Annotated in this window: 217 protein-coding genes (2 of these 217 only partly in view); 123 read left to right on the top strand and 94 right to left on the bottom strand. The window is 63.2% G+C overall.

Features of this window, described 5'->3' with window-relative positions; genetic code table 11:
- Positions 1–208, bottom strand: partial view of a LysM peptidoglycan-binding domain-containing protein gene (locus tag D6Z43_RS20025; RefSeq protein ID WP_120653813.1) — the start only. It extends 818 nt beyond the left edge of the window; only the first 208 of its 1026 coding nucleotides appear in the window; the start codon lies at positions 206–208; its stop codon lies off the left edge, out of view.
- Between the two features lie 141 nt (positions 209–349).
- Here D6Z43_RS20025 and def point away from each other — a divergent pair, with 141 nt between their 5' ends.
- The 6 genes from def to D6Z43_RS20055 all read left to right on the top strand — a co-directional run bounded on the left by def (position 350) and on the right by D6Z43_RS20055 (position 5961).
- Complete coding sequence (gene def, locus D6Z43_RS20030; RefSeq protein ID WP_120653814.1) at positions 350–856, top strand: peptide deformylase; 507 nt, start codon at positions 350–352, stop codon at positions 854–856.
- Positions 857–910: 54 nt separating this feature from the next.
- Positions 911–1858, top strand: coding sequence for a methionyl-tRNA formyltransferase (fmt, locus tag D6Z43_RS20035; RefSeq protein ID WP_120653815.1), 948 nt, complete (start codon positions 911–913; stop codon positions 1856–1858).
- The gene (gene rsmB / locus D6Z43_RS20040; protein WP_120653816.1) at positions 1855–3165 is read left to right on the top strand and encodes a 16S rRNA (cytosine(967)-C(5))-methyltransferase RsmB; all 1311 of its coding nucleotides are present in this window, start codon (positions 1855–1857) and stop codon (positions 3163–3165) included. The genes fmt and rsmB overlap by 4 nt, the downstream gene beginning before the upstream one ends.
- 11 nt (positions 3166–3176) lie before the next feature.
- On the top strand, positions 3177–4550 hold the full coding sequence (gene trkA, locus D6Z43_RS20045) for a Trk system potassium transporter TrkA (RefSeq protein WP_120653817.1): 1374 nt from the start codon (positions 3177–3179) through the stop codon (positions 4548–4550).
- A 155-nt stretch (positions 4551–4705) separates the two neighbouring features.
- Positions 4706–5029, top strand: a complete 324-nt coding sequence (locus D6Z43_RS20050) for a tetratricopeptide repeat protein (RefSeq protein WP_120653818.1) — start codon at positions 4706–4708, stop codon at positions 5027–5029.
- 185 nt (positions 5030–5214) lie between these two features.
- Positions 5215–5961, top strand: a complete 747-nt coding sequence (locus D6Z43_RS20055) for an SDR family NAD(P)-dependent oxidoreductase (RefSeq protein ID WP_120653819.1) — start codon at positions 5215–5217, stop codon at positions 5959–5961.
- 41 nt (positions 5962–6002) lie between these two features.
- Here D6Z43_RS20055 and D6Z43_RS20060 read toward each other — a convergent pair whose 3' ends face one another.
- On the bottom strand, positions 6003–6722 hold the full coding sequence (locus D6Z43_RS20060; RefSeq protein WP_120653820.1) for a cysteine hydrolase: 720 nt from the start codon (positions 6720–6722) through the stop codon (positions 6003–6005).
- A gap of 149 nt (positions 6723–6871) precedes the next feature.
- Here D6Z43_RS20060 and D6Z43_RS20065 point away from each other — a divergent pair, with 149 nt between their 5' ends.
- On the top strand, positions 6872–7747 hold the full coding sequence (locus D6Z43_RS20065; RefSeq protein ID WP_120653821.1) for an AraC family transcriptional regulator: 876 nt from the start codon (positions 6872–6874) through the stop codon (positions 7745–7747).
- Here D6Z43_RS20065 and D6Z43_RS20070 read toward each other — a convergent pair whose 3' ends face one another.
- The 3 genes from D6Z43_RS20070 to D6Z43_RS20080 form a co-directional block, all read right to left on the bottom strand.
- Positions 7748–8011 carry a PilZ domain-containing protein gene (locus D6Z43_RS20070; protein ID WP_120653822.1) on the bottom strand — a complete coding sequence of 88 codons (264 nt, stop codon included), beginning with the start codon at positions 8009–8011 and terminating at the stop codon, positions 7748–7750.
- 123 nt (positions 8012–8134) lie between these two features.
- Positions 8135–9022, bottom strand: coding sequence for a lysophospholipid acyltransferase (locus D6Z43_RS20075; RefSeq protein ID WP_120653823.1), 888 nt, complete (start codon positions 9020–9022; stop codon positions 8135–8137).
- Between the two features lie 48 nt (positions 9023–9070).
- Entirely contained in the window at positions 9071–9622 is a 552-nt protein-coding gene (locus D6Z43_RS20080; protein WP_120653824.1) for a DNA-3-methyladenine glycosylase I, read from the bottom strand.
- Between the two features lie 82 nt (positions 9623–9704).
- Here D6Z43_RS20080 and glyQ point away from each other — a divergent pair, with 82 nt between their 5' ends.
- The 4 genes from glyQ to D6Z43_RS20100 are packed head-to-tail and all read left to right on the top strand — an operon-like array spanning position 9705 to position 14061.
- Positions 9705–10652: a glycine--tRNA ligase subunit alpha gene (glyQ, locus tag D6Z43_RS20085; protein ID WP_120653825.1), complete on the top strand. Its 948-nt coding sequence runs from the start codon at positions 9705–9707 to the stop codon at positions 10650–10652.
- Positions 10649–12694 carry a glycine--tRNA ligase subunit beta gene (gene glyS / locus D6Z43_RS20090; RefSeq protein WP_120653826.1) on the top strand — a complete coding sequence of 682 codons (2046 nt, stop codon included), beginning with the start codon at positions 10649–10651 and terminating at the stop codon, positions 12692–12694. Before glyQ ends, glyS begins: the two co-directional genes overlap by 4 nt.
- Positions 12695–12754: 60 nt before the next feature.
- Positions 12755–13291: a D-glycero-beta-D-manno-heptose 1,7-bisphosphate 7-phosphatase gene (gene gmhB / locus D6Z43_RS20095; RefSeq protein WP_174235589.1), complete on the top strand. Its 537-nt coding sequence runs from the start codon at positions 12755–12757 to the stop codon at positions 13289–13291.
- A gap of 14 nt (positions 13292–13305) precedes the next feature.
- Complete coding sequence (locus tag D6Z43_RS20100; protein ID WP_120653828.1) at positions 13306–14061, top strand: 1-acyl-sn-glycerol-3-phosphate acyltransferase; 756 nt, start codon at positions 13306–13308, stop codon at positions 14059–14061.
- 143 nt (positions 14062–14204) lie between these two features.
- Here D6Z43_RS20100 and D6Z43_RS20105 read toward each other — a convergent pair whose 3' ends face one another.
- The 6 genes from D6Z43_RS20105 to dnaA all read right to left on the bottom strand — a co-directional run bounded on the left by D6Z43_RS20105 (position 14205) and on the right by dnaA (position 22273).
- Entirely contained in the window at positions 14205–14399 is a 195-nt protein-coding gene (locus D6Z43_RS20105) for a hypothetical protein (protein ID WP_120653829.1), read from the bottom strand.
- A gap of 755 nt (positions 14400–15154) precedes the next feature.
- Positions 15155–16108 (bottom strand): hypothetical protein, encoded by a 954-nt coding sequence (locus D6Z43_RS20110; protein ID WP_256660889.1) that lies wholly within the window; start codon positions 16106–16108, stop codon positions 15155–15157.
- A 37-nt stretch (positions 16109–16145) separates the two neighbouring features.
- On the bottom strand, positions 16146–18566 hold the full coding sequence (gyrB, locus tag D6Z43_RS20115; RefSeq protein ID WP_120653830.1) for a DNA topoisomerase (ATP-hydrolyzing) subunit B: 2421 nt from the start codon (positions 18564–18566) through the stop codon (positions 16146–16148).
- Positions 18563–19669: a DNA replication/repair protein RecF gene (recF, locus tag D6Z43_RS20120; protein ID WP_120653831.1), complete on the bottom strand. Its 1107-nt coding sequence runs from the start codon at positions 19667–19669 to the stop codon at positions 18563–18565. The genes gyrB and recF overlap by 4 nt, the downstream gene beginning before the upstream one ends.
- A gap of 7 nt (positions 19670–19676) precedes the next feature.
- Complete coding sequence (gene dnaN, locus D6Z43_RS20125) at positions 19677–20780, bottom strand: DNA polymerase III subunit beta (protein WP_120653832.1); 1104 nt, start codon at positions 20778–20780, stop codon at positions 19677–19679.
- A gap of 29 nt (positions 20781–20809) precedes the next feature.
- The gene (gene dnaA, locus D6Z43_RS20130; protein WP_120653833.1) at positions 20810–22273 is read right to left on the bottom strand and encodes a chromosomal replication initiator protein DnaA; all 1464 of its coding nucleotides are present in this window, start codon (positions 22271–22273) and stop codon (positions 20810–20812) included.
- 524 nt (positions 22274–22797) lie between these two features.
- Here dnaA and rpmH point away from each other — a divergent pair.
- The 22 genes from rpmH (at position 22798) to cfaB (ending at position 44493) form a co-directional block, all read left to right on the top strand.
- Positions 22798–22932: a 50S ribosomal protein L34 gene (gene rpmH, locus D6Z43_RS20135; RefSeq protein ID WP_003290924.1), complete on the top strand. Its 135-nt coding sequence runs from the start codon at positions 22798–22800 to the stop codon at positions 22930–22932.
- 13 nt (positions 22933–22945) lie between these two features.
- Positions 22946–23350 carry a ribonuclease P protein component gene (rnpA, locus tag D6Z43_RS20140; protein ID WP_120653834.1) on the top strand — a complete coding sequence of 135 codons (405 nt, stop codon included), beginning with the start codon at positions 22946–22948 and terminating at the stop codon, positions 23348–23350.
- Positions 23343–23588 carry a membrane protein insertion efficiency factor YidD gene (gene yidD, locus D6Z43_RS20145; protein WP_120653835.1) on the top strand — a complete coding sequence of 82 codons (246 nt, stop codon included), beginning with the start codon at positions 23343–23345 and terminating at the stop codon, positions 23586–23588. The genes rnpA and yidD overlap by 8 nt, the downstream gene beginning before the upstream one ends.
- Positions 23589–23590: 2 nt before the next feature.
- Positions 23591–25270, top strand: coding sequence for a membrane protein insertase YidC (gene yidC / locus D6Z43_RS20150; protein ID WP_120653836.1), 1680 nt, complete (start codon positions 23591–23593; stop codon positions 25268–25270).
- Positions 25271–25354: 84 nt separating this feature from the next.
- Positions 25355–26722 carry a tRNA uridine-5-carboxymethylaminomethyl(34) synthesis GTPase MnmE gene (gene mnmE, locus D6Z43_RS20155; RefSeq protein ID WP_120653837.1) on the top strand — a complete coding sequence of 456 codons (1368 nt, stop codon included), beginning with the start codon at positions 25355–25357 and terminating at the stop codon, positions 26720–26722.
- A gap of 516 nt (positions 26723–27238) precedes the next feature.
- The gene (gene mnmG / locus D6Z43_RS20160) at positions 27239–29131 is read left to right on the top strand and encodes a tRNA uridine-5-carboxymethylaminomethyl(34) synthesis enzyme MnmG (protein ID WP_120653838.1); all 1893 of its coding nucleotides are present in this window, start codon (positions 27239–27241) and stop codon (positions 29129–29131) included.
- Complete coding sequence (rsmG, locus tag D6Z43_RS20165) at positions 29131–29778, top strand: 16S rRNA (guanine(527)-N(7))-methyltransferase RsmG (RefSeq protein ID WP_120653839.1); 648 nt, start codon at positions 29131–29133, stop codon at positions 29776–29778. Before mnmG ends, rsmG begins: the two co-directional genes overlap by 1 nt.
- A 14-nt stretch (positions 29779–29792) precedes the next feature.
- Positions 29793–30581 (top strand): ParA family protein, encoded by a 789-nt coding sequence (locus D6Z43_RS20170; RefSeq protein ID WP_120653840.1) that lies wholly within the window; start codon positions 29793–29795, stop codon positions 30579–30581.
- 9 nt (positions 30582–30590) lie between these two features.
- The gene (locus D6Z43_RS20175; protein WP_120653841.1) at positions 30591–31463 is read left to right on the top strand and encodes a ParB/RepB/Spo0J family partition protein; all 873 of its coding nucleotides are present in this window, start codon (positions 30591–30593) and stop codon (positions 31461–31463) included.
- 147 nt (positions 31464–31610) lie between these two features.
- Entirely contained in the window at positions 31611–32018 is a 408-nt protein-coding gene (locus tag D6Z43_RS20180) for a F0F1 ATP synthase subunit I (RefSeq protein ID WP_120653842.1), read from the top strand.
- A gap of 16 nt (positions 32019–32034) precedes the next feature.
- A complete protein-coding gene (gene atpB, locus D6Z43_RS20185; RefSeq protein WP_120653843.1) occupies positions 32035–32904 on the top strand; it encodes a F0F1 ATP synthase subunit A in 870 nt (289 codons plus the stop codon).
- A gap of 191 nt (positions 32905–33095) precedes the next feature.
- Positions 33096–33353, top strand: coding sequence for a F0F1 ATP synthase subunit C (gene atpE / locus D6Z43_RS20190; protein ID WP_003457994.1), 258 nt, complete (start codon positions 33096–33098; stop codon positions 33351–33353).
- A 49-nt stretch (positions 33354–33402) separates the two neighbouring features.
- Positions 33403–33873, top strand: coding sequence for a F0F1 ATP synthase subunit B (locus D6Z43_RS20195; RefSeq protein WP_077527493.1), 471 nt, complete (start codon positions 33403–33405; stop codon positions 33871–33873).
- 12 nt (positions 33874–33885) lie between these two features.
- Positions 33886–34422 carry a F0F1 ATP synthase subunit delta gene (locus D6Z43_RS20200; protein ID WP_120653844.1) on the top strand — a complete coding sequence of 179 codons (537 nt, stop codon included), beginning with the start codon at positions 33886–33888 and terminating at the stop codon, positions 34420–34422.
- Positions 34423–34443: 21 nt separating this feature from the next.
- Positions 34444–35988, top strand: a complete 1545-nt coding sequence (gene atpA, locus D6Z43_RS20205) for a F0F1 ATP synthase subunit alpha (protein ID WP_120653845.1) — start codon at positions 34444–34446, stop codon at positions 35986–35988.
- 52 nt (positions 35989–36040) lie between these two features.
- The gene (gene atpG, locus D6Z43_RS20210; protein WP_120653846.1) at positions 36041–36901 is read left to right on the top strand and encodes a F0F1 ATP synthase subunit gamma; all 861 of its coding nucleotides are present in this window, start codon (positions 36041–36043) and stop codon (positions 36899–36901) included.
- A gap of 30 nt (positions 36902–36931) precedes the next feature.
- On the top strand, positions 36932–38308 hold the full coding sequence (gene atpD, locus D6Z43_RS20215; protein WP_028626997.1) for a F0F1 ATP synthase subunit beta: 1377 nt from the start codon (positions 36932–36934) through the stop codon (positions 38306–38308).
- 43 nt (positions 38309–38351) lie between these two features.
- Positions 38352–38777, top strand: coding sequence for a F0F1 ATP synthase subunit epsilon (locus tag D6Z43_RS20220; RefSeq protein WP_120653847.1), 426 nt, complete (start codon positions 38352–38354; stop codon positions 38775–38777).
- A gap of 105 nt (positions 38778–38882) precedes the next feature.
- Positions 38883–40247, top strand: coding sequence for a bifunctional UDP-N-acetylglucosamine diphosphorylase/glucosamine-1-phosphate N-acetyltransferase GlmU (gene glmU, locus D6Z43_RS20225; RefSeq protein WP_120653848.1), 1365 nt, complete (start codon positions 38883–38885; stop codon positions 40245–40247).
- Positions 40248–40389: 142 nt separating this feature from the next.
- Complete coding sequence (locus D6Z43_RS20230) at positions 40390–41157, top strand: DeoR/GlpR family DNA-binding transcription regulator (RefSeq protein WP_120653849.1); 768 nt, start codon at positions 40390–40392, stop codon at positions 41155–41157.
- 15 nt (positions 41158–41172) lie between these two features.
- Positions 41173–43008, top strand: coding sequence for a glutamine--fructose-6-phosphate transaminase (isomerizing) (gene glmS, locus D6Z43_RS20235; RefSeq protein ID WP_120653850.1), 1836 nt, complete (start codon positions 41173–41175; stop codon positions 43006–43008).
- Between the two features lie 297 nt (positions 43009–43305).
- Entirely contained in the window at positions 43306–44493 is a 1188-nt protein-coding gene (cfaB, locus tag D6Z43_RS20240) for a C17 cyclopropane fatty acid synthase CfaB (RefSeq protein WP_120653851.1), read from the top strand.
- Here the strand turns inward: cfaB and folE2 are convergent.
- A complete protein-coding gene (gene folE2, locus D6Z43_RS20245; protein WP_120653852.1) occupies positions 44481–45371 on the bottom strand; it encodes a GTP cyclohydrolase FolE2 in 891 nt (296 codons plus the stop codon). The two genes, cfaB and folE2, sit on opposite strands and share 13 nt — an antisense overlap.
- 66 nt (positions 45372–45437) lie before the next feature.
- On the opposite strand from folE2, the gene dksA reads away from it, so the two are divergent.
- Genes dksA through D6Z43_RS20260 form a run of 3 tightly spaced genes read left to right on the top strand, consistent with a single transcriptional unit; the run spans position 45438 to position 47721 of the window.
- A complete protein-coding gene (gene dksA, locus D6Z43_RS20250; protein ID WP_120655318.1) occupies positions 45438–45857 on the top strand; it encodes an RNA polymerase-binding protein DksA in 420 nt (139 codons plus the stop codon).
- A gap of 11 nt (positions 45858–45868) precedes the next feature.
- Complete coding sequence (gene zigA, locus D6Z43_RS20255) at positions 45869–47077, top strand: zinc metallochaperone GTPase ZigA (protein WP_120653853.1); 1209 nt, start codon at positions 45869–45871, stop codon at positions 47075–47077.
- Positions 47077–47721: a DUF1826 domain-containing protein gene (locus tag D6Z43_RS20260; RefSeq protein WP_120653854.1), complete on the top strand. Its 645-nt coding sequence runs from the start codon at positions 47077–47079 to the stop codon at positions 47719–47721. The genes zigA and D6Z43_RS20260 overlap by 1 nt, the downstream gene beginning before the upstream one ends.
- 10 nt (positions 47722–47731) lie before the next feature.
- Here D6Z43_RS20260 and D6Z43_RS20265 read toward each other — a convergent pair whose 3' ends face one another.
- The gene (locus D6Z43_RS20265) at positions 47732–48079 is read right to left on the bottom strand and encodes an NADH:ubiquinone oxidoreductase (RefSeq protein ID WP_120653855.1); all 348 of its coding nucleotides are present in this window, start codon (positions 48077–48079) and stop codon (positions 47732–47734) included.
- A 79-nt stretch (positions 48080–48158) separates the two neighbouring features.
- On the opposite strand from D6Z43_RS20265, the gene D6Z43_RS20270 reads away from it, so the two are divergent.
- Positions 48159–49124, top strand: a complete 966-nt coding sequence (locus tag D6Z43_RS20270; RefSeq protein ID WP_120653856.1) for a GTP-binding protein — start codon at positions 48159–48161, stop codon at positions 49122–49124.
- A 277-nt stretch (positions 49125–49401) separates the two neighbouring features.
- Here D6Z43_RS20270 and D6Z43_RS20275 read toward each other — a convergent pair whose 3' ends face one another.
- The 3 genes from D6Z43_RS20275 to D6Z43_RS20285 form a co-directional block, all read right to left on the bottom strand.
- Positions 49402–50703, bottom strand: coding sequence for an MFS transporter (locus D6Z43_RS20275; RefSeq protein ID WP_120653857.1), 1302 nt, complete (start codon positions 50701–50703; stop codon positions 49402–49404).
- A 310-nt stretch (positions 50704–51013) separates the two neighbouring features.
- A complete protein-coding gene (locus D6Z43_RS20280; RefSeq protein ID WP_120653858.1) occupies positions 51014–52354 on the bottom strand; it encodes a sigma-54 dependent transcriptional regulator in 1341 nt (446 codons plus the stop codon).
- Positions 52351–54111 (bottom strand): ATP-binding protein, encoded by a 1761-nt coding sequence (locus tag D6Z43_RS20285; RefSeq protein WP_256660890.1) that lies wholly within the window; start codon positions 54109–54111, stop codon positions 52351–52353. Before D6Z43_RS20285 ends, D6Z43_RS20280 begins: the two co-directional genes overlap by 4 nt.
- Positions 54112–54223: 112 nt before the next feature.
- Here D6Z43_RS20285 and D6Z43_RS20290 point away from each other — a divergent pair, with 112 nt between their 5' ends.
- The gene (locus tag D6Z43_RS20290) at positions 54224–55102 is read left to right on the top strand and encodes an alpha/beta fold hydrolase (RefSeq protein WP_120653859.1); all 879 of its coding nucleotides are present in this window, start codon (positions 54224–54226) and stop codon (positions 55100–55102) included.
- A complete protein-coding gene (locus D6Z43_RS20295) occupies positions 55099–55404 on the top strand; it encodes a hypothetical protein (protein WP_256660891.1) in 306 nt (101 codons plus the stop codon). Before D6Z43_RS20290 ends, D6Z43_RS20295 begins: the two co-directional genes overlap by 4 nt.
- A gap of 113 nt (positions 55405–55517) precedes the next feature.
- Here the strand turns inward: D6Z43_RS20295 and D6Z43_RS20300 are convergent, their stop codons facing one another.
- Complete coding sequence (locus D6Z43_RS20300) at positions 55518–55928, bottom strand: DUF3301 domain-containing protein (protein WP_120653860.1); 411 nt, start codon at positions 55926–55928, stop codon at positions 55518–55520.
- Between the two features lie 257 nt (positions 55929–56185).
- Here D6Z43_RS20300 and D6Z43_RS20305 point away from each other — a divergent pair, with 257 nt between their 5' ends.
- From D6Z43_RS20305 to D6Z43_RS28145, 4 genes are all read left to right on the top strand, one after another.
- Entirely contained in the window at positions 56186–56569 is a 384-nt protein-coding gene (locus D6Z43_RS20305; protein WP_120653861.1) for a DUF2946 domain-containing protein, read from the top strand.
- A 90-nt stretch (positions 56570–56659) separates the two neighbouring features.
- Entirely contained in the window at positions 56660–58033 is a 1374-nt protein-coding gene (locus tag D6Z43_RS20310; RefSeq protein ID WP_120653862.1) for a PepSY domain-containing protein, read from the top strand.
- A 100-nt stretch (positions 58034–58133) separates the two neighbouring features.
- Positions 58134–58604, top strand: a complete 471-nt coding sequence (locus D6Z43_RS20315; RefSeq protein WP_120653863.1) for a copper chaperone PCu(A)C — start codon at positions 58134–58136, stop codon at positions 58602–58604.
- A gap of 285 nt (positions 58605–58889) precedes the next feature.
- Positions 58890–60290: a mannan-binding lectin gene (locus D6Z43_RS28145; RefSeq protein WP_218569225.1), complete on the top strand. Its 1401-nt coding sequence runs from the start codon at positions 58890–58892 to the stop codon at positions 60288–60290.
- 1248 nt (positions 60291–61538) lie between these two features.
- On the opposite strand, the gene D6Z43_RS20325 is transcribed toward D6Z43_RS28145, so the two are convergent.
- From D6Z43_RS20325 to D6Z43_RS20340, 4 genes are all read right to left on the bottom strand, one after another.
- Positions 61539–62021, bottom strand: coding sequence for an acyl-CoA thioesterase (locus tag D6Z43_RS20325; RefSeq protein WP_120653864.1), 483 nt, complete (start codon positions 62019–62021; stop codon positions 61539–61541).
- A 106-nt stretch (positions 62022–62127) separates the two neighbouring features.
- Entirely contained in the window at positions 62128–62922 is a 795-nt protein-coding gene (locus D6Z43_RS20330) for an ABC transporter substrate-binding protein (RefSeq protein ID WP_120653865.1), read from the bottom strand.
- Between the two features lie 104 nt (positions 62923–63026).
- Positions 63027–64394, bottom strand: a complete 1368-nt coding sequence (locus tag D6Z43_RS20335) for a glutamine synthetase family protein (RefSeq protein ID WP_120653866.1) — start codon at positions 64392–64394, stop codon at positions 63027–63029.
- A 75-nt stretch (positions 64395–64469) separates the two neighbouring features.
- Positions 64470–65861, bottom strand: coding sequence for an aspartate aminotransferase family protein (locus tag D6Z43_RS20340; protein ID WP_120653867.1), 1392 nt, complete (start codon positions 65859–65861; stop codon positions 64470–64472).
- Between the two features lie 273 nt (positions 65862–66134).
- Between D6Z43_RS20340 and D6Z43_RS20345 the strand changes: the two genes are divergently transcribed.
- Positions 66135–66797 carry a GntR family transcriptional regulator gene (locus D6Z43_RS20345; RefSeq protein ID WP_120653868.1) on the top strand — a complete coding sequence of 221 codons (663 nt, stop codon included), beginning with the start codon at positions 66135–66137 and terminating at the stop codon, positions 66795–66797.
- Between the two features lie 219 nt (positions 66798–67016).
- Positions 67017–68774 carry a cation:proton antiporter gene (locus D6Z43_RS20350; protein ID WP_120653869.1) on the top strand — a complete coding sequence of 586 codons (1758 nt, stop codon included), beginning with the start codon at positions 67017–67019 and terminating at the stop codon, positions 68772–68774.
- A gap of 135 nt (positions 68775–68909) precedes the next feature.
- On the opposite strand, the gene D6Z43_RS20355 is transcribed toward D6Z43_RS20350, so the two are convergent.
- Entirely contained in the window at positions 68910–69317 is a 408-nt protein-coding gene (locus D6Z43_RS20355) for an SMI1/KNR4 family protein (protein ID WP_120653870.1), read from the bottom strand.
- A gap of 142 nt (positions 69318–69459) precedes the next feature.
- On the opposite strand from D6Z43_RS20355, the gene D6Z43_RS20360 reads away from it, so the two are divergent.
- Entirely contained in the window at positions 69460–69912 is a 453-nt protein-coding gene (locus tag D6Z43_RS20360) for a GNAT family N-acetyltransferase (protein ID WP_120653871.1), read from the top strand.
- Between the two features lie 135 nt (positions 69913–70047).
- On the top strand, positions 70048–70512 hold the full coding sequence (locus tag D6Z43_RS20365) for an aminoacyl-tRNA deacylase (protein ID WP_120653872.1): 465 nt from the start codon (positions 70048–70050) through the stop codon (positions 70510–70512).
- 175 nt (positions 70513–70687) lie between these two features.
- On the opposite strand, the gene D6Z43_RS20370 is transcribed toward D6Z43_RS20365, so the two are convergent.
- The 3 genes from D6Z43_RS20370 to uvrD form a co-directional block, all read right to left on the bottom strand.
- A complete protein-coding gene (locus tag D6Z43_RS20370) occupies positions 70688–71548 on the bottom strand; it encodes a Tim44 domain-containing protein (protein WP_120653873.1) in 861 nt (286 codons plus the stop codon).
- Between the two features lie 124 nt (positions 71549–71672).
- Positions 71673–72248 carry a TetR/AcrR family transcriptional regulator gene (locus D6Z43_RS20375; RefSeq protein ID WP_120653874.1) on the bottom strand — a complete coding sequence of 192 codons (576 nt, stop codon included), beginning with the start codon at positions 72246–72248 and terminating at the stop codon, positions 71673–71675.
- Between the two features lie 153 nt (positions 72249–72401).
- On the bottom strand, positions 72402–74582 hold the full coding sequence (gene uvrD, locus D6Z43_RS20380; protein ID WP_120653875.1) for a DNA helicase II: 2181 nt from the start codon (positions 74580–74582) through the stop codon (positions 72402–72404).
- A 216-nt stretch (positions 74583–74798) separates the two neighbouring features.
- Between uvrD and D6Z43_RS20385 the strand changes: the two genes are divergently transcribed.
- On the top strand, positions 74799–77669 hold the full coding sequence (locus D6Z43_RS20385) for a bifunctional diguanylate cyclase/phosphodiesterase (RefSeq protein WP_120655321.1): 2871 nt from the start codon (positions 74799–74801) through the stop codon (positions 77667–77669).
- 40 nt (positions 77670–77709) lie between these two features.
- Here D6Z43_RS20385 and yegQ read toward each other — a convergent pair whose 3' ends face one another.
- Positions 77710–79035 (bottom strand): tRNA 5-hydroxyuridine modification protein YegQ, encoded by a 1326-nt coding sequence (yegQ, locus tag D6Z43_RS20390; RefSeq protein WP_120653876.1) that lies wholly within the window; start codon positions 79033–79035, stop codon positions 77710–77712.
- A gap of 203 nt (positions 79036–79238) precedes the next feature.
- Entirely contained in the window at positions 79239–80663 is a 1425-nt protein-coding gene (gene zwf, locus D6Z43_RS20395; protein ID WP_218569251.1) for a glucose-6-phosphate dehydrogenase, read from the bottom strand.
- A 196-nt stretch (positions 80664–80859) separates the two neighbouring features.
- Here zwf and hexR point away from each other — a divergent pair, with 196 nt between their 5' ends.
- The gene (gene hexR / locus D6Z43_RS20400) at positions 80860–81726 is read left to right on the top strand and encodes a transcriptional regulator HexR (protein ID WP_120653878.1); all 867 of its coding nucleotides are present in this window, start codon (positions 80860–80862) and stop codon (positions 81724–81726) included.
- A gap of 46 nt (positions 81727–81772) precedes the next feature.
- Here the strand turns inward: hexR and D6Z43_RS20405 are convergent, their stop codons facing one another.
- Entirely contained in the window at positions 81773–82147 is a 375-nt protein-coding gene (locus D6Z43_RS20405; protein ID WP_120653879.1) for a co-chaperone YbbN, read from the bottom strand.
- A gap of 190 nt (positions 82148–82337) precedes the next feature.
- On the opposite strand from D6Z43_RS20405, the gene D6Z43_RS20410 reads away from it, so the two are divergent.
- Complete coding sequence (locus D6Z43_RS20410; protein WP_120653880.1) at positions 82338–82559, top strand: PA3496 family putative envelope integrity protein; 222 nt, start codon at positions 82338–82340, stop codon at positions 82557–82559.
- On the opposite strand, the gene D6Z43_RS20415 is transcribed toward D6Z43_RS20410, so the two are convergent.
- Positions 82501–83448 (bottom strand): LysR family transcriptional regulator, encoded by a 948-nt coding sequence (locus tag D6Z43_RS20415; RefSeq protein WP_162945907.1) that lies wholly within the window; start codon positions 83446–83448, stop codon positions 82501–82503. The two genes, D6Z43_RS20410 and D6Z43_RS20415, sit on opposite strands and share 59 nt — an antisense overlap.
- A 201-nt stretch (positions 83449–83649) precedes the next feature.
- Between D6Z43_RS20415 and D6Z43_RS20420 the strand changes: the two genes are divergently transcribed.
- The 4 genes from D6Z43_RS20420 to D6Z43_RS20435 all read left to right on the top strand — a co-directional run bounded on the left by D6Z43_RS20420 (position 83650) and on the right by D6Z43_RS20435 (position 88552).
- Positions 83650–85065 carry an acetyl-CoA carboxylase biotin carboxylase subunit gene (locus D6Z43_RS20420; protein WP_120653882.1) on the top strand — a complete coding sequence of 472 codons (1416 nt, stop codon included), beginning with the start codon at positions 83650–83652 and terminating at the stop codon, positions 85063–85065.
- Between the two features lie 16 nt (positions 85066–85081).
- Positions 85082–86887, top strand: a complete 1806-nt coding sequence (gene oadA, locus D6Z43_RS20425; protein ID WP_120653883.1) for a sodium-extruding oxaloacetate decarboxylase subunit alpha — start codon at positions 85082–85084, stop codon at positions 86885–86887.
- Positions 86888–87172: 285 nt separating this feature from the next.
- Positions 87173–87613, top strand: a complete 441-nt coding sequence (locus tag D6Z43_RS20430; RefSeq protein WP_120653884.1) for a CBS domain-containing protein — start codon at positions 87173–87175, stop codon at positions 87611–87613.
- A 141-nt stretch (positions 87614–87754) separates the two neighbouring features.
- Positions 87755–88552, top strand: coding sequence for an EAL domain-containing protein (locus D6Z43_RS20435; RefSeq protein ID WP_120653885.1), 798 nt, complete (start codon positions 87755–87757; stop codon positions 88550–88552).
- Positions 88553–88769: 217 nt separating this feature from the next.
- On the opposite strand, the gene D6Z43_RS20440 is transcribed toward D6Z43_RS20435, so the two are convergent.
- Together D6Z43_RS20440 and D6Z43_RS20445 are read right to left on the bottom strand one after the other, a co-directional pair.
- A complete protein-coding gene (locus D6Z43_RS20440) occupies positions 88770–89753 on the bottom strand; it encodes an asparaginase (protein WP_120653886.1) in 984 nt (327 codons plus the stop codon).
- A gap of 96 nt (positions 89754–89849) precedes the next feature.
- Positions 89850–91289, bottom strand: a complete 1440-nt coding sequence (locus tag D6Z43_RS20445) for a sodium:alanine symporter family protein (RefSeq protein ID WP_120653887.1) — start codon at positions 91287–91289, stop codon at positions 89850–89852.
- Positions 91290–91474: 185 nt separating this feature from the next.
- On the opposite strand from D6Z43_RS20445, the gene D6Z43_RS20450 reads away from it, so the two are divergent.
- Positions 91475–92293 carry a helix-turn-helix transcriptional regulator gene (locus D6Z43_RS20450; protein WP_120653888.1) on the top strand — a complete coding sequence of 273 codons (819 nt, stop codon included), beginning with the start codon at positions 91475–91477 and terminating at the stop codon, positions 92291–92293.
- Positions 92294–92424: 131 nt separating this feature from the next.
- On the opposite strand, the gene D6Z43_RS20455 is transcribed toward D6Z43_RS20450, so the two are convergent.
- Genes D6Z43_RS20455 through D6Z43_RS20465 form a run of 3 tightly spaced genes read right to left on the bottom strand, consistent with a single transcriptional unit; the run spans position 92425 to position 94216 of the window.
- Positions 92425–93099 carry a GNAT family N-acetyltransferase gene (locus D6Z43_RS20455; RefSeq protein ID WP_120653889.1) on the bottom strand — a complete coding sequence of 225 codons (675 nt, stop codon included), beginning with the start codon at positions 93097–93099 and terminating at the stop codon, positions 92425–92427.
- 12 nt (positions 93100–93111) lie between these two features.
- Positions 93112–93564, bottom strand: coding sequence for a GNAT family N-acetyltransferase (locus tag D6Z43_RS20460; protein WP_120653890.1), 453 nt, complete (start codon positions 93562–93564; stop codon positions 93112–93114).
- A 19-nt stretch (positions 93565–93583) separates the two neighbouring features.
- The gene (locus tag D6Z43_RS20465; RefSeq protein ID WP_120653891.1) at positions 93584–94216 is read right to left on the bottom strand and encodes an FMN-binding negative transcriptional regulator; all 633 of its coding nucleotides are present in this window, start codon (positions 94214–94216) and stop codon (positions 93584–93586) included.
- A gap of 99 nt (positions 94217–94315) precedes the next feature.
- Between D6Z43_RS20465 and D6Z43_RS20470 the strand changes: the two genes are divergently transcribed.
- Positions 94316–95782: a PLP-dependent aminotransferase family protein gene (locus tag D6Z43_RS20470; protein WP_120653892.1), complete on the top strand. Its 1467-nt coding sequence runs from the start codon at positions 94316–94318 to the stop codon at positions 95780–95782.
- Positions 95783–96069: 287 nt separating this feature from the next.
- Here D6Z43_RS20470 and D6Z43_RS20475 read toward each other — a convergent pair whose 3' ends face one another.
- A complete protein-coding gene (locus tag D6Z43_RS20475) occupies positions 96070–97494 on the bottom strand; it encodes an aspartate ammonia-lyase (protein WP_120653893.1) in 1425 nt (474 codons plus the stop codon).
- A 179-nt stretch (positions 97495–97673) separates the two neighbouring features.
- Here D6Z43_RS20475 and D6Z43_RS20480 point away from each other — a divergent pair, with 179 nt between their 5' ends.
- Entirely contained in the window at positions 97674–98582 is a 909-nt protein-coding gene (locus D6Z43_RS20480) for a LysR substrate-binding domain-containing protein (protein ID WP_120653894.1), read from the top strand.
- Positions 98583–98649: 67 nt separating this feature from the next.
- Here D6Z43_RS20480 and adhP read toward each other — a convergent pair whose 3' ends face one another.
- Positions 98650–99672 carry an alcohol dehydrogenase AdhP gene (gene adhP, locus D6Z43_RS20485; RefSeq protein WP_120653895.1) on the bottom strand — a complete coding sequence of 341 codons (1023 nt, stop codon included), beginning with the start codon at positions 99670–99672 and terminating at the stop codon, positions 98650–98652.
- A 275-nt stretch (positions 99673–99947) separates the two neighbouring features.
- Between adhP and purE the strand changes: the two genes are divergently transcribed.
- The 4 genes from purE (at position 99948) to D6Z43_RS20505 (ending at position 102498) form a co-directional block, all read left to right on the top strand.
- Positions 99948–100439 (top strand): 5-(carboxyamino)imidazole ribonucleotide mutase, encoded by a 492-nt coding sequence (gene purE / locus D6Z43_RS20490; RefSeq protein ID WP_077524410.1) that lies wholly within the window; start codon positions 99948–99950, stop codon positions 100437–100439.
- 3 nt (positions 100440–100442) lie between these two features.
- Positions 100443–101528: a 5-(carboxyamino)imidazole ribonucleotide synthase gene (locus D6Z43_RS20495; protein WP_120653896.1), complete on the top strand. Its 1086-nt coding sequence runs from the start codon at positions 100443–100445 to the stop codon at positions 101526–101528.
- A 97-nt stretch (positions 101529–101625) separates the two neighbouring features.
- The gene (locus tag D6Z43_RS20500; RefSeq protein WP_120653897.1) at positions 101626–101871 is read left to right on the top strand and encodes a GlsB/YeaQ/YmgE family stress response membrane protein; all 246 of its coding nucleotides are present in this window, start codon (positions 101626–101628) and stop codon (positions 101869–101871) included.
- Positions 101872–101961: 90 nt separating this feature from the next.
- On the top strand, positions 101962–102498 hold the full coding sequence (locus D6Z43_RS20505) for a DUF3299 domain-containing protein (protein WP_120653898.1): 537 nt from the start codon (positions 101962–101964) through the stop codon (positions 102496–102498).
- A 72-nt stretch (positions 102499–102570) separates the two neighbouring features.
- Here D6Z43_RS20505 and D6Z43_RS20510 read toward each other — a convergent pair whose 3' ends face one another.
- Positions 102571–103479, bottom strand: coding sequence for a D-hexose-6-phosphate mutarotase (locus D6Z43_RS20510; protein WP_120653899.1), 909 nt, complete (start codon positions 103477–103479; stop codon positions 102571–102573).
- A 361-nt stretch (positions 103480–103840) separates the two neighbouring features.
- On the opposite strand from D6Z43_RS20510, the gene D6Z43_RS20515 reads away from it, so the two are divergent.
- The 4 genes from D6Z43_RS20515 to D6Z43_RS20530 are packed head-to-tail and all read left to right on the top strand — an operon-like array spanning position 103841 to position 108085.
- Positions 103841–104995, top strand: a complete 1155-nt coding sequence (locus D6Z43_RS20515) for an efflux RND transporter periplasmic adaptor subunit (protein WP_120653900.1) — start codon at positions 103841–103843, stop codon at positions 104993–104995.
- The gene (locus tag D6Z43_RS20520) at positions 104992–105678 is read left to right on the top strand and encodes an ABC transporter ATP-binding protein (protein ID WP_120653901.1); all 687 of its coding nucleotides are present in this window, start codon (positions 104992–104994) and stop codon (positions 105676–105678) included. Before D6Z43_RS20515 ends, D6Z43_RS20520 begins: the two co-directional genes overlap by 4 nt.
- Positions 105678–106889: an ABC transporter permease gene (locus D6Z43_RS20525; RefSeq protein ID WP_120653902.1), complete on the top strand. Its 1212-nt coding sequence runs from the start codon at positions 105678–105680 to the stop codon at positions 106887–106889. The genes D6Z43_RS20520 and D6Z43_RS20525 overlap by 1 nt, the downstream gene beginning before the upstream one ends.
- Positions 106889–108085 carry an ABC transporter permease gene (locus D6Z43_RS20530; protein WP_120653903.1) on the top strand — a complete coding sequence of 399 codons (1197 nt, stop codon included), beginning with the start codon at positions 106889–106891 and terminating at the stop codon, positions 108083–108085. Before D6Z43_RS20525 ends, D6Z43_RS20530 begins: the two co-directional genes overlap by 1 nt.
- A gap of 182 nt (positions 108086–108267) precedes the next feature.
- Here D6Z43_RS20530 and D6Z43_RS20535 read toward each other — a convergent pair whose 3' ends face one another.
- Complete coding sequence (locus tag D6Z43_RS20535) at positions 108268–108675, bottom strand: acyl-CoA thioesterase (protein WP_120653904.1); 408 nt, start codon at positions 108673–108675, stop codon at positions 108268–108270.
- Between the two features lie 273 nt (positions 108676–108948).
- Here D6Z43_RS20535 and D6Z43_RS20540 point away from each other — a divergent pair, with 273 nt between their 5' ends.
- Entirely contained in the window at positions 108949–110238 is a 1290-nt protein-coding gene (locus tag D6Z43_RS20540) for an MFS transporter (RefSeq protein WP_120653905.1), read from the top strand.
- A gap of 210 nt (positions 110239–110448) precedes the next feature.
- On the opposite strand, the gene D6Z43_RS20545 is transcribed toward D6Z43_RS20540, so the two are convergent.
- The gene (locus D6Z43_RS20545; protein WP_120653906.1) at positions 110449–111756 is read right to left on the bottom strand and encodes a sorbosone dehydrogenase family protein; all 1308 of its coding nucleotides are present in this window, start codon (positions 111754–111756) and stop codon (positions 110449–110451) included.
- Positions 111757–111914: 158 nt separating this feature from the next.
- Between D6Z43_RS20545 and D6Z43_RS20550 the strand changes: the two genes are divergently transcribed.
- The 7 genes from D6Z43_RS20550 (at position 111915) to D6Z43_RS20580 (ending at position 121108) form a co-directional block, all read left to right on the top strand.
- On the top strand, positions 111915–112886 hold the full coding sequence (locus D6Z43_RS20550; protein ID WP_120653907.1) for a phosphate ABC transporter substrate-binding protein PstS family protein: 972 nt from the start codon (positions 111915–111917) through the stop codon (positions 112884–112886).
- A 517-nt stretch (positions 112887–113403) separates the two neighbouring features.
- On the top strand, positions 113404–115389 hold the full coding sequence (locus D6Z43_RS20555) for an ABC transporter permease subunit (protein WP_174235608.1): 1986 nt from the start codon (positions 113404–113406) through the stop codon (positions 115387–115389).
- 119 nt (positions 115390–115508) lie between these two features.
- On the top strand, positions 115509–117179 hold the full coding sequence (gene pstA, locus D6Z43_RS20560; RefSeq protein WP_120653909.1) for a phosphate ABC transporter permease PstA: 1671 nt from the start codon (positions 115509–115511) through the stop codon (positions 117177–117179).
- A 69-nt stretch (positions 117180–117248) separates the two neighbouring features.
- Positions 117249–118082, top strand: coding sequence for a phosphate ABC transporter ATP-binding protein PstB (pstB, locus tag D6Z43_RS20565; protein WP_120653910.1), 834 nt, complete (start codon positions 117249–117251; stop codon positions 118080–118082).
- A gap of 131 nt (positions 118083–118213) precedes the next feature.
- Positions 118214–118966 (top strand): phosphate signaling complex protein PhoU, encoded by a 753-nt coding sequence (phoU, locus tag D6Z43_RS20570; RefSeq protein WP_120653911.1) that lies wholly within the window; start codon positions 118214–118216, stop codon positions 118964–118966.
- A 229-nt stretch (positions 118967–119195) separates the two neighbouring features.
- Positions 119196–120107, top strand: coding sequence for a response regulator (locus tag D6Z43_RS20575; protein ID WP_120653912.1), 912 nt, complete (start codon positions 119196–119198; stop codon positions 120105–120107).
- Positions 120108–120211: 104 nt separating this feature from the next.
- The gene (locus D6Z43_RS20580; protein ID WP_120653913.1) at positions 120212–121108 is read left to right on the top strand and encodes a peptidoglycan DD-metalloendopeptidase family protein; all 897 of its coding nucleotides are present in this window, start codon (positions 120212–120214) and stop codon (positions 121106–121108) included.
- A 125-nt stretch (positions 121109–121233) separates the two neighbouring features.
- Here the strand turns inward: D6Z43_RS20580 and D6Z43_RS20585 are convergent, their stop codons facing one another.
- The 3 genes from D6Z43_RS20585 to phoB form a co-directional block, all read right to left on the bottom strand.
- Positions 121234–122574 (bottom strand): hemolysin family protein, encoded by a 1341-nt coding sequence (locus D6Z43_RS20585; RefSeq protein ID WP_120653914.1) that lies wholly within the window; start codon positions 122572–122574, stop codon positions 121234–121236.
- A gap of 77 nt (positions 122575–122651) precedes the next feature.
- Positions 122652–123956, bottom strand: coding sequence for a phosphate regulon sensor histidine kinase PhoR (phoR, locus tag D6Z43_RS20590; protein ID WP_120653915.1), 1305 nt, complete (start codon positions 123954–123956; stop codon positions 122652–122654).
- A gap of 28 nt (positions 123957–123984) precedes the next feature.
- Positions 123985–124674: a phosphate regulon transcriptional regulator PhoB gene (gene phoB / locus D6Z43_RS20595; protein ID WP_120653916.1), complete on the bottom strand. Its 690-nt coding sequence runs from the start codon at positions 124672–124674 to the stop codon at positions 123985–123987.
- 327 nt (positions 124675–125001) lie between these two features.
- Between phoB and D6Z43_RS20600 the strand changes: the two genes are divergently transcribed.
- Positions 125002–125388: a hypothetical protein gene (locus tag D6Z43_RS20600; protein ID WP_120653917.1), complete on the top strand. Its 387-nt coding sequence runs from the start codon at positions 125002–125004 to the stop codon at positions 125386–125388.
- A gap of 122 nt (positions 125389–125510) precedes the next feature.
- Here the strand turns inward: D6Z43_RS20600 and ubiA are convergent, their stop codons facing one another.
- Both ubiA and D6Z43_RS20610 read right to left on the bottom strand, forming a co-directional pair.
- On the bottom strand, positions 125511–126401 hold the full coding sequence (ubiA, locus tag D6Z43_RS20605) for a 4-hydroxybenzoate octaprenyltransferase (protein ID WP_120653918.1): 891 nt from the start codon (positions 126399–126401) through the stop codon (positions 125511–125513).
- A gap of 26 nt (positions 126402–126427) precedes the next feature.
- Positions 126428–126982 (bottom strand): chorismate lyase, encoded by a 555-nt coding sequence (locus D6Z43_RS20610; RefSeq protein WP_120653919.1) that lies wholly within the window; start codon positions 126980–126982, stop codon positions 126428–126430.
- Between the two features lie 166 nt (positions 126983–127148).
- Between D6Z43_RS20610 and D6Z43_RS20615 the strand changes: the two genes are divergently transcribed.
- The 5 genes from D6Z43_RS20615 to D6Z43_RS20635 all read left to right on the top strand — a co-directional run bounded on the left by D6Z43_RS20615 (position 127149) and on the right by D6Z43_RS20635 (position 129851).
- Positions 127149–127316 carry a rubredoxin gene (locus tag D6Z43_RS20615; protein ID WP_077524852.1) on the top strand — a complete coding sequence of 56 codons (168 nt, stop codon included), beginning with the start codon at positions 127149–127151 and terminating at the stop codon, positions 127314–127316.
- A gap of 153 nt (positions 127317–127469) precedes the next feature.
- Positions 127470–127637: a rubredoxin gene (locus tag D6Z43_RS20620; RefSeq protein ID WP_077524853.1), complete on the top strand. Its 168-nt coding sequence runs from the start codon at positions 127470–127472 to the stop codon at positions 127635–127637.
- Between the two features lie 74 nt (positions 127638–127711).
- Entirely contained in the window at positions 127712–128860 is a 1149-nt protein-coding gene (locus D6Z43_RS20625; protein WP_120653920.1) for an NAD(P)/FAD-dependent oxidoreductase, read from the top strand.
- A gap of 188 nt (positions 128861–129048) precedes the next feature.
- Entirely contained in the window at positions 129049–129321 is a 273-nt protein-coding gene (locus D6Z43_RS20630) for an HU family DNA-binding protein (protein WP_016495401.1), read from the top strand.
- Between the two features lie 137 nt (positions 129322–129458).
- Positions 129459–129851, top strand: a complete 393-nt coding sequence (locus D6Z43_RS20635; protein ID WP_120653921.1) for a helicase — start codon at positions 129459–129461, stop codon at positions 129849–129851.
- A gap of 111 nt (positions 129852–129962) precedes the next feature.
- Here D6Z43_RS20635 and D6Z43_RS20640 read toward each other — a convergent pair whose 3' ends face one another.
- From D6Z43_RS20640 to exbB, 6 genes are all read right to left on the bottom strand, one after another.
- Positions 129963–131369, bottom strand: a complete 1407-nt coding sequence (locus tag D6Z43_RS20640; RefSeq protein WP_120653922.1) for an HDOD domain-containing protein — start codon at positions 131367–131369, stop codon at positions 129963–129965.
- A 91-nt stretch (positions 131370–131460) separates the two neighbouring features.
- The gene (gene recG, locus D6Z43_RS20645) at positions 131461–133536 is read right to left on the bottom strand and encodes an ATP-dependent DNA helicase RecG (protein WP_120653923.1); all 2076 of its coding nucleotides are present in this window, start codon (positions 133534–133536) and stop codon (positions 131461–131463) included.
- Positions 133533–134471 (bottom strand): hydrogen peroxide-inducible genes activator, encoded by a 939-nt coding sequence (locus D6Z43_RS20650; RefSeq protein WP_028626911.1) that lies wholly within the window; start codon positions 134469–134471, stop codon positions 133533–133535. Before D6Z43_RS20650 ends, recG begins: the two co-directional genes overlap by 4 nt.
- A gap of 86 nt (positions 134472–134557) precedes the next feature.
- Positions 134558–135292: an energy transducer TonB gene (locus D6Z43_RS20655; RefSeq protein ID WP_120653924.1), complete on the bottom strand. Its 735-nt coding sequence runs from the start codon at positions 135290–135292 to the stop codon at positions 134558–134560.
- Positions 135289–135714, bottom strand: coding sequence for a TonB system transport protein ExbD (gene exbD / locus D6Z43_RS20660; RefSeq protein ID WP_120653925.1), 426 nt, complete (start codon positions 135712–135714; stop codon positions 135289–135291). Before exbD ends, D6Z43_RS20655 begins: the two co-directional genes overlap by 4 nt.
- Before the next feature lie 3 nt (positions 135715–135717).
- Positions 135718–136698 (bottom strand): tonB-system energizer ExbB, encoded by a 981-nt coding sequence (gene exbB, locus D6Z43_RS20665; RefSeq protein ID WP_120655322.1) that lies wholly within the window; start codon positions 136696–136698, stop codon positions 135718–135720.
- A gap of 213 nt (positions 136699–136911) precedes the next feature.
- Here exbB and D6Z43_RS20670 point away from each other — a divergent pair, with 213 nt between their 5' ends.
- From D6Z43_RS20670 to D6Z43_RS20680, 3 genes are all read left to right on the top strand, one after another.
- Positions 136912–137763 carry an NAD-dependent epimerase/dehydratase family protein gene (locus tag D6Z43_RS20670; RefSeq protein WP_120653926.1) on the top strand — a complete coding sequence of 284 codons (852 nt, stop codon included), beginning with the start codon at positions 136912–136914 and terminating at the stop codon, positions 137761–137763.
- Between the two features lie 2 nt (positions 137764–137765).
- Entirely contained in the window at positions 137766–138566 is an 801-nt protein-coding gene (locus D6Z43_RS20675) for an AraC family transcriptional regulator (RefSeq protein ID WP_120653927.1), read from the top strand.
- A gap of 228 nt (positions 138567–138794) precedes the next feature.
- The gene (locus D6Z43_RS20680; RefSeq protein ID WP_120653928.1) at positions 138795–139421 is read left to right on the top strand and encodes a LysE family translocator; all 627 of its coding nucleotides are present in this window, start codon (positions 138795–138797) and stop codon (positions 139419–139421) included.
- Positions 139422–139475: 54 nt separating this feature from the next.
- Here the strand turns inward: D6Z43_RS20680 and D6Z43_RS20685 are convergent, their stop codons facing one another.
- The 6 genes from D6Z43_RS20685 to D6Z43_RS20710 form a co-directional block, all read right to left on the bottom strand.
- Positions 139476–140210, bottom strand: a complete 735-nt coding sequence (locus D6Z43_RS20685; protein ID WP_120653929.1) for a hypothetical protein — start codon at positions 140208–140210, stop codon at positions 139476–139478.
- Between the two features lie 55 nt (positions 140211–140265).
- Positions 140266–140646, bottom strand: a complete 381-nt coding sequence (locus D6Z43_RS20690) for a RidA family protein (RefSeq protein ID WP_077524919.1) — start codon at positions 140644–140646, stop codon at positions 140266–140268.
- 28 nt (positions 140647–140674) lie between these two features.
- Complete coding sequence (gene spoT, locus D6Z43_RS20695) at positions 140675–142783, bottom strand: bifunctional GTP diphosphokinase/guanosine-3',5'-bis pyrophosphate 3'-pyrophosphohydrolase (protein ID WP_120653930.1); 2109 nt, start codon at positions 142781–142783, stop codon at positions 140675–140677.
- A gap of 60 nt (positions 142784–142843) precedes the next feature.
- Entirely contained in the window at positions 142844–143107 is a 264-nt protein-coding gene (rpoZ, locus tag D6Z43_RS20700) for a DNA-directed RNA polymerase subunit omega (protein WP_120653931.1), read from the bottom strand.
- A gap of 177 nt (positions 143108–143284) precedes the next feature.
- Positions 143285–143905 (bottom strand): guanylate kinase, encoded by a 621-nt coding sequence (gene gmk, locus D6Z43_RS20705; protein WP_120653932.1) that lies wholly within the window; start codon positions 143903–143905, stop codon positions 143285–143287.
- A 12-nt stretch (positions 143906–143917) separates the two neighbouring features.
- Positions 143918–144781 carry a YicC/YloC family endoribonuclease gene (locus D6Z43_RS20710; protein ID WP_120653933.1) on the bottom strand — a complete coding sequence of 288 codons (864 nt, stop codon included), beginning with the start codon at positions 144779–144781 and terminating at the stop codon, positions 143918–143920.
- Between the two features lie 137 nt (positions 144782–144918).
- On the opposite strand from D6Z43_RS20710, the gene rph reads away from it, so the two are divergent.
- A complete protein-coding gene (gene rph / locus D6Z43_RS20715; RefSeq protein WP_120653934.1) occupies positions 144919–145638 on the top strand; it encodes a ribonuclease PH in 720 nt (239 codons plus the stop codon).
- 28 nt (positions 145639–145666) lie between these two features.
- Complete coding sequence (locus D6Z43_RS20720; RefSeq protein WP_028626898.1) at positions 145667–146032, top strand: DUF4870 domain-containing protein; 366 nt, start codon at positions 145667–145669, stop codon at positions 146030–146032.
- 55 nt (positions 146033–146087) lie between these two features.
- Here the strand turns inward: D6Z43_RS20720 and D6Z43_RS20725 are convergent, their stop codons facing one another.
- Positions 146088–146867 (bottom strand): exodeoxyribonuclease III, encoded by a 780-nt coding sequence (locus D6Z43_RS20725; RefSeq protein ID WP_069086259.1) that lies wholly within the window; start codon positions 146865–146867, stop codon positions 146088–146090.
- Between the two features lie 80 nt (positions 146868–146947).
- Here D6Z43_RS20725 and pyrE point away from each other — a divergent pair, with 80 nt between their 5' ends.
- Together pyrE and D6Z43_RS20735 are read left to right on the top strand one after the other, a co-directional pair.
- Positions 146948–147589: an orotate phosphoribosyltransferase gene (pyrE, locus tag D6Z43_RS20730; protein ID WP_120653935.1), complete on the top strand. Its 642-nt coding sequence runs from the start codon at positions 146948–146950 to the stop codon at positions 147587–147589.
- A gap of 22 nt (positions 147590–147611) precedes the next feature.
- Entirely contained in the window at positions 147612–148205 is a 594-nt protein-coding gene (locus tag D6Z43_RS20735) for a DUF4124 domain-containing protein (protein WP_120653936.1), read from the top strand.
- A gap of 6 nt (positions 148206–148211) precedes the next feature.
- Here D6Z43_RS20735 and D6Z43_RS20740 read toward each other — a convergent pair whose 3' ends face one another.
- The 5 genes from D6Z43_RS20740 to coaBC form a co-directional block, all read right to left on the bottom strand.
- A complete protein-coding gene (locus D6Z43_RS20740) occupies positions 148212–148655 on the bottom strand; it encodes a thioesterase family protein (protein WP_120653937.1) in 444 nt (147 codons plus the stop codon).
- Between the two features lie 59 nt (positions 148656–148714).
- The gene (gene argB, locus D6Z43_RS20745) at positions 148715–149620 is read right to left on the bottom strand and encodes an acetylglutamate kinase (RefSeq protein WP_120653938.1); all 906 of its coding nucleotides are present in this window, start codon (positions 149618–149620) and stop codon (positions 148715–148717) included.
- 21 nt (positions 149621–149641) lie between these two features.
- Positions 149642–151039: a phosphomannomutase/phosphoglucomutase gene (gene algC / locus D6Z43_RS28150; protein ID WP_218569252.1), complete on the bottom strand. Its 1398-nt coding sequence runs from the start codon at positions 151037–151039 to the stop codon at positions 149642–149644.
- A 1235-nt stretch (positions 151040–152274) separates the two neighbouring features.
- Entirely contained in the window at positions 152275–152730 is a 456-nt protein-coding gene (gene dut / locus D6Z43_RS20755; RefSeq protein ID WP_120653940.1) for a dUTP diphosphatase, read from the bottom strand.
- Positions 152731–152736: 6 nt separating this feature from the next.
- The gene (coaBC, locus tag D6Z43_RS20760) at positions 152737–153945 is read right to left on the bottom strand and encodes a bifunctional phosphopantothenoylcysteine decarboxylase/phosphopantothenate--cysteine ligase CoaBC (RefSeq protein WP_120653941.1); all 1209 of its coding nucleotides are present in this window, start codon (positions 153943–153945) and stop codon (positions 152737–152739) included.
- A gap of 135 nt (positions 153946–154080) precedes the next feature.
- Between coaBC and radC the strand changes: the two genes are divergently transcribed.
- Positions 154081–154755 carry a DNA repair protein RadC gene (gene radC / locus D6Z43_RS20765; RefSeq protein ID WP_120653942.1) on the top strand — a complete coding sequence of 225 codons (675 nt, stop codon included), beginning with the start codon at positions 154081–154083 and terminating at the stop codon, positions 154753–154755.
- Here the strand turns inward: radC and D6Z43_RS20770 are convergent.
- The gene (locus D6Z43_RS20770) at positions 154752–156326 is read right to left on the bottom strand and encodes an ABC transporter substrate-binding protein (protein WP_120653943.1); all 1575 of its coding nucleotides are present in this window, start codon (positions 156324–156326) and stop codon (positions 154752–154754) included. The two genes, radC and D6Z43_RS20770, sit on opposite strands and share 4 nt — an antisense overlap.
- A 357-nt stretch (positions 156327–156683) precedes the next feature.
- Between D6Z43_RS20770 and rpmB the strand changes: the two genes are divergently transcribed.
- Complete coding sequence (gene rpmB / locus D6Z43_RS20775) at positions 156684–156920, top strand: 50S ribosomal protein L28 (protein ID WP_077525540.1); 237 nt, start codon at positions 156684–156686, stop codon at positions 156918–156920.
- Positions 156921–156930: 10 nt separating this feature from the next.
- Entirely contained in the window at positions 156931–157086 is a 156-nt protein-coding gene (rpmG, locus tag D6Z43_RS20780; protein WP_003464575.1) for a 50S ribosomal protein L33, read from the top strand.
- 189 nt (positions 157087–157275) lie between these two features.
- Here rpmG and D6Z43_RS20785 read toward each other — a convergent pair whose 3' ends face one another.
- Positions 157276–157641, bottom strand: a complete 366-nt coding sequence (locus D6Z43_RS20785; protein WP_120653944.1) for a cupin domain-containing protein — start codon at positions 157639–157641, stop codon at positions 157276–157278.
- Between the two features lie 14 nt (positions 157642–157655).
- On the bottom strand, positions 157656–158996 hold the full coding sequence (locus D6Z43_RS20790; RefSeq protein WP_120653945.1) for an aspartate aminotransferase family protein: 1341 nt from the start codon (positions 158994–158996) through the stop codon (positions 157656–157658).
- A 229-nt stretch (positions 158997–159225) separates the two neighbouring features.
- On the opposite strand from D6Z43_RS20790, the gene D6Z43_RS20795 reads away from it, so the two are divergent.
- Positions 159226–160719: an aldehyde dehydrogenase gene (locus D6Z43_RS20795; protein WP_120653946.1), complete on the top strand. Its 1494-nt coding sequence runs from the start codon at positions 159226–159228 to the stop codon at positions 160717–160719.
- A gap of 126 nt (positions 160720–160845) precedes the next feature.
- Positions 160846–161997 (top strand): MFS transporter, encoded by a 1152-nt coding sequence (locus D6Z43_RS20800; protein WP_120653947.1) that lies wholly within the window; start codon positions 160846–160848, stop codon positions 161995–161997.
- A 96-nt stretch (positions 161998–162093) separates the two neighbouring features.
- On the opposite strand, the gene D6Z43_RS20805 is transcribed toward D6Z43_RS20800, so the two are convergent.
- Entirely contained in the window at positions 162094–163416 is a 1323-nt protein-coding gene (locus D6Z43_RS20805) for an FAD-binding oxidoreductase (RefSeq protein ID WP_120653948.1), read from the bottom strand.
- Positions 163417–163515: 99 nt separating this feature from the next.
- On the bottom strand, positions 163516–164004 hold the full coding sequence (locus D6Z43_RS20810) for an Lrp/AsnC ligand binding domain-containing protein (protein ID WP_016495366.1): 489 nt from the start codon (positions 164002–164004) through the stop codon (positions 163516–163518).
- Between the two features lie 158 nt (positions 164005–164162).
- On the opposite strand from D6Z43_RS20810, the gene dadA reads away from it, so the two are divergent.
- From dadA to D6Z43_RS20835, 5 genes are all read left to right on the top strand, one after another.
- A complete protein-coding gene (dadA, locus tag D6Z43_RS20815; RefSeq protein ID WP_120653949.1) occupies positions 164163–165461 on the top strand; it encodes a D-amino acid dehydrogenase in 1299 nt (432 codons plus the stop codon).
- Positions 165436–165789, top strand: coding sequence for a RidA family protein (locus tag D6Z43_RS20820; RefSeq protein WP_120653950.1), 354 nt, complete (start codon positions 165436–165438; stop codon positions 165787–165789). Before dadA ends, D6Z43_RS20820 begins: the two co-directional genes overlap by 26 nt.
- Positions 165790–165856: 67 nt before the next feature.
- On the top strand, positions 165857–166924 hold the full coding sequence (gene alr / locus D6Z43_RS20825; protein ID WP_120653951.1) for an alanine racemase: 1068 nt from the start codon (positions 165857–165859) through the stop codon (positions 166922–166924).
- Positions 166925–167122: 198 nt separating this feature from the next.
- Positions 167123–167671: a cupin domain-containing protein gene (locus D6Z43_RS20830; protein ID WP_120653952.1), complete on the top strand. Its 549-nt coding sequence runs from the start codon at positions 167123–167125 to the stop codon at positions 167669–167671.
- A gap of 132 nt (positions 167672–167803) precedes the next feature.
- Entirely contained in the window at positions 167804–168226 is a 423-nt protein-coding gene (locus D6Z43_RS20835; RefSeq protein WP_069086241.1) for a cytochrome c5 family protein, read from the top strand.
- Between the two features lie 232 nt (positions 168227–168458).
- Here D6Z43_RS20835 and D6Z43_RS20840 read toward each other — a convergent pair whose 3' ends face one another.
- Both D6Z43_RS20840 and rep read right to left on the bottom strand, forming a co-directional pair.
- Entirely contained in the window at positions 168459–169031 is a 573-nt protein-coding gene (locus D6Z43_RS20840; RefSeq protein ID WP_120653953.1) for a xanthine phosphoribosyltransferase, read from the bottom strand.
- Between the two features lie 43 nt (positions 169032–169074).
- On the bottom strand, positions 169075–171087 hold the full coding sequence (gene rep, locus D6Z43_RS20845) for a DNA helicase Rep (protein ID WP_120653954.1): 2013 nt from the start codon (positions 171085–171087) through the stop codon (positions 169075–169077).
- A 256-nt stretch (positions 171088–171343) separates the two neighbouring features.
- Here rep and D6Z43_RS20850 point away from each other — a divergent pair, with 256 nt between their 5' ends.
- On the top strand, positions 171344–173017 hold the full coding sequence (locus tag D6Z43_RS20850; protein WP_120653955.1) for a bifunctional diguanylate cyclase/phosphodiesterase: 1674 nt from the start codon (positions 171344–171346) through the stop codon (positions 173015–173017).
- Between the two features lie 32 nt (positions 173018–173049).
- On the opposite strand, the gene D6Z43_RS20855 is transcribed toward D6Z43_RS20850, so the two are convergent.
- Complete coding sequence (locus D6Z43_RS20855; protein WP_120653956.1) at positions 173050–174480, bottom strand: NorM family multidrug efflux MATE transporter; 1431 nt, start codon at positions 174478–174480, stop codon at positions 173050–173052.
- 138 nt (positions 174481–174618) lie between these two features.
- On the opposite strand from D6Z43_RS20855, the gene D6Z43_RS20860 reads away from it, so the two are divergent.
- The gene (locus D6Z43_RS20860; protein ID WP_120653957.1) at positions 174619–175536 is read left to right on the top strand and encodes a LysR substrate-binding domain-containing protein; all 918 of its coding nucleotides are present in this window, start codon (positions 174619–174621) and stop codon (positions 175534–175536) included.
- A gap of 72 nt (positions 175537–175608) precedes the next feature.
- Here the strand turns inward: D6Z43_RS20860 and D6Z43_RS20865 are convergent, their stop codons facing one another.
- From D6Z43_RS20865 to D6Z43_RS20895, 7 genes are all read right to left on the bottom strand, one after another.
- On the bottom strand, positions 175609–176592 hold the full coding sequence (locus tag D6Z43_RS20865; RefSeq protein WP_162945860.1) for a fimbrial protein: 984 nt from the start codon (positions 176590–176592) through the stop codon (positions 175609–175611).
- A gap of 55 nt (positions 176593–176647) precedes the next feature.
- A complete protein-coding gene (locus tag D6Z43_RS20870) occupies positions 176648–179140 on the bottom strand; it encodes a fimbria/pilus outer membrane usher protein (protein ID WP_256660892.1) in 2493 nt (830 codons plus the stop codon).
- Between the two features lie 93 nt (positions 179141–179233).
- Positions 179234–179944 carry a molecular chaperone gene (locus D6Z43_RS20875; RefSeq protein ID WP_371924426.1) on the bottom strand — a complete coding sequence of 237 codons (711 nt, stop codon included), beginning with the start codon at positions 179942–179944 and terminating at the stop codon, positions 179234–179236.
- A 67-nt stretch (positions 179945–180011) separates the two neighbouring features.
- A complete protein-coding gene (locus D6Z43_RS20880) occupies positions 180012–180608 on the bottom strand; it encodes a fimbrial protein (protein WP_120653961.1) in 597 nt (198 codons plus the stop codon).
- A 519-nt stretch (positions 180609–181127) separates the two neighbouring features.
- The gene (locus tag D6Z43_RS20885; protein WP_120653962.1) at positions 181128–183104 is read right to left on the bottom strand and encodes a choline BCCT transporter BetT; all 1977 of its coding nucleotides are present in this window, start codon (positions 183102–183104) and stop codon (positions 181128–181130) included.
- Positions 183105–183216: 112 nt separating this feature from the next.
- A complete protein-coding gene (locus tag D6Z43_RS20890; RefSeq protein WP_120653963.1) occupies positions 183217–184713 on the bottom strand; it encodes a YifB family Mg chelatase-like AAA ATPase in 1497 nt (498 codons plus the stop codon).
- 38 nt (positions 184714–184751) lie between these two features.
- Positions 184752–185015: an accessory factor UbiK family protein gene (locus tag D6Z43_RS20895; protein ID WP_120653964.1), complete on the bottom strand. Its 264-nt coding sequence runs from the start codon at positions 185013–185015 to the stop codon at positions 184752–184754.
- Positions 185016–185429: 414 nt separating this feature from the next.
- On the opposite strand from D6Z43_RS20895, the gene glnK reads away from it, so the two are divergent.
- The 4 genes from glnK to sutA all read left to right on the top strand — a co-directional run bounded on the left by glnK (position 185430) and on the right by sutA (position 188077).
- The gene (gene glnK, locus D6Z43_RS20900) at positions 185430–185768 is read left to right on the top strand and encodes a P-II family nitrogen regulator (protein WP_003457590.1); all 339 of its coding nucleotides are present in this window, start codon (positions 185430–185432) and stop codon (positions 185766–185768) included.
- 34 nt (positions 185769–185802) lie between these two features.
- Positions 185803–187122 carry an ammonium transporter gene (locus D6Z43_RS20905; protein ID WP_120653965.1) on the top strand — a complete coding sequence of 440 codons (1320 nt, stop codon included), beginning with the start codon at positions 185803–185805 and terminating at the stop codon, positions 187120–187122.
- A 138-nt stretch (positions 187123–187260) separates the two neighbouring features.
- Complete coding sequence (locus D6Z43_RS20910) at positions 187261–187686, top strand: secondary thiamine-phosphate synthase enzyme YjbQ (RefSeq protein WP_120653966.1); 426 nt, start codon at positions 187261–187263, stop codon at positions 187684–187686.
- A gap of 76 nt (positions 187687–187762) precedes the next feature.
- Positions 187763–188077, top strand: a complete 315-nt coding sequence (sutA, locus tag D6Z43_RS20915; protein ID WP_120653967.1) for a transcriptional regulator SutA — start codon at positions 187763–187765, stop codon at positions 188075–188077.
- 179 nt (positions 188078–188256) lie between these two features.
- Here sutA and D6Z43_RS20920 read toward each other — a convergent pair whose 3' ends face one another.
- Genes D6Z43_RS20920 through D6Z43_RS20945 form a run of 6 tightly spaced genes read right to left on the bottom strand, consistent with a single transcriptional unit; the run spans position 188257 to position 192825 of the window.
- Complete coding sequence (locus tag D6Z43_RS20920; protein ID WP_120653968.1) at positions 188257–188961, bottom strand: HAD family hydrolase; 705 nt, start codon at positions 188959–188961, stop codon at positions 188257–188259.
- The gene (gene xerC / locus D6Z43_RS20925) at positions 188958–189854 is read right to left on the bottom strand and encodes a tyrosine recombinase XerC (protein ID WP_120653969.1); all 897 of its coding nucleotides are present in this window, start codon (positions 189852–189854) and stop codon (positions 188958–188960) included. The genes D6Z43_RS20920 and xerC overlap by 4 nt, the downstream gene beginning before the upstream one ends.
- A 29-nt stretch (positions 189855–189883) precedes the next feature.
- A complete protein-coding gene (locus tag D6Z43_RS20930) occupies positions 189884–190585 on the bottom strand; it encodes a DUF484 family protein (protein WP_120653970.1) in 702 nt (233 codons plus the stop codon).
- Positions 190582–191412: a diaminopimelate epimerase gene (gene dapF / locus D6Z43_RS20935; protein ID WP_120655323.1), complete on the bottom strand. Its 831-nt coding sequence runs from the start codon at positions 191410–191412 to the stop codon at positions 190582–190584. Before dapF ends, D6Z43_RS20930 begins: the two co-directional genes overlap by 4 nt.
- Before the next feature lie 10 nt (positions 191413–191422).
- Complete coding sequence (gene lysA, locus D6Z43_RS20940; RefSeq protein ID WP_120653971.1) at positions 191423–192670, bottom strand: diaminopimelate decarboxylase; 1248 nt, start codon at positions 192668–192670, stop codon at positions 191423–191425.
- Between the two features lie 14 nt (positions 192671–192684).
- Positions 192685–192825, bottom strand: a complete 141-nt coding sequence (locus D6Z43_RS20945; RefSeq protein WP_003457568.1) for a lipoprotein — start codon at positions 192823–192825, stop codon at positions 192685–192687.
- 139 nt (positions 192826–192964) lie between these two features.
- Here D6Z43_RS20945 and D6Z43_RS20950 point away from each other — a divergent pair, with 139 nt between their 5' ends.
- From D6Z43_RS20950 to rnk, 4 genes are all read left to right on the top strand, one after another.
- A complete protein-coding gene (locus tag D6Z43_RS20950) occupies positions 192965–194014 on the top strand; it encodes an AraC family transcriptional regulator (RefSeq protein WP_120653972.1) in 1050 nt (349 codons plus the stop codon).
- A gap of 6 nt (positions 194015–194020) precedes the next feature.
- A complete protein-coding gene (cyaY, locus tag D6Z43_RS20955; protein WP_077525568.1) occupies positions 194021–194353 on the top strand; it encodes an iron donor protein CyaY in 333 nt (110 codons plus the stop codon).
- Complete coding sequence (locus tag D6Z43_RS20960; protein ID WP_120653973.1) at positions 194334–194537, top strand: DUF1289 domain-containing protein; 204 nt, start codon at positions 194334–194336, stop codon at positions 194535–194537. The genes cyaY and D6Z43_RS20960 overlap by 20 nt, the downstream gene beginning before the upstream one ends.
- A 142-nt stretch (positions 194538–194679) precedes the next feature.
- Complete coding sequence (gene rnk, locus D6Z43_RS20965; RefSeq protein ID WP_120653974.1) at positions 194680–195087, top strand: nucleoside diphosphate kinase regulator; 408 nt, start codon at positions 194680–194682, stop codon at positions 195085–195087.
- A 187-nt stretch (positions 195088–195274) separates the two neighbouring features.
- Here rnk and D6Z43_RS20970 read toward each other — a convergent pair whose 3' ends face one another.
- From D6Z43_RS20970 to argH, 4 genes are all read right to left on the bottom strand, one after another.
- Positions 195275–198112 (bottom strand): class I adenylate cyclase, encoded by a 2838-nt coding sequence (locus D6Z43_RS20970; RefSeq protein ID WP_120653975.1) that lies wholly within the window; start codon positions 198110–198112, stop codon positions 195275–195277.
- A 105-nt stretch (positions 198113–198217) separates the two neighbouring features.
- Entirely contained in the window at positions 198218–198460 is a 243-nt protein-coding gene (locus D6Z43_RS20975) for a TIGR02647 family protein (RefSeq protein WP_120653976.1), read from the bottom strand.
- 79 nt (positions 198461–198539) lie between these two features.
- Complete coding sequence (locus D6Z43_RS20980; protein WP_120653977.1) at positions 198540–198818, bottom strand: hypothetical protein; 279 nt, start codon at positions 198816–198818, stop codon at positions 198540–198542.
- 58 nt (positions 198819–198876) lie between these two features.
- Complete coding sequence (gene argH / locus D6Z43_RS20985) at positions 198877–200271, bottom strand: argininosuccinate lyase (protein ID WP_120653978.1); 1395 nt, start codon at positions 200269–200271, stop codon at positions 198877–198879.
- Positions 200272–200489: 218 nt separating this feature from the next.
- On the opposite strand from argH, the gene D6Z43_RS20990 reads away from it, so the two are divergent.
- The 6 genes from D6Z43_RS20990 (at position 200490) to D6Z43_RS21015 (ending at position 206550) form a co-directional block, all read left to right on the top strand.
- Positions 200490–201572 carry a sensor histidine kinase gene (locus D6Z43_RS20990; RefSeq protein WP_120653979.1) on the top strand — a complete coding sequence of 361 codons (1083 nt, stop codon included), beginning with the start codon at positions 200490–200492 and terminating at the stop codon, positions 201570–201572.
- Positions 201569–202315 (top strand): LytTR family DNA-binding domain-containing protein, encoded by a 747-nt coding sequence (locus tag D6Z43_RS20995; protein ID WP_077525576.1) that lies wholly within the window; start codon positions 201569–201571, stop codon positions 202313–202315. Before D6Z43_RS20990 ends, D6Z43_RS20995 begins: the two co-directional genes overlap by 4 nt.
- 129 nt (positions 202316–202444) lie before the next feature.
- Positions 202445–203386 carry a hydroxymethylbilane synthase gene (gene hemC, locus D6Z43_RS21000; RefSeq protein WP_162945908.1) on the top strand — a complete coding sequence of 314 codons (942 nt, stop codon included), beginning with the start codon at positions 202445–202447 and terminating at the stop codon, positions 203384–203386.
- Positions 203383–204153 (top strand): uroporphyrinogen-III synthase, encoded by a 771-nt coding sequence (locus D6Z43_RS21005; protein ID WP_120653981.1) that lies wholly within the window; start codon positions 203383–203385, stop codon positions 204151–204153. Before hemC ends, D6Z43_RS21005 begins: the two co-directional genes overlap by 4 nt.
- 16 nt (positions 204154–204169) lie before the next feature.
- The gene (locus D6Z43_RS21010; protein WP_256660895.1) at positions 204170–205303 is read left to right on the top strand and encodes a uroporphyrinogen-III C-methyltransferase; all 1134 of its coding nucleotides are present in this window, start codon (positions 204170–204172) and stop codon (positions 205301–205303) included.
- Positions 205300–206550, top strand: coding sequence for a heme biosynthesis HemY N-terminal domain-containing protein (locus D6Z43_RS21015; protein WP_120653983.1), 1251 nt, complete (start codon positions 205300–205302; stop codon positions 206548–206550). The genes D6Z43_RS21010 and D6Z43_RS21015 overlap by 4 nt, the downstream gene beginning before the upstream one ends.
- Before the next feature lie 46 nt (positions 206551–206596).
- Here the strand turns inward: D6Z43_RS21015 and D6Z43_RS21020 are convergent, their stop codons facing one another.
- Positions 206597–207676 carry a sorbosone dehydrogenase family protein gene (locus D6Z43_RS21020; protein ID WP_120653984.1) on the bottom strand — a complete coding sequence of 360 codons (1080 nt, stop codon included), beginning with the start codon at positions 207674–207676 and terminating at the stop codon, positions 206597–206599.
- A gap of 109 nt (positions 207677–207785) precedes the next feature.
- Here D6Z43_RS21020 and D6Z43_RS21025 point away from each other — a divergent pair, with 109 nt between their 5' ends.
- The 3 genes from D6Z43_RS21025 (at position 207786) to D6Z43_RS21035 (ending at position 210480) form a co-directional block, all read left to right on the top strand.
- Positions 207786–208277: a disulfide bond formation protein B gene (locus D6Z43_RS21025; RefSeq protein WP_120653985.1), complete on the top strand. Its 492-nt coding sequence runs from the start codon at positions 207786–207788 to the stop codon at positions 208275–208277.
- Between the two features lie 325 nt (positions 208278–208602).
- Positions 208603–209073, top strand: a complete 471-nt coding sequence (gene rsd / locus D6Z43_RS21030) for a sigma D regulator (RefSeq protein ID WP_120653986.1) — start codon at positions 208603–208605, stop codon at positions 209071–209073.
- A gap of 255 nt (positions 209074–209328) precedes the next feature.
- A complete protein-coding gene (locus tag D6Z43_RS21035) occupies positions 209329–210480 on the top strand; it encodes an AlgP family protein (protein WP_120653987.1) in 1152 nt (383 codons plus the stop codon).
- Here the strand turns inward: D6Z43_RS21035 and D6Z43_RS21040 are convergent.
- Positions 210477–210941, bottom strand: coding sequence for a TIGR02444 family protein (locus D6Z43_RS21040; protein ID WP_120653988.1), 465 nt, complete (start codon positions 210939–210941; stop codon positions 210477–210479). The genes D6Z43_RS21035 and D6Z43_RS21040 overlap by 4 nt on opposite strands.
- 50 nt (positions 210942–210991) lie before the next feature.
- On the opposite strand from D6Z43_RS21040, the gene D6Z43_RS21045 reads away from it, so the two are divergent.
- From D6Z43_RS21045 to D6Z43_RS21065, 5 genes are all read left to right on the top strand, one after another.
- Entirely contained in the window at positions 210992–212902 is a 1911-nt protein-coding gene (locus D6Z43_RS21045; protein WP_120653989.1) for an ATP-binding cassette domain-containing protein, read from the top strand.
- Entirely contained in the window at positions 212902–213441 is a 540-nt protein-coding gene (locus D6Z43_RS21050; RefSeq protein ID WP_120653990.1) for a mechanosensitive ion channel family protein, read from the top strand. The genes D6Z43_RS21045 and D6Z43_RS21050 overlap by 1 nt, the downstream gene beginning before the upstream one ends.
- A gap of 73 nt (positions 213442–213514) precedes the next feature.
- Positions 213515–214147, top strand: a complete 633-nt coding sequence (gene rhtB, locus D6Z43_RS21055) for a homoserine/homoserine lactone efflux protein (protein ID WP_120653991.1) — start codon at positions 213515–213517, stop codon at positions 214145–214147.
- A gap of 226 nt (positions 214148–214373) precedes the next feature.
- Positions 214374–216263, top strand: coding sequence for a cytochrome c/FTR1 family iron permease (locus D6Z43_RS21060; RefSeq protein ID WP_120653992.1), 1890 nt, complete (start codon positions 214374–214376; stop codon positions 216261–216263).
- 56 nt (positions 216264–216319) lie between these two features.
- A complete protein-coding gene (locus D6Z43_RS21065) occupies positions 216320–216772 on the top strand; it encodes a YaiI/YqxD family protein (RefSeq protein ID WP_120653993.1) in 453 nt (150 codons plus the stop codon).
- Between the two features lie 12 nt (positions 216773–216784).
- On the opposite strand, the gene D6Z43_RS21070 is transcribed toward D6Z43_RS21065, so the two are convergent.
- The 4 genes from D6Z43_RS21070 to D6Z43_RS21085 form a co-directional block, all read right to left on the bottom strand.
- Complete coding sequence (locus D6Z43_RS21070) at positions 216785–218935, bottom strand: bifunctional diguanylate cyclase/phosphodiesterase (protein ID WP_120653994.1); 2151 nt, start codon at positions 218933–218935, stop codon at positions 216785–216787.
- A 135-nt stretch (positions 218936–219070) separates the two neighbouring features.
- Positions 219071–219541, bottom strand: a complete 471-nt coding sequence (locus tag D6Z43_RS21075; RefSeq protein ID WP_120653995.1) for a thioesterase family protein — start codon at positions 219539–219541, stop codon at positions 219071–219073.
- Positions 219542–219675: 134 nt separating this feature from the next.
- Positions 219676–220332: an isoprenoid biosynthesis glyoxalase ElbB gene (elbB, locus tag D6Z43_RS21080; RefSeq protein ID WP_120653996.1), complete on the bottom strand. Its 657-nt coding sequence runs from the start codon at positions 220330–220332 to the stop codon at positions 219676–219678.
- Positions 220333–220345: 13 nt separating this feature from the next.
- Entirely contained in the window at positions 220346–221179 is an 834-nt protein-coding gene (locus D6Z43_RS21085) for a dienelactone hydrolase family protein (RefSeq protein WP_120653997.1), read from the bottom strand.
- Between the two features lie 223 nt (positions 221180–221402).
- Between D6Z43_RS21085 and D6Z43_RS21090 the strand changes: the two genes are divergently transcribed.
- On the top strand, positions 221403–222638 hold the full coding sequence (locus tag D6Z43_RS21090; protein WP_120653998.1) for a sterol desaturase family protein: 1236 nt from the start codon (positions 221403–221405) through the stop codon (positions 222636–222638).
- Here D6Z43_RS21090 and D6Z43_RS21095 read toward each other — a convergent pair whose 3' ends face one another.
- Positions 222639–223199 (bottom strand): DedA family protein, encoded by a 561-nt coding sequence (locus D6Z43_RS21095; protein ID WP_120653999.1) that lies wholly within the window; start codon positions 223197–223199, stop codon positions 222639–222641.
- Positions 223200–223432: 233 nt separating this feature from the next.
- On the opposite strand from D6Z43_RS21095, the gene hemB reads away from it, so the two are divergent.
- Together hemB and ppk1 are read left to right on the top strand one after the other, a co-directional pair.
- On the top strand, positions 223433–224446 hold the full coding sequence (gene hemB, locus D6Z43_RS21100; protein WP_120654000.1) for a porphobilinogen synthase: 1014 nt from the start codon (positions 223433–223435) through the stop codon (positions 224444–224446).
- A 20-nt stretch (positions 224447–224466) separates the two neighbouring features.
- Positions 224467–224885 carry the 5' end (the start) of a polyphosphate kinase 1 gene (gene ppk1, locus D6Z43_RS21105; RefSeq protein WP_120654001.1) on the top strand. 1822 nt of this gene lie beyond the right edge of the window, so the window shows 419 of its 2241 coding nt (coding positions 1–419); it begins with the start codon at positions 224467–224469; the stop codon falls past the right edge of the window.

A 224885-nucleotide genomic window follows, 5' to 3' on the forward strand; every position in this document is an offset into this window, starting at 1 on the left:
AGATCAGGTGCGGATTCTCGATCTGCGGGTTGGCATGCCAGATCTCCGGCCACTTCCACGGCTGGCGCAGGAACTTGCCGGAGATATCCCAGAGCGTGTCGCCCTTGACGACGGTATAGCGCTCCGGATGCCCGTCCTTGAGTTCCACCGCAGCCTGGGTCAGGCCACTGGCGGCCAGGAGCAGCAGGGCGAGTAGTGATTTCCTCATGCGGTGAATCCCTTTATTATGTCCGTTCACATGAAACGCCCTGAGAGCCGCCCCAACCGGGCTCTTCAGCCGTTTTTCGATGCTGCTCACCATCTTAGCAGCGGATTTTCAACATATTCCACAAGTGCATCACAAACGCATATGGCGATTCTGAACATTCTCGAATTCCCCGATCCGCGGTTGCGCACCATCGCCAAACCGGTGGATGTGGTCGACGACTCCATCCGCCAGTTGATCGACAACATGTTCGAAACCATGTACGCCGCCCCCGGTATCGGCCTGGCCGCGACCCAGGTGAACGTCCACAAGCGCGTGGTGGTGATGGACCTGTCGGAAGACCAGTCCGAGCCTCGGGTCTTCATCAACCCCGAGTTCGAGTCCCTGACCGACCAGATGGACCAGTATCAGGAAGGCTGCCTCTCGGTGCCTGGCTTCTACGAGAACGTCGATCGCCCGCAGAAGGTCAAGATCAAGGCGCTGGACCGCGATGGCCAGCCTTATGAGCTGATCGCCGAAGGCCTGCTCGCCGTGTGCATCCAGCACGAATGCGACCACCTCAACGGCAAGCTCTTCGTCGACTATCTGTCGTCGCTCAAGCGTGATCGCATCAAGAAGAAGCTGGAAAAGCAACATCGCCAGCAGGCTTGATTCCCTCGATTCCAAAGGCTTGCTCCGGCAAGCCTTTTTCGTTAGCGAGTACCCATGACCGAGTCACTGCGCCTCGTCTTCGCCGGCACCCCCGAGTTCGCCGCCGAGCACCTCAAAGCCCTGCTGGGCTCCCGCCACCAGGTCATCGCCGTCTACACCCAACCGGACCGTCCGGCCGGACGCGGCCAGAAGCTGATGCCCAGTCCGGTCAAGCAACTGGCTGTCCAGCACGGCATCCCGGTGCTACAGCCGCCGACCCTGCGCGACCCCGCTGCCCAGGATGAACTCAAGGCCCTCGGCGCTGACCTGATGGTGGTGGTGGCCTACGGTCTGATCCTGCCGCAGGTGGTGCTCGATACGCCGCGACTGGGTTGTATCAATAGCCACGCCTCGCTGCTGCCGCGCTGGCGCGGCGCCGCGCCGATCCAGCGTGCGGTGCAGGCGGGTGACGCAGAAAGTGGCGTTACCGTGATGCAGATGGAAGCCGGCCTCGACACCGGCCCGATGCTGCTCAAGGTCACCACGCCGATCTCGGCCTCCGACACCGGCGGCAGCCTGCACGATCGCCTCGCTCAGCTCGGCCCGAACGCAGTCGTCGAAGCCATCGAAGGCCTGGCTGCCGGAACCCTGAAAGGTGAAGTCCAGGACGATGCGCTGGCCAATTACGCGCACAAACTGAACAAGGACGAGGCGCGCCTCGACTGGAGCCGCCCGGCTGTCGAACTGGAGCGTCTGGTGCGTGCCTTCAATCCCTGGCCCATCTGCCACACAACCCTCGATGGCGAACCGCTGAAGGTGCTGGCTGCCGAGCCGGGCGAAGGCAATAGCCAGCAGCCCGGGCAGATCCTCGCCGCCTCCAGGGACGGCCTCACCGTAGCCTGTGGCGACGGCGCCCTGCGCCTGACGCGTCTGCAACTACCTGGCGGCAAGCCGCTGAACTTCACCGACCTCTTCAATAGCCGCCGCGAGCAGTTCGCCGTGGGCAAGGTGCTCGGCGCATGAATCCGCGTCTCGCCGCCGCCCGCGCACTGGCCGCGGTACTTTCCGGCAAGGCTTCCCTGGGCGGCAGCCTGCCGCCGCAGCTGGACAAGGTCGACCCTCGCGATCGCGCCCTGGCCCAGGACCTGGCCTTCGGTGCTGCCCGCTGGCAACCGCGCCTCGCCGCCCTGGCCGAACGCCTGCTGCAGAAGCCTTTCAAGTCCGCCGACAAGGATGTGGAAGCCCTGCTTCTGGTCGGCCTCTACCAGCTCTTCTACACCCGCATCCCCGCCCATGCCGCCATCGGCGAAACCGTCGGCTGCTCGGACAAGCTGAAGAAGCCTTGGGCCAAGGGCCTGCTCAATGCCGTACTGCGTAACGCCCAACGCCAGGGCGAGACGATCCTCGCCGAACTGGAGCGCGACCCGGCGGCACGTACTGCCCACCCACGCTGGCTGCAGAAGGCGCTCAAGGCGGCTTGGCCGGAGCACTGGGAAGCCGTCTGCGCGGCGAACAATGCCCATCCGCCGTTGATCCTGCGGGTCAATCGCCGGCATGGCAGTCGCGACGACTATCTGACCGAGTTGCAGCAAGCCGGCATCGCCGCCGAGCCCTGCACCTTCAGCCGTGACGGCATCCGCCTTGTCGAAGCCTGCGACGTGAAGACCTTGCCGGGCTTCGTCGAAGGTCGCGTCAGCGTGCAGGACGAAGCCGCACAACTGGCCGCCGATCTGCTGGAACTGGCGCCCGGGCAGCGCGTGCTCGACGCCTGCTGCGCGCCCGGCGGCAAGACTTGCCACGTCCTCGAGGCCGAACCCGGCCTCTCCGAAGTGGTGGCAGTCGACCTGGAAGAGAGTCGCCTGGTGCGCGTGCGCGAGAACCTCGCACGACTCGGCCTGGCTGCCAGACTGATCGCCGCCGACGGCCGCAATACCGCCGACTGGTGGGACGGCAAGCCGTTCCAGCGCATCCTGCTGGATGCACCCTGCTCGGCTACCGGCGTGATCCGTCGTCACCCGGACATCAAGCTGACCCGCAAGGAAGAAGACATCGCGGCGCTGGCCCAGCTTCAAGGCGAGCTGCTGGACGCCCTCTGGCCGACCCTGGAAGTCGGCGGCGTGCTGCTGTATGCGACCTGCTCTACGCTCCCACGGGAAAACAGCGACAACATCGCCGCCTTCCTCGCCCGCACTCCTGGCGCCCGCGAGCTGGACATCCCCGGACCGTTCGGATTGAAACAACCCCATGGCCGCCAATTGCTGGCGCAGGAAGACGGCCACGACGGTTTCTACTATGCCAAGCTGATCAAAATCGCCGCTTCAGCGCGATAAGGGAACTAGCAGTGAAGATCATCATTCTCGGCGCGGGGCAGGTCGGTGGCACCTTGGCAGAACACTTGTCGGGCGAGGCCAATGACATCACGGTGGTGGACACCGACGGCGACCGCCTGCGCGACCTCGGCGACCGTCTCGACATCCGCACCGTCCAGGGCCGCGGCTCATTCCCAACCGTGCTCCGCCAGGCCGGCGCCGATGACGCCGACATGCTGGTAGCGGTGACCAACAGCGACGAAGTGAACATGGTCGCCTGCCAGGTCGCCTACACGCTGTTCCACACACCTACCAAGATCGCCCGGGTGCGCGAAGCGGCCTACCTCACTCGGGCTGGCCTGTTCGATAACGAAGCCATCCCGGTGGACGTTCTGATCAGCCCGGAACAGGTGGTGACCAACTACATCAAGCGACTGATCGAGTATCCCGGCGCGCTGCAGGTGATCGACTTCGCCGAGGGCAAGGCCCAGTTGGTAGGCGTCAAGGCCTACTACGGCGGCCCGCTGGTGGGCCAGGAGCTGCGCCAGATCCGCGAGCACATGCCCAACGTGGATACTCGCGTTGCCGCCATCTTCCGCCGCAACCGGCCGATCCTGCCCAAGGGCGATACCGTGATCGAGGCCGACGACGAAGTCTTCTTCATCGCCGCCAAGGCCCACATCCGCGCCGTGATGAGTGAGCTGCGCCGCCTTGAAGACAGCTACAAGCGCGTGGTCATCGCCGGCGGCGGCCACATCGGTGAACGCCTTGCCGAGGCCATCGAAAGCCGGTACCAGGTGAAAATCATCGAGATGAACCCGACGCGCTGCCGCCATCTGTCCGAGGTCCTCGACAGCACAATCGTGCTCCAGGGCAGTGCCTCCGACCGCGACCTGCTGGTAGAAGAAAACATCAACGACGCCGACATCTTCCTCGCCCTGACCAACGACGACGAGGCCAACATCATGTCCTCGCTGCTGGCCAAGCGCCTGGGTGCACGCAAGGTAATGACCATCATCAACAATCCGGCGTATGTGGACCTGGTGCAAGGCGGCGACATCGACATCGCCATCAGCCCGCAGCTGGCCACCATCGGTACGCTGCTGACCCACGTGCGCCGTGGCGACATCGTCAGCGTGCACTCCCTGCGCCGCGGCGCGGCGGAGGCCATCGAGGCCATCGCCCACGGCGACGCCAAGTCGAGCAAGGTGGTCGGCAAGATGATCGAGGACATCGCCCTGCCGCCCGGTACCACCATCGGCGCCATCATCCGTGACGAGGAAGTGCTGATCGCCCACGACGACACGATTATCGAGTCCGGCGACCATGTGATCCTGTTCCTCGTGGACAAGAAATACATCCGCGACGCCGAGCGTCTGTTCCAGGTGGGCCTGACCTTCTTCTAATAGCCCGTCTACGATCAGCTGCGCGTCGCGCCCTGCAGCATTGGAAGCAGGTTCGGATTGCTCAGTTACAGCCTCTAAACTCCGCGTCCTCGCCTGCTTCTGCCTTGCATGGCCCTAGCTCGCAGGATCGTAAACAGCCTCAAGGGGAACGCACCATGCTCGAAGGACTGGAAAAGATGCTGGCCAAGGGCGTGGACAACGCCCTGCTGCGCTTCGGCCTGGGCAAGGGTTACCTCGACCAGGGCGACGCGGCCAAGGCCGCCCTGCACCTGCGTCGGTGCGTGGAGCAGGACCCGAAGTACTCGGCTGCCTGGAAGCTGTTGGGCAAGGCGCTGGAGGCCCAGGGCGACTTCAGCGCCGCTCGCGAGGCCTGGACCCAGGGTCTTGAGGCCGCCAACGCCCATGGCGACAAACAGGCAGAGAAGGAAATGACCGTGTTCATCAAACGCCTGGACAAGCGCGGCGGCTCGCCAGCCTGATCGCTTGCACAGAGTCAAAATGACTCGAAAGTATGTCCAAGTGACTCTAGCAGATGAAGTCATTATGACAACAAAACATCGTAAGCTATTGATTAATAAAGCCTGAATATCTGGCCCGCCTTTTGTTTTCCTGGCTTGCGTCGTGGCCCTGCCACGTCGACCTCTTACAGGAACAGGAACGAGCCATGTCACAACACGAATTCGAGAATCGCCTTGCCGTCGTCACCGGTGCCAGCTCCGGTATCGGCCTTGCCGTTGTAGAGCGCCTGCTGGAGCGAGACGCGCGGGTCCTGGCGATGAGCCGTCGGCCGGGTGAGCTCCAGGCGCTGCAAGCGCGCTTCGGCGAGCGGCTGTACTGGCAAGCCGGTGATGTTACCCAGGCCGGTGACCTGACCGCGCTGGCGCAGACGGCACGGGACCTGGGTCCCGTCCACTACCTGGTACCCAATGCCGGGATCGCCCGCCTCGCCGACGGCCTGGATGCCTCCGCATTCGACCAGCAATGGGCGATCAACGGCGCCGGCGCGATCGAAACTCTGGCAGCGCTGAACGATGAGTTAGCGACGCCTTCCTCGGTAGTATTCATCGGCACCTTTCTTTCGCGGGTGAGCTTTCCCGGCCTCGCTGCCTACATCGCCTCGAAAGCCGCACTGAAAGCACATGTGCGTACCCTTGCAGTGGAACTCGCACCCCGTGGCGTGCGCCTGAACATGGTTTCCCCCGGCCCGACCGCCACGCCCATCTGGTCCAGCCTGGGCCTGGGAAACGACGAGCTCGCGGCAGTGGCCGAAAGCGTCAGCCAACGCTTGCTCGGAGGTCGCTTCCTCGAACCGGGCACCGTGGCCGACACCATTCTCTTCCTCCTCTCGCAGGCCGCGCGCGGTCTTCATGGCCAGGACCTGGTAGTGGATAGCGGCTATACCTTGCGCTGAATGCAGATGGCCCCGTCCGCGGAGTCGACGGGGCCAACGATTCATTCCCCACGCAAATAGTCCAGGGTCTGCTCGGTGCTCCACAGCGCATTGGCGATGTAGCGGTAATTGATCAGTGCGGCGAGGTAGCCATCGCCTTCCGGTGTCGTCGGGCCCGCGGTGGCATCTCGCACCACCGCCACCTCGAAGCCCAGCTCCAGCAACTCGCGCAAATGGGACTCAACACAGAGGTTGGCAGCCATGCCGGCGAGGATGATCTGCGACACGCCGTGCTTGCGCAGCTGCAAGGCCAGGTCATTGGTCTCCGGGCCGTAGACCTTGTGGGGCGAAGCAATGATGGTTTTGCCATCGAGGATGTAGGGCTTGTATTCGGGCAGGAAGTCCGCGCCCGAGTTCTCGAAGCCTTCCAGACTCAATGGCCCTTTGCGGTCGAACATGCCGATGCTGTGCATGACCTTCTCCAGCGGCCCACCGAAGTGCCAGTGGTGATCGCAGGGGTAGTAATAGTGCGGCGACACGGCAACGGTGATACTGGCCTCCTTGGCAGCGGCAAACAATTGACCGATATGCCTGACCGTATCGTGCTCGGTGATGCTCTTGCCGAATACGCTCCAGCTCACCCCCTCGGGGCTGAGGAAGTCGATCTGCGGGTCGATTACCACAAGCGCGGCGCGCGTCAGGTCCAGGCGCATACCGGGATCGGGCAGCGCCGGTTCAGCTGGATCGCGGTAGGTCGTGAGGCGGGATGGTTCATGGCTCATGTCGATGGACTCCTGCGAGACGGGATGAAATCACTGAATGCCGTGGCAGCCGCGCCCGGGGCTGTCTACCATCGGCGTGATTGCATCCTATGGCCGCGCCTTCCGCGGCTTTTGCCAGGCCGTACAGGATCTTTGCCAGGTTGTCCCCAATGGATGTCCTTTCAGAATTCTTCGAGCGCACCAGTCTGCAGGGGCGGCTGTTTTTCGCCGGTCGCGTGGACGGTGCGCTGGTCCTCGACAAGCCCCCGGGGATGGCATTCATCCACCTGGTGGAGCACGGCGGCATCGACATGGTTCAGCCGGGTCTGCCGAAGGTATCGATCCGCGAACCCAGCGTGCTGTTCTGTCCCAGCAGCTGCCGTTATCAGTTGCGCTCCAGCTCTATCGAGGGCGCAAAGCTGATCTGTGCATCCTTCCAGTTCAACCGTGGCCTGGCCCAGCCGTTTCCACTCGGATTGGACGAAACCCTGGTGTTTCCGCTGGATGCGCTCGGCCATGCATTGCCGGTGATCCACTCCCTGGTCGGCGAGTTTGAGGGCGAGGAACCCGGCAGGGCCAAGGCGCTCAACCTGCTGTTCGAGTACCTGTTCGTGCTGCTGGTACGTCGGGCGGTAGAGGACGGACGGATTTCCGGTGGTCTGCTCTACGCACTGCAGGATGGTCGTCTTGGGACCGTACTCAGCCAGATCCACCGCGAACCGGAAACGGACTGGAGCGTGGAGCGCATGGCGAGCCTGGCGCTGATGTCCCGTTCGAAATTCTCCGCCTGCTTCAATCGGATCATGGGGACACCACCCATGGCCTATCTCACCGCCTGGCGCATGAAGACCGCACAGGACCTGCTTCGCGAAGGGGTTCAGATCAAGGTGGTGGCCGCCTCGGTGGGCTACAGCTCGCAGGCGTCGTTTTCGCGTACCTTTGCGAACCTGGTGGGCTGCCCTCCAGCGGAGTGGATCAGGAAGGCTGCGAGAGGCGAAGTGGAAGTGACCGGACTGGTCTGCCCTACCGCCCCGCCCGAATCCTGATCAAGACTCTACGAAACGCAGCCCGGCGCCTTCGGCGTCTATCCGCATCACTTCCATTTCCAGGATGGGCGCCTCGATCGGTAGATCCTGGACCTGGCCGCGGACGATGCTGCCGACCGGCAGGACTGCCAGATCGGGATGACGAACATAGACGCCGCCATCGGACAGGTCGCGGGTCTGGGCGATCAGGTCGCCGAAGCTGGGGTGACTGATCTTGATCCTGCACTTCATCGGAGTTCGGGGAAATTGCCGCTGGTTCGCCATGGGATCGCATCATCCTGAGCTATTTGCAGCGCTCGTTAATACGGCTTATCGCGACTCGATACAACCCTCTCGCCTCAGAGAAATACCTGCCCATGAAAAAGGCGCCTCTCGGCGCCTTTTTCGTCAGTACCACTTCTTCTCGCCCTCGGGGCGTTTCTTGAAGCGCTTCATGCTCCACATGTACTGGGTCGGGTAGGCCCGCACATACTTCTCGACCACCTGGCTCATGGCGGCAACGCCTTCTTCGACGTTCTCGCTGTACATGCCTTCGGGTGCGGCTTCGAGGATCACCTTGAAACCCGAACCATCCGGCAGGCGCAGGGCATGCAGGAACACGCCGCGTGCCTTGCCACCGGCCAGCATGCCGGGGACGAATTTGCTGGTCAGTGCCTGGGTGCCAAGGAAGGGCACGAAGACCCCGGCCGAGAGGCTCGGCTCCGGGTCGGCGGGAATGCCCACGGAGCCACCCTTGCGCACCTCCTTGATGACGCTGAGGATGCCTTCCTTGGTGGAAGGCGCCACGCGGTTACCCAACTGCACACGCTGCTTCTGCAGCAGCTCGTCCACCGCTTTCAGCTTCGGCGGGCGGTAGAAGATGATCGGTTTGCACTGGGCGCAGTAGAAGTGGTTCAGCACTTCCCAATTGCCCAGGTGGCTGGTGATGCCTACCACGCCCTTGCCACTGGCCAGGGCCTCGTGCAGCACGTCCAGGCCTTCCACTTCGCGGATCAGTCCGATGGATTTCTCCGCCGGCCAGATCCAGGCGCAGGCGCTTTCGGTGAAAGTCCTGCCGATGTCCATCAGGCTCTGGCCAACGCGCTGATCCAGCTCCGTCGGCGACCACTCGGGGAAACACTTGGACAGGTTGATCCGCACCACGTCGCGGGAACGGTTCGGCAGCTTCCACATCAGCCAGCCAATGGTCGCGCCAACCGCTTGCACGGCGCGCCAGGGCAACATCGCAAAGAGGCGCAGGAAGCCGACAATCAGCGCACCTTTCAACTTATCCACAGGCAACTCCAGGACGTTCGAAAGCGCGCATTCTACCCTCGCACCGGATCACAGGGTCAGCTCGCGATAACGGTCGCAGTCGGTGGTGTGATCCATGACCATGCCGGCGGCCTGCATGAAGGCGTAGCAGATGGTCGGGCCAACGAAGGTGAAGCCGGCTTTCTTCAGTGCCTTGCTCATGGCCTCGGCCTCGGTGGTGACGGCTGGAACCTGGCCGCGTCCGCTGAAGTGGTTGACCTTCGGTTTGCCGGCGACGAACGACCAGAGCAGCTTCACCGGGTCTTCCTGGCGCAGCCAGGCCTGGGCGTTTTGCCGCGCGGCCTTGAGCTTTAGGAGGTTGCGGATGATGCCCGGGTCCTGCATCAGCTTCTCGATCTCCTCGTCACTCATCACCGCCAGGCGCCTGGGGTCGAAACCGAACAGGACCTCGCGATAGCGCTCGCGTTTCTTCAGCACGGTGATCCAGGACAGACCGGCCTGGAAGCCTTCCAGCAAGAGCAGTTCGAAGAGCGCCGCGGGGTCCTTGAGCGGAACGCCCCATTCGGTGTCGTGGTAGGCGATGTAGAGGGGGTCGTCATTGCACCAGAAGCAGCGTGGCATAAGGCTTTCCATGCGGTTGCGGCGGGGTCGGATCGGGTATACTCCGGCATTTTCCGTCGAAGACCCAGCACAGGTGAAATTCGTGAGCCAGACTACGCCCGCCGTGCGCACCTTCCAAGACCTGATCCTCGCCCTGCAGCAGTACTGGGCCGAGCAGGGCTGCGTGGTGCTCCAGCCCTACGACATGGAAGTGGGCGCCGGTACTTTCCACACCGCCACCTTCCTCCGCGCCATTGGTCCGGAGACCTGGAACGCCGCCTATGTGCAGCCGTCCCGCCGTCCGACCGACGGCCGCTACGGCGAGAACCCGAACCGCCTGCAGCACTACTACCAATTCCAGGTGGTCCTCAAGCCCAATCCTGAGAACTTCCAGGAGCTGTACCTCGGCTCGCTGAAGGCCATCGGCATCGACCCGCTCGTGCATGACATCCGCTTCGTCGAAGACAACTGGGAATCGCCGACGCTCGGCGCCTGGGGCCTGGGCTGGGAAATCTGGCTGAACGGCATGGAAGTCACCCAGTTCACTTACTTCCAGCAAGTCGGTGGCATCGAGTGCTACCCGGTCACCGGTGAGATCACCTACGGCCTGGAGCGCCTGGCGATGTACATCCAGGGCGTCGATTCGGTGTACGACCTGGTCTGGGCCGACGGCCCGTTCGGCAGGGTCACCTACGGCGATGTGTTCCACCAGAACGAGGTGGAGCAATCGACCTACAACTTCGAGCACGCCAACGTCGAGAAGCTGTTCGAACTCTTCGACTTCTATGAGAGCGAGGCCAACCGCCTGATCGAGCTGCAGCTGCCGCTGCCGACCTACGAGATGGTCCTCAAGGCTTCCCACACCTTCAACCTGCTGGACGCCCGCCGCGCCATCTCGGTGACCGAGCGCCAGCGCTACATTCTGCGCGTGCGCACCCTGGCCCGCGCCGTGGCGCAAAGCTACCTGCAAGCGCGCGCGCGTCTCGGCTTCCCCATGGCCACTCCCGAACTGCGTGACGAAGTACTGGCCAAGCTGGAGGCTCAAGAATGAGTGCACAAGATTTCCTGGTAGAACTGGGCACCGAAGAGCTGCCTCCCAAGGCCCTGAAATCCCTGGGTGACGCCTTCCTCGCCGGCATCGAGCAAGGCCTGAAGACCGCTGGCCTGGGCTATGCCAAGGCTCAGGTATTTGCAGCCCCGCGTCGCCTGGCCGTGCTGGTGGAACAACTGGCCACCCAGCAACCTGATCGCAGCGTCAATCTCGACGGCCCGCCGATCCAGGCTGCCTTCGACGCCGAAGGCAAACCGACCCAGGCCGCGCTGGGCTTTGCCCGCAAATGCGGTGTCGACCTGGAGCAGATCGACAAGAGCGGGCCGAAGCTGAAGTTCAGCCAATCCATTCCCGGTCAGCCTGCAGCGGGCTTGCTGCCCGGCATCGTCGAAACCTCCCTCGCCGCCCTGCCGATTCCGAAACGCATGCGCTGGGCCGCTCGCCGGGAAGAGTTCGTCCGCCCGACCCAGTGGCTGGTCATGCTGTTCGGCGAAGAAGTGGTGGACTGCGTGATCCTCACCCAGAAAGCCGGACGTGAGTCCCGCGGCCATCGTTTCCACAATCCGGACAACATCCGTATCAGCAAGCCTTCCACCTACCTGGAAGACCTGCGCAGTGCCCACGTGCTGGCCGACTTCGCCGAACGTCGTGAGATCATTGCCAGCCGCGTGGCCGAGCTGGCGGCCGAGCAGAAGGGCACTGCCGTGGTTCCCGCCGATCTGCTGGATGAAGTGACCGCGCTGGTCGAGTGGCCGGTGCCGCTGGTGTGTTCCTTCGAAGAACGCTTCCTCGCCGTGCCCCAAGAGGCCCTGATCTCCACCATGCAGGACAACCAGAAGTACTTCTGCCTGCTGGATTCCAACGGCAAGCTGCTGCCGCGCTTCATCACCGTGGCCAACGTAGTCAGCAAGGACCCGGCCCAGATCATCTCCGGTAACGAGAAGGTCGTTCGTCCGCGCCTCACCGACGCCGAGTTCTTCTTCAAGCAGGACAAGAAGCAGAAGCTGGAAGGCTTCAACGAGCGCCTGAAGAACGTGGTGTTCCAGGCCCAGCTCGGTACCGTATTCGAGAAGGCCGAGCGCGTATCCCGCCTGGCTGGTTTCGTGGCCGAGCAGATCGACGCCGATCCGATCCGCGCGGCGCGCGCCGGTATCCTCTCCAAGTGCGACCTTGCCACTGAAATGGTCGGTGAGTTCCCGGAAATGCAGGGTATCGCCGGCTACTACTACGCGATCAACGATGGTGAGCCGGAAGACGTTGCCCAGGCGCTGAACGAGCAGTACATGCCGCGTGGCGCTGGCGCCGAACTGCCGCAGACCCTCACCGGCGCGGCCGTGGCCGTGGCCGACAAGCTGGATACCCTTGTGGGCATCTTCGGCATCGGCATGCTCCCCACCGGCAGCAAGGATCCCTTCGCCCTGCGTCGTCAGGCCCTGGGGGTGCTGCGCATCCTGATCGAGAAGCAACTGAACCTCGATCTCGCTGCAGCCGTTGCCTTCGCCGTCGAGCTTTACGGCTCGAAGGTGAAGGCCGAAGGCCTTGCCGAGCAAGTGCTGGAGTTCATCTTCGACCGTCTGCGTGCCCGCTACGAGGACGAGGGTGTGGACGTCGCCGTCTACCTGTCGGTGCGCGCCCTGCAGCCGTCCTCGGCGCTGGACTTCGACCAGCGCGTGCAGGCCGTACAGGCCTTCCGCAAGCTGCCGGAAGCTGCTGCCCTTGCCGCTGCCAACAAACGCGTGTCCAACCTGCTGAGCAAGGCTGAAGGTAGCGTTCCGGGCAGCGTCGACAGCGCCCTGCTGCAGGAAGCTGCCGAGCAGGCCCTGGCCAAGGCCGTGGCCGACGCCGAACAGGCGCTGGCGAACGCCGGTAGCTATCGCGAGACCCTGGAGCGCCTGGCTAGCCTGCGCGAGCCGGTGGACAGCTTCTTCGAAGCGGTACTGGTCAACGCCGAAGACGCCGCCGTGCGCAGCAACCGCTACGCACTGCTGGCCAAGCTGCGCGGCCTGTTCCTGGGCGTGGCTGACATTTCGGTACTGGGCTAAGCGATAACGCGAGCCTGACCCGAAGCGGTGCGCTTCCCGTCAGGCTCAGCGTTTCAGGCGTTGTTCATGAAACTACTGATTCTCGACCGCGACGGAGTCATCAACCAAGACTCCGACGAGTACATCAAATCGCTCGAGGAATGGATCCCCATTCCAAGCGCGATAACCGCCATCGCTCGACTCAGCAAGGCCGGCTGGACGGTTGCCGTGGCCACCAACCAATCCGGCATCGCCCGGGGCTACTACGACCTCGCCACGCTGGACTCCATGCATGCCCGTCTGCGCGAGCTGGTAGCGGAGCAGGGCGGCGAGCTCGGTGTGATCCAGTATTGCCCGCACGGTCCTGACGAAGGCTGCAATTGCCGCAAACCGCAGCCCGGTATGCTCAAGCGCATCGCCGAGCACTATGGCGTGGACCTTGCTGGCACCTGGTTCGTCGGCGACAGCAGTGGTGACCTGGAAGCCGCGCTGGCCGTCGATTGTCAGCCCGTTCTGGTAAAGACCGGAAAAGGCGAACGGACCCTGGCCAAGCAACTGCCAGCGGGAACCCTGGTATTCGACGATCTGGCGGCAGTCGCCACACATCTACTTCAGTAAGGTCAACAGCTCCCATGACGACAGTGCAGGCCATCAGAACTTTCTTCTTCTACCTGCTGCTGTCGCTGAGCGCCTTCATCTGGGGCACGTTGAGCCTCTTTTTCGCGCCCTTCATGCCGTTTCGGGCACGCTACCGCTTCATTGTCTGGCGTTGGTGCCGATTCGCCGTCTGGCTGGCGAAGGTGATGGTAGGCATCCGCTATGAAGTGAAGGGCCAGGAAAACGTGCCGGCGCAGCCCTGCGTGATCCTCGCCAAGCACCAGAGCACCTGGGAGACCTTCTTCCTTTCTGGCGCTTTCGAGCCCCTCAGCCAGGTCGTCAAACGTGAGCTCCTGCGAGTGCCCTTCTTTGGCTGGGCCATGGCGCTGATGAAACCTATCGCCATCGACCGCAGCAACCCCAAGGCAGCGCTCAAGCAGCTCGCTGCGCAAGGCGACGAGCGTCTCAAGCAGGGTGCCTGGGTACTGATTTTCCCGGAGGGTACTCGCGTTCCGGTCGGGCAAATGGGCAAGTTTTCCCGAGGTGGTACGGCATTAGCGGTCAACGCCGGCCTGCCGGTTCTTCCTGTGGCGCACAACGCCGGGCACTACTGGCCTAAGGCAGGATGGGCCAAGCATCCGGGGACCATCCAGGTCGTCATGGGTCCGGTCATGTATGCAGAAGGTGAGGGACCCAGGGCCATCGCCGAACTGAACGAGCGAGCATTTGCCTGGGTGGAAGCTGCTCAGCGCGAGATCGAAGGTCCGCAGACTATAGCGACGGTCGAGTAATCGGCCTGATCTGTGGATAAGCTGTGAACAAAAATTTGGCGAATTCCCGATTTCATAGCGCAAGGCCCTGATTTACAAGGCCTTGCGTTTTACAATAAAGCTTAGCGAGAAAGTGCATAACGCTTTTTCGTTACTCTCCCACATCATCCCTTCAGGTACCGGGAATCCAGGGCATTGAAGCACTGGATGATCCGTTCGCGCGCAACACACGGGAAGTTCTTTTCGGTCAGGACCACCAGAACCCCTGGCTTCACCCTGCCTGAGCGCAGCTGTCGCATCATGTAGGCGCTGATCTCTTCATCGGTGATGCTCGGTGCTTCGCCTTTACGCTCATCCATCCTACCGCTCCTGTATGTGGCCTCCAGGGGCCTCTGCAAGCGCCTCCAGACTACGCCCTCCCTTCACATGTGCGAACACCTTCCTACAAGGGAGAACGAGCGAGAACGCTTGATACAGGCGGAGGACGAGCTACGGAGAGGAAGAGAAATTGCGGAAGCCGGAAAGCACTGAGGGGAGCCGAAGCTCCCCTCAAATGTTTATTTCATTATTGTTGTTGTTCTTATCAGATATTCGTTGTTGTTCTTCGCTCCTGGCTACTAACGCAGCCAGAAATGGCTGGTCCCAACATGGACCGAGGGCAAACGGATTTTTTTGGACGCTGATCATGTCATCGTCATTGCTGAACCAACCAGAGCGCCGCTACCTCAAGGTAGTTTTATTGTTCTTTTGCTCTAGTCACCGGGTATGGAACGACACACCCTGTCCAAAAAAATCGGTTTGCTTCTTCTCTGTGCTGTTGTTTTTGTTCTGTCAGAGTCGAAAACTTTCTTTTTGAAGCTTTTTATTGTTGTTGTCTCATATAGAAAGCATGTCTCGTGCCAACTTTTTAAAACACCATATAAATCAATACTTTATAGAAAATAGTCATTGTTTATCAGCCATTCTTTGCGCAAAACTGTTCCCATACGACCCGTCCGGGTACTCGGTAGACGGGACATAGGTAACACTCCTGGCGCAAGTTCCAGCGCATAGTGTTACCCGCTGTTTCTGCACCGTAACCCATTGCTGGGAAAAGAAAAAAGCTCTGCGATGGTCAATGCGAAGCTGCCGCCAGCAAGGTACGGAGCCACTTCATCGGTGCCTCTTTATCCCTCACGTCGACTACAAATTCCTGGCCCCTGTACGCACTGCTTAGTCGGTAGATGTCGCCAGCACTTTCCCATCGATCCAGTCTCCGGTGATAACTGAGCCCAGGACTTTCCTCGCTCGGCGCGAAGAAAGCCGGCAGTTGCCATTGGGTCTGCATCCTCGAACCTGGAGCGGTCAGAACCAGGCGGTCATCCAGGACAGGAAATGTTCCTGCTCCCGAAACTGTCGCACCATCCAGACTAAGAAGATCGGCTGCCAGATAGAGCGTGTTTCCTGGGTCGCGCCCATAAGCAAAGTGCGGGTGATAACGTGCCCAGGGCAATGCTTCTCGCGGCAACTCATCGACCTTGAGGATCTCGCCGACCCGCAACCATCCCCAGATTATCTGGCGTGGTGTCTGACCAGGATCGAAGCGCCACACACCTTTCACCTTGTAGACGGCACGAAAGGAACCGAAGAAAAGGAAAAGGTCACCAGCTGCCACTCCTTCGTTTCGCAAATGCCCCTGTGCACTACCGCTTTGGCCCAGCATGGGCTTCCAGCCATCCACACGCGGCAAGGCGTCCAAGCGTAGGTCAGGATCGAGGTGGGCACCCTTGTGGTCCCAGGAATGCCCGACTCCCAGTTGGCCGATCAGGTCTCCGAGGTTGATACCTTCGTAAGCAATATCGCCATATCGAACAGGCGAAAGTTCATCCGGGATGGGAAGCGAACAGAGCCTCCCATCCGGCAGGATCGGGCTTGGAAAGCCGCCCGCGGAAGAGTCGAAGCCCTTTCGACTCAAGATGATGCGCATCGTCTCATTCCCCAAACGGGTGCCTGGAAGTATCGCGTGCAAATAGAGGATTTCAACGGCTGCGATGACCGGATCGAGGCTCCAAAACAAAAGCCCCGGCATCAGGCCGGGGCTTTTGAGGTGGGCTTCGTTCCGCTCGTCAGACGTCGAGGTTGGACACCGCCAGGGCGTTGCTCTCGATGAAGTCACGACGCGGTTCCACTGCATCGCCCATCAGGGTATTGAAGATCTGATCCGCGGCAATCGCGTCTTCGATGGTGACCTTGAGCATACGACGGACGTTCGGGTCCATAGTGGTTTCCCACAGTTGCTCCGGGTTCATCTCACCCAGTCCCTTATAGCGCTGGATGGTGTGACGCTTTGTGCTTTCGGTCATCAGCCAGGCAAGGGCGTCCTTGAAGGTAGAAACTGGTTTCTTGCGCTCGCCGCGCTGGACGAATGCACCTTCTTCCAGCAAGTTGTTGAGCTGGTTGCCCAGATCGGTCACCTGGCGATAGTCGTTGCTCGCAAAGAAATCACGGTTGAAGGTGATGTAGTGGGAGAGGCCATGGGCGGTCTGTTCCACTTCCGGCAGCCACAGATGACGTTCACGATCTTCGCGCAGGCTAGCGGTGTAGGTCAGACCGGACTTTTCAGCGACCTTCAGGCGCGCCTGGAATGCATCCAACCACGACTGCATCGCCGCTTGATCAGAGAGCTGCTCAACGCTGACGCGTGGCAGATAGATCATGTGCTCGGTCAGCTCCTGCGGGTACAGGCGCGACAGACGCTTCAGGGTGCGCATTATATTGCGGTACTCGTTCACCAGACGTTCGAGTGCTTCACCGGAAAGTCCCGGTGCATTCTCATTGACGTGCAGGCTGGCGTCTTCCAGGGCGGATTGGGTCATGTATTCGTCCATGGCCTCGTCGTCCTTGATGTACTGCTCCTGCTTGCCCTTCTTGACCTTGTAGAGCGGCGGCTGCGCAATGTAGATGTAGCCACGCTCGACCAGCTCCGGCATTTGCCGGAAGAAGAATGTCAGCAGCAGAGTACGGATGTGCGAACCGTCGACGTCGGCGTCGGTCATGATGATGATGTTGTGGTAGCGCAGCTTGTCGATGTTGTATTCCTCGCGGCCGATCCCGCACCCCAATGCGGTGATCAGGGTGCCGACTTCCTGCGAGGACAGCATCTTGTCGAAACGTGCCTTTTCCACGTTGAGGATCTTGCCCTTGAGCGGCAGGATCGCCTGGGTCTTGCGGTTACGGCCCTGCTTGGCCGAGCCACCCGCGGAGTCACCCTCCACGATGTAGAGTTCGGAAAGGGCAGGGTCCTTTTCCTGACAGTCGGCCAGTTTTCCTGGCAGACCCGCGATGTCCAGAGCACCTTTGCGGCGGGTCATCTCACGAGCCTTGCGTGCGGCTTCACGGGCACGCGCGGCGTCGATCATCTTTCCGACCACGGCCTTGGCTTCGTTCGGGTTCTCCAGCAGGAAGTCAGCAAAGTGCTTGCCCATTTCCTGTTCCACCGCAGTCTTCACCTCGGAGGAGACCAGTTTGTCCTTGGTCTGGGAGCTGAACTTGGGATCCGGCACTTTCACCGAGATGATGGCGGTCAGGCCCTCACGAGCGTCGTCGCCGGTGGTGGCGATCTTGAACTTCTTCGCCAGTCCTTCCTGCTCGATGTAGTTGTTCAGGTGACGGGTGAGGGCAGAGCGGAAGCCTGCCAGGTGAGTACCGCCGTCACGCTGGGGAATGTTGTTGGTGAAGCAGAGGATGTTCTCGTTGAAGCTGTCGTTCCACTGCAGGGCGACTTCGACGCCGACGCCGTCTTCCTCGCGCTGGATATTGAAGTGGAATACTTCATTGACAATGGTCTTGTTGGTGTTCAGGTACTCGACGAAGGCCTTCAGACCGCCTTCATATTTGAACATTTCTTCCTTGCCGCTGCGCTCGTCACGCAGCACGATGCCAACGCCGGAGTTCAGGAAGGACAGCTCGCGGATACGCTTGGCCAGGATGTCCCAGCTGAAGTGAATGTTGGTGAAAGTCTCGGCAGAGGCCTTGAAGTGCACCTCGGTACCCGTGCCCTCGGTTTCACCGACGGGGCGCAGCGGGAACTGCGGTACACCGTGATGGTAGATCTGTTCCCAAACCTGGCCAGCGCGGCGAATGGTCAAGCGCAGCTCTTCGGAGAGGGCGTTCACAACAGATACACCCACGCCGTGCAGACCGCCGGAAACCTTGTAGGTGTTGTCGTCGAACTTACCGCCGGCGTGCAGCACGGTCATGATGACCTCTGCAGCAGAAACCCCTTCTTCCTTATGGATATCCACAGGGATACCACGCCCGTTGTCGCGAACGGTAATGGACTCATCGGTGTGGATGGTAATGCTGATTTCCGAGCAGAAGCCGGCAAGGGCTTCATCGATCGAGTTGTCGACGACTTCGAACACCATGTGGTGCAGACCTGTCCCATCATCGGTGTCGCCGATGTACATACCGGGGCGTTTGCGTACGGCATCCAGCCCCTTCAGCACTTTGATGCTGGAAGAGTCGTACGTGTTGTTCTCGCTCATGCTTCACTCCCGATGATCGTAGGGCTGATACAGCCATGTTCCACGTGGAACATGGCGACCGGCGTATCCGTGCGCCAGCCGTCCCTCAGAAATTCATGGTCAACGCAGGTGATGAACACCTGGCAATCCAAATCTTCCAACAATCGGCAAAGTGATTGCCGATGCTGCTCGTCCAACTCTGACGGTAAGTCGTCAACTAGGTAGATGCACTGTCCGCGCTTTGCCTGATTGACCAGATGGCCCTGCGCTATTCGCAGTGCGCAAACAACCAGCTTCTGCTGACCGCGCGACAGAATGTCTGACGCGCTGTGTGCACCTGAACGCAATCGCAAGTCGGCGCGTTGCGGTCCTGCCTGGGTATGCCCCATCTGCTGATCGCGAAAGAGGGAAGTGCTCAGCACTTCGGACAGTTCCCGATCTTTGTCCCAGCCGCGGTAGTAACTGAGCGTCAGACTGTCGAGTTCCACAAGCTCAGCAAGAATCCGTTCAAAAACGGGCTTCAATGCCTGGATGTAGGCCCTTCGATACTGGTCGATTTCATCACTGGCCAGGCACAATTCACGGTCCCAAGCCGCTTGCGAAGCGGCGTCCAGTGTACCATGCCGGAGCCACGAGTTCCGCTGCCGCAGGGCCTTCTGAAGTCGTTGCCACGCAGACATGAATCGAGGTTCCACGTGGAACACTCCCCAGTCGAGGAACTGTCGACGGATCTTGGGAGCGCCCTCCAACAGCCGAAAACTATCTGGATTGATCAGCTGCAACGGTAGTGCTTCAGCAAGCTGGGCGGCGCTCCTGGCGTTCTGCCCATCGATACGAATCTGAAACTCACCCTGCCGATCACGCGAAATGCCAAGACTGGCCAGCCCACCCTCGCCAAGACTGACCTGACCGAACACGGTGCATGCTGGCTGCTCATACTGGATGACGGGCTGCAGCCGAGTACTACGAAACGAGCGCGCGAGCCCAAGGAGGTGGATGGCTTCCAGCAGACTGGTTTTTCCGCTGCCGTTGGCGCCGTAAAGAATATTGATGCGGGGGGAGGGGGAGAGGGTCACCGGGTGCAGATTACGCACACCGGTGACCGAGATACGGCTAAGGGACATTGAGTCGTTACAGACGCATCGGCATTACGACGTAGGAGGATTCATCGTTGTCGGCTTCCTGTACCAGGGCGCTACTATTGGCATCCGAGAGAATCAGGCGAACCTGCTCGGTAGACATGACACCCAGAACATCCAGGAGGTAACTGACGTTGAAACCAATTTCCAGATTGCTGCCGCCGTACTCCACGGCAACCTCTTCCTCGGCTTCTTCCTGCTCCGGGTTGTTGGCCTGAATCTTCAGCAGCCCTGCAGCCAGGGTCAGACGAATACCACGATACTTCTCGTTGGAAAGGATCGCAGTACGACTGAAGGCTTCGCGCAGCGCCTGGCGATCGCCAACGACCAGCTTGTCACCACCGCGCGGCAGTACGCGTTCGTAATCCGGGAACTTGCCGTCGACCAACTTGGAGGTGAAGGTGAACTCACCGGTAGTGGCACGAATATGATGCTGACCAAGGACGATGCGAACCTCGCCATCCTGTTCGGTTAGCAGACGCGCCAGCTCCAGGATGCCCTTGCGCGGCACAATCACCTGATGGCGTTCGACACCCTCGATCCCCGCGTTCATCGCGCACATGGCCAGACGGTGACCGTCGGTAGCGACAGCACGCAGAACACCGGCATTCACTTCCAACAACATGCCGTTCAGGTAGTAGCGTACATCCTGCTGCGCCATGGCAAAGCTGGTGCGCTCGATCAGACGACGCAGCTTGCTCTGCACAAGGCTGAAGTTCAGCGAGCCAGGACCTTCTTCCACGGTAGGGAAATCGTTCGCCGGCAGTGTGGACAGCGTGAAGCGACTGCGACCCGCCTTGATCAACAGTTTCTGCTCATCGACGCGAATATCGATCAGCGCATCGCTCGGCAGGCTTTTGCAGATATCCATCAGCTTGCGTGCCGGTACGGTGATTTCACCTGGCTCAGCCGGTTCCTCCAGGGCAACGCGCCCAACCAGCTCGACCTCGAGGTCTGTGCCGGTCAACGACAGCTGCTGGCCTTCGACTACCAGCAGTACGTTGGAGAGGACCGGCAAGGTCTGGCGGCGCTCGACGACGCCGGCGACCAGTTGCAGGGGTTTCAACAGGGCTTCGCGTTGAATTGTGAAATGCATGGTCTAGTCCCTTGCCTCTTGGGCTGCGGTCAGGTGGTCAATGTACGCAGCAGATTCTTGTAATCCTCGCGGATATCCGCGTCGGATTCCCTTAATTGCGCAATCTTACGACAGGCATGAAGCACCGTGGTGTGGTCTCTTCCGCCGAATGCGTCGCCGATTTCCGGTAGGCTGTGATTAGTCAATTCCTTGGACAGTGCCATGGCAACCTGACGCGGCCGAGCCACCGAGCGCGAACGGCGCTTGGAGAGCATGTCGGACATCTTGATCTTGTAGTACTCGACTACGGTGCGCTGGATGTTGTCGATGCTGACCAGCTTGTCCTGAAGGGCCAGCAGGTCCTTGAGCGACTCGCGGATCAGTTCGATGGTGATGTCACGCCCCATGAAGTGGGCATGCGCGATCACACGCTTCAACGCACCCTCCAGCTCACGCACATTGGAACGGATGCGCTGTGCGATGAAGAATGCGGCGTCATGCGGCAGATCGACCTTGGCCTGCTCGGCCTTCTTCATCAGGATCGCCACCCGCGTTTCCAGCTCTGGCGGCTCGACGGCGACAGTCAATCCCCAACCAAAGCGCGACTTGAGACGCTCTTCCAGCCCCTCGATTTCCTTGGGATATCGATCGCTGGTGAGAATCACCTGTTGTCCGCCCTCCAGCAATGCGTTGAAGGTGTGGAAAAACTCCTCCTGCGAACGCTCTTTGCGGGCAAAGAACTGGATGTCGTCGATCAGTAGCGCGTCCACCGAACGGTAGAAGCGTTTGAATTCGTTGATCGCATTCAGCTGCAGCGCCTTCACCATATCCGCCACGAAGCGCTCGGAATGCAGGTAAACCACCTTGGCATTCGGATTCTTCTTCAGCAGGTGGTTACCCACAGCGTGCATCAAGTGCGTCTTACCGAGGCCGACACCGCCATAGAGGAACAGGGGGTTGTAGCCGTGCTTCGGGTTGTCCGCGACCTGCCAGGCAGCGGCACGAGCCAACTGGTTCGACTTACCCTCGACGAAGTTTTCGAAGGTGAAGGTACGGTTCAGGTAGCTGGTGTGCTTGAGCGCACCTTCAACCTGTACGGAACGTTCGGTGCGAATCGCTGGCGCGGGCACAACCGAAGCCAACGGATCGAGATTGTCGCGGGATTCTTCCACAGTCTCGATACGCATCTGCGGTGGCGCCACAGGAGCGGGGGGCGGCGGAGCCATGACCGGCGGCGGAGGCGGAGGGGCCTTCCGGGGAGCCGGGCTGCGTTTGCTGCCTATTAATAAGGAAAGGGCAGGCGCCAGACCGTTGCCTCGTTCGCCGAGCAACTCGAGAAGCCGGCCCATGTACTTTTCATTGACCCAATCGAGCACGAACCGGTTCGGCGCGTAGACGCGCAGTTCGTCTCCATCGGCTTCAACCTGTAACGGGCGGATCCAGGTGTTGAATTGCTGGGCAGGCAGCTCATCGCGCAGGAGTTCCACGCACTGCTGCCAAAGTTCCACTGACACGGATATCCCCCAAGTCGGAAAAGTGCCGGACGCAAAAAACAGCCGTCATTGTAGCGACCGCCCGAGGAGTTATCCACATGAAAGAGGGCGAATGGTTGAATAAAATCAAGATGTTATTCACCAGCCGAAATTGCCATCCGCCTGGCATGAATCTTGTGGATAACCATGGTTTAACCCGGCTTCTGAGTCTGGGGAAAACTCGTTGCACAACCACCCTGTGGGTAAAAGGTCATTCGATCCCCAGCTTCTACACGACAACCACACAGCCAGGACACGTCTTTTCGACAAGGTTGTTAGCCTGCTCATCGACAGGCAGAATGGGCCGTCCGCAAGGTTTTCCACAGGAAAGCCGCTCTACAGTTTCTAAAAACACAACCAAGCTTTCTTAATTCTTCCTTCCTTCTATATTCTTTTGCTCGACGGTACTGGTTGGAAATTGACCTGCACGCAGCGTTTCACTAGAATTGCCGGTCTCTTTAAACGGGGGCCACTTCCGGCCCGTAGTGACCACCAGGTAAAGCATCATGAAACGCACTTTCCAACCCAGCACCATCAAGCGCGCTCGCACCCACGGTTTCCGTGCCCGCATGGCCACCAAGAACGGCCGCCAAGTCCTGTCGCGTCGTCGCGCCAAGGGCCGCAAGCGCCTGACCGTCTGATTATCCGGAACGGGTGGTGAGTCAGGGCTTCGGTCGGGAAAAGCGTCTGCTGGTTCCCCGACAATTCAAGGCAGTCTTCGACTCACCCACCGGGAAGGTTCCCGGCAAGCACGTCCTGCTCCTCGCGCGTGATAACGGTCTTGATCATCCCCGTTTGGGTCTGGTGATCGGTAAGAAGAGCGTAAAGCTCTCCGTTGAGCGCAATCGCCTGAAACGCCAGATACGCGAATCCTTCCGTCACAACCTCGAGTTGTTGGTCGGCTGGGACATCGTGATCGTGGCGCGTAAAGGCATTGGCGAACTGGAGAATCCTGAGCTGAGACATCAGTTCGGCAAACTCTGGAAGCGCCTGGCGCGCAGCCGGACTCGCCCTGAACCATCGACCGGATCAGGGGTGTCCGACAGTCCCCATGCGTAAACTGGCCCTCGCTCCGATCCAGTTCTACCGCTACGCCATCAGCCCGCTGATGGCCAATCACTGTCGTTTCTATCCCAGTTGTTCCTGCTACGCGCAGGAGGCCATCGAACAGCATGGCGTCCTGCGTGGCGGCTGGCTGACCCTGCGTCGGCTGGGCCGCTGTCATCCGTGGAATCCGGGCGGCTATGACCCGGTGCCACCCGCCAACACATCCCAATCCTCTTCGATGGCCGAGTAATCATGGATATTCAACGCTCGATCCTGATCGTCGCCCTGGCAATCGTGTCCTACTTGATGGTTCTGCAGTGGAACCAGGACTACGGCCAAGCTGCCCTACCGACCACAGGCACCAGCGCGATCACCGCGCAAGCGACCCTCCCGGACGACACCGCAAGCGCCAAGACCAGCGACGATGTGCCGACCGCCACTACCGCGGAACGCAATGAGCCGGCAGTCGCCCAGGTTGCCCCCAGCAGCGACCTGATCCGCGTTGAAACCGATGTCCTCAACCTAGCCATCGATCCGAACGGCGGTGACATCGTCCAGCTGACCCTGCCTAAGTACCCACGCCGCCAGGATCGTCCGGACGTTCCCTTCCAGTTGTTCGACAACGGTGGCGAACGCCTGTACCAGGCACAGAGCGGCCTCGTAGGCGCCAACGGCCCGGACGCGCGTGCCAACGGTCGTCCGCTGTACAGCGCGACTCAACGCAGCTACACGCTGGCCGACGGCCAGGAGCAACTGGTAGTCGACCTCACCTTCAGCGAAGCCGGCGTCAACTACACCAAGCGCTTCACCCTCACCCGCGGCAAGTACGAGCTACAGGTGTCGTACAAGATCGACAACCAGAGCGCCCAGCCCTGGACCGGCAGCATGTACGCCCAGCTGAAACGTGACGCCAGCGCTGATCCGTCGTCCACCACCGCAACCGGCGTGTCCACCTACCTGGGCGCCGCCGTCTGGACCCCGGACGAGCCGTACAAGAAGATCTCCATGAAGGACATGGACAAGCAGGCCTTCAAGGAAAGTGTCCAAGGTGGTTGGGTAGCCTGGCTGCAGCACTACTTCGTGACCGCCTGGGTCGCCGACAAGGACCAGAACAGCACCGTCCAGACCCGCAAGGATTCAAAGGGCAACTACATCGTTGGCTTCGTAGGCTCCGCGTTGAACGTGCCGGCCGGTGCTTCCGCCGAAACTTCCGCAACCCTGTACGCCGGTCCTAAGACCCAGAGCCACCTGAAACAACTTTCCCCGGGCCTGGAACTAACCGTCGACTACGGCTTCCTGTGGTTCATCGCCCAGCCGATCTTCTGGCTGCTGCAACATATCCACAGCCTGCTCGGCAACTGGGGCTGGTCGATCATCGTCCTGACCATCATGATCAAGGGCGCGTTCTTCCCGCTCTCGGCCGCGAGCTACAGATCCATGGCGCGTATGCGTGCTGTATCGCCGAAGCTGCAGGCACTGAAAGAGCAGCACGGTGACGATCGCCAGAAGATGTCCCAGGCGATGATGGAGCTGTACAAGAAGGAGAAGATCAACCCGCTGGGCGGCTGCCTGCCAATCCTGGTACAGATGCCGGTTTTCCTGGCCCTCTACTGGGTACTGCTGGAAAGCGTGGAAATGCGCCAAGCCCCGTGGATGTTCTGGATCACCGACCTGTCGATCAAGGACCCGTTCTTCATCCTGCCGATAATCATGGGCGCGACCATGTTCATCCAGCAGCAGCTGAACCCGACTCCGCCGGATCCCATGCAGGCCAAGGTACTGAAGCTGATGCCGATCATCTTCACCTTCTTCTTCCTGTGGTTCCCGGCAGGCCTGGTGGTTTACTGGGTGGTCAACAACATCCTGTCGATCGCACAGCAGTGGTACATTACCCGGCAGATCGAGGCGGCCAGCAAGAAGGCAGCAGCCTGACAGCGACGCCAGTCAGCTTGAACAAGACGCCCCCTCTGGGGGCGTCTTGCTATCCGCAATCCGCAGACCCTCGGGTATCCACAGATGAATCCTGTCCGTGACACCATTGCTGCCGTCGCAACCGCCCAGGGGCGGGGCGGCGTAGGTATCGTCCGCGTTTCTGGGCCACACGCCGCACGTATAGCCGAGGCTATCAGCGGCCGCGCACCCAAGCCCCGCTTCGCCCATTACGGCCCATTCCTCGACGCCTCTGGTCAAACACTCGACCAGGGAATTGCTCTCTACTTCCCGGGTCCCAACTCCTTTACCGGTGAAGACGTCTTCGAGCTGCAAGGCCACGGTGGTCCAGTTGTGATGGACCTGTTGCTGCGCCGCTGCATGGAGCTCGGTGCGCGTCAGGCTCGCCCTGGCGAGTTCAGCGAGCGCGCCTTCCTGAATGACAAGCTAGACCTGGCCCAGGCTGAAGCGATAGCTGATCTGATCGAAGCCAGTTCAGAACAAGCCGCGCGCAATGCGCTGCGCTCGCTGCAAGGCGAATTTTCCAGGCGCGTGCATACGCTCACCGAGAAACTGATCGAACTGCGTATCTACGTAGAGGCTGCGATCGACTTCCCCGAGGAAGAGATCGACTTCCTCGCCGATGGCCATGTGCTTGGGCTACTGGATGGCGTGCGGGATAACTTATCCACAGTCATTCGCGAAGCTGGACAGGGGGCGTTGCTGCGCGACGGCATGAACGTGGTGATCGCAGGGCGCCCCAACGCCGGAAAATCGAGCCTGCTGAATGCCCTCGCGGGACGTGAAGCGGCCATTGTCACTGACATCGCCGGTACTACTCGCGACGTGTTGCGCGAACATATCCACATCGATGGAATGCCGCTGCACGTGGTGGATACCGCCGGCCTGCGGGACACGGACGACCATGTGGAAAAGATCGGCGTAGAGCGCGCGCTCAAGGCCATTGGAGAAGCGGATCGCGTGCTATTGGTGGTCGACGCCACAGCCCCCGAGGCTGCTGATCCCTTTGCCCTGTGGCCTGAATTCCTGGATCAGAAGCCTGACCCGGCCAGGGTCACCTTGATTCGCAACAAGGCCGACATTAGCGGCGAATCCATCGGCCTGGAAATCAGCGAGGATCGTCATGTCACCATCAGCCTTTCCGCGCGATCCGGCGATGGCCTGGAACTACTGCGCGAACACCTGAAGGCCTGCATGGGTTATCAACAAACCGCAGAGAGCAGCTTCAGCGCGCGCCGTCGTCATCTGGAAGCCCTCCGCCTTGCAGGCTCCTTCCTAGAACACGGTCGCTCTCAGCTCACCCTGGCAGGCGCCGGGGAACTGCTGGCAGAAGACCTGCGCCAGGCTCAGCAAGCCCTGGGCGAAATCACTGGCGCCTTCAGCTCAGACGACCTCCTCGGCCGTATCTTCTCCAGCTTCTGCATCGGCAAGTAAGCCGAACACCTTCCTTTTTATCCACAGACGACGCGACTGCCCGCTTTTTGGGCGGTCCGTCGCTGCCTGTCTGCTGAAAAATAGTGGTCCTGAACCCTGTTGATAAGTTACCGATAACCCAGTCCATAACCCTGGTGAAAACCAGAGGGATAAATCCCCTGTGCATAACCATGCATTAGGTGCACAGCTTTCTGACGGCATACACAACGGCTACTGGCAGGAATGTAACAGGATTATCATTCCCTGGAATACCCGACCTTGATGGCCTAGAGACACTTATCCACAGAAATGTGCTTCCCTAAGGTATAAACATAAGAACAAGCTTTTTAAAAAATTCTCCTCTTTTGTTTTCTTTTACCCACAAGGACATTTCCACAGATGGATAACTTTCCTGAAAAAGCGTCACGAGGGCAGACTGGCTATTTTTTGGCCAGAAGGCTTCAAGCGAATGGGCAAATTCCCCTATACTGTGCGGCTTTCTCTATTTCCCAGCCTTGAACAGGCACGAGGTGCGCGGTGGATTTCCCTTCCCGTTTTGACGTGATCGTGATCGGTGGCGGCCATGCCGGCACTGAGGCCGCCCTGGCAGCCGCACGCATGGGCGTGAAGACCCTTCTGCTTACCCACAATGTCGAAACCCTCGGCCAGATGAGCTGCAACCCGGCCATCGGCGGTATCGGCAAGAGCCACCTGGTCAAGGAAATTGACGCCCTTGGCGGCGCCATGGCGACCGCCACCGATCTGGGCGGCATCCAGTTTCGAGTCCTGAACAGCCGCAAAGGGCCGGCCGTACGTGCTACCCGTGCCCAGGCAGACCGCGTGCTCTACAAGGCCGCCATTCGCGAGATACTCGAGAACCAGTCGAACCTGTGGATATTCCAGCAGGCTTGCGATGACCTGATCGTCGAGAACGACCAGGTGAAGGGCGTAGTGACGCAAATGGGGCTGCGCTTCCTGGCAGAGTCCGTCGTCCTGACCACCGGAACCTTCCTCGGCGGACTTATTCACATCGGCCTGCAAAACTATTCCGGTGGCCGTGCCGGCGATCCGCCGTCCATAGCGCTGGCGCAGCGCCTTCGTGAGCTGCCGCTGCGCGTCGGTCGTCTGAAGACCGGCACCCCGCCGCGGATCGACGGACGCTCTGTGGATTTCTCGGTAATGACCGAGCAGCCCGGCGATACGCCCATTCCTGTGATGTCTTTCGTTGGCTCGAAGGAACAGCATCCACGCCAGGTAAGTTGCTGGATCACCCACACCAACGCGCGTACCCACGAGATCATCGCCAACAACCTCGACCGCTCGCCGATGTACTCCGGCGTGATCGAAGGCATCGGTCCGCGCTACTGCCCGTCCATCGAAGACAAGATCCATCGCTTCGCCGACAAGGACAGCCACCAGGTATTCCTCGAGCCGGAAGGCCTGACGACCCATGAGCTGTATCCCAATGGCATATCCACTTCACTGCCGTTCGACGTGCAGCTGGAGATCGTGCGCTCCATCCGTGGCATGGAGAACGCCCACATCGTCCGTCCCGGCTATGCCATCGAGTACGACTACTTCGACCCGCGCGACCTGAAGTACAGCCTGGAAACCAAGGTCATCTCCGGCCTGTTCTTCGCGGGCCAGATCAACGGCACCACCGGCTACGAAGAAGCCGGCGCCCAGGGCTTGCTCGCTGGCGCCAACGCTGCCCTGCGCACCCAGGGCAAAGAAGCCTGGTGCCCTCGTCGTGACGAGGCGTATATCGGCGTGCTTGTTGACGACCTGATTACCCTGGGCACCCAGGAGCCCTACCGCATGTTCACTTCGCGCGCCGAGTACCGGCTGATCCTGCGGGAAGACAACGCGGACCTGCGCCTGACTGAGAAAGGGCGGGAACTCGGATTGGTCGATGACAAGCGCTGGGCGGCCTTCGAAGCCAAGCGCGAGGGCATTGCCGTCGAGGAACAGCGCCTGAAGAGCACCTGGGTTCGCCCTGGAACGCCGGAAGGCGAAGCGATTTCCCAGCGCTTCGGCACGCCGCTGGCCCATGAGTACAACCTGCTCAACCTGCTGAGTCGCCCGGAAATCGATTACGCCGGCCTGGTGGAAGTCACAGGCGGTGGTGCCGAAGACCCGCAAGTCGCCGAGCAGGTCGAGATCAAGACCAAGTACGCCGGCTACATCGACCGCCAGCAGGATGAGATCGCCCGCTTGCGTGCAAGCGAAGACATTCGCCTGCCCGAGGACCTGGACTACGCGAGCATTTCTGGCCTGTCCAAGGAGATCCAGCACAAGCTTGGCAACTCCCGTCCGGAAACCCTGGGCCAGGCAGGCCGTATTCCCGGTGTCACCCCGGCGGCAATTTCCCTGTTGCTGATTCACTTGAAGAAACGCGGCGCTGGCCGTCAGCTGGAGCAGAGCGCCTGATGTCCCTGGTTACCCAACGCCATGCTGACGAGCTGTCCCATGGCGCAAAGCAGCTTGCTGTCGAGCTGTCCCCGGAGAAACAGAAAGGGCTCCTTGCCTATCTGGCCTTGCTGATCAAGTGGAACAAGGCCTACAACCTGACTGCCGTGCGTGATCCCGATGAAATGGTCTCGCGTCATCTGCTCGATAGCCTCAGCGTGGTGCCACATGTGGCAACGCTTGGGGATAACTGGCTGGATGTCGGTAGCGGCGGAGGCATGCCCGGCATCCCGCTGGCCATCCTGTTCCCTGAGCGGCAATTCACTCTGCTCGATTCCAACGGCAAGAAGACACGCTTCCTCACCCAGGTGAAGCTGGAGCTGAAACTCACCAATCTCGAAGTTGTCCACAGCCGGGTCGAGGCCTTCACACCGGAGCAGCCATTCGATGGGATCGTTTCGCGTGCATTCAGCTCGCTGGAGGATTTCAGCAACTGGACTCGGCATCTGGGCGACGGCGAAACACGCTGGCTGGCCATGAAGGGACTGCACCCGGATGACGAGCTCCAGGCACTGCCGTCCGACTTCCACGTCGAGACCGCGCATCAGCTGGACGTTCCCGGTTGCCAAGGTCAGCGCCATCTGCTGATACTGCGCCGCACGCTATGAGGGGGAAGGTGGCCATGGCCAAGGTATTCGCAATCGCCAATCAGAAAGGCGGGGTCGGCAAGACCACCACCTGTGTCAACCTCGCAGCCTCGCTGGTTGCCACGAAGCGGCGCGTGCTGCTGATCGACCTCGACCCCCAGGGTAATGCGACCATGGGCAGCGGCATCGACAAGCTCGCCCTGGAGCATTCCGTCTACGACGTGCTGACCGGGGAGTGCGACCTGGCTACCGCCATGCAGTACTCCGAGCACGGCGGCTATCAGCTGCTGCCGGCTAACCGCGACCTAACCGCGGCAGAAGTGGCCCTGCTGGACATGCCGAGCAAGGAGCATCGGCTGCGCGAAGCATTGGCTCCGATTCGCGAGAACTACGACTACATCCTCATCGACTGCCCGCCTTCGCTGTCGATGCTGACGATCAACGCTTTGGTTGCCTCCGACGGCGTGATCATTCCCATGCAGTGCGAGTACTACGCACTCGAAGGCTTGTCGGACCTGGTGAACAGCATCCAGCGCATCGCCCACTTGCTGAATCCGAATCTGAAGATCGAGGGTCTGTTGCGTACCATGTACGACCCGCGCATCAGCCTGACCAACGACGTATCGGCGCAACTCAAGGCGCATTTCGGCGACAAGCTCTACGATGCCGTCATCCCACGTAACGTCCGCCTGGCTGAGGCTCCCAGTTTCGGCATGCCGGCCTTGGTCTACGACAAGCAATCCCGTGGCGCCATCGCCTATCTCGCACTGGCTGGTGAACTGGTCCGCCGCCAGCGCGCCAATGCTAAAACCGCTACCGCATAAGGAATCCGCATGGCCGCGAAAAAACGAGGTCTGGGCCGTGGCTTGGACGCCCTGCTAGGCGGCAGTACCGTCACCAAACTCGAAGAAGAAGCTGTCCAGGTCGATACCCGCGAGCTGCAACACCTGCCTCTGGACCTGATCCAGCGCGGCAAGTACCAGCCCCGCCGCGACATGGACCCTACGGCCCTGGAAGAACTGGCCCAATCGATCAGGGCCCAGGGCGTCATGCAACCTATCGTGGTGCGCCCGATCGGTTCCGGTCGTTACGAGATCATCGCCGGCGAACGTCGCTGGCGCGCTAGCCAGCAGGCTGGTCTGGACAAGATTCCGGCCATGGTCCGCGAAGTTCCGGACGAAGCGGCCATCGCCATGGCACTGATCGAGAACATCCAGCGCGAGGACCTCAATCCCATCGAGGAAGCCATCGCCTTACAGCGCCTGCAGCAGGAGTTCCAGCTTACCCAGCAGCAGGTCGCTGAAGCCGTCGGCAAATCCCGCGTGACCATCACCAACCTGCTGCGCCTGATTGGCCTGCCGGAAGAGATCAAAACCCTGCTTTCCCATGGCGATCTGGAAATGGGGCATGCCCGTGCACTCCTAGGTCTTCCCCTGGAGCGTCAGGTGGAAGGGGCGCGACATGTTGTCGCACGCGGGCTCACCGTGCGCCAAACCGAGGCACTGGTACGGCAGTGGATGAACAGCAAGGAAAAAGCTGTCGAAGTGGTCAAGGCCGACCCCGATATCAGCAGGCTTGAACAGCGCCTGGCTGAGCGGTTGGGCGCTCCGGTGCAGATCAAGCACGGTCAGAAAGGCAAAGGACAACTCGTCATTCGCTACAACTCCCTCGATGAACTACAGGGTGTTCTGGCCCACATCCGCTGAAACATTTGGCGCTGTAGCGGCGGTCGGATTTCACTACCCGCCAGTTGAACGGGGGGGGTTCCCCCCCTATACTCTGCGCGCAATTTTGTCGGCACAAAGTATGCCAAGTCGTTGATTCCAGCGGCCGACTCCAGAGGACCTGCTGCGATGGATATCCGCACGCCAAACCGCCTGCCTTTCCATCGTGTACCGGTCTTTCCGGTGCTGCTGGTGCAACTGGTCGTCCTGCTGCTCGCTGCTGTCGTTCTCTGGCAGTGGCGCGGCACGGTAGCTGGATACTCTGGCTTGTGCGGCGGCTTGGTCGCCTGGGTGCCGAACCTGTATTTCGCCCGCAAGGCGTTCCGTTACAGCGGAGCCCGTGCTGCCCAGGCGATAGTCCGCTCTTTCTATGCGGGCGAAATGGGCAAGCTGATTCTGACGGCAGTGCTGTTTGCACTGACGTTTGCAGGTGTGAAACCTCTGGATGCGCCGGCAGTTTTCGGCGTCTTCCTGCTGACCCAGTCGGTCAGCTGGTTCGCGCCCCTGCTGATGAGAACAAGACTTTCGAAACCTTAGGGCGTTTGAGGCAAACATGGCAGAGCAAACCGCTTCGGGCTATATCCAGCACCACCTGCAGAACCTGACCTTCGGTCGTCTGCCCAATGGCGATTGGGGCTTTGCCCACACCGCCGAGCAAGCCAAGGAAATGGGCTTCTGGGCTTTCCACGTGGACACCCTGGGCTGGTCCATCGGCCTCGGCCTCCTGTTCGTAATCCTCTTCCGCATGGCGGCCAAGAAAGCCACTTCCGGCATTCCCGGCGGCCTGCAGAACCTCGTCGAAGTGATGGTCGACTTCGTCGACACCAACGTCAAAGACACCTTCCACGGTCGCAACCCGCTGATCGCCCCGCTGGCGCTGACCATCTTCGTCTGGATCTTCCTGATGAACGCCATCGACCTGATCCCGGTGGACTGGATCCCGATGCTGGCCGTACTCATCTCCGGTGATTCGCACATTCCGTTCCGTGCCGTTCCGACCACCGACCCGAATGCCACGCTGGGCATGGCCTTCTCGGTGTTCGGCTTGATCATCTTCTACAGCATCAAGGTTAAAGGCATCGGCGGCTTCCTCGGCGAACTGACCCTGCACCCCTTCAGCAGCAAGAACATCTTCGTTCAGATCCTGCTGATTCCGGTCAACTTCCTGCTCGAGTTCGTCACCCTGATCGCCAAGCCGATCTCCCTGGCTCTGCGTCTGTTCGGCAACATGTACGCCGGCGAGCTGGTGTTCATCCTTATTGCCGTGATGTTCGGCGCAGGCATCCTGCTGCTGAGCGGTCTGGGTGTCGCACTGCAGTGGGCGTGGGCTGTGTTCCACATCCTGATCATCACCCTGCAGGCCTTCATCTTCATGATGCTGACCATCGTCTATCTGTCGATGGCGCATGAGGACAACCATTAATAACGCGCAGCGCATCAACTGACCTTCTTCCGAAAAGGAAGAAGGTGCCCGAAAGGCGAGAGGATGCGCTGTTTGTTTGAGATGGTTCCGGCTTCGGGCCGGAAAGCCCGCAAGGGCAGTGGGAACAAAACGATTTCGCTTTACCGCTTCACTTAAACCTTAACCAACACGACATAAAGTCGGGAGGAAAAATGGAAACTGTAGTAGGTCTGACCGCGATCGCCGTAGCTCTGCTGATTGGTCTGGGTGCCCTGGGTACCGCCATTGGCTTCGGTCTGCTGGGTGGCAAGTTCCTGGAAGGCGCTGCTCGCCAGCCGGAAATGGTTCCGATGCTGCAAGTTAAGATGTTCATCGTGGCCGGTCTGCTCGACGCCGTAACCATGATCGGCGTTGGTATCGCCCTGTTCTTCACCTTCGCTAACCCGTTCATTGCTCAGGTAGCCCAGTAATCCTCGATTTTCGAGGATTCGACTGACAACGAACGAGCGAGGTGTTGGCGTGAACATTAATGCAACCCTGATCGGCCAGTCCGTTGCGTTCTTCATCTTCGTACTGTTCTGCATGAAGTTCGTGTGGCCCCCGGTCATCACTGCTCTGCGTGAACGTCAGAAGAAGATCGCTGATGGTCTGGACGCTGCCAACCGTGCGGCTCGTGACCTGGAGCTGGCCCATGAAAAAGTGGGTCAGCAACTGCGCGAAGCCAAGGCTCAGGCAGCTGAAATCATCGAGCAAGCCAAAAAGCGCGCTACCCAGATCGTCGACGAATCTCGCGATCAGGCACGTGCTGAAGGCGAGCGCCTGAAGGCGCAAGCTCAGGCTGAGATCGAACAGGAACTGAACAGCGTCAAAGACGCCCTGCGTGCCCAACTGGGCAGCCTGGCCGTCAATGGTGCCGAGAAGATCCTGGGTGCCACTATCGATCAAAACGCGCACGCGGAGCTGGTTAACAAACTAGCAGCCGAAATCTAAGCGAGGGCGATCATGGCAGAACTGACCACGCTGGCCCGACCTTACGCCAAGGCTGCTTTCGAGTACGCCCAGGCCCATCAGCAGCTGGCCGCCTGGTCGGCCATGCTAGGCCTGGCCGCTGCGGTGTCGCAGGACGACACCATGCAGCGCGTGCTCAAAGCCCCGCGTCTGACGAGCGCAGAGAAAGCCAATGCCTTCATTGAGGTAGTTGGCGACAAGTTCGACGCCCAGGCACAGAACTTCATCCATGTCGTTTCCGAGAATGGCCGCCTCGTGCTGCTGTCGGAAATCGCCGAACAGTTCGAGCTGTACAAGGCCGAGCAGGAAAAGTCGGTAGATGTGGAAGTAACCAGTGCCTTCGCATTGAGCGATGAACAGCAAGACAAACTCGCCAAGGTTCTCAGCGCACGGCTCAGCCGGGAAGTGCGTCTGCACGCCGTGGAAGACTCCAGCCTCATTGGTGGTGTAGTCATCCGCGCCGGCGACCTGGTTATCGATGGCTCGGTTCGCGGCAAAATCGCGAAACTGGCCGAAGCGTTGAAATCTTGAGTTTGAAGGGGCAGCAGAGCAATGCAGCAACTCAATCCTTCCGAAATTAGTGAAATCATCAAGGGACGTATCGAGAAACTCGACGTCTCTTCCCAAGCCCGCAACGAAGGCACCATCGTCTCCGTTTCCGACGGCATCGTGCGCATCTACGGCCTGGCCGATGTGATGTACGGTGAAATGATCGAGTTCCCGGGCGGCATCTACGGTATGGCGCTGAACCTGGAGCAAGACTCCGTTGGTGCCGTAATCCTGGGCAAATACCTCGGTCTGGCCGAAGGTATGAGCGCCAAGTGCACCGGCCGCATCCTGGAAGTCCCGGTTGGTCCGGAACTGCTGGGTCGCGTCGTTGACGCCCTGGGCAACCCGATCGACGGCAAAGGTCCGATCAACGCTGCTGCCACCGATGCGGTGGAAAAAGTAGCGCCGGGCGTGATCTGGCGTAAGTCGGTAGACCAGCCGGTACAGACCGGTTACAAGGCCGTTGACGCCATGATCCCGATCGGCCGTGGCCAGCGTGAGCTGATCATCGGTGACCGTCAGATTGGTAAGACTGCCCTGGCCGTCGACGCCATCATCAACCAGAAAGACAGCGGCATCCGCTGCGTCTACGTAGCTATCGGTCAGAAGCAATCGACCATCGCCAACGTAGTTCGCAAGCTGGAAGAAAACGGCGCCCTGGCCAACACCATCATCGTGGCCGCCAGTGCTTCCGAATCCCCTGCTCTGCAGTACATCGCTCCGTACTCCGGCTGCACCATGGGTGAGTACTTCCGCGACCGCGGCGAAGACGCACTGATCATCTATGATGACCTGTCCAAGCAAGCCGTAGCGTACCGCCAGATCTCCCTGCTGCTGCGCCGTCCGCCGGGCCGCGAAGCTTACCCAGGCGACGTGTTCTATCTCCACAGCCGTCTGCTGGAGCGTGCTTCCCGCGTTTCCGAAGAGTACGTCGAGAAGTTCACCAACGGCGCTGTGAAAGGCAAGACTGGTTCCCTGACCGCCCTGCCGATCATCGAAACCCAGGCTGGTGACGTTTCCGCGTTCGTTCCGACCAACGTGATCTCCATCACCGACGGTCAGATCTTCCTGGAATCCGCACTGTTCAACTCGGGTATCCGTCCGGCCGTCAACGCCGGTATCTCGGTATCCCGTGTTGGTGGCGCGGCCCAGACCAAGATCATCAAGAAGCTCTCCGGTGGTATCCGTACCGCCCTGGCCCAGTACCGTGAACTGGCTGCGTTCGCGCAGTTCGCTTCCGACCTGGACGAGGCTACCCGCAAGCAACTTGAGCACGGTCAGCGCGTTACCGAGCTGATGAAGCAGAAGCAGTACGCGCCCATGTCCATCGCCGACATGTCGCTGAGCCTGTACGCCGCCGAGCGTGGCTTCCTGCAGGACATCGAGCTCGCCAAGATCGGCGCCTTCGAACAAGCCTTGATCGCCTACTTCAACCGTGATCACGCCGCCCTGATGGCGAAGATCAACGAGAAGGGTGACTTCAACGACGAAATCGACGCCGGCATCAAGGCTGGTATCGAGAAGTTCAAGGCCACCCAAACCTGGTAAGCCGCAGCGGGGGGTCGAAAGGCCCCCCGCCTGCTAACCCGATAGGTGTTACATGGCAGGCGCAAAAGAGATTCGCAGCAAGATTGCGAGCATCAAAAGCACGCAGAAGATCACCAGCGCCATGGAAAAGGTGGCGGTCAGCAAGATGCGCAGGGCTCAACTGCGTATGGCTGCCAGCCGCCCCTACGCGGAGCGCATCCGCCAGGTGATCGGTCATTTGGCCAACGCGAACCCGGAATACCGTCATCCCTTCATGATCGAGCGTGAAGTCAAGCGCGTCGGTTATGTCGTGGTGAGCAGCGACCGTGGTCTGTGCGGCGGCTTGAACATCAACCTGTTCAAGACTCTGGTCAAAGACATGGCGGGTTACCGTCAGGACGGCGTGGAGATCGACCTCTGCGTGATTGGTGGCAAGGGTGCGGCCTTCTTCCGCAACTACGGCGGCAACGTCGTTGCAGCCATCAGCCACCTCGGCGAGGAACCCTCGATCAACGACCTGATCGGCAGCGTCAAGGTCATGCTCGATGCATACCTGGATGGCCGTATCGATCGCCTGTTCGTGGTCTCCAACAAGTTCGTCAACACCATGACGCAGAAGCCGACCGTGGACCAACTGGTTCCGCTGGTGGCCGACCCGGATCAAGAGTTGAAGCATCACTGGGACTACCTCTACGAACCCGATGCCAAGGAGATCCTCGAAGGTCTTCTGGTGCGCTACGTGGAATCCCAGGTGTATCAGGCCGTGGTAGAGAACAACGCCTGCGAGCAGGCGGCACGGATGATCGCGATGAAGAACGCCACCGACAACGCCGGTGACCTGATCAGCAACCTCCAGCTGATCTACAACAAGGCGCGTCAGGCAGCGATCACTCAAGAGATTTCGGAAATCGTCGGCGGCGCTGCCGCGGTTTAAGACCGGTTCATATATTTAGAGGAACCAGATATGAGTAGCGGACGTATCGTTCAAATCATCGGCGCCGTTATCGACGTGGAATTCCCGCGTGATCAGGTGCCGAACGTATACGACGCGCTGAAAGTCAGCGGCGTCGAAACCACCCTGGAAGTTCAGCAGCAGCTGGGCGACGGCGTGGTTCGTTCCATCGCAATGGGTTCGACCGAAGGCCTCAAGCGTGGCCTGGACGTTTCCAACACTGGCAAGGCCATCTCCGTCCCGGTTGGTAAAGCAACCCTGGGCCGCATCATGGACGTGCTGGGCAACCCCATCGACGAAGCCGGCCCCATCGGCGAAGAAGAGCGCTGGGTTATCCACCGCGACGCTCCGTCCTACGCTGAGCAGGCGGGTGGCAACGAGCTGCTGGAAACCGGCATCAAGGTAATCGACCTGGTCTGCCCCTTCGCCAAAGGCGGTAAGGTCGGCCTGTTCGGTGGCGCCGGTGTAGGCAAGACCGTAAACATGATGGAACTGATCCGTAACATCGCGATCGAGCACAGCGGTTATTCCGTGTTCGCTGGCGTGGGTGAGCGTACTCGTGAGGGTAACGACTTCTACCACGAGATGAAGGATTCCAACGTTCTGGACAAAGTGGCCCTGGTATACGGCCAGATGAACGAGCCGCCGGGCAACCGTCTGCGCGTTGCACTGACCGGTCTGACCATGGCCGAGAAGTTCCGTGACGAAGGTCGCGACGTTCTGCTGTTCGTCGACAACATCTACCGTTACACCCTGGCCGGTACCGAAGTATCCGCGCTGCTGGGTCGTATGCCGTCCGCTGTGGGTTACCAGCCGACCCTGGCCGAGGAAATGGGCGTTCTGCAAGAGCGCATCACCTCCACCAAGACCGGTTCGATCACCTCCATTCAGGCCGTATACGTTCCTGCGGACGACCTGACCGACCCGTCCCCGGCGACCACCTTCGCCCACCTGGACGCCACCGTCGTACTGTCCCGTGACATCGCCTCGCTGGGTATTTACCCGGCAGTTGATCCGCTGGACTCGACCTCCCGCCAGCTGGACCCGCTGGTGATCGGTCAGGACCACTACGAGACCGCTCGTGGCGTCCAGTACGTTCTGCAGCGTTACAAGGAACTGAAGGACATCATCGCGATCCTGGGTATGGACGAACTGTCCGAAGCGGACAAGCAGCTCGTTAACCGTGCTCGTAAGATCCAGCGTTTCCTGTCCCAGCCGTTCTTCGTGGCCGAAGTCTTCACCGGTTCCCCGGGTAAGTACGTGTCGCTGAAAGACACCATCGCTGGCTTCAAAGGCATCCTCAACGGTGACTACGACCACCTGCCCGAGCAGGCGTTCTACATGGTCGGCGGCATCGAAGAAGCCATCGAGAAAGCGAAGAAACTGTAACCCCCTGAGCGCCCGGCAACGGGCGCTTACGTGAGGCAAGCGTATGGCTATTACTGTCCATTGCGATATCGTCAGCGCCGAAGCGGAGATCTTCTCCGGTCTGGTGGAGATGGTGATTGCGCACGGCCACCTGGGCGATCTGGGTATCGCTCCGGGTCACGCCCCGCTGATCACCGACCTCAAGCCGGGTCCGATCCGCCTGGTCAAGCAGGGTGGTGAGGAGGAGGTGTACTACATCTCCGGTGGTTTCCTCGAGGTCCAGCCCAACATGGTGAAGGTCCTGGCCGACACCGTGCTACGCGCCGGCGACCTGGACGAAGCTGCTGCTCAGGAGTCCCTCAAGGCTGCTGAGAAGGCCCTCCACGAGAAGGGCGCGGAGTTCGATTACTCCGCCGCCTCCGCTCGTCTGGCCGAGGCCGCAGCGCAACTGCGTACCGTCCAGCAGATCCGCAAGAAGTTCGGCGGCTAAGGCCCAAGGCTTCATTGTGGATAAGTAAAAGGGTAGCCTTGGCTACCCTTTTTCTTTTCCGGTTTTCCGGTTTTCGCTTACCAGCCTGATTCGGTGATCCTCTCCATGTCCCTCGATATAGTCATCCTCGCCGCTGGCCAGGGCACGCGCATGCGTTCGACCCTGCCCAAGGTCCTGCATCCCGTGGCCGGCAAGGCCATGCTCGGTCACGTCATCGATACCGCGCGCGAGCTCGAGCCCAAGGGCGTCCATGTGGTGATTGGCCACGGTGCTGAAACGGTACGCGAGCGACTGGCCGCGGACGACCTGAATTTCGTCTTGCAGGCCGAACAACTGGGCACTGGCCATGCCGTCGCCCAGGCCCTGCCGGAGCTTTCTGCCGAGCGAGTGCTGATCCTTTACGGCGACGTACCGCTGATCGAGGTGGAGACGCTGCAGCGCCTGCTGGAGAAGGTGAAGGACGATCAGCTTGCCCTGCTCACAGTGGACCTGCTCGATCCCACCGGCTACGGCCGCATCGTCCGTGATGCTGCGGGCGTGGTGAAGGCCATCGTCGAGCACAAGGATGCAACCCCCGAGCAGCGCGCCATCTGCGAAGGCAACACAGGCATCCTCGCCGTGCCTGGCAAGCGCCTGGCCGATTGGCTTGGACGGCTCTCCAACAACAATGCCCAGGGCGAGTACTACCTCACTGACGTCATTGCAATGGCAGTGGCGGACGGCCTGGTAGTGGCCACGGAGCAGCCCCATGACGCAATGGAAGTGCAGGGCGCCAATGACCGCATCCAGCTGTCTGAACTCGAGCGCCATTTCCAGAAGCGCGCTGCCCGCCGCCTGATGGCGCAGGGCGTGACCCTACTGGACCCCGCCCGCTTCGACGTGCGTGGCGAAGTGAAAGTAGGCCGCGATGTGCTCATCGACGTGAACGTCATCCTCGAAGGCCGTGTGGTGATCGAAGACGGTGTGCAGATCGGCCCTAACTGCGTCATCAAGGACAGCACCCTGCGTCGTGGGGCAGTGGTCAAGGCCAACAGCCACCTGGAAGGCGCCGAACTGGGTGAGGGCGCCGATTGCGGTCCCTTCGCGCGTCTGCGTCCGGGGGCGGTGCTGGGCGCGAAGGCCCATGTGGGTAACTTCGTCGAGCTGAAAAACGCCGTGATGGGCGAGGGCGCCAAGGCCGGTCACCTGGCCTACCTGGGCGACGCCGAGATAGGCGCGCGCACCAACATCGGTGCCGGCACCATCACCTGTAACTACGACGGTGCCAACAAGTTCCGCACTGTCATGGGGGAGGATGTGTTCATCGGCTCCAACAGCTCGCTGGTTGCACCGGTCACTTTGGGCGATGGCGTCACCACCGGTGCAGGCTCTACCATCACTCAGGACGTACCGGCTAACACCCTGGCTGTAGGTCGCGCCAAACAGCGCAATATCGAAGGCTGGAAGCGTCCGGTGAAGATCAAGAAGTAGTCTGTGGAAAACCAGGGTTGTGGATAACTCACGACCCGAACAAAAAGGCGGCCCAGGCCGCCTTTTGTCGTTTTCGGGGTTGACGCGAAAGCTTCGTTAGGTTTTGATTCGCGCCATTATATTTCGAAACGAAACTTCTTAGATGACGAAACGCAACACGCCTCAGCGCCGCCACGCGATCCTTGCAATGCTCGACGAGCAGGGCGAGGTGAGTGTCGACGAGTTGGCCAAGGCTTTCGCCACTTCCGAAGTGACTATCCGCAAGGACCTCACCGCCCTCGAAAAGAACGGTTTGCTGCTGCGTCGCTATGGTGGTGCCGTGCCGATGCCGCAGGAACTGATCGGCGAAAACAACCAGCCGGTGTCGTCCTACAAGCTAGCCATCGCCCGAGCGGCCGTCGGCTGCATACGCGAGCACGCGCGCATCATCATCGACAGCGGCAGCACCACTGCCGCCATGATCCCGGAGCTTGGGCACAAGCCGGGTCTGGTCGTGATGACCAACTCGCTCAACGTCGCCAACGCCCTGCGCGAACTGGAGCATGAACCTGTGTTGCTGATGACGGGTGGCACGTGGGACCCGCATTCCGAATCGTTCCAGGGCCAGGTAGCCGAGCAGGTCTTGCGCTCCTACGATTTCGATCAGTTGTTCATTGGCGCCGACGGTATCGACCTGCAGCGCGGTACCTCCACCTTCAACGAACTGCTGGGCCTCTCGCGGGTTATGGCCGAGGTGGCGCGCGAGGTGATCGTCATGGCCGAGTCCGACAAGGTCGGCCGACGCATACCCAACCTGGAGCTGCCCTGGAGCAGCATTCATACCCTGATTACCGATGAGCGCCTTTCTACCGAAGCGCGCGAACAGATAGCCGCGCGTGGGGTCAAGCTGATCTGCGCGCGCATAGATTGAGATAGGAGAACAGTCATGTGTGGCATCGTTGGCGCCATCGCCGAGCGTAATATCACCCCAATCCTGGTCGAGGGCCTGAAGCGCCTTGAGTACCGTGGCTATGACAGCGCCGGTGTCGCGGTCTACACCAACGACGGTGCGCTGGATCGCCGCCGCAGAGTAGGCAAGGTGTCTGAACTGGAGCAAGCCCTCGCTGAACAACCCCTGCTTGGCCGTCTGGGCATCGCCCACACCCGCTGGGCCACTCACGGTGCCCCCAGCGAGCGTAATGCTCACCCGCACTTCTCCGGCAACCAGCTGGCGGTTGTCCACAACGGCATCATCGAGAACTACGAAGCCTTGCGTGAGCAGCTCAAGGCGCTGGACTACGTGTTCACCTCGGATACCGACACCGAAGTCATCGTGCATCTGCTGAATCACAAGCTGAAAACCATCCCTGACCTCGCCGATGCGCTCAAGGCCGCCGTGCCGGAGCTGCATGGCGCCTATGGCCTGGCGGTTATCAGCGCCAGTCAGCCGGACCGCCTGCTCGCCGCCCGCAGCGGCAGCCCGTTGGTGATCGGCCTGGGCCTGGGCGAGAACTTTCTTGCTTCCGACCAATTGGCCCTGCGCCAGGTCACCGACCGTTTCATTTACCTGGAAGAGGGCGACATCGCCGAGATCCGCCGTGACAGCGTGCAGATCTGGGACGAGCAGGGTCGTGCCGTGCAGCGTGAGCAGGTGCAGTATCACGAAGGTGCCGAAGCTGCCGATAAGGGCGAGTACCGCCACTTCATGCTCAAGGAAATCCATGAGCAGCCCAAGGTCGTCCAGCGCACCATGGAAGGCCGTCTCGGCGCTGACCATGTGCTGGTGAACGCATTCGGGCCGCGTGCGGCTGAGCTCTTTGCCAAAGTGCGCAATGTGCAGATCGTCGCCTGCGGCACCAGCTACCACGCCGGCATGGTCGCGCGTTACTGGCTAGAAGACCTGGCCGGTATCCCCTGCCAGATCGAAGTAGCCAGCGAGTTCCGTTACCGCAAGGTAGTGGTCCAGCCGGACACCCTGTTCGTCACCATTTCCCAGTCCGGCGAAACCGCCGATACCTTGGCCGCCCTGCGCAATGCCAAGGAACTGGGTTACCTGACCAGCCTGGCCATCTGTAACGTTGGTACCAGTTCCCTGGTGCGCGAATCCGACCTGACCCTGCTGACCCAGGCAGGTCCGGAAATCGGTGTCGCTTCTACCAAGGCCTTCACTACCCAGCTGGTTGGCCTGTTGCTGCTGACGCTGTCGCTCGGCCAGGTGCGCGGTACCCTGGAAACTGGCGTCGAAGCCCATCTGGTGGACGAACTCCGTCGCCTGCCGACTCGCCTGGGCGAAGCCCTGGCAATGGACAAGACCATCGAGAAAGTGGCCGAACTGTTCGCCGAGAAGCACCACACGCTGTTCCTTGGCCGTGGCGCGCAATATCCGGTGGCGATGGAGGGATCGCTGAAGCTCAAGGAAATCTCCTACATCCACGCTGAAGCCTATCCGGCCGGCGAGCTCAAGCATGGCCCGCTGGCGCTAGTGGACAGCGATATGCCGGTGGTCACCGTTGCCCCAAACAACGAGCTAGTGGAGAAACTCAAGTCCAACCTGCAGGAAGTTCGAGCTCGGGGCGGCCAGCTGATCGTCTTCGCCGACGGCGAAGCCGGCATCGACAATGGAGAGGGGACTCACGTGGTGGCCATGCCGCACATCGACGATGTACTGACGCCGATCCTCTACACCATCCCGCTGCAGCTGCTGTCCTACTACGTCGCCGTGCTCAAGGGCACCGACGTTGACCAGCCGCGCAACCTGGCGAAATCGGTAACCGTGGAGTAACGCGGTTTCTGGTTGAATGACGGCGCCCCTTGGGCGCCGTTTCTATTTTGGGCAATAGGTGAAGGATTCAGCCTCCCGCTTGGGGGCGGGAACATATGTCCAAGCGGTATCACGAATGCAATGCAAAGCCGCTTGAATCGTTGCCGTGTTCAGGAGGTCAAACCTGCTGAGCGGGCCGGAATGCCGGATTGAAGGTGCTTGCGGCCGGCGCTATCGAGAGAAACTATCAACTCGATAGCCTGACAACTTTATAGGTTGGTCTACCTTTCCAGTGTTCTTGGTGAAGGAGGAGTTCCTATGCTTGCGCAACTTCCGCCGGTCATCCGCGATCTGAAATTACCCCTGCGGGTGCTGCTCTGGGACGGCAAGGAGATCGAACTTGGCCCCAACCCCACCGTGACCATGAGGTTGAAGGATCCCAGCGTGGTCTCCTTGCTGGCGCGACCCAGCCTCGACACTCTGGGAGCCGCCTATGTGGAAGGACGTCTGGAGCTGGATGGGCCGATCCTGGAGGTTATTCGCGTCGGCGATGCCCTGAGCGAGGCGATGATCGGCAAGGAGGATGAGTCGGTGCCGGCGCGCCAGTCCCACGACAAGGCCACCGATGCCGCTGCCATTTCCTACCACTACGACCTGTCCAACGATTTTTACGCTCTATGGCTCGATCGGGAGATGGTTTACTCCTGCGCCTATTTCCCCACCGGCACCGAGGACCTCGGGACTGCACAGCTGGCCAAGCTACACCACCTCTGCCGCAAGCTTCGCCTCAAGGCTGGCGAGTACTTGCTCGATGTCGGCTGTGGCTGGGGTGGGCTGGCGCGCTTCGCCGCACGCGAGTATGGCGTTCGTGTATTCGGCATCACGCTGAGCCGTGAACAGCTGGCCCTGGCGCGTGAGCGGGTGAAGGCCGAGGGGCTTGAGGGCCAGGTCGAGCTGGAACTGCTGGACTATCGCGACCTGCCGCAGGATGGCCGCTTCGACAAAGTGGTCAGCGTCGGTATGTTCGAGCACGTAGGTCATGCGAATCTGCCGGTGTACTGCCAGCGCCTGTTCGGCGCAGTACGCGACGGCGGGTTGGTGATGAACCATGGCATCACCGCCCGGCATCCCGACGGTCGTCCAGTCGGCCGCGGCGCTGGGGAATTCATCGACCGCTACGTATTCCCCCATGGTGAGCTGCCGCATCTGGCCACCATGGTGACCGAGCTGAGTCTGGCTGGAATGGAAGTGGTGGATGTGGAAAGCCTGCGGCTGCACTACGCGCGGACCCTCGAACTCTGGAGCGCCAATCTGGAAGCCAATCTTGCCAAGGCCTCCAGGCTGGTGCCCGAACAGGCGCTGCGTATCTGGCGGCTGTATCTGGCGGGATGCTCCCATGCCTTCCAGAAAGGTTGGATCAATCTGCACCAGATCCTCGTGACCAAGCCCCATGCAAATGGCTCCCATGAGTTGCCCTGGAGCCGCGCCGACCTCTACCCCGGATAGCGCCAGGCATATTCGGCGACGGCGTCGTGCGCGTGGAGGCTCTCTGCGTGCACGACCCGTAGTCGGAACCCCTCCTGCCAATCCTGCTGTTGCAATGCGCTGCCCAGGCGCCTGGCGGCATCCTCGCAGAACATCAGATTTTGGCCATTGGCCAGGGCGAAGGCCTGTTCGTCTGCGCGCCTGACTGCGGTCTGTACAGCTGTGCCGAGTGCGGCTTCCGCCAGGTCGGCCAGGCGCCGAAGCGGCATGGTTCCCTCCGCGCCCAGGCGCAGCCAGATCGTGGCATTGCTGCGCTGGCTATGGGGCGTTGCGACGATTCCTTCAATACTCCCCAGCCAGGCAAGTACCTGTTCCGGGTCCAGTTCGTGGCCGGAAAAATCTTCGGCGAAGCGCTGCTGGATCAATTGTCGGGCCAGGGCTGCTGAGCACGGGCAAGTGGAGGAATAGGCCAACTGCAATTGAAGTTCCACGTGAAACCCCCATGGATCCTGGCGTGCACAGACTTCGAAGGGATAGCTCTTCCAGCCAGCTAGTTGGCTCACCAGGGCCGGACGCTGCAACAGAACCTCCCCATGCAGCCGCAAGCTGGCACTGGAGGACAAGCCCCGATGGCTGTCGAGGAAGCGATCCAGGACCCGGTGCAGCTGCTCAGCGGAGACCTCCTCCTGCTCCAGTTCCTCCAGTGCCAGATAGAGACGCGACATATGGATGCCACGGGCGCTGCCGTCATCCAGGCTGACCCCGGCATCGACGCGGGCGGTAATACGCTGCCCTTCCAGCAAAATTGGTTGGGCGATACCGCACATGCCGACCCAGTTCAGGGGGAGGGAGAGGGAGGCACTTTCGGAGGCTACATCCGGCAAGACGATGGCATTCATCGGGAGGCTCTTGAAAAGAATGAACAATGTTATGTTATAACAAATTAAGCATTGAAGATCGCCACCATGCCAGACATTTCCCTCAGCCGCGAAGAACTCCTGGCCCAGCCTGCCGAGGCCTATATGAACCGGGCACAGCGGACGTTCTTCCGCAACTTGCTGGAACGCCAGCGCGAAGAACTGCGTCAGCACATCGACAGTGAATTTGGCGCCCTGCGAGAAGTCGAGCCCGTCAGCGACGCCCTCGACCTCGCCAGCCGGGAGGAACAGCGCCTCTGGCAACTGCGGTTACTGGAGCGGGACAAGCGGCTGCTGGACAAGATCGACGACGCCCTGGAACGCCTGGCCAGGGGCGATTACGGCTGGTGCGAGGAGAGCGGCGAGCCCATCGGCTTGCGCCGGCTGCTGTTGAGGCCAACCGCAACCCTCTGCCTCGAAGCCAAACAACGCCAGGAACTCAAAGAACGCCACCAGCGCCCCGCCTGAAGGACACCACCATGGACACACGCCTCCCCGTCACCCTGCTTTCCGGCTTCCTCGGCGCCGGCAAGAGCACATTGCTCAACCACGTGCTGCGTAATCGAGAGCGATTGCGCGTGGCCGTGATCGTCAACGACATGAGCGAGATAAACATCGACGCCAGCGAGGTTCAGCGCGATGTCAGCCTGAACCGTGCGGAGGAGCGCCTGGTGGAGATGAGCAATGGCTGCATCTGCTGCACCCTGCGCGAAGACTTGCTGGAAGAAGTCAGCCGGCTGGCCCGCGAAGGTCGCTTCGATTACCTGCTGATCGAATCCACTGGCATCTCCGAACCGTTGCCCGTGGCTGAAACCTTCACCTTCCGCGACGAGCAGGGTCGCAGCCTCTCCGACCTGGCGCGCCTCGACACCCTGGTAACGGTCGTGGATGGGGTGAACTTCATGCGCGACTATCAGGCTGCTGAAGACATCGCCAGCCGTGGTGAATCTCTTGGGCCGGATGATGAACGAGCGATCAGCGACCTGCTGATCGAACAGGTGGAATTCGCTGACGTGCTGCTGATCAGCAAGGCCGACCTGATCTCCAGCGCCGAGCGTGACGAGCTGACCGCGATCCTGCGCCACCTCAACCCGGGTGCCGAAGTCTTGCCAATGGTGATGGGGCAGGTGGACCTCAGGCGCTTGATCGATACCGGCCGCTTCGACTTCGATCGCGCCGCCCAAGCGCCGGGCTGGCTGAAGGAGCTGCGAGGAGAGCACAAGCCTGAAACCGAGGAGTACGGCATCGCGTCCACGGCCTATCGCGCGCGACGCCCCTTCCATCCCCAGCGCTTCTTCCGCTTTCTCGACCGCCAGTGGAGCAATGGCCGTCTGCTGCGATCGAAGGGCTACTTCTGGCTGGCCAGCCGTTACCGCGAGGCGGGCAGCTGGTCCCAGGCAGGTGGATTGATGCGCTACGAGCTGGCGGGTTCCTGGTGGCGCTTCGTCCCCCGCGAACGCTGGCCCCAGGACCAGGAAGAACTGCACAGCGTCATGCAGCACTGGACTCCGGATGTGGGTGACTGTCGCCAGGAACTGGTATTCATCGGGCAGGGCATCGACTTCGAACGTATGCGCGCCGAGCTGGACGCCTGCTTGCTGGATGACGAGGAAATGGCGCAAGGACCGCAAGGCTGGTCGTTGTTGCCTGACCCTTTCGACCCCTGGCATGTCGGGGAGCTCGCCTGATGTTGGTGAACCTGTCGAGCTGCCCGCCCCGGCAGCTACAAGGCGACAGCCCGGATGTTCTGGCGGAGGTGCTGCGGGACGAGGTCAACCTCGCCATCTGGCAACGCCAGCTTCCACCGCATGTCCAGGGCTTCGCCAATAGCCTGCTGGGCTTGGGCGAACCGCTGGCCGAGTCCCTGTGCATTGAGCTGCAGGAGGGTTACGACAGCCCTGAACTCCCCACCCTGGCTGCCGGATTCGCCGATCTGGAGGGCTATCAGGGCTTCGTCGCCGACGTTGGCTGGCTGGTGCGGGCCTTCGCCTGCCTGGTGGACGCGCGGCGCATTGGGCTGCGCCTGCGCCGCCTGGACAGGGCCATGTGCCCGCGCTTTCACGTCGATCATGTGCCGCTACGGTTGATTACCACCTACGTGGGGGCTGGTAGCCAATGGTTGCGGGACGGTGCAATGTCCCGTTCAGCTCTGGGCGATCCGTCCGCTGAACCGGCTGGGGATGTGGATAACCAGCAGTTGGCTGCGGGTCACGTGGCGCTGTTCAAGGGCGAGAAGTGGCTGGGCAATGAAGGCCGTGGAATTATCCACAGGTCGCCCCAGCTTACGCCCGGAGAAAGCCGCTTGCTGCTCACGCTGGATTGGCTGGGGTAGGTGCGAAGCCCTATTCCCACTTTCCCTGGCTCTGGGTTTCGCAGAAAGGCTTCAGGTAGCGCGCATCGCTGGCGACGCCGTAGTAGTGGATGTCCTGGCGGTACAGCTGGTTGCTGACCTTGGCATTGCGACAGACGCCAAAAGCGCCGGTGGGGCAGTTATCCACAAAGCTCACCTCCACTTTCTGCCCTTTCATTTCCGGCTTGCAGAAGCCGTCACGAAAGAGTTGCGGCGGGATGCTACGGTTCTCCTGACAGAGCTTCACGTCCAGTCCATCGCCCTGGCTGTGGACAACACAGGCTTCGGCATGGGCTTCGACTGAGAGCAACAGCAGCAAAGGCAGCAAACAGGCGCGCATCGGAGGTCTTCCAGAACATGAAGGCAGCGACTCTAGCACGGCGCTTTCTAAGCGGGTTGTGAGCAAGCACCATATCCCAATGCTTACCCACATCCCTACCCATCTCATCGCCGGGCCCTTGGGCGCCGGCAAGACCAGCCTGATCCGTCAGTTGCTGGCACAACGGCCTGCCCACGAACGCTGGGCGGTCTTGATCAACGAATTCGGCCAGATCGGCCTGGACGCGGCACTGCTGGCCAGCAGCGACGACGGCATCGCCATGGCCGAAGTAGCAGGCGGCTGTGTCTGCTGTGTCAACGGCGCGCCCTTCCAGGTTGGGCTGGGCCGGCTACTGCGCAAGGCACGGCCGGACCGGCTGCTGATCGAACCCTCCGGACTCGGACACCCTGTCGAGCTACTGCGACAGCTACGCGAACCGCCGTGGGAGGGCGTTTTGGCGCTACAGCCGAGCGTCATGGTGCTGGACGCGGCGGCGCTGGCTACGGGCCAGCTACTGCCAGACAGCCAGCGGGAGGCGCTTCTGGATGCTGGCTTAGTGCTACTAAACAAGGCCGAAGGCCTGGATTCGGCTACCTGTGAACAACTTGCCGCAACATTGCCAAGTGTTCCCCGGCTGTGGACGACGCACGGCATGCTAGATATACAGCAGCTTCCAGGAATCCATGCACAATCTGGAAAAACTGTTGGTATCAACGACTTACCAACAGGTGTGGATAAACAACCGATTCTGTGGAGAAATTCTGCCGAACCGGTCTGCCAGATACAGGCCGGTGATGACGGTTGGAGCATCGGTTGGCGTTGGCATCCGAGCCAGCGATTCGATCCGATCCGCCTGCAGACTTGGCTGGCCAGCCTGCCCTGGCGCCGCGCCAAGCTGGTGGTGCAGACCAGCGCTGGCTGGCTGTCCGGCAACTTCCTGGGAGGCGCACCGATCCATTGGCAGGCCAGCGAATGGCGCAAGGATTCGCGATTGGAACTGATATTCGCCGGTCCCCAGGACGAGGCGGCGTTGAAGGCTGGAATGGCGGCTTGCCGCCTGGGCTGAGAGAAGGTTTGTGGATGGCCGGTGTCGATTCGCCTGCCCGGGCTCGCAGGATGAAACCGCTTGGGTAGGGGACGCTGTGTGTTCAGCCGGGGGATATAGGTGACAGGTGCCGGTCCAGGCCAAGCGAACTTCGCTGCCCCGTTCAAAGCAAAAGCGCGAACCTGCGGTTCCCTTGGCGATTGAAATCGCCCCTACAAGGAACGCACCCGGATGCATTCCCCCGGAAACGAAAACGGGCCCCGCAGGGCCCGTCTGATGCTGTCGATCCTATCCGGGATCAGTCCATACGCGAGTGGGTGCGGGTGTCCTTCATGAAAACGTACACCAGCAGCGAGCAGGCGATGCAGGCGGTGACGTACCAGTAGAAGCCGCTCTCCATGCCGATGCTCTTGAACCACAGGGCGATGTACTCGGCGGTTCCGCCGAAGATGGACACGGTCAGCGCATACGGGAGTCCCACGCCCAAGGCGCGGATTTCGGTGGGGAAGAGCTCGGCCTTCACCACGGCGTTGATCGAGGTGTAGCCGCTTACGATGATCAGCGCCGCCATGATCAGGAAGAACGCACCCCACCAGGTCTCGATGGTGTGCAAGGTGCTGAGGATCGGGTAGGTGAACAGGGTGCCCATCACGCCGAAGGCGATCAGGATCGGGCGACGGCCGATCTTGTCGGAAAGCCCGCCGACAATTGGCTGCAGCAGCATGAACAGGAACAGAGTGGCGGCCGAGATCATGGTCGAGTCGTCCTTGCTCATGCCCACGGTGTTCACCAGGTACTTCTGCATGTAGGTGGTGTAGGTGTAGAAGGCCAGGGTGCCGCCCATGGTCAGGCCGACCACGGTCAGTACTTCCTTCGGGTGGCGCAACAGGGTGCGCAGCAGGCTTTCCTTCGGCTTGTCCTTCTTCTTGGTGAAGGACTCGGTCTCTTCCATGCCGCGACGAAGGAACATGGCCACCACCGCGCACAGGGCGCCGATGAAGAAGGGTACGCGCCAGCCCCAGCTTTCCAGCTGTTCGGTGGTCAGGGTCTGCTGGAGGATGATCAGCACCGCCAGGGCGATGAGCTGGCCGGAAATCAGGGTCACGTACTGGAAGCTGGAGAAGAAGCCGCGTTGCTCCTTGGTTGCCATTTCCGACAGGTAGGTGGCCGAGGTGCCGTATTCACCGCCCACCGAGAGGCCCTGCAGCAGGCGCGCGACCACCAGCAGGATCGGGGCGGCGACGCCGATGGTTTCGTAGCTCGGGGTCAGGGCGATGATCAGCGAACCGAAGCACATCAGCAGCACCGAAGCCAGCAGGGCAGCCTTGCGGCCCTTGCGGTCGGCGTAGATACCCATCAGCCAGCCCCCGATGGGGCGCATCAGGAAGCCGACGGCGAAGATCGCTGCGGTGTTGAGCAATTGGGCGGTCATGTCGCCCTGGGGGAAGAAGGCTTTGGCGAAGTACAGCGAGAACGCGGCGTACACGTACCAGTCGTACCACTCGACCAGGTTGCCGACCGAGCCACTGAAAATCGATTTGATGCGTTGCGATGTCGTGCGGGGTTCTGCAGAGGCAGCCAGGGTGCTGGAGTTATCCATCATCTTTCCTCGACGCGTAGTTGTTGTTGTGGAGGCGCTGCTCTGTGGCGGCGCGCTTGGGCACTGGGCACTTAGCAGGAGCTGTGCCAGGGGAGGAAAGGCCCGGAATAGAGGGGTTTCAACGTGATACTGCGGCGCTCATGCGCGGAATCCTGCCGATGCCTGAATGGCGATGAGCAAGATTCCGCCTATCTCGAAGCTCAGGCAGGTCACTGTTTGTGGGGGCGATTTCAATCGCCAAGCGGGCCGCAGGTTCGCCCTTCGATCTGTCAGACGGCCGCGGTGCTGCCCTTGGCGAATGAATGCGCCCCTACAGATCCTCACCGCGGAGGAATTCACTGCGCGCCAGGCCGTGGCGGGCCATCTTTTCGTTGAGGGTGCGGCGTGGCAGCTGCAGCAGGGTCATCACGGCCTTGATGTCACCCTGGCTACGCGCCAGGGCCTGGCGCAGGCATTGTGCTTCGTAGGCTTCCATCAGCTCGGCAAGGGAAGGCTCGCCGTCCTTGCGCTCAGCCTGCCCTGTGGATAACCCCAGGACATGGCGTTCGGCGGCGTTGGACAGCTCGCGTACGTTGCCCGGCCAGTCGTGGGCCAGCAGCTGCGCGAGCTCCGCCGGGGTCAGGATGGGTTGCGGCCGTCCCAGGCGCTCGCTGGCCTGACGGGCGAAATGTTCAAAGAGCAGGGGAATGTCCTCGCGCCGCTCGCGTAGGGCCGGCAGCTGCAACTCAGCCACGTTGAGGCGGTACAACAGGTCCTCGCGGAAACGCCCGGCGCGAACTTCATCGCGAAGGTCTGGCTTAGTGGCGGCAACCACGCGGATATCCACAGCGATGCTCTGGTTCGAACCCAGACGCTCCAGGCGTTGCTCCTGCAGCACCCGCAATAGTTTCACCTGCTGCGCCAGGGGCATGCTCTCGATCTCGTCGAGAAACAGGGTGCCGCCATGGGCGTGTTCGATCTTGCCGACGCGCTTGCCCTGGGCGCCGGTGAACGCGCCGCTCTCGTGGCCGAACAGCTCGCTCTCGAACAGGTTCTCCGGGATGGCAGCGCAGTTCAGCGCCACGAAAGGCTTCCCGGCGCGTGGGCCGAAGTCATGCAGGCAGCGTGCGACCATTTCCTTGCCGGCACCGGTATCGCCCCGCAGCAGGATATTCACCGGGGTTGAGGCCAGATCCAGCACCTGGCGGCGCAACTGCGCCATGGCGCGGGAGACGCCGAGCAGGCGCCCGTCGAGTTCGTCCTTGAGCTCCGCCTGGACCCGCAGGCGACGGTTCTCCTGCACCAGCCGGCGTTTTTCCAGGGCACGGCGCAGGCTGTCCAGCAGGCGCTCGGCGGTGAAGGGCTTCTCGATGAAGTCATAGGCACCCAGGCGCATTGCCTCCACGGCCTGCGGTACGTCGCCATGGCCGGTGACCATCAGGAAGGGCAACTCGCGGTCCAGCGCCTGCACGGCCTGGAGCAAGGCCATGCCACCCATGCCGGGCATGCGCAGGTCGCTGATGACCACGCCGGGGAAATCCCCGTCGAGGTGTTTGAGGCAGTCCTCGGCGCTGGACTCCACCTGCACTTCGAATCCGGAGAGCTCCAGCCACTCGCGCACGGCGTCACGGATGGCCGATTCGTCGTCGACGAAGATCACCTGGGCTGTCATGGCACTTCCTCTCTGGCTTTATCCACAGGCAGGCGCAGGCTGAATAGCGCGCCCTCGGCCTGGTTGGCGGCGGTCAGCGTGCCGCCCAGTTCGTGGACGATGGCGTAGGAAACCGCCAGTCCGATGCCCAATCCGGCACCGGCCGGCTTGGTGGTGAAGAAGGGGTCGAACACCCTTGGCAGGTCTTCCTCGCGAATACCTCCACCGTTGTCGGCCACTTCGAGCAGCCAGTGACCGTCGTCCCGCCGAAGGGTTATCCACAGTTTTGGCTCGGGCTTTCCGGCCACGGCGTCGAGGGCGTTGCGCAACAGGTTGACCAGCACCTGTTCGAGGCGGATGGCATCACCCGAAACCCAGGCCGGCACGTTCAGCTCCTGGCTGATCTGAACGCGGGCATCGCGCAGGTTGGGGGTCAGCAATTGCAGGGACTTATCCACAACGCTACCCAGCTCGAGGCATTCGCGCAGGCCTCCGGGCGTCTTGCGTGCATAGGTCTTGAGGTGCCCGGTCAGGGCGGCCATTCGCTGTAGCAGTTCGTCATGACGCCCCAAGGCCTTGCGCGCTTGCTCCAGTTGGCCGTTATCGAGCATGAGACGCAGGCTCGCCAGGTGCATTTGCAGGGCGGTGAGCGGCTGGTTGATCTCGTGGGCAAGGGCTGTGGACATCTGTCCCAGGGCGGCGAGCTTGGCCGCCTGGATCAGCCCGTCCTGGGCCGTGCGCAGGGCCGCGGTGCGTTGTTCCACCAACTGCTCCAGCTCCTCCCGGCTGCGCTGGCGGATACGAGCCAGGCGCCAGCGCTGGTGCAGGAACAGGGCCAGGAAGAATACCGCCAGCCAGGCTCCACCGGCAGCAAGGCTGGCGGCGCGCGCACTGCTGGCGGCTTCCTGCGGAATGCGCAGCAAATGCAGGGTCCAGCCTTCGCTGGCCAGCGGCAGGCTTTCCCAGAGGTAGTCAGCGGGGCCGTTAGGCCCCTCGACCCGGGCCAGCCGGCTACCTTCGCCGAAATCGACCCGAGTGTTGTGGATAAGTGGCGCAAGGGGCTGCTTGTCGTACTGGCGGGTGGCGGTCATTTCAGCGCGGCCCTCGGCGGAGATGGGCTGCAGCTCGCGGTAGCGCCATCCGGCCTGATTGGCGATGAACACCACGCCACGGGCGTCGCTGACCAGGATGATGTCCGAGCGTTGGCCCCATTCCTGCTCCAGTTCGGGAAACTCCAGCTTCACCACGATGGCGCCGATGAAGGCCTCCTCGATACCGCGCACGGCGCTGGCCAGGAAGTAGCCGGGAATCCCGCTGGTCACCCCTACTGCGTAGAAGCGGCCGCTGCCAAGACGCCGGGCTTCGGCGAAGTAGGGGCGGAAGCCGTAGTTGTGGCCGACAAAGCTGGTGGGCAGACGCCAGTTGCTGGCGGCCACGGCCAGGCCGTTGCGATCCAGCAGTTCAAGGGTCGTGGAACCGGCGGCGCGGTTCATCTGTTCCAGCTTGATGTTGAGGCTGTGCTGGGCATCTTTATCCACAGGTCCGGCCAGTGTCGCGCGTAGCTCCGGGTCCAGCGCCAGCACGGCAGGCAGGGCGCGGAAGCGGTCGATCAGCGTACGCAGGCTGCCGGCGTAGAGCGTCAACTGCTCGCGGGCCTGCTCGCCTTCATCGCGCAAGGCCTGGCGTTCGGCCTGACGGCCGGCCAGATGCATCGCCAGGAACAGACCGGCGAGTAGCAGCAGGATCAGCAGGGCGATGCGCAGTTGGCGGGAGATCAAGGCGTGGTGTCCCCAGGGCAGAGGCGGCGACGATAGCACGGCAGGCCCTGACTACTGCTCCTGGCGGGAGTCTGCGGATACACTTCGCGCAGACAACTTCAAGGCACGTTCGATGCAATTGCTCCCCTGGTCCCACTCCACTTCCGCCGGATTCACCCTGCGCGGCTGGCACACTCCGGCTTCCGGCAAACCGCTCCTGCACTTCCTCCACGGCAACGGTTTCTGTGGCCGCACCTACACGCCCCTGCTGCAAGCGTTGGCGGAAGATTTCGACCTCTGGCTCTGTGATATCCAGGGTCACGGTGACAGCGACCATGGCGGCCGATTCGTGGGCTGGAACCGCAACGCCGAGCTGGCGGTGGAGGCTTTCGAGGCTGGACGCCGGGAGTACGGCGATGTGACGCGGGTGGCGGTCGGGCACAGCTTCGGCGGAGTGCTGAGCAGCCTGATCCTGGCTCGTCACCCGGAACTGTTCAGCCGCGCAGTCCTGCTCGATCCGGTGATCTTCACGCCGGCGATGATCGGGGTGATGGCGTTCTCCGAAGTGCTCGGCCTGCACCGCCGCACCACCATGGCCAGCCGTGCCCGGGCGCGGCGCAATCACTGGGCCGATCACCAGGCCGCGTGGCACGGCCTGCATGGGCGGGGGATCTTCAAGGGCTGGACCGAAGAGGCACTGAACGGCTATGTGGATCACGCTATCAAGGTTGTGGATAACGGCGTCGAGTTGAAGTGCCGCCCGAGTCGCGAGGCGGAAATCTTCAGCTCCTTCCCCAAGCGCCTGTGGCCGTCGCTGGGACGTATCGTCACGCCGACCCTGATTCTCCACGGCCAGCACAGTTACCCCTTCGTGGCCAAGTCGGTGGCGCGCCTGACCGCCCTCAATGGCCACGTTAGTGCACAGGTGGTGGAGGGTGGCCACTGCTTCATGCAGGAATTTCCCCAGGCCAGCGCCGAGCGCACGGCCGAGTTTCTGTTTCGCATGTCATGAGTGACCCGCGCCGGGAAGCGGTGTGGCTGGCGCTCTCCGAGCTCTGGCGCGATATCGAACTGGACGCCGCCAGCCTCGAAAACCTGGCGCGGGTATTGCGCGGCAGCGGTTATCCACAGGACGAGCTGGAGGCCATCTACCGCCTGGAAGTGGCTCCCGTGGTCTGGCTGAATACCTGGACCACTGCGGGTGTCTGGGATGGCTTTGATCCCGCATGGCTGTTCGAAGGTTGTCGGCGCAACCAGAGATTGAGGACGTCGCGCCGACATCGGTGGCGCTGCCGCCTTCTGCGACGGCCATGACGTACGCCGGCGAACACCAATGGCAGGAGCTTATCCATAGAATGCTCCGTGTGATTTCGGGCCGCCCATGAAAAACGGGCCCGAGGGCCCGTTTTCAGATTAATCACTGGCGGTCAGTCCACCCGGCGTTTTTCATCCGGCTTGGGATGATTGCGTCGCCATTCGTTCATGTGGATAACCTTGTCGTCCCGCTCGATCTCGAGGTCTGAGCGGAAAGGATGGGCCTCGACATCGATACGGCCCAGGTGATTGCCGAACATCTGGATGCTGCCGGTCAGACGTTGTTCACCGGTGACGGTGAATTCGAAGTCGTAGATGCGGGCCAGACGGCGGTTGCCCTTGCCATCGCGCACCATTGCCAGGCGGCGGAAGGCAACGTTGCCATCCAGCAGCTCCAGATCGAGGCGCGCGCAATGCTGCTTGGCGAGCGCCAGCGCACGTTCGCGCACACCATGACCGCGCCACAGCCAGGCCGCGCTGGCGGCGAACAACATCAGCAGGAATACGTCAGCCAGGCTCAGCATGTTGGCTCCAGAAACATAGACCCAAGCTTAAACCATCCTCGGTGGTTTCAGAGGGCCACCTCGATACGGATTCTTCCCTGTTGCTTGCCGCGGGAGAGCGTCGCATCGGTGCCGCCAGAGTCAGCTCTACTGCTGCCGAACGGTGTGAATTCCGGAACATCCGGCCTGCGGCCATCTGTCCCAGCGACTAGGCTTCATCCCGAGCAGGCGCTTGGCTAGCATATGCGCCCCCCGTTCGACCGGCATGGAACCTACCTGTGACCCACGGCAGAGCACGACATCGCGGCGCCTGGCTTGGCCTTCTGGCCATGCTGCTGGTGCTCGTCGGTCCGCTGGTGTCCCAGGCGCGGGACATGGGGCAGGGTGGGGTACCGGCGTGGATGGATGAGTTGGCTTGTGCCACCGACCACGGCGCTCCCGGTCATGAACCGTCCATGCCCAGCCACGAGATGTCCTGGGCCAAGTGCGGTTATTGCACCCTGCTGTTAAATTCTCCCGCCCTGACGCAGGCCGGCCTGCACGGCCTGGACCTTGCCGGGCTCGCCAACCCGCAGCCGGCGCTGGCCACCTTGAGCGGCCACGGCGGCAGGGCGATCTTCCCTGGCGCACTGACTCGCGCTCCCCCCGTCGCGCTTTCCTGACCCACGCAAACCTTACCTTCTGCAGTGCATGGCCCGGCCCATACCGGCACCTGTGCGCGCAGGCTACTGGTTCATCAGGGAAGCACGACAATGTCGAAAAACGCTGTCTCCTTTTACAACCTGGCGTGGCGCTGGCATTTCTATGCCGGGCTGTTCGTCATCCCCTTCATGATCATGCTGGCGGTCACCGGCAGCATCTACCTGTTCAAACCGCAGCTGGACAACCTGCTCTACAGCGACCTGATGCAGGTTCGTCCCGCCGGCCCGGCGTTGACCGCCGACCAGCAGCTGGACAAGGTGCGGCAGGCTTATCCACAAGCCGCCGTCAGCCAGTACCTGCCGCCGCTGGATGCCGAGCACAGTGCGCAGTTCGTGGTCAGCCTCGACGGGCGCAAGACCAACCTCTTCCTCGACCCCTACAGCGGCCAGGTGCTGGGCACCCAAGACGCGCAGAACAACCTCCAGGCCATTGCCCGCTCACTACACGGCACCCTGCTGGTCGGCACAGTCGGTGATCGGTTGATCGAGCTGGCCGCTGGATGGGCGATCGTACTGGTGGTTTCCGGCCTCTACCTCTGGTGGCCGCGAGGGCAAGGCATGCGCGGCGTGTTCTGGCCAAGGCTGGCCATTCGCGGGCGACTTTTCTGGCGTGACCTGCATGCGGTGACCGGTTTCTGGGGATCGCTGCTGCTGCTGTTCATGCTGCTCACCGGAATGACCTGGACGGGCTTCTGGGGTGAGAAGTTCGCCGACGTCTGGAACACCTTCCCGGCGGCCATGTGGAACGAGGTGCCCAAATCCGACCAGCAGGCTCGTAGCCTGAACACCGCCGAAGACCAGACCGTGGCCTGGGCGGTGGAGAACACGCCGCTGCCGGCCTCCGATCCGCACGCCGCGCACAAGGGGCATGACATGGCGGCGATGACCATTGGTGCCGGCCAGGTGAGCTTGCAGCAGGTGGTCGACACCGCTAGCGACCGTGGCGTGGTACCGGGCTACAGCATCACCCTGCCGGCTGACGCCACTGGCGTTTTCAGCATCGCCGTGTTCGCCGATGACCCGCGCAACGACGCCACCCTGCACCTGGATCAGTACAGCGGCAAGGTGCTCGCCGATATCCGCTGGCAGGACTACGGCGTTGTCGCCAAGAGTGTCGAGATGGGCGTGGTGCTGCATGAAGGCAAGTTCTTCGGTCTCGCCAACCAACTGCTGATGTTCGGCGTCTGCTTGTTGATCCTGCTGAGCGCCGTGAGTGGTCTGGTGATGTGGTGGAAGCGCCGCCCGCAAGGTTCGCTTGGCGTACCGCCGCTGCGCCATGACCTGCCATTGTGGAAAACCGCGGTGGTGATCATGATCGGCCTCGGTATCGCGTTCCCGCTTGTGGGCCTGTCCCTCCTGGCGATCTGGGGGCTGGACTGGCTGGTGCTGTCGCGCATCGGCGGCAGCAAGGTGGTGGCCGGTTAGTCCGGCCAGCAGGCGCGGTGTTGTTGCCGCGTCCGCAATGGAGAGCAATCGGCGCCCGCCGGAGGTGGGCGCCAGTCAATCGAATGAACGGAGTTTCAACATGCGCAAGACCTTGCTGGCCCTGGGGGCCCTGCTGAGTTTCTCTGGCTCCCTGGCCGCCCATGAGTACAACCTTGGCTCGCTGCATATCGAACATCCATGGGCTCTGGCCGTGCCCGCGGTATCACCCAATGGCGCCGCCTACCTGGTTATCCACAACAAGGGCTCGGAGGCCGACAAGCTGCTCGGCGCCGATACCGCCCGTGCCGGCAAGACAGAGATTCACGAGCACCTGCACAAGGACGGCCTGATGAAGATGCAGCAGGTGCCGGACGGTCTCGATATCCCTGGCGGTGGCGAAGCGCGTCTCGAACAGGGCGGCTACCACTTGATGATGTTTGGCCTGAAGCAACCGCTGAATGATGGCGACAAGTTCCCCATGACCCTGCACTTCCAGAAGGCGGGCGACCTGGAAGTGGAAATCCACGTACAGAAGGAAGCACCGGCCGGTAACGCCGAGCACCAGCACTGATGCCTGCCCGCGGGGCCGTTCGGCCCCGCAACCTTTCCTGCCGGGTTATCCACAGATGCCGTTCGGCACCGTGGTTTGCCGGGCTGTGGTCACTCTTCTAGCCTGATTCCATCGCAAGGAGCACCCGCCGGCAGGACGCCAGCCCCCGCGCAAAGCGCGGCCTCGCATCAATCATCTGCCCTCCGCTGTTTCTTGGCGATGCACTGCATCGGGCCTGAGGCGCCGCGCATTTCGCCGCGCCTGGCTGGCCCGTGCCCTGATGAGCTGAACAAAAGGAGATGGATGATGAACACAGCAAGGACATTCCGTGTTGCCTGGTTGCTTTCGCTGGCGTTGCTCTGCGCAGGCCCGTTGCTGGTCGCCGGTTCGGCGCAGGCGGCGAGTCCCGCCTGCAGCGCCAGCCAGGACTGGATCACCAACCCTGCCCCACCCAGCGAGATACCTGAAGGCAGCAACGCAGATTTCTGCGACTTCTATCAGTTCGCCTGGCAATGGTTCTTCCAACTGGTGAGCCCGTCACAGAGCGATCCGAGCCTGCGCAACTTCCAGATCAACGCCAATTACCCGATCCTCCAGGCGACCGGCACCAATTCCTGTGATCCGGCCAATCAGTCCGAAGTGATGTTCGTGCGCCGCGACAAGCCCATCGCTGCCGGCACACCCTTCCAGATTCCGGAGCGCACCGGCCAGGCGGGTGGCGGCGACACCATCTTCGACCAGAACGGCAATGTGGTCTTCTACGAGATCCGCTTCAGCCAGAGCCTCTGCAACGTGGCGCAGATTCAGAGCGCGCCGAACTACCCAGCCGGTACCACCGAGATGAAAAGTGCCTGGCGGATCATCACCGATGCCGACAAACCGAATTACTTCTGGATAGAGGCAAACGTGGATGGGGTGCCCGGCAACGAGTTGCTGGGGCTGGTGGGGTTCCACATGGCGATCGCCACCGCGCTGCACCCGGAATTCATCTGGGCCACTTTCGAGCACCGCAGCAACGTGCCCGAATGCAGCAATCCGGGGACCGCTCCAGCGGAAGGATGGTCTTTCACCAGCCCGACCTGCGCTGTGGATAACCCTCCGTCTACCTGCAACATGAACCTGGCCGCGCCCAGCACCAGCCTTACCGGGACGCCCTCGGAAATCTGCCGGGTCTACCATGACGGGACCAACACCGCCGACCATGAAGCAGACACCAACATCGCCGATATCGACAGCCTGAACACGCAGATCCAGGGCTTCCTCTCGGCATTGGGCAGCGACAATCCCATGAGCGTCTGGCAGAACTACATGAATGTTGGTGCCCTCTGGGAAAACGACGTTACCCAGCCATCCTCCACGTTCTCCAACCAGCGCGGGTCCATGCGCCTGGCCAATTCTGTGATGGAAACAACCTTCCAGAACGTCGACCCGACGCAGCCCTTCATTTCCAACTGCTTCGGTTGCCACAACTTCAATGGCAGCGGAAACAGCAACACCATTCCCTGGGCCAGCTTGAGCCACATTTTCGACGACGTGATGCAGGGCCAATGTGCCACCCCGCAGGACGTGCAAGCCGGGCCCATCTGGAACAACAGCCAGGCCGCACAGACTTGCCCCAAGGTGTGCAACAGCAAGGGTGGCTGGAACGGCAATTGGAAGACAACCGAACCCGGCAACATGTCGGTCTGCGGCTGCTGCGGGGGATAAGTCCGCACCGGGGCGCGTGATCATTTACTGATCAGTTTCGTGCGAACCGCGTCAATCGTGGGATACAGCGGTGCCCGCACAGCTTATCCACAGACGGCTGCACAGATATTGTGTGTAGTCGTCTGTGTAAGTTATTGAAATTGCGCGAAAAACACTCAATCGACGGCAAGCCGCTCTGCGCCTGGGTTACGGCCATCCATGGACACCTTATGCACAGGACCATCCACGTGAATTGGGTACAAGCGTGGAAAACCTCTCACGGGGTTGTGGGTTACTTGGTGGCGCCATGGCGCTGTCCAGCATTGGCGCTGCCATGAAGGCACAGGTGGTCATGGAATGATCAGATGGCTGGAGCGCACACCACTACTGGCCTGCAGCGATGCCTGTACAGCTTATACACAGATGCCTGCACAGATATTGTGCGCAATGCCAAGCACAAGTAATTGAAATAGAACGAAAAATGTACAGAGATGGGAAAGCCGCGGTGCACCGGCTTCCTGGAAGTCGAACTACAGTTTATCCACAGATGAGTCCACGGGTTTTGGGTAAAAGCGCTGGCTCCCTGTGAACAGATCTCCGGCCCTCGCCACTTTCATGAAAGTTTGCCCGTCAGCCAAGGTCTCTTGGCGTGGTTTCGCGAATGAATTGGCTCCTGCAGGAGAGGTGATGCAATGCTTTATGCACAGAGGAGTCTTTACGGCTGCAGGTTGAACATAAAGTGATCATGTTGATGGAGGCCGCGTTGGCCGTGCCCTGCAGCATTGTCCGCACAAGCTATCCACAGATGGCTACACAGATATTGTGCGCAATGGTCGAGTTATCCCTATGAATTTGCTCGAAAAATGCCCAGGAAGTGGGAAGCTGCGTCAGTCTTGGGCTTCGTGCATCCATTGACATCTTATCCACAGAAGCGTCCACCGGATTTGGGGGAAAAAGGCTCTGCAATGGGCATCTCCGCAAAAGGGAGAAGGCGTACGCAGGGTGTTTTTCCGCGGGGCGCTGAACCTGGTCGGAAACTGGTCAATCCCCGGAAGTGCCCGGTTAGCGTGGGGTAGCAAAGTGTCCGAACAGCTTATCCACAGTCTGTTGCACAGTATCTGTGTGCAATGCACAGAGCAAGCGATTGAAAATGCTCAGAAAATAGCCTGATCGCGGTGAGGCGCGCGTGGTGTGGGGCCTGGAGGTTGGTCTACACCTTATCCACAGGCCCTTCCACTGATTTTGGGGAACAGAAGGAAAGGCGCGGCTTCAGATGCCTTCGCGCATTTCCCGGTAGCGCGCTTCGAGTTCCTGGCGAATCTGGCGGCGCTGCCTGGCCTGGGCGAAGCGGCGCTTCTCATCGGTGGTTTCCGGTTGCAGGGGGGGTACCTGCGCGGGACGTCGTTCGTCGTCCAGGGCCACCATGGTGAAGAAGCAGCTGTTTGTGTGGCGTACCGAGCGCTCGCGGATGTTCTCGGTGACCACCTTGATGCCTACTTCCATCGAGGTGTTGCCGGTGAAGTTCACCGAGGCGAGGAACGTGACCAGTTCGCCCACGTGGATAGGTTCGCGGAAGATCACCTGGTCCACCGAGAGGGTCACCACGTAACGACCGGCATAACGGCTGGCGCAGGCGTAGGCGACTTCATCGAGGTACTTGAGCAGGGTGCCGCCGTGGACGTTACCGGAGAAGTTGGCCATATCCGGGGTCATGAGGACGGTCATCGACAGTTGTGCGGTTCCGGGTTCCATGCTGGCCTCGTCAGTTTGGGGGCTGTCAGGGATAGACGCAGGCTGGCGCCGGGGCGCTACAGTCGGCGTCACGCATTTCCATGGACGCTTGTGGATAACCATCGACTCAGGGGGCTTCGCTCGTCTGATGGCAGGCTGGGCGTTCCTCCACCAGGTCGCTGGGGCCGCAGGCCAGGCCGTGCTGACGGCGTAGCTGCGCCAGTTCCTCGCTTTGCTCCATCAGGAACCGGTCGAAGGCTTCGAGGATCTCCGGGTGCTTCAGGCTGCTGGCGTGGAAGGCCGTCCGCTCCAGCGGCAACTGCGGGTCCAGCAGCAAACGGTCACTGCCAAGGTTGGTACTGGTTTCCAGGTAGTGGTGCAGCACTTCCGGATTGGCGTAGATGGCGTCGATGCGCAAGCGCAGCAGCATGCGCACAAGGCCGCCGATGTCGCCGGCCTCCACCAGTTGAACCTGACCATTGCCCAAGCGCTCCTGCCAGGCCTCTGGGGTAAAGCCGCGCACGGTGCCGAGACGGCGTACCGAATCGACGCCCCGCCCGAGGTGCTCGCGCAGCACCAGGGTGCCATCGATTATCCGAATCACCGGGCGGCTGTAGTGCAGGCGTGCATCGCCCTTGAGTTGGCGCGACCACTTGGGGTTGTCGGGGAACACCAGCATCAGCCGGTCTGTGGTCTGCAGGTTGCGGTGCAGGCGATTGATCGGCAGGGGTTCCAGTTCGAGGGCAAGGCCCTGGCTTATGGCGAAGCGTTGGAGAAGGGCGATGGCGTAGCCCTCGGCGGGCTGGCCTGGTATTGCACGGTAATAGGGAAGGTAGTCCTGGCTTTCCAGGCCGATGCGCAACGGCTCTGCCTGGCAGACGCCGATAGCCAGGAACAGCAGCGTGAGGATCGCAGCCTTCATCGAGCGGGCCAGAAAAGGTGGAGATGTTGTGAGCCTAGCAGCCGTACGGGGAGAACGTCAGCGCCCGGCGAGATTGCCGGGCGCTGCGCGCAGTCCGGTCACAATCAGGCGTGGGTCAGGTACCAGCGCCAGTCCTGTTCGCCGACTTCGCTGACGAACTGGCGGAACTCTTCCCACTTGATGGCGAGGAAGATCTTCAGGAAGTCCTCGCCCAGTGCGTCCTTGGCCCAGGCCGATTGTTCCAGGTTGCGCAGGGCGGTGAGCCAGTCCGTCGGCAGGGTTTCGCGTGCCTGCTCATAGCCGTTGCCAAGGATGGGCTCGCCCGGGTCGATCTGTTCGCGAATGCCCTTGTGGATGCCGGCGAGGATTGCCGCGGCCGCCAGATACGGGTTGGCGTCGGCGCCACAGATGCGGTGCTCGACGTGACGGCTCTTGGCGGGGCCGCCAGGTACGCGGAAAGACACGGTACGGTTGTTCACGCCCCAGCTTTTCGCCAGAGGCGCGTAGCTGTTGGCCTGGAAGCGGCGGTACGAGTTGGCGTTGGGACAGAAGATCGCCAGCGCGTCGTTAAGCGTGGCCATCATCCCGCCGATGGCGTGGCGCAGCAGCGGCGTACCGTGCGGGTCCTCGCTGGCCATCAGGTTGTTGCCCTGCTCATCGGCGAGGCTCACGTGCATGTGCAGACCGCTACCGGCAAGGTCGCCGAACGGCTTGGCCATGAAGCAGGCGACCAGCCCGTGCTTGTTGGCCACGCCTTTTACCAGGCGCTTGTAGCGAACGCCTTCATCGACCGCGCGCAGGGCGTCGAAACGGTGCTCGAGGGTCAGCTCCAGTTGGCCAGGGGCGTACTCTGAGATGGCGGTGCGAACCGGCAGGCCCTGGGCCTCGCAGGCCGCGTAGAGGTCGTCGAGGAAAGGCTGCAGTTGTTCCAGCTCATAAACGCCGTAGACCTGCGGCGCCTGCGGGCGCACGCCGTTCCCCTGCAGGGCTGGCTGTGGACGACCGTTGGCATCGCGCTGCTTGTCCAGCAAGTAGAACTCCAGCTCGACTGCCATCACCGGGTGATAGCCGTCGGCCTTGAGGCGTTCGATGGTGCGTGCCAGCACATGGCGCGGGTCGCCGGGGCTGGCCGGCAGGCCCTGGGTCGGGTGCATGCTTACCTGCACCTGGGCAGTGGGTGTGGCGCGCCAGGGCTGCATTGCCAGCGAACCGGGTATCGGGTAGGTCCAGCAGTCGGCGTCGGCGACTTCCCAGACCAGGCCGCTGGCCTCGACATCCTCGCCCTGGATGGTCAGCGAGAGAATGGAGCTGGGCAACGGGCGGCCGTTCTCGAAGATCGCCAGCAGTTCTTCACGGTGCAGCAGCTTGCCGCGCGGGATGCCGTTGGCGTCGAACAGCATCAGTTCGATGCTGCGTACTTCCGGATGTTGTTCAAGGAAGTCGCGGGCTTCCTGGGGATCGGCGAATTTCATGATCGTTCTCTTGGGTAGGGTGCGCCGTGCGCACCTTTCATTCGGGTTATCGGTGCGCGGGGCGCACCCTGCGGATCATTCGCGGGCGCCGGGGATGGCCAGCAGTTCGCCTATGGCTTCGTCCAGGGTCGCGATGAGCTGGTCCACGTCGGCGGCGGTGGTGGACGGGCAGCACAGCGTCATGTTGTGGAAAGGCGTGATCAGGATGCCGCGGTTGATCAGGTAGAGGTGCAGCGCCATCTGCAGCTCATCGTGGAACGCGGCTTCGGCTTCGGCGCCGGTGCGCGGGGATACCGAGCAGAACTGGAACTCGCTGCGCGCGCCCAGCTCGGTCACCGACCACTTCAGCTCGTGCTTGGCGATCAGGCTGCGGAAGCCATCGGCCAGCCGCTTGGCCAGCGGCAACATGTGGTCATAGGCGGCCTGGGTCATTACCTGTTCGAGGTTGGCGCGCATGCAGTGCATGGCCAGGGCGTTGGCCGAGAGGGTAGTGCCCATGCCGCTATGGCCGTGGCCATGGCTGTCTTCCTGGGCTTTCTTGCGCGAGGCGAGCATCCGCTCTGCCATGTCCGCGCTGCAGCCGAAGATGCCGCAAGGCACACCGCCGGCGATCGGCTTGCCGACCACGAAGAAGTCCGGATCGAGGTTCCACAGCTGGGTGCAGCCGCCGATGTTGGTGGAGATGGTGTGGGTTTCGTCGATGATCAGCAGGCTGCCGTACTTGCGTGTCAGTTCCCGGCACTTCTGCATGAAGCCCGGGTCGGGCAGGACCATGCCGATGTTGGTCATGGCCGGCTCGCAGAGCAGGGCGCAAACGTCGCCCTTCGCCAGCGCGGCTTCCAGTGCCTCGACATCGTTGAAGGGAATGGAGCGGCTGTACTGGGTCAGGTCGTAGGCCTGGCCGACCAGGCCGGAGCGGGGCACGGTTTCGCCATCGCGGTAGCGCACCATCACATCATCCACGGTGCCGTGATAGCAGCCGTCGAACACCAGCAGGGTCTTGCGCTCGGTGATGGCCCGGGCCCAGCGCAGCACGTAGCGGTTGGAGTCGGTGGCGGTGGCGGTCACCTGCCAATAGGGCAGGCCAAAGCGCTGGGCCAGCAGTTCGCCGCAGACCACGGCGTCCTCGCCCGGCAGCATGGTGGTCAGGCCGTTGTTGGCCTGCTCGGCGATGGCCTTGGCGATCGGGTCCGGCGAGTGACCGAACATGGTGCCGGTGTCGCCCAGGCAGAAGTCGATGTATTCGTGGCCGTCGACGTCATAGAAGCGGGCGCCCTTCGCGCGTTCGACGAACAACGGGCAAGGTGTGGACCAGTCGGCCATCCAGTGCATCGGCACGCCGGCATACAGAGACTTGTGCGCGCGTTCGGCGAGGGCGACGGATTTCGGGTTGCGCTCGAGGAAACGGGCGCGCTCGCGGGCGGCGAAGGTTTCCACAGCGGCTTGGCTGATTCCACTGGTAGTCATGTTGAACACCTCGTTCGAATTTCTGCACATCGTGTTTTGTGATCACAATTCTGTCAAGACTTGCTATAAGAAGCCCTGAAATTTAACGTTCAACCATATTTGTGATCACAGGACCGAGCGAAAGACTAGATGGAAAGCGTCCACTGGTCTGGCAACGAACCTTGATCAGCCCCACCAATCCCTCCAAACAGAAGGCGACCATAACGATGCGTAACTGCAGCCTGACCCTGAACCAACTGCCGGCGCCGCCGGCCATTGCGTGGTGACAAGCCCATGGCCGAGAACCTGCAGGAACTGCTTTACCAACGACTACGCGAGGGCCTGCTGGCAGGCCAGTTCAAACCCGGCGAGCGCCTGAAGATCCGCGATCTCGCCGCTGCCTGGGGCACCAGCCCGATGCCCGTACGCGCCGCCTTGCAGCGCCTGGTGGCTGAAGGCGCCCTCGAGGGCGAGCCACAGCGCTCGGTGCGCGTGCCGCCCATGACCCGGGAACGCTTCAAGCAGATCTTCCAGGTGCGTATGGCACTGGAAGGCATGGCCGTGGAAACGGCCGCCGCGCGATTGACCGCCGAGGAGCTGGAAATCCTGCGGGCCTGCATGGAGCGCATGGATATCGCCATCGAGCAGCGAGATGTGCAGGGCTACCTGACCGATAACAGCCAATTCCATCGGGTTCTTTACGGTGCCTGTGGCAATCCGGTCCTGCTACGTACCATCGAAACCCTCTGGCTGCAGGTCGGACCTTTCTTCAACCGACTGTTCACCGAGGCGGACCTGTCATTACGTCTGAACGACTTCCACGAGGACGCCTTCAAGGCGCTGCTGGAAGGCGACGGCAAGGCCGCGCGTTTTGCCATCGAGCAGGACCTTTCCTACTTCGGCCAATTCCTTCTTAACCTGCTGGAACTGGACTTCGCACAGGCCCGCAGCGGCTGATCCGGTGTTCTGCGGGAGCGGGTCAGCCCTGCTCCCGTAGGATGCTTCAGGCAAGTGTTACGGCATATTGCTCTGACCTGGCGAGACATGTCGCAGTGATAGTCTGCGTGCGTTCCTTGCATCAACTTCCCTAATTCCTACATGGCTCCGCTGGAGCCGAGCGAGTTGCCCGCGCGCGGGATCGCTGTGCCGCGCATTGCAGAAAAGGAGTCGGCCGCCATGCATGCCATTGCTTTCATCCAGGATCTTGCCGTGATCATGCTGGTCGCGGGCATGGTGACCATCCTTTTCCACCGCTTCAAACAGCCAGTGGTGCTGGGCTACATCGTCGCTGGCTTCATCATCGGGCCGCACACGCCGCCCTTCGAGCTGATCCATGACGAGGAAACCATCAAGACCCTCGCCGAGCTCGGGGTGATCTTCCTGATGTTCTGCCTGGGGCTCGAATTCAGCCTCGCCAAGTTGTTCAAGGTCGGTGCCACGGCCTTCATCGCCGCCTTCCTGGAAATCGTGCTGATGATCTGGATCGGCTACGAGATCGGCAGCTATTTCGGCTGGAGCACCATGGACTCGCTGTTCCTCGGCGCGATCCTGGCCATCTCGTCTACCACCATCATCGTCAAGGCGCTCAGCGACCTGAAGTTGAAGAACGAGCGCTTCGCCCAGCTCATCTTCGGGGTGCTGATCGTCGAAGACATCCTGGGTATCGGCATCATCGCGCTGCTTTCAGGTATCGCGGTGAGCGGCTCGGTGGAAACCGGCGACGTGTTCGCCACCGTCGGCAAGCTCAGCCTGTTCATGATCGTCGCGCTGGTCATCGGCATCCTGCTGGTGCCGCGTCTGCTCGCCTACGTGGCGAAGTTCGAGAGCAACGAGATGCTGCTGGTGACCGTGCTCGGCCTGTGCTTCGGCTTCTGCCTGCTGGTGGTGAAGCTCGAATACAGCATGGTGCTGGGCGCCTTCCTGATCGGCGCGATCATGGCCGACTCGCGCCAGCTGGTGCAGATCGAGCGGCTGATCGAGCCGGTTCGCGACATGTTCAGCGCGATCTTCTTTGTCGCTATCGGCCTGCTGATCGATCCCAAGGTGCTGGTCGAGTACGCCTGGCCCATCGTCGTCATCACCCTGGCGGTGGTGCTGGGCAAGATGATCTCCTGCGGCCTCGGCGCTTTCATCGCCGGCAATGACGGCCGCACCTCGCTACGGGTCGGCATGGGCCTGTCGCAGATCGGTGAGTTCTCTTTCATCATCGCCGCGCTTGGCATCACCTTGCAGGTCACCAGCGACTTCCTCTATCCGGTAGCGGTGGCCGTGTCGGCCATCACCACCCTGCTGACGCCTTACCTCATCCGCGCCGCCGACCCGCTCTCGATCAAGCTGGCCAAGGTGATGCCGCAGCCCCTGGTGCGTGTCTTCGGCCTGTACGGCGAGTGGCTGCGCAGCATTCAGCCTCAAGGTCAGAGTGCGGTGCTGGCGGGGATGATCCGCAAGATCCTGCTGCAGGTAATGGTCAACCTGGCCCTGGTGGTGGCCATCTTCCTTGGCAGCGCCTACTTCGCCGGAGCGCTCGCCGAATACCTGAGCGACTGGGTGACCTCGCCCAATCAGCAGAAGGCGCTGATCTGGGGTGGCGCGCTGCTGCTCTCGCTGCCCTTCCTGATCGCCGCCTACCGCAAGCTCAAGGCGCTTTCCATGCTGCTGGCGGAAATGGGGGTGAGCCCGGACAAGGCCGGGCGCCACACCGAGCGGGTGCGCAAGGTGATCGCCGAAGTGATCCCGCTGCTCTCGCTGCTGGTCATCATGCTGCTGCTGATGGCGCTGTCGGCGAGCATTCTGCCGACGCTGGAGTTGCTGGTGCTTATCGGCCTGCTGGCGGCAGGTGTCAGCGCGCTGCTCTGGCACTGGTTGATCCGTGTGCACTCACGGATGCAGATTGCCTTGATGGAGACGCTGGAACAGAACCAGAACCACCGCTGACGGGCGGCACAGCCCGCGCATTCGACGCCGATCGTAGCGTGCGCTGCAGGCGCCGCGTGCGGAGTAGGTGGCTGGTGCGCATGGCGCACCCTACAGACTGAGCCCATCTTCAACGCCGCTGTTCCGACGCGGGAATCAGCTGGCCAGCCAGACGTCCCGTGCCCAGTGCCAGACGGAGTCCCAGCTCTCGTCGGTGAGTTCGCCCTCGTCGCCGTCCCACAGGACGACTTCGCCTTCGCCGTCGACCAGGTAGTAGTTGCGGCCATCCTGGCAGAGGGGCACCAGATCGCGCGGTACGCCCAGGTCCCAGGCGACGGCGGCGACTTCCGGCAGGTAGGTGTGGGATTGCGGGTCGGTGGCGGTCACCGGTTCCAGGCGGCCATAGACCACATCGCTGACCTTGAGCAGGAACTCGCGCAATTCGAAGGGCAGGTTGATCAGCAGCTGCTCCTCGATCTCCACCAGCAACTCCTCGTCAGGAAGCTCCAGGGGAACCGGCACCGGCTCGTTGAGTTCACGCAGCTGTTCGATGACTTCTTCCATGGCAAAAGGCCCTCATGCATTGGGATGCGCTTTATACAGTAGCCGGATGGACGGGAAAATCGCGGGTTCAATGGACGAAGGTTTTCACCAGACAGCACGGCCAGCCCACCTTATCCTCGACTTTTTTGCCAAGGAGCCTGTCATGGCGATCACCTGGACCTGCAAACATCACAGCGAGCTCGATTCCCACGAGGTCTACGCGTTCCTGGCGCTGCGCTGCCAGGTGTTCGTGGTGGAGCAGAAATGCCCCTACCTGGATGTCGATGGCCAGGACCTGGAAGCCGATACCTGCCATGTGATGGCCTGGGAAGACGACAAACTGCTGGCGTACCTGCGCCTGCTGGACCCATCGACCCAGGGCGGCGACGTGGTGATCGGACGCGTGGTGAGCGCCGCCGAAGCACGTGGTCGCGGCCTCGGGCACGGACTGATGGAGCGTGCCCTGATCGAGGCCGGCAAGCGCTGGCCGGGCATGCCGGTGTATCTCTCGGCCCAGGCGCACCTGCAGGGTTACTACGGCCGCTACGGTTTCTCTGCGGTGACCGAGGTTTACCTGGATGACGGCATTCCTCACGTTGGAATGCGCCGCGCTTAGGCCCAACACTGCTTTGCAGTGCCGGGCTCAGCACCAACCGCTTTATCCCGGCCGGAATGTGCTGGCTAAACTTTGTGCACCATCCGGCTGCCCCGGGCAGCCGCCAACACCCTGGCTTTCCACAGGAGGTGCATCATGCGAATGGCCGCAACCCTGCAGCGCAGCCTGGAACGTACCCATACCCAGTTCGATCTGGTGCCGCACCCTCACTCGGCCACCAGCCTGGAGTCGGCGCGCGTCGCCAATATTCCCGCCGAGCGTCTGGCCAAGCCGGTGATCCTGGACGATCGCCAAGGCAATTTCCTCATGGCGGTCGTTCCCTCCAGCCGCCACCTGGACATGGGCAAGGTGCGCAAGGACTCGAGGATCTGGCAACTCACCCACGAAGCCGACCTGGCCCGCCTGTTCAAGGACTGCGAACTCGGTGCCGTGCCGGCACTCGGTGAACCCTATGGCATGAACATGCTGGTGGACCCGCAGTTGACGCGGCAGAAGGACATCTACCTGGAGGCCGGCGACCACGAAAACCTGGTGCATATGCGCATGGATGATTACCTGAAACTGGTGCCACATGCGGAAGTCTGCGAGCTCTGCCACTAGGGCCCGTGATTTGCTCGCGAAATCATGAAGAAGGTCCGGGGCGTCAGACCGCCCATTCCGCCGCCCTTCTGGTTCCGCCGCTCCCTCGCGCGGCGGCGTTGGCGCAGAGGTGGCGGTCGCCATCAGTGAAACGAAAAACCCGGGACAAGCCCGGGTTTTTTCATTGCAGAAGCAATCAGTTCTGACGGATGCCCGCCACCAGCCAGGGCTGGTTTTCGCCATTTACGCGCTCCATGCGCCAGCTTTCGCTGAACACTTCGCCCTGGTCGAAACGCGAGGACTTGGAGACACCGTTGAAGGTCAGGGTGGCGACGGTCTTGTCGCTCAGCTCATCGATGCCGTCCAGTTGCACCTGGAGGTTGTCGATATAGGTGGACTGGTAGGCATCGCCCAGGCTGGCGCGCTCTTCCTTCAGGAAGCTCAGCATCTGCGGGGTGACGAACTCGGCGATCTTGTCCATCTCGGCCGCGTCCCAGTGCTGTTGCAGGGCCACGAAGTGCTCGCGGCCGGCTTCGATGAAGCGCTGCTCGTTGAACCAGCTCGGCGCGTTGAAGGCAGGCTGAGCCACCGGGGCGGAGCTGCCGAAGATCGACGGCTGCTGTTGCGGCATCTGCGGCATTTCACGCTGGAACGGCGCATGGCCGGCCATGGCGGGGCGGCCCTGCTGCTGGGCGCGCTTGCGGGCGGCCAGGAAGCGGAAGATCAGGAAGGCGATCAGGCCGATGATCAGGAAGTCGAAGATTTGCATGCCGTCGAAGCCGTCACCCATGAACATCGAGGCGAGCAGGCCACCGGCGGCGATGCCGGCCAGCGGGCCAAGCCAGCGGGATGCACCGCTCGCGGCTGCGGCGGGCTTGCCAGCTGCGGCAGGGGCGGTGGCGTTCGGGGCTTGCTGGGCGGGAGCCGCCTGGCGGGTCTGGTGGGTCGGCGCGGAGCCGAAGGACTTGCCGCCACCCATACGCTTGGCGGCGTTGACATCCAGGCTGAGCGTCAGGCCGACGCAAAGGGCCAGGGCAATACTGAGAAATCGGCGCATCAGAGGCTTCTCTTGGTTATGAATCTACGCGCGCCATGCTGCACAGTCAGTCGCGCGATAGCTAGGGGCAGAGTGTTTCGGGATTTTGTCGTACAGCTCTGTCGGCCTTTTCCGGGCATGCCGTTCATCTGCGCAGTAGGAACACCAGTGGGCCGCAGCGCAACTGACGGCGTAGCAGGGCGCGCAAATCTGCTTCGTCTTCCAGCGGATGGCGCAGCCAGTGGACGAAGGTGCGCAGGTAGGCTCCGGTGAGCAGGCTTTCCTCGGCGATGCGGCACAGGTGCAGGGTTTCCCGCTGCGCCGCCTCGCGCCACCACTGCACGGTACGGCTGACGCGTAACAGTCCCAGCACTTGCAGGTGGATATGCCCGGGCTCGAGCTTGTAGAGCAGCATCTGCGCGGTAACCGCGCGGTGCGGCGCCAGCGCGCCAAGCCAGGCCATCAGCAGTTCCTCCAGGCGCCTCTCCGCGCCCAGGGCCGCCAGGTCGCCGCCTTTGCTGCGCTCCAGCAGAGCCAGGTCGGCGCGGTCGAACCAGGCCTCTACCAGGTCATCCTTCTGTCGATAATGCTTGGCGATGGCGTCGAGGCTGACGCCGAGTTCATTGGCTACCTCGAACAGGTGCAACCGTTCCCAACCACTGGTATCGGCCAGGTTCAGGGCGCAATCGAGAATCTGCTGGGCGCTGGGTGAGCGGGGCATGGACGTTCCTCCGCCACTCAGTATGGCCAAGCGCGCGGCGGCGGCAGAGGCATCGGACGGGCGGAGAGTCCGTGGAGCTTCAAAACCAGTTGGAGCGAATTCATTCGCGAATGAATTCGCTCCAACAGAACAGGCGGCGGGAGAGCGTCCCGGTCAGAGCGGCTGCAGCTTGGCGTACGCCAGCATCAGCCACTTGCTGCCTTCGCTCTCGAACTTCACCTGCACCCGGGCCTGGGCGCCGGCGCCTTCGAAGTTGAGGATGGTGCCCTCGCCGAACAACGCATGCTGCACTCGCTGGCCCAGGGAGAAGGGCGTTTCCGGCACGGCGGCACCGTCGAAGATGGAGCCGTGGCGGCTACCGCTCCCCATGGGACGGCTGATGCTGTTGTTCAGGCGCACTTCACGAATCAGCTGCGGCGGCACTTCGCGGACGAAGCGCGAGACCTTGTTGTAGGTCTCGCTGCCGTAGAGCCTGCGGGTTTCGGCGTAGGTCAGGACCAGGCGCTGCATGGCACGGGTGACGCCGACATAGGCCAGACGGCGCTCTTCTTCCAGGCGGGTCGGGTCTTCCATGCTCATCTTGTGCGGGAACAGGCCTTCTTCCATGCCCACCAGGAATACCAGGGGGAACTCCAGACCCTTGGCGCTGTGCAGGGTCATCAGCTGTACGCTGTCCTCGAAAGCGTCGGCCTGGGTTTCCCCGGCCTCCAGCGAGGCGTGGCTGAGGAAGGCCTGCAGCGGCGTGAGGTCGTCCTCGGGCTCTTCGTTCTCGAAGGCGCGGGCGGCGCTGACCAGCTCTTCCAGGTTTTCCACCCGGGCCTGGCCCTTCTCGCCCTTCTCGTCCTTGTGGTACGCCACCAGGCCACTCTGCTCGATGACCGTCTGGGTCATCAGGTGCAGGGGCATCTCCAGGCACTTCGCGGTCAGGTTCTCGATCAGCTCCATGAAGGCCGCCAGGGCGCTGGAGGCGCGACCGGCCAGGGCCTTGTTGGCGATCATCAGGCGCATCGCTTCCCACATCGAGACTTCGTTGACGCGGGAGAACTCGCGGATGCTCTCCACGGTTTTCTCACCGATACCGCGTGGCGGCACGTTGATTACCCGCTCCAGCGCCGCATCATTGCCACGACCGTCGAGCAGGCGCAGGTAAGCCATGGCGTTCTTGATCTCGGCGCGCTCGAAGAAGCGCTGGCCGCCATAGATGCGGTAGGGAATCTTCTCCCGCAGGAGGGCCTCTTCCAGCACCCGCGACTGGGCGTTGGAGCGATAGAGGATGGCGATTTCGCTGCGGGCCATGCCGTCTTTCAAGGCGCTCTCGATGCTCTCCACCACGTAGCGGGCTTCGTCGTGCTCGTTGAACGCGGCATACAGGCCAATGGGTTCGCCGTCTTCGCCCTCGGTCCAGAGCTCCTTGCCCAGGCGCCCTTGATTGTTGGCGATGAGGGCGTTGGCGGCCTTGAGGATGCCTGCGGTGGAGCGGTAATTCTGCTCCAGGCGAATCACCTCGGTATCCGGGAAGTCGCTGGAGAACTGCTGGATGTTCTCGATCCGCGCACCGCGCCAGCCATAGATCGACTGGTCGTCGTCGCCCACCACCATCAGGCTCTGGCCACCCTTGGCAAGCAGGCGAAGCCAGGCGTACTGCACGGCGTTGGTGTCCTGGAATTCGTCCACCAGCACATGGCGGAAGCGTCGCTGGTAGTGCTCCAGCAGGCTCGGACGGTCGCGCCAGAGGTCAAGGGCGCGCAGCAGTAGTTCGGAGAAGTCGATTACCCCGGTGCGCGCACAGGCGGCTTCGTAGGCTTCGTAGATCTTCAGCATGGTGCCGAGGAACAGGTCGCCGCCGGCCTGGATGTGCTGCGGACGGATGCCCTCGTCCTTCTGTCCGTTGATGAACCACTGTGCCTGACGTGCCGGCCAGCGCTGCTCGTCGAGGCCGAGGTCGCGAATCACCCGCTTGACCAACCGCTGCTGGTCGTCGCTATCGAGGATCTGGAAGTTCTCGGTCAGGCCCGCTTCCTGCCAGTGGGCGCGCAACAGGCGGTGCGCCAGACCGTGGAAGGTGCCGACCCACATGCCTGCCGGGTTGATCCCCAGCAGTTGCTCGATGCGCTGGCGCATTTCGGCCGCGGCCTTGTTGGTGAAGGTCACCGACAGGATCGAGTGCGGCGAGGCCTGCTCCACCTGGATCAGCCAGGCGATGCGGTGCACCAGCACGCGAGTCTTGCCGGAACCGGCGCCGGCAAGCACCAGTTGACGCCCCAGCGAGGCCGCTACGGCCTGGCGTTGAGCGTCGTTGAGGGAGTTCAGGAGGAGGGAGAGATCATCATGCATCGCGGCATTCTATTGGCGCGGCTGGGGGAGGGCAAACCGATGACCGGATGGTCAGCCGGATGGTCGCCGATCCGTGCGGCCGAGACCCTCCGAAAGTTGGGGGACGCTCATCCGGAACCTCGCACATAAAGCTATTGCAGCGACTCACCGCTCGGGTAAGCTCCGGGCTCGCTTAGGCAGACCACTACAAAAAAAGCGCCTATGACCGCCAATTCAATGCCCGCAGACCAGGCGTCTTTCCTGGTCGACAGCCGTGAGATCCGCCAGCAGTTCGCGACCGACATTGCGGCCGAGCGAACGCGCCTCCTTTATCAGGGCTCACAGGTCCCGACCCTGTTCATGCTGCTCAACGGCCTCGCCTGCGCCTACCTGCTCTGGGGGACCGGCAACGGCCTGCTGCTTGGCGGCTGGCTGGTCTGGCTCGTCCTGCTGGCCGTCCTGCGCCTGACCCAGGTGGCCGCCTTCAACAAGACACTGCCGTCGAAACAGGCCTGCCCGCGCTGGCGCCACGCCTTTCTGCTGGGGGCCGGCGCTTCCGGGCTGACCCTGGCTTTCGCCGCCGTGGCGCTGGTGCCGCCGGATGCATTCCTGACCCAGGCGCTGGTCTACGGGCTGATCGCCGCCGCGATACTCTCCGCCAGCGTCGCCTATGCGGTGAGTCTCTCGGCTTTCCTTACCTTCGCCCTGCCTTGTCTGCTGCCTTCCATTGCCTGGCTGCTGCTGGGGGATACCCCCCTGCTGCGCGGCTGGGGCGTGCTGGGCGTGATACTTGCCGCGTCGCTCATGGTGGTGGCCTGGCAGATCAACCGGCTGGTGCAGCGCAGCCTCCTGCAGCGGTTCCAGAACCAGGCATTGATCTGCCATCTCGAAGAAGCCAAGGCCCGCGCCGAGGGCCTCAACGGCGAGTTGGCTCGTGAAGTGGAGCAGCGCCGCCGTGCCGAGCGCGAACTGCGCCGTGCCCACGGTGAGCTGGAGATGCGCGTGGCCCAGCGTACGCTGGAACTGGCCGATGCCAGCCATGCTCTGGTCAAGAGCGAGGCACGCCTGGCCCTGGCCCTGGAAGCCAGCGAACTCGGCCTGTGGGACTGGAACCTGGAGACCGACGAAGTTCATCACACGCAGCTAAAGGCCATCTTCGGCATCGACGCGGAGGACGTGACCCGCGTGCTGAGCGACCTGAAGCCGCGCCTGCACCCGGACGACCTGCCGCTGCTACGCCGGACCCTGGTGGAGCATATGAAGGGCCGAACGGATGGTTACGCCATCGACTACCGGGTGCGCCACAACGATGGCCACTGGGTCTGGGTGGAAGACCGCGGCCGCGTGGTGGAGCGCGATGGAACCGGCAAGGTGCTGCGCATGCTGGGCACCCGCCGCGACATCACCGCGCGCAAGCACCAGGACGAGGAACAGCGCCTGGCGGCCACGGTGTTCGAGGCTGCCAGCGAGGGCATCGTCATCCTTGATCCCGACTATCGGGTGATCCAGACCAATGAAGCTTTCAGCCAGGTCACCGGCTATCGCCAGGACGAAGTGATCGGGCGCAGCGTCGCAACCCTCATCGGCAACCGCGAAGCCCGCCGCCGCTACTACCTGATCCGCGAAGAGCTGGAGCAAAGCGGCAGCTGGCAGGGCGAGCTGATGGACACGCGCAAGAGCGGTGAACTCTATCCGCAATGGCTGCAGCTCAACGTGGTGCGCGACTCGCGGGGCAACGTCAGCCACATCGTCGGCTTCTTCGCCGATCTCACCTCCCGGCGGGAGGCCGAGGAGCGCCTGCGCTACCTGTCCAACTACGACGAACTCACCGGGTTGGCCAACCGCACCCTGTTCAAGGACCGCCTGCACGAGGCCAGCCAGCGCGCGCGGCAGAGTGGTCGCAGCCTGGCCTTGTTGCACATCGACCTGGATCGCTTCAAGGTGCTCAACGACAGCCTCGGCCATGAAGTGGCCGACCAGCTGCTGCGTCAGGTCAGCCGTCGGCTGACCCAGGCGGTGCCGGAAGCCGACACCATCGCGCGCCTGTCTGGTGACGAATTCGCGGTGATCCTCGACGCCTATGGCAGCCTTTCCAGCCTGGCGCGCCAGGCCAGTCGCCTACTCGGCAAGCTGCGCATGCCGATTACCGTGGGGGGCCACGAGCTGGTCATCAGCGGTTCGCTGGGCATCAGCCTGCTACCGGACAACGCCCGCGACATTTCCGCCCTGATCAGCCAGGCCAACATGGCCATGCAACATGCCAAACACCTGGGCGGCAACACCTTCCAGTTCTTCACCGACAACCTCCAGGCCTGCACCCTGGAGCGCCTGCAACTGGAGAACCAGCTGCGCAAGGCCATCGAGGAAGGCCAGCTGGAAGTCTTCTACCAGCCCAAGCTGGGCCTGGCCGACAACAGTCTGAATGCCGCCGAGGCGCTGGTGCGCTGGCGTCATCCGCAGCAGGGGCTGATCCCACCGGGGGACTTCATCGGCCTGGCCGAGGAGACCGGGCTGATCGCGCCCATCGGAGAGTTCGTATTGCGCCAGGCCTGCCAGCAGGCCCGTGAGTGGCAGCGACAGGGGCTGGCCGACATCCGCGTTTCGGTAAACCTGTCGATGCACCAGCTGCGCCAGGGCAACCTCGTCAGCCTGGTGCGCCAGGTGCTGGAGGAAACTGGCCTGCAGGCCCGCCTGCTGGAGTTGGAGCTGACCGAGAGCCACCTGCTGGAAAACGTCGAGAACGTCATCGCCACCTTCCACCAGCTACGGCAGCTCGGCGTAAAACTGGCCATCGACGATTTCGGCACCGGCTATTCATCCCTGAGTTATCTCAAGCGCTTCCCGGTGGACTACGTGAAGATCGACCAGACCTTCATTCGCGACCTCTCCGCCGGCAGCGAGGATGCGGCCATCACCCGCGCAATCATCGCCATGGCCCACAGCCTGGAGCTGAAGGTGGTGGCCGAGGGCGTGGAAACCCAGGAACAGCTGAACTTCCTGCGCAGCCAGCGTTGCGACGAGATCCAGGGCTACCTGATCAGCCCGCCGGTGGAAGTGCCTCAGTTCGTGCGGCTGCTCAGGGAGCAGGCAACGGCGCTCTGGCACTGACGCGGTCCGCAGCGGTGCGCGCGGCGTCCCCCATCCGGCCTCAGGCGCTTGCAGCGGTGCGGCTGTTGCCGGTGCTGAACCAGCGCATCAGCAGCGCATTTTCCAGTGGCAGGTCTTCCGGCAGCGGCAGGTAAAGGGTGTGGCCGTCGCCTGGGGCCACTGTCTTGCGCTCGCCGAAGCGGTTTTCCAGGGCTTCCAGCTTGAAATCCACATTGCCTCGCGGCGTCATGAGTTGCAGGCGGTCGCCTACTGCGAAATGATTCTTCACGCGCACTTCCGCGAGCCCGTGACGCACCACCCCGGTCAGCTCCCCGACGAACTGCTGGCGCTCGGCAAGGGAGTAGCCGTGCTCATAGTTCTGGTACTCGTCATGCACGTGGCGGCGCAGGAAGCCTTCGGTGTAGCCGCGGTTGGCCAGTGATTCGAGGTCGTCCATCAGGGTGCGGTCGAAGGGGCGCCCGGCACAGGCGTCGTCGATGGCCTTGCGGTAGGCCTGGGCGGTGCGCGCCACATAGAAGTGCGATTTGGTGCGGCCCTCGATTTTCAGCGAATGCACGCCCAGCTGCAGCAACCGCTCCACGTGGTGCACGGCGCGCAGATCCTTGGAGTTCATGATGTAGGTGCCGTGCTCGTCTTCCCAGGCGGACATCAGCTCGCCTGGACGGTTGGCCTCTTCCAGCAGGACCAACTGCTCGCTCGGCGCGCCGCAACCAAGCGTTGGCACCAGTTGGCCCAGCTCATCCTCCTGCGCGGGCTTGGCGCCGTACTGCCATCGGCAGGCGTTAGTGCAGGTGCCCTGGTTGGGATCGCGGTGATTGAGGTAGCCCGACAGCAGGCAGCGGCCGGAATAAGCCATGCACAAGGCGCCGTGGACAAAGACTTCCAGCTCCATGCCCGGCACCTGCTGGCGGATTTCGCCGATTTCCTCCAGGGACAGCTCCCGCGACAGGATCACCCGGCTGAGCCCCTGCTGCTGCCAGAATTTCACACTGGCCCAGTTCACCGCGTTGGCCTGCACCGAGAGGTGGATGGGCATCTGCGGGAAGTGCTCGCGCACCAGCATGATCAGGCCGGGATCGGACATGATCAGCGCATCTGGCCCCATGGCGATGACCGGCTCCAGGTCCTTGAGGAAAGTGCGCAGCTTGGCGTTGTGCGGGGCGATGTTCACCACCACGTAGAAACGCTTGCCGGCGGCATGTGCTTCGGTGATGCCAAGAGCCAGGTTGGCGTGGTCGAACTCGTTGTTGCGTACCCGCAGGCTATAGCGCGGCTGGCCGGCGTAGACGGCGTCGGCGCCGTAGGCGAAGGCGAAGCGCATGGCCTTGAGGGTACCGGCGGGGGAAAGCAGTTCGGGACGGTGCATGGCGCGGCTCGCGGAGGAGGGCAAAAGACGCGCGATTCTAGGGATAGGGCGAGAGGGCTTTATTGCTCTGGAGCAATGGGTAACGCCAGGTGTCGCGCTTGCGAGGGCGGAGGTCGTTTTCGGTAGGGTGCGCTGTGCGCACCGGAGAGCTTGCACGGGAATCTCCGGTGCGCACCGCGCACGCACCTTATGGAAGGTCGCGTTCAGTCGTGCCAGGCGCGCTGGTGCAACTCCAGCAGGCTGTGGGCCTGTTCCGGTCCGGTGGAACCTGCAGGGTAGGGGCGCGGGCTCTGGTAGTACTCGTGCCAGCCTTCGAGGATCGGGTTGATCCAGCGCCAGGCGGCTTCGACTTCGTCGCGGCGCATGAACAGCGTCGAATCACCTTCGATCACGTCCAGCAGCAGGCGCTCGTAGGCGTCCCAGCGGCGCTGGTGGCTGAAGGCCTTGGCCAGGTTCAGGTCCAGCTCCACCGGTTCCAGGTTCATGCCTTTTCCCGGCGTCTTGGCCATCAGTTGCAGACTGATGCGTTCCTCCGGCTGCAGGCGGATCAGCAGGCGATTGGCCTCGCCATCGGCGAACAGGCGGTGAGGCACCGGCTTGAACTGGATGACGATTTCCGAGTATTTGCGCGCCAGGCGCTTGCCGGTGCGCAGGTAGAAGGGCACGCCGGCCCATCGCCAGTTGTCGATCTCCACCTGCACGGCGACGAAGGTCTCGGTGTCACTGTCGTTGTCGACGTTCTTCTCGAAGTAGTAGGCCGGCACTTCCTGGCCACCGATCTTCCCGGCGCTGTACTGGCCGCGCACGGTCTTGTCGCGTACGTCCTGCCCAGAGATGGGTTTCAGTGCTTCGAGGATTTTCACCTTCTCGTTGCGCACAGCCTCGGCGTCGAAGCGTACTGGAGCTTCCATGGCCACCAGGCAGAGCAGCTGCAGCAGGTGGTTCTGCACCATGTCGCGCATGGCCCCGGAGCGGTCGTAGTAGGCACCGCGGTTCTCCACGCCGAGCGTCTCGCAGACGCTGATCTGTACATGGTCGACGTGCCCGGCACGCCAGATCGGCTCGAACAGGCCGTTGGCGAAGCGCAGCGCCATGAGGTTCTGCACGGTTTCCTTGCCCAGGTAGTGGTCGATGCGGAACACCTGGGATTCATCGAACACCTTGCCGATGGCGGCATTGATCGCCTGGGCCGACTCCAGCGAATGGCCGATCGGCTTTTCCAGCACGATGCGTGACTTCGGGGTGGCCAGCCGGGCAATCGACAGGTGCGCGGCGATATCTTCGAACAGGTCGGGCGCGGTGGCCAGGTAGTAGACCCGCCCACAGCCGGGGTCGGGCCCGAGGTAGCGGGCCAGGCGACCGAAATCGGCGCTCTGGGAAACGTCCATGGCGAAGTAGTCCAAGCGCTCGGCAAAGCTGCTCCAGCCCTCGGCGGTAAAGTCCGCGCGAGCCACCTGGGCCCGGCAGCGGCGCTCGGCGAGGGCGCGGTAGCCGTCACGATCGAGGGTGTTGCGGGCCAGGGCGAGGATCCGCATCTGCGGATGCAGGCGCCCTTCGCGATGCAGGTGATAGAGGGCCGGAAGCAGCTTGTGTAGGGCGAGATCGCCGGTGCCGCCGAAGACGAGCATGTCGCAGGAGCTGGTCAAGGATGCGCTCTCCCTTCCTTGCACGCGGAGAAATAGTGGTTCAACTGGGCGGAAAAGCGGTTCATGTAGTATAACTACAAGGCCACTACAGCCTGATTCCGCCGATCATAACCGAGTCGCGCGTCGTTGCATGACTGAAGAAAGCGGCGAAACCCCCATTCCAGACAGAGCCTGCCCTGTGAACCTGCTGCAACATATCGCCCAGTCGCGTCATCTGCTACGCAAGTCGGAACTGAAAGTCGCCGACCACGTCCTGCTCGATCCCGCTGCGGTCATGCACAGCTCCATGGCCGACCTGGCCCAGGGCGTCGGGGTCAGTGAGCCAACCATCGTGCGCTTCTGCCGCGCCATCGGTTGCGGTGGCTTCCAGGACCTCAAGCTGAAACTGGCGCAGAGCCTGGCCGCCGGTGCCAGCTTCGGCCAGTTCGCGATCCACGAGGACGACTCGGTCGCGGACTTCAGCCTGAAGATCTTCGACACCACCCTGCACACCCTGATAGAAGTCCGTGAGAAGCTCGACCCGGAAGCGCTGCAGCGTGCCATTGGCGCCTGTGCCCAGGCCCAGCGCGTGGAGTTCTACGGTTTCGGCGCATCCGGCGCGGTGGCGGCCGACGCCCAACACAAGTTCTTCCGCCTGCTGCTGACCGCGGCGGCCTATTCCGACCCGCACATGCAGGCGATGTCGGCGGTCACCCTGAAGCCTTCGGATGTGGCCATCTGCATTTCCCAGTCGGGCCGTTCCAAGGACCTGCTGATCACCGCCAACCTGGTGCGTGAAGCTGGCGCCACCCTCATCACCCTGTGCCCGAGCCAGACCCCGCTGGCCGACCTGGCCACGGTAAACCTCGCCATCGACGTGCAGGAAGACACCGAGATCTACACCCCGCTGACCTCGCGCATCGCCCACCTGGTGGTGATCGACGTGTTGGCCATGGGCGTCGCCATGGCCCGTGGTCCGACCCTGGTCAACCACCTCAAGAGCGTGAAGCGCAGTCTGCGCAGCCTGCGCCTCTCACCCAAGTCGGTGAAGAGCGCCGAGGACTGAGTCGGCGCCTGATCGAGCGAGACGTCGGCTTCCGGCGCGCAGACGATCAGGCCAGCCCCTGCCTCACCAGCAACCGCTCTATCGCTTCGATGAATGGCCCACTGCCTGGCCAACTGGTAATCCGCCCCAACGGTCGACCGTGGTAGAGGGCTATGAACGTGGGCACCCCGTGCAACCCGAAGCGCAGTGCCAGCGCCGGGTCTTCGTCCACTTCGTCATGCAACCAGCGCACCTGGGGCCACTGGCAGCGCTCCTGGATGCGCAGCAAGTCGTGCTTGGCCACGTCGCAGAGAGGGCAGTCGTCCTGCCACAGGTAGAGCAGCACCAGTCGTTGGCGTTCGCTGGCCAGTACGTCATCGAGAATGCTGGCGCGCACCCGTTGGATCGGAAAGCGTTGGAAGAATTCGACGGCATTGCTCATGGCGTCCTCCAGCGGCGTCGCCCCGTAATTGCTGAGCAAAGTCGCGCGGTGACGGTCTGTCCAGCTATCGCGCCGATAGCCTGAAACCTTCGTTTCACCACAGATTCACCGAGCCTTCGTGAAAGCGTCACAGGCGCGGACGATCCTGCGCCTGTCAGCCTGCTTCCTAACCCACCCAGGGAGAGATGCCATGCAACGCGTTCACGATGATTCAGCCCATCTGGACAGCAAGACCCGGCGCAAACTGGAGGACCAGCGGCGTATGCAGTATCGCCGCGCGATTGAAGACCGCGCCGAACAGCGTCGCCTGCAGATGGAGTGTTCGGACTACCCCTACCCCGAACTGATCGCCGCTAATTACCTGTTGTCGTCAAAGGCAGTGCGCCGGAAAAGCGGTGCGAAAGTGCGCTGATCTGTGCGCGTTCTTCGCGGATAAAGGCCAGAAACGCCTGGGCGACCGGCGATAGCCGCTTGCCCTTGGCATGCACTGCGCACCAGCTGCGATACAGTGGCAGTTCCTCCACTGGCAGCTCCCGCAGCAACCCGGTCGCCAGCTCCAGGCTCACCGCATGGCGCGGGATCAGGGCGATGCCAAGATCGGCCACCACGCATTCCTTCTGCGCATCCAGCGAGGCCACTTCCATGGTCTGCGCGAAGTGCGCGCGCTTCTGCTGGAAGTACTCCTCGCAGGCCTTGCGGGTGCCCGAGCCGGCCTCGCGGACCAGCAGCGTGTAGGGCTCCAGGTCCTTCAGGGTCAGTTTCGCGACGTTGGACAGCGGGTGGCTGGGCGGCGCCACCGCGACTATCGGGTTGTTCAGGAAGGGGAGGAACTCCAGGGCCATGTCCTGGGGCACCAGGGACATGATCACCAGGTCGTCACGGTTGTCCGAGAGACGTTTGATCACCTGCGCGCGATTAGTCACCACCAGGTGCAGGCTGACGTCCGGATGCTGCTCGCGGAAGGCCGCGAACAGGTGCGGCGCGAAGTACTTGGCGCTCGATTCCACTGCCAGGTTGAGCTGGCCCTGCAGTGAGCCCTGCAGGTCCGACAGCTGCATGTCGAGACTGGCCAGGCGCTGGAAGATATCGCTGCTGGCGCGCATCAACGCCTCTGCAGCATCGGTCACGTAGAGCTTCTTGCCGACGTACTCGAACAGCGGCTGGCCCACCAACTCCTCGAGCTGGCGGATCTGCAGGCTGACGGCCGGCTGGGTCAGCGCCATCTCCTCGGCCGCCCGGCTGTAGGAGCGGCTTTCGAACACCGCACGGAATACCTGGAGCTGGCGCAGCGTCATACGCAGCAGGGTCTTGCGCATCGATTTTGGCCTCGAGGGATGGGCAGGGTTGCTGACTATAAGCTCAACCTAATGGATACCCCAATAATTATTGATTGGGGTTATTCCCATCTGCGGCGTAGGGTAATGACGCGACCGCTACACGACCTGCGGTCATCCAACGACCGGCCCAGCCGTTCGCCTGTTCACTTGGTCGAGGGACAACTCGTGATCAAGAAAATCCTGATCGCCAACCGCGGTGAGATTGCCGTCCGCATCGTGCGCGCTTGCGCCGAGATGGGCATCCGCTCGGTGGCCATCTACTCTGATGCCGACCGGCACGCCCTGCACGTGAAGCGTGCCGACGAAGCCCACAGCATTGGTGACGACCCGCTGGCCGGGTACCTGAACCCGCGCAAACTGGTGAACCTGGCGGTCGAGACCGGCTGCGACGCCCTGCACCCGGGCTACGGTTTCCTCTCTGAAAACGCCGAGCTGGCGGACATCTGCGCCGAGCGCGGGATCAAGTTCATCGGCCCGAGCGCCGAAGTGATCCGTCGCATGGGTGACAAGACCGAAGCCCGCCGCAGCATGATCAAGGCTGGCGTGCCGGTCACCCCCGGCACCGAAGGCAACGTCGCCGACCTCGCCGAAGCGCTGCGTGAAGCCGAGCGCATTGGCTACCCGGTGATGCTGAAGGCCACCTCCGGTGGTGGCGGTCGCGGCATTCGTCGCTGCAACAGCCGCGAGGAACTGGAACAGGCCTACCCGCGGGTGATTTCCGAAGCCACCAAGGCCTTCGGTTCGGCGGAAGTCTTCCTCGAGAAGTGCATCGTCAATCCCAAGCACATCGAAGCGCAGATCCTCGCCGACTCCTTCGGCAACACCGTGCACCTGTTCGAGCGCGACTGCTCGATCCAGCGTCGCAACCAGAAGCTCATCGAAATCGCCCCGAGCCCGCAGCTCACTCCCGAGCAGCGTGCCTACATCGGCGACCTCGCAGTGCGTGCGGCCAAGGCCGTGGGCTACGAGAACGCCGGTACCGTGGAGTTCCTGCTCGCCGAGGGCGAGGTGTACTTCATGGAGATGAACACCCGCGTGCAGGTGGAACACACCATCACCGAGGAAATCACCGGTATCGACATCGTCCGCGAGCAGATCCGCGTCGCCTCCGGGCTGGAACTGTCTGTCAAGCAGGACGACATCATCCATCGTGGCTTCGCCCTGCAGTTCCGTATCAACGCCGAGGACCCGAAGAACAACTTCCTGCCGTCCTTCGGCAAGATCACCCGTTACTACGCTCCCGGCGGTCCCGGTGTGCGTACCGACACCGCGATCTACACCGGCTACACCATTCCGCCGTACTACGACTCCATGTGCCTGAAGCTGATCGTCTGGGCACTGACCTGGGAAGAAGCCCTGGACCGCGGCCTGCGCGCCCTCGATGACATGCGCGTGCAGGGTGTGCGGACCACCGCGCCGTACTACCAGGAAATCCTGCGCAATCCCGAGTTCCGCAGCGCCGAGTTCAACACCAGTTTCGTCGAGAGCCATCCGGAGCTGACCCAGTACTCGATCAAGCGCAACCCGTCGCACCTGGCCATCGCCATCGCCACCGCCATCGCCGCCCACGCCGGCCTGTAGGGGAAGGATTCAGAACATGAGCAAGAAGATTTCGATCACCGATACCATCCTGCGCGATGCGCACCAGTCCCTGCTGGCCACCCGCATGCGCACCGAAGACATGCTTCCGATCTGCGACAAGCTCGACAAGGTCGGCTACTGGTCGCTGGAAGTCTGGGGCGGCGCCACCTTCGACGCCTGCGTGCGCTTCCTCAAGGAAGACCCATGGGAGCGTCTGCGCAAGCTCAAGGCCGCCCTGCCCAACACCCGACTGCAAATGCTCCTGCGCGGCCAGAACCTGCTGGGCTACCGCCACTACAGCGACGACGTGGTACGCGCCTTCGTCGCCAAGGCCGCGGTCAATGGCATCGATGTGTTCCGCATCTTCGACGCGATGAACGATGTGCGTAACCTGCGCGTCTCCATCGAAGCCGTGAAGGCTGCCGGCAAGCACGCCCAGGGCACCATCGCCTACACCACCAGTCCGGTACACACCATCGACGCCTTCGTTGCCCAAGGCAAAGCCATGGCCGACATGGGCGTGGACTCCATCGCCATCAAGGACATGGCGGGCCTGCTGACCCCGTACGCCACCGGCGAGCTGGTGAAGGCGCTGAAAGAGGCGCTACCGCTGGATGTGGTCGTGCACTCCCACGACACCGCCGGCGTGGCCAGCATGTGCCAGCTCAAGGCCGTGGAAAACGGTGCTGACCGCATCGACACCGCGATCTCCAGCATGGCCTGGGGCACCAGCCACCCGGGTACCGAGTCGATGGTCGCCGCTCTGCGCGACACGCCTTTCGACACCGGCCTGGACCTGGAACTGATCCAGGAAATCGGCATGTATTTCCACGCCGTGCGCAAGAAGTACCACCAGTTCGAAAGCGAATTCACCGGCGTGGATACCCGCGTGCAGGTCAACCAGGTTCCGGGCGGCATGATCTCCAACCTGGCCAACCAGTTGAAGGAACAGGGCGCCCTGAACCGCATGCCGGAAGTGCTGGCGGAAATCCCGCGTGTTCGCGAAGACCTCGGCTTCCCGCCCCTGGTCACCCCGACCTCGCAGATCGTCGGTACCCAGGCGTTCTTCAACGTGCTGGCCGGTGAGCGCTACAAGACCATCACCAACGAGGTGAAGCTCTACCTGCAAGGCCGCTACGGCAAGGCGCCTGGCCAGATCAACGAGCAACTGCGTCGCCAGGCCATCGGCAACGAAGAAGTCATCGACGTGCGTCCGGCGGACCTGCTCAAGCCGGAGCTGAACAAGCTGCGCGAAGACATCGGCAGCCTCGCCAAGTGCGAAGAGGACGTGCTGACCTTCGCCATGTTCCCGGACATCGGCCGCAAGTTCCTCGAAGAGCGTGCCGCCGGCACCCTGAAGCCGGAAGAACTGCTGCCCATGCCCAACGGCAAGGGTGCGGCCCCGGTCGGCGGCGAAGGCACTCCGACCGAGTTCGTGGTGGACGTGCATGGCGAGAGCTACCGCATCGACATCACCGGTGTCGGCGTGAAGAGCGACGGCAAGCGCCACTTCTACCTGTCCATCGACGGCATGCCGGAAGAAGTGGTATTCGAGCCGCTCAACGAGTTCGTCGCAGGCTCCGGCAGCAAGCGCAAGAGCGCCAGCGCACCGGGCGATGTCAGCACCACCATGCCGGGCAACATCGTCGATGTGCTGGTGAAGGAAGGCGACCAGGTGAAAGCCGGTCAGGCCGTGCTGATCACCGAGGCCATGAAGATGGAAACCGAAGTCCAGTCGCCCATCGACGGTGCCGTCAAGGCAGTCCATGTGGCCAAGGGCGACCGCGTGAACCCGGGCGAAGTCCTGATCGAAATCGCCTGATTGCTCCGGCGATAGTCCCCGTAGGGAGCCGCAAGGCTCCCTTTTTTTGTGCCTGGGAAACGGGCAGACGATCGTTCCGTAGAGCGATTTCAATCTCCATGGCGCTCCGAGGGACTGCCTTGCTGAGCCTGCAGGGCGACTGAACTCGCTCCCACCGGCACCTGGCAACCCGCTTCTGCCCATCAATGAAATTTTCAATAGCTACCATGCAAATCTCTTCTTGGCGCCGCGGTCACGACCGCGCGCATTCTGGCCTTCCAGCCAACGCTACCGGAGGGATTACAGATGAAGACCGTCGCACAGATGCTCCGCGCCAAGCCGCGGCAGAACGTCCACACCATTGATGTCGCAGCGCCGATGCTCGAGGCGTTGCGAATGATGGCCGAACTGAACATCGGCGCTTTGCCGGTGACCGAGGGCGGACACCTGGTCGGTATCGTCAGCGAGCGCGACTACGCGCGCAAAGGCGTGCTGCAGGGGCGCTCGTCCGTGGCGACCGTGGTGCGTGAGTTCATGACCGAGCCGGTGCTGACGGTGACTTCGAAGCAGAGTATTCGTGAATGCATGTCGCTGATGACCGAGCAGCACATGCGCCACCTCCCGGTAGTGGAAGACGGTGAGTTGGTCGGCCTGCTGTCCATCGGCGACCTGGTGAAAGAAGCCATGGCCGAGCAGGACGACCTGATCCTGCATCTGGAGCAGTACATCCGCGGTGAAGTGGCCTGAGTCCGCAGGAAGCCCGGCCCCTCGGGGCCGGTAGCCCTTATCCGTCCAGGGCGCTGGCCCGAAATGAAGATTTCTGATTTCCATCAACGGGAACCGGGCGCCTAGCCTGCCGGCTCTTTTCGAGCTGCGGGTACCCGCCCCATGTCCCTTCCTTCCAATCGCCAGGGCGGCACCACGTTCCCCGCCCGACCCTTGACCGCAGCCCGCATGGGCGAAGTCAGGCTGCAACCGATCAAGGACCGACAAGACCGGGTCGTCGGTTTTGAAAGCCTCGCCCGTTTTGCGTTCGACTCCTTCATCAAAAGCACCGAAGATGCCATCGCCAGGCTGCCGCAGGACGACCTGCAGCGGCTCACGCGCGAGCTGCTCCAGGGGGTACGCATCCGCTGCATGCTCAATCGCAGCTATACCCGCTATCTGCACGACACCCAGGCCGGCAGCCTACCGGTTCGGCACTTCGTCAATGTCGAGAAGCGAAGTCTGGCGGAATCGGAACTGGTCGAAGATCTCATCGAAAGCGCTGCCGACTTGCGCTGCTCCGGTGCCCTGCTGGTGGTCGAAGTCACGGAGCGCCCAACGGTTTGCTTCGACAGCTTCAGGTCCTACATGAAGGGCCTGATGCGCCTGAAGGAGGAAGGCGTGCTGGTGGCGCTAGACGACTACGACCTCGGCCGCCCGGCCCACTGGGAACTCGACCTGGGCCTGTGCGATGTCGTGAAGCTCGACCTTGCGGAACTGGGTGTTCCGCAGCATGAGGATGGGGATTTTCTGTCCAGCCGCTACGCCGTGCTGGGCGAAAGGCTGTACGACTTCATTCATCGCTATCAGGTGGACCTGGTGGCGGAAAAGATCGAGACCGGCTGGCAGCACGAGGTCGCCAAGGGGCTCCCGTTCAAGCTGTTCCAGGGCTATCGCCTCGGCCATCCGGTGCGGATGTAAGCCGTCGCGGCAGCCTTCTCATGCATGCCCGATCCGGACCGGGTGGCCAGCGCGGTGCCGTTGCTTCGCTGCTGCTCGACATCGGCCTGATTGCGGCGCCACTGCGAGCGCCGGACAAGCGCCATCCACCCTTGTATCTCGACTGTCGTCCTGCCAAGGGGCGAATTCATTCGTCAAGGGCAGCTCCGCTGCCCCCAACGATGCTTATGGTGAGTGTTCAGTCCACCATTTCCCCACAGAGGTCCACCGCGAACCACTGCTCCACCTCGGCCTGGCGCAAGCCGGCACCGAGCAGGGCGAACAATTTGCCCAGGGCCGCCTCGCGGGTCATACCGCCTGCGGGTACCAGGCCGGTGGCCAGCAGTTGGCTGCCGGCAGCATAGACACCCGCTTGCACGTGCCCAGCCGGGCACTGGCTGGAGGCGACGAGCACCACGCCGCGCTGGTGGGCGGCGTGCAACGTATCGAGCAGCGCCTTGTCGTCTGCCGGGCCGGTGCCACTGCCATAGCACTCCAGCACCAATCCCTGCACACCACTGGAAAGCAGCGCTTCCACGTGACTGGCCGCAAGACCGGGGAACAGCGGGAGTACCGCGAGGTTCACCGGCTGGCGCGAGACGCGGAAGCCGAGGCCGGCTGGAATGACGTCGGCACGTTCACCCATGCGGGTTCGCGGAAACACGGTGAACGCGTCGAAAGCTTCCGAGCGCAGCTTGCTGGCGCGGGCGCCATGCAGCAGCTCGCCATTGAAAAAGAGTTGCACACCAGGCGCGACTCCGGCCTGGAGTGCGTGGATGGCCCCCAGCAGGTTGGGCCAGGCATCGCTGCCCTCGCTGCCAGCCGGCAACATGGCGCCGGTCAGCACCACGGGGACGGGCAAGCCAAGAAGCAGGAAGCCGAGGGCCGCCGCGCTGTAGGCCAGGGTGTCGGTGCCGTGCAGAAGGAGCACGCCGTCGTGGCCGCGCTCCACCGCGTCGACGATGGCCTCACGCATGGCCAGCCAGTTGGCCTGGCGCATGTTGGCGCTGTCGATCAGCGGCAGCAGTTCCTGGAAGCTCCAGTCCAGTGCCAATCCCTGGCCGTCCAGCTGCTCGCGCATGCGTGCCTCGAATCCACTGGCCGGAGCGAGGCCTTCGGGAGTCTGCAGCATGCCGATGGTGCCGCCGGTGTAGAGCACGAAGAGGTTCTTCACAGCATTCATGGGTGTGGATAACTCGGAAAAGCAAAGGTGCAGATACGACAGTGCCGCTCCCCGCGTCAGCGGAGGAGCGGCACCAGGTCTTGCTGGTACAGCGAATCAGCGATGGCTCTGAGCCAGTTTGCCTGCCGCTTCGGCAATGGAGGTTTCCGCCTTTTTGTTCCAGGCGTCGTGGTCGATGTCCAGGTCGGTGAACTTGCTGGCGTCGAACACTGGCTCTTCCACGCCGGCCTTAATCTGGGCGTCGTAGTCGTGCATCAGGCGCATGCCGATCTTGAACAGAAGCGCGATGGCCACCAGGTTCACCAGGGCCAGCAGACCCATGGTCACGTCGGCGAAGCCGAACACGGTGGACAGGTCCTGCATGGAACCCCACAGCACCAGGGCCATAACCAGCACGCGGTAGGCCTGGAGCAGGATGCGCTTGGTGCTGAAGAAGCTCAGCGCGTTCTCACCCAGGTAGTAGTTGTACACCAGGGTGGTGAACACGAAGAGCAGCAGCGCCACGCTCACGAAGATGCGGCCCCATTCGCCGACTTCCGCCGCCAGGGCGGTCTGCGTCAGCACGACGCCAGCCATCTCGCTGCCCGGCTGGTACACGCCGGAGAGCAGGATGATCAGTGCGGTGCTGGTGCACACCAGCAGGGTGTCGATGAATACGCTGAGGGACTGCACGATGCCCTGGGCAGCCGGGTGTTTGACCTCGGCTACGGCGGCTACGTTGGGCGCGCTGCCCAGGCCCGCTTCGTTGGAGAACAGGCCGCGCTTCACACCCATCAGGATGGCTGCGCCCACGCCGCCGGCAAAGGCAGGCTCCAGGCCAAAGGCACTCTTGACGATCAGGGCCAGGGTCGCCGGCACTTCGGTGAAGTTCATGCCGATTACCACCAACGCCATCAGGATGTAGGTACCCGCCATGATCGGCACGAGGACGTCAGCCATCGCGGCGATGCGCTTGATGCCACCGAACACGATCAGGCCGATAACACCCACCAGGGCGACTCCGCTGATCCAGGTCGGCAGACCGAAGGTGTCATGCAGCGAGGTGGCCACGGTGAAGGATTGCACGGCGTTGAAACCGAAGCCGAAGGTCACCAGCAGCAGGATCGAGAAGATCACCGCCAGCCAGCGCTGGCCGAGGCCATGCAGGATGTAGAAGGCCGGGCCGCCACGGTAGGTGCCATCGGCTTCGCGACGCTTGTAGAGCTGGGCCAGGGAGCACTCGAAGTAGCTGGTCGCCATGCCAAGCAGCGCCACGACCCACATCCAGAACACCGCGCCTGGACCGCCGAGCATGATGGCGACCGCGACACCGGCGATGTTGCCTGCGCCCACGCGGCCTGCAACTGACAGCATCAGGGCCTGGAAGCCGCTCAGTTGGCCTTCCTTGCGCTGCAGCGCCTGGCCGAAGATGCGGAACATGTCGCTGAAGTAACGGAACTGGACAAAACGGGAGCTGATGGAGAAGAAAAGACCGAGTCCGACAAGGACTACGATCAGCAATTTGCTCCAGAGGAGGTCATTGAGGAAATCGAGCATGGCGATTCACCTGATCCAGTTGTTGTTGTTGGCAATCAGCGCAGCGGCCAGGACGGGAGAGCCGCTTTGCTGGGAGGGTTGCGCATGTTTGTGCAAGGAAAGGCACGGGGCAATTTCGCAGGTTGCACCTAATTGGCGCGAGTTGACGCTATAATCGCGCCACTCGCATCCACTCGGGCGGTAGCATGGCAGAGTATCTCGGCAACAATTTGAAACTTCTGTGCAGCCACTACCGCTCTATCGCGGAGGTTTGCCGCAAGCTGGGTATCAATCGCGCCCAGTTCAACAAGTACCTGAGTGGCCAGAGCCGGCCGACCGCCTACAACCTCAAGCGCATCTGCGATTTCTTCGGTGTCGAGGATTACGAACTGGGGTTGCCGCCCGAGCAGTTCTCCCGTTTGCTGGGTACCCGTCCGGTCGGCCAGGAGGGGGCAGGACGCTCCGATCCGTTGATGGAACTGTTCGCCCCGTTACGCGAGCAGTCGGGCAACCTGTCGCGTTACTGCGGCTTCTACTTCGAGTACTCCAACTGCATGTCGGTGCCTGGCACTGTCCTGCTTTCTCTGGTGCGCCTGTGGGAAGACGACGGCAACTTCCTCTTCGAGCGCCAGGAACGCCAGGAGCGTTCCAGCAGCACCGAAGTCCAGGCGGAAGACTGGGTGCGATGCTGCTACCGGGGAGCGGCTTTCCAGTTGCAGGACCGGCTGTTCCTGATGGATTACGAGTCGCTCACCTTGAACGAGATGAGCCAGACCATCCTCATCCCCAGCTACAAGAGCCGAATCACTCGCCTCAACGGACTTAAAACCGGCGTCTCCAGCGGTGACCGGCGCAATCCCGCCTGCACCCGCGTGGTATGGGAATACCTGGGCCAGGAGATCAATCGCGTCGCCGCCTACCGCCAGGTGAAGCTCTACCGCCCCGACGACCCGCGCATCGACGACGACGTACGACAGCGCCTGGACGTGGCGCCGTTGAAGAACGGGTTATTCGAGATCGAGTGAGATAGAGGTAGGGGTGCGCCCTGCACATTGGAGCCGCGTTTGTAGGGTGGACCCCGTTCCACCGGTCCACCAGCGGGGTTCGGCTGGACTGCGCGGGTAGATGGTAAAGCGCCATCCACCCTTGGAACGGTTCAACTCCTGAGCCCTTCCAGGGATTGCCGCTGCCGTCCCTCTCCGTCGAAGTTATCCACAGACAGCCAGCGCTCGAAGGCCTCGCGGCACGTCGGCCATTCGCCGTCGATGATGGAGAACCAAGCGGTGTCGCGGTTCTGGCCCTTGACGATCATGTGCTGACGGAACAGCCCTTCGTAGCTGAAGCCCAGGCGCTCTGCGGCACGCATGGAGCGGGCGTTGGCGGCGTTGCACTTCCATTCCAGGCGACGGTAGCCAAGGTCGTCGAAGGCATGCCGGGCCAGCAGCCAGACCGCTTCGGTGGAGCCCGGCGTGCGTTGCATGGCCTTGCCGAAGGCGATGTGGCCAATCTCGATGGCCCCGTCCTTCGGGGCGATGCGCAGGTAGCTGAAGATGCCGAGCGCGCGGCCGCTGGCGAGGTCTATCACCGTGTAGAAGAGCGGGTCGCGGCTCTCGGCATTGCCCGCCAGCCAGGCATCGAAGGGCTCGCGGCTGGCGAAGGGGCCGTAGGGCAGGTAATCCCAGAGCGCCGGATCGGGGCCTTGCAGGGCCTGCCAGAGATCATCGCCGTGGCGCGAGACGTCCAGCGCCTCCAGGCGGACGAAACGGCCGGGCAGCGGCGTTTGGGCGGGAACGGGACGGGGTTGCCAGTGGCTCAGGTCCTGGGTGCTCATGGTGCTCTCCGGTCAGAGGATCTTGCGGTACTGGACGAAGCCGGAACGGTCGGCGATGCGGTCGTAGAGCTGCATGGCGTCGGTGTTGGTCTCGTGGGTCAGCCAGTGCACTCGCGAAACGCCAGTGGTGCGTGCCTGTGCATAGACGTGTTCGATCAACTGGCGGCCGATGCCGCCGCCACGCAGGCCTTCGGCTACGTACAGGTCCTGCAGGTAGCAATAGTCATCGACGGTCCAGCAGCTGCGGTGGTAGATGAAATGCACCAGGCCCACGGCTTTGCCGTCCTGCCAGGCCAAGGCGGCGTGCATGGGTTCGGCCGGGTCGAGGAAGCGCTGCCAGGTGACGGCGGTGGTCTCGGCGGGGATTTCGGTCTTGTAGAAACGCTGGTAGCCCTGCCAGAGCGGCAGCCAGGCGGCATGGTCGGCGGCGCTGAGCGGACGGATATCAAGCGGTGCGGCGGACATTGGATTCCTTCCTGTGGGGTCAGTCGACAAGGGTCATGCGCGCTGCCAGTTCGTGGTCGCGCGGGTTGGACGAGACAGTCAGTCCCTCGCGAACACCGGCCTGGTCGGCGGTCGAGCGGTTCTGGCCGAGCTTCCATTTGCCTTCCAGGCGGCGGATTGGCAGAGCGAAGCCGACAATGGCGCGGAGCATGCTGTCGAGGTACTCGCGCGGTGCATCGTTCACCGCCCAGGGTTGCGGACGGCCGGATTCATGGCGGTCGCTGAGGCGGCTGACCAGTTGCAGCAGGCGCTCGGAGTCGTCGAAGACTTCCGCCTGGCCCCAGGCATGCACGGCGATGTAGTTCCAGGTGGGCACGACCTTGCCGTGCTCGGCCTTGGCCGGGTACCAGTTGGGGGTGACGTAGGCGTCCGGGCCGGAAAATACCACCAGTGTCTCGGCGCCTTCGGCGAGGTCGCGCCAGTGCGGGTTGGCGCGGGCGAAGTGGCCGTAGAGGGTGCCGAACTCGCCTTCATCCGGTTCCAATAGCAGCGGCAGGTGGCTGGCCATCAGGCCTTTGCTGCCCGAGCTGGTGAGCACGGCGAGGCCAGTGGCTTGCATCTGTGCGTGAAGCTGGGCGAGGTCATCCTGGCGAAAGGAAGAGGGGACGTACATGAAGGCTTCTCCTGGCGGAATGTCTTCATGCTAGGCAGGATATTGGTCTGTTGTAAGAGCCATTTACTGCCAGTTCGATAGAGCCAATCGAGGCCGGATATGCCTGCCACACCACCGTTGCCCGTCGACCTCTCCGGCATCCGCCTGGACCCGGCCCAGGGGTTGTCGCGCCAGCTCTACCAGGCCCTGCGCGAGCGGATTCTCGATGGCCGTCTGGGCAGCCGCACGCGTCTGCCGGCGACGCGCGATCTTGCCGCGCTGCTGGGCATTTCGCGTAACACCGTGACCCGTGCCTTCGACCAGCTCTACGCGGAGGGCTATGTGGAAGGGCGCGTGGGCGATGGAACCTACGTAGCGGACTTATCCACAGCGCGGCCGGAACTGCCGCCAGTTCCCAAGGGGCCGGCACCTGGTCCGGCTCTGGAGCTTCTGCACAACCACCATCTGCCGCCGCCGGTAACGGGTGCGCCCCGGGCCTTCCGCATCGGCGTGCCGGCCTTCGACCTGTTTCCCTTCGAGACCTGGGCGCGCTTGCAGGCGCGCTTCTGGCGCAAGCCTTCGCCGGCACGCCTGGGATACGGCGACCCGGCGGGAGACTGGAACCTGCGCGAGCTGATTGCCGCCTACCTGCGCAGCAGTCGCGGGCTGTCCTGCGACCCGGCGCAGGTGGTGATCACCTGTGGCGCCCAGCAGGCCATCAGCCTCTGCGCCCAGTTGCTGGTGCAGCCGGGTGATCGCGTGGCTATCGAGAACCCTGGCTATCGCGCCGCTGGCCATGCCTTCGCCGTGGCGGGCGCCGAGCTGTGCGGTGTGCCTGTGGATAAAGACGGTCTGGACAGTGCCGCACTGGCAGCGGTGGATAACTGCCGGATGGTCTATGTCACGCCCTCGCACCAGTACCCCACGGGCGTGACGCTGTCGCTGGCGCGGCGCCTGGAACTGCTGGAATGGGCCGAACGCCGTGATGGCTGGATAGTCGAGGACGACTACGACGGCGAATACCGCTACAGCGGAACGCCACTGGCGCCCCTGGCAGCACTGGACCGGCAGGGGCGGGTGATCTACGTCGGTACCTTCTGCAAGATCACCTTCCCCGCGCTGCGCCTGGGATACCTGCTGTTACCGCCGGCCCTGGCCGAATCCTTCGCCCGGCGTCGTGCGCTGGACATGCGCCACTCGGAAATCGGCACCCAGGCGGTGATGGCGGAGTTCATCGCTGCGGGCCATTTCCAGCGCCATGTACGGCGCATGAGATTGGCCGCCCGCGCCCGTCGCGATGCCTTGTTGCGTGATTGGCCGGAAACCATTCGCGGGTGCTCGCCGATGCCGCCGGTGGATGCTGGATTGCACCTGTGCGTGCGGGCGGACAGCCTGGCTCGGGAACGAGAGCTGGTGGACAGTGCCCGTGCCGCCGGTGTGGAGCTGAATGGGCTCAGCGAATACTGGCTGGAGAACAGTACCGAGCCTGTGGATAACCGCGCGGGGCTGGTGCTGGGCTTCGCTGCCGTACCCGAAGCGCAGATTGCCGAAGCGATACGCATGCTGCGCAAGGCCTGGCGACTGTAGGAGCGAGCTTGCTCGCGAAGCGTTCCACCAGGCCCATTCGCGAGCAGAGCTCGCTCCTACGGTCTGTAGCCCGGATGCACGCCGGTTCACCATCGTGGCCCGACTCGACGCCGCTGGTGGATTTGAAAAGCGATATCCACCCTACAAGCTGGTTCGGGATAGGGGCCGGTGCGCGCGGCGCACCCTACGGCGCGGCGGCACTTTTCCACAGGCAAAAAAAAGGATGGCTGGCGCCATCCTCGAAGGATGAAGGGGCAGGGCCCCTCCTGGTGAGTTCGTTTGCCTGATCAGGCCTTCAGCGGCACGAGGCGCGGGGCGATCATGTTTTCCGGGCGGAGGATGTCGGCCAGCATGGACTCGTCCAGCAGCTTCTCCTCACGCACCAGTTCCAGCACGCCGCGGCCACTTTCCAGGGCTTCCTTGGCGATGCGGGTGGCGTTCTCGTAACCGATGTACGGGTTCAGTGCGGTGATCAGGCCGATGGAGTTTTCCATCAGGCGGCGGCAGTGCTCGACGTTGGCGGTGATGCCGACGATGCAGTGCTCGCGCAGCATGTCCATGGCACGTTGCAGCAGGCGGATCGAGTCGAAGATCTTGTAGGCGATCAGCGGCTCCATGACGTTCAGCTGCAGCTGGCCGCCTTCGGCTGCCAGGGTCAGGGCCAGGTCGTTGCCGATGACTTCGAAGGCCACCTGGTTGACCGCTTCCGGGATCACCGGGTTGACCTTGCCCGGCATGATCGAGCTGCCCGGCTGGCGCGGCGGCAGGTTGATCTCGTTGATGCCGGTACGCGGGCCACTGGAGAGCAGGCGCAGGTCGTTGCAGATCTTCGACAGCTTGACCGCGGTGCGCTTGAGCATGCCGGAGAACAGCACGAAGGCGCCCATGTCGGAGGTCGCTTCGATCAGGTCGGCGGCCGGTTTCAGCGGCTGGCCGCTGATGGCGGCGAGGCGCTCAACGGCCAGGTGCTGGTAGCCGGGGTCAGCGTTGATGCCGGTGCCGATTGCAGTACCGCCCAGGTTCACTTCGGTCAGCAATTCCGGCGCCAGGCGGCGCAGGCGGTCGAGGTCTTCGCCCAGGGTGGTGGCGAAGGCCTTGAACTCTTGGCCGAGGGTCATGGGTACGGCGTCCTGCAGCTGGGTCCGGCCCATTTTCAGTACGTCGGCGAACTCCACGCCTTTGGCGGCGAATGCCTGGATCAGGCTGTCGAGGCTGGCCAGCAGGGCATCGTGGCCCAGCAGCAGGCCGAGACGGATGGCGGTCGGGTAGGCGTCGTTGGTCGACTGCGCCATGTTCACGTCGTTGTTCGGGTGCAGGTACTTGTACTCACCCTTCTGCTTGCCCATGGCCTCGAGGGCGATGTTGGCGATCACTTCGTTGGCGTTCATGTTGGTGGAGGTACCGGCGCCACCCTGGATCATGTCCACCACGAACTGGTCGTGGAAGTCACCGCGGATCAGGCGAGCGCAGGCTTCGCTGATCGCAGCGTGCTTGTCGGCGCTGAGGTGACCGAGCTGCTTGTTCGCATCGGCGGCGGCCTGCTTGACCATTGCCAGGGCTACGACCAGCTTCGGGTAGTGCGACAGCGGTACGCCGGACAGCCGGAAGTTGTGAACCGCGCGCAGGGTCTGGATGCCGTAATAGGCCTCGGAGGAAACTTCGAGGGTGCCGAGCAGGTCTTTTTCGATGCGGAAGGATGCAGCGGAGGACATGATGTCATTCATCTCTGGGGGAACACGGCTAGCGCCGCGATGCCCAATAATCTAGGCCTCTGGCCGTTTGTCGGCCAATGCTGTTATTCGCTGGGTCATGCACAATCGGCATAATGTACGAGTGACGCGGGTTCTGCCGCGAGCGTGTGCACCAAAATCGAGCATCTCGGAATCTGACGATGAACCTGGAAACCAAATGGCTGGAAGACTTCGTTGCCCTGGCCAACACCCGCAGCTTTTCCCAGGCCGCGGAGCGGCGTTTCGTCACCCAGCCGGCCTTCAGCCGACGCATCCGTAGCCTGGAGGCGGCGCTGGGGCTGACGCTGGTCAACCGCTCGCGCACGCCCATCGAGCTGACCGAGTCGGGCCAGCTGTTCCTGGTCACCGCGCGCAGCATGGTGGAGCAGCTGGGTGACGTGGTCCGCCACCTGCACCACCTGGAAGGCCAGCAGGGCGAGGTGCTGCAGTTCGCCGCCGCGCACTCGCTGGCGCTGGGCTTCTTCCCGCAGTGGATCGCGCGGTTGCGGGCCGACGGACTGAACATCGCCAGCCGGCTGATCGCCACCAACGTCGGTGAAGCTGTGCATTCGCTGCGCGAGGGGGGCTGCGACTTGATCCTGGCTTTCTACGATCCGGATGCCGCCCTGCAGATGGACCCGGAAATCTTCCCGTCCATGAATCTGGGGCGCACCGAGATGCTCCCGGTGTGTGCGGCAGGGCCCGATGGCAAGCCGCTCTTCGAGCTGGACAGCGGCCAGAGTGTGCCGCTGCTGGCCTATAGCGCCGGTGCCTTCCTCGGACGCTCCGTGAACATTCTCCTGCGTCAACGCGCCTTGCGCGCGACCACGGTGTACGAAACGGCCATGGCCGACAGCTTGAAGAGCATGGCGCTACAGGGGTTGGGCGTGGCCTGGGTGCCTCGCTTCAGCGCCCAGGCCGAGCTGGCCCGTGGTGACCTGGTGATCTGTGGTGGCAGCCAGTGGCATGTGCCGCTGGAAATCCGCTTGTACCGCTGCGCCCTGGTGCGCAAGGCAGCGATCCGCTTGCTCTGGCGCAAGCTGGAAGGCGGCGTTGGGGGCGAGGGGTAGGAGCGAGCTTGCTCGCGAGCCCTGCCGGCGCATTCGCCAGCAAGCTGGCTCCTTCAGTCTCGATCGCCTAGACCTCGACGACGATCCGCCCTTCGATCTTGCCAGCGCGCATCTGCTCGAAGATGCCGTTGATGTTGTCCAGCTTGTCCTTGTGGATGGTGGCTTTGACCAGGCCTTCGCCAGCGAAGTCCAGGGCTTCCTGCAGGTCGGCGCGGGTGCCGACGATGGAGCCGGTGATGCTGATGGCCTTCAGCACTACATCGAAGATTGGAGTGGGGAAGTCACCCGGCGGCAGGCCCACCAGGGCCACGGTACCGTGGCGTCGCGCCATGCCGATGGCCTGGCCGAAGGCGCTATTGGAGACGGCGGTGACCAGAACGCCGTGGGCGCCACCAATATCCCGCTGGATCACCTCGGCAGGATTCTCGTCGCGTGCGTTGATGGTCAGGCTGGCGCCGAGCTTGCGCGCGAGTTCCAGCTTGGTGTCATCCACATCCACTGCGGCGACGTGCAGCCCCATGGCGCGGGCGTACTGCACGGCGACATGGCCAAGGCCGCCGATGCCGGAAATCGCTACCCACTGGCCGGGCCGCGCACCAGTCACCTTAAGCCCCTTGTAGACGGTGACGCCGGCGCAAAGAATCGGCGCTATCTCCGCGAATTCGACGTTTTTCGGCAGTATTCCGACGAAGTTTGGGTCAGCCAGCACATATTCGGCGTAGCCGCCATTTACCGAATAGCCGGTGTTCTGCTGGCTCTCGCAGAGGGTTTCCCAACCGGTCAGGCAGTGCTCGCAGCAGCCGCAGGCGGTATAGAGCCAGGGCACGCCAACGCGGTCACCTTCTTTGATGCGGGTGACTCCGGCCCCCACCGCCGCAACAAAACCGACGCCTTCGTGGCCAGGGATGAACGGCAGGCTGGGTTTCACGGGCCAGTCGCCCTCGGCGGCATGCAGGTCGGTGTGGCAGACGCCCGAGGCTTCGATCTTCACCAGAATCTGCCCGGGGCCGGGCAGGGGAACCTTTACTTGCTCGATCCGTAGCGGCTCGCCAAAGGCATGGACAACCGCAGCTTTCATGGTCTGGTTCATGGCATGCACCTCCTTGGAAAAGAGTTGCGATTCTGCGCCGCCATCTCTCGCGAGCATTGCGCTGGAGCAAGGTTTAGCTGCGCCCACGCCGCCTGGCGACGGCTCTGGACGAGCGGTAAGGGCAAGTGCACGCCAGGCGTGGCTTTGCGTTATACTGCGCGGCCTTCGGCCGGCAGCGCACCCCGCAGCACGGCCCACATTGCAGACAAGCCACGCCATTGCGTGGCTTGTTGTTTTTGGTCGCGCCAACCGGCGCACTTTGATGAGGCACGACGATGAGCGCACTGGTAGGCGTGATCATGGGCTCCAAGTCCGATTGGAGCACCCTCAGCCACACCACCGACATGCTGGAAAAGCTGGGCATTCCCTATGAGGTGAAGGTGGTGTCCGCCCACCGCACCCCGGACCTGCTGTTCCAGTACGCCGAGGAAGCCGAAGGCCGTGGCATCGAGGTGATCATCGCCGGTGCCGGCGGTGCTGCCCACCTGCCGGGCATGTGTGCCGCCAAGACCCACCTGCCGGTGCTGGGCGTACCGGTGCAGTCATCCATGCTCTCGGGCGTCGATTCCCTGCTGTCCATCGTGCAGATGCCCGCCGGCATTCCGGTCGCCACCCTGGCCATCGGCAAGGCCGGTGCGATCAACGCGGCGCTGCTGGCAGCAAGCATCCTTGGCGGCAAGTATCCGAAGTACCACGTTGCGCTGAAGGACTTCCGCCGCGAGCAGACCGACATGGTCCTGGACAATCCAGACCCGCGCGAGGCCTGACCCATGAAGATCGGCGTAATCGGTGGCGGCCAGTTGGGTCGCATGATGGCCCTGGCGGGCACTCCGCTGGGCATGAACTTCGCCTTCCTCGACCCGGCCCCGGATGCCTGCGCCCAGGCGCTTGGCGAGCACATCCGCGCCGACTACGGCGACCAGGACCACCTGCGCCAACTGGCCGATGAAGTGGATCTGGTGACCTTCGAGTTCGAGAGCGTACCGGCCGAGACCGTGGCTTTCCTCTCGCAGTTCGTGCCGGTCTACCCAAGCGCGGATGCCCTGCGTATCGCCCGCGACCGCTGGTTCGAGAAGTCGATGTTCAAGGACCTCGGCATCCCCACCCCGGAATTCGCCGATATCCAGTCCCAGGCCGACCTCGACTCCGCAGCTGCCAGCATCGGCCTGCCGGCGGTGCTCAAGACCCGCACCCTGGGTTACGACGGCAAGGGCCAGAAGGTCCTGCGCAAGCCGGAAGACGTGGTTGGTGCGTTCGCTGAACTGGGTAGCGTGCCCTGCATCCTGGAAGGCTTCGTGCCCTTCACCGGCGAAGTGTCCCTGGTGGCAGTGCGTGCTCGCGATGGCGAAACCCGCTTCTACCCGCTGGTGCACAACACCCATGAGAACGGCATCCTGCGCCTCTCAATCGCCAGCACCGACCACCCGCTGCAAGCCCTGGCCGAGGATTATGTCGGCCGCGTGCTGACCAAGCTGGACTACGTCGGCGTGCTGGCCTTCGAGTTCTTCGAGGTGGATGGCGGCCTGAAGGCCAACGAGATCGCCCCGCGCGTTCACAACTCCGGCCACTGGACCATCGAAGGCGCCGAGTGCAGCCAGTTCGAGAATCACCTGCGTGCCGTCGCCGGCCTGCCGCTGGGTTCGACTGCCAAGCTGGGCGAGAGCGCAATGCTCAACTTCATCGGTGAAGTGCCGGCTGTGGATAAGGTGATTTCCATCGCTGACTGCCACCTGCACCACTACGGCAAGGCCTTCAAGGCTGGCCGCAAAGTGGGTCATGCCACCCTGCGCTGCGCTGATCGCGCCACGCTCGACCGCCAGATCGCGGCGGTCGAAGCGCTGATCGACCCGGCCTGATGCACCCACGGCCGCCCCGCAATGGGGCGGTCGATGGCGTGATAGCCGCCGCCCATCTAGGCTCAGGCATGCCTCAACTACCTTCGGAGGGCATGTTATGGGGATCATCGGCACCATCTTCATCGGGCTGATCGTTGGCCTGATCGCACGCTTCATCAAACCCGGCGACGACAGCATGGGCTGGATCATGACGATCCTGATCGGTGTTGGCGGTTCGCTGCTCGCCACCTATGGCGGTCAGGCCGCAGGCATTTACCAGGCCGGACAGGTCGCGGGCTTCATCGGCGCGGTGGTTGGCGCTGTGGTGCTGCTGGTGATCTATGGCCTGGTGCGAAAGAGCTAGTGCTGCATTCGGTGGGGCTGGGAACCGCCTTCCCGCGCAGTTAGTCTTAGCGCCTGATTGTTCCCGCCCCATGCGTTAAAGAGTCCTCTCATGCGCCGTCTTGCCTGCCTCCTGCTGCTGTTCTGCTGCACCTTTGCCCGTGCCGAGCTTCCCGAAACCGACTGGCTGGAACTGATGCCGCCGGAGGACCGCAAGGCACTGGAGGAAATGCCTGACATCAGCCACGACAGCCCCGAGGCCGATGGGACTTTTGGGCAGAGGGGCGGCCTCAAGCAGCAGGACAAGAACCTGCCAGCGGTGATGTATTCCGCCAAGACGGTTGCCGCGCTGAATGGCAAGACAATCCATATCGGCGGTTATCCGGTGCCCCTGGAAAGCGATGCCAAGGGCCGCAGCACCCTATTCTTCCTGGTGCCTTACCCCGGCGCCTGTATTCATGTCCCGCCGCCACCGCCGAACCAGATCGTGCTGGTGCGTTACCCCAAGGGCATCCAGCTGGACGACATCTACGCGCCCATCTGGGTCGACGGCACGTTGAAGGTTGAGAACGTCAGCAATGACCTGGCCGATGCCGCCTATGCCTTGGACGCCGGGCAGGTGCGATTGGTGGAAGAGGGGGACTTGTAGTTCGGCGAGGGTATGTTCGCAGGATGGGTTTCGCGGGCTCCACCCATCCTGCAAATTCGCCAAGGTGGCGGATCAGAGCGGCTTGCTGCTGACGTTGAGCACCATCTGGTGTGTTTCGCCGGGCCTGATGACCAGTAGATCATCCATCACCCGCGCGGTCTCGATGCAGAGCATTCCTTGCCAGGCGTCTTCGGCGAACTGCGACAGGCGCTTGGACTTGTCGATCCATGGGTTCCACACCACTGCCGAGGTGGAGCCTTCCACGTCGAGCTGGATACGACGATTCCAGGCACGGTCGATGATGCTCATGCTACTGGGCGTATCCAGGTAGATGCGGTCGGTTTCGCCGGAGAAGGCGATATTTCCCTGCTGCTTGCGGCGCTGCCATTCTTCCAGGGTCTCGATGTAGGGGCAGCCATCCAGGCCTTCCACTTGCACCTCGCGGATGTCGCTGACGGCAAAGTAGCTGTGCAGCGCCTGGCTGATGGCCAGTGGGGTGTCGCCGCTGTTACGGGTGGAGAGCGTCATCTGCAGGCCTTGGTCCAGCAGGATCGACAGCTTCAACTCGGCGGGGTGGGGCCAACTGGGCAGGGGTTCGCCAGCGGTATCCACGGTGAATTCCAGGTGCACTGCCGGGCCTTCGCTGTCGATGCCGAGCAACGTCCAGTCGCGCTCGCGCACCAGGCCGTGGGCCGGGCTGATGGGGCCACCCTCGTGCATGCGCTGGATGTCGGCCGGGTTGCGTCGCAGGTCGCCGAACCAGGGCCAGCACACCGGTACGCCGCCGCGCACTGCCTTGCCCTTCTGATAGCCCGCCTGGCCGCTCAGCCAGATCACCGGTTCCTCGCCATGTGGCTGGTAGCTGAGGATCTGTGCGCCTTGCTGGGTCATAAGCATTTCCGCGTGACGGGTATGTACTCGCCAGCAGACCAGTTCATCCACCTCCAGCTGTTCCACGGTGGGCAGGGTTTCGTCGTACATCGCAATCTCCACTTGCTGTGCTGTCGGGCCGCCGAGGCGCCATTTGCTATTTCCAATCAGCTTGGCAGAGGCGGCAAGGGCTTTCTCGGGATTCGACCAGAAGCAGCGCGTCCAGGTTGCGAATGACCTTATTTTGACGCGTTCTCATTCTCTATCTGCAAGTGTCTATCCATTTGTCGGCATTTTGACATTGATGGTCAGAGGCCCCGGACTGCAAGGGCTTGGGCATTCTGCTGCTAAGGCCTTCATTTATGAGCGGTCCTGTCCCCAGGGCCGGGGAATGTCGGCACGCTGGTGCTGAAAAGGGCTGTCGGCGGCGCACCTAGACTCTGCTTACCCGCTCGCAAGTGGAGCCGATACCATGCGCAAGCTACTGATAATTATTCCCATTTTTGCCTCTCTGGCGATGCTGCTGGGGTTTTGGGCGCGGCCCGAACCTGTGCCGGTGCAGCTGGTGGAGGTGGCCAAGGGCGACGTGGAAACCCTGGTGGCCAATACCCGGGCGGGGACAGTGAAGGCGTGTCGGCGTGCGCACCTGTCATTCAAGACCGGCGGCCAGGTCAGCGAATTGCTGATCCACGCCGGGCAACGTGTGCAGGCCGGCGATGTGCTGATGCGGCTGCGCCAGGATGACCTTTTGGCAAGGGTGGAAGAGGCCCGTGCGCGGCTCGATGCCCAGCGCAACCTGCGCGAGCAGAGCTGCCGACAGGCCAGCCAGGACCAGCGCGACCAGAACCGGCTCGAACGTCTGGCCGAGCGCAAGCTGGCCTCTGAAGACCTGCTGGACCAGAGCGTCACCCGCGCCCGGCTGTCCCAGCTCCTGTGCAGTGGTGGCGAGGCGAAAATCCGCGAAGCCTCCGCCAGCCTCGACCTGCAAATGGCGCAGCTCGACCAGGCCACCCTGCGCGCGCCCTTCTCCGGCATCGTGGCGGAGATCAACGGCGAACTGGGTGAGGTGGTGACGCCCTCGCCGCCGGGTATCCCGACACCGCCGGCGGTTGACCTGATAGATGACCAGTGCCTTTACGTCGAAGCGCCCATAGACGAAGTGGACGCAGCCTTGGTGCGCCCAGGCATGCCAGTGCGCATCACCCTCGATGCCTTCCGCGGGCAGAGCTTCGAAGGACGTGTGAGCCGAATCGCGCCCTTCGTCCGTGAGCTGGAAAAGCAGGCGCGAACGGTGGATGTGGAAGTCACATTCGAGCGAGTGCCGGCAGACCTGCTTCTGCTCAGCGGCTACAGCGCCGATGTGGAAATCCTCCTGGCACAGCGCGAGCAAACCCTGCGAGTGCCAACGGAAAGCCTGCTGGAGGGCGGCAAGGTGCTGCGTTACGACCCGAACAATGGGCACCTGCGCGAGCAGAAGGTGGAAATTGGCCTGGCCAACTGGCGCTGGAGCGAAGTGAAGGGCGGCCTGGCTCCGGGTGACCGCATCCTGCCCAGCCTGCAGCAGGAGGGTCTTGCCGACGGTAGCGTGGTCAGCCCAAGTGGCGAAGTCGGGGGGGCGGCGCGATGATCCTCATGCACCAGGTCAGTCGCTGCTTCCAGCTCGGCGAGCAGCGCGTACGCGGCCTTGATCAGCTGAGCCTGGAAGTGGCCGACGGCGAGTACCTGGCGATCACCGGTGCCTCCGGCTCGGGCAAATCGACCCTGTTGAATATCCTCGGCTTGCTGGATGCCCCCGACAGCGGTGAGTTCTGGCTGGATGAAGAGGCCACCGCCTGCCTGCGTGAGGATCGCCGCGCGGCGTTGCGCAGCCGGCTGATTGGCTTCGTCTTCCAGTCTTTCCACCTCATCCCGCGCCTGACCGCGCTGGAGAACATCGAGTTGCCCATGCTGCTGGCCGGTATCGAGCCTTGCGAGCGTCGTCGCCGCAGCCTGCAATTGGCCGAGCGTCTGGGGCTCGCCGAACGCTTGCGCCATCATCCCGCCGAATTGTCCGGCGGCCAGCGCCAGCGGGTGGCCATCGCTCGCGCCATGGTGATGCGGCCGCGCCTGTTGCTGGCGGACGAACCCACCGGGAATCTCGACAGCCAATCCGGCGCCGAGGTGGTGGCCCTGCTTGAAGAGCTGAATGCCGACGGCCTGACGCTGATCCTGGTGACCCACGACGCGCAGCACGCTGCACGCGCCCATCGCCAGATCCAGATGCGTGACGGCTGCATCCTCAGTGACCGGCACCAGGGAGCGTTTGCCTGATGGAGCCGCTGGACGCCTGCCGATTCTGGCTGGGCGCCATGCGCGGGCACGGCTCGCGCAGTGTCATGTTGCTGCTGGCGATGGCCGTGGGCGTTTTCTTCGTGACCCTGCTGGGTGGGTTGGGGGAGGGCGCGCGGACCTACGTGCTGGGTGAATTCTCGCTGCTCGGGCGGGACATCCTCATCGTTCTTCCGGGGCGCAATGAAACCACGGGCGGCATGCCGCCCATCACCGGCATGGCACCCCGGCCGCTGACCCAGGCGGACGCGGTTTCCCTCCAGCGGCTTCCGTCGGTGCGCCAGGTGGCGCCGCTGCATGCCGGGCAAGTGGAAGTCAGCCGCGACAACCGCAATCGCGAGGCGCTCACCCTTGGAACTACCCGCGCATTCTTCGCCATTCGCCAATTGCGCCTTGCACAGGGCGTGGCACTGCCGGACCTGGAGCCGGGGCAGGCTGATGAGGTCTGTGTGATTGGCAGTCGCCTGCGCACCGAGCTGTTCGGCACTGCCCCGGCACTGGGGCAGTGGCTGCGGGCGGGCGACCGACGTTTCCGGGTGATCGGCGTGCTGGACGAGCGCGGCGAATCCCTTGGGATGGACTTTTCCGAAGCGCTGATCGTGCCGGTGACCAGCGCAGAGGCGCTGTTCGACCGTGAAGGGTTGTTCCGTGTCTTCGTCGAGGCTCGTGGCCCCAGCTACCTCGACAGCGCCAGGCGCCAGGTGCTGGCGACCCTGAAGGAACGTCACCAGGGTGAGGAAGACGTCACCCTGCTCAGCCAGGACTCCATGCTTGCCGCCTTCGATAGCATCCTCGGCGGCCTGACATTGGCGCTGGCCGGCATCGCCGCCATCAGCTTGCTCGTCGCCGGCATCCTGATCATGAACGTCACCTGGATCGCCGTCCTGCAACGAACCGCCGAGATTGGCCTGCTCAAGGCTGTGGGCGCCAGCTCCGATCAGGTGCGTCTGTTGTTCCTCGGCGAAGCTGCCCTGCTGGCGTTGCTGGGCGCCACGATGGGTCTGGCACTTGGCGAGCTATTGCTCTGGATCGGACGCCTGGCTAGTGGCTTGCCACTGTATGCGCCCTGGTGGGCGCGGCTGGGCGCGCCGTCGCTGGCGCTGGCGGCTGCCGTGCTGTTCGCCTGGCTGCCGGCCAGCCACGCCGCTGCGCAGGTGCCGGTGCAGGCCTTGCGCCCGCAAGGCAGCCACTGATGCGCTGGCGCGACAGCCTCGACCTGTGCAGCTCGTCCCTGTTCAGCCAACCGCTGCGCAGCCTGCTGACCCTGCTCGGCGTGGCCATCGGCATCGCCGCCGTGGCGCTGCTCACGGCCATGGGAGAGGGTTTGCGCAATCGCGTGCTGGACAGTTTCGCGCAGTTCGGCACGCGGGTTGTCACGGTCCGCCCCGGCACATTGCCCACTGGCGGTATCGGCGGGATTCTCGCCAGCGCCCGTCCCCTGACCATCGCCGATGCGGATGCCCTGGGACGGCTGCCCCATGCCGAAGCCGTGGTGCCGATCATCCAGGGTAACGGCGACATCCAGGCGGGCGGCCGGCAGCGACGTGTGGATATCCTCGGTACGGGTTCGCAGTTGGCGGACGCCTGGCGGGTACAGATGGCCGCAGGGAGTTTCCTGCCACCCTCGCGGGATGGCCGTACGCCGCCGTATCTCGTGCTGGGGGCGAAGTTGTCGACGGAGTTGTTCGGGAGCGCCAGCCCGGTGGGCCAGCGGGTGCGGGTGGGCGGTATGAGTTTCCGGGTCATCGGTGTCATGGCGAGCAAGGGCAACCTGCTGGGCTTCGATCTCGATGACATCGCCTACATCCCGGTGGACTGGGCGGAGTTCCTGTTCAATCGCGAGGGGCTGGTGAAGGTTCACGTGTTGTTCGAGGACAGCGCTCCCGCTGAAGCCTTTGCCGAGGATGTGCGCCGATTGCTGGTGGAGCGACACGGCCGCGAGGATTTCCGCATGACTTCACAGGGCGATCTGCTGGGTAGCCTGAATCGCATCCTCGCCACCCTGACCCTGGGCATCGCGGCCCTTGGCGGCGTATCCCTTCTGGTGGGTGCGGTGGGCATCCTCACCATCATGACCACCACGGTCGAGGAACGAACGGCTGAAATCGGCCTGCTGCGGGCCATTGGCGCGGCGCCGCGCCAGGTGCTGGCGCTGTTCCTCACCGAGGCGACGCTGCTTTCGCTGCTGGGTGGACTGTTGGGGCTGGTGATGGTCTTCCTGCTGGTGGGCATGCTGCACTGGACGGTGCCGGGTCTGCCGCTGAGTCTGGACCTGTCGCTGGTGCTGCTGGCGCTGTTGTTGTCGGCGCTCGTCGGCATTGGTGCTGGAATCGCGCCGGCCCGACGCGCGGCGCGGCTGCATCCGGTGGATGCCTTGCGGCTGGAATGAAGGCTGGTTTGCAGGGTGGGCCACGCATCATCGGTCCACCATTGGTGTCGGGTCGACTCCGCTGGCTTGCTTTGGGGGCGATTTCAATCGCGAATGAATTCGCTCCCACAGGGTCGTCATGAGCAAACCATGGGGCCGCCCATGAAAAAGGGCCGCTGTTGCGGCCCTTCCTGTGTTTGCAGTCAGCCCCGGCGCGGCGGGACTGGACGGGTGCGGCCGCTACCATCGATGGCGACGAAGACGAACACCGCTTCGGTGACCTTGCGCCATTCGCTGGAAAGCGGGTCGTCGCTCCAGACTTCCACCAGCATCTGGATCGAGCTGCGGCCGATCTCCAGCGTCTGGGTATAGAAGGAGAGCTGGGCGCCCACGGCTACCGGGACCAGGAAGGCCATGCGGTCGATGGCCACGGTGGCCACGCGGCCTGCGGCCACCTTGCTGGCCATGGCAGTACCCGCCAGGTCCATCTGGGAAACCAGCCAGCCGCCGTAGATGTCGCCGAAACCGTTGGTTTCACGCGGGAGCGCGGTGATCTGCAGGGCGAGGTCGCCTTGCGGGGTAAGGTTCTCTTCTTCTTCGATATCGATCATGCCGGAATAGCCTGTTTCGTGTGTGTGGCGCCAATGCCTGGAAGGGACGTTACCCCCTACCTTCCCTGTGCGCCGCCGACCCACTGCATGCCGACCTGCGCTGAACTGCGCGCAGTATATAGCCACGGAATGGCGCCAGACGACCGCTGTCGCGGGTTAGAGGCGGTTTTGTGGCTGAGACTGTGTACATTTGACGCTTTTTGATATGTTGCCAGGCGATTTTCCGCCCAAGTAGCGGAGAGCGCCCGCACCCCCAGACGAGAATTCCACCCCATGTCTTCCGTGCTTGCCCCCGAGGCGCCCGCCTCGCGCCCGCTGACCCGCAGCGATTACAAGACCCTGTCGCTCTCCGCCCTCGGCGGCGCCCTCGAGTTCTACGATTTCATCATTTTCGTGTTCTTCGCTGCGGTGGTGGGCAAGCTGTTCTTCCCCGCTGAAATGCCGGAATGGCTGCGCCAGATGCAGACTTTCGGCATTTTCGCCGCCGGCTACCTGGCGCGCCCACTGGGCGGCATCGTCATGGCGCACTTCGGCGACCTTCTGGGCCGCAAGCGCATGTTCACCCTGAGCATCTTCCTGATGGCGATCCCGACCCTGGTGATGGGTCTGTTGCCCACCTATGAGCAGATCGGCATCTGGGCGCCCCTGGCGCTGCTGCTGATGCGCGTGGTGCAGGGGGCGGCCATCGGTGGCGAGGTGCCGGGCGCCTGGGTGTTCGTCGCTGAGCACGTGCCCGTGCGCCATGTGGGTTACGCCTGCGGCACCCTGACTTCGGGCCTGACCGCTGGCATCCTGCTGGGTTCGCTGATGGCTACCCTGATCAACAGCATCTACACCCCGGCCGAGGTACTGGACTGGGCGTGGCGCCTGCCTTTCCTGGTGGGTGGGGTATTCGGCCTGTTCGCCATGTACCTGCGCCGCTGGCTGCATGAAACCCCGGTCTTCGCAAAGATGCAGCAACGCAAGGCGCTGGCGGCGGAAGTACCGCTGAAGACCGTGCTGCGCGAGCACCGTGGGGCCGTGGTGCTGTCCATGCTGCTGACCTGGGTGCTGTCCGCTGCCATCGTGGTCGTGATCCTGATGACTCCGACCCTGCTGCAGACCGTTTACGGCTTCGAGGCAGCCACTGCGTTGAAGGCCAACAGCCTGGCCATCGTGTTGCTGTCCATCGGCTGTGTGCTGTCGGGTGCGATCGCCGACCGCATCGGCGCCGGGCGTACTTTCCTGGTGGGTGGCCTGATGCTGGCCATCAGCTCCTGGACCTTCTACACCAGCCTCACGGCTCATCCGGACTGGCTGTTCCCGCTCTACGCCATTACCGGGCTGTTCGTAGGCACCATCGGCGTCGTGCCCTACGTAATGGTCAAGGCTTTCCCGGCGGTGGTGCGCTTCTCCGGGCTGTCGTTCTCCTACAATCTGGCCTACGCCATCTTTGGCGGCCTGACGCCCATGGTGGTGTCGCTGCTGCTGAAGTGGGACAAGCTCGGCCCGGCCTATTACGTGGGAGCCCTGTGTGGCGTGGCGATGCTGATCGGGGTGTTCCTGATCGCGAAGAAGCGCTGAGAGCCTGTTCACGATTAGCGGCGCGTCGGTCCTGTTGCGTTAAAAGCAGGCTCGGACTGCTCATTTACAGCTGTAAACTGCGCGTCCTCGCCTGCTTTTGCCTTGCATGGCGCCAGCTCCCAAGCTCGTGAAAAGGCTCTGAGTGCCAGATCAGCTCCATGGAGTGGGTAGAGCCCGCGAACCCCATCGAAATACAATGCCGGGAGTGGCTCATTTCTTCTTCGCCGCACTCACCCGCCAGACCTTGTTGCCCACGTCGTCTGTCACCAGCAGGGCGCCCTTGCTGTCGAGCTTGACGTCCACCGGGCGACCCTGGGCATTGCCTTTGTCGTCGAGGAAGCCGGTCAGTACGTCCACTGGCAGGCCATTGGGCTTGCCACCCTTGAACGGCACGAAGATCACCTTGTAGCCACTGTGGGGCTTGCGGTTCCAGGAGCCGTGCTGGCCGACGAACAGGCCGTTCTGGAAGCCCGGCAGCTTGCTGCCCTTGGCGAAGGTGATGCCGAGTGAGGCGGTGTGCGGGCCCAGGGCGTAGTCGGGAACCAGGGCCTTGGCCACCAGATCCGGGCGTTGCGGCTGGATGCGCTCGTCCACATGCTGGCCATAGTAGCTGTAGGGCCAGCCGTAGAAGCCGCCGTCCTTGACCGAGGTGATGTAGTCCGGCACCAGGTCGCTGCCCAGCTCATCGCGCTCGTTCACGGCCGTCCACAACTTGCCGGTTTGTGGTTCCCAGGCCATGCCGTTGGGGTTGCGCAGGCCAGTGGCGAAGAGGCGTTTGTTGCCGCTGGCACGGTCCAGTTCCCAGATGGCGGCGCGGCCTTCTTCGGCCTCCATGCCGTTCTCGCCAACGTTGCTGTTGGAGCCCACCGTTATGTAGAGCTTGCGGCCGTCACGGCTGGCGATGACGTTCTTGGTCCAGTGGTGGTTCAGGCCGGCGGGAAGGTCAGTGACCTTGGTACCCGTCTCGCTGATCTCGGTGGCGCCCTTTTCATAGGGGAAGCGCATCAGGGAATCGGCGTTGGCGACATAGAGGTCCTTGCCCACCAGCACCATGCCGAAGGGCGAGTTGAGGCCGCTGAGGAAGGTGCTGCGCAGGTCGGCCACACCGTCGCCGTTGATGTCGCGCAGCAGGGATATGCGGTTGGCGCTGGGTACCTGGGAGCCCGCTTTCTTCATGAACCAGCTTGCTGCCCGGCTCTTGAGGCTTGGCGCCTTGTCCGTGCCGGGTGCCGCGCTCTCGGCCACCAGTACGTCACCATTGGGCAATACGTAGAGCCAGCGCGGATGCTGCAAGCCTTCAGCGAAGGCATTGACCTGGGTGCCCTTGGTGGCCACGGGCAGGGTCCCGGCGGGCCAGCCCACGGCGGTCGCAACATTGACGGTGGGGATGAACGTCCTGTTCGGCGCAGGCAGCTGCGGGTTGGGACCGGTGCCGTCCTCGACCGTCAATGCGGCCATTTCACTGCAGGCGGTGCAGAGGGCCAGAACGGCGATAGGCAGCAGGGGATGGGGCTTCATGTGGGGGTCTCCGGACGATTCACGGGGCGTGATTTTCCGTTGGACAGCGGATGGTGGCCTTTCATCCAATTGTCACAATCAATTCATAGAGTGGTCATACGGCCTCTCGATACTGGCCCCCGTTGCATTCACCCCCTCGTCCTGCTTAGGAGCAAGGCATGAAACTGAAGCGTTTGATGGCGGCCCTGACCTTCGTCGCCGCCGGCGTCGCTACCGCCAGCGCGGTCGCCGCTGTCGATCCGGCTATCCCGGCCTACCAGAAAACCACTGGTGTCTCCGGCAACCTCTCCAGCGTTGGTTCCGACACCCTGGCCAACCTGATGACCCTGTGGGCCGAGGCGTACAAGCGCGAGTACCCGAACGTGAACATCCAGATCCAGGCCGCCGGTTCCTCCACCGCGCCGCCGGCTCTGACCGAAGGCACCGCCAACCTGGGCCCGATGAGCCGCAAGATGAAAGACGTCGAGCTGCAGGCTTTCGAGCAGAAGTACGGCTACAAGCCGACGGCTGTTCCGGTTGCCGTCGACGCCCTGGCGATCTTCGTGCACAAGGACAACCCGATCAAAGGCCTGACCATGCAGCAGGTCGATGCGATCTTCTCCGCCAACCGCCTGTGCGGTGGCACCACCAACATCAAGACCTGGGGTGACCTGGGCGTGACCGGCGACCTGGCTTCCAAGCCGATCCAGCTGTTCGGCCGTAACTCGGTATCCGGCACCTACGGCTACTTCAAGGAAGAAGCCCTGTGCAAAGGCGACTTCAAACCGAACGTGAACGAACAACCGGGTTCCGCTTCGGTGGTTCAGTCCATCAGCCAATCCGTCAACGGCATCGGTTACTCGGGTATCGGCTACAAGACTTCCAGCGTGAAGACTGTTGCCCTGGCCAAGAAAGAAGGTGGCGAGTTCGTTGAAGACAACGAGCAGAACGCCCTGAACGGCAGCTACCCGCTGTCCCGCTTCCTGTACGTCTACGTGAACAAGGCGCCGAACAAGCCGCTGGCTCCGCTGGAAGCCGAGTTCGTGAAGATGGTTCTGTCCAAGCAAGGTCAGGAAGTCGTGGTCAAGGACGGTTACATCCCTGTCCCGGCCAAGGTTGCCGAGAAAGCACTGAAAGATCTGGGTCTGTAATCCAGACCGGATAAGGGAGCGGCCGCCTCATGCGTGCCGCTCCGCAAGGACGCAAGGGCGACGGGAGACCCCCGTCGCAGAAGCCCGCCCGAGGATTCCTCCGGGTGGGCTTCGCCACGTCAACTCGCTGTAATCTTTCTGTCACACGAAGCCCGTAGTCTGTGCCCCCATCGTAAAAGCCTGCGCGCGCTGACTGTGGCAAGAGCCCGAATCCATGACTGACCTGGCCAACTCCCTGAATACTCCGAAGAACCCGCCCGCCCGCATCGACTTCAATACGCCTGCGCTGGTGCGCAAGCGCAAGATGCGTGCGCTGAAGGATCGCCTGACCCACTGGTACGTGCTGGTCGGTGGCCTTGCCGTACTGGGCGCCATTACCCTGATCTTCTTCTACCTGGCCTATGTGGTGCTGCCGCTGTTCAAGGGCGCGGAACTGACCGCGCGCAAGGAACAGAGCCCCGCCTGGTTGCAGCAGGATGCTGGCAAGCCCCTGTTGCTGGCCCTGGAAGAGCAGAACATGGTCGGCATGCGCGTTGCCGACAAGGGCGAGGTGCAGTTCTTCTCGGTCAAGGACGGCAGCGCGCTCAAGCGCCAGCAATTGCCGCTGCCGACGGGAGCCAGCGTGGTATCCATCGGCCAGGACCAGCCCGGTAGCCCGCTGGTGGTGCTGGGTCTGTCCAACGGCCAGGCCCTGATCTTCAAGCACAGCTACAAGATCACCTACCCGGACAACCAGAAGACCATCGAGCCCCTTGTCAGCTTCCCCTACGGCGAAGCACCCATGGTGCTGGATGCCCAGGGCCGCGCGATCGAACACGTCGCCCTCAGCATCAATGACGAGACGCTGATCCTGGCCGGCTCCACCGGCAACCAGTTGCACGTGCAGCAGGTAGTCAGCGAAGAGAACATGCTGACCGGTGAGACCACCCAGGAGCAGAGCAGTGTCGAGCTGCCGCAGATGGTCGAACCGATCAAGGCGATCTACATCGATCCGCGCCACCAGTGGCTCTATGTGCTCAACGGGCGTGCCCAGGCCGACGTCTTCAGCCTGCGCGAGCATGCCCTGAACGGCCGCTACAAGCTGCTGGAAGACGGCGAGCGCGAGGTCACCGCCAGCAACATGCTGTTGGGCGGCATCTCTTTGATGGTGGGTGATTCCAAGGGCGGCATCGCCCAGTGGTTCATGGCCCGCGATCCGGACGGTTCCTCGCGCCTGAAGCACATCCGTGACTTCCAGCTGGGGACCAGCCCGGTGGTGCAGATCACCGCTGAAGAGCGCCGCAAGGGCTTCGTCGCGCTGGATGCCACCGGCCACCTCGGTGTGTTCCACAGCACCGCCCACCGCACCCTGCTGGTGGAACCGGTTGCCGATAGCACCGGCATGCTGGCCCTGTCGCCACGCGCCAACCGCATCGTGGTCGAAGAAGGTGGCAAGCTGCTGCCGTTCCGCCTCAGCAACCCGCACCCGGAAGTCTCCTGGAGCGCGCTGTGGGGCAAGGTCTGGTACGAGAGCTATGACGAGCCGAAGTACGTCTGGCAGTCGACCGCGGCCAACACCGATTTCGAACCCAAGCTGAGCCTCGCACCGCTGACCTGGGGCACCCTCAAGGCGGCCTTCTACGCCATGCTGCTGGCCGCTCCGCTGGCCATCGCCGCTGCGATCTACACCGCCTACTTCATGGCCCCGGCAATGCGCCGCAAGGTCAAGCCGGTGATCGAGCTGATGGAAGCGCTGCCCACCGTGATCCTGGGCTTCTTCGCCGGCCTGTTCCTGGCACCCTACGTGGAAGGCCACCTGCCCGGCATCTTCAGCCTGCTGCTGCTGACACCCTTTGGCATCCTGCTGGCCGGCTTCATCTGGAGCCGCCTGCCGGAGTCCATCCGCCTGCGAGTGCCGGACGGCTGGGAAGCGGCCATCCTGATCCCGGTGGTCGGCCTCACCGCCTGGTTTGCCCTGGGCATGAGCCCGCTGCTGGAAAACTGGTTCTTCGGTGGCGACATGCGCCTGTGGATCAGCAATGACCTGGGCATTACCTACGACCAGCGCAACGCCCTGATCGTCGGCCTGGCCATGGGCTTCGCGGTGATCCCGAACATCTTCTCCATCGCCGAAGACGCCGTGTTCAGCGTACCCAGGAGCCTGACCTACGGCTCCCTGGCCCTGGGCGCTACGCCGTGGCAGACCATGACCCGCGTTGTACTGCTGACCGCCAGCCCCGGCATCTTCTCCGCCCTGATGATCGGCCTTGGCCGCGCCGTGGGCGAGACCATGATCGTGCTGATGGCCACCGGTAATACCCCGGTAATGGAAGTGAACATCTTCGAAGGCATGCGCACCCTGGCCGCCAACGTGGCTGTGGAAATGCCGGAGTCGGAAGTGGGCGGCAGCCACTACCGGGTGCTGTTCCTCTCGGCGCTGGTGCTGCTGACGTTCACCTTCGTCATGAACACCCTGGCTGAGCTGATCCGCCAGCGACTGCGCAAGAAGTACGCGTCTCTTTAAAAGCGCGCCTCGTAGAGGCGCATCTGCTGACCCTCTCCCTTCAGGGAGAGGGGGTAAATGACACGAAGCCTCCGGCCCCTGGCGGGAGGAACTGAAAGACTCACGCGGTGGAGAAATCCGTGAAAAAGGTTTCCCTGAAAGACTGGTTCAAAAGTGGCGCACCGGGCGTCTGGATAAGTGGTGGCGCGGTTTCCATCGCGGTCATCATGACCATCGGCCTGCTTTCGGTGATCGCCGTGCGTGGCCTCGCCCACTTCTGGCCGGCCGATCTGGTGGAGGCGCAGTACTCCGTGCCCGGCCAGGCAGCCAAGCCGGTGATCGGCGAAGCGGTACAGATCGAGGAAGTATCCCGTGTGCGCCTGCAAGGCGCCGGCCTGCCCGTGCCGGAAACCGGCCCGGAGTTCATGACCCGCGAGCTGCTCAAGGTGGGCAACCGTGACGTCTATGGCAGCGACTTCACCTGGGTCGTAGGTGACTGGCTGCTGGACCAGAAGTATCCGGCCGAGCTGGTGGCGCTGGAGCGCCGCGAGTGGGGCAATTTCTACGGCCGCCTCGTATCGGTGAAGGAAAACGGACAGGTAGTGGCCGAAGGCGAGGCCGCCATGGCCGAGCTGTTGAAGCGCCTGGAGCGCGTGAATGCCCTCTACGACAAGCTCTACCAGCTGGAGAAGAAGGACATCGGCGCCATCAACCATGGCCTGGAGCGCCTGCGCCTGCAGACCCGCAAGCTGGAACTGAATGACGCCCTGACCCCTGAGGCCCAGGCCGACATCGCCAGCGAGCGCGCCGAGCTGGAGACGCGTTACAAGGGCCTGGAAGAGCAGCTGATGGGCCTGCACCAGGAATTCAACCGCGACAGCGTCGTGGTCCGTGAGTCCGGCGGCCAGGAACAGGAAATCAGCCTCGGCAAGGTGGTTCACGCCTACCAGCCCAACGCCATGGGCGTGGGTGCCAAGCTCGGCTTCTACTTCGCCAAGCTGTGGGAATTCCTTGCCGACGACCCGCGTGAAGCCAACACCGAAGGCGGTATCTTCCCGGCCATCTTCGGCACCGTGATGATGACCCTGATCATGGCCGTGATCGTTACGCCCTTTGGTGTGATCGCCGCCATCTACCTGCGCGAGTACGCCAAGCAGGGCCCGCTGACCCGCGTGATCCGCATTGCGGTGAACAACCTGGCGGGCGTTCCGGCCATCGTCTACGGCGTGTTCGGCCTGGGCTTCTTCGTCTATGTGCTGGGTGGCTCCCTCGACCGCCTGTTCTTCCCTGAATCCGCTCCGGCGCCGACCTTCGGTACGCCGGGGCTGCTCTGGGCGTCCCTGACGCTGGCGATCCTTGCCGTGCCGGTGGTGATCGTCGCCACCGAAGAAGGCCTGGCGCGTATCCCGCGTGCCGTGCGTGAGGGGTCCCTGGCCCTTGGGGCGACCAAGGCCGAAACCCTGTGGAAGGTGGTCCTGCCCATGGCCAGCCCTGCCATGATGACCGGCCTGATCCTCGCCGTGGCCCGTGCCGCCGGTGAAGTGGCGCCGCTGATGCTGGTGGGCGTGGTGAAACTGGCGCCCAGCCTGCCGGTGGACGGTAACTACCCGTACCTGCACCTGGACCAGAAGATCATGCACCTGGGCTTCCACATCTATGACGTCGGCTTCCAGAGCCCGAACGTCGAGGCCGCGCGGCCGCTGGTGTATGCCACCGCGCTGCTGCTGGTGCTGGTGATCGCCCTGCTGAACTTCTCGGCCGTCGCCATCCGTAACCACCTGCGCGAGAAATACAAGGCGCTGGACAGCTGATCGTCCGCCGCGAACCGCATTGCCTGAGGCTTACAGCTTGTAGCTCGAAGCTACGAACGGAGTGAACACATGCAACACGAAACCCACAGCCACGGCGTCAACATTTCCGCCCTTGGCCGCGACAAGCAGAACCTGCGCCTGGACAAGGAAACCGTTGCCCTCGAAGTGCCCGGCCTCTCCCTGTTCTATGGCGAGAAGCAGGCGCTGCACGACGTCAGCATGAATATCCCGAAGCAGCGCGTGACCGCCTTCATCGGACCAAGCGGCTGCGGCAAGTCGACCCTGCTGCGTTGCTTCAACCGCATGAACGACCTGGTGGATGGCTGCCGCGTCGAGGGTGAGATCCGTCTTGACGGCACCAACATCTACCGCAAGGGCGAGGATGTTGCCGAACTGCGCCGCCGCGTGGGCATGGTGTTCCAGAAGCCGAACCCCTTCCCCAAGAGCATCTACGAGAACGTGGTTTACGGCCTGCGCATCCAGGGCATCAACAAGAAGCGCGTGCTGGACGAAGCCGTGGAGTGGGCGCTGAAGGGCGCGGCCCTGTGGGACGAGGTGAAGGACCGCCTGCACGAATCCGCGCTCGGTCTGTCCGGTGGCCAGCAGCAGCGTCTGGTGATCGCCCGCACCATCGCCGTGGAGCCCGAGGTACTGTTGCTCGACGAACCCTGCTCGGCGCTGGACCCGATCTCCACCCTGAAGGTGGAAGAGCTGATCTACGAGCTCAAGAACAAGTACACCATTGTCATCGTGACCCACAACATGCAGCAGGCGGCGCGGGTTTCCGACTACACCGCGTTCATGTACATGGGCAAGCTGATCGAGTTCGGCGATACCGACACCCTGTTCACCAACCCGGACAAGAAGCAGACCGAAGACTACATCACCGGCCGTTACGGTTAACCCCGGATCGTCCCCTCTCCCGCTGGGAGAGGGTTAGGGTGAGGGCGGCCTCGAGCCATGTCGGACTTCCCTCACCCCCGGCCCCTCTCCCAGGGGAGAGGGGGGACAGACGCCTTCCCTAGGACATCAAAATGATCGACAAAGACAGCCTTACCCATCACATCTCCCAGCAGTTCAACGCCGAACTGGAGGAAGTGCGCAGCCACCTCCTGGCGATGGGCGGCCTGGTCGAGAAGCAAGTCAACGACGCGGTTACCGCACTGATCGACGCCGATTCCGGCCTTGCCCAGCAAGTCCGCGAGATCGATGACCAGATCAACCAGATGGAACGCAACATCGACGAAGAGTGCGTGCGCATCCTCGCCCGTCGCCAGCCGGCGGCCTCCGACCTGCGCCTGATCATCAGCATCTCCAAGTCGGTGATCGACCTCGAGCGTATCGGCGACGAAGCCTCGAAGATCGCCCGTCGCGCTATTCAGCTCTGTGAAGAAGGTGTGGCTCCGCGCGGCTACGTCGAGGTGCGCCACATCGGCGACCAGGTGCGCAAGATGGTCCAGGAAGCCCTGGACGCCTTCGCTCGCTTCGACGCCGACCTGGCCCTGTCGGTGGCCCAGTACGACAAGAACATCGACCGCGAATACAAGACCGCCCTGCGTGAGCTGGTCACCTACATGATGGAAGACCCGCGCGCCATCAGCCGCGTGCTCAACGTCATCTGGGTCCTGCGTTCCCTGGAGCGTATCGGCGACCACGCACGCAACATTTCCGAATTGGTGATCTACCTGGTGCGCGGCACCGACGTTCGTCACCTGGGCCTGGCGCGCATGGCCGAGGAAGTGAAGGGCAATGGCGCTGGTGTTGGCGAGGGTTCTCCCAAGAGCTGATCCTGCCGCCTGTACCAGGAACGCCCGGCTTCGTGCCGGGCGTTCTGCTTCTGGGGTGTAGGGTGCGCTGTGCGCACCAAAGTTTCCGCTGCGCATAGCGCACCCTACTCAGAGCCGCGGCCCGCCCGCACCAGGGTGGATGTGACCAGTTGGTCGTGCTGCAAAAACAGGCTTGGCAATTGGCTATCAGCCAAGGCTATTCTTAGCTCCGTTTTCCAAGGAGTAGTCGATGGGCAAGGTCAATGTGCTGGTGGTGGACGATGCTTCCTTTATTCGCGATCTGGTGAAGAAGGGACTGCGCGACAACTTTCCTGGCATCCAGATCGAGGAAGCGATCAATGGGCGCAAGGCCCAGCAGATGCTCGCCCGCACCACGATCGACCTGATCCTCTGCGACTGGGAAATGCCCGAGATGTCGGGCCTTGAGTTGCTTACCTGGTGCCGTGAGCAGGACCATATGAAGACCACGCCCTTCATCATGGTTACCAGCCGTGGCGACAAGGAAAACGTCATCCAGGCCATCCAGGCCGGCGTTACCGATTACATCGGCAAACCTTTCTCCAACGATCAGTTGGTCACCAAGGTGAAGAAGGCCCTGAGCCGCAGCGGCAAGCTCGAGGCGCTGATGTCCAGCGCGCCGGTCAAGCTGCCCAATGCAGGTGGATTCGCCAACGACTCCCTGGCCGCCCTCACCGGTGGCAAGGCCGAGGTGGTCCGCCCGGCTGCTGCGCCGACAGCGGCAGCACCCGTGGCCAAGCCTGCCGCACCGGCTCCATCGGCCAAGACCGCGGCCCAGGCGCCTGGCGGACGCGGACAGGCCCAGCTGCGCCTGCCAGGTGGCATGCAGGCATGTGTGATCAAGGCCTTGAGCCTGAAGGACGCGCAGCTCGTCGTTCGTGCCGGCGACCCGCTGCCGCAGGTGCTGGAGAGCGCTGTGCTCGACCTGGAGCAGGGTGAAGGTGGCGAAGTGGCGCGGCTCAACGGCTACCTGCATTCGGTCGCGGCGCTGGAACCCAAGCCCGACAGCGAATGGCTGCTGCTGACCTTCCGCTTCGTCGATCGTGATCCGCAGAAGCTCGATTACCTGTCCCGACTGATCGCTCGCGGCACTGCCCAGAAGCATTTCGTCCCCGGCGCCTGACCGTCCAGCCAACCCCGTCACAGCCCGACGGGCAACGTCTCGCCCGGCGAGATTCGCGCTGCTAGTCTTCGGCAACACGGAGCACAAAAGAACAACGGGCCGACATGCTGGGGCGATTCCTATCTCTAGTGCTGCTGCTTGGCGCGAGCCTGCCGGCGGCGGCAGTGACCATATACAAGTACACCGACGCCAACGGTGTGGTGACCTATACCGACAAGGCCGTGTCCGGTGCCCAGGTGTTCGTCTTCCGCGACCGCATGGTGGAGCGCCTGGACCTGTCGGTGAAGCTGGAAACCAAGAAGCACGACGCAGGCGAAACCCTGGTGCTGCGCAACGAGCTGTTCGCACCGGTGGAAGTGGAGCTGCGCATCGACCAGGCGCACAACGTCTCCGGTGCCCCGGACCAGCCGATCCGCTGGGTGCTGGCGCCGCGCAGCAGCATGCGCATGGCCACCCTGGCCCCGGCCGACCCGAGCCGGCCCATGCGCTACAAACCCAAGCTGCGCTACGCCATGGGCGACCCGCGCCTGCAGCCGGTGGTGTATCGCTATCCGCTGCCCTGGCAGGGCGGCCCCTTCCGCTTGACCCAAGGCGCCAACGGCCGCTACAGCCACTTCACGCCCAAGGGGCGCTATGCCCTGGATATCGCCATGCCCGAAGGCACGCCCATCGTCGCGGCGCGGCCGGGTGTGGTGGTAAAGATCGAGAACGACCAGAGCGGTCGGGGCAACAACCCGTCCGGCAACTTCGTGCGCATCCTGCATGACGACGGCACCATGGGCGTCTACCTGCACCTGATGCGTGGCTCGGTGCAGGTGCGCGAGGGCCAGCAGGTGTCCATCGGCGAGCGCATTGCCCGCTCCGGCAACACCGGCAACAGCACCGGTCCGCACCTGCACTTCGTCATCCAGCGCAACCTGGGCCTGGCGCTGGAATCCATTCCGTTCGATTTCGCCCAGCCGGTGGATACGCTGCCGAACTTCGCGGTGGGCGGGGAGTAGCGTCTTTACTCCCCTCTCCCTCCGGGAGAGGGTGTAGGAGCGAGCTTGCTCGCGAACAGCCCGGGCGGGATCTTTTCGCGAGCAAGCTCGCTCCTACCGCTCTGCCCAACCTACGCATGCGGTGCTCAGTCGAGCTTGAGCACCTTGGCGAGGATGATCTTCGGGCCCTTCATCTTCTTCACGATGATGCGCAGGCCGTCCGTTTCCAGCACTTCTTCCTCTTCCGGCACGCGGTTCAGACTCTCGTAGATCAGGCCGGCCAGGGTGTCGGCTTCCACGTGGTCGAGGTCAATGCCGAGCAGTCGTTCCACCTTGAACAGCGGGGTGTCACCGCGCACCAGCAGCTTGCCCGGCTGGTAGGCCAGCACGCCGCGTTCGGTCTTGCGGTGTTCGTCCTGGATATCGCCCACCAGCACTTCCAGCACGTCTTCCATGGTCAGGAAGCCCACCACCTTGCCGTCGGCCTCCTCGACCAGGGCGAAATGCGCACCGCCCTGGCGGAACTGTTCCAGCAGGCGCGACAGCGGCATGTGCTTGGTGACGCGCTCCAGCGGGTGGGTGAGTTCGGCGAGGTCGAAGCTTTCCGGCAGGCTGTCCAGCGCGGACAGCGCCAGCAGCAGGTCCTTGATGTGCAGCACGCCGACGAACTCGCCTTTCTGATCGTCGTGCACCGGATAGCGGCTGTACTTGTGGCGGCGGATCACGCTGAGAATGTCCGCCAGGGGAGCGTCGTGCTCCAGGAAAATCAGGTCTTCGCGGGAGTTCGCCCAATCCACCACTTCCAGTTCACCCAGCTCCACGGCTGATGCCAGCACGCGCATGTCCTGGTCGCTGGGGTCGCGGGCGCGACTGGAGTGAAGGATCAGTTTCAGTTCGTCGCGGCTGTAGTGGTGTTCGTGGTGCGGGCCGGGCTCGCCCTGGCCGGCGATGCGCAGGATGGCGTTGGCGCTGGCATTGAGCAGCCAGATGGCCGGGTACATCAGCCAGTAGAAGACGTACAGCGGAACGGCGGTCCACAGCGACAGCAGCTCCGGCTTGCGGATGGCCCAGGACTTGGGCGCGAGCTCGCCGACTACGATGTGCAGGTAGGAAATGATGAAGAAGGCGGTGAAGAAGGCGATGCCATGGATCAGTTTCGGCGAATCGATGCCGACGTACTCCAGCACCGGTTGCAGCAGGTGGGCGAAGGCCGGCTCACCGACCCAGCCAAGGCCCAGCGAGGCCAGGGTGATGCCCAGCTGGCAGGCCGACAGGTAGGCGTCCAACTGGTTGTGTACGGTGCGCAGGATGCGGCCACGCCAGCCGTGCTTGTCGGCGATGGCTTCGACGCGGGTGGAGCGCAGCTTGACCATGGCGAACTCGGCGGCAACGAAGAAGCCGTTGAGCAGCACGAGGAAGAGGGCGAAGAGAATCAGGCCGAAATCGGCGAAATAACTGAGAAAGCTGGTACTAGGGGAAGGGTCCATGGAGGGCTTTTGCTGACGAATGACCGGCTAAGGGTGAATGCTGGACCCCGAGTTTGCAAGTCGGGGAGCCGGGGCATTCAGTTCCGCCGGACCACCTGGGCGCTGGGGAAATGGCAGGTGAAGGTACTGCCGTGATTGAGTACCGAACTGATGTCGAGGCGACCACGATGGCGAATCAGCACGTGCTTGACGATGGCCAGCCCCAGGCCGGTGCCCCCGGTGCTGCTGTTGCGGCTGGAGTCGACGCGGTAGAAACGCTCGGTCAGGCGTGGCAGGTGCTTGGTCTCGATGCCGATGCCGCTGTCCTGCACGGAAAGGTGCGCACCGGATTCGTCGCCCCACCAGCGGACACGGATCTCGCCTTCGTCAGGTGTGTACTTCACCGCGTTGAACACCAGGTTGGAGAAGGCGCTGCGCAGTTCCGCCTCGCTGCCGCGGAGCTTGTAGTTGTGGTCGGCTTCCAGGCTGATGCGGTGGTGGCGGTTGCCGGACAGGGCGACGGCGTCGGCCTTGATCTGCAGCAGCATCAGGTCCACCGCCACCGGCTGGTTGTCCGATGGGTAGTCGGTGGCTTCCAGCTTGGCCAGCAGCAGCAGGTCGTTGAGCAGGTTCTGCATGCGTTGGCCCTGCTGGCTCATCTGCTGCAGCGCGCGGGTCCAGCGTGGATTCACGTCTTCGACGTTGTCCAGCAGGGTTTCCAGGTAGCCGGCGATCACCGTCAGCGGTGTGCGCAGCTCGTGGGAGACGTTGGCAACGAAGTCCTTGCGCATCTGTTCGAGCTGGTAGAGGCGGGTGACGTCGCGCACCAGCATCAGGTGCTCGCTGTTGCCGTACTTGGTGATGTGGAACTGCAGGCGCAGGCGGTCGTTGACCGGCGAGGGCAGGTCCAGGGGTTCGTTGTACTTGCCCTGTTCGAAGTATTCCTTGAAGCGCGGGTGGCGGATCAGGTTGGTCGCCGGCTGGCCGCTGTCCTGGGGTGTCTTCAGACCCAGCAGGGTCTCCGCGGCGCGGTTCCACCAGTCGAGGTTGCCATCGCTGTCGAGCATCACCACCGCGTCTTTCAGTGCGGCGGTGGACTCCTGCACGCGGTCGATCACCGCTTGCAGGCGACCCCGTACGCGCTGGTCGCGGCGCTGGAGGTGGTAGATGCTGTCGAACACCTCGCCCCAGAGACCGTAGCCGTCCGGCGGCGGCTCATCGGGCCGATGCTCCTTGAGCCACTTGTACAGGCGCAGGAGTTGCGCCAGGGTCCAGCCGAGGTAGGCGCCGAGGCCAACCACCAGTGCCCAGGCATAGTGGCCGGTGACCAGGCCCACCAGCAGGCAGGCACCGATCAGCAGGAGCAGGCGGCGGATGACTACGCCGCGCCAGTCTTGATTCACCTATCGCGTCCTTGTGGAGGGGGCGGGGTCAGCTTTTCGTGGAGAAACGATAGCCGGTGCCGCGAACGGTCTGAACCAGATTTTCGTATACCTCGCCGAGGGCCTTGCGCAGGCGCCGGATGTGCACGTCGACAGTGCGCTCCTCGACGTAGACGTTACCGCCCCATACCTGATCCAGCAGCTGGCCACGAGTGTAGGCGCGCTCCTGGTGGGTCATGAAGAACTGCAGCAGTCGGTATTCGGTGGGGCCCATCTCGGCAGGCTTGCCGTCGATGGTCACACGGTGGCTGATCGGGTCCAGCAGAAGGCCGCCGATGGCGATCGGTGCCTCGCTGTCGCTGGGGCCTGCGCGGCGCAGCACGGCCTTGAGGCGCGCCACCAGCTCACGCGGGGAGAAGGGCTTGGTGATGTAGTCGTCAGCGCCTACTTCCAGACCCTGGATCTTGTTGTCCTCTTCACCCTTGGCCGTGAGCATGATGATCGGGATGTCGCAGGTGAGGTCATCGCGCTTCAGGCGGCGGGCCAGCTCGATGCCGGAAGTGCCGGGAAGCATCCAGTCGAGGAGGATCAGATCGGGTTTGCGGTCGACGATGACGGCGTGCGCCTGCTGGGTGTTTTCGGCTTCCAGGCAGTCGTAGCCGGCCATCTCCAGGGCGACGGCAATCATCTCGCGGATCGGCGCTTCGTCGTCGACTATCAGGATGTTCTTGCCAACCATGTTCAAGCCTCAAGAAAGGTCGCGTGTTTGACTGATTGCGCCGCATTAGATAACGGAATTATTGCAGGGATGTGACACGTGAATGTTAGGTCCTTGAACGAGCGGCGCGAACCCGGCAGCTCCTCCATTTGACATGGAACTCGGCCGAACGGGCCTCGTCTATTCTCAATGAGGCCGCCGCCAACCTGGGGCGGCCTGGAGCCTGGCACAGGACCCCATCGCCCTGATGGGGGTTCGTGGCTCCTTCTGTCCTGTGCTGCTGTGACCTCAAGCCGTGATCCAGCTGCCGCCAGGCTGTCGCTGTTCATTCCGAGGAGAGGCTAGAAAATGAGAAGAATTTCCCCCCGATTCGTCCCGCTGTTTGCCGGCGTATTGCTGAGCTGGCCCTTGTTGGGCCTGGCGGCCGAGCCTGCGATGGAGAAGGACGGCATGCTGGTGGATGCCAAGGGCATGACGCTTTACACCTACGACAAGGACTCCGACGGCAAGTCCGCCTGCAACGGTCAATGCGCGCAGAACTGGCCGCCACTGATGGCCGATGCCAGCGCCAAGGCAGAGGGTGAGTGGAGCGTCGTCAAGCGCGACGATGGCTCCATGCAGTGGGCGTATGACGGAAAGCCGTTGTACACCTTCGTCATGGACAAGAAGGCCGGTGATGTCACAGGCGACGGCAAGATGGGGGTTTGGCACGTCGCCAAGCCCGAAGCCTACTAGCCGGCTGGAAAGCTACCTGCGCTGTCGATACTGCGTAGAAAAAGGCCGAGGATCGCGTCCTCGGCCTTTTTGTGTTTGGGCTGCCTCGCCCACACTTGTCGTCTGGCTCGCGCGATGACGCCTCAGCGCAGCGCGTAGTCGGCGACGATGCCGGCAAAGATGGCCAGGCCTGCCCAGTGGTTGTGCAGGAAGGCCTTGAAGCAGGCCTGCGGGTCCTTGGTGCGGGTGCTGTAGAACTCCCAGGCGAAGCACGCGGCCGCAGCCGCCAGGCCCAGGTAGAAGCAAACCCCCAGCTCGAAGCGATTCCCCGCCAGCACCAGGCAGAACAACGCCAGGCCCTGCAGTGTGGCGATGATCAGGCGATCGGCGTCGCCGAAGAGGATCGCGGTGGATTTGACCCCGATTTTCAGGTCGTCCTCGCGGTCGGTCATCGCGTAGTAGGTGTCGTAGGCCACGGTCCACAGCAGGTTGGCGATGTACAGCAGCCAGGCCGCCGCCGGCAGCTCACCGGTTTCTGCCGTGAACGCCATGGGCATGCCCCAGGAGAAGGCCGCGCCCAGCACTACCTGCGGGTAGTAGGTGTAGCGCTTCATGAAGGGGTAGCAGGCGGCCAATGCAAGGCCGCCAAAGGACAGCCAGATGGTGGCGGCGTTGGTGAACAGCACCAGTACGAAGCTGATGGCCACCAGGATGAAGAAGAACACCAGCGCCTCGCGCGGGCTGACCCGGCCACTGGCCAGGGGGCGCGCCCGGGTGCGGGTGACGTGACCGTCGAAATTGCGGTCGGCGTAGTCGTTGATCACGCAGCCAGCGGCGCGCATCAGGTTCACGCCGAGGACGAAGATCAGCAGATTGGCCAGGCTGGGGCTGCCTTCACCTGCAATCCACAGGGCCCAGAGGGTGGGCCAGAGCAGCAGGTAAATGCCAATGGGCTTGTCCAGCCGGGTCAGCTGGATGAAATCCATGGCGCGCGGGTGCAGGCGGTTCAGCGATTGCAGCAGGGTCAGGTACATCAGCGCTCTCCCTTCGAAGCGCCGGATTATACGGCCTCGATGTCAGCCTGGCGCCACAGTGCGGGGAGGAAGATCTCCGCTACCAGTACCCCCAACTCACCCCGCGAGAAACACGAGCGACGGCCCCACAGGCGTTCGGCGCGCACGTCAGTCGGCAGCAGGGCGGCCGGATAGCGGGTGACTTCAATGGCGCCCCGGTCAAAGGCGCGGTCGCTGAACAACAGCTCGCCAAGGGAGCGGCTGCCGAGCTGGTGCAGATCCAGCCCGGAACCTTCCAGGGCGGCGCGGGCGGCGACGCTGCGGGCGAACACCCAGATCTCGCCGTGACCGCGCAGGTACACCTCGCGTACCCAGCCCTGGCTGCCGGCGGGAATTCCAAGGGCCGTGCACTCGTCGGCCCGCAGGGTCTGCCAGCCTTCTTCCAGCGGTGTGACGCTGAAGGCGTTATCCGAAAGGACGGTCAGCCGCCGGGTCAGCGAGCCCTGGTCGAACAGCCAGTCACGGACGCCGGCTGCCGGAGCGGGATGGAGCTGGGTGGCGGTGAGCCAGCGAGGCGGATGGACGAGGGCTGCGTGGGGCACGGGCGGGGCTTGGGCGATGGAAGACGGCGCAGATTAGCACGGCCAGTGCCCGTCGGCTGCCTCTTGCCCGAGGGTGGGATAAACCAGTAAAAAGCGCCCCTGACGTGACCGGAAACGCCCGCCAGAGGCTACGGTTCGAGAACGCATGATCGTGGAGAGCAAAGTGATGAAGAAGTGGCAATGCGTGGTGTGTGGCCTGGTCTACGACGAGTCCCAGGGCTGGCCGGATGACGGCATCGCCGCTGGCACCCGTTGGGAAGATGTGCCGCAAGACTGGATCTGCCCCGATTGCGGCGTGGGCAAGCTGGATTTCGAGATGATCGAAATCAACTGATCCCGTTCCCGCCTCGACCAAGCCGGCCCATGCCGGCTTTTTCGTGTCCACAGGATCAGCCTATCCTCTGTCTGGACTGGTCCGGTGGCGCTTGGCGGTCGCCGGTCGATTGGAGTAGGTTCAGTAAGGCTTTCCGCGCCGGCGGAGGTGGTCATGCGCAAGTGGCAATGCGTTGTCTGCGGTTTCATTTACGACGAAGCCGAGGGGCTGCCCGAAGAAGGCATCGCACCCGGCACGCGCTGGGAAGATATTCCGCCGGACTGGGTCTGCCCCGATTGCGGCGTCGGCAAGATCGATTTCGAGATGATCGAAATCGCCTGATCCGTCCGCCATCCAACCCCCATTCAAGCGACGGCCCGTGGGCCGTCGTGTCGTTTCGCGAGCAGGAGTGAGCAATGAGTGCACCCGTGGTGATAGTCGGCACCGGCCTGGCCGGTTACAACCTGGCCAAGGAGTTTCGCAAGCTGGACAGCGAAACCCCGTTGCTCCTGATCAGCGCTGACGATGGCCGCTCCTATTCCAAGCCCATGCTTTCCACCGGCTTCGGCAAGAACAAGGATGCCGATGGCCTGGCCATGGCCGAGGCCGGCGCCATGGCTGAGCAGCTCAAGGCGGAAATTCGCACGCACACACGTATCACCGGAATCGACCCTGGTCACCAGCGCCTGTGGATAGGCGAGGAAGCGGTGCCCTATCGCGACCTCGTGCTCGCTTGGGGCGCGGACACTATCCGCGTGCCGGTGGAAGGCGATGCCCAGGATGCGATCTTCCCGATCAACGACCTGGAAGATTACGCGCGCTTCCGCACCGCTGCGGCTGGCAAGCGCCGGGTGCTGATCCTCGGTGCCGGCCTGATCGGTTGTGAGTTCGCCAACGATCTCAGCCTGGGTGGCCTGGAAGTCGCGCTGGTCGCGCCTTGTGAACAGGTGATGCCGGGCCTTCTGCATCCGGCCGCCGCGGCTGCGGTCCAGGCCGGGCTGGAAGGTCTCGGGGCGCGTTTCCACCTGGGCCCGGTGCTGGCTCGCCTGGACCGTGGCGAGAACGGCCTGGATGCCTTGCTCTCCGATGGCACCCGCATTGCCTGTGACCTGGTGGTATCTGCCGTAGGCTTGCGTCCGCGCACCGAGTTGGCCGCGGCAGCTGGTCTTGCGGTGAACCGCGGTGTCGCGGTTGATCGTCAGTTGCGTACGTCCCACGCGAATATCTACGCCTTGGGTGATTGCGCCGAAGTCGATGGCCTCAACCTGCTCTATGTGATGCCGCTGATGGCCTGTGCCCGTGCGCTGGCGCAGACCCTGGCGGGCAATGCCACCGCGGTTGCGTACGGCGCAATGCCGGTGACGGTGAAGACCCCGGTGTGCCCGCTGGTGGTGTCGCCGCCGCCCCGTGGCACGGATGGCAGCTGGACGGTCGAAGGCTCCGGGGCGGACATCAAGGCGCTTTGCCGTGATGCTGCTGGTAGCCTGCTCGGATATGCCCTCACGGGGGCTGCGGTGCAGGAGAAACTGGCCCTGAACCGGGAGCTGCCGCCGCTTCTGGCATAAATGTCAGCCCTTCTGTCGGATTAATCGTTCTGTTCTTTCGGAATTCCCGCGGAGGACACTGGCGGAGTGCCAATCGGCGTGCCATCCTCCCCGTGGTCTGCCGCAGCGCAGAGCCGTTGCGGCGCCTTGGGCGCTGTTCTGGACGAACAGCACGGACACAAAAACAACAAACCGTCAATGAGGCATCTATGCGTAAACCGGAACTCGCCGCCGCCATCGCCGAAAAGGCCGATCTCACCAAGGATCAGGCCAATCGCGTACTCAATGCGGTGCTCGAAGAAATCACCAACGCGCTGAACCGCAAGGACAGCGTAACGCTGGTGGGCTTCGGCACCTTCCTGCAACGTCATCGTGGTGCCCGCACCGGCAAGAACCCGCAGACGGGTCAGCCGGTCAAGATCAAGGCCAGCAATACTGTCGCCTTCAAACCGGGCAAATCGCTGAAAGAAGCGGTGAACTAAGCTTCTTCTGCCCGGAACCGGGGAGGTTCCGGGCAGTTCACTCAAGCCCCTCGCAATACCCTCCTTTGGCTGGCTGTAGTCCTGCCGGCAAACCGCTACAATGCGCCGCTTTCTCAATCCTTCGAGGCCGTGCGCGCATGAAATTCCGCTTTCTTCTCTGGATGCTGGGCCGTTTGATGGCCAAGGCCAGCCGTGATAACGCCGAGTTCCAGCAGCAGCTGGCGGGCAAGGACCTGGTGTTCCAACTGCATACTCTGGACGGCAAGATCGCCCGTCATTTCATCGTTCGCGAGCAGCGCGTAATCAGCAAGCGCGGCGTCGCCAGCGCACCCGCGTTCGCCATTGGCTTCAAGGACGGTGCCTACGGCTTTGCCACGATGAGTGCGAAGAACAAGCAGTTGGCTTTCATGCAGGGCATCCAGAACAAGGACATCCAGATCCAGGGCAATCCAGCATTGGTGATTTGGTTCCAGGGGTTGACCAAGCACCTGGTGCCGAAGAAGAAGGCCGTCGAGAAAAAAGCCGCCTGACATTGTTTTCCCTGTAGCGAATTCATTCGCGATTGAAATCACTCCCACAGCGTGCGGAAAGGACATGAAAAAAGGGGCGCCATTGGCGCCCCTTTTTTCATGTCCGCAGGATCAGTGCGGCGCGTTGAACTGGGAAGCCAGTTCGCGTAGAGCGGCTTCCGCCTGCAGCACCTTGTTGACTGCGTCATCCGCCTTCTCGCGGGTGATACCCAGCGCTTCGAACAGGTCGTTCGGGATCTCTACTTCCGGGCCGGAGCCGATGCCGCGGTTGCGCAGCAGGCTGACCGCCAGGCACACCAGGTTGGGGTAGGCGGCATTGTCGTTCTGATAGTCAGGGTCGTGCTGGAAGCGCAGGGCGGTGTAGAGCTCTTCCGGCATGTCCCAGAAACGCATCAGCCAGCTGCCGATCTGCTCGCGGGTGATACCCAGCAGGTGCTGCTCGATGTAGCTGTGGGAGAGGTGCGGGTTGACTTCAAGGTGACGGCAGATCAGCGAGAAGTGCGGCGGGAAGACGTGGGCCAGTACCAGGTAGCCGAAGTTGTGCAGCAGCCCGGCAAGGTAGGTCAGGCCGGTCTCGGGGCGCTGCGCGCGAGGCATGGCGCGGGTCAGGCCCTCGATCACCGCGGCGGTATAGATCGCCTGTTGCCAGTACGGGGTCGCGTGCTGCGGCTGGTCCTTGGGCAGGCTCAGGGACTTGCCGAGGGCGAGGCCGAGGGCCAGGTTGATCACCAGGTCGAAGCCCAGCACGCGCACGATGGCGTCTTCCACCGAGCGGATCTTGCCAGGGGCAGCGTAGTAGGGCGAGGCGGCCCAGCTCACCACCTGCGCGGCCAGGGCCGGGTCGGTTTCCACCACGCCGGTGATGTCTTCCACCGTGGCATTGGGATCGACTCGCAACTTGATGATCTTCTGCGCGGATTCCGCCAGCGGCGGGATCTCGATGGTTTCTTCCAGGCGCTGCTGGATACGGCGTGCAGTGAAGGCCTGCACGGCCTGGGTGATCTCGGCGCGGTCGTCGGCCGGACGATCAAGGTTCGGGCGGATGCTCGCCAGGGGCTCGCCGAAGCGCGCGGCGCTGGCTTTGCTCAGCAGGCCACGATAGTCCTCGCTGGCCAGCTCAAGCAGTACCCCGGGCTGCCCGGATTCCACCAGCAGGCGCGGTTCCTGCAACAGGCGCTCGTCGTACAGGCAGGGCGAGCTGGTCAGTGGCGGCAGCCCGGGCAGTGCGCCCAACTGGTGCTTGCCGAGCATGCGCTCGAGGCGCTCGGGCTTGACTGCCACCAGCTTGCGGCCGGTGAGTTCGGCGAGACGATTGAGGTCGAGCAGCTGGCTGCGCGGGAACAGCACCAGGAGAGCGCCTACGGCGTCTTCCAGCAACACCGACTGGACCCGCTGCGCAGCGGGCAGACCCGGATGCTCCAGTCGAACCTGGAACGCAAGCCCGAGTTTCTCGAGCAGCTGCACTATCACTTCGGGCGGTTGTGGCGAGGAATCCGGGGCGAGGGCGACTTCAGTCATGGCAGCATCCAGCTTTGATTTTTCTGCCCCGGAGTATAACGAGCAGGTTAGAAGAGGTCGGGGCGAGGCGACGATTGAGCTGTGAACTGCATCACACTTGGCCGTACTGTTGGCCGTGACGCAACCAGCGCTCCAATAGTGGACTGACATGCTGAGGCCAATGGGCCAGCAGGGCCTGGGCCGCGTCGCGTACGGCGGGCAACAGATCGGCATCACGCATGAGGTCGGCCACCTTGAACTGCAGCAGGCCGGTCTGGCGGGTGCCGAGCATTTCGCCGGGGCCGCGCAACTCCAGGTCCTTCTCTGCAATGACGAAGCCGTCGCAGGTCTCACGCATGATCGCCAGGCGTTCACGGCCGAGCTGTGACAGTGGCGCGTGATAGAGCAGCACGCAGTGGCTGGCGGCACTGCCCCGACCAACGCGGCCGCGCAGCTGGTGCAATTGGGCAAGGCCAAGCCGCTCGGGGTTCTCGATGATCATCAGGCTGGCGTTGGGCACATCCACGCCCACCTCGATCACGGTGGTGGCCACCAGCAGTTGCAGGGCGCCGGCCTTGAATTCGGCCATCACCGCGGCCTTCTCAGCGGGCTTCATGCGTCCGTGGATCAGGCCTACGCGAAGTTCGCCAAGGGCCGAGGAAAGCTCTTCGAAAGTCGTCTCCGCTGCCTGGCAGGTCAGCTCTTCGGATTCTTCGATCAGGGTGCAGACCCAATAGGCCTGGCGCCCTTCGTGGCACGCCGCACGGACCCGCTCGATCACTTCGATACGGCGACTATCGGCCACCAGCACGGTGTTCACCGGGGTACGGCCGGGAGGCAGTTCGTCGAGGATGGAGGTGTCCAGGTCGGCGTAGGCGCTCATCGCCAGCGTTCGCGGGATCGGCGTGGCGGTCATGATCAGCTGGTGCGGGCAGAGGCGCCCGTCCACGCCTTTCTGGCGCAGGGCCAGGCGCTGCTGGACGCCGAAGCGGTGCTGCTCGTCGATGATCACCAGGGCCAGGCGCTTGAACTTCACCTCATCCTGGAACAGTGCGTGGGTGCCGACCACCATCGGTGTACCGCCAGCGATTTGCTCGAGCGCGGCGGCGCGGGCCTTGCCCTTGAGCTTGCCGGCCAGCCAGGCGACTTCGATGCCGAGCGGTTGCAGCCACTTGGTGAAGTTGACGTAGTGCTGTTCGGCGAGGATTTCCGTGGGCGCCATCAGTGCCACCTGATAGCCGGCCTCCAGGGCCTGTAATGCGGCCAGGGCGGCGACCACCGTCTTGCCGGCGCCGACGTCGCCCTGCACGAGGCGCAGCATGGGTTCTTGCTGGGCCAGGTCGTAGGCGATCTCGGCGCCAACGCGCTGCTGGGCGCCGGTGGGCTGGAAGCCGAGGTTGGAAAGGTATTGCGCGGGCAGTTTGCGCGCCGGCGGCAAGGGCGGCGCGTGCTGGGCACGCAGGCTCTCGCGAAGGCGTTGCAGGGACAGCTGATGGGTCAGCAGTTCCTCGAAGGCCAGGCGTTGCTGCGCCCAGTGCTGGCCCTCGGCGAGTTCTTCCAGGTCGGCGTCCGGCGGCGGCCGGTGCAGGTAACGGATGGCCTCGTCCAGCGAGCCCAGGTGGTAATCGCGCGCCAGTTCCTTGGGCAGCCAGTCCGGCAGGCTGTGCGGGCCGAGGCGGGCCAGGGCGAGCTGGCTGAGGCTGCGCAGGCGCTGTTGGGTCAGGCCTTCGGTAGTCGGGTAGATCGGAGTCAGGCTCTGCTCCACCGGCGGCGCCTCGTCGCCGCTAAGGGCGCGGTACTCCGGGTGGTAGATCTCCAGTCCTGTGGCGCCGGGGCGGACTTCGCCATAGCAGCGCAACTGGGTGCCGCGCTTGAGACCTTCCTTCTGCGCCTGGCTGAAGTGGAAGAAGCGCAAGGAGAGGGTGCCGCTGCCATCTTGCAGGCGTACCAGCAGGCTGCGGCGGCGGCCCATGACGACGTCCGCACCGCCGACAATGCCTTCCACTACCGCATCCTGGCCCGGGCGCAGCTCGCCAATCGGGGTGATGCGGGTTCGGTCCTGGTAGCGGGTGGGCAGGTGGAAAAGGATGTCCTGCAGGTTTTCCAGGCCGACCTTGGCGAGTTTTTCCGCCAGGGCGGCACCTACGCCCTTGAGCGCGGTGACCGGGACTTGCGCCAGCTCGGTCATGCCGGCTGCGGTTCGCCCTGGGTTTTCGGGTGAGCCACGGAGCAAAGGCGGATCGAGTCCGCCAGCACTTCGATGGCGCGCGGGCGCGGGAAGCTGGCACGCCAGGCGATGGCCACCGTGCGGAAGGGCACGGGCGGTGTCAGCGGGCGGATCTCGATGACGCCGGGGGCATAGTGATGGCTGTCCACCGCCGAGAACGGCAGGATCGATACGCCGAGGCCGGAAGCAACCATGTGACGGATGGTCTCCAGGGAGCTGGATTCCACCGTGGTGTGCTTGGCGCTGTCTTCACCGCCCTTGCGCAGGCTCGGGCAGGCTTCCAGCACCTGGTCGCGGAAGCAATGGCCTTCGCCCAGCAGCAACAGGCTCTTGTCGTTGAGCATCTCGCTGTCGATGGATTCGCGCTCGGTCCAGGGGTGCCCGAACGGCAGTAGCACGTAGAAGGGTTCATCGTAGAGCGGCTTGGTCAGCACATCGGCTTCGGCGAACGGCAGGGCGATGATGATCGCGTCGAGCTCACCAGTGCGCAGCTTGTCACGCAGGATGTGGGTGAAGTTCTCTTCGATGTACAGCGGCATCTGCGGGGCGACCCGGTGCAGCTGCGGAATCAGATGCGGGAAGAGGTAGGGGCCAACGGTGTAGATGGCGCCAACCTTGAGCGGCGCGGCGAGCTGGTTCTTGCCGGCCTGGGCCATCTCGCGGATGCCCTGCGCCTGCTCCAGCACCTTCTGTGCCTGGGTAACGATGCCCTCGCCGACCGGGGTCAGGCGCACTGCGCTCTTGCTGCGCTCGAAGATGAGCACGCCGAGCTCGTCCTCCAGTTTCTTCACCCCGACCGACAGGGTCGGCTGGCTCACATGGCAGCGCTCGGCGGCACGGCCGAAGTGCTGTTCCTGGGCGAGGGTGACGATGTAGCGCAGTTCGGTGAGGGTCATAGCATTTATCCATTGAGGTCCGGCAAGCATAGCGGCTGGAGTCAATGGAACCAAGCGCCTGCGCGAGGTGCGCAGGCGCTTGGAAGTCAGCGGCGGTCCAGCGAGTAGACGAAGGGCGCGACCACTTCGAGGGAGCCGTTGTTGAGCAGCTCCGGCGGGGGCGGGGGCAGCGGCTGGGCGCGACGGATCATCTCCAGGGTGGCACGGTCCAGCGAAGCGCTACCGGACTTGCCGACCAGGGTGTAGGAGGTCACTTTGCCTTCACTATCGACCACGAAGCGCAGGCGGTTGACCCCTTCGAAGCCGCGGCGGCGGGCATCGTCCGGGTAACGCTTATAGCGAGCCAGGTGCGCCAGCAGCTTGCTTTGCCAGGTCGGCTTGGCGTCCGAAGGTGCGCTGGAAGCGGCCTGCTGCTGTGCAGCGGGCTTGGTGTCGCTCGGGGTCGTGGTCGGCGCGGCGACGCTTTCCTTCACGCTCTCGGTTTCCTGCGGCTTCTCAGGCTTGGGCTCCGGCGGTTTCGGCCTCGGCGGCTTGGGCTTGGGTTTCGGTTTGGGCGCGATGGCGATCTTCGGCTTCGGCACTTCCACCAGTTTGGGCAGCGGTTCGGGTTCGGGCTCGACCTGGGGCGGCGGCGGTGGCGCCGGCAACGGAGCTGGAGCCGGCAGCGGCTCCAGCTCCACCATCATGGCCGCCGGCGGCAGCTCGATCGGCTCGGCGTGAGGGCGCCAGTAGAGCGCCCAGAGGCCGAGGCCGATGTGCAGGCCGAGCACGACGACCAGGCTGACGCCCCATTGCGACAGCTTGCGTTTGCCTTGGCTCATTTAGTCCCGACCGTCTCGAGTCCGACCAGGCCGATCTTCAGGTAGCCGGCGTTGCGCAGGGCATCCATGACTTCCATCAGGCGACCGTATTCGACGACCTTGTCGCCGCGCACGAAGATGGTCTTCTCCTTGTCAGCCTTGGTCAGCTTGTCCAGCACGCTGGCCAGTTGCTCTTCGGTGACCTGCTCGTTGTCCAGGTATAGGCTCTTGTCTTCCTTGATACTGAGGTAGATCGGCTTGTCCGGCCTGGGCGCGGGCTTGGCGGTGGAGGCGGGCAGGTCGACCTTGATGTCGACCGTCGCCAGGGGGGCCGCCACCATGAAGATGATGAGCAGCACCAGCATTACGTCGATGAAGGGGGTGACGTTGATCTCGTGGGTTTCCTGGAGATCATCGCCCCCATCGTTCAGATGGATTCCCATGACTCAGCCTACTTTCACCATTTGCGGAGACTGGCCACGCTCGGCCGTGTGATGGTCGAGGTCGCGGCTGACCAGCAGCAGGACCTGGGCCGACGCGTCGGACACCTGCGCCTTGTAACCGGCGATGGAGCGAGCGAAGACGTTGTAGATGACTACCGCCGGGATCGCCGCGACAAGACCAAGGGCCGTGGCCAACAGCGCTTCGGCGATACCGGGGGCGACCACGGCGAGGTTGGTGGTCTGGGATTTGGCGATGCCGATGAAGCTGTTCATGATGCCCCAGACGGTGCCGAACAGGCCGACGAAGGGTGCGGTGGAGCCGATGGTAGCGAGCACGCCGGTACCCTGGCTCATCTGACGACCGCTGGCGGCGACCAGGCGCTCGAGGCGGAAGCTGACGCGTTCCTTGATGCCTTCTTTCTCGCGGGTGTTGCTGGAGAGCTTCACCTCTTCCTGGGCGTCCTGCACCAGCTGGTGGGAGATGCAGGTGCCGTTGCTGACCTTCTGTCCGGCTTCGTTCAGGGTGCGGGCGGATTTCAGGGTGCCCAGTTCACGGCGCAGGCGGCGCTTGGCGGCGAGCAGCTCGAAGCCCTTGGCGATCCACACGGTCCAGGTCAGGACGGAGGCCAGAGCCAGTCCAATCATCACGGCCTTCACCACGATATCGGCGTTCTGGTACATGCCCCAGGGGGACAGGTCGTGGGCTAGCGTCAGCTCGCCTTCCGCCCCGGCTGCCAGCGGGTCGGTCGGAATGGCGTTCGGGTCCAGGGTGGCAGCGTCGGCCTGCACTGCGGTACCGCCGGCGGCCGGGGTGGCGGCGGTGTTGGTAGCATTGGCCTGGGCAGCGGCGGGCTGGCTCGCGGCGGCCGGCTCCTCGGCAAAGGAGGCGCTGGGTACCAGCATCATGCTGATCAGCAGAGCTGCCAGCAGGCGAGGTGGGCGGGAGGCAATGTTGGGCTGTACGTTGCGAGCGTTGGATTTCATGCTGGCCGGACCTGAAGGAAAGGAAGCGATTTCGTCCAACGGCATTGAGGTAGCAGCCTGGACCGAAGGGTTCGCATTATTGCAAGTAATTCTTGTTTGTAGAAGTGACTATTTATCGATCACATTGCCGTTTGGCGATTCGAAGGCGTGCCGTGAGTGATTGGCGATTGCCTGCCATGGCCCTATCCTGAGGACTTTTTCGGAGTTTTCCCGATGTCCGCTTCCCTCCTGATCGCCGGCTGCGGCGATATTGGCAGCCGCCTGGCTACCGAGATGTTGCAGGCCGGCTGGACTATCCATGGCCTTCGCCGCCAGGTTTCGGCGTTGCCAGCGGGTGTGTTTCCGGTAGCTGGCGACCTCGAGCGGGCCGACTGTCCGACGGGCTGGCCCCAGGGGACCCTGGACTATCTGGTCTACAGCGCGGCGGCCAACCAGCACGATGAGGCCGGCTACCGCTTGGCCTACGTCGAAGGCCTTCGCCACGTGCTCGCGTGGTTGGCTCAGCACGGCCAGGTGCCGCGGCGCGTTCTGTTTGTCTCCAGCAGCGGGGTTTATGGTCAGCGAGACGGCGAGTGGATCGACGAGACTTCCCCGGCCGAGGCCGAGGGTTATTCCGGCCAGGTCATGCTGGAGGCCGAGCGCCTCGTCCTGGGCAGCGGCATTCCCGCTACCTGTGTGCGCCTGACGGGTATCTACGGTCCTGGACGCGAGTGGCTGCTCAAGCAAGTGCGCATGGGCTATCGCGTGGTCAGCGAGCCGCCGCTCTATGCAAACCGTATCCACGCTGACGATTGCGCCGGCTTGCTGGCTCATCTGCTCAAGGCTGATGCCGACGGTGTGGCGCTGGACGATTTTTATATCGGTGTCGACGATACGCCGGCTCCGTTGCACGAGGTTGTGGGTTGGTTGCGCGAGCGGATGGGCGTGACGGAGTGGGCCGACGAGTCGACAGTACGCCGCTCCGGCAGCAAGCGCTGCAGCAACGCCCGCGCCCGAGCCCTGGGCTGGACGCCGCGTTACCCGAGCTACCGCGAAGGCTACGGGGCGATCCTCAGCGGAGCCTGAACATGGATGCCAACCGCATGCTGGCTCGCCCCTGGTTACCGGGGGTGGAGTTGTTTCATGCGGACTTCTCCGGGCAGCCCTTTGGCCGTCACAGCCACGACGCCTTCGCCATTGGCGCCATCCTGCATGGCGTAGGCGGCTATCAGTGCCGGGGTGAACGCCATGCGCTGCCGGCGGGCACTCTGTCGCTGATGAACCCCGAAGAGCCCCACACCGGGCATGCAGAATCCGAGCGGCTGATCTATCGCATGCTCTACGTCGAAGAGTCGCGCCTGCCGACCCTGCTCGGGCGCAAGCGCTTGCCCGATGGGTTTCGCGAGTTGAATCCGGCCGATGACGGGCAGGTGGCGGCCGGACTGGCGCGCTTGGCGGCGGAGTTCGAGCGTGGCGATGCGCTGGCGCTGGAGAGCGAATTGCTGGATGTGCTTGAACTGGTGTTCGTCCGTCACGGCGGCCTGCGTACGGCGGCACCCGCATCCCGGGATGGCGGTGTGACGAATTTCCTGCGCGACTACCTGGAGGCTCACTACGCTGAGGCCGTGAGCCTCGAGCAACTGGCCGGGCTGGTGCAGCGACATCCGCGTCATCTGATCGACGCATTTCGTCGTGCCTACGGTGTACCGCCGCACACCTACCTGCTGCAACGCCGGGTGCGCGAGGCCAAGCGCCTGCTTTTGAGCAATCAGCCGCCACTGGAGGTGGCGCTGTCCCTGGGTTTTTACGATCAGGCCCACTTCTCCGGTACCTTCAAACGCTTCACCGGCGTGACGCCGGGGCAGTTCCGCCGAGCCGCGCGTACCTGAGAGCCTGTTCACGATCTGCTGCGCGTCGACCATGCCGCGTTAAAAGCAGGCCCGGAGTGTTCATTTACAACTCGTAAACTAGCGTGCGAGCCCGGCCCGCTTCCTCGCCTGCTTTCGCCTTGCATGGCTCTAGCTCGCGAAACCGTGATCAGACTCTGAGTTTTCTCCAAGACCGCTTGAGCCACGGACTTCGACACTGTCCGCAGCACTTCACGGAGGCTCGAAGCCATGCTCGCGTTGTTCCTGCTGGTCGCCAGTACCCACTTCGCTGCCCTGCTGTCGCCAGGGCCCGATTTCTTCCTGTTGCTGCGGGCCGGACTGGTCAATGGCCTGCGCCACGCGGATGGTGCTGCGGCGGGCATCGCGCTGGCCAATTTGCTGAGCATGCTGCTGGTCTTGCTGGCCCTCAGCCTGTTGCCCGCTTCGAACGGGACGTTCTGGCAGGTGCTGCAACTGGTTGGCGGTGGCTATTTCATCTGGATCGGCACCCAGGCGCTGCTGGCGACCCGTGAGCTGGAACTGCCGCAGGCCAAGGCGGGTGGGCATGGATCGTGGCGGCTCGGATTTTTCGAGGGGCTGCTGGCCAGCAGTCTCAATCCCAAGCTGCCGCTCTTCTATGCCGGACTGTTCGGTGTGCTGCGCAATGCGGCTATGCCCGGCTGGGGGCTGGTCATGAGCATGGGCTGGATGACAGTGGTGGTGCTGTTCTGGGATATGGCGCTGGTGCGATTGCTGGACCACCCGCGCTGGCGTAGTTGGCTGCAACTCCGGGTCCGGGCGCTGGATAGGTTTTGCGGCGCGTTGTTGCTGGCGCTGGGGGGATGGCTGGCGATCGGGGTGATGGGTGGCGTATAGGTTGGCGCTAAGTGGAGCGAAGCCCAATATGTGTTCGTTGGGCTTCGCTACGGTTCAGTCGCGCTCCAGCAGCCAGGCACGCTTGCCGGGGGCGTACTCTGGCATCTCGTCGATATGCGCACGGTTACGCGCTTCGAGGATTTCCAGCTCATCACCATCGTGGACGAAGATCCAGGCCGCACCCTGTTTGCCGTTCTGTAGCCAGATGCTGTCGTTCTCGCCGCTCATCGCGGCGCAGTCGCCAGCGAGGCAGAGGGCATAGCGATCAGCGCCCGGGAGGCCTTCCAGGCTGCCATCAGGATTGAACTTGACCAGGCCGCCATGGCCTTGCCCTTCGACGATTTTCCAGGTTCCGCCGAGATAGGCGGAGTAGAGCGCGTGCTCGAATGCGCTGCCAAGCGGTGCCCCTTCGGCAGGATTCTGGTCCGGATGGACGAAGCGTTGTTCGGGGAGGTTATCGCTGGCTTTCTGCACCAGTTCCTTGCCGTCCACTTCAAGTTCTTCGTGGTAGTCGCCGTAGAAGTCCACTCGCCAGCCGTCATCTTCCTGGGCCGCGAGGCGCCCTTCACCCAGTTCGAAGCCATTGCTGTAGTGGGCCTCGCCGGATTTCTGGTCGATCTGCCACTCCAGGTTCGGGCCATAGGCGAGCAGGGACTCGCGTAACTTGCCCTCTTTGGCTGCGGCATTGATGGCCGCCTGGTTGATCCAGATGCCGCTCGGGTCTGATGACGTGCTGGAGCAGCCGCCAAGAATGGCCGCACAGAGCAGCAGGGGGAGGGTGTGACGCATGACGGATTCCTTCCGGAACGATGCCACGGACCGAGCGGCCCGTGGCAGAGGTAACTTATTCGAGGACCAGGATGGCGTCCATTTCCACCTGGGAGCCGCGCGGCAGCGCAGCTACGCCAATGGCGGCGCGAGCCGGGTAGGGCTGCTCGAAGTAACGACCCATGACTTCATTGACCTTGGCGAAGTGGGACAGGTCGGTCAGGAAGATGTTCAGTTTGACGATGTCCTTGAAGGAACCGCCCGCGGCTTCGGCCACGGCTTTCAGGTTCTCGAAGACCTGCACGGTCTGGGCTTCGAAGCCTTCGACCAGCTCCATGGTTTTCGGGTCCAGCGGGATCTGGCCGGACATGTAGACGGTGTTGCCGGCCTTGATGGCCTGAGAGTAAGTGCCGATGGCGGCAGGGGCCTTGTCGCTGCTGATGACGGTCTTGCTCATGAGAACTCCTTTGGGCTCTTGGGATCAGCTACGCCCGCACGCGGGTGATGCGGATCACCCCCTTGAGCGCGCGCAGCTTCTTGATCACTCGGGCCAGGTGCACGCGGTCGTGCACGCTGACCACCAGCTGGACCACGCTGATGCGGCCATCGCGCTCGTCCATGCTGATCTTCTCGATATTGCCGTCGGCGGCATTGACACTGCTGGCCAGCAGGGCGATCAGGCCGCGCTGGTGCTCCAGCTCGACGCGCAGCTCGACGTTGAATTCGCCGGCAACGTCCTTGGCCCACGACAGCTGGATGCATTTCTCCGGGTTGTGTCGGATTTCGCTGATGTTCTTGCAGTTCTCAAGGTGCACCACCATGCCCTTGCCGGCGGAAAGGTGGCCGACGATGGGGTCGCCCGGAATCGGCGTGCAGCACTTGGCATAGCTCAGCACCAGGCCCTCGGTGCCGCGGATTGCCAGCGGCCCCTCGGGGTTCGGCAGCTGTTCGCCGTCGCTGGCCAGCAGGCGGCGGGCGACTACGTAGGCCATGCGGTTGCCGAGGCCGACGTCTTCCAGCAGGTCTTCGATCACGTCCAGGCGGTACTCGCCGAGGACAGCCTGGACGCGTTCGGGGCTGATCTTGTCCAGATGGCTCTCGAAACCGGCCAGAGCCTTGTTCAACAGGCGTTCGCCGAGGCTGATGGATTCGGAGCGACGCTGCTGCTTGAGGGCGTGGCGAATGTGAGTACGTGCCTTGCCGGTCACGACGAAGTTGAGCCAGGCCGGATTCGGTCGCGCGCCGGGCGCCGTGACGATTTCCACTGTCTCGCCGCTCTGTAGCGGTTCCGAGAGGGGCGCCAGGCGGCGATTGATGCGGCAGGCGATGCAGGTGTTGCCGACGTCGGTGTGCACCGCATAGGCGAAGTCGACCGCTGTGGAGCCTTTCGGCAACTCCATGATGCGGCCCTTGGGCGTGAACACGTAGACCTCGTCGGGGAAGAGGTCGATCTTCACGCTCTCGATGAATTCGAGCGAGTTACCGGCGCGTTGCTGCAGTTCCAGGATGCCCTTGACCCACTGGCGTGCCCTGGCATGCGTGCCCTTGGGCTGGTCGTCCTCGGTGGACTTGTACAGCCAGTGGGCGGCGATGCCGTTGTTGGCCATCTCTTCCATTTCACGGGTGCGGATCTGGATTTCGATGGGCACGCCGTGCATGCCGAACAGGGTGGTATGCAGCGACTGGTAGCCGTTGGCCTTGGGAATCGCGATGTAGTCCTTGAAACGCCCCGGCAGCGGCTTGTACAGGTTGTGCACGGCGCCGAGCACGCGATAGCAGGTGTCGACCTTGTCGACGATGATGCGGAAGGCGTAGACGTCCATGATCTCGTTGAACGCCCGGCGCTTGCCGCGCATCTTCTTGTAGATGCTGTAGAGATGTTTCTCGCGGCCGATGACCTCGCCTTCCATGCCTTCGCGGCGCAGGCAGTTGGTCAGCGACTCCTCGATCTTGTTGACGATTTCCTTGCGGTTGCCGCGGGCGCGCCGCACCGCCGCGCGAATGCGCTCCGAGCGCATCGGGTGCATGGCCTTGAAACCGAGGTCCTCGAACTCCACGCGCATGCTGTGCATACCCAGCCGGTTGGCGATGGGGGCGTAGATTTCCAGGGTTTCCTTGGCAATGCGCCGGCGCTTCTCACCGGATAGCACTTCCAGCGTGCGCATGTTGTGCAGGCGGTCGGCCAGCTTGACCAGGATCACGCGGATATCGCGCGCCATGGCCATGGCCATCTTCTGGAAGTTTTCGGCCTGGGCTTCGGCCTTGGACTCGAAATTCATCTGGGTCAGCTTGCTGACCCCATCCACCAGCTCGGCGACGGTCTCGCCGAATTGCGCGCAAAGGGCTTCCTTGGCGATGCCGGTGTCCTCGATCACGTCATGCAGCATCGCGGCCATCAGGCTTTGATGGTCCATGTGCATGTCGGCGAGGATGCTTGCTACGGCAAGCGGATGAGTGACGTAGGCTTCACCGCTGCGGCGGCGCTGGCCGTCGTGGGCTTGCTCTGCGTAAAAGTAGGCTCGGCGCACCAGGTTGACCTGATCGGCGCCGAGATAGGTCGAAAGTCGATCGGCGAGGGCGTCTATGCTCGGCAAGATGTCTCTCCTTGCCGACCTTCATGACCCTGCGCCGTGCGACGTCGACCAGGCATGGATTCAGAGGGCCTCGTTGGCCTCGTCCTCGAATGCGGCGAACAGCGGCTCTTCTTCAACGATGTCTTCCTGGGCGACGACTTCATAGTCGACCAGGCCGGCAGCGATTTCGCGCAGGGCGACTACGGTCGGCTTGTCATTTTCCCAGGCTACCTTCGGCTCTTTGCCGCCGGTGGCCAGCTGACGGGAACGCTTGGTAGCGAGCATGACCAGCTCGAAGCGGTTGTCGACATTGTCCAGGCAATCTTCAACGGTAACGCGGGCCATGGTGTTCCTCGTAGCACGAAATGAATGGCTGATGCTGTGCCCAATTGGGCGAGCGGACTGAATAGTCTAAAAAATCGCCAGCAATTAGGGAAGCGCCGATTTTCGGCGCTTTGCGGGTGGAGTGTGGCTCAGGACCGACGCGGGGGCTAGCTATGAAAGCGATAGAGAGTCGTGCAGCTAGTCGAGCAGGCGGGCCAGCAGGGCGCCGTGGCGGACTTGTTGCGAGTCGTGGCGCAGCTGGTTCGCACGGAAGATGGCCTTGAGGTCTTCCAGGGCTATGGCGAAATCGTCGTTGATCACCAGGTAGTCGTACTCGACGTAGTGGCTCATCTCGCTGACGGCCTCGCGCATGCGGCGCTCGATGATCTCTTCGCTGTCCTGGCCGCGGTTGTCGAGGCGCTGGCGCAGGGCTTCCTGGCTTGGCGGCAGGATGAATATGGACTTGGCCAGGGGCATCAGGCGACGGACCTGCTGGGCGCCTTGCCAGTCGATCTCGAGAATCAGGTCATGGCCTTCGGCCAGGGTCTGCTGGACCCAGCGCTGGGAGGTACCGTAGAGATTGCCGAAGACTTCAGCGTGTTCCAGGAAGTCGCCGTGCTCGAGCATCTGCACGAACTCTTCGCGGCTCACGAAGTTGTAGTTGACGCTGTCCACCTCGCCCGGGCGCATGCCGCGGGTGGTGTGGGAAACCGAAACGCGGATATTGGGTTCGGCGTCGATCAACGCCTTGACCAGGCTGGTCTTGCCGGCGCCGGAGGGGGCGGAAACGATGTACAGGGTGCCGGGAGTGGCAGTCATGGGGGCGGTCTCTTACTCGATATTCTGGACTTGTTCGCGCATCTGCTCGATCAACACCTTGAGGTTGACTGCAGCCTGAGTGCTGCGCGGGTCGAAGGCCTTGGAGCCCAGGGTATTGGCTTCACGGTTGAGTTCCTGCATCAGGAAGTCCAGGCGGCGGCCGGCGGCGCCGCCAGCCTTCAGCACGCGGCGGACTTCGCTGATGTGGGTGCCGAGGCGGTCCAGTTCTTCGGCGACGTCACTCTTCTGCGCCAGTAGGACCATCTCCTGCTCCAATCGTTGCGGATCGAGCTCTGCCTTCATTTCGGAGAAGCGATCGAGGATCTTCTGTCTCTGTGCTGCGAGCATCTGCGGGACCAGGGCGCGTAGGGCTGTGACGTCTTCCTGCATGGCATCCAGGCGGTCATTGAGCAGGCGAGCCAGCTCGGCACCTTCACGGGCACGGCCTTTCTTCAGCTCATCAAGCGCCTGGGAGAAGGCTTCCATGGCGGCTGCATTGAGCGCCTGCGGGTCCTCAGCATCGGCCACCAGTACGCCCGGCCAGGCGAGGACTTCCAGGGGGTTGAGCGGTGCGGGTTGCTGGATCAGCGCGGCAACGCTTTCGGCGGCCTTGATCAGCTGGCCGGCGCGCTCGCGATCCACCTGCAGCGGCTTGCCAGTGCTTTCTTCTGCCAGGCGCAGAGTGCATTCAACCTTGCCGCGCGATAGGCCCTGGCGCAGGGCGTCGCGCACGGGGCCTTCGAGGTCACGGAAGGATTCCGGCAGACGCAGGTGGGGTTCGAGATAACGGTGGTTGACCGAGCGCAGTTCCCAGCTCAGGGTGCCGTGGGAGCCGGCCCGTTCAACGCGTGCGAAGGCGGTCATGCTGTGCACCATGGGGTTTCCTCTCGGTTTCGACGATCAAAGGAGGCGATTGTAGCCCAGGCGGCTTGCGCCTCCCAACGTGGCGATGTCCCCCATGCCCCGGGGCCTCTATAATGGCGGGCAGATTTCTCCCGAACAGGTAAGCCCGAATGAAACGTCCCAGTGGCCGCGCGGCCGAACAGCTGCGTCCGATCCGCATCACCCGCAACTACACCAAGCACGCCGAAGGCTCTGTACTGGTGGAGTTCGGGGATACCAAGGTGATCTGCACGGCCAGCGTCGAGTCCGGCGTGCCGCGCTTCCTCAAGGGGCAGGGTCAGGGTTGGCTGACTGCCGAATACGGCATGTTGCCGCGCGCCACTGGCGAGCGGAACCAGCGCGAGGCCAGTCGTGGCAAGCAGGGTGGCCGCACCCTGGAGATCCAACGGCTCATCGGCCGCTCGCTGCGCGCGGCGCTGGATATGACCAAGCTGGGCGAGAACACCATCTACCTGGATTGCGATGTGATTCAGGCCGACGGTGGCACCCGCACCGCTTCCATCACCGGTGCCATGGTGGCCCTGGTTGATGCGCTGAAGGTGCTGAAGAAGCGTGGCGCCCTGAAAGGCGAGCCGCTGAAGCAGATGGTTGCCGCCGTTTCCGTGGGCATCTACCAAGGTGAGCCGGTTCTGGACCTGGACTACCTGGAAGACGCAGCTGCCGAAACTGACCTGAATGTAGTCATGACCGATGCCGGTGGCTTCATCGAAGTCCAGGGCACCGCCGAAGGTGCGCCCTTCCAGCCGGAAGAGCTGACGGCCATGCTCGACCTGGCGCGCCAGGGTCTGAACGAGCTGTTCGAGCTGCAGCGCGCCGCGCTGGCCGACTGACGGCACATCCGCACGAGGAGACGTGGGAATGGACGAACCTACTCAATATCAGGAGCCGAACAGGGAAGTGCGGCAATGGGCGATGTTCTGCCATTTCTCCGCATTCCTCGGCCTGGTGTTTCCCTTTGGCAATCTGCTGGGGCCACTGATCGTCTGGCAGATCAAGAAGGACCTCGATCCCTTCGTCGACGCCCAGGGCAAGGAAGCGCTGAATTTCCAGATCACCGTGGCGCTGGCTGTCGTACTGTGTTTCCTGCTGATGCTGGTGGTGATCGGCTTCCCGCTGCTCGGGCTGGTGAGTATCGGTGCGCTGGTGCTCACGATCATCGCCGGGATCAAGGCCAACGAAGGTCAGGCATACCGCTACCCCTTCTGCTGGCGACTGGTGAAATAGGCCGAATTGCGGACAAGAAAAAGCCGGCTCGAAAGCCGGCTTTTTTCTGCCTGGATCACACGCTCAGCAACCAGTCGTAGTCGACAATCAGCGGCGCGTGCTGCGAGAAGCGCGGTTGGCGCGGCAGCTTGGCGCTGCGCACAAAGCGGCGCAGACCGGGGGTCAGCACCTGATAGTCGAATCGCCAGCCGAGGTTGAGCATCTCGGCCTGCTCGCTGTCCGGCCACCAACTGAACTGGTCACCTTCGCGGCTGACTTCGCGCAGGGCATCGACATAACCCATGTTGCCGAACACTTCGTCCATCCATGCGCGCTCAGGCGCAAGGAAGCCGGGAATCTGCTGGCAATCTCGCCAGTTCTTCACGTCCAGCTTCTGGTGGGCTACGTACAGCGAGCCGCAGTAGATGTACTCGCGGCGCTTGCGGCGCTGCTTGTTCAGGTAATGGGTGAGGTCGTCCATGAACTTGAACTTGTGGTTCAGGTTCTCGTCCCCGCCTTGCCCGGATGGCAGCAACAGGGTGGCGATGCTCACTTTGTCGAAATCAGCCTGCAGATAGCGTCCGTACCGATCGCAGGACTCGAAGCCGAGTCCCCAGATAACCGCCTTGGGTTGCAACCGCGAATAGAGCGCCACGCCACCTTGGGCAGGCACTTCGGCATCGCCGGCATAGAGGAAATAACCATCCAGTTGGAAGGCAGGGTCGTCCAGGTCGAAGGCGGAGGCACGTGTGTCTTGCAGGCAGATCACGTCGGCATTCTGAGCTTGCAGCCAGCTGAGGAGACCTCGCTCGGCTGCCGCTTGAATACCATTCACGTTCACACTGATGATCCGCATAAATGGCCCCCAAAAACACGTGCGTGTATGATACCCGAGCTCTTTCTTTTTAGCTAAATCCGTGCCGTCCGAGGCTTTTCATGCAGGCGTATCAGCGCGATTTCATTCGCTTTGCCATCGAGCGCGGAGTTCTGCGTTTCGGTGAGTTCACTCTCAAGTCTGGTCGTACCAGTCCCTACTTCTTCAATGCTGGTCTGTTCAACAGCGGCCTGGCCCTCGCCCAGCTCGGTCGATTCTATGCGGCTGCGGTGGTCGACAGCGGCATTCCTTTCGATGTGCTGTTCGGCCCGGCCTACAAGGGCATTCCGTTGGCAGCTGCCACTGCGGTGGCGCTGGCTGAACATCACCAGATCGACATCCCGTGGTGCTTCAATCGCAAGGAAGCCAAGGATCATGGCGAAGGCGGCAGCCTGGTCGGTGCACAGCTTGCCGGTCGCGTGCTGATCATCGATGACGTGATCACCGCCGGCACTGCGATCCGTGAAGTGATGCAGATCATCCAGGCCCAGGGCGCCCAGGCAGCCGGTGTGTTGATCGCATTGAATCGCCAGGAGCGCGGTCAGGGCGAACTCTCGGCTATACAGGAAGTAGAGCGCGACTTCGGCATGCCGGTTGTCAGCATCGTGTCCCTGGAGCAGGTACTGGAGTACCTGACTGGTGACGCGGAACTGAAGAAGCACCTGCCAGCCGTGGAAACCTATCGCGCCAACTTCGGAATCTGACCATTCGGGGCTGGGAGTCCTCATGCTGACGTCGCCTGCATTCCGCTACAGCGTGGTGCTGTTTCTGCTGCTGCCGGCTCTGGCCGGCGCGGCGGAGCTGTATCGCTATGTCGACGACAAGGGCGTGACCGTTCTTGATCGCCAGGGCGTACCACCGGAATACATCGGCAAGGGTTACGAGGTGCTCAACGAGCAGGGCAGGGTCATTCGCGTGATTCCGCCTGCGCCCAGCCGTGAGGAAATGCAGCGTCAGCTGGACGCCAAGGCCCGGGCCAGCTCCGATGCCCAGTTGCTGCGTCTGTATACCAGCGTTGAGGATGTTGACCGCGCTCTGGTTCGCAAGTTGGCTGAGCTGGACGGGCTGATCGGCGTCGCCCGAGGCAACCAGCAGTCGTTGCGCACCCAGCAGGCCAACCTTCAGAGCCAGGCGGCGGAAAGCGAGCGGGCTGGACGTGAAGTGCCGGCGCACCTCGTGGAGCAGATCAACAACCTGCGCGACCAGCAGAAAGGGCTAGACAAGGATATCGCTCGATACGAGAAAAGCCGCGAAGCCGCCAAGGCTGCTTTCGCAGCTGATCGTGCGCGCCTGGCCGAGCTACTCGGCGGAGTTCGCTGACCTGCCTCAATCGGTCGGTGCGATCCGCTCGAAACCCCGCACCCGTTCCCTCAGCCAGTCCGGCAGCCGCAGACTTCTGCGATTGTCGGCGTCGGCATGCACGTAGACCACCTCGCCCGAGGTGAGTTGATCGTTTCCACGCCAGATGCCCAGCTCGAAGGCCATGCTCGCGCCGCCCAAACGACTAACCCGCACACCGATATCCAGCAGGTCGTCGAAGCGCGCTGGCGCCAGGTACTCGAGCAATGTCTTCACTGCGAAGAAGTCGCCGCCGTCCTTCAGCAGGTCGGCTGGGTAGGCCACTTCCAAGCTTCGGAAATACTCGGTGATGGCGACATCGGCGTAGGTCAGGTAGTTGCCATTGAAGACGATGCCTTGCGGGTCGACTTCGGCCCAGCGCACGCGCAAGGCGTGGAAGTAGCTGAAGTCGTCGCGGGACAGTCTGGCCATTTCCTGCTCCTTGAATAAAACAGGCCGGATCACTCCGGCCTGCCTGGGTTTCGCTCCGCTCAGTGACGCTTGCGGTTGGTGATCAGGGTGCCGACGCCGCTGTCGGTGAAGATCTCCAGCAGCACCGCGTGGGGCACACGACCGTCGATGATGTGCGCGGCATTCACGCCGCCCTGCACCGCGTCCAGGGCGCAGCGGATCTTCGGCAGCATGCCGCCGTAGATGGTGCCATCGGCGATCAGGTCGTTGACCTGCTCGGTGGAAAGGCCAGTGAGCACCTGGCCCTGCTTGTCCATCAGGCCGGCGATGTTGGTCAGAAGCATCAGCTTCTCGGCCTTCAGCGCCTCGGCCACCTTGCCGGCTACCAGGTCGGCGTTGATGTTGTACGACTCGCCGTTGGCGCCGACACCGATCGGTGCGATCACCGGGATGAAGTCACCTTGTACCAGCATGTTCAGCAGGTCGGTATTGACGCTGGCAACCTCACCCACGTGGCCGATGTCGATGATCTCTGGCTGGGTCATCTCCGGGGTCTGGCGGGTGACGGTGAGCTTCTTCGCGCGGATCAGCTCGGCGTCCTTGCCGGTCAGGCCGATGGCACTGCCGCCGTGGCGGTTGATCAGGTTGACGATGTCCTTGTTCACCTGGCCGCCGAGAACCATCTCCACTACATCCATGGTCTGGGCGTCGGTCACGCGCATGCCGTCGACGAAGTGGCTTTCGATGGACAGACGCTTGAGCAGGTCACCGATCTGCGGGCCACCGCCGTGCACTACCACGGGGTTGATGCCGACAGCCTTCATCAGCACCACGTCGCGGGCGAAGCTGGCCTTCAGCTCGTCGCTCTCCATGGCGTTGCCGCCGTACTTGACCACCAGGGTCTTGCCGACGAAGCGGCGGATATAAGGCAGCGCTTCGGACAGGACCTGGGCGACGTGGGAAGCAGCGTCAAGGCTGAGGGTCATGCTGGGCTCCAGTGAAACAGATCAGAACGGCAGGTTGAGTTCAGGGGCGATGAGGGTGAGCTGGCTGCGGAACACCTGCTTGATGCGTTCCAGCTCTTCCTCGGTGTCGGCCTCGAAGCGCAGCACCAGCACGGGAGTCGTGTTGGAGGCGCGGCACAGGCCCCAGCCCTTCGGATAATCGACACGCACGCCATCGAGGGTGGTGAGGTTGGCTTCGCCCCAATTGGCCTCGCGTTGCAGGCGCTCGATCAGGAGGAACTTGGTCTCATCGGTGACGGTGATGTTGATTTCCGGAGTGGAGACGTCTTTCGGGAAGGCCGAGAACACATGTTCCGCATCACGCTTGTCCTGACTGAGGATTTCCAGCAGTCGGGCGGCGCTGTAGATGCCGTCGTCGAAGCCGTACCAGCGCTCCTTGAAGAAGATGTGGCCGCTCATTTCGCCGGCCAGCAGGGCGCCGGTTTCCTTCATCTTCTTCTTGATCAGCGAGTGGCCGGTTTTCCACATCACAGGACGGCCTCCATAACCGCTGATGAGAGAGGTCAGGCGGCGGGTGCACTTGACGTCGAAAATGATGTCGGCGCCCGGATTGCGCGATACCACGTCCTTGGCGAACAGCATCAGCAGGCGGTCCGGGTAGATGATGGTGCCTTCGTTTGTCACCACGCCAACGCGGTCGCCGTCGCCGTCGAAGGCCAGGCCCAGGTCGGCTTTCTCTTCCTTCACCTTGGCGATCAGGTCTTCCAGGTTCTCCGGCTTGCCCGGGTCCGGGTGGTGGTTCGGGAAGGTGCCGTCGACGTCGCAGAACAGCGGGATCACGGTGCAGCCCAGGGCCTCGATCAATTGCGGGGCGATCACGCCGGCTACGCCGTTGCCGCAGTCGACGACGACGCGCATGGGCTTGGCCAGGGCGATGTCGTCACGGATTTCACGGAAGTAACGGTCCAGCACGTCGATCGCTTCAATGCTGCCGACGCCACTGGCCAGATCGTTGTTCTGGATGCGGGTATGCAGGGCGGTGATCTGCTCGTTGGCCAGGGTTTCGCCGGCCACCATGATCTTGAAGCCGTTGTAGTCCGGCGGGTTGTGGCTGCCGGTGAGCATCACGCCGGATTTGCCGGCCAGTACGTTGGCGGCATAGTAGAGCGCCGGAGTCGGCACCATGCCGACGTCGGTGACCTGGCAGCCGCAGTCCATCAGGCCCTGGATCAGCGCCTGGACCAGTTCGGGGCCGGACAGGCGACCGTCGCGGCCTACGGAAACGTTGGGTTCGCCACGGGCCAGGCTCTCGGACCCGATGGCGCGACCTACCCAGTAGGCGGTCTCTGTGGTGAGGGTGTCGCCGACCACGCCGCGGATGTCATAGGCGCGGAAAATGCTGGCGGGCAGAGGGGGAGCGATCTGTTCGATGCTGGTCATGGCGGGGGCTTGCTCCAATCCCAGGAGGTCCTGGTCTTCGTCGAGGATGTCGATATCGAGAATGTCGGTATCTTGGAAACGTGGGTCGGCCGATTCGGCCGGCCGGGCGGATGCCGTCGCAACGTGGTCGCCGGCGGGCGCCTGGACCAGGCCATTCTCCGGCGCCGGCTCGGGTTTGCGCCTGGGTTGGCGCGCGAGCGCCTGGGCCAGGCTGTCCAGCGCTGGCAGGCGCAGACTTAAGGGTTTGACGCTCTTGCCGTTCGAGAGTTCTTGCAGCAGCTGATTGAGCTGCTCGGCGTCGTCGCGCAGCTTGCGTTGCAGGGCGCCCTGGCTGAGCTTCAGTCCGAGGACTGCACCGCCGAGGGCGAGCAGGGCGGCCAGCGCCAGTAGCAAGGGAGAAAGGTTGGTCTGAGTCAGGGCCTGTCCAGGTGTGAAACTGAGCTTCCAGTTAGGGTTGCCGCTGTCCAGGGCGATGGGAGTGGCACCGTCGGCCTGGCCGCGCTGTGCGAGGACCTGGGCCGGAGCGTTGCTGAACTGCTGGATCAGTTGCAGCTGACCGATATCCGACGATATCGACGGCAGGCTGCGCAGCAGTCGGTCCAGGTCGAACACCAGCAGCAGTGTGCCCTGGGACACGCTCTGTTCATTCAGGCGCAGCGGTGCGGCGCTGTAGACGAGCCAGCGATCACCCACCTTGTAGGCTTCCGGGCTGGGTTGCTGGCCGCTTTCCAGGCGCCGCAGCATGTCGAGTGCGGCAAAGTTCATTGGCGCGGCACGTTGACTGTTCTGTTGGGCCTGCCCGGGCAGGTTGAGGTGGGCATCGATCACCCCGTCGCGATAACCCAGCCTGCGTTCGGCGGCGAGCCACTGTCCGGCGTCGCCACTGTTGAGGGCGTCGATCAGGCCGGGGTCTTGGGCGGCGGCATTAGTATCCGCCTGCAACTGGACGATCGCCTGGCGCAGGGTGGCTGCCTGGCTGCTGCCCCAGGCCTGGCCGAGCTGGTCGACTCGGCTCTGCTCGGCAGGACCGAGGACTCCGAGCCAGAGCAGGGCGCCAGCGGCGGCGACGCCTGTCAGTGCGGCGAGCGCGCCGGGGAGCAGGTCGCCAGAGCCTTTGCGGGGGTGCCTGGAGTCGGTCGGCCGGCTGGCCACTCCGTGAGTGGTGGCGTCCTTGCTACTGCGCTTGAAGAGTTTCACTGAACGTCTCCTGGGCGGTTCGTCCTGGTGTGGTTCTATCAGTGGCTGCCGGTGTGACCGAAGCCGCCGGCGCCACGTTCGCTTTCGTGGAACTCGTCGACAAGTTCGAAGTGCGCCTGGACCACGGGCACCAGTACCAGCTGGGCGATGCGTTCACCAATGGCGATGTGGAAGGCAGTCTGGCCGCGGTTCCAGCAGGACACCATCAGCTCGCCCTGGTAGTCGGAGTCGATCAGGCCTACCAGGTTCCCGAGGACCACGCCATGCTTGTGGCCAAGGCCGGAGCGCGGCAGGACCAGCGCGGCCAGGCCTGGGTCGGCGATGTGAATCGACAGGCCGGTGGGAATGAGGATTGTCTGGCCCGGCTCTAGGATCACTTCTTCCTTGAGCATGGCGCGCAGGTCGAGGCCGGCGGAGCCTGGGGTGGCATATTGCGGCAGCGGGAATTCGCTGCCGAGACGGGAATCGAGGATCTTGGCTTGCAGTGAGTGCATGGAGTCTCAGGCCTGGTTGAGGCGGTCGGCGATGAAGGCGATCAGCTGGCGGGCGATCTTGCCCTTGCTGGTCTGGGCGAAGCTGGATTGGGCCAGGTCGCGGTCGATGACCGTGATGGCGTTTTCCTCACTGTTGAAGCCAATGCTTGGGTTGGCCACGTCATTGGCGACGATCAGGTCGAGGTTCTTGTCCTTGAGTTTTCGCGAAGCGTACTCGAGCAGGTTCTCGGTCTCGGCGGCGAAGCCCACGCTGAATGGGCGGTCGGTGCGGCCGGCGAGCGTCGCGAGGATATCGGGGTTGCGCACCAGCTGCAGCAGCAGGCCTTCGCCACTGGTCGGGTCTTTTTTCATTTTATGCTGTGCAACCACTTCCGGGCGGTAATCAGCCACGGCGGCGGCGGCGATCAGCAGGTCGCAGGGCATGGCCGCTTCGCAGGCAGCGAGCATGTCGCGGGCGCTGACGACGTCGATGCGGTTGACCCGGTCCGGCGTGGGCAGGTGCACCGGACCTGTGATCAGGGTCACCTTGGCGCCGGCTTCCACAGCGGCCTCGGCGAGGGCGAAGCCCATCTTGCCGGAGCTGTGGTTGGTGATATAGCGCACCGGGTCGATGTTCTCCTGGGTCGGACCGGCTGTAATCAGCACATGGCGCCCGGTAAGTGCCCGATGCTCGAAGCAATCGGCGGCGCGCTGGGCCAGTTCCTCGGCTTCGAGCATACGGCCCAGGCCAATATCGCCACAGGCCTGGCTGCCGGCAGCAGGGCCGAACAGTCGTAGCCCGCGCTTGGCGAGGAGTTCCAGATTGGCTTGGGTGGCCGGGTCGCGCCACATGGCCTGGTTCATCGCGGGAGCCAGGGCAACGGGCGCATCGGTGGCGAGCACCAGGGTGGTCAACAGGTCGTCCGCGACACCCTGTGCCAGGCGTGCCATCAGATCGGCAGTGGCCGGTGCGATCAGCACCAGGTCGGCCCAGCGAGCGAGCTCGATGTGCCCCATGGCCGCTTCGGCAGCGGAGTCGAGCAGCTCGAGGTGGACGGGATGCCCGGAGAGGGCCTGGAGGGTCAGCGGGGTGATGAACTCGCGGCCGCCCTGGGTCATTACCACGCGGACCTCGGCGCCCTGGTCGCGCAGTCGGCGAACCAGTTCAGCGCTCTTGTAGGCGGCAATACCGCCGCCCACGCCCAGAAGGATGCGTTTCCGATAGAGCCGCTGCATAGGCCTGCCTTTATGAGGTTGAAGATGTGCAGCGGCGAAGGCGCCTCCCCAGGCCGATCGCCGCGCAAAAAAGGTGGGTTAAGATAGCACAGCGACCGCACTGGAACAGCGGCGCGGCTCAACCATGGAGGTGTCATGAGCATCCGCAATTGGCCCGCGGCGGAACGTCCGCGGGAGAAACTTCTTGAACTGGGCGCGGCGGCCCTGAGCGACGCCGAGCTCCTTGCCATTTTCCTGCGTACCGGGGTGGCTGGCCGCAGTGCCGTCGACCTGGCGCGCCATCTGTTGAACGACTTTGGCAGCCTGCGCGCGTTACTGGAGTCCGAGCTGCAGGAGTTCAGTCAGCACCTTGGTCTGGGGCCGGCCAAGTTCGCCCAGTTGCAGGCCGTCCTGGAAATGGCCCGCCGCCACTTGGCCGAGGGGCTGCGCCGCGACTCTGTATTGGAAAGTCCCCAGGCGGTGCGCGATTTCCTCAAGGCGCAGCTGCGCCATTCGCATCACGAGCAGTTCGCGTGCCTGTTCCTCGATACCAGGCACCGGGTGCTGGCTTTCGAAGTGTTGTTCCACGGCACCATCGATGGCGCCAGTGTCTACCCCCGCCAGGTGGTCAAGCGGGCCCTGGCGCACAACGCGGCGGCCTTGATCCTCAGCCACAACCATCCTTCAGGTGTCGCCGAGCCCAGCGAAGCGGATCGTCAACTGACTCGGCGCCTCAAGGAAGCGCTGGCGCTGATCGATGTGCGAGTGCTCGACCACTTCATCGTTGGCGATGGCGAGCCACTGTCGATGGCGGAGTGGGGCTGGATCTAGTCCAGCTTCACCTTTGAGAAGTCCTGTCGGCCAAAGGGACTGACCTGATAGCCATCGACGTTTGCGCGGGTCAGGGCGAAGGCCGTGGGGTGGGCGAGGGGCAGCCAGAGTGCCTGCTCGCGGATGATCTGCTGTGCCTTTGTATAGAGGCTGGTGCGCTCAGTCAGGTCGGTATGGCTCTTGCCGTCGGCGATCAGCTTGTCGAGCTCGGCATTGCAGTAACGCGCGAAGTTGAGCCCGGATTGAACCGAGGCGCAGGAAAACTGTGGGGTGAGGAAATTGTCCGGGTCACCGTTGTCGCCAGCCCAGCCCATGAACAGCAGATCGTGTTCGCCCGCCTTGGCGCGGCGGATCAACTCGCCCCATTCGATCACGCGGATCTCGGCCTGAATGCCCACCTTGGCCAGGTCGGCCTGCAGGAGTTGGGCGCCCAGGCTGGGGTTTGGGTTGAGCAGGCTGCCGGAGGGACGGGTCCAGATGGTGGTCTTGAATCCGTCCTTCAGACCCGCCTCGGCAAGCAGCGCCTTCGCTTTCTGCAGGTCGTTAGGGTAGGCCGGCAGGTCCTTGGCGTAGCTCCAGGTGTTCGGCGGGTACGGACCATCGGCTGCGGTGGCGCTGCCTTCGAATACGGCCTTGATATAGCTCGGCTTGTCGAAGGCGAGGTTGATCGCCTGGCGGACTTCGGCCTTGTCCAGCGGCGGATGCTGGCTGTTGATGCCGACGAAGGCGGTCATGAATGCGGGGGTCTGGATCACCTTGATGTTCTTGTCGCTGGCTGCTGAATTCACATCCAGGGGCTTGGGTGAAAGGGCGACCTGACATTCGCCGCGACGCAGCTTCTGCAGGCGTACGTTGGCGTCCGGGGTGATGGCGAAGACCAGTCCGTCGATACCCGGCTTGCCACCGAAGTAATCAGGGTTGGCTGCGTAGCGCACGGCGGCGTCCTTCTGGAACCGGCGGAAGACGAACGGGCCGGTGCCAATAGGTTGGGCGTTGAGCTTCTCGGGCGTCCCCGCGTTCATCAACTGGTCGGCATACTCGGCCGAATAGATGGAGGCGAAGCCCATGCTCAGGGTGGCCAGGAAGGTGGCGTCCGGCTTGTTGAGGGTGAATCGGACCTGCTGGTCGCCCAGCTTGTCGATGCTCTTGATCAGGCCAGGCAGCTGCATGGACTGGGCATGGGGGAAGCCGCTCTGGGCGACCTTGTGCCAGGGATTGCTCGGGTCGAGCATGCGCTGGAAGCTGAACACCACGTCATCGGCTGCCAGCGGGCGGCTCGGCTTGAAGTAGTCGGTCGAGTGGAAGGCCACGTTCCTGCGTAGCTGGAAGGTGTAAGTCAATCCGTCGGCGGAGACGTCCCAGCGTTCGGCCAGGCCTGGCACCAGCTTGCTGTCCTGCGCGTCGAACTCCACCAGGCGGTTCATCAGCACGTCGGCCGACGCGTTGGTGGTGGTCAGGGAGTTGTACTGCACCACGTCGAACCCCTCGGGACTGGCCTCGGTGCAGACGCTCAACGTGGCGGCCTGGGCGAACAGCGGGACGAAAAGCAGCGGGAGGGCGGCGAAACGCATGGCAAGCTCCTTTGCATGGGCGGGTGGGCCCGCGAAGGGCCAAAGGCCTTACCCTAGACCAAGCCAGGTCAGCTAACAATTGGTGGTGGCGACGAGCGGTCGCCTCGTCGGAGCCCCCTTGGTGCGGCGGCACGGGTATGATTGCGGCATTCCCGAGCCTGTGGGTAAATCGCTACGTCCCTTGCTGCACTAGGGTCTTTCTGATATAAAGCAGCGCTCTTTTCTGGGGGCCCGGTCTTTCGCAGTCAATATGCGGCCGGTAAGACCCCGACGAGACGGGCGTTCAAGCGCCCAAAATGTGAGAGTTCAAGCGGCCAACCCATGCCGGGTTGGGCATGTGGTTTAGAGGGCTGAGTCATGTCGAGAGTCTGTCAAGTAACCGGTAAGGGTCCGGCTACTGGGAACAACATTTCCCACGCAAACAACAAAACCCGTCGTCGTTTCCTGCCGAACCTGCAGCACCATCGCTTCTGGGTCGAGTCCGAGAAGCGCTTTGTACGTCTGCGCGTTTCCGCCAAGGGCATGCGTGTAATCGACAAGCGCGGCATCGACGTAGTTCTGTCTGAACTGCGCGCCCGCGGCGAAAAGGTTTAAGGAGCTAATCATGCGTGAACTGATCCGTTTGGTGTCCAGCGCCGGTACCGGCCACTTCTACACCACCGACAAGAACAAGCGCACTACTCCCGACAAGATCGAAATCAAGAAATTCGATCCGGTCGTGCGTAAGCATGTGATGTACAAGGAAGCCAAGATCAAGTAATTGATCCGGCCCTTGTCGAGAAAGCCCGCCTTGTGCGGGCTTTTTCATGCCCGGAATTTAGCTGCCAGGCAAGAACCACAGGACGGGCCCGGTGGCGCTCCACTCAAGCCGCCCAACGGGGAGCTTCTACCGCGGCCATAAAAAAGCCCGCACTAGGCGGGCTGAAGGGTGACATCGGATAAGGCAGGTTTAGCGGGCGGCCTGCTCGAAGATCACGTAGACCTTGCGGCAGGGCTCAAGGACTTCCCAGGTACCGGAAAAGCCGGCCGGGATGACGAAGCGGTCGCCAGCCCGAACGGTCTTGGCGTTGCCGTCCGCATCGCGGATCACCGACACGCCCTGGAGAATCTCGCAGTATTCGTGCTCGCTGTAGCTCACCGTCCAGTGACCCGCGGCGCCTTCCCAGATCCCCACGTTGAACTGGCCGCATGGGCTGCCGTAGTGGTTGCGCACGCTCTGCTCCGGGTGTCCCTTGAGGATCTTCTCGGGGGCCGGGCGGTAATGCTCCGGTGCGGTGGTGGCCTGGGCGAAGTCGACAATCTGCTGGATGTTCATTTTGCGGTCCTTGTTCAGACGGCCTTGCGGATGGAGTCGGCGAGCTTGCCGACGAGAATGTCGATCTGTTCCTTCTCCACGATCAGCGGCGGCGACATGGCGATGGTGTCGCCAGTGACGCGCACCATCAGGTCATCGTGGAAGCACTGTTCGAATACCTGGAAGCCTCGCTTGCCGACGCCTTCGGCGCCTGGAGCGAGCTGTACGCCTCCGACCAGGCCGACGGCTCGGATGTCGATTACGTTTGGCAGGTCTCGCAGGCTGAGCAGTGCATCCTGCCAGTAGCCTTCCAGCGCGACAGCGCGCTCGAACAGGCCCTCGCCCTGGTAGATATCCAGGGTTGCCAGGGCGGCGGCGCAGGCCACCGGATGGCCGGAATAGGTATAGCCGTGGAAGAACTCGATGGCACTTTCCGGACCTTGCATGAAGGCTTGGTAAATAGTCTCGGCGACGAACACCGCGCCCATGGGAATGGCGCCATTGGTCAGGCCCTTGGCGCAGGTGATGATGTCCGGGGTAACGCCCCAGCGCTGGGCGGCGAAGGCTTGCCCGACACGACCGAAGCCTGTGATGACTTCGTCGAAGATCAGCAGGATGCCGTGCTTACGAGTGATCTCGCGCAGGCGTTGCAGGTAGCCCACCGGCGGCAGGATCACGCCGGCCGAACCGGACATGGGTTCGACGATCACCGCGGCGATGTTCTCGGCGCCATGCAGGGTCACCAGGCGCTCCAGTTCGTCGGCCTTCTCGATACCGAATTCCGGCAGGCCCCGGCTGAAGGCATTGCGCTGGATGTCCAGGGTGTGCGGCAGGTGATCGACGTTCGGCAGCAGGGCAGGGAAGGCCTTGCGGTTGTTGACCATGCCACCGACAGAAATGCCGCCGAATCCGACGCCGTGGTAGCCCAGCTCGCGGCCGATCAAGCGGGTGCGGGTACCCTGGCCGATGGCGCGCTGGTAGGCCAGGGCGATCTTCAGTGCGGTATCCGCCGACTCCGAGCCGGAGTTGGTGAAGAACACCTTGTTGAGACCTTTGGGGGCGATATCGGCCAGGCGTTCAGCCAGTTCGAAGGGCAGGGGGTGTCCCATCTGGAAAGTCGGTGCGAAATCCAGCTTGGCAATCTGTTTGCTCACCGCCTCGGTGATTTCGCGGCGTCCGTGGCCGGCGTTGCAACACCAGAGCCCGGCAGTACCGTCGAGGACCTGGCGGCCATTGGTGCTGGTGAAGTACATCCCTTCGGCGCTTTCCAGCAGGCGCGGCTTGGCCTTGAACTGACGGTTGGCGGTGAAGGGCATCCAGAAATCATCAAGACTGTTGGATATTCTGTCCGGTTGAGGCGCGTAGGCGTTTGTCATTGTGACCACCAGAGAAGGCAAGGTGTGGTGTTGTAGTGATTTTGCCGGAGTCTATGTTTAATATAACGAACATGACAAGGCTGTTTGGCCGGCAACTGTAAAATATATTGAAAAGGCTGGGCTCTCTGGTTTAGGGTTGCGAAGATGGCCAGATATAGGTCGGCCTTGCAGAATTTTTGACAGTGCATGCCTGAGCTGGCGGCACTCTTCTAATAAGAGGAAAGCTCCGATGACCACCCTGACCCGTGCAGACTGGGAACAACGCGCCAAGTCCGTGCAGATCGAGACCCGCGCCTTCATCCATGGCGAATACACCACCGCCGTTTCCGGCGAGACCTTCGATTGCATCAGCCCGGTCGATGGTCGTCTGTTGGGCAAAGTAGCCAGCTGTGATCTGGCTGATGCCGAGCTGGCCGTGAAAGATGCCCGCGCCGTGTTCGAGTCCGGTGTGTGGTCGCGTCTGGCGCCGGTCAAGCGCAAGGAAGTGATGATTCGCTTCGCCGACCTGATCGATGCCCACGCCGAAGAGCTGGCCCTGCTGGAAACCCTGGACATGGGTAAGCCGATCAGCGACTCCCTGAGCGTTGACGTCCCGTCCGCATCCCGCGCCATCCGCTGGAGCGGTGAGGCCATCGACAAGATCTACGACGAAGTCGCTGCCACCCCGCACAACGAGCTGGGTCTGGTAACCCGCGAGCCGGTGGGCGTGGTCGCTGCGATCGTGCCGTGGAACTTCCCTCTGCTGATGACCTGCTGGAAGCTCGGCCCGGCCCTGTCCACCGGCAACTCGCTGGTGCTCAAGCCGTCTGAAAAGTCGCCGTTGACCGCCATTCGTCTGGCCCAGCTGGCCATCGAGGCCGGTATCCCGGCTGGCGTGCTGAACGTGCTGCCGGGCTTCGGCCACACCGTGGGCAAGGCCTTGGCCCTGCACATGGATGTCGACACCCTGGTGTTCACTGGCTCCACCAAGATCGCCAAGCAACTGATGATCTACGCTGGCGAATCCAACATGAAACGCGTCTGGCTGGAAGCCGGCGGCAAGAGCCCGAACATCGTCTTCGCCGACGCCCCTGACCTGCAGGCCGCCGCCGAAGCCGCTGCCGGCGCCATCGCCTTTAACCAGGGCGAAGTCTGCACCGCGGGTTCGCGCCTGCTGGTAGAGCGCTCCATCAAGGACAAGTTCGTGCCGATGGTGGTCGAGGCGATCAAGGCCTGGAAGCCAGGCAACCCGCTGGACCCGGCGACCAACGTCGGCGCCCTGGTGGACACCACCCAGATGAACAACGTCTTGTCCTACATTCAGGCTGGCCATGATGACGGCGCCAAGCTGGTTGCTGGCGGCAAGCGTGTGCTGGAAGAAACCGGCGGCACCTACGTCGAGCCGACCATCTTCGACGGCGTGGACAACGCTATGCGCATCGCCAAGGAAGAAATCTTTGGCCCGGTGCTCTCGGTCATCGCCTTCGACAGCGAAGAAGAAGCGGTCGCCATCGCCAACGACACCATCTACGGCCTGGCCGCGGCGGTGTGGACCAACAACCTGTCCCGCGCCCACCTTGTCGGCAAGGCCCTGCGCGCCGGCAGCGTCTGGATCAACCAGTACGACGGCGGCGACATGACCGCGCCCTTCGGCGGCTTCAAGCAGTCCGGCAACGGCCGCGACAAGTCGCTACACGCCTTCGACAAGTACACCGAGCTGAAATCCACCTGGATCAAGCTCTAAGTTCCAACTGAGGTCCGCCCCCATCATTCGGGGGCCGGCTCTTCGAGCCACGCCTGCGGCCGGGTTTCCAGCGATGGAACCCGGCCGTTTTTGCTTTGCCCCACACGGAAAGGGAGGACATTGGCAATGCGTTGGGGAACCTATTTCGCCGTTTGCGGTGCGGTCATCAGCATCGGCCTCGCCTTGGGTGTGACCATGCCGCTTGTCTCTTTGCGGCTGGAGAGCTGGGGCTACGGCAGCTTTGCCATTGGTGTCATGGCGGCGACCCCGGCGGTAGGTGTTCTACTTGGAGCGGTGATCGCTGGACGCTTGGCCGCCCGCTTCGGCACTACGACCCTGATGCAGCTCTGCCTGCTGGTGGGCGCATTGTCCGTGGGCTTACTGGCGCTGGTTCAGGTTTATCCGGTCTGGCTGTTGCTACGGTTGTTGATCGGTGTTGCCCTGACCGTGGTGTTCATCCTCGGTGAAAGCTGGATCAACCAACTGGCAGTGGAAGAGTGGCGCGGCCGCCTGGTTGCCCTTTATGGCACCGGCTACGCCCTGAGCCAATTGTCTGGCCCGCTGCTGCTCACGGCACTCGGTACTGGCAATGACCTCGGCTTCTGGACCGGCACCGGTCTGCTGGTCGGTGGTTCCCTGCTGCTGCTCGGCCGTACTGGCGCGCCCAGTGTCGACGCCCATAGCGCTTCGGGGCGCGGTCTCTGGTCCTTCTGTGCACGCTTGCCGACCATCGCCTGGGCGGTCGTGCTGTTCGCCGCCTTCGAAGCGATGATGCTGACCTTGTTGCCGATCTATGGCCTGCGCCAGGGGTTCACCCAGGAAGTGGCCTTGTTGATGGCCAGTGTGGTGGTCGTGGGTGATGCCGCCCTGCAGCTCCCCATCGGCTGGCTGGCAGACCGCATGTCCCGCCTCAGTCTGTTTCGTGCCTGCGGCGTCACGCTGCTGGCGAGCAGCCTGGCCATTCCGATTCTGCTGCATACGCCGCTGATCTGGCCGATCTGGGTGCTGTTCGGGGCCAGCGCGGGTGGGCTCTTTACCCTGGCGCTGATCCTGATCGGCGAACGCTATCGGGATGACGAGCTGGTGCGAGCCAACGCCCATATCGCGCAGCTCTGGGGGATCGGCTGCCTGATCGGGCCACTGGTAACCGGTGCGGCAAGCCAGTGGATAAGTGGCCACGCACTGCCGCTGATGATGGCCTTGGGCGCAGCGGGTTTCGTCTGGTTGGCCTGGACCCGCGAATTGTTCGAGGACGGCGCCGAGGCTGTTCCCGACTGAAATCCGGATGAGGCAGAGCAAAGCGAAACCCATCGCGGTGGAACGGCCAATTGATGGGGTTCGCAGTTCGGGCCAAGCCTGATTGATGCAGTGGGATCAGGCGATCCCCACGGCTTCCTTCATCCGGTACCAGAGCATGCCGAGGGCCAGCAGCGGTGAACGCAGATGGCGACCACCCGGGAAAGTGATGTGCGGCACTCTGGAGAAGATGTCGAAACCGTTGCTCTGTTCGCCGCAGATGGCCTCTGCCAGCAACTGTCCGGCCAGGTGAGTGGCGTTCACGCCGTGACCGGAATAGGCCTGGGCGAAGTAGACATTGGGCTGGTCGGGCAGCTTGCCGATCTGCGGTAGACGGTTGGCGCCGATGCCGATCATGCCGCCCCAGTGGTAGTCGATACGCAGGTTCTCCAGTTGCGGGAATACCTTGAGCATCTTCGGTCGCATGTAAGCGGCGATGTCCGCCGGGTCGCGCCCCGAATAGTGGCAAGCACCGCCGAACAGCAGGCGTTTGTCAGCGGAAAGGCGGTAGTAATCCAGTGCCACGCGTTGGTCGCAGACCGCCATGTTCTGCGGCAACAGTTGATGGGCAAGATCGGCGGACAGGGGCTCGGTGGCGATCACGTAGCTGCCGGCGGGGAGCACCTTGCCACCGAGGGTGGAGTTGAGGTCATTCATGTACGCGTTGCAGCCCAGTACCAGGGTCTTGGCGCGGACGTGTCCCCGGGCGGTATGCACCTTCACCTCGGGGCCGTAGTCGATCCGGGTGACGGCGGAATGCTCAAACAGGCGCACGCCAAGGGAATGTGCGGCAGCGGCCTCGCCCAGGGCGAGGTTCAGCGGATGCAGGTGGCCGGAACCCATGTCGACAAGGCCGCCAACGTAGCGGTCCGAGCCGACCACGCTGCGCATCTCATGGGCTTGCAGCAGGCGCATTTCGTGGCGATAGCCGAGGCCTTTCAGCTCTTCCATGTCTTCGGCGAAACCCGCGAGGTCGCGTGGCTTGTTGGCCAGATCGCAGTAACCCCAGGTCAGGTCGCAATCGATGGAGAACTCCGCGACACGGCGGCGAACGATCTCCACCGCTTCCAGGCCCATCAGCTTGAGCGAACGCACGCCCTCGGCGCCGATCACCGACTCGAACTGCTCGACACCATGGCCAACGCCGCGGATCAATTGCCCGCCATTGCGTCCGCTGGCGCCCCAGCCGATCTGCCTGGCTTCCAGCAGCACCACGGAACGACCGCGCTTGGCCAGTTCGATCGCCGTGTTCAGCCCGGAGAAACCGCCACCGACAATGCACACATCGGCCACCTCCTCTCCCACCAGGGGCGGGTGCTCGATGCGCCGGTTGGCGGTCGCTGCGTAATAGGAAGGGGCGTGCTGTTCGGTGTGCACCGGGATGCGAACGCGGGCGTTCATGTGCGAAATCCTGATTTTATTGTTTGGAAAATTTGACGCCCGGGCAGCATAAGGCGAACCCCCGAGCTATGCCAAGGGGTTCGGAACGCTCGTAACAAATCAGTCGGGAATCGGCAGGTTCAGTGACTCTTTCACTTCTTCCATGACGATGTAGGACTTGGATTCGCGCACGTGGGGCAGTTTCAGCAGGATGTCTCCGAGCAGCTTGCGGTAGGAGGCCATCTCGTTGATCCGCGCTTTCACCAGATAGTCGAAGTCACCCGAGACCAGGTGGCATTCCAGCACATGGGGAAGCTTGAGGACGGCGCGGCGAAAGTCTTCGAAGGTGTCGCCGGACTTATAGTCCAGGCTGATCTCGACGAATACCAACAGGCTTGCCTTGAGGTGCTGCGGGTTCAGGCGGGCGTTGTAGCCGAGGATGATGCCCTCGCGCTCCAGGCGGCGCACACGCTCGGTGCAGGGCGTAGTAGACAGCCCCACGCGCTCGCCCAGCTCGGTGAAGGAGATCCGGCCGTCTTCCTGCAGGATTCGTAAAATATTCCGGTCTATCTTGTCCAGTTCACGACGGGATTGGTGCTGGGTGCGCATGGTGGATGCCCCTCCGTTGAAGCGCATTCTGCCGAGAATTATCGCCAAATATCCCTATCTATATAGTGAATATCACTGGGTTTGTCTCCCTATACTTCGCGCCAACGACGCTCAAAATAACAAACGCAGCGGAATCCCCGTTGCGAATGGAGACAGACATGCGAGTAATGGTCCTTGGCAGTGGCGTGATCGGTACGACAAGCGCCTATTACCTGGCCCAAGCAGGGTTCGAGGTGGTCGTGGTCGACCGCCAGAACGCCGTGGCCATGGAAACCAGCTTCGCCAACGCTGGCCAGGTTTCCCCCGGTTATGCATCGCCTTGGGCGGCGCCCGGCGTGCCGCTGAAGGCCGTCAAATGGATGCTGCAGCAGCACGCGCCGCTGGCCATCCGTACCACCAGCGACATCGATCAGTACCTGTGGATGACGCAGATGCTGCGCAACTGCACCGCCGCCCGCTATGCGGTGAACAAGGAGCGCATGGTGCGTCTGTCCGAGTACAGCCGCGATTGCCTCGACGAACTCCGTGCTGAAACCGGCATCAGCTATGAAGGCCGTGCGCTCGGTACCACCCAACTGTTCCGCACCCAGGCTCAGGTCGATGCTGCCGCCAAGGACATCGCCGTACTCGAAGCGTCCGGTGTGCCCTACGAACTGTTGGATCGTGATGCCATCGCCCGCGTCGAACCGGCCCTGGCCAACGTCAAGCACAAGCTGGCCGGCGCCCTGCGCCTGCCCAACGACCAGACCGGCGACTGCCAGATGTTCACCACCCGCCTCGCCGAGATGGCGGAGAAGCTGGGCGTGGAATTCCGCTTCGGTCAGAACATCGAGCGCCTGGACTTCGCTGGTGACCGCATCAACGGCGTGTGGATCGATGGCAAGCTGGAAACCGCAGACCGCTACGTGTTGGCGCTGGGCAGCTATACCCCGCAAATGCTCAAGCCGCTGGGCATCAAGGCGCCGGTCTATCCGCTCAAGGGGTATTCGCTGACCGTGCCGATCACCAATCCGGCCATGGCTCCGACCTCGACGATTCTCGACGAGACCTACAAGGTCGCCATCACTCGCTTCGACAACCGCATCCGCGTGGGCGGCATGGCCGAGATCACCGGCTTCAACCTGGACCTGAATCCGGCTCGCCGCGACACCCTGGAGATGATTACTGCCGACCTCTACCCGGAAGGCGGCGATCTGTCCCAGGCAGTTTTCTGGACCGGCCTGCGCCCGGCGACCCCGGACGGCACGCCGATCGTGGGTGCCACTCCGTTCCGCAACCTGTTCCTCAACACCGGGCACGGCACCCTGGGTTGGACCATGGCCTGCGGTTCCGGCCGCCTGCTGGCTGACCTGATGGCGCGCAAGCGTCCGGAGATCAGCGCAGAAGGCCTGGATATCTTCCGCTACGGCAATTCCAAAGAGACCCCGAGCAATGCCAATCCAGCGCCTGCGCACTGAAACCCGTTACAGCGAAATCGTCATCCACAACGGCACGGTCTACCTGGCTGGCCAATTGGATGAGAAGCACAGCGCGGGCGTCGGCCAGCAGACTCGCGAAACCCTGGCCGCGATCGACGCGATGCTGGACGAAGCCGGTACCGACAAGAGCCGCATCCTGTCGGTGACCATCTACCTGAGGGACATGGCGGCGGACTATGCCGCGATGAACGCGGTGTGGGATGCGTGGGTGCCTAAAGGCGCCGCTCCGGCCCGTGCCTGCGTCGAGGCGAAGATGTACTCGCCCGATGTACTGGTAGAAATGACAGTCGTCGCCGCTCTTCCTTAAGTTTCTTGCTCAGCCCGGCGTTCGCGCCGGGTTTTTTCCACCCGATCAAATAGAAGAAGCCCTCGCCATGCGTCCCGCCCGTGCCCTGATCGATCTTGAAGCCCTGCGTCATAACTACCGCCTGGCCCGCGAAGTCAGCGGAGCCAAGGCGCTCGCCGTGGTCAAGGCTGATGCTTATGGTCATGGCGCGGTGCGCTGCGCCCTGGCGCTGGAATCCGAGGCCAATGGTTTCGCGGTGGCCTGTATCGAGGAGGCGCTGCAACTGCGCGCGGCCGGCATCCGCAAGCCGATCCTGCTGCTGGAAGGTTTCTTCGAAGCTGATGAACTGGAGCTGATCCAGGAGCACGACTTCTGGACCGTGGTGCACTCCAGCTGGCAGTTGGAGGCGATCGAACGCACCAACCTGCACAAGTCGCTGACCGTATGGCTCAAGCTGGATTCGGGCATGCACCGCGTTGGCCTGCACCCGGCCGAGTACCGTGATGCCTGGCAGCGCCTGCAGGCGAGTGGGAAGGTCGAGAAGATCGTATTGATGAGTCACTTCGCCCGCGCCGATGAACTGGATTGCACCAGCAGCGTTAAGCAGGTGGCCGTTTTCGAGCAGGCCCGCGCCGGGCTCGAGGCCGAAGTCAGCCTCCGAAACTCCCCGGCTGTGCTGGGCTGGCCGCAAGTCCCAAGTGATTGGGTGCGACCTGGGATCATGCTCTACGGTGCGACGCCCTTTGAGCAGCCCAATTCACTGGCGGAGCGCCTGAAGCCGGTGATGACCCTTGAGTCGAAGATCATCAGTGTGCGCGAGCTGCCTGCGGGCCAGCCGGTTGGCTACGGCGCCAAGTTCGTCACCGAGCGCCCGACTCGTGTCGGTGTGGTCGCTATGGGATACGCCGATGGCTATCCGCGCCATGCGCTCACCGGCACCCCGGTGAGCATCGATGGACGGCCGAGCCGTCTGATTGGCCGGGTCTCTATGGACATGCTCACGGTTGACCTCACCGATCTGCCCGATGCAGGCCTGGGCAGCCGCGTCGAACTCTGGGGCAATGAGGTTCTGGCCAGTGAAGTGGCCGCGCACGCCGGCACCATTCCCTACCAGATATTCTGCAACCTGCGCCGGGTGCCGCTCGTCTACAGCTGATTTCAATTTCACGGCGAACTGATCGGTATATTGATCATTTCGCCGACATTACCTGTTATTTTCCCGACGTTCTCCAGTGCTCACCTGGGGAGGGTAAAGTTCGTCCCGGATCAACAGCCGAAGTGTTGTAAATACTGAACGCTGTTGCCATGATACGGCGACCGTGACTACCCCTGATCCCCAAGGAGGATCCCGCCATTGGACGTCGGCGTTCGACTGCAAGCCATCCGTAAGCTGAAAGGCCTGTCCCAGCGTGAGCTCGCCAAGCGCGCGGGTGTCACCAACAGCACGATTTCCATGATCGAGAAGAACAGTGTCAGCCCTTCCATCAGTTCGCTGAAGAAGGTGCTGGGGGGTATTCCCATGTCGCTGGTGGAGTTCTTCTCCCTCGATCTTGAGCAGGAAAACCAGGTCCAGGTGGTTTATCGGGCATCCGAACTCACCGATATCTGCAGCGGTGCCATCACCATGAAGCTGGTGGGCAAGGCCCACCCAAGCCGCGCCCTGGCGTTCCTCGACGAGACCTATCCGCCAGGTTCCGACACGGGCGATGAGATGTACGCCCATGAAGGAGAAGAGGCCGGCATGCTCGTGGAAGGCCGCTTGGAACTGACCATCGGCAGTGAGGTGTACGTTCTCGAGCCTGGCGACAGCTATTACTTCGAAAGCAGCAAACCGCACCGCTTCCGCAACCCGTTCGATGCCCCGGCACGCCTGATCAGCGCGACCACCCCGGCGAACTTCTGAATTCCATTACCGCCACGCACATTTCCCTGCGACAAGTTGGGTTGTTTCAGCGCGGCGGACTAACCGTATATACTTCCGCCCGCTCGCGAAACCGTGGCCGCGGGCGATACTAGCCACGATGAGGGTGTAAGGGTGAACCTAATCAAGAAGATGCTGGCGGCCCATGCTGCCGTATTGGCCCTGTGGGCTGTTAGCGCCCAGGCCGCGACCGACGACGCCATTGCCGAGCGAATCAAGCCGGTAGGCGAGGTCTGCGTACAGGGTCAGGAATGCAAGGGCGTTGGCGCCGTAGCAGCCGCTGCTGGCGGCGGTGCGCGTACGCCGGACGACATCATTGCCAAGCACTGTGGCGCTTGCCACACCGCTGGCGTGCTAGGCGCACCGAAGATCGGTGATACCGCTGCCTGGAAAGAGCGTGCTGACCACCAGGGCGGTCTCGACGGCATCCTGGCCAAGGCCATCACCGGCATCAACAGCATGCCGCCGAAAGGCACCTGCGCTGACTGCACCGATGATGAGCTGAAAGGCGCCATCAAGAAGATGTCCGGCCTGTAACAGCGCCGACATCAATGAAAAAGCCGCCCAAGGGCGGCTTTTTCATGTCTGCTCGCTGCGACCTGTTGTCGCAGCTACTGGTCTTCCCGCTGTGGGTGGCGGATTCATTCCGCGGGGCCGGCCGAACTCAGTCCCGTCGGTTGGGTAGAGCAAGGCGGAACCCAGCCTTCGGCAGCACGTAGTCCTGCTTGGCGAATGAATTCGCCCCACAACATGGCGAGCCGATCGCGGGTCAGTCGAGGAAGGCGACCTGGCCGTCGGCAAGCGATGCGACGCGTGCGAGGGACTCGATCCGATAGCCTTCGCTTTCCAGCAGTGCGCGGCCTTCCTGGAAGGACTTCTCGATCACGATGCCGAGCCCGGCGACGTTGGCGCCGGCCTGCTGGATCAGGTCGATCAGAGCCTTGGCGGCGTGGCCGTTGGCGAGGAAGTCGTCGATCACCAGCACGTTGTCTGCGGAGGTCAGGTGCTTGGCCGAGATGGCGATGGTGCTCTCGGTCTGCTTGGTGAAAGAGAACACCTTGGAGATCAGCAGATCGTTCTTCAGGGTCAGCGACTGGAACTTGCGGGCAAAGATCACCGGCACGCCCAGTTCCAGGCCAGCCATCACCGCTGGCGCGATGCCGGAGGCCTCGATGGTGACGATCTTGGTGACGCCCTGGCCGCGGAACCGCTCGGCGAACTCATGGCCGACCTGCTGCATCAGGCGCGGATCAATCTGGTGGTTGAGGAAGGCGTCGACCTTCAGTACCTGGTCGGACAGGACAATGCCTTCTTCACGAATCTTCTGTTTCAGCGCTTCCACGCCAGTACCCTCATGTATGGCCCGGTCTGCGCCGGGATATTGATTACGACTTCTTCAGCATGGCACGGATGTCGGACAGGGCTGTGTTGCCGCGCGCGGCCTTCACCTCCACTGGTGCGTCGTCCATGCCTTCCCATTCCAGGTCTTCCTGGGGCAGTTCTTCCAGGAAGCGGCTGGGGGAGCAATCGATGATCTCGCCGTACTGCTTGCGCTTGGCGGCGAAGGTCATGGCCAGGTTCTGCCGCGCGCGGGTGATGCCCACGTAGGCCAGGCGGCGTTCTTCTTCGATGGTGTCCGCTTCGATGCTGGAGCGGTGGGGGAGGATGTCCTCTTCCACGCCCATGATGAAAACGTAGGGGAACTCCAGGCCCTTGGAGGCATGCAGGGTCATCATCTGCACACCGTCGGCACCTTCTTCTTCCTCCTGCTGACGCTCGAGCATGTCGCGCAGCACCAGTTTGGCGATGGCTTCCTCGATGGTCATGCCGCCTTCTTCATCGCGCTCCAGAGTGTTCTTCAGGGCATCGACGAGGAACCAGACGTTGCCCATGCGGAAGTCGGCGACCTTGTCGCTGGAGGCGTTCTGGCGGATCCAGTTTTCGTAGTCGATGTCCATCACCATGCTGCGCAAGGCGGCGATGGGATCGTTCTGCGCGCATTGCTGGCGCACGCCGTCGATGAAACGCTTGAAGCGCTGCAGGCGCTCGGTGAAGCGGCTGTCGAGGTGCTCGGACAGGCCCATCTCGTCGCACGCGGCGAACATCGACACGCCGCGCTCGGTGGCGTAGTTGCCGAGCTTCTCCAGGGTCGTGGAGCCAATTTCCCGGCGCGGTACGTTGATCACCCGGAGGAAGGCGTTGTCGTCGTCCGGGTTCACCAACAGGCGGAAGTAGGACATCAGATCCTTCACTTCCTGGCGACCGAAGAAGCTGGTGCCACCGGACAGCCGGTAGGGAATCTGGTGGTGCTGGAGCTTGAGCTCCATCAGCTTGGCCTGGTGGTTGCCCCGGTAGAGGATGGCGAACTCGCTGTAGGGCCGCTGGGTGCGCAGGTGCAGGGTGAGGATTTCCATGGCGATGCGCTCGGCCTCGGCATCCTCGTTGCGGCAGCGGATCACCCGGATCGGATCGCCCACGCCCATTTCGCTCCACAGCTGCTTCTCGAACACGTGGGGGTTGTTGGCGATGAGGATGTTCGCGCATTTGAGGATGCGGCTGGTGGAGCGATAGTTCTGCTCCAGCATCACCACCTTCAGCGACGGGAAGTCTTCCTTCAGCTGCATCAGGTTTTCCGGCCGCGCACCACGCCAGGCGTAGATCGACTGGTCATCGTCGCCGACCACGGTGAACTGGGCGCGATGCTGCACCAGCAGTTTCACCAGCAGGTACTGGCTGGCGTTGGTGTCCTGGTACTCGTCCACCAGCATGTAGCGCACACGGTTCTGCCACTTTTCCAGGATGTCGGGATTGTCCTGGAACAGCTTCACCGGCATCAGGATCAGGTCGTCGAAGTCCACCGCGTTGTACGCCTTGAGCGTGCGCTGGTAGTGCAGGTAGACGACGGCAGCGGTCTGCTCCTTCGGGTTGCGCGCCTTGGCCAGCGCCTCCTCCGGCAGGATCAGGTCGTTCTTCCAGTTGCCGATGTAGCCCTTGATCTCGTCGACGCCATCATCCCCGGCATATTCCTTCTGCATGATGTCAGTCAGCAGCGCCTTGATGTCCGACTCGTCGAAGATCGAGAACCCGGGCTTGAAGCCCAGGCGCGCGTGCTCCTTGCGGATGATGTTCAGGCCGAGGTTGTGGAAGGTGGAGACCGTCAGGCCCTTGCCTTCGCCGCCGCGCAGTAGTGTGCTGACGCGCTCTTTCATTTCGCGCGCCGCCTTGTTGGTGAAGGTCACCGCGACGATGTATTGCGCGCGGATTCCGCACTGCTGCACCAGGTAGGCGATCTTGCGGGTGATCACGCTGGTCTTGCCGGAGCCGGCGCCGGCGAGCACCAAAAGCGGACCACCGACGTAGTTCACGGCTTCCTGTTGCCGAGGGTTGAGTCGGGACATGCTGGGGCTGGATCAAGGCGAATGGCCGCGCATTCTATCAGGCCGGCCGGGTTGTACCGAAGTACCTCTGGGCAACTGTGATGCAACCTCGATTGCTGGTGAGTTGCCCTTGGAAATTTCCACGCAGCCAGTACGATGTTGCTGTCTTCATCGGCGAATTGGTGAAGTCCGCGCAGGGATGCGTGGTAAGAGCGACGCCGAAATGGCGCAGCCTGGCGCGAAAGCGCCGAAGAATCTGTGACCCCGGGGAGGTCATTTGTCCGCGCTCGTCGAGCCCCTGCGCATGCTCCTGCTGGCGGAATCGCCGGCCTGGGCTGAATTGCTTCGCGAACTCATGGCTGCGATGGGCAGCGCATCCTCCCTGATCACCGCCACCTCCTGGGACGTGGCAAGCAGCCTGGCCGACGAACTCGATTGCGCCCTGGTGCTCTGTACCCCGCGCCTGCTGCCTTCGGCCGGGCGCTGCTCACTGCCGATCATCCTGCTGCTGGAAGAAGAGCCCGCCGAAGCCCCCCAGGGAGTCAGCGACTGGCTGGTTCGCGAGCACCTGGGCCCAGACACGTTGCGCCGCACGCTGCGGCACATCCGTGAGCGGCGGAACCTGCAGCACGCCCTGGAACGTCTGGCCGAGCAGGACCCGCTCACCGGAATCGCCAACCGCCAGGGCTTCCAGACCCTACTGGCCGCGCGCCTGGTGGAATACGAAGGGCGTGGCCTGGCCCTCGGCCACCTGGACCTGGACAACTTCCGCCATGCTAACGACGCCCTCGGCTACCAGGCCGGTGATCGCCTGATCCTCCAGGTGGTGGCGCGGCTCAGGGCGCAATTGCGCGCCGGTGACCAGCTGGCGCGCCTGGGCAGTGACGAGTTCGGTCTGCTGCTGGATACCCGACGCGATCCAGCGCGTGCGGTGCGGGTCGCTGAACGTATCGCCGAGGCTCTGGCCGAACCCTACCAAGTAGACGGCGAGAGCCTGCTGCTGGGCTGCAGCCTGGGGCTGGCCTACGCCAGTACCAGCGAGGGTGCCGATCCGTTGATGTGGCATGCCCACATCGCCATGCAACAGGCCAAGGCCAGCCAGGGTTGCACCTTCCATGTCTTCGATGAGCGCATCAATCGCAGTGCCCGCAGTCGCGCCGATCTGGAGAGCGAACTGCGCCGTGCGTTACGCCGGGACGAACTGGAACTGCACTACCAGCCGCGACTGTGCCTGGAGACCGGCAACATCCTTGGGCTGGAGGCTCTCGTGCGCTGGCGCCACAACGAGCGCGGCCTGCTTACGCCCAACGAATTCGTACCGTTGGCTGAGGAAAGTGGCCTGATCGTGCCATTGGGCTACTGGGTGATCTCCCGCGCCCTGCGCGACATGCAGTGGCTGCGGGGGCGAGGGCTGCCGCCGTTGCACATGGCGGTGAACCTGTCGTTCCGCCAGTTCCAGGACAGCCAATTGCTATCCACGCTAAGCCGGCTGATCCGCGAACGCGGGGTCGATGCGCGCTGGCTGGAGTTCGAACTGACCGAAACGGCGGTGATGCGCCGCAGCGAGCAGGTGCGTCAGACCATGGATGCATTGGGGCATCTGGGTGTGCGTTTCTCCCTCGACGACTTCGGTACCGGCTTCTCGTCCTTCGTTCACCTCAATAGCCTGCCCATTGCGCTGCTGAAGATCGACAAAAGCTTCGTTGGCGGCATGCATGACCGCCCCGAGAACCGCCAATTGGTGAAAGCCATGATCAACCTGGCGCAGAACCTCAAGTTGGAAGTGGTGGCCGAGGGTGTGGAAAACGCCGAGCAGCTATCGCTGTTGCGCCAGTTCGGCTGCAATCAGGTCCAGGGCTACTGGATCAGTCGACCACTGCCACTGGCCGAGCTGGCGCGATTCCTGGTGTTCGGCGCGCGCCAGGCGCTGATTGCCCGCCAGGAACCCTGAGCCAGCTGCGCGCCGACCTTGCAGGGGCGATATCAATCGCCAAGCGGGTCGCAGGTTTGCACGAGGGCAGCTTCGCCGCCCCTGGCGAATGAATTCGCCCCCACAGGCTCTGGCTGCAACAGCCGCGCAGTTTTCCATTCGAAACCCAGCGTCAGCCCCAGCGCTGCGCACGCCAGCCCCAGCGCGAGACCCCACCAGACTCCGGTCGCGCCCCAGCCCAGGGGGAAGGCCAGCAGCCAGGCTGTCGGAGCGCCCACCAGCCAGTAGCAGCCAAGGCCGACCAGGAAAGTGGTCTTGGCGTCCTTGAGGCCACGAATGGCGCCCATGGCGATGGTCTGGATGCCGTCGAACAGCTCGAACCAGGCCGCCACCGCCAGCAGGCTCACCGCCAGTTGCACGATGCCGTGGAACTCCGGGGCATGGCGGTCGAGGAACAGGCCCACTACCAGCTCCGGCGCGACCCAGAACAGCACCGCGAAGGCGAGCATGCAGCCGGCGCCGAAACCGATACCCAGGCGCCCGGCGCGGCGCGCTTCCTCAAGCCGACCAGCACCAAAATGCTGGCCGATGCGGAAGGTCACCGCGTAGGAAATCCCCACCGGAACCATGAAGGCCACGTACACCGACTGGATGGCGATTTGGTGCGCCGCCAACTGAGTGCTGCCCAGGGCGCCCATGCACAGGGCGGCGAAGGCGAACAGGCCGGACTCCACCGCATAGGTGCCGCCGATGGGCAGGCCCAGGCGCACCAGTTCGGCCAGCGCCTCGCGGGATGGCCGTTGCAGACCCTTGAGCAGCGGATAGGCCGAATAGGCCGGGTTGCGCACGATATGCCAGGCGAGCAACAACGCCATCGCATTCATCACCACGGCAGTCACCAGGCCAATGCCCGCGAGGCCCATTTGCGGCAGGCCGAACATACCGTGGATCAGCGCGTAGTTGAGGAGGAAGTTGGTCAGCGCCCCACCAATGCTGATGGCCATGACCGGTCCGGGTCGGCCGATGGCGCTGGTGAAACCGCGCAGGGCCATGAAGCCGAGATAGCCGGGCAGGGCGAAGACCAGCGTGGAAAGGAACTGCATGGCGCCTTCCACGCTTTCTGGCGCCTGGCCGAAGGCGAGCAGGATAGGCTTGAGATTCCACAGCAGCAGGCCCGCGCCCAGGGCCATGGCGAAGGCCAGCCAGAGGCCGCTCTGGGTCAAGCGGGTAGCGCCGACTTTGTCGTCGGCGCCGTGGCGGATGGCGACCAGATTACCCACGGCGGCAATCACGCCGACACAAAAAATCGACACGAAGGAGTAGCTGGCAGCACCCAGGCCACCACCGGCCAGGGCTTCGGGGCCGATCAGGCCCATCATCACGGTGTCGGTGAACACCATCACCACATGGGCCAGTTGGGCCGCGATCAGCGGTCCGGCCAGGCGCAGTATGGCGACCAGTTCATTGCGTATGCTCTGCGGCATGAGTAAGGCTCACTGTCTCGGAGGGCGGGCCAATTCCCTTGGCCAGCTTTGGATTCAGCAATTCTCCGAGCCTTGAACCTGCAGCACAAAAGGAAAAAAATGATGCCATCCATGACTTTGACTCATAGGTAAAGGCATATGTCGCGCCGCCTGCCCCCGCTCTACGCCCTGCGCGCCTTCGAGGCTGCCGCCCGTCACGCTTCCTTTACCCGCGCTGCCGAGGAGCTGGCCATCACCCAGAGCGCGGTCAGCCGGCACATCCGCACGCTGGAAGATCACTTCGCCTGCCGATTGTTCGAGCGCCAGGGGCGCAATCTGCAGCTCACCGAGCCGGCGCGCATGCTGCTGCCCGGCCTGCGGGATGGTTTCGATGCCCTGGAGCGCGCCTGCATCACGCTGCGGATCGACGACGCCACCCTGCGCCTGAAGGCGCCTTCGACGCTCACCATGCGCTGGTTGCTGTCGCGCATCAGCCGCTTCCGGCACCTCAATGACGACATCGAGGTGCAACTGACCAGTGCCTGGATGGATGTGGACAAGGTGGATTTTCAACATGAGCCGTTCGATTGCGCGGTGCTGCTCAGCGACGGTCACTTCAGCCAGGACTGGGAAGTGACCCTGCTCTTCAGCGAATGGCTGATACCAGTGTGCGAGCCATCGCTGGTCGCTGAACCCTGGGACCTGGCGCGGCTGAAAGGAACCGAACTACTGCACCCGACGCCGGACCGCCGCGACTGGCGTCGTTGGTTGCAGCGCATGGGGCTGGGGGAGGAGGTCTCCCTCAAGGGAGGGCAGGTGTTCGACACACTGGAGCTGGGCATCGTCGCCGCCGCGCGCGGCTATGGCGTATCCATCGGTGACCTGGTGATGGTGGCGGAAGACGTTGCCGGGGGGCGCATCGGCCTGCCCTGGCCCACGGCGGTGGCCAGTGGCGATAGCTACTACCTGGTCTGGCCCCGCGCCCGCAGCGGCCAGGACCGCCTGCGGCGCTTGCGTGATTTTCTGCAGGCGGAGGTGGCGGCTATGCAGCTTCCGAAGGTGGAGCTGCTGGGCTAGCTGGCTGTTGAAAAGCGACCTTTGTTGCCGAGGCCGAAACCAACTGCCGGGGGCGCGCCGACTTCATCAAGCTCACCGATAACTCAGGGTGAACGTCGCGTGGCCGTTGGCAAATCCCGGCACGATGGTGGGTTGCGTCTGGATGAAGCGTGCGGAGAGGGGAATGGTGAGTCTCTGATTGCCGATCCCCTGGCCATTGGGGACCGGCCACTGGTTCTCGTTGCCCGATTCGCTCGAGTCCGGGCCGTACCTGACCGGCTGGGTGCCGTTGAGCACTTGGATGGCGACGCCAGAAGCGGTGGAGCTGGGGGCAAGGCTCAACTGGTCCGTTCGATTGGCGGGGGCGGTCTGGTCGGTCATCGTCATATACAGGTTGGTTGTCACGCCTTCCACACCACCGGAGCATTCCAGCGTGATGGCAAACGTTTTTTCGGGCGATGTTGAACCGACTCCTGTGAAGATTGAGGTGCTGACCTTCTCAAGTGGGACGTCGAGCGTCTTTTGCGTGGCGTTGCAGGTGGGTGTCGTGGGCTTGATTTCAAGGCTGTTGCCCGACCATGAGTAAATCACCTCGTCCTCATAATCAGTGAACCGACGGGCAAACTCCCCGGAGAGTTTTCCGCCACCGGTAATCGGGCCTGTTTTGACCAGTTCGAGTGTGATTGGATGAGGGTATACGCTCTCGCTCCAGATCTGTGATTTGCACTGCCCCGGCCAATAGCCGGTATAGCAAACAAATGGGGACTTCAAGCGGAAGCTGATACCTGGGATGCCGGAAGCGTAGAGCTGATGACCTGTCGATGGGGTCGTGCCCTCCATATAGATGCTAGTGATGGCGACAAAGCATTTTTGGGGCTCTACGCGTTGCGGAGAAACATCGCCGGTCCAGAAAGTAGTGTTGTTGGGGACGCTCGGGTCGACAGTGATTTCCGGCGGTCCTGCCATGTAGAACCTGTAGGGGCCATCGGGACATCTAGCTGCCATGGCCGTCGAGGGTAGGGTGCCCAGGGACAAGGCGATGCTGGCCCAGAACAGCGTGTCAGTACATCTACTCATCATTGACTCCGGATAGCTGAGTGGGGGCGCATATGGCGCTTGCCGTGCGGGGGGCTCAACGGCTCTGGCACAGCGCGGCGAAGCGTTCGTAGGTGAGTGCCTTGTTCACGGGGGGCAGATCGTAGTTGACCGAACAGCTATTGCCTTCCCAGCGCACGTCCAGCCGCCCCTTGTCCTGGCTGCCGAACACCAGCAGGCGCGAGCGGTGGTCGACGATGCCCAGACTCTTGCCTTCTTCGTCAAAAGCCTGGGCGCCGAAGGGCACCTTCTTGCCGGTGTCCAGGCTCAGCTCGAACTGCAGGCGGCGGCCGGTTACCGCGGCAAAGCGGCCTTTGACCACGGCGCCACGGGTGGGCACGACCCTCTGGGCGTTTTCGGTGATATCGGTGCTGGTATCCAGGGTGGTGGTGTCCAGGTTCAGCCAGTTGTAGCGGTAGGGTTGGACATAGGGCACCACGGCGTAGCCCCGGCTGTCGGTGCGGATGGCGCCATGGCTGTCGAGGCCGATGCCGCTGGTGTCTGGTACCTCCACCAGGGCGAAGGTTTCGCCTACCGACTGGCCGAAGGTGACGCCGCCGCTGTGCAGCACTACCGAGCCGCTTGCGCCCAGGTCCGTGTGCTTGCTGTCCCGCGTGAGGCTGTAGTTGGCGCTGAGCGAGGCCCTGGCCGTGTCCCAGCCCAGGCCGAAGCTGCCTGAACCTTTATTGTCCTTGCTGTAGCCGGCCTGGGCGGAATAGTTGACCGTGTTCTTGTCGTCCAGGAAGCCGGATACGCCGCTCTGCAGGCTGGAGTCGCCATGGCGCGAAGAGACGGCGTTGCTAGAGGCACGATGCGAGTTACCCTGGCCCAGGGGGAAGCTCACGGATGCGGTGAACTGGGTATCGGACTGCCCCATGGAGCCTGCCTCCTGGGTGCGCGAGACGGCCAGGCTGTAGCTGGCGGTGCGGACGCTGTCGCTGTAGCCGAGCTGCCAGCGGCGGGTATTGCCTTGGCGGTTCCAATAGTTGGTTTCGCCCGCGCTGACGAATAGCGAGCCGCGCGCCTGGAGCGACTGGTTGATGGTCAGGTCGAAGCGGCTCTTCTGCCGGCCGACGCGCTCGCCGCTCACGTAGTCCATGTCCTCCACGTGCTGGCTGAGGGTGCGGTAGCCATCGGTGGAGTAGCGGTAGCCGACCATGGTGAAGGTGGTGTCGGTGGCGCTGACTGTCTTCGAATAGAGGAAACGCGCGCTCTGACCCTGTTTTCGCCCGCCGCGCTGGGGTTTCGACTGGCTGTTGGTGACGTCGAATGACAGCCCGCCGTAGCCCGAGTTGATGCCTATGCCCAGGTTCACCGCGTTGTACTTCTGCGTCGCGAGCAGGCCGCCGTAACCGGTGAGGTTATCGGTGGCGCCATAGACCGCCGTGCCCTGGGTGAAGCTGGGTGAGGACTGCCCTTCGGTATGGTACTCACCCGCCGCCACGCTGTAGCGCAGGCTGCCCTTGCGGGTCATCACCGGCAGGTAGGAGTAGGACTGGCTATAGGTTCTTTCCCGCCCGTCGGCCTCGATGATCTTGATCTGGAGATCGCCGTTGGAGCCGTTGGGGTAGATGTCGGTGATCTCGAAGGCGCCCGGCGAAACGCTGGTGGAGTACACCACATAGCCGTTCTGGCTCACTTCGACCGTGGCATTGGTCTCGGCGATGCCATGCACCACCGGCGCGTAGCCGATCTCGTTGTCGGGCAGCATGCCGATGTCGGATTTGAGCTGGATGCCGCGCATGCGCACGCTGTCGAAGATGTCGCCATGGGTGTACAGCTCGCCGAGCGACAGGGTGCCTTTCAACTGGCGGATATCGCGTTCGAGGAAGTTGCGGTCGCTCCTGAGCTTGTTGCGCATGCCGGTGCCGCCGCGCAGGGACGCCTCGTTGCGCAAGCGCCAGCCGAGCAGGTTCAGACCGTTGCGCAGGCCGACGTAGCGGTAGTCGCTGGTCTGGCCCGGGTTGCTGTTGCGGCTGAAGTTGGCCTGGTAGTTGGTGAAGAGCGCGGTGATGCCGTCGTCCCAGAGGGACGGATCGACATAACCCCGCGAATGCCGCTGTACGTAGGCGTGCGGCATGCTAATCAGCAGGGCCAGTTCGTTGACCTCGAACTCCACCGATGCGCCCGGAACGAGCGCTGCGATATCCAGTGGCGTGCTGTCGTCTGTATCGGCCGGAATTAGGTTCTCCCGCATCAGCCGTGCCACGTCCACGCCCAACTCTTTGAGCAGGCCGGCCCGAATCACCGGGCGAACGTCGGCGTTCCCGGGGTTGGCGCTGAAGTTGATGCTCTGACGGCGGAATATCGACTGATTCAGGTAGACGTCGACGTCGTACGAGCCCGGGCGTACCGTGCTGCCCTGTTCGAAGTACTTGAGTTCGACAGGGGCGTCACGGCCCTGGAGAAAGTCGGGGTTGAATTCTACCGCCGGGGAAGTGCTGGGCAGCGCCAAGCTCAGGGCCATGAAACAGGGCGCCCCGGAATAAGGTGAAATCTTCAAGTTGGGCCTTTTCCGGGAAATGGACACGAGTTTGTTCCTCTGGATAACTTCCATGCGTCGACTGGAGATAAGCTTTCAGTGTTTTAGGCGAGGCTGATTGATCTCGATTCAGGGGGGCGATCAATTGCTCATGGCGCTGGAGTATTTATCGAGGCCGCCGAAGTCGTTCACGATCTGGAATTCTATGTTCATGTCGTTGATTGAAGTGACTCCGGTCAATTCCTTGATATCGAACTGGCTACTCGATCTTGGTCTGACCATGTCCACTGATATGTCATAGGACTTGCTGCCGTTCTTTAACTTCGCATCAGCGAGGGATACATGGAATGCCGAGTTATTGATCACTTCCATCCTGGGTTTTCCGCCTTGCTGGATAAGGCGCCATTTCAGCTCCATAGGGGCATCCGCGGCGGCTCCCGGCAGGCCGGCCGGCCGGTAGAAAACCTTGATGCGCTGGCGCAGGGCAATTTGCAGGGTGTTGTCGTTCGCCGATTTCTGCGGGATTTCCTGGACGCTTAGTCGGAACACAGACTCTCGGTCCGTTGGCAGGCCCTGACCCTGGAAAAGGATGCGCAAGCTCTGTTGCCTGTTGGCACCCAGTCGGCTGAGGTTGGGTGTAATGGCGAACGGCAAGTCCTGGGAGTCATCGGGGCCTTCAATTTCCATCCAGGACTGGATCATGACGTCTTCCGGTGCCTGGTTTCTCACCAGTATCGAAGTCTCCTTCGCGGGTGCCTGCAGCACGACCCGGGTGCCGCTCAATGTGATACCTGCGTTGGCCAGGCCGGAAGACAGCAACAGCAGGCCGGCCCAGAGGGTTCTGGAAGTCAGTCGTTTCACGTTGATCTCGCATCTGGAAGCGAGGGGTGTGGAAGCACCCCACCGCTTGTGGCTGGACTTACTTGTAAGTCAGGGTGAACGGCAGGGTGCCGTTGGCGCTACCGGGTGTGGGTGCGGCGGCGCTGGATTTCACGTAGGCCGCGCGCATGGACAGTGAGGCTTTGTACTTGACCGGAGCGCTGCCGCTCGCGACCAGGGGGGCATCGATGGTGTCGTTGGCGGAAAGGTTCAGCAGTTTGCCGTCGTCGTTATAGAGACCGATGCCGACGCCAGTGGCGCTACCGGTGGTTTTCAGCAGGTTGAGATTCTTGGCGTCGATGCCAGAGCCGGATTTCGCGTCGAGACGCAGCATGACGGTGGTCAGGCCGCTGCCGGTGCTGCCGCAATCCAGCTCCAGGTTGATATCGGTACCGGCAGTGACGCCGCCGCCGGCACTGCCGCCCAGGGAATCGATAGGCACCTTGCCGAGGTCGACGTTGACGAGCTGGTTACCCTTGCCGCCACCGCCGACGCTGGTGCCGGGGCCGCCGGTGATAGCGCAGGAAGCGGAGGTGAGTTGGCCGGTGAAGTTGATGGTTCCGTCCGCAGCGACTGCGGAGTTGAGCAGGAGGCCGGTTACGGCCGTGGCAAGCATGCCTTTAATTGGAATAGACAAAATAGCGCTTCCTTAATTCTGGTTGAGGCGACTCGTGATCGTGCTCTTTAAGAGCCTCGCAAAGTTTAAGGAAGTAAAAAGATGCATCAATAAGCTCAATTCCGGCCGTCTTGGCGAATTGACCTTTTGTACTTGTAGGTTTTTTCTTGAAGGGGTCTCAGGGAGCTTGTGTATTGGTTGATTGCTATTGGTGTTCAGTGGAAGGGGTTAATTACTAATGCTTGTATGTGGATTCTGACAGTTTTTTCTGATTAATGTTAATAAGTGTTTCGGGTTGTTTGTTTCAATAGAGGTGGCCAATCGCACAAGTGGTATTTCATCTGGACTTGGGAAGCCACGTCATTAGTCGGCCATCTCTAGTGCGGGCCACGCCGGTGAGAGCGAAGCCAAACCCAGATGCTTGGCCAGGCTGGCTCCCCGGCAGCCCTTCTCCTGATGGGAGAGGGGGCCAAGGTCCACCAACGGCGGGGCCCGCTTCCCCTCCCGCTGGCAGAGGAAGCGGCATGAGCCGAGCACCCCTCAGCGCACGACGTGCAGGAAGTGCAGGTGCTTCTCGTACTGGTCGAGCAAGTCGCCGATCACTTCCTCTCGGCTCCAGCCCATTACGTCGTAGTCCTGCCCGCCCTCACGCAGGTACACCTCGGCGCGGAAGTACTTGCGTGCGTCAGTGCCTTCGTCGTTGCCATCACGGCCCGCGAAGCGCGGTAGCGGCAGGGCGCGGGGGCGGACCTCGTAGCTGAAATCGACTTCGCTGCCGTGGCCGACATTCAACTTGCAGCGCCCGTCATGACCGTTCTGTATGTCCACGTCGTAGCCCTGCTTGCGCAGCTCCTCGGACACATCCTGGCAGGCGGGTCGTACGACTTCCTCGATGAATCGGGTGACATGGGTGCGGCGCGGGAACATCAGGATGTTGCGCAGGCGCCGTTGCCAGCCGCCTTGTTGGCGATGGGGTGGGCGCGAGAGGTTGAGGGCCTGGTAGCGAATGCCACGCTTGGTGGCATCCAGGCGCAGCGCCTTGAGCAGGCCCCAGGTCGCCGCCAGCAGCACCACGGCGAAGGGCAGGGCGCTGGCGATGGTCGCGGTCTGCAGGGCCTTCAGGCCATCGGCAACCAGCAATGCCATGGCCACGACACCCATCAGGATCGACCAGAACAGGCGCTGCCAGAGCGGCGTTACCTCCCGGCCGCCCGAAGCCAGCATGTCGACCACCAGGGCGCCAGAGTCGGCGGAGGTGACGAAGAACACCACCACCATCAACACCGCCACCACGGAGAGCAGGCTGGAGAACGGGAACTGCTGGAGGAAGGCGAAGAGCGCCAGCGAACTGTCCTGGGCCACGGTGTCCGCGAGGCTGCCAACACCCTCGTGCAGCACCATGTGGATTGCCGAGTCGCCGAACACGGTCATCCATAGCAGGGTGAAGCCGGCCGGCACGAACAATACGCCGCAGACGAACTGGCGGATGGTGCGCCCGCGGGAAATGCGGGCAATGAACAGGCCGACGAAGGGCGACCAGGACAGCCACCAGCCCCAGTAGAGCAGGGTCCAGCCGCCGATCCAGTCGCTGGATTCATAGGCGTAGAGATTGAAGGTCTTGCTGACGATCTCGGACAGGTAGCCGCCGGTGTTCTGGATGAACGTCTTGAACAGGAACACGGTGGGGCCCAGCAACAGCACCACGACCAGCAGGATGACCGCGAGTACCAGGTTGAGCTCGGAGAGGATCTTGATGCCTCTGTTCAGGCCGCTGGCCACTGACAGCGTCGTCAGGGCACAGGTGCCGGCGATCAGCCCCAACTGCACCGGCACGCTCACGGGCAGGCCGAACAGCTGGTTCAGGCCGCTGTTGATCTGCAGCACGCCATAGCCGAGCGACGTGGCCACGCCGAATACGGTGCCGATGATGGCGAAGATATCCACAGCGTGGCCGATAGGCCCGTAGATGCGCTCGCCAATCAGCGGGTAGAGCGCCGAGCGCAGCGTCAGGGGCAGGTCATGGCGGAAGCAGAAGAACGCCAGGATCAGCGCGACGATCGCGTAGATCGCCCAGGCATGCAGGCCCCAGTGGAAGAAGGTCAGCTTCATGGCCTCCCTGGCGGCGGCCACGGTGTTGGGGTCGCCTACCGGCGGGTTGGCGTAGTGCATCAGCGGTTCGGCGACGCCGAAGAACATCAGGCCGATGCCCATGCCGGCGGAGAACAGCATGGCGAACCAGGTGCCGTTGCGGTATTCGGGCTGGCTATGGTCGGGCCCGAGCTTGATGTCCCCCAAGCGGCTGACGGCCAGGAAGACGACGGTAATGAGGATCAGGGCGACCGTCAGGACATAGAACCAGCTGGCGTTGACGATGATCCAGTCCTGGATGTGGATGAACAGCGCTTGCGCCTGATCGCGGGCGAGGGTGCTGTAGAGCACCAGGGCGATGATGAGGATGGCCGAACCGAAAAAGACCGGCGGATTGAGGGTGGATTGCGAAGACGAACGTGCCTCCATTGAGCTAGCTCTCCTTTTAATCGGATGGCCGCCAAGGGCGGAAGGCGCGCAATTCTAGCAATTTCGATAGAAAAAGTCTTTCGCTGGCTAAGTTGCAATAGTTTCTATTGCTTCATGTCATGGTTTCCGGGCGGTACTGCAGGGCTTCGCCGAGGTGATGGCGGGCTATGGTTTCGGCCTGCTCCAGATCGGCTAGGGTGCGAGCCACCTTGAGGATGCGATGGGCTGCACGCAGGGAGAGATTGAGGCGTTCGCAGGCTGCTTCCAGCCAGGCGCGGTCTTCGCTTTCCAGGGCGCAATGCTGGCGCAGGCCCTTGAGGTCGAGGAAGGCGTTGGCGCACCCCTGGCGTCGGAGTTGCACGCGGCGTGATTGCGCCACCGTCGCGGCAACTTCCGCGCTGCCGGGCCCCGTGCTTGTCGGTGGCTCCAGGGCGGTTGCTTCGCGGGCAACTGTCAGGTGCAGGTCGATCCGGTCAAGTAGCGGGCCGGACAACTTGGCGCGGTAGCGCTGGATCTGCTCCGGGGTACAGCGGCATCGCCCGGCCGGGTCGCCGAGATATCCACAGGGGCAGGGGTTCATTGCCGCGACCAGTTGGAAGCGCGCTGGAAAACGCAGCTTGTCATGGGCGCGGGCGATGACGATCTCACCGCTTTCCAGGGGCTCTCGCAGGACCTCCAGCACCTTGCGCTCGAACTCCGGCAGTTCATCGAGGAACAGCACGCCCTGATGCGCCAGGGTGATTTCGCCCGGCTTCGGCCGACTACCACCACCTACCAGCGCGGCACCGGAGGCGCTGTGATGGGGCTGGCGGAAGGGGCGTTGCGGCCAGCTCGTCAGCGGTGCATGGCTGGCAACCGAGTGGATGGCCGCCACTTCCAGGGCCTCATGCTCTTCCAGCGGTGGCAGCAGACCAGGCAGGCGACTGGCCAGCAAGGTCTTGCCGGTGCCGGGCGGCCCGCAAAGCAACAGGTTGTGCGACCCAGCCGCAGCGACCAGGAGGGCGCGCTTTGCTGCGACCTGGCCCTGGACTTCGGCGAGGTCGGGGTAGGGCGGGCGCTCGTCCATCAGGCCCTGGGCCTGGTAGAAGGGCAGTGGGGTATGGCCGGCAAAGTGCGCGGTCAGCTCCAGCAAGTGCGAGGCGGCCAGCACCTTGAGACCGCCGGCCAGGCTGGCTTCTTCGGCATTATCCCGTGGCACCACCAGGGTCCGCCCGGCGGCGCGAGCGGCGAGCGCGGCGGGGAGTACACCCTGCACAGATCGCAGCGAGCCGGAAAGCGCCAGTTCACCCAGGCATTCCACCTCATCCAGGGCACCGGCCGGCAATTGGCCGCTGGCCGCGAGCACGCCAAGGGCAATGGCGAGGTCGAAGCGGCCGCCATCTTTCGGCAGATCTGCCGGAGCGAGGTTGAGGGTGATGCGTCGGGGAGGGAAATCGAACCCGCTGTTCTGGATCGCGCTGCGGACGCGGTCCTTGCTTTCCTTCACGGCGGTTTCCGGAAGGCCAACCAGGGCCAGGGACGGCAGGCCGTTGGCGAGGTGCGCTTCGACGGTCACGGCAGGGGCTTCGACGCCAACCTGCGCGCGACTGTGGACGATGGCCAGGGACATTGATCACTCCTTGATCGGTCCGCCGGGCCGGAGTGGGATCACTCCGCCGACGGCGGGTTCAGCTTGGCATCCAGTTCCGCGACCTTGGCTTCCAGGGCCTCCAGGCGCGCGCGGGTGCGGGCGAGTACCACCATCTGGCTGTCGAATTCGTCGCGGGTGACCAGGTCGAGTTTGCCGAAGGCGCTCTGGAGCAGGACCTTGAACTGGGCCTCGATTTCGGCACGGGGCAACGGGCTGTCGCTGCTGAACAGGCGCGAGGCAGTGGCGGCGAGGGTATCGAGCAGGGCTTTGGGCGGCAGCATGGCGGTATCCGTAAGTGAATGAGCGGGAGTCTATCACGGTGCTCTCTGGGGCCGTGCCGGCAGTGCCCGGTGCCCAATTATTGAGCAATGGGCTGGAGCGCTGCGCACTGCTTTGGTGCGATGCGCGCGCGATCGGGCCTTCTGAAATGCGGCATCCGGCCAGTATCTGATTGAAAACAGGCACTTTGTCTGGAGCTGGCAAGAATTCTGCTTGGAGCTGAACGACGCATGCACCGATGCAGTTCCGGTGCACCGGGCGAGGCGGGGGAGTGTTTCGCCAGAAGCGGTTGGTTTGTGTCGGAGTGCCGAGCCAGGGCGGGCCGACGCGTTACAAAAGCCAGACACTGCGCTTAGACTTGAGCCGGGTTCGCGTTTTTCCTGGGGCAAGTCAACCAAAACACGGGAGAGAGTTTCATGAAGCTAGTCACCGCCATCATCAAGCCTTTCAAGCTCGACGACGTGCGTGAGTCGTTGTCCGAGATCGGCGTGCAGGGCATCACTGTCACCGAGGTCAAGGGCTTCGGGCGGCAAAAGGGCCACACCGAGCTTTATCGTGGCGCCGAGTACGTTGTCGATTTCCTGCCGAAGGTGAAGATCGATGTGGCCATCGCCGACGATCAGCTCGATCGCGTGATCGAGGCCATTACCAAGGCAGCCAACACCGGCAAGATCGGTGACGGCAAGATCTTCGTCGTCAATCTGGAACAGGCCATCCGTATCCGTACCGGCGAAACCGGCACAGACGCGATCTAAGCCGCCGAACCCCAACGCCCCAGGAGAAAACAACATGACTCTGCGTAAAGCCGCAGGGCTAGGAGCCCTTTTGTCCCTCGTTACCCCCGGCCTGGCCATGGCCGCCGACGAGGTCGTGCTGAACAGTGGTGACACGGCGTGGATGATCGTCGCTACTGCGCTGGTGCTGTTCATGACCATCCCCGGCCTGGCGCTGTTCTATGGCGGCATGGTTCGCTCCAAGAACGTTCTGTCGGTGATGATGCAGTGCTTCGCCATCACCGGCCTGATCAGCATCCTCTGGGTGGTCTACGGCTACAGCCTGGCCTTCGACACTACCGGCATGGAACAGGGGGTGATCAACTTCAACTCCTTCGTGGGCGGCCTGTCCAAGGCGTTCCTCAGCGGCCTGAACACCAGCAGCCTGGTGTACGCGATTCCTGAGAGCGTGTTCATCACCTTCCAGATGACCTTTGCCATCATCACCCCGGCCCTGATCGTGGGTGCCTTTGCCGAGCGCATGAAGTTCTCCGCCATGCTGATCTTCATGGCTGTCTGGTTCACCCTGGTCTATGCCCCGATCGCCCACATGGTGTGGAGCGGCAACGGCGGCCTGATGTGGGACTGGGGCGTGCTGGACTTCGCCGGTGGCACCGTGGTGCACATCAACGCCGGTGTCGCAGGTCTTGTAGCCTGCCTGGTACTGGGCAAGCGCAAAGGCTACCCGACTACTCCGATGGCTCCGCACAACCTGGGCTATACCCTGCTCGGCGCCGCCATGCTCTGGGTGGGCTGGTTCGGTTTCAACGCTGGTTCCGCGGTTGCGGCCAATGGCACGGCTGGCATGGCCATGCTGGTTACCCAGATCGCCACTGCCGCCGCCGCCCTGGGCTGGATGTTCGCCGAGTGGCTGACCCACGGTAAGCCGAGCGCACTGGGTATCGCTTCCGGTGTGGTCGCCGGTCTGGTTGCCATTACTCCGGCCGCTGGCACCGTCGGCCCGATGGGCGCCTTGATCATCGGTCTGGTTGCCGGCGTGGTCTGCTACTTCTGCGCTACCAGCCTGAAGCGCAAGCTGGGCTACGACGACTCCCTGGACGCTTTCGGTGTGCACGGCATCGGCGGTATCGTTGGCGCACTGCTGACTGGCGTGTTCGCGGCACCGGCCCTGGGTGGTTTCGGCACCGTGGAAAACATCGGCGCCCAGCTGCTCATCCAGTTCGAGGGTGTGGCCTTCACCGTCGTCTACACCGGTATCGTGACCTTCGTGATCCTGAAAGTGCTGGACGTGGTCATGGGCCTGCGTGTCAACGAAGAGGAAGAGACCGTCGGCCTCGACCTGGCTCAGCACAACGAGCGCGGCTACAACCTCTGATCCGATCGATTTCCCCGTTCGGCGGTTGCCGGCGGGGTCGTCGACAGGAAAGCCAAAAAGGGCGCCGCAAGGCGCCCTTTGTTTTTTTTTCGGCCGCGCTAGAATGCCCGCCGTACGAGCCGCAACAGGTATTTGCGCATGTGGCAGCAGACCCTGATCACCTTGCATCCGAGGCCGCGTGGTTTCCATCTGATTACCGAGGAAATCCTGGCGGCGTTGCCGGAACTGAGGCGCTACCGATTGGGTCTGTTGCACCTCTGGCTGCAACATACTTCGGCTTCCCTGACGGTGAACGAGAATGCCGACCCCGCGGTAAGGCGGGATTTCGAGCGATTCTTCAATCGCCTGGTGCCGCAGGGCGAAAGCGGCTATGAACATGACTATGAAGGGCCGGACGACTTGCCCGCGCATTTCAAGGGCAGTCTCCTCGGCTGTCAGCTGAGTTTGCCGGTCCGAGACGGGCAACTGGCGATGGGCACCTGGCAAGGTGTCTACCTGGGTGAGCACCGCGACCAGGGCGGCGTGCGCCGGGTGTTGGCGACCTTGCATGGCGAGGCGTCCTGAATTTTTTCCGGCAGCGTTAGAAAGCTGGCGCAGCTGGGCTATAACTAACCTGCTTTGGCAAGGCATGAGGTAGAACATGAGCGACGAAGAACTGGAACAAGACGAGCTGGAAGCGGCCGACGAGGACGACGGCGAAGAGCTGGCTGCAGCCGATGATGGTGAAAGCGACGACGATGGCGAGGCCCCTGCCCCCTCCGGGAAGAAGGCGAAGGCTGCGGTCGAAGTCGAAGAGTTGCCCAGCATCGAAGCCAAGCAGAAAGAGCGCGATGCCCTGGCCAGGGCTATGGAAGAATTCCTGGCCCGTGGTGGCAAGGTGCAGGAGGTCGAACCCAATGTGGTTGCCGACCCGCCGAAGAAGCCGGACAGCAAGTACGGCAGCCGCCCCATTTGAGGCTGGCACCCGTCGAAAGAGCCCGCTATTGGCGGGCTTTTTCATGGAGGCGGGAAAGTCTGTGCGAACTCAGGCTCTGCCCATCGTTCGGGGCTGCCGATGCCGTAGGTTGGTATAGAGCGGAGCGAAGCCCAACGATTCCCGGTCGGGCTGCGCGCATGGCGCACCCTGTGAGTCGCTTAGTGCCACTTCGCCCAGCGCGCCAGCACGCCAGGCAATTCTCCCAGGCTGGAAATCTCGGCATCCGGCAGCCTTTCGCCCGTCCAGTCCTTGCCCTGCGGGTTGAACCAGATGGCACGCAGGCCGGCGCGGCGGGCGCCTTCGATATCGTCGGCCGGATGGTCGCCGATGTGCACGGCTTCCCCAGCGCTGACACCGCCGCGCTTGAGCGCTTCGAGGAAGGGCATCGGGTCGGGTTTGCCGATGCCCAGCTCTTCGGCGCAAAGGGCGAACTTGAAATAGTCGGCCAGACCCAGGCGGCGGACGTCGGCATTGCCGTTGGTGATGACGCCCAGGCTGTAGCGAATGGCCAGGCGTTCCAAGGTGGGCACGGTGTCCGGGAAGAAGGTGATGCGGTGACGGGCGTGGAGCATGGCCTGGAAAGCGCCTTCGGCCAGGTCGACGGCATCGTCGGCGGAATAACCGACACCTTCCAGTGCGCGGCGCAGGGTACGGCGGCGCAATTCGCTAAGGCGGTACTTCAGACTGGGCTCTGCGGCCAGGACCTCGCCACGAATGGCCCACAGGTGTTCTACCGGCAGGGTGCCCAGGGCCGGGGTGTGTTCCATCAACCAGTCGCGCATGGCGGTTTCGGCGCCCTCGATCACCGGGCGGTTATCCCAGAGGGTGTCGTCCAGGTCGAAGGTGATCAACTGGATACTCATTCGTCGGCTCCCCGTCGCTTCGCCCTCGGATGGGCCTGGTCGTAGACCGAGGCCAGGTGCTGGAAGTCCAGGTGGGTATAGATCTGGGTGGTGGAGATGTCGGCGTGGCCGAGCAACTCCTGTACTGCCCGCAAGTCTTGGGATGACTCCAGCATATGGCTGGCGAAGGAATGGCGCAGCATGTGCGGATGCAAATGCTGGCCCAGTTCACGAACCCCTGCCTGGCGCACCCTCAGCTGGATGGCGCGCGGTGTCAGGCGCCGCCCCTGTTGGCTGATGAACACTGCGCCGTCACCGGGATTGGCCGCAGCGCGCAGGGGTAGCCATTCCTCCAGCGCCTCTCGCGCCTTGCTGCCCACGGGCAGTTCACGGGTCTTGTTGCCCTTGCCGCGTACCCGAACGAGGCCCGCAGAGAGATCGAGCCCTTCGAGGTCAAGGCCTACCAGTTCGGACAGGCGCAAGCCCGAGGAGTAGAAGAGCTCCAGCATGGCCTGGTCGCGGCGGGCGATGAAATCGTCTTCCACGCCGCCGTCCAGCAGCTGCTGGGCACGGTCGGCGTCCAGTGCGCGGGGAAGACGACGAGCGCCCTTGGGCGCGGCGAGGCCGTTGGCCGGATCGTGACGGCAGCGGCCTTCGCGGATCAGGTACTGATAGAGGCCACGCACGGCCGAGAGCAGGCGCGCCAGGCTACGGCTGGACAGTCCATCCTGATGCAGTCGGGCGACGAAGCTGCGCAGGCTGCGGACATCCAGGTCATTCCAGTTGGCAATGCCGTACTTTTCGCAGAGCGCACGCACCTTGAGCAGGTCGCGGTGGTAGCCGTCCAGTGTGTGGGCCGACACCTGACGCTCGCTGCGCAGGTGGTTCAGGTAGGCGTCCAGGTCGGCATTCATGGGGCTTCCTTGGAATGCGCGGCGGTGGTCTATCTCACCGAGCGCAGGGGGGATGCGAAGCGCGGTAGTACCCGGGCCAGCACTTCGGCGACATAACCGAGGAACAGGGTGCCGAGGGAGCTCTTGTAGTGCTGCGGATCGGGACTGCCGATGGCAAGCACGCCGTGCAGGCCCTGGTGGGTCAGGCTGACCACGGCGGCGGAGCCCACCTGGTCACGTTCTTCGGTGCCGAACAGGAACTCCAGTTCATGGCTGCGCAGCACGCCGCAGATGGTCTTGCCGCCGGCCAGCAGGCCGCCGATGCTCTGGTGGGCTTCGGCGGTGGTGACACTGCGGCCCACCGGCAAGGTGATCTCGCTGAACAGGATGAGGCTGACGAAGGGCACCTGGAACTCGTGGCGCAAGCTGTCTTCCACAGCGCCGACCACTTCCTCGAGGCTGGAGGCGTCGAGCAGGTCGAGCACCAGTCGACGGGTCTTGTCGAACAGTCGGTCGTTCTCCCGGGCCACATCCATCAGCTGCGACAGGCGATGGCGCATCTCGATGTTGCGCTCACGCAGCAGTTTCACCTGGCGCTCCACCAGGGATACGGCGTCGCCTGGCTGGTGGGGGATGCGCATCTCGGGAATCAGTTCCTCGTGCTGGACGAAGAACTCCGGATGGAGGCGCAGGTAAGCTGCCACCGTTTCGGAATCGAGGTGCTGCGGCTGGTCCTGGTGCTGGTCGGTCATAGGCGAACCTGTCCTTCGAATACTCGGACGGCGGGTCCGGTCATCATAACGGGGTGCCCCGGACCGGCCCACTCGATCAAGAGCCTGCCCCCCGGCAATTCGAGTTGTACCGGGGAGTCCATCCAGCCCTGACGGATCGCGGCCACTGCGGCGGCGCAGGCGCCGGTGCCACAGGCCTGGGTTTCCCCGGCACCGCGCTCCCAGACGCGCAGCTTCGCCTGCTTGCGGTCGACGATCTGCAGGAAGCCTACATTCACCCGCTGCGGGAAGCGTGGATGGTGCTCCAGCTTCGGCCCGAGGCTGTGCACCGGGGCAGTGGCGACGTCGTCGACGCGTAGCACTGCATGGGGGTTGCCCATGGAGATGGCTGCCAGCTCGACGGTCTGGCCGTCCACGTCAACCGGGTAGGTCAGCGCTTCGCTATCGGCGACGAAAGGAATCTGCTGCGGGACCAGGCGCGGTGGCCCCATGTCCACGGTGACCTGACCGTCTGGACGTACATCGAGCTCGATGATGCCGCCCTTGGTTTCCACGCGAATGCGCTTCTTGACTGTCAGGCGCTTGTCGATGACGAAGCGGGCAAAGCAGCGCGCACCGTTGCCGCACTGTTCCACCTCCGATCCGTCGGAGTTGAAGATGCGGTAGCGGAAATCGACGTCCGGATTGGTCGGAGCCTCGACGATCAGCAGTTGGTCGAAACCGACTCCAGTGTTGCGGTCGCCCCACTGCTTGGCGTGCTTGGGCTGGATGTGGGCGTGCTGGCTGACCAGGTCGAGGACCATGAAGTCGTTGCCGAGGCCGTGCATCTTGGTGAAGCGCAATAACATGGATGCGCCCTCACTGCGGCAGCAGGCTTTCGCCGGCATAAAGGTCTTCAATAGTCTCGCGGCGACGCACCTCGAAGGCTTGCTCGCCATCCACCAACACCTCGGCGGCGCGGCCGCGGGTGTTGTAGTTGGAGCTCATCACGAAACCGTAGGCGCCAGCGGAGCGAATCGCCAGCAGGTCACCTTCGGCCAGCACCAGGCTGCGCTCGCGGGCGAGGAAATCGCCGGTTTCGCAGATCGGGCCGACCAGGTCGAATGTGCGCTCGGTACCGGCATGGGGTTGCACCGGCACCACATCCATCCAGGCCTCGTAGAGGGCCGGGCGGATCAGGTCGTTCATGGCCGCGTCGATCACCGCGAAATCCTTGTGTTCTGTGAGCTTGAGGTATTCCACCTGGGTCAGCAGCACGCCTGCATTGGCGACAATGGAGCGTCCGGGCTCGAACAGCAGCTCCAGGTTGCGCCCCTTGATGCGCTGGCGCACGGCCTGAATGTATTCGCCGGGTAGCGGTGGCTGCTCATCGCGGTAGCGCACGCCGAGGCCGCCACCGAGGTCCAGGTGGCGAATGGCGATGCCGCGTTCGTTCAGACGGTCGATCAGGTCCAGGAGGCGGTCGAGGGCGTCGAGGAAGGGTTCCAGGCTGGTGAGCTGGGAACCGATATGGCAGTCGACGCCGATCACAGCGATGTTGGAGAGGCTGGCGGCCTGTACATAGACAGCCTCGGCTTCATCTATGGAGATGCCGAACTTGTTTTCCTTCAGGCCCGTGGCGATGTACGGGTGAGTACCCGCATCCACATCGGGATTGACCCGCAGCGATACCGGCGCCTTCATTTCCATGGCTGCGGCCACGTGCTGCAGGCGTTCCAGTTCGTTGCGCGATTCGACGTTGAAACAGTGCACGCCCACTTCCAGGGCGCGGCGCATGTCGTCGCGGCTCTTGCCGACGCCGGAAAAGACGATGCGCTCGGGAGCGCCGCCGGCAGCCAGCACGCGCTCCAGTTCACCGCTGGAAACGATGTCGAAGCCCGCGCCGAGACGCGCCAGCAGGTTCAGTACACCGAGATTGGAGTTGGCCTTGACCGCGTAGCAGACCATGCCGGACGAGCCGGACAGGGCGTCGGCATAAGCCTTGTAGCCGGCCTCGATCGCAGCGCGGGAATAGACATAGGTGGGCGTGCCGAAGCGAGCGGCGATATCGGACAGCGCTACGCCTTCCGCGAACAGCTCCCCGTCGCGGTACGTGAAAGCGTCCATGACAGCTCCCCCGATCAGCGGATGTACACGTCTTTCTGGTGTTCCTTCGCTGCTTTCTCGTCGTCAGGCATGTAAAGCGGGCCTTTCTGGCCACAGCCGGCCAGCAGACAGGCAACGGCGAGCAGGGCGACGAAGGGGGCGTGGAGTCGCTTCATGACGGAGTCCTTGCAGAAAACGTGAATTGTTCCGGAGTATACCGACCCCCCGCCGCCTTGCCTATTCGGTGAAATTCCCGTCTGGCGTGGCCTGCGGGCCTATGCGGCGTTAGCATTGGCGACTGAAAAAGGAGCTCTCATGGACAACGCCGCATCCCTGGCCGGCTCGGTCTCGGTCGCCTATCTGCAGGGACTGGTGGAGCGTATCGAACAGTTCGGCGTGACCCCTGCCGAGTTGCTTGGCCACGTCCAACTGACACCCGCGATACTTTCCCAGCGTGATCAGCGCATCGCGGCCAGCGCCTACCTGGAGTTGCTCGGGCATGCGGCGCGACTTTCCGGCGACCCGCACCTTGGCTTGCACCTGGGCGAGGCTGTTCGCCCTGGCCACTACGGCGTGCTCGGCTTTTTGCTGATGAGCTGCGCCACCCTGGCCGATGCCCTGCATCGCCAGGCGCGTTACGCCGCTCTGGTGGGCAACCTGGGCCGCGTCGAGCTGGCCGACGAGCCGCCTCGTGAGGGGCTGGAGCCCCTGGTGGCGCATAGCTGGGAGTCCATCCTGCCGCAGCAGCGCGCGCTGCTGGCTGAAGAAACCCTGTCCGGTTGGGTGACCTTCGGTCGCTGGATAACCGGACTGGACATTCCACCAACCGAGGTGCGCTTCCAGCACCCTGCGCCAGCGGAAACCACCGAGCACCAAAGGATCTTTCGCTGTCCGGTACTGTTCGGCCAGGCAGACAATGCCTTGATCTTCCCCAAGCGGCTGTTGGCTACACCACTTGGCCAGGCCGATGCCGAGGTGCGCCGGCTGTTCGACGGTTACGCCGAACGCCTGCTGAATGAACTGCGCCAGGGCCACAGCGTTCTGGACCGGGCTCGTGAGCTGCTGGCCGCGCAGTTGTCTGGCGAAGGGCCGGACCTGGAGCGCCTGGCCGACGAGCTGGCATTGAGTCCCCGCACGCTGCAGCGCCGATTGCGTGAGGCCGGGTTATCCTTCAGTCAGTTGGTGGATGAGACACGCCAGCAACTGGTGCTGCACTACCTGCGTGATCCGACCCTGGAGCTGGCCGATATCGCCTTCCTGGTCGGCTTCAGTGAACCCGGCTCCCTCGGCCGCGCCTTCCGACGCTGGACCGGACAGAGCCTTGGCGAGTACCGTCGCCCCCCATCCCCCAATGCCCTGAGGTAAACCCTGATGAGTTTGAGCGAAGCCCGATTCCACGACCTGGTCGATGAAGCCCAGGAGCGCGTGGAAGACGTGTTCGATGACAGCGACCTGGACCTGGATCTGGAAAACAGCGCCGGTGTGCTTACCGTGCGTTTCGAGAATGGCAGCCAGGTGATCCTCAGCCGCCAGGAGCCGCTGCGTCAGCTCTGGGTGGCGGCGCGTTCGGGGGGCTTCCACTTCGACTATGACCAGGCCAGCGGACGCTGGATCTGCGATAGCAGCGACGAGCCGCTGGGCGAGCTGCTCAACCGCGTGACCCGCGAGCAGGCGGGCGAAGACCTTGAGTTCGACGAACTCTGACAGCGCGCCCCCGGCACGCTACCCGTCGCCCTGCATCCGGCATTGCTGCCTGGACGATGCTGACGTGTGCGTAGGCTGTGGCCGAACCCTGGCGGAAATCTGCGAGTGGGGCGCGGCGAATGATCAGCGCCGGCGCGAAATCTGCAGCGCCGCCCAGCAGCGAAAGCGGCCGCTGCCCGGGTGACCGGGTGGTCTTGCCAATCGCAGGTGCGCTGACGTACTGTCGGGCTTCGGGCAATTTTGTCCGGGAAGACAGAATCTGAAACCCCGCCTTCGGGCGGGGTTTCGCTTTTCTTGCACACTGAATAAGGAGTCGCGCGTTCGCCATGAACACCCACCCGCCCATCACCATTACCCGTCTCGACCTGCAACGCCTGGAGCGCCTGCTCGACAGCCTGGAGGAATTCGGCCCCGCCGCCGAGGCGCTGGAGAGCGAGCTGGCTCGCGCCCAGGTGGTTGGCCATGAGGAAGTTCCGCCGGGCGTCGTCACCATGAACTCACGCGTGCATTGCCGCGAAGAAAGCAGTGGCAAGGACTACCACCTGACCCTGGTTTACCCGGAAGACGCGGGTGGCGAAGGCAAGGTATCCATCCTCGCTCCGGTGGGCAGCGCGCTGCTCGGCCTGTCGGTTGGCCAACACATCGATTGGCCGGTGCCCGGCGGCAAGACCCTCAAGCTGACTCTGCTGGACGTCGAGTACCAGCCGGAAGCAGCGGGCGAATACGCTCGCTGATTCATTCTTCGCAGTCCTGTCGGATTGAGTAGCTGTAGGGGCGAATGAATTCGCCCCTACAAGACCAGTCTCCAGCTGGGTCTGCGCGTTGGGCTTCGTGGCCTCAGCCACAACCTACGGCAGGACTTCGTCCCGCATCGCGAAAGAACTCGCTTCTACAGGGCGATGGGCCGGCCGGCGTGCCGGCTCAACCGTCCCGCAGCGCCCGGTTCAGCCTTTCTTCCAGCTCCACCTTGTAACGCAGGTAGTGCACCGTTTGCGCCTGGCCCTTGCCGGGGATGCGCGACAGGTCAAGGTCGGTGATGTAACAGGGATAGCGCTCAGGCTCGCGGCGCTGGGCGAGGATGTGCCGGGCCACGGCTGCGAACAGGCCTGAGCCGTACTCCAGCTCGGAGAATTCGCGGTGGTTGCAATAGAGCGTCACGTGCACCAGGCCCTGCTCGGCCGGTTCAACGATCGCCTGCACGTCATAGAAGGGGTGGCTGACCGCGGCTGAAGGCGCGGCGCGGCGCTCCAGGTGCCGGCCCTGGCGCACCACTTCGTAATAGAATATTTCCGGCGCCAGTGTTGGCACCGGGCTATCCAGCGGCAGCAGGGCATTGCGCCGGTAGAGCAGCGATTGCAGGAAACGATGCAGCGGTGTCAGCAGGCTCTGCTCGTCGCGGAACGGCAGACGCTGACGCCAGAGCGCGTTGTGTTCATCCAGCAGGCTGATCTCGGCACTGTCGCCATCCTGGCCATAGAACACCTGAATGCAGTTCGGCCTGCCCAGGGGCAGGATGACGGCCAGGTCCTGTTCCTCCAGGGCATGGCGGTCGAGTTGTAGCGGGCTGTATTGCGGCAGGTCCCGGCCCAGGTGATCGATCAGGGCTGGCAGATCGGCCAGGCTGGCGTGGCTGACTTCTCCCGGCTCCAGTTGCAATACGTGGTAGCGCTGCTGAACCTGCAGCAGGAATCGGGGCACGCCGGCTGTTCCGAGCAGTTCCTGAGCGTCGTCGAAAAGTTCCTGTACTCGTTGGCTGATGGCCTGGGCGCGATTGCGGCAGAAGCTGCGTACCTTCAGACCTGGGCGGATTCCACTGGCCGGCAGGCTGTTGAGGAAATCGCGCAAACAGGCGAGCAGGGCGTCGGGGCCCTCGTAGCGGCTGACCAGCATCTCGTTCCAACTGTTCAGGGTCACCTGGTCGATGGTTACCACCAGGTTCTCGCGCACGCCTGAATAGCCCAGGGCGTCGGTGCGCTCGGTGGTCATGTGGAGGTTCTTCTGGCTGTGCTGTTTCAGCGGATCGAGCCCGACGTTCACCAGCAGCATCACCTCGGCGGGAACACCAGCGCGCAGCAATGCACTTTCGTCCACCTGTCCCTGAGGCTGGGGGAACGTCTGCTGCAAGCTGGTCAGCAGATTCGACAGTTCGTGCTCGGTCAGGTCGCTACTGCCCGGGTGCAGGGACAGGCGCGTGCCGGAGTCGATCACACCGTTACGATGGCACCAGGCAAGCAGGGGCATCAGCTCGCGGCTGCGTTTCAGTGGGGCAAAATCCTGCCACTCAAGGGCGTTCAGGCTGCCGGAGTAGAGCGCCCACTGGGTTTCACCCTCGGCTTCCGGGCTGGGCACCTGGACCAGGGTCAGGGTGTCTTCGGCGATGTCCGGGGCGATCCCAGGGTTGATGAATTCGATCTTGCCGGCCTTGCGCTCGAAGGCGGCATACAGACGCCGGCCGAGTACGCCCAGGTCGCGGCTGCTGAGGGTGCCGATGGCCTGTTCACTACGGGCGAACTGGGACAGGAAGCGGTAGCTGTAGGTCAGTTCGTTGACCAGTGCGCGGCGCTCGGCCAGCACCTGGCGGACCTTCCATTGGCTGCGGCTGTCCAGCATCGCCAATTGCCGATGCTGCCAGTGCCATTCGGCGGTCAGGCGTTCCAGCAGCATGCGTTGCCAGCTTTTGCTCCGGTTGCGTGGCGGCCGACTGAGCTTCTTGTTCACCTTCAGGTAGAGGCAGCGGCGAATCAGCTCCAGGCGTTCGGTTTCGTTGCGCCCACGCAGGTATTCCTCGAGCCGGCGATAAACCACCATGTAGGGGTCGAGTTCGTCCAGGTCCAGCCGGTTGGCATAGACCGCCTCCTTGAATCGCAGGGACAGGCAGGCCACCTGCGGATGTTCGCTGGCGTAGACCTCGGTGAGCAGCAGTTTGAGTACCGATTTGTAGGGTGATTCGATGCCCTTGAACAGTTGCCACATGCTGGCGCCGATGAATTCGCCCGGCGGGATGTGCGCCAGATGGCCGAGATCGAGTACTTCCTCTGCACGGATGAAGCGTTTGGACAGCAGGGTGCGGGTGTACTCGGCGTATCGCGCCTCCTCATAGACCGGTACCAGCCACCAGAGCGGGGTGCGCCCGGCGAGCCAGATGGCGGTACGGTAGAACTCGTCCAGCAGCAGGTAGTGCTGGGTGGTGCCACAGTCGTCGGAGGTCAACCGGGCTTCGCGATCGCCCTGGGTGAAGCGTGCCGGGTCGATCAGGAAGAAGTGCGCTTCGGCGCCCTGGCTGGCCGCCCACTCTTCCAGCGCGCTGCACTTGCGTTGCAGTTCCGCGATGGCGCCGGCGTCAAGCTCCGGTGTGTGGCAGACCCAGATGTCCATGTCGCTTTGCTCGGCCTGGGCGATGGTGCCCAGGCTGCCCATCAGGAACAGGCCGTGGATGGGCGTGGGTTGCGGCCCTCGGCGCGCCTTGTAGGCGAAGGAGCGCGTCAGCCGCTGGGCTTCGGCCAGCAGGTCGTCATCGGGCTCATAGGCGGCGACGCCCGCCGGTGCGGTGCCGGACACGTAGCCGGGGAGAAGCGGGTGGTTCACGTGGAACAGCAGCGGCAAGAGCTTCAGGACCAGCTGCTGGCGTGTGGACAACGCCTGCATGGCTCGAGCAAGGCGGCCGTCGTTGACCTTGAGGAAGCGGGCGCGCAGTTGCGCGAGGACCTTGCGGTCGATGCCGTCGTCGATGTCCGGGCGGATTTCCTGGGTACGCGTCATGCTCTGCTCATGTCCCGATGCTGGCGGCCTGGCCGGCAACCTTCGCTGCCGGCAGGCGTCCGCATTGTATCGCCCGCAATGTTGCCGACTTGAGCGGCAACGACGTCAGGCGTGCTGAGGCAGGAGAATGGTGCGCAGTGCCTGGACGTGTTCAGCGGCATCCAGGCCGAGGCTGGTCAGATAGCCGCCGTCGGGCTGGGTGATCAGGCCTTTCTCGTGAAGTCGCATGACTGCGGCCTGAGCTTTGGGGTTGGCGTTGTTGTGGACTTTCAGTCCTTCCTGGGTGTTGTCCAGGTTGAACAGGGCCAGCAGTTCGAATTCCGCGATGAGCTCGGGGGTGAAGACCATGGTCGCTCCTTGTTCTTGTTGTACCGCAAAGGCCGGCGATGTCCGGCCGGAATCTGGAGTCTGTGGAGTGTAGGTGAGGTCAGGCCTGATCTTCGGGCAGGTCTGGCAGTGCCCGCAAGGCCCTTTCGTACCAATCGGTGTCGAAAGGACGGTCGGCCGCGAGCATGGCGTCGATCTCGTAGGCCAGGACCAGGGCCATCAGCTGGAGGATTTCCTCGCGCTCGTAACCCACCAAGGTCAGCTTGTTGAGGGTGGCGCGGGCGGCGGGCGGTTCGCCGGCCTCGATCTGGTTCTCGATGGCCTGGATCAGGGTGGCCTCGGCGAAGGCCTCTTCACCGTCATCAATGTCGTCGGTCATGGCGATGTCCTGTCAGCGACAGCCGGGCGGAACGGGAAGTGCCGCCCGGCAGAGTGGGTCAGCGGCTGGCCAGCAGATCCTTGCCGCGCTGCACGGCGGCACGCACCTGGTTCGGCGCGGTGCCACCGATGTGGTCACGGGCGTTGACCGAGCCTTCCAGGGTCAGCACGGCGAAGACATCGTCGCCGATCTGGTCGCTGAACTTGCGCAGTTCGTCGAGGCTCATCTCGGCCAGGTCCTTGCCGCTGTCCACGCCGTACTTCACGGCGTGACCGACGATCTCGTGGCAGTCACGGAAGGGCAGCCCCTTGCGTACCAGGTAGTCGGCGAGGTCGGTGGCGGTGGAGAAGCCGCGGCGGGCTGCTTCGCGCATGATCTCGCGCTTGGGCTTGATGGCCGGGACCATGTCGGCGAAGGCACGCAGGCTGTCGCGCAGGGTGTCGGCGGCGTCGAACAGCGGCTCCTTGTCTTCCTGGTTGTCCTTGTTGTAGGCCAGCGGTTGGCCTTTCATCAGGGTCAGCAGGCCGGTGAGGGCGCCGAACACTCGACCGGACTTGCCGCGTACAAGCTCGGGCACGTCGGGGTTCTTCTTCTGCGGCATGATCGAGGAGCCGGTGCAGAAGCGGTCGGGCAGGTCGATGAACTGGAACTGGGCGCTGGTCCAGAGCACCAGTTCTTCGGAAAAGCGCGACAGGTGCATCATCGCCAGGGAGGCCGCGGCGCAGAATTCGATGGCGAAGTCACGGTCGGACACGCCGTCCAGGGAGTTGCCGCCAACGGCATCGAAGCCGAGCAGCTGGCAGGTGATCTCGCGCTGGATCGGGTAGGTGGTGCCGGCCAGGGCGGCCGAGCCCAGCGGCATGCGGTTGACCCGCTTGCGGCAGTCCACCAGGCGCTCGTAGTCGCGGCTGAGCATTTCGAACCAGGCCAGCAGATGGTGGCCGAATGTCACGGGCTGGGCGGTTTGCAGGTGGGTGAAGCCGGGCATGATGGTGCCGGCTTCGGCTTCGGCCAGACCGAGCAGGCCCTGCTGCAGGCGGGTGACTTCGCCTAGGATGGTGTCGATCTCGTCGCGTAGCCACAGGCGGATGTCGGTGGCGACCTGGTCGTTGCGACTGCGGCCGGTGTGCAGTTTCTTGCCGGTGACACCGATGCGATCGGTCAGGCGCGCTTCGATGTTCATGTGCACGTCTTCCAGGTCCACGCGCCAGTCGAAACTGCCGGCTTCGATTTCGCCCTGGATCTGCTTCAGGCCGTCGATGATGGCATCGCGTTCCGCCTCGCTCAGCACGCCGACCTGTGCCAGCATCGTGGCATGGGCGATCGAGCCCATGATGTCGTGGCGATACAGGCGCTTGTCGAAGTCTACGGATGCGGTGAATCGGGCGACGAAGGCGTCTACGGGCTCGCTGAAGCGGCCACCCCAGGACTGGTTGGTCTTGTCGGTGCTCATGGGTTCACTCGGTGAGGAAGGTGAAAGAAAGCCGATGGGCCGGAAAATACCGTCGATAATAACAGTGTTGCCGGAAAAACCGGCGCGGCCTGTCCGGTCGGGGGCTGGGCAGTTTGCTGTGGTCTTCACGGACGTGCCGTGGGTTTGATGGTTCAGTACAGGCTTTTGCCCGGCGACTCAGCCCCGTCGCCTGCCGGGCTATTGGGGATATGTCCGGGATGCCGAAGCGCCTGAAAAAGAAAGCGCGTTCCAAAACTGCCAACGACGACTTTTTCCTGCCGGAGCTCTGCCTGCCCGAGGCTTTACTCGGCCTGGTGCTGCTGGCCGAACTGCTGGTGCTGGTGTTGGTGCTGGCCGAGCCCATGCTGCCCAGCTTCAACTGGGTGCGCCTCGCCCTGACGTCCCTCTTCGTGCAATGGATCGTCCTGCTTTCCGCGGCCCTGCTGTGTCAGTTGCGGCCTCTGCTCGCGCGTCTGCGGGCGGCGCTGGCCGGCGGCATATGCTGCGCCCTGGTGGTAGGGCTGACGCTCGCCGGGACGACGGTGGCCGACTACTTCGACCTCGGTGGGCCGCTGCCTCGCAGTGGTGAGGTCAATCTTTACCTGCGCCATGGGCTGATCAGCCTGATCATGTCGGCGCTGTTGCTGCGCTATTTCTACCTGCAGAGCCAGTGGCGCAAGCAGCAGCAGGCCGAGCTCAAGGCACGCATCGAGTCCCTGCAGGCACGCATCCGCCCGCACTTTCTGTTCAACAGCCTGAACAGCATCGCCAGCCTCGTGGTGATCGATCCGGACAAGGCCGAGCAGGCTGTGCTCGACCTTTCCGACTTGTTTCGTGCCAGCCTGGCCAAGCCTGGGACCCTGGTCGACTGGGGCGAGGAATTGGAGCTTGCGAAACGATATCTATCGATCGAGCAATATCGTCTCGGAGAACGACTACAGTTGGATTGGCAGGTGGATGAAGTACCGGACGATCTGCCCATCCCCCAGTTGACGCTGCAGCCTTTGCTGGAGAACGCCCTGATCCATGGCATCCAGCCGCGCATCGAAGGGGGAGTGGTACGAATCGAAGCGGATTATCGCGACGGCATGTTCCGCCTCTGCGTGAGCAACCCTTACGAAGAGGTACAGGGGCAGTCGCCATCACGTGGCACCCAGCAGGCTCTACGCAATATCGACGCGCGCCTGACGGCACTTTTCGGGCCGCGGGCAAGTCTCAGCGTGGAGCGCCGTGACGGCCGCCACTTCACCTGTCTACGCTATCCTTGTGCGAGACTCACGCAGGAAGCCCGTGCGATATGAATGTCCTGATCGTCGACGATGAACCCCTTGCCCGCGAGCGCCTCAGCCGCCTGGTAGGCGACCTCGAGGGATACCGTGTCCTGGAGCCTGCCGCCAGCAATGGCGAGGAGGCGCTCACGCTGATCGACAGCCTCAAGCCGGATGTCGTTCTGCTCGACATTCGCATGCCTGGCCTGGATGGGCTGCAAGTGGCCGCCAAGCTCTGCGAGCGCGAGGCGCCACCGGCGGTGATCTTCTGCACGGCCCACGACGAATTCGCCCTCGAGGCCTTCCAGGTCAGTGCCGTTGGCTACCTGGTCAAGCCCGTGCGCTCGGAGTCGCTGGCCGAGGCGCTGAAGAAGGCTGAACGACCGAACCGTGTACAACTCGCTGCGCTGACCCGTCCTGCCGCGGTCAGCGGGAGCGGTCCCCGAAGTCACATCAGCGCGCGAACCAGGAAAGGAATCGAGCTGATCCCCCTGGACCAGGTGATCTTCTTCATCGCCGACCACAAGTACGTGACGCTGCGCCACGAGCACGGCGAAGTGCTGCTGGACGAGCCGTTGAAGGCACTGGAAGACGAGTTCGGTGATCGTTTCGTGCGTATCCACCGCAATGCCCTGGTGGCGCGCGAACGGATCGAGCGATTGCAACGCACGCCGCTGGGGCACTTCCAGCTCTACCTCAAAGGCATGAACGGGGAGGCCCTGACGGTCAGCCGTCGCCACGTCGCGGGCGTGCGCAAGCTGATGAACAATCTTTAACGGCCGGTCGTCCCGCGAGCGCTCGTTCGCTACGTTTGTTCGACAGTCCGTGTCGTTCCGCGACAACCGCCCGCGCCCTCGCCGCACGCGGGCCTGTTATGATTCCGGGCATTACCGTTTCCGGAAATGATCATGTCCCGCGAGATCCGTATTGCCACCCGCAAGAGTGCCCTGGCCCTGTGGCAGGCCGAGTTCGTCAAAGCCCGTCTCGAAGAGGCCCACCCTGGCCTCAAGGTCAGCCTGGTGCCGATGGTCAGCAAGGGTGACAAGCTGCTCGACGCACCATTGGCGAAGATCGGTGGCAAGGGCCTGTTCGTGAAGGAGCTGGAAACGGCCATGCTGGAGAACGAGGCCGACATCGCCGTGCACTCCATGAAGGACGTGCCGATGGACTTCCCAGAAGGCCTGGGCCTGTATTGCATCTGCGAGCGCGAGGACCCGCGCGATGCCTTCGTCTCCAATCGTTTCGACAGCCTCGATGCCTTGCCTGCCGGCAGCGTGGTCGGTACCTCCAGCCTGCGCCGCCAGGCCCAGCTGCTGGCACGGCGGCCGGACCTGAAGATCCAATTCCTGCGCGGCAACGTGAACACCCGCCTGGCCAAGCTCGATGCCGGCGAGTACGACGCCATCATCCTCGCGGCCGCCGGCCTGATCCGTCTTGGCTTCGAGGATCGCATCCGCTCTTCCATCAGCGTCGAAGACAGCTTGCCTGCCGGTGGCCAGGGCGCCGTGGGCATCGAATGTCGCACGGCCGACAGCGAAATCCACGCCTTGCTGGCTCCCCTGCACCATCAGGACACGGCGCTGCGCGTGACCGCTGAGCGCGCCCTGAACAAGCACCTGAACGGCGGTTGCCAGGTGCCCATTGCCTGTTATGCGGTGCTTGAAGGCGACCAGCTTTGGCTCCGCGGACTGGTCGGTCAGCCCGATGGCGGGCAACTGCTTCGTGCCGAAGGCCGCGCCGCGTTCGCCGATGCCGAAGCCCTGGGCGTCAAGGTCGCCGAGGAACTGCTGGAGCTGGGCGCCGGGGACATCCTCAAGGCCGTATACGGCGAGGCCGGCCACCCGTGAAGGGCTGGCGGTTGCTGCTGACGCGCCCCGTCGAGGAGTGCGAAGCACTGGCTGCGACCTTGGCCGAGCACCAGGTCTTCAGCAGCAGCTTGCCGCTGTTGGCCATTGAACCCCTTGAGGAGTCGCCCGAGCAGCGTGGCCTCATCCTCGAGCTCGACCGTTATTGCGCCGTGGTGGTGGTCAGTAAACCTGCAGCCCGGCTTGGCCTCGATCTGATCGACCGTTACTGGCCGCACTTCCCCGCCGACCAGCATTGGTTCAGCGTGGGCGCGGCCACCGGTGCCTTGCTCGAAGACCGTGGCTTACCGGCGAGCTGGCCTGCGGTAGGTGACGACAGCGAGGCGCTGCTGGAACTGCCGCAACTGGTTGATGCTCTTTCAGTGCGCGATCCCAGGGTGCTGATCATGCGCGGGGAGGGTGGCCGAGAATTCCTGGCCGACCGCTTGCGCGGCCAAGGCGTCGCGGTCGACTATCTGGAACTCTATCGGCGCTGCCTGCCGGTCTATCCGGTGGGCACCCTGGCGCACCGCGTCGAGTCGGAACGCCTGAACGGCCTGGTGGTCAGCAGTGGTCAGGGGCTGGAAAACCTTCAGCACCTGGCTGGTGCCGCCTGGCCCGAACTGTCACGCCTTACCCTGTTCGTACCCAGCCCTCGAGTGGCCGGGCAGGCAGTCGAGGCGGGCGCGAAGAATGTTGTGGATTGCCGTGGTGCCAGTGCCGCGGCCTTGTTGGCGGCGCTCAGGCAGCATCCGGCGCCCGCCCACTGAAGCGAAGGATGGATACGTGAGCGAAGCAGAAGCCCCGAAACAAGAGCAGCACACTACAGCCGCCGACCCCGTCACTCCCGCCAGCGCCGCGCCTGCCTCTCGGGGCAATGGTCTGGCCCTGTTCGCCCTGTTGCTGGGCGCCGCCGGCATCGCCGTGGGCGCCTGGGGCCTCTGGCAGGTACGCGGCCTGGAAACCCGCGACCAGCAGCAACTCAGCATGGTCGAGGATGCACGTGGCCAGACCCGCGCCTTGGCCCAGCGCGATCAGCAACTGACCCAGCGCCTGGAAGAACTGCCTAGCGCCGCTGAACTTGACGAGCGCCGTCGCCTGCTGGTGGACCTGCAAGGTGACCAGCAGCAGCTACGCCAGCGCCTGGAAACAATCCTCGGCGCCAGCCGCAAGGACTGGCGCCTGGCCGAGGCCGAGCATCTGTTGCGCCTTGCCAGCCTGCGTCTCTCGGCATTGCAGGATATCCACAGCGCTACCGCACTGGTTCAGGCCGCCGACGACATTCTCCGTGAGCAGGACGATCCCGGCGCCTACGCCGCTCGCGAAGAGCTGGCGAAGAGCCTGGTCGCTCTGCGCAGCACCGAGCAGCCTGACCGCACCGGCCTGTTCCTGCAGCTGGGCGCCCTACGTGAGCAGGCCGTCCAGCTCAACCCACTGGTGCCGGCCTTCGAAGACAAGGGCGGCGTACTCCTGGATATCGCCGCCGAAGGCGATGGTGGCAGCGCCTGGGCCGAGTGGCTGGAGAAACTCTCGCACTACTTCCGAATCCAGCTGGATGCGAGCCAGGACATCAAACCGTTGCTCGCCGGACAGAACCTGTCGCAGGTCCGTCTTGCCCTTTCGCTCGCCCTCGAGCAGGCGCAATGGGGCGCGCTGCATGGTCAGACTCAGGTCTACCAGCAGTCGCTGGGCCAGGCGCGTGAAGTGCTTCGCGGTCACTTCAATGAAGAGAACCCGGACAGCCGCGCCCTGCTGGCGCGCCTCGATGAACTCTCCGGCCAGCCGGTGGAAGTCAAGGCGCCTGATCTCGCCCCTGCGCTGGGCGCCCTTCAGGCCTACCTGCAACGCACTCCGGGCGCGGCCGCTGGCGAATCCGAGAAGCCGGCTGCTGCCGAACCGGCCAAGGAGGCCGGCCAATGAAGCGTCTGCTCAAGGTCCTGCTGATCCTCGCAGTGATCGGCGCGGCCGCCACCCTCATCGGCATGGCCGTGGCCCAACACAAGGGCTATGTGCTGGTGGCCTACAAGGGCTTCCGCTACGAGTCCACCCTCTGGGCCACCCTGGCGTTGCTGGCGGTGCTGTGGCTGTTGTTCGCCGGACTGCGCTACCTGCTGCGACTGGTGGTGATGTCCGGAGGTGTGGTCAATCCCTGGTCGCGGCGCAATGCCCGGCGCCGCGCGCGACTGGCGTCCGAACAAGGCCTGCTGGACCTTGCCGAAGGTCGTTGGGCGCGCGCGCTGCGCCATCTCAAGCGTGCCGCTGAAGGCGATCCGCAGCCGTTGATCTACTACTTGGGTGCCGCCCGCGCAGCACAGAAGATCGGCCAGACCGAGGAAGCCGAGAAACTGCTGGAGCGGGCCCTGGAGCGTCAGCCCCAGGCCGAGCTGGCAATTGCCCTTGCCCATGCCGAGCTGCAACTGGATCGCGGCGACTCCGCAGCGGCGCTGGAAACCCTGAAGGCCGTGCAAGAGCGCCATCCGCGCCATCACCAGGTATTGCGCCAGCTACTGCATCTGCACGAAGTGCGCGGGGACTGGGCCGCCCTGGTCGGCCTGCTGCCTGCGCTGCGCAAAGAGAAGGCATTGCCGGAAAGCCAGCTGGCCGAGCTTGAATTGCGTGTGTGGAGCGCCCGCCTGCACCAGGCCGGAGAAGAGGGGCTGAACGAGGGCGAGACCGCTCTCCAACCGCTGACCCGAGCCTGGCAGCAGCTGTCCTCCGCCCAGCGCAACGAGCCACGTCTGGTACTGGCCTTTGCCGAACAGCTGCGCCGTCTGGGGGCCGAGGAAGAAGCCGAGGAAGCGGTGCGGGGCGCCATCAAGCGCGGCTACGACGACAACCTGGTGCGCCTCTATGGTGTGTTGCGCGGCAGTGATCCGGCCCGTCAGTTGCAGGCTGCCGAGGGTTGGCTGAAAGAGCATCCCAGTGACGGCACCTTGCTGCTCACCTTGGGGCGCCTGTCCCTGCGCAATCGTCTCTGGGGCAAGGCTCGGGAGTATTTCGAGAGCAGCCTGACCTTCCGCCGTGATCCCGAAACCTGTGCCGAACTGGCTCGCCTGCTCGCCCAGTTGGGTGAAGTGGAGCGCAGCAACCAGCTGTTCCAGGAGGGTCTCGGCCTGCTCGATCAGCGTCTGCCGGCCTTGCCCTTGCCAACGGAAAGGATCGCCTGATAGCGAAAAGGCCCGGGACATCCCGGGCCTTTTTCACTGCGGCGCTTCATTGCCCAACGTATTCGATGCGATAGATGGCGCCCGCGTGATCGTCGCTTACCAGCAGGGCGCCATCCTGCGTTACCAGCACGTCTGCCGGCCTACCCCAGACATCACCATCCTCCAGCCAGCCCTCGGCGAACACGCTTTGGCGCTTCAGACTGCCATCGGGGTGGAGTTCGACGCGTTTGATCCGATAGCCGATTTTTTCACTGCGGTTCCACGAACCGTGCTCGGCTATGAATAGGTTGTTGCGGTATTCCGCGGGGAATTGGTTGCCGGTGTAGAAACGCAGGCCAAGAGGCGCAACATGCGGCCCCAGCCTGGCGACAGGGGCGACGAATTCGCTGCAAGGGCGTTGGGAGAACTTCGGGTCAGTCACGTCGCCTGCGTGGCAATAAGGAAAACCGAAATGCTGGCCGGGTTTTTCCAGCCGATTCAGCTCGCAATCAGGCATGTCGTCGCCCATCAGGTCGCGACCGTTGTCGCTGAACCAGAGCTCGCCGGTCTGCGGATGCCAGTCGAAGCCCACCGTGTTGCGCACACCTTGCGCCACCAGTTCCATGTCGCTGCCATCGGCGTTCATGCGGTGAATGGCGGCATAGGTATCGGGGTCGTCATCGCACACGTTGCACGGTGCGCCCACCGGCACATACAACTTGCCGTCAGGGCCAAAGGCGATGAACTTCCAGCCGTGGTGGGTTTCCCGGGGCAGGTCCGAATTAACCACCTCGGCGTCGGGTGGCGAATCGAGGCGCGACTCTATGTCGCGCAGGCGCAGGATTCGGCTGACTGCCGAGACGTATAGGTCGCCTCCCTTGTAGGCCACCCCAACGGGTAGCTGTAGGCCGCTGGCGATGATGCGGACCTTTCCGCTGGCAGGTTCCAGTGCATAGACCTTCCCGGCCGCATTGCTACCGACGAACAGGGTGCCGCGCTCACCCCAGGTCATCTCCCGGGCGTTGGGCACCTGGTCGCTCACCAGCGTGATGCGAAAGCCCTCGGGCAGGCGAATGCGCTCCAGCGGCAGTGCGGCATTGGCGAACCCGGGCAACAGCAGCAGGAATGGCAGGAGCAGCCGACACATGGCGGTTTTCTCCGGATAGGCAACCTCATCCAGCCTAGTCGGTCGCCTTGAAAGGCCAAGGTGCTTTCCACTACCGTAACGCCCTTTCCGATAACCCAACGGAGCCGCCATGACCCTGGCAAGCCCGCGTTCGCTTTTCCTGCTCGCCTTCCTCGGTTGCGTCGCTGTAATGGGGGGAGCGCTATATCTTGAGCACGCCCTTGGCCTCGAACCATGCCCGCTGTGCATCGTCCAGCGCGTCTTCATCATCGCCTTCGGTATCGTCTGCCTGATCGCCGCGCTGCATGGCCCAGAGCGTACCGGGCGGCGTATCTACGCCGTGCTGGCCCTACTGTTCTCGGCTGGTGGCGCTGCTTTCGCCGGTCGCCAGATCTGGTTGCAAAGCGTGCCTGCAGACCAACTGCCCGCATGCCTGCCGAGCTTCGACTACATGATGGAAGCCTGGCCGTTCCTGCAGATCATCAAGACCATGCTCCATGGTACGGCGGATTGTGCTGCGGTGACCTGGACCCTGTTCGGCATGAGCATTCCCGAATGGAGCCTGCTGGCCTTCGTCGGCTGCATCCTGTTCTCGCTTTACCAACTGCTGCGTCGCGCGTGATCGCTCTAGGCGCATGGCTTTGCCATGCGCCTTCCAGGCGTGCTTTTCCGTCCCTTTCCGCACTAATTCGCGCTGCGCCAATCCGCCGCGCCAGCCCCAGAGCTCCGGCCAGACAGGCCGCGGCCTGTCGATTAAACGCTCGTATGAATTTTTTCCCGCGCGCGCCTTGATGGCACTGCCCGGCGGGCATACTCTGGCCCGCACGCGCCGCCGGAATATTGCCGTTTTAGCGGCGTCTTCCCAGAATCTTGCACCGGTCGACAAAAAACCGTCTCGGAGCGGACGTATAACGGCATTACCGAATTAGGGAAGTGAGGTCGTCACCATGCTCGAAAGTTGCCAGAACGCTCAGGAACGTTGGGGTGGCGTGCACCAGCTGATCGACCGCTGGTTGCAGGAGCGCCATGAGCTAGTCCGTGTCTATAGCTCGCTGAGCGAAAAACCCCAGGCTCCCAGCGCCAATGCAGAAGCACTGCAAAGGTTTTGTGAGGTCCTGCTGGACTACGTGTCGGCAGGGCACTTCGAGGTCTACGAGCAATTGCTCAATGAGGCGAAAGCGTTTGGTGACCAACGCGGCCTCGACCTCGCCAAGCAAATCTATCCCCGTATCGAAGCCATCACCGAAGTTGCACTGGCCTTCAACGACCGCTGCGACAACGGTGACTGCCGTGACATCTGCCTGACTTCCGAACTGAAGAATCTCGGGCAACTGCTTCACGAACGCTTCGAGTTGGAAGACTGCCTGATCGAAGTGCTGCACAACGCCCATCAGGGTGAGGCCTCGCAACCGGCCTAATCGCTGTCCTGCCGGCACTGGAATCGGGGTGGCGGATTTTCGCTGAGTGCCCCATTCCAGAGCCTTCCTGGCGTTGGTTAGCTGTTGCTGTTGGCAGGGGTCGCCGGCCTCGTGGTTCCAGGTCCGGACCGTACTTGCGAAACCCTGCACCGGCAATCCGTCGCAAGGCCCAGGCGGGCGATATGGCGCGGCCTCTGGCGACTCGCGAAACAGGCGACTAGTATGGGCCAAATAACGCCCGCCAGGAGGCATACCATGTCGGCCAAGAAGAAGCCTGTAAGCACCCCGCTGCACCTGCTGCACCAACTGTCCTTCAGTCTGCTCGAACACCTTGAGAAAGCCTGCGCCCAAGCTTCGGTCGATGCTGAGAAGCTCCTGACCAAATTGGAGAAACAACGCGGCAAGGCTCAAGAGAAACTGCACACCGCGCGCACCAAGCTGCAGGATGCTGCCAAAGCTGGCAAAGCCAAGGCTCAAGCCAAGGCCAAAGCCAATATCGGCGAACTCGAAGCTCTCCTGGACACGCTGAAGAATCGCCAGGCCGAAACCCGCACCTACATCGCCCAGCTCAAGCGTGACTCTCAGGAAAGCCTGAAGCTCGCGCAGGGCGTCGGCAAGGTCCGCGAGGCTGCAGGCAAGGCCTTGGCTACTCGCGAAGCCAAGCCCGCAGCTGTCAAGGCAGCAGCCAAGCCTGTCGCCAAACCGGCTGCCAAGCCCGCAGCAGCCAAGCCCGCCGCGAAGCCGGCCGCGAAGCCGGCCGCCAAGGTTGCCGCTGCTAAGCCCGCCGCCAAACCGGCTGCCAAGCCCGCAGCAGCCAAGCCAGCTGCGAAGCCGGCCGCCAAGGTTGCCGCTGCTAAACCCGCTGCCAAACCGGCTGCCAAGTCCGCAGCAGCCAAGCCTGCCGCGAAGCCGGGCGCCAAGGTTGCCGCTGCTAAACCGGCCGCCAAGCCTGCTGCCAAACCGGCCGCGAAGCCGGCAGTGAAGGCCGCCGCTAAACCAGCAGCCAAACCGGCAGCCAAGCCTGCAGCGAAACCCGCCGCAGCCAAGCCGGCCGCTAAAGTCGCTGCTGCGAAACCTGCCGCCAAGCCGACTGCTAAACCCGCTGCCAAACCAGCTGCCAAGCCCGCTGCAGCCAAGTCCGCAGCGAAACCCGCCGCGACCGCTGCCAAGCCTGCTGCCGCTGCGAAGCCAGCTGCGAAACCCGCTGCCAAGCCTGCCGTGAAGAAAGTCGCTCCGGCCAAGCCAGCGGCAGCCAAGCCAGCTGCGAAACCCGCCGCTCCGGCCGCAGCCAAACCTGCAGCTGCTCCGGCCGCCCCGACCGCTCCGGCGGTGCCGGCCGCCGCGCCGGTTGCCAGCGTGGCGCCGACCAGCAGCAACGGCGCCGCTCCGACTTCGCCGTCGAACTAAAGCGCCAGGACCGCGACGCGCAGCTGTTCCAGTGCGTCGCGGTCCGCTCCCTTCCGCTTCGGGCAACAGCCCGAGAGCCAGTTTTCAATCTGTTCCATCTCCCCGGCTGCCCAACCAGCGGTGGCGCTTTCCAGGCGCGCCAGTAGCTCGCGTTCGGCTTCCAGTTCCAGCGACTTGATCTGCTCGCGCAACCCGGTCAGCGCCTGATCGTTCTGTGCCTGTGCACGCCAGTTCTGGCGTAGCGAACGCAGGGGCTTGATCACCTGTTCCTGCCAGGGATCGCAAACCTCGCACAGGGCATCCAGGCGAGTGATGTCGAAGGTGGTACCGCGTTGTCCCAGCCAGCAGGCCGTGAGCAGCAGGCAGACATCCACACCGTCGTCCTGAAGACGCAAGCAGGCTTGCTCGACACCGGGTTCGGTGTAGAGGCGCAGGGCGAAAGTCCACAGGTCTGAACGCATAGAGCTCCTCGGGCGGCACGGCGGCGAAGCTGATAAACTCCGCCGCCATCATGATCCGACTGCAAAATCTCACTCTACAGCGTGGTCCTCAGCGCCTGCTAGAAGGCGCCGAACTGACCCTGCACGCCGGCCAGAAGGTCGGCCTCATCGGCGCCAACGGTGCCGGCAAATCCAGCTTGTTCGCCCTGCTGCGTGGCGAGCTGGGGCCGGATGCGGGCGATTGCCTGCTGCCCGCCGATTGGCGCATCGCCCATATGCGCCAGGAAGTGGACAACCTCGAGCGCCTGGCCGTGGACTACGTCCTCGATGGCGACCAGCACCTGCGCCGGGTTCAGCGTGAACTCGCGGCCGCTGAGGCTGGCCATGACGGCACCGCCATCGCTCGCCTGCACATCGAGCTGGACAGCGCCGATGGTTATACGGCCGACGCCCGAGCACGCAAGCTGCTGGCCGGACTCGGCTTCACCGCGGAGCAGATGGACCGTCGCGTCGGCGACTTTTCCGGCGGCTGGCGGATGCGCCTGAACCTCGCTCAGGCGCTAATGTGCCCCTCCGAATTGCTGCTGCTCGACGAACCCACCAACCACCTCGACCTCGATGCCATCCTCTGGCTCGAAGAGTGGCTCAAGGGCTATCCGGGCACGCTGCTGCTGATTTCCCACGACCGCGATTTCCTCGATGCGGTCGTGGACAACGTTGCGCACCTCGAGCAGCAAAAGCTGACCCTCTATCGTGGTGGTTACTCCGCCTTCGAGCGCACCCGTGCCGAGCGCCTGGCGCAGCAGCAGCAGGCGTACGAGAAGCAGCAGGCCCAGCGTGCGCACATGGAGAAGTACATCGCCCGCTTCAAGGCGCAGGCGACCAAGGCCCGCCAGGCCCAGAGCCGGATCAAGGCCCTGGAGCGCCTGGAGGAACTGGCGCCGGCCCACGTGGATTCGCCGTTCGACTTCAGCTTCCGCGAGGCTGACAAGATTTCCAGCCCGCTGCTGGACCTTTCCGAAGGTCGTCTCGGCTACGGCGAGAAGGCCGTACTGCAGCAGGTGAAGTTGCAGTTGGCACCGGGCGCACGAATCGGCTTGCTGGGCCCCAACGGCGCCGGCAAGTCGACCCTGATCAAGACTCTTTCCGGCGACATCGAGCCGCTTGGTGGCCGCCTCGCCCGGGGTGAAAACCTCGCGATTGGCTATTTCGCCCAGCATCAACTCGATGCACTCGACCCCAAGGCCAGTCCGCTCCTGCATCTGCAGCGCCTTGCCCCGAGCGAACGCGAGCAAACCCTGCGCGACTTCCTCGGTGGTTTCGACTTCCGTGGAGATCGTTGCGACGAGGCGGTGACCAACTTCTCCGGTGGCGAAAAGGCGCGCTTGGCTCTGGCGCTGATCGCTTGGCAGAAGCCCAACCTGTTGCTTCTGGACGAACCGACCAACCACCTCGACCTGGAAATGCGCCTGGCACTGACCATGGCTCTGCAGGATTTCGCTGGCGCCGTGCTGGTGGTGTCCCACGACCGTCACCTGCTCAAGAGCACCACCGACGAGTTCCTGCTGGTGGCTGATGGTCGTGTGCAGAGCTTCGATGGCGACCTCGACGACTACGCTCGTTGGCTGGTGGATTTCCGCGCGCGCCAGGCTCCCGCCACCAGCGCGCCGGTGAACCCGGACAAGACTGACAAGCGCGCCCAGCGCCAGGCCGCCGCCGCCTTGCGCCAGCAATTGGCTCCGCACAAGAAGGAAGCCGACAAGCTCGAGAAGGACCTGGGCAAGGTGCACGAGCAATTGGCCCGCGTCGAAGAGCGTCTTGGCGATTCCGCCCTCTACGAAGCGGCGCGAAAGGATGAACTACGCGACCTGCTGGCCGAGCAGGCGCGTCTGAAGGGCCGTGAGGCTGAACTTGAAGAGGCTTGGCTTCTGGCTCTGGAAACCCTGGAGGAGCTGCAGCGGCAACTGGAGGCAGCGGATTGATGGATGACCTGCAACTCCTGACGGCCTGGAGCGAGCCACTGATCCGCGCTGCTCAGGTATTGCTGATCGTACTGCTGGCCTGGCTGGTGCAACGCATCGTCACCCGCGGCATCACCCGTCTCGGACAACGTTATCCACAGCTACCTTCGGAGCTGATGCTGCCCCTGCGCGGGCTATTGCGCTGGATGATCCTCGGCAGCGCCTTCATGTTGGTGCTCGAGCGCTTCGGCGTCTCGGCCGAGGTGCTGTGGACTGCCCTGACCGGTTTTGCCGCTGTAGCTGCGGTCGCGTTCTTCGCGATCTGGAGCGTGCTCTCCAACATGTTCTGCGCGGTGTTGATCTTCTCCCTCGGGCCGTTCCGCATGGGCGACAAGGTCGAGGTGGTGGAAAGCGCGGACAAGCCCGGCGTGAAGGGTAGGGTGATCGCCATCAACCTCTTCTACACCACCCTCGAAGACCTCAGCGAAGAAAACCACGGCGCCCTGGTACAAGTGCCCAACAGCCTATTCTTCCAAAAGGCAGTACGCCGCTGGCGCTGACGGCACTGGGCAGCGGTGGGATGAAGGGGTAGGCTCTGCGGCCTGCCCCTTTTTCGTTTCCGAGGTATCTGCCATGGCGCTCCAGACCTGGCTCGCTTTCCTGGTTGCCTGCTGGGTGATCAGCCTCTCACCGGGTGCCGGTGCCATCGCTTCCATGTCCTCCGGGCTGCAATACGGTTTCCTCCGGGGCTACTGGAACGCGCTTGGCCTGCAGATCGGCCTGGCGCTGCAGATCGCCATCGTTGCTGCCGGCGTCGGCGCGATCCTTGCCACTTCCGCCTTGGCCTTCAGCCTGATCAAGTGGTTCGGTGTGGTTTACCTGGTCTATCTCGCGGTCAAGCAGTGGCGGGCCCTGCCCAGCGACATGTCCAACGATTCCGCGGAACGCCCCATCGGCCGTCCGCTCACCCTGGTGCTGCGTGGCTTCCTGGTGAACTTCAGCAATCCCAAGGCGATCGTCTTCATGCTCGCGGTATTGCCGCAGTTCATCGATCCCCATGCGCCGCTTGTGGAGCAGTACTTGGTGATGGGCGTGACCATGATCACCGTCGACCTGATCGTCATGGCCGGCTATACGGGGCTTGCCGCCCGCGTCCTCCGGCTGCTGCGCTCGCCGCGCCAGCAGCGCTTGTTGAATCGCAGCTTCGCCGCCCTGTTCGTCGGCGCGGCAGCGTTGCTGGCGACCGTGCGCCGCGCGCCGGTCTGAAGATTGCGAACTCCGGCGAGCGGGTGCTTGTCGGAATTCTTCCCGTCGGAATCCTTCCTTTCATCGAACTGCCCCGAGCAATTCCAATTGCATTGCAGGCCAGGAATGACGGGGCCTTCAGCAAATTTTCGCAATCTCTGAACGTGATCGGATGAGCGATTTGGGCTTGAGATCAATTGTTAGGAAGGTAACAATTCGTTTCCCCATTCTCATTTGAGATTGACTCATGTTCCCCATTCCGAGATTGCTCAGCTGGCTTCTCGTGCCGCTGATGGCACTCTGCAGTTTCAGCCTGATGGCCGACCAGGCCGACGGCGCCGCGCAGGCCTTGCACCTGCTCAGTTACATCGGGGCCGACTACCCCGCTACCGTAGTCGACGGCAAAGTCATCGACGCCGGCGAATACCGCGAACAGATTGAATTCCTCGGCGCACTGCAGGGCCTGATCGTTGCCCTGCCAGCCCGTGATGGCCAGAAGGAACTGGAGCAGGGCGTTGCCAATCTGTACCAGGCCGTACAGGACAGGCAGAGCGGTGCCGCGGTTGCCCGCCAGGCGCGCCAGTTGGCCACGCGGCTGGCGGCGACTTATGAGGTCAGCCAGGCCCCGCTCATCACACCTGACCCCGCCCGTGGTGCGCCGCTCTACGCGCAGCACTGCAGCGTCTGCCACGGCGATACCGGTGCCGGCGATGGCCCGGCCGGCATGGGCCTGGAGCCGCCGCCGGCCAACCTGCGCGATCAGGCGCGGATGGACCGGTTGAGTCTCTATGACCTCTTCAACACGCTCGGTCTGGGGGTTGAAGGTACCGACATGCCGGCTTTCGCTGACCAGCTGGACGACCGTCAGCGTTGGGATCTGGCGAGCTACATCGCCAGCTTCAGCGCCGACCCGTCGGTGAAGGGCGAGGCCATCTCCCTTGGCGAGCTGGCCGGCCGCACGCCGGAAGAAGTCGGCGCCAGTCAGGGTGCTGCCATCCAGGCGCTGTTCCGAGCCCAGCGCGCCCAGCCGCCGGTGCAACAGCGCGGGCCAAAGGAGCTGATCGGTCATACCCGTTCCACTCTGGAGCAGAGCCTCAAGGCTTACCGTGATGGTGATGCGGATCAGGCCTACGACCTCTCGGTAGCCGCCTACCTTGAAGGCTTCGAACTGGTGGAAAGCTCCCTCGACAACCTCGACACCGTTCAGCGCAAGACCACCGAACGCGCGCTGATGGCTTACCGCCAGGCGCTGCAGGACCGCCAGTCCATTGGGCAGGCCGCGCAACTGCTGGAAAAGGCCACGGCCGAACTGGACAAGTCCGCCGACCTCCTGGGCAGCGATGGCCTGAGCGGTTCGCTGAGTTTCATTTCCAGCTTGCTGATCCTGCTGCGCGAAGGCCTCGAGGCGATCCTGGTGCTGGCGGCGATCCTCGCGTTCCTGCGCAAGACCGACCAGGAGCATGCGATTCGCAGCGTTCATGTGGGCTGGGGCCTGGCCATCGTCGCCGGCTTCGCCACCTGGGCAGTAGCGGCTTTCCTGATCGATGTCGGCGGCGCCCAGCGCGAATTGATGGAAGGTTTCACGGCGCTGTTCGCCTGCGTGATGGTGCTCTGGCTCGGCGTGTGGATGCATGACCGCCGCCACGCCGCTGCGTGGCAGAGTTACATCAAGGAACACCTGTTGAGCAGCAGCGGCCGCTTCGGTTTTGCGACCCTGGCGTTCTTCTCGGTGTACCGCGAGCTGTTCGAAGTGATCCTCTTCTACGAAACCCTCTGGCTGCAGGCGGGACCTGCCGGCCATGGCATGGTCATCGCGGGTGCGGCGACTGCCCTGGTACTGCTGGTGGGTCTGGCCTGGGTCATCCTGCGCGGCTCGGCGAAGCTGCCGCTGGGGACCTTCTTCATGGCCAACGCCATCCTGCTCTGCGCCCTATCGGTGGTGTTCGCCGGTCATGGCGTGGCCGCCCTGCAGGAAGCCGGAGTCCTGGGTACGCGTCCGGTGCCCTTCTTCGAATTCGACTGGCTGGGCATTCATCCTGATGCCTACACGCTGTCGGCCCAAGGGCTGGCATTGCTGGCCATCGCGGCGCTTTACGGCCGCAGCTGGCTGCGCGAGCGCAGCGCGGCGCAGGCCTGACTGGAGGGCGGGGGGTGTAAACTTCTCGCCCTTTTCTTATCTGCGGAATTTTTCCCATGCGCGTCTGGATCGATGCCGATGCCTGCCCCAAGACAGCCAAGGACCAGGTAATCAAGTTCGCCCTGAAGCGCAAGTTCGAGGTGGTGCTGGTGGCCGGGCAGAGCCAGGTGAAACCAGCCTTCGCCTGCGTGCTACTGGTGGTGGTCCCCAGCGGCCCGGATGCAGCTGACGACTACCTGGTTGACAACGCCTCCCCCGGTGAACTGGTGATCTGCAGCGACGTGCCACTGGCCGATCGCCTGGTGAAGAAGGGCGTTGCGGCGTTGGACCCGCGCGGTCGCGAGTTCGACGAACGCAACATGGGCGAGCGCCTCGCGGTGCGCAACCTGTTCACCGATCTGCGTGACCAGGGCCAGATGGGCGGGGGCCAGGCAGCCTACGGTGAGAAGGAGCGACAGGCCTTCGCCAATTCCCTGGACCGGCTGCTGACCCGCCTCAGCCGGGGCTGAAGCGAGTCGGACTCAATTCACTGCTTGAGGTTGGGTAGCCATCGCCAGGTTCCTGGGATTGGCCAGCCACAGCTTCAGGTTGTCCAGCGACAGCGGGCGGCTGAACAGGTAGCCCTGGATCAGGTCGCAATGGTTCTCGCGCAGAAAACCCAGTTGTTGGGCGGTTTCCACACCTTCGGCGACCACCTTGAGTTGCAGCTTGTGGGCCATGGCGATGATCGCGGCGGTGATCGCCATGTCGTTCTCCTCGGCGGGTATGTCGCGCACGAAGGCGCGATCCACCTTGAGGGTGTCCACCGGTAGGCGGCGCAAGTAGGCCAGCGATGAGTAACCGCTGCCGAAGTCATCGATGGAGATGCTCACGCCCAGCGCGCGAATGGCTTCCAGGATTTCTACCGCGGAGTTGAGATTGCCCATCAGCGCATTCTCCGTGACCTCAAGAGCCAGCGCTCGCGGGTTCAGCCCTGAGCGTTGCAGCTCGATGCCGAGCACCAGCGGCAGGTTGAGGTTGGTGAGGTTAAGCGCTGAGCAATTCACCGCAACGCGCAAGTCCCTATGCCCGGCGTCGTGCAATTCCTTGAGATCGCGGCAGGCGCGGCGGGTCACCCAGGTATCCAGTTCGGCGATGAAACCGTGCTGCTCGGCGATGGTTACGAAGCGCTCAGGGCTGATCATGCCGTGCAGCGGATGGCGCCAGCGCGCCACGGCTTCCAGGCTGACCACGCGGCTGGCATCGCAGGCGACGATGGGCTGGTAGTGAACCTCCAGGGCGTCCTCGTTGAGGGCACGGCGCAAGTCCTGCTCCAGGGTCAGGTTCTCGTGGGCACGCAGTTCGAGATCAGCACTGAAGCGCTGCCAGCGATTGCGGCCATTCTCCTTGCAGTGACCCAGGGCGAGGCCGGCGTTGCGCAGCAGCTCTTCGTGGTTTTCACCGTCCTGTGGATACAGGCTGATACCCAGGCTGGCCGTAACGCGCAGCTGGCCGCTGGGCAGGCTGATGGGTGCACGTATATGGCCCAGCAGGCGGTCGGCCAGCTCACCTGCGCGAGCGCCATCCTGCAGGGGGCTGAGAATGCAGAACTCGTCGCCGGAGTAGCGTGCCAGCAGATCCTGGTCGTGCAAGGCCGTGCGCAGGCGTTGGGCGACCTGTTGCAGCACCTGGTCCCCGGCGCCGTGACCCAGGCTGTCATTGATACGCTTGAAACTATCCAGGCCAATGAACAGGACGGCGAGCGTGCCCTGGCCTGCGTGCTCCGCCAGCAAGCTGCTGGTCATCCGGGTGAAGGCGCGGCCGTTGAACAGGTTGGTTAGTGGGTCGTGGTGGGTGGCGGTATTGAGCTGATCGGCGGCCATGCGCAAACGGCGTCGTTGCTCCCGAAGGCGCTGCTCGGCCCAGACGGCGCCCAGGCCGGCGACTATCACCAGCAGCGCGATGACGCCAATGGCGATGCCGAGCAGGGTCTGGTTGGTATGGCCAGCGGAGTCCAGGGTCAGTTGGATATCGCGCGGGACTGTCAGGGTCAGCGCCGCCATGCCGGTGAAGTGCATGGAGACGATGGCGGCCCCCATCATCGCGCTCGCAGCCAGGCGCAGGCGCCCAAGGCCTTTGTCGTTTCGTTCGCGGAAGTAGAAGGCAAGCAGCAGAGCGGCCAGCGCCGCACCAATGGCTATGGCTAGCGACAGGGAGAAGAGCAACGGGTCGTAGTAGAGCGATGCCGCGGAGCGGATCGCCGCCATGCCGCTGTAGTGCATGGTGGCAATGCCGATGCCTGCTGTGATCGCTGCCAGCAGGTACTGCCAGGGTCTCAGGCGCTCGCGTCCGATCACTCGCATCACCACATAGGACACCGCGATTGCGATCAGCAGCGAAAGCAGCGTGACACCCGGCGCATAGGAGATGACGAGGGGCGCGCGGAAGGCAAGCATGGCAATGAAGTGCATCGACCATATGCCGCCGCCCAGGGAGAGGGCGCCCACCCAGCGCCAGAGCTCGCGTCCAAACAGGGCACTGCTGTGGCTGACTCGGCGCGCCATGGCCAGGGCGGTGAACGCGGCGGCGCAAGCCACCAGATAGGAGAGCAGTACCAGTGGTGTGGAGTGGCTGCAGTCCAGCAGGGCGATCTGGTCTTCAGGGATGGCGCGGGCGTGGGTCAGGAAGAGCATCGGCGGCGGGGTCCTTCGGGTGCGGACCCGCCATGGGGTGGCACACTGGCATTTTGCCCGCAGTCTAGGCAGTTCCGGCAGCCAAGGCCATGGGCGATGCAGCCGGCCGTCGGACCTGGAGCGATGGTCGAGGGCTCAGCCGCAGAGGTAGGTGCCAGTGCCAACCGCAACCAAAGTGCCGTCGTCGGCGTGCAGTTCCGAACGCACCACGGCAACCTTGTTTCCCGAGCGGAGTAGCACGGCGGTGGCGGTGAAGTGCTGGCCACGACCAGGTCGCAGGTAATCGATGCGCAGGTCGATGGTGCCGAGCTTGGATAGCCGCCCCATGCGCTCCGCTGTGGATAAGTGCTGGTGCCGTTCGAAGGCACCGATCAGCGCCATGGCTCCGCCGACTACATCGAGCAGGCTGGAAATCACTCCACCGTGCAGGATGCCGTGGACGAAATTGCCGATCAGCTCGTCCTTCATCGGCAGGTGCATCACCACCTTCTCGGTGCTCATCTCTCCTAGCTGAATGCCGAGCACGCGGTTGAATGGAATGCGTTCGAAGAAGCCGGCGACGGCTTGCTGGAGTTCGGGGGTGAGGATGAAATCGGTCTGGCTCATGACGCCTCCTGGGAACATCGATTGGCTCGACGCTGCCTCAGGAGTGGTCGGGGTGCCAAGGGGGGCGGCGGGAGTGGCAGGTGGATTGGCCGGATCGACACGGAGCGGGTAGCCGAAGCCACCCGCCCGAGGTATCAGTGGGCCAGTTCCAGTACGCGGTCCACCAGCTTGTAGATACCGCCGGCGGCTTCGCTGATGGATTGGGCGAGCATGTAGGCTGGGGTGGTCACCAGCTTGCGTTTCTGGTCTTCGACGATTTCACCAACCACGCATTCCACATGCTGCGCGCCCATCTCGGCCAGGGCTGCCGCGGTGCCAGCGTCATTGCCGATGGTGCAGCTCACGCCTTCGCCGTAGATCTTCGCCGCCAGGGCTGGGGCGATGCAGATCAGGCCAACTGGCTTGCCGGCTTCGGCGAAACCGCGGGCGGCGGCCAGTACGTCGGGCTGCACGGTGCAGTTGGCGCCGCTGATGGCGAAGTCGGAGAGGTTCTTCGCCGCGCCGAAGCCGCCGGGAATGATCAGGGCGTCGAAGTCGTCGGCTTTCAGTTCGCGCACGTCGCTGATCTCGCCGCGGGCGATACGCGCCGATTCCACCAGCACGTTACGGCTTTCCGGCATCTCTTCGCCGGTAGTGTGGTTGATCACGTGGTGCTGGGCGATGTTCGGCGCGAAGCACTGGACCTTGGCACCGCGCTGGTCCAGGCGCAGCAGGGTGATCACACTCTCGTGGATCTCCGCACCATCGTAAACGCCACAGCCGGACAGGATCACGGCAACTTTCTTGGTCATGGACATCTCCAGGTCATTGGGGGGGTGGTCCCAGGTTCTCGCGCAGGAACGCCAGTGCGCGTCGCTGGGCATCCTGGGCCAGGCCGGGTTGGTAGGTATTCAGGTCGCTGCGCTGATCGAATACATGGTCGGCGTTGCCGTACTGCACCAGTTCCAGGCGCTCGCCATCGAGGCTATCGAGGGCCGAAAGGCATTGCTGGTGGTCGGTGATGTGGTCCTTCGCGCCGAGGAACATCAGCACAGGGGCGCTATGTCCGAGACCGTCGCGCAGGTGGGCGGGGAATCCGCAGTAGGGGTAGTAGGCGATCACGCCGCGCACACCGGCCAGTGCACCTCTGCCGGTGGCGGGGAAACCGTGGCCGGCGCTGCCGTCGTAGGAGAGCGCATCGAGGATGGTCCAGCCTCCGTGTGAGTATCCGAGCAGGGCCAGCTTGCTGCTGTCGATCGCCGGGTTCTGCCGCGCCAACGCCAGCGCAGCGTAGACATCGACGGCGCGTTCGTTGCCCCACAGACGCTTGCCGTCGCAGACCGGGCGCCAGTCCTTGATGCCGCGGGCAGCATGGCTGTCGACGAACATCACGGCGTAGCCGGCGGGGAGCAGCCAGGCTTTCACGTTGCGCATGAACAGCGGGCTCTGGCCGCTGCAGCCGTGAAACACCATTACGGTGGGGAAAGGGCCGTTGCCTTGCGGAGTGAACAGGCTGAGGTGCGGTGCCAGGCGCTGTTCCGCCGCCGACAGGTCGGCGGTCTGCGGCAGCAGGGCATCACGATAGGGATAGAGTCCGAGCAGGGCGGCGCAGGCCAGGAGAAGCAGGGCGATCAGGGCGGGTTTCAGAAGTTTTCGCATGCTGTCGTCATATGCCGCTTGGGTTGGCACGCCATGCCGGGAAGCCGGACGGGCTGTGGGAGTAGCATCCCGGGTACTGGATGAATGTCGTCATTTCGTGGCGGCATTTCGTACAGGCCCTGACGAGCAATCCTAGCAGGCTGGGGAATCGGGCCGCGAGCGCCGCGCCGCCCGCTTCACCGTCTGTGGGTCACCGGACAAGAACTACGATAAGGGTTGTCCCATGAATTACGTGCTTTATGCCGTGCCTTTCTTCTTCCTGCTGATCGGCATCGAACTGATGGTCGACCGTTGGCGTGGGATGCGCACTTACCGTACCGCCGATGCCCTGAACAGCCTGAGCGCTGGCGTGCTGTCCACCACCAGCGGCCTGCTGACCAAGGTGGTGGGGCTGCTGACCTACACCTTCGCCTGGCAACACATGGCCCTGTTCGAGCTGTCGGCGTCGAGCCTCTGGGTGTGGCTGCTGGCCTTCGTTTTCTATGATTTCTGTTACTACTGGAACCACCGACTGGGCCATGAGCGCAACGTCCTCTGGGCCGCCCACTCGGTGCACCACCAGAGTGAGGAGTACAACCTCTCCACCGCCCTGCGGCAGACCAGCACGGGCTTTCTTTTCGGTTGGATTTTCTACCTGCCGATGGCCGCTGCCGGTGTACCTCCGCTGGTGTTCCTCAGCGTCGGTGCGCTGAACCTGCTCTACCAGTTCTGGGTGCACACCCGGCATGTGCCCAAGCTGGGCTGGTTCGAATGGTTCTTCATCACACCGTCCAACCATCGGGTCCACCATGCGCAGAACCCGGTGTACATGGATCGCAATTACGGCGGCGTGTTCATCCTCTGGGATCGCCTGTTCGGTACCTTCCAGGAAGAGCTGGAAGAGGAGCCGGTAATCTTCGGCGTGACCACGCCGCTGGCCAGCTGGAACCCGCTCTGGGCCAACCTGCAGTTCTATGTGCAGCTCTGGCGAGATGCCGCGCGTGCTGAGTCCCGGTGGGACAAGCTGCGTATCTGGTTCATGCGTACCGGCTGGCGCCCGGCGGATGTCGCCGCGCGTTATCCACAGGCCAAGCCGGACCTGTCGCTCTTCGTCAAATTCGAGGTGCCGCTGGGGCTGCCTCAGAAGTGGTACGCCGGCCTTCAGTTCGCACTCTACGTAGTGGCCGGGACCTGGCTGCTGGGGACCGGCAGCGAGGTTTCAGTGGCCGGGCTGCTGCTGGCCTGGGCCTGGATGGCCTTCGGTCTCTACGTCATCGGTAGCTGGCTGGAGAACCGCCCGTGGGCGCGTTGGCTGGAAGTGACGCGATTGGCAGTGAACTGGCCGGTGTTCTCGGCCTTTACGGTGCTGGGATTGCTGCCGATGGGAGCGGCGGGGTGGGGCCTGCTCGCGCTCTACAGCCTGGTCAGTCTGGCCGCGCTGTTCGGCCTGCCGCGCCGCGCGGCGGCGCTGGCGGTCTGATCAGCTGTTCTTGCCGTTGTTACGCAGGCGGCGCCTCAGCCAGAGGAGGCCGCCGATGGCCACCAGAGCGCCGAGTACCATCAGCTCGTAGCGCTTGAGGTTGCCGAGCATTCCTTCCAGCACGGCGCCGAAGTGGAACGCGGCGAATCCCAGGGCCAGGGCCCAGATCAAGGCGCCGATGCCGTTCAGGATCAGGTAACGCAGTGGCGGATAGCCGGACAGGCCGATGGCCACCGGCATCACGGTGCGCAACCCGTAGACGAAGCGGAAGCTCAGGACCCAGATATCCGGGTGACGGCGGATGTGCGCCAGAGCGCGGTCGCCCATGGCTTGCCAACGCGGCTTGCGGGCAAGGATCTGACGACCCTTGTGGCGGCCCAGGTAGTACCAGAGCTGGTCGCCGGCATAGCTGCCGAAGAACGCCGTGGCAACCACGGCGTTGATGTCCATGTAGCCCCGGAAGGCGAGGAAGCCGGCCAGGACCAGGATCGTCTCACCCTCGAAGAACGTGCCGAGGAAGAGGGCGAAATAACCGAAATCCTGGAGAAATTGTTGCAGCATGGTTGGGTTGCGCAGCGAAATGAACGCGCAGCCTAACCGGGATGACGCCCTGGGAAAAGCTCCGACCTCCGGTGAATGCCATCAGATTGACCACGGACAATCCCCGAATGCCGCCACAAGGCCCGTACGCCGGTCGACGTGACCACGGGTCACTGTGCCGCATTGTTACCATTCGGTCATAATCGGCCCTTATATTTGTCACACTGCGTCCGTTCCGGGCCCTGGAGTCTGCTGTGAGCTTTACCCCCGCCAACCGCCTGTTTCCCGCAACCCGCCTGCGCCGCAACCGTCGTGATGATTTTTCCCGCCGCCTGGTGCGCGAGAACGTCCTGACTATCGACGACCTGATCCTGCCGGTATTCGTGCTGGACGGTGAGAACCGCCGCGAAGCCGTGCCGTCGATGCCCGGCGTCGAGCGCCTGTCCATCGACCTGTTGCTCAAGGAAGCCGAGGCCTGGGTCGAGTTGGGGATTCCGGCGCTGGCGCTGTTCCCGGTGACTCCTCTGGAGAAGAAATCCCTCGATGGCGCCGAAGCGTGGAACCCGGACGGCATTGCCCAGCGCGCCATCCGCGCCCTGCGTGACCGCTTCCCGGAATTGGGCGTGATCAGCGACGTCGCCCTGGACCCCTTCACCACCCACGGCCAGGACGGCATCCTCGACGAAAATGGCTATGTGCAGAACGACATCACTGTCGATGCACTGGTCAAGCAGGCGCTGTCCCACGCCGAGGCCGGCGCCCAGGTGGTAGCACCCTCGGACATGATGGATGGCCGTATCCAGGCAATTCGCGAAGCCCTGGAACTGGCTGATTTCCCCAACGTGCGCATCATGGCCTACTCGGCCAAGTACGCCAGCGCCTACTACGGTCCCTTCCGTGATGCGGTCGGCTCTGCAGCCAACCTTGGCAAGGGCAACAAGGCCAGCTACCAGATGGACCCGGCCAACACCGACGAGGCCCTGCATGAAGTGGCCGCGGACCTGGCCGAAGGCGCCGACATGGTGATGGTCAAGCCGGGCATGCCTTACCTCGACATCGTTCGTCGGGTGAAGGATGAATTCCGCGTGCCGACTTTTGTCTACCAGGTCAGCGGCGAGTACGCCATGCACATGGCAGCCATCCAGAACGGCTGGCTGAGCGAGGCGGTGATCCTCGAATCCCTGGTCGCCTTCAAACGCGCCGGCGCGGATGGCATCCTCACCTATTTCGCCGTACGCGCCGCAGAAATGCTCAAGACGGGAGCCTGATCTCCCCCCAGGAACTGCAGATGAACACCGAAGGACTCAACCCCAGCGCATTGCTCGAACCCCTGAAGGAAGCCACCGAAGTTCCGGTGGTCCCTCCGGCTCCCGAGGCCCCCGCCCCCGCCCCCGCGCCAGTCGCAGAAGCGGTGCCTGCCCCGGCCCCCGCGCCGGCGCCATTGGTGGTGCCGAGCCTGGATGACAGCAGCCTGTACATCCACCGTGAGCTGTCCCAGTTGCAGTTCAACATCCGCGTGCTGGAACAGGCGCTGGATGAGTCCTATCCGTTGCTCGAACGTCTGAAGTTCCTGCTGATTTTTTCCAGCAACCTCGATGAGTTCTTCGAGATTCGCGTCGCCGGCCTGAAGAAGCAGATCACCTTCGCCCGCGAGCAGGCTGGCGCCGACGGACTGCTGCCGCATCAGGCCATGGCGCGTATCAGCGA

The organism is Pseudomonas sp. DY-1 (genome assembly GCF_003626975.1).
GTDB lineage: Bacteria > Pseudomonadota > Gammaproteobacteria > Pseudomonadales > Pseudomonadaceae > Metapseudomonas.

Bases quoted from the DNA above. Each gene is read 5' to 3' on its own strand.
- D6Z43_RS20910 (WP_120653966.1), top strand. From the start codon at position 187,261: ATGTGGCAGCAGACCCTGATCACCTTGCATCCGAGGCCGCGTGGTTTC.
- D6Z43_RS20265 (WP_120653855.1), bottom strand. From the start codon at position 48,079: ATGCGCGCCTGTTTGCTGCCTTTGCTGCTGTTGCTCTCAGTCGAAGCC.
- gmk (WP_120653932.1), bottom strand. From the start codon at position 143,905: ATGACTGCCACTCCCGGCACCCTGTACATCGTTTCCGCCCCCTCCGGC.
- algC (WP_218569252.1), bottom strand. From the start codon at position 151,039: ATGACCAGCATCGAACAGATCGCTCCCCCTCTGCCCGCCAGCATTTTC.
- D6Z43_RS20640 (WP_120653922.1), bottom strand. From the start codon at position 131,369: ATGACTGAAGTCGCCCTCGCCCCGGATTCCTCGCCACAACCGCCCGAA.
- D6Z43_RS20445 (WP_120653887.1), bottom strand. From the start codon at position 91,289: ATGCTCGATTTCCTCAATGACCTCCTCTGGAGCAAATTGCTGATCGTA.
- D6Z43_RS20740 (WP_120653937.1), bottom strand. From the start codon at position 148,655: ATGGCCAGACTGTCCCGCGACGACTTCAGCTACTTCCACGCCTTGCGC.
- yidC (WP_120653836.1), top strand. From the start codon at position 23,591: ATGGATATTCAACGCTCGATCCTGATCGTCGCCCTGGCAATCGTGTCC.
- glyS (WP_120653826.1), top strand. From the start codon at position 10,649: ATGAGTGCACAAGATTTCCTGGTAGAACTGGGCACCGAAGAGCTGCCT.
- D6Z43_RS20785 (WP_120653944.1), bottom strand. From the start codon at position 157,641: ATGAACATCCAGCAGATTGTCGACTTCGCCCAGGCCACCACCGCACCG.
- D6Z43_RS21045 (WP_120653989.1), top strand. From the start codon at position 210,992: ATGATCCGACTGCAAAATCTCACTCTACAGCGTGGTCCTCAGCGCCTG.
- rhtB (WP_120653991.1), top strand. From the start codon at position 213,515: ATGGCGCTCCAGACCTGGCTCGCTTTCCTGGTTGCCTGCTGGGTGATC.
- D6Z43_RS20270 (WP_120653856.1), top strand. From the start codon at position 48,159: ATGCTTACCCACATCCCTACCCATCTCATCGCCGGGCCCTTGGGCGCC.
- D6Z43_RS20710 (WP_120653933.1), bottom strand. From the start codon at position 144,781: ATGGTGCACAGCATGACCGCCTTCGCACGCGTTGAACGGGCCGGCTCC.
- D6Z43_RS20220 (WP_120653847.1), top strand. From the start codon at position 38,352: ATGGCTATTACTGTCCATTGCGATATCGTCAGCGCCGAAGCGGAGATC.
- pyrE (WP_120653935.1), top strand. From the start codon at position 146,948: ATGCAGGCGTATCAGCGCGATTTCATTCGCTTTGCCATCGAGCGCGGA.
- D6Z43_RS20620 (WP_077524853.1), top strand. From the start codon at position 127,470: ATGCGCAAGTGGCAATGCGTTGTCTGCGGTTTCATTTACGACGAAGCC.
- D6Z43_RS20070 (WP_120653822.1), bottom strand. From the start codon at position 8,011: ATGGCGAACCAGCGGCAATTTCCCCGAACTCCGATGAAGTGCAGGATC.
- D6Z43_RS20680 (WP_120653928.1), top strand. From the start codon at position 138,795: ATGCTCGCGTTGTTCCTGCTGGTCGCCAGTACCCACTTCGCTGCCCTG.
- D6Z43_RS20820 (WP_120653950.1), top strand. From the start codon at position 165,436: ATGCCAATCCAGCGCCTGCGCACTGAAACCCGTTACAGCGAAATCGTC.
- atpA (WP_120653845.1), top strand. From the start codon at position 34,444: ATGCAGCAACTCAATCCTTCCGAAATTAGTGAAATCATCAAGGGACGT.
- D6Z43_RS20455 (WP_120653889.1), bottom strand. From the start codon at position 93,099: ATGAGCACCCAGGACCTGAGCCACTGGCAACCCCGTCCCGTTCCCGCC.
- phoB (WP_120653916.1), bottom strand. From the start codon at position 124,674: ATGGTTGGCAAGAACATCCTGATAGTCGACGACGAAGCGCCGATCCGC.
- fmt (WP_120653815.1), top strand. From the start codon at position 911: ATGACCGAGTCACTGCGCCTCGTCTTCGCCGGCACCCCCGAGTTCGCC.
- D6Z43_RS20685 (WP_120653929.1), bottom strand. From the start codon at position 140,210: ATGCGTCACACCCTCCCCCTGCTGCTCTGTGCGGCCATTCTTGGCGGC.
- D6Z43_RS20200 (WP_120653844.1), top strand. From the start codon at position 33,886: ATGGCAGAACTGACCACGCTGGCCCGACCTTACGCCAAGGCTGCTTTC.
- elbB (WP_120653996.1), bottom strand. From the start codon at position 220,332: ATGACCAAGAAAGTTGCCGTGATCCTGTCCGGCTGTGGCGTTTACGAT.
- yegQ (WP_120653876.1), bottom strand. From the start codon at position 79,035: ATGCACCGTCCCGAACTGCTTTCCCCCGCCGGTACCCTCAAGGCCATG.
- D6Z43_RS20280 (WP_120653858.1), bottom strand. From the start codon at position 52,354: ATGACAGCCCAGGTGATCTTCGTCGACGACGAATCGGCCATCCGTGAC.
- D6Z43_RS20675 (WP_120653927.1), top strand. From the start codon at position 137,766: ATGGATGCCAACCGCATGCTGGCTCGCCCCTGGTTACCGGGGGTGGAG.
- D6Z43_RS20855 (WP_120653956.1), bottom strand. From the start codon at position 174,480: ATGCCGCAGAGCATACGCAATGAACTGGTCGCCATACTGCGCCTGGCC.
- D6Z43_RS20920 (WP_120653968.1), bottom strand. From the start codon at position 188,961: ATGAGTATCCAGTTGATCACCTTCGACCTGGACGACACCCTCTGGGAT.
- alr (WP_120653951.1), top strand. From the start codon at position 165,857: ATGCGTCCCGCCCGTGCCCTGATCGATCTTGAAGCCCTGCGTCATAAC.
- glmU (WP_120653848.1), top strand. From the start codon at position 38,883: ATGTCCCTCGATATAGTCATCCTCGCCGCTGGCCAGGGCACGCGCATG.
- atpD (WP_028626997.1), top strand. From the start codon at position 36,932: ATGAGTAGCGGACGTATCGTTCAAATCATCGGCGCCGTTATCGACGTG.
- yidD (WP_120653835.1), top strand. From the start codon at position 23,343: ATGCGTAAACTGGCCCTCGCTCCGATCCAGTTCTACCGCTACGCCATC.
- D6Z43_RS20970 (WP_120653975.1), bottom strand. From the start codon at position 198,112: ATGACGCGTACCCAGGAAATCCGCCCGGACATCGACGACGGCATCGAC.
- D6Z43_RS20890 (WP_120653963.1), bottom strand. From the start codon at position 184,713: ATGTCCCTGGCCATCGTCCACAGTCGCGCGCAGGTTGGCGTCGAAGCC.
- D6Z43_RS20945 (WP_003457568.1), bottom strand. From the start codon at position 192,825: ATGAAGCGACTCCACGCCCCCTTCGTCGCCCTGCTCGCCGTTGCCTGT.
- D6Z43_RS20555 (WP_174235608.1), top strand. From the start codon at position 113,404: ATGGTCGGCATGCGCGTTGCCGACAAGGGCGAGGTGCAGTTCTTCTCG.
- D6Z43_RS20530 (WP_120653903.1), top strand. From the start codon at position 106,889: ATGCGCTGGCGCGACAGCCTCGACCTGTGCAGCTCGTCCCTGTTCAGC.
- rsd (WP_120653986.1), top strand. From the start codon at position 208,603: ATGCTCGAAAGTTGCCAGAACGCTCAGGAACGTTGGGGTGGCGTGCAC.
- D6Z43_RS20500 (WP_120653897.1), top strand. From the start codon at position 101,626: ATGGGGATCATCGGCACCATCTTCATCGGGCTGATCGTTGGCCTGATC.
- D6Z43_RS20980 (WP_120653977.1), bottom strand. From the start codon at position 198,818: ATGACCGACGACATTGATGACGGTGAAGAGGCCTTCGCCGAGGCCACC.
- D6Z43_RS20430 (WP_120653884.1), top strand. From the start codon at position 87,173: ATGAAGACCGTCGCACAGATGCTCCGCGCCAAGCCGCGGCAGAACGTC.
- sutA (WP_120653967.1), top strand. From the start codon at position 187,763: ATGAGCGACGAAGAACTGGAACAAGACGAGCTGGAAGCGGCCGACGAG.
- D6Z43_RS20950 (WP_120653972.1), top strand. From the start codon at position 192,965: ATGGACAACGCCGCATCCCTGGCCGGCTCGGTCTCGGTCGCCTATCTG.
- D6Z43_RS20770 (WP_120653943.1), bottom strand. From the start codon at position 156,326: ATGCGTTTCGCCGCCCTCCCGCTGCTTTTCGTCCCGCTGTTCGCCCAG.
- lysA (WP_120653971.1), bottom strand. From the start codon at position 192,670: ATGGACGCTTTCACGTACCGCGACGGGGAGCTGTTCGCGGAAGGCGTA.
- recF (WP_120653831.1), bottom strand. From the start codon at position 19,669: ATGTCCCTTAGCCGTATCTCGGTCACCGGTGTGCGTAATCTGCACCCG.
- D6Z43_RS20175 (WP_120653841.1), top strand. From the start codon at position 30,591: ATGGCCGCGAAAAAACGAGGTCTGGGCCGTGGCTTGGACGCCCTGCTA.
- radC (WP_120653942.1), top strand. From the start codon at position 154,081: ATGAGCATCCGCAATTGGCCCGCGGCGGAACGTCCGCGGGAGAAACTT.
- D6Z43_RS20895 (WP_120653964.1), bottom strand. From the start codon at position 185,015: ATGCTGCCGCCCAAAGCCCTGCTCGATACCCTCGCCGCCACTGCCTCG.
- glnK (WP_003457590.1), top strand. From the start codon at position 185,430: ATGAAGCTAGTCACCGCCATCATCAAGCCTTTCAAGCTCGACGACGTG.
- folE2 (WP_120653852.1), bottom strand. From the start codon at position 45,371: ATGAATGCCATCGTCTTGCCGGATGTAGCCTCCGAAAGTGCCTCCCTC.
- D6Z43_RS20510 (WP_120653899.1), bottom strand. From the start codon at position 103,479: ATGTACGACGAAACCCTGCCCACCGTGGAACAGCTGGAGGTGGATGAA.
- phoU (WP_120653911.1), top strand. From the start codon at position 118,214: ATGATCGACAAAGACAGCCTTACCCATCACATCTCCCAGCAGTTCAAC.
- dapF (WP_120655323.1), bottom strand. From the start codon at position 191,412: ATGTTATTGCGCTTCACCAAGATGCACGGCCTCGGCAACGACTTCATG.
- rpmH (WP_003290924.1), top strand. From the start codon at position 22,798: ATGAAACGCACTTTCCAACCCAGCACCATCAAGCGCGCTCGCACCCAC.
- D6Z43_RS20585 (WP_120653914.1), bottom strand. From the start codon at position 122,574: ATGGACCCTTCCCCTAGTACCAGCTTTCTCAGTTATTTCGCCGATTTC.
- rpmG (WP_003464575.1), top strand. From the start codon at position 156,931: ATGCGTGAACTGATCCGTTTGGTGTCCAGCGCCGGTACCGGCCACTTC.
- uvrD (WP_120653875.1), bottom strand. From the start codon at position 74,582: ATGCATGATGATCTCTCCCTCCTCCTGAACTCCCTCAACGACGCTCAA.
- D6Z43_RS20355 (WP_120653870.1), bottom strand. From the start codon at position 69,317: ATGGAAGAAGTCATCGAACAGCTGCGTGAACTCAACGAGCCGGTGCCG.
- D6Z43_RS20315 (WP_120653863.1), top strand. From the start codon at position 58,134: ATGCGCAAGACCTTGCTGGCCCTGGGGGCCCTGCTGAGTTTCTCTGGC.
- D6Z43_RS20440 (WP_120653886.1), bottom strand. From the start codon at position 89,753: ATGAATGCTGTGAAGAACCTCTTCGTGCTCTACACCGGCGGCACCATC.
- dut (WP_120653940.1), bottom strand. From the start codon at position 152,730: ATGCACTCACTGCAAGCCAAGATCCTCGATTCCCGTCTCGGCAGCGAA.
- argH (WP_120653978.1), bottom strand. From the start codon at position 200,271: ATGAGCACCGACAAGACCAACCAGTCCTGGGGTGGCCGCTTCAGCGAG.
- D6Z43_RS20310 (WP_120653862.1), top strand. From the start codon at position 56,660: ATGTCGAAAAACGCTGTCTCCTTTTACAACCTGGCGTGGCGCTGGCAT.
- D6Z43_RS21040 (WP_120653988.1), bottom strand. From the start codon at position 210,941: ATGCGTTCAGACCTGTGGACTTTCGCCCTGCGCCTCTACACCGAACCC.
- D6Z43_RS20885 (WP_120653962.1), bottom strand. From the start codon at position 183,104: ATGGAGGCACGTTCGTCTTCGCAATCCACCCTCAATCCGCCGGTCTTT.
- D6Z43_RS21085 (WP_120653997.1), bottom strand. From the start codon at position 221,179: ATGCGAAAACTTCTGAAACCCGCCCTGATCGCCCTGCTTCTCCTGGCC.
- D6Z43_RS20330 (WP_120653865.1), bottom strand. From the start codon at position 62,922: ATGAAGGCTGCGATCCTCACGCTGCTGTTCCTGGCTATCGGCGTCTGC.
- zwf (WP_218569251.1), bottom strand. From the start codon at position 80,663: ATGCTCGTCTTCGGCGGCACCGGCGATCTCGCCCTACACAAGCTGCTT.
- D6Z43_RS20050 (WP_120653818.1), top strand. From the start codon at position 4,706: ATGCTCGAAGGACTGGAAAAGATGCTGGCCAAGGGCGTGGACAACGCC.
- dksA (WP_120655318.1), top strand. From the start codon at position 45,438: ATGCCAGACATTTCCCTCAGCCGCGAAGAACTCCTGGCCCAGCCTGCC.
- D6Z43_RS20060 (WP_120653820.1), bottom strand. From the start codon at position 6,722: ATGAGCCATGAACCATCCCGCCTCACGACCTACCGCGATCCAGCTGAA.
- argB (WP_120653938.1), bottom strand. From the start codon at position 149,620: ATGACCCTCAGCCTTGACGCTGCTTCCCACGTCGCCCAGGTCCTGTCC.
- D6Z43_RS21020 (WP_120653984.1), bottom strand. From the start codon at position 207,676: ATGTGTCGGCTGCTCCTGCCATTCCTGCTGCTGTTGCCCGGGTTCGCC.
- D6Z43_RS20790 (WP_120653945.1), bottom strand. From the start codon at position 158,996: ATGACAAACGCCTACGCGCCTCAACCGGACAGAATATCCAACAGTCTT.
- atpE (WP_003457994.1), top strand. From the start codon at position 33,096: ATGGAAACTGTAGTAGGTCTGACCGCGATCGCCGTAGCTCTGCTGATT.
- atpG (WP_120653846.1), top strand. From the start codon at position 36,041: ATGGCAGGCGCAAAAGAGATTCGCAGCAAGATTGCGAGCATCAAAAGC.
- D6Z43_RS20460 (WP_120653890.1), bottom strand. From the start codon at position 93,564: ATGTCCGCCGCACCGCTTGATATCCGTCCGCTCAGCGCCGCCGACCAT.
- adhP (WP_120653895.1), bottom strand. From the start codon at position 99,672: ATGAACCAGACCATGAAAGCTGCGGTTGTCCATGCCTTTGGCGAGCCG.
- rpmB (WP_077525540.1), top strand. From the start codon at position 156,684: ATGTCGAGAGTCTGTCAAGTAACCGGTAAGGGTCCGGCTACTGGGAAC.
- gyrB (WP_120653830.1), bottom strand. From the start codon at position 18,566: ATGAGCGAGAACAACACGTACGACTCTTCCAGCATCAAAGTGCTGAAG.
- D6Z43_RS20480 (WP_120653894.1), top strand. From the start codon at position 97,674: ATGAACCTGGAAACCAAATGGCTGGAAGACTTCGTTGCCCTGGCCAAC.
- D6Z43_RS20370 (WP_120653873.1), bottom strand. From the start codon at position 71,548: ATGCGCCGATTTCTCAGTATTGCCCTGGCCCTTTGCGTCGGCCTGACG.
- D6Z43_RS21090 (WP_120653998.1), top strand. From the start codon at position 221,403: ATGAATTACGTGCTTTATGCCGTGCCTTTCTTCTTCCTGCTGATCGGC.
- D6Z43_RS20630 (WP_016495401.1), top strand. From the start codon at position 129,049: ATGCGTAAACCGGAACTCGCCGCCGCCATCGCCGAAAAGGCCGATCTC.
- D6Z43_RS20360 (WP_120653871.1), top strand. From the start codon at position 69,460: ATGGCGATCACCTGGACCTGCAAACATCACAGCGAGCTCGATTCCCAC.
- D6Z43_RS20930 (WP_120653970.1), bottom strand. From the start codon at position 190,585: ATGACCGACCAGCACCAGGACCAGCCGCAGCACCTCGATTCCGAAACG.
- D6Z43_RS20975 (WP_120653976.1), bottom strand. From the start codon at position 198,460: ATGGTCTTCACCCCCGAGCTCATCGCGGAATTCGAACTGCTGGCCCTG.
- D6Z43_RS20365 (WP_120653872.1), top strand. From the start codon at position 70,048: ATGCGAATGGCCGCAACCCTGCAGCGCAGCCTGGAACGTACCCATACC.
- rsmB (WP_120653816.1), top strand. From the start codon at position 1,855: ATGAATCCGCGTCTCGCCGCCGCCCGCGCACTGGCCGCGGTACTTTCC.
- glmS (WP_120653850.1), top strand. From the start codon at position 41,173: ATGTGTGGCATCGTTGGCGCCATCGCCGAGCGTAATATCACCCCAATC.
- D6Z43_RS20470 (WP_120653892.1), top strand. From the start codon at position 94,316: ATGCCTGCCACACCACCGTTGCCCGTCGACCTCTCCGGCATCCGCCTG.
- xerC (WP_120653969.1), bottom strand. From the start codon at position 189,854: ATGAATGCCGACCTGGACGCCTACCTGAACCACCTGCGCAGCGAGCGT.
- D6Z43_RS20515 (WP_120653900.1), top strand. From the start codon at position 103,841: ATGCGCAAGCTACTGATAATTATTCCCATTTTTGCCTCTCTGGCGATG.
- coaBC (WP_120653941.1), bottom strand. From the start codon at position 153,945: ATGCAGCGGCTCTATCGGAAACGCATCCTTCTGGGCGTGGGCGGCGGT.
- D6Z43_RS20465 (WP_120653891.1), bottom strand. From the start codon at position 94,216: ATGTACGTCCCCTCTTCCTTTCGCCAGGATGACCTCGCCCAGCTTCAC.
- D6Z43_RS20450 (WP_120653888.1), top strand. From the start codon at position 91,475: ATGGCAGAGTATCTCGGCAACAATTTGAAACTTCTGTGCAGCCACTAC.
- dadA (WP_120653949.1), top strand. From the start codon at position 164,163: ATGCGAGTAATGGTCCTTGGCAGTGGCGTGATCGGTACGACAAGCGCC.
- D6Z43_RS20725 (WP_069086259.1), bottom strand. From the start codon at position 146,867: ATGCGGATCATCAGTGTGAACGTGAATGGTATTCAAGCGGCAGCCGAG.
- D6Z43_RS20405 (WP_120653879.1), bottom strand. From the start codon at position 82,147: ATGAGCAATGCCGTCGAATTCTTCCAACGCTTTCCGATCCAACGGGTG.
- D6Z43_RS20230 (WP_120653849.1), top strand. From the start codon at position 40,390: ATGACGAAACGCAACACGCCTCAGCGCCGCCACGCGATCCTTGCAATG.
- D6Z43_RS20065 (WP_120653821.1), top strand. From the start codon at position 6,872: ATGGATGTCCTTTCAGAATTCTTCGAGCGCACCAGTCTGCAGGGGCGG.
- D6Z43_RS20575 (WP_120653912.1), top strand. From the start codon at position 119,196: ATGGGCAAGGTCAATGTGCTGGTGGTGGACGATGCTTCCTTTATTCGC.
- D6Z43_RS21050 (WP_120653990.1), top strand. From the start codon at position 212,902: ATGGATGACCTGCAACTCCTGACGGCCTGGAGCGAGCCACTGATCCGC.
- D6Z43_RS20990 (WP_120653979.1), top strand. From the start codon at position 200,490: ATGCCGAAGCGCCTGAAAAAGAAAGCGCGTTCCAAAACTGCCAACGAC.
- D6Z43_RS20055 (WP_120653819.1), top strand. From the start codon at position 5,215: ATGTCACAACACGAATTCGAGAATCGCCTTGCCGTCGTCACCGGTGCC.
- mnmE (WP_120653837.1), top strand. From the start codon at position 25,355: ATGAATCCTGTCCGTGACACCATTGCTGCCGTCGCAACCGCCCAGGGG.
- D6Z43_RS20540 (WP_120653905.1), top strand. From the start codon at position 108,949: ATGTCTTCCGTGCTTGCCCCCGAGGCGCCCGCCTCGCGCCCGCTGACC.
- rph (WP_120653934.1), top strand. From the start codon at position 144,919: ATGAAACGTCCCAGTGGCCGCGCGGCCGAACAGCTGCGTCCGATCCGC.
- D6Z43_RS20525 (WP_120653902.1), top strand. From the start codon at position 105,678: ATGGAGCCGCTGGACGCCTGCCGATTCTGGCTGGGCGCCATGCGCGGG.
- D6Z43_RS20580 (WP_120653913.1), top strand. From the start codon at position 120,212: ATGCTGGGGCGATTCCTATCTCTAGTGCTGCTGCTTGGCGCGAGCCTG.
- D6Z43_RS20435 (WP_120653885.1), top strand. From the start codon at position 87,755: ATGTCCCTTCCTTCCAATCGCCAGGGCGGCACCACGTTCCCCGCCCGA.
- D6Z43_RS20795 (WP_120653946.1), top strand. From the start codon at position 159,226: ATGACCACCCTGACCCGTGCAGACTGGGAACAACGCGCCAAGTCCGTG.
- D6Z43_RS20520 (WP_120653901.1), top strand. From the start codon at position 104,992: ATGATCCTCATGCACCAGGTCAGTCGCTGCTTCCAGCTCGGCGAGCAG.
- oadA (WP_120653883.1), top strand. From the start codon at position 85,082: ATGAGCAAGAAGATTTCGATCACCGATACCATCCTGCGCGATGCGCAC.
- D6Z43_RS21070 (WP_120653994.1), bottom strand. From the start codon at position 218,935: ATGCTCTTCCTGACCCACGCCCGCGCCATCCCTGAAGACCAGATCGCC.
- D6Z43_RS20475 (WP_120653893.1), bottom strand. From the start codon at position 97,494: ATGTCCTCCGCTGCATCCTTCCGCATCGAAAAAGACCTGCTCGGCACC.
- D6Z43_RS28145 (WP_218569225.1), top strand. From the start codon at position 58,890: ATGAACACAGCAAGGACATTCCGTGTTGCCTGGTTGCTTTCGCTGGCG.
- dnaN (WP_120653832.1), bottom strand. From the start codon at position 20,780: ATGCATTTCACAATTCAACGCGAAGCCCTGTTGAAACCCCTGCAACTG.
- D6Z43_RS20805 (WP_120653948.1), bottom strand. From the start codon at position 163,416: ATGAACGCCCGCGTTCGCATCCCGGTGCACACCGAACAGCACGCCCCT.
- D6Z43_RS20720 (WP_028626898.1), top strand. From the start codon at position 145,667: ATGGACGAACCTACTCAATATCAGGAGCCGAACAGGGAAGTGCGGCAA.
- D6Z43_RS20810 (WP_016495366.1), bottom strand. From the start codon at position 164,004: ATGCGCACCCAGCACCAATCCCGTCGTGAACTGGACAAGATAGACCGG.
- zigA (WP_120653853.1), top strand. From the start codon at position 45,869: ATGGACACACGCCTCCCCGTCACCCTGCTTTCCGGCTTCCTCGGCGCC.
- exbB (WP_120655322.1), bottom strand. From the start codon at position 136,698: ATGAAATCCAACGCTCGCAACGTACAGCCCAACATTGCCTCCCGCCCA.
- purE (WP_077524410.1), top strand. From the start codon at position 99,948: ATGAGCGCACTGGTAGGCGTGATCATGGGCTCCAAGTCCGATTGGAGC.
- D6Z43_RS20100 (WP_120653828.1), top strand. From the start codon at position 13,306: ATGACGACAGTGCAGGCCATCAGAACTTTCTTCTTCTACCTGCTGCTG.
- D6Z43_RS20635 (WP_120653921.1), top strand. From the start codon at position 129,459: ATGAAATTCCGCTTTCTTCTCTGGATGCTGGGCCGTTTGATGGCCAAG.
- recG (WP_120653923.1), bottom strand. From the start codon at position 133,536: ATGACCGAGCTGGCGCAAGTCCCGGTCACCGCGCTCAAGGGCGTAGGT.
- D6Z43_RS21060 (WP_120653992.1), top strand. From the start codon at position 214,374: ATGTTCCCCATTCCGAGATTGCTCAGCTGGCTTCTCGTGCCGCTGATG.
- D6Z43_RS20335 (WP_120653866.1), bottom strand. From the start codon at position 64,394: ATGAAATTCGCCGATCCCCAGGAAGCCCGCGACTTCCTTGAACAACAT.
- D6Z43_RS20295 (WP_256660891.1), top strand. From the start codon at position 55,099: ATGAGTGACCCGCGCCGGGAAGCGGTGTGGCTGGCGCTCTCCGAGCTC.
- D6Z43_RS20625 (WP_120653920.1), top strand. From the start codon at position 127,712: ATGAGTGCACCCGTGGTGATAGTCGGCACCGGCCTGGCCGGTTACAAC.
- D6Z43_RS21025 (WP_120653985.1), top strand. From the start codon at position 207,786: ATGACCCTGGCAAGCCCGCGTTCGCTTTTCCTGCTCGCCTTCCTCGGT.
- D6Z43_RS21035 (WP_120653987.1), top strand. From the start codon at position 209,329: ATGTCGGCCAAGAAGAAGCCTGTAAGCACCCCGCTGCACCTGCTGCAC.
- D6Z43_RS20300 (WP_120653860.1), bottom strand. From the start codon at position 55,928: ATGCTGAGCCTGGCTGACGTATTCCTGCTGATGTTGTTCGCCGCCAGC.
- cfaB (WP_120653851.1), top strand. From the start codon at position 43,306: ATGCTTGCGCAACTTCCGCCGGTCATCCGCGATCTGAAATTACCCCTG.
- D6Z43_RS20275 (WP_120653857.1), bottom strand. From the start codon at position 50,703: ATGGATAACTCCAGCACCCTGGCTGCCTCTGCAGAACCCCGCACGACA.
- pstB (WP_120653910.1), top strand. From the start codon at position 117,249: ATGCAACACGAAACCCACAGCCACGGCGTCAACATTTCCGCCCTTGGC.
- D6Z43_RS20615 (WP_077524852.1), top strand. From the start codon at position 127,149: ATGAAGAAGTGGCAATGCGTGGTGTGTGGCCTGGTCTACGACGAGTCC.
- D6Z43_RS20290 (WP_120653859.1), top strand. From the start codon at position 54,224: ATGCAATTGCTCCCCTGGTCCCACTCCACTTCCGCCGGATTCACCCTG.
- D6Z43_RS20800 (WP_120653947.1), top strand. From the start codon at position 160,846: ATGCGTTGGGGAACCTATTTCGCCGTTTGCGGTGCGGTCATCAGCATC.
- D6Z43_RS20650 (WP_028626911.1), bottom strand. From the start codon at position 134,471: ATGACCCTCACCGAACTGCGCTACATCGTCACCCTCGCCCAGGAACAG.
- atpB (WP_120653843.1), top strand. From the start codon at position 32,035: ATGGCAGAGCAAACCGCTTCGGGCTATATCCAGCACCACCTGCAGAAC.
- D6Z43_RS20385 (WP_120655321.1), top strand. From the start codon at position 74,799: ATGCCCGCAGACCAGGCGTCTTTCCTGGTCGACAGCCGTGAGATCCGC.
- cyaY (WP_077525568.1), top strand. From the start codon at position 194,021: ATGAGTTTGAGCGAAGCCCGATTCCACGACCTGGTCGATGAAGCCCAG.
- D6Z43_RS20495 (WP_120653896.1), top strand. From the start codon at position 100,443: ATGAAGATCGGCGTAATCGGTGGCGGCCAGTTGGGTCGCATGATGGCC.
- D6Z43_RS20375 (WP_120653874.1), bottom strand. From the start codon at position 72,248: ATGCCCCGCTCACCCAGCGCCCAGCAGATTCTCGATTGCGCCCTGAAC.
- D6Z43_RS20345 (WP_120653868.1), top strand. From the start codon at position 66,135: ATGGCCGAGAACCTGCAGGAACTGCTTTACCAACGACTACGCGAGGGC.
- D6Z43_RS20080 (WP_120653824.1), bottom strand. From the start codon at position 9,622: ATGCCACGCTGCTTCTGGTGCAATGACGACCCCCTCTACATCGCCTAC.
- D6Z43_RS20105 (WP_120653829.1), bottom strand. From the start codon at position 14,399: ATGGATGAGCGTAAAGGCGAAGCACCGAGCATCACCGATGAAGAGATC.
- rpoZ (WP_120653931.1), bottom strand. From the start codon at position 143,107: ATGGCCCGCGTTACCGTTGAAGATTGCCTGGACAATGTCGACAACCGC.
- rep (WP_120653954.1), bottom strand. From the start codon at position 171,087: ATGTCCCGACTCAACCCTCGGCAACAGGAAGCCGTGAACTACGTCGGT.
- D6Z43_RS20110 (WP_256660889.1), bottom strand. From the start codon at position 16,108: ATGCCGGGGCTTTTGTTTTGGAGCCTCGATCCGGTCATCGCAGCCGTT.
- D6Z43_RS20545 (WP_120653906.1), bottom strand. From the start codon at position 111,756: ATGAAGCCCCATCCCCTGCTGCCTATCGCCGTTCTGGCCCTCTGCACC.
- D6Z43_RS20600 (WP_120653917.1), top strand. From the start codon at position 125,002: ATGAGAAGAATTTCCCCCCGATTCGTCCCGCTGTTTGCCGGCGTATTG.
- D6Z43_RS21015 (WP_120653983.1), top strand. From the start codon at position 205,300: ATGAAGCGTCTGCTCAAGGTCCTGCTGATCCTCGCAGTGATCGGCGCG.
- D6Z43_RS20905 (WP_120653965.1), top strand. From the start codon at position 185,803: ATGACTCTGCGTAAAGCCGCAGGGCTAGGAGCCCTTTTGTCCCTCGTT.
- D6Z43_RS20550 (WP_120653907.1), top strand. From the start codon at position 111,915: ATGAAACTGAAGCGTTTGATGGCGGCCCTGACCTTCGTCGCCGCCGGC.
- D6Z43_RS20690 (WP_077524919.1), bottom strand. From the start codon at position 140,646: ATGAGCAAGACCGTCATCAGCAGCGACAAGGCCCCTGCCGCCATCGGC.
- D6Z43_RS21065 (WP_120653993.1), top strand. From the start codon at position 216,320: ATGCGCGTCTGGATCGATGCCGATGCCTGCCCCAAGACAGCCAAGGAC.
- rsmG (WP_120653839.1), top strand. From the start codon at position 29,131: ATGTCCCTGGTTACCCAACGCCATGCTGACGAGCTGTCCCATGGCGCA.
- D6Z43_RS20735 (WP_120653936.1), top strand. From the start codon at position 147,612: ATGCTGACGTCGCCTGCATTCCGCTACAGCGTGGTGCTGTTTCTGCTG.
- D6Z43_RS20670 (WP_120653926.1), top strand. From the start codon at position 136,912: ATGTCCGCTTCCCTCCTGATCGCCGGCTGCGGCGATATTGGCAGCCGC.
- ubiA (WP_120653918.1), bottom strand. From the start codon at position 126,401: ATGTACCTGACCCTGCTGCAATCGCTGAACCGCCTGCACCCGCGCGCC.
- rnk (WP_120653974.1), top strand. From the start codon at position 194,680: ATGAACACCCACCCGCCCATCACCATTACCCGTCTCGACCTGCAACGC.
- D6Z43_RS20655 (WP_120653924.1), bottom strand. From the start codon at position 135,292: ATGAGCCAAGGCAAACGCAAGCTGTCGCAATGGGGCGTCAGCCTGGTC.
- D6Z43_RS20170 (WP_120653840.1), top strand. From the start codon at position 29,793: ATGGCCAAGGTATTCGCAATCGCCAATCAGAAAGGCGGGGTCGGCAAG.
- D6Z43_RS20860 (WP_120653957.1), top strand. From the start codon at position 174,619: ATGTCGCGCCGCCTGCCCCCGCTCTACGCCCTGCGCGCCTTCGAGGCT.
- D6Z43_RS20535 (WP_120653904.1), bottom strand. From the start codon at position 108,675: ATGATCGATATCGAAGAAGAAGAGAACCTTACCCCGCAAGGCGACCTC.
- D6Z43_RS20350 (WP_120653869.1), top strand. From the start codon at position 67,017: ATGCATGCCATTGCTTTCATCCAGGATCTTGCCGTGATCATGCTGGTC.
- D6Z43_RS21095 (WP_120653999.1), bottom strand. From the start codon at position 223,199: ATGCTGCAACAATTTCTCCAGGATTTCGGTTATTTCGCCCTCTTCCTC.
- def (WP_120653814.1), top strand. From the start codon at position 350: ATGGCGATTCTGAACATTCTCGAATTCCCCGATCCGCGGTTGCGCACC.
- D6Z43_RS20180 (WP_120653842.1), top strand. From the start codon at position 31,611: ATGGATATCCGCACGCCAAACCGCCTGCCTTTCCATCGTGTACCGGTC.
- D6Z43_RS21075 (WP_120653995.1), bottom strand. From the start codon at position 219,541: ATGAGCCAGACCGATTTCATCCTCACCCCCGAACTCCAGCAAGCCGTC.
- D6Z43_RS20260 (WP_120653854.1), top strand. From the start codon at position 47,077: ATGTTGGTGAACCTGTCGAGCTGCCCGCCCCGGCAGCTACAAGGCGAC.
- D6Z43_RS20325 (WP_120653864.1), bottom strand. From the start codon at position 62,021: ATGGAACCCGGAACCGCACAACTGTCGATGACCGTCCTCATGACCCCG.
- D6Z43_RS20340 (WP_120653867.1), bottom strand. From the start codon at position 65,861: ATGACTACCAGTGGAATCAGCCAAGCCGCTGTGGAAACCTTCGCCGCC.
- D6Z43_RS20995 (WP_077525576.1), top strand. From the start codon at position 201,569: ATGAATGTCCTGATCGTCGACGATGAACCCCTTGCCCGCGAGCGCCTC.
- D6Z43_RS20505 (WP_120653898.1), top strand. From the start codon at position 101,962: ATGCGCCGTCTTGCCTGCCTCCTGCTGCTGTTCTGCTGCACCTTTGCC.
- exbD (WP_120653925.1), bottom strand. From the start codon at position 135,714: ATGGGAATCCATCTGAACGATGGGGGCGATGATCTCCAGGAAACCCAC.
- D6Z43_RS20865 (WP_162945860.1), bottom strand. From the start codon at position 176,592: ATGAGTAGATGTACTGACACGCTGTTCTGGGCCAGCATCGCCTTGTCC.
- D6Z43_RS20410 (WP_120653880.1), top strand. From the start codon at position 82,338: ATGCAACGCGTTCACGATGATTCAGCCCATCTGGACAGCAAGACCCGG.